Genomic DNA, 230,686 nt, shown 5'->3' with positions numbered 1-230,686 from the left:
GTCAACACAATTTCCCAGTCGCCAACCCCAACTACTGCGGGGCAAGGTGTAAAAGGTTTTGATGGCTTTATCAGTTATGCCGAGAAGATGTCCCCACTTGGAAATGCTTCGGCGGCGGACTGCGCAAATTATACCGTAAGTCTTTTTTCAGATTTGACAAAGAAAGTCACTATGCAGAACCTATATCATGATGGTGGATTTTCCAATACAGGCGTAAGTCAAGAAGTAATTGATGAGTTTTCTGAATAACTAAAATATTTAATTGCGAAAGCCATCCAAAAAAGGATGGCTTTTGTGTTTTAAAATGAATCTATACTTTTCTATAATCGTACCAGTTTACAATAGACCGGAAGAAATCAGGGAGCTATTGGAAAGTCTCGTTCAACAGGATTTTAAAAAGAGTTATGAAGTGGTAATTGTAGAAGACGGTTCCTTGGAATCTTCTGGGGATATCGTAAAAAAATTTGAAAAGGATTTACAGATATCATACTATTTTAAAGAGAACTCCGGGCCTGGTGATTCCAGAAATTTTGGGATGCAGAAAGCAAAAGGAAATTATTTTATAATCCTGGATTCTGATTGCATCTTACCAAAGCAATATTTGGTTGAAGTGGATAAAGAGCTAAAACGTGACTTTGTTCACTGTTTTGGTGGTCCGGATGCAGCTGATGATTCTTTTACTACCGTACAAAAAGCCATTAACTATGTGATGACTTCTTTTTTTACTACTGGGGGAATTAGGGGCAGCAGTAATTCAATAGGTAAATTTCAACCGAGAAGTTTCAATATGGGAATTTCCAAAGAGGCTTTTGCCAAAGCAGGGGGATTTGGGAGAATTCATCCTGGGGAAGATCCAGATTTGACATTTAGAATTTGGAAGGCAGGGTATACTTCCAGATTGTTTCCCAAAGCATTTGTATACCATAAAAGACGTATTGACTGGAATAAATTTTACATACAAGTGAATAAATTTGGGATGGTAAGACCGATATTGAATAAATGGCATAAGGGAACGGCTAGGCTTACGTATTGGTTTCCGACATTATTTATGGTTGGACTGATTACATCTGCATTATTGGCGGTTACAGGTTTTATTTTTCCTTTATTGGTTTTCGCTGCGTATTTTTTGACCTTATTTATAGACTCCCTTATTAAAAACAAGAGCTTTATCGTAGCCTATCTTTCAATTTTTGCGGCATTGACGCAATTCATAGGATATGGAACAGGTTTTTTAAAATCCACGATCTTGCTTAACTTTAGTAACAAAGAACCTGAAAAGCTTTTTCCCAAGCTGTTTTTTAAAAGAAAGTAAAGGTGTTTAAACAACTATTAAGTGGGTTGAATGAGAGGAAAGTGAAAGTTTTTTCACTGTTTTTGATATGTTCCTTTCTAGCATGGTTTATAAGCAATCTATCCGATTCCTATGAGTCCAGGACCAATTTTGCACTAAACTATAAAAACCTGCCGGATACGTTACTGTTGGGAAATAAATCGGTCAATTCCATTGAAGCAAAATTGCGTACAAGTGGTTTTCGGTTCTTGTACTACAATTTTATAAATAAACGTGTTGATGTGGATTTATCTCAGGTCATTGCCAAGAATGGAAATTACTTGATTACGGAAGACGCTCTATCAGAACAGATAGAATTACAGCTTCCCCAGAGTATTTCATTGATTAACCTTGATCGCTCACAGCTTTTCGTTGACCTTTATCAAGTTACTGCAAAAGAACTCCAGATAAAGCCTAGGTTAGATCTGCAATTCCAGCAAAATTTTATAATGGAGGGAGAACCGATAATTACTCCAGAAACAGTTTTGGTTAAGGGGCCAAAAAATGAGATAGATACCCTTACTACGATTTATACTTCAAAAATTGAAATGACAGATGTCTCTTCAGATTTTTCAGAGAATATTCTATTGGTTTTCCCAAAGAACCTGTCGAATAGTGTTTTTTCGATAAACAGGGTCAATGTAAAGGGAAAAGTGGTAAAATTTTCAGAAAAAGCTTTTGATGTGCCGATACGGGTTTTAAATTTCCCAAAGGGGTATAATGTCAATATATTTCCAAATTCCATATCCGTTCTTTGTAAAGCTACCCTAGAAAAACTAAAGAAAATAACATTACAGGATTTTGAAGTCATTGCCGATTATAAACAGTTGAATGAGACTGATGGCAATATCCTCTTCTTGGAAATTGTAAAAAAACCTGAAAATGTTTATGATGTCCGTATGCTTGAAAATAAAATCAACTTCGTACTCGAACAAAAATGATGATAGTAGGGCTAACAGGCGGTATCGGTAGTGGCAAGAGTGTTGTAGCCACCATTTTCCAGGACCTGGGGATACCAGTATACAATTCCGATTCCGAAGCAAAATTATTGATGACCAATTCGACCCGTGTAAAGAACGAAATTCTTTTACTTCTAGGAAAAAAAGCATATATCAACGGAGAACTAAACAAAACATTTATTGCAAAGAAAGTTTTTAAGAGCCCAGAAATACTTGAAAAGTTAAACAAAATCGTTCATCCTGCCGTTCGTGAACATTTTTTGGAATGGGTGGAACAACAAACATCTCCCTATGTGATCCAGGAAACAGCATTGATTTTTGAAAATGATGCTCAAGACAAATATGATTATATCATTTTGATAAAAGCTCCTAAAAATCTACGTGTTGAAAGAGTTATAAAGCGCGACGGCATTGCAAAGCAAGAGGTTTTGGATCGTATTGAGAATCAAATGGATGACAAAGAAAAGACTTCTCTTGCTGATTTTTGTATTGAAAATATCGATTTACATACTACTAAAGACAAAGTTTTAGAACTACACCAAAAATTGATTGTACTAACAAATTGAACATAAATTTTAACATTTTTGTTAAGGTTAGGTTAAACGGTCAATAGTCTAAATGTTAAATTTCTAATTTTACCTCAATGAACAAGAAGCTATTCGTTCTTCTCGTCATTCTTATGAGCTTATCTCTCACCGGGATTATTTTTGTTCAGGTGTACTGGATAAGGACTTCGGTCAATGACAAAGAAGAACAATTTTCAAGGACGGTTACGGACATACTGGATAAGGTTGCGAGCCGAGTGGAGAAGAGAGAGATGAAGGATTATTCAGACCGTTTGGCTTCATTGGTAGATAGTATAGGGCAACCTAAGACCACTCAGTTCAGAAATTTTTTATTTGTTGACAGAGATTTGAATTCAGATGAGATTCTTTTTTATTCCCATGGAATTCTAGAAGAAGATTACAATATAACCTCTACGTTCTTTGATAATATAAAAGGTGAAGAAGATACAACCACAATTAAAAACTTCACCAGCAAGCGTACCAAAGCAGTTTTTAAGGAAGAATACGGTCTAGATGGAAAAAGTTATAGCTTAACACCTATTCAGAAAGCTGAAAAAATCGGTGGACTTTCTAGGATTGACAAAGCTGCGTGGGAAGATGTTTTTATGGAATATGCCAAAAGCAGACCAATTCATAAAAGAGTCTCCAAGCAAGAATTAGAACTTTTACTAAGTCAAGAACTGAAAAATAGGAATATTGATATTGATTATGAGTACGGAGTGTATAGCCAAGGCTATCCAACCAAAGTAAAATCAAAAAAGTTCAAGTTCTCTGAATCTAAAATGTATAAGGCACCGATATTCAAGGATAGCGAAGGAAGAACAAATTTTTCATTGCTGCTCACATTCCCAACGATGAAAAAGTTTCTTTTCCAATCAATTATGGGTATGGCACTTTTATCCTTGGTTTTCACTCTTGTCATTATGATTGCTTATTCCAGTGCAATCTATCAATTGATTAAACAAAAGCAGATATCTGAGATAAAGACTGATTTTATTAATAATATGACCCACGAGTTCAAGACGCCGATTGCTACAATCAATCTTGCCGTTGAGGCCATAAGAAACCCAAAATCAATAGAGGACAAAGAAAAAGTATTGCGATATCTAGGCATGATCAAGGACGAAAACAAACGTATGCATGCGCAGGTAGAAAATGTTCTTAGGATATCTAAATTGGAAAAGAACCAATTGGATATTAGAAAGGATAGGGTAGATGTTCATGATATAATAACAGATGCCATTGCCCACGTAGATTTGATAGTTGAAGACAGGGGAGGATACGTTAATACCCATTTGAATGCCGAAAGATCTGAAATATTGGCAAATGATATGCACTTTACAAATGTTATTGTAAACGTTTTGGATAATGCAGTAAAATATTCTCCTGAATTTCCAAAAATTGATGTGTATACAGAAATTGTAAAGAATAATATTATCATAAAGATAAAAGACCAGGGAGCTGGGATGAGCAAAGCGGTACTTAAAAGAGTTTTTGAAAAATTCTACCGGGAACATACCGGAGATATACATAATGTAAAAGGTCATGGATTAGGACTGGCCTATGTAAAACGAATTATTGACGATCATCAAGGAGAAGTTTATGCAGAAAGTGAAAAAGGAAAAGGAAGTACTTTCTTTATAAAACTACCTTTAATTTAGAAAAATATGGAAACTGAGAAAAAAAAGATACTTTTAGTTGAGGATGACCCTAATTTTGGAATTGTTCTAAAAGACTACTTATCTATGAACGATTTTGACGTTGTTCTGGCAAAAAATGGAATGGAAGGTTTTGAAAAATTCAAAAAAGACAACTATGATGTTTGTATTTTGGATGTGATGATGCCTTACAAAGATGGGTTCACACTAGCTAGAGAGATTAGGGAGAAAAATGAAAATGTTCCAATTATTTTTTTGACTGCCAAAACAATGAAAGAAGATGTCTTAAAAGGCTATAAAGCTGGCGCGGACGACTATCTCAATAAACCTTTTGATTCTGAAGTACTGTTGATGAAGCTTAAAGCAATACTTCAAAGAAAAGCATCCAGTACCTTGGCAGATAGCAAACAATTTGAATTTGAGATAGGTAATTTCCACTTGAATTCCAAGCTGCGTTTTCTAAAATATATGGATGAGGAACCTGTAAAACTTTCACCTAAGGAAAATGAGTTGTTACGACTTCTTGCCTTGCACGAAAATGACTTAATGCCACGGGAATTGGCCTTGACAAAGATATGGAGGGACGATAATTACTTCACATCACGGAGTATGGACGTCTACATCGCTAAATTAAGAAAGTATTTAAAGCGGGACGATGTGGTAGAGATTCTGAATATTCATGGCGAAGGATTCAGGTTGGTCGTAAAGGCAGAAAATCCTTAGGATTTCCAATAACAGTATTAATTTGAATCAAGAGGCTGTTTAAAAATCTTTGGTCATTCAATATCAGTATGACTTATAGCTATTTTTTAAACAGCTTCTCTTTTACACCAAAATGTATAGTACCGATACCGTGATTATCCCTACAAAAGCCAAAATTGTTGTCATTATGGTCCAAGATCGAAAAGTTTGCTTTTCGGTAATACCCAAATATTGACCTACCAACCAAAAGCCACTATCATTTACATGGGAAAAAATACTGGATCCCGATGCTATGGCAATGACCATACAGGCAAGCTCCACGGGACTCAAATTGGAATTTACCAATAACGGTGAAACCAAGCCCGCTGCGGTAATCATTGCCACCGTGGAAGACCCTTGTATTATTCTCACTATAGCTGCGCTAACAAACGCAAACGCTAAGACGGGGAAACCTGCGTCTCCCAATGCCTTTGCCAATAATTCGCCCGCTCCCGTATTGGTCAATACTTGCTTAAAAACACCTCCGGCACCGGTGAGCAAAATAACGGTACCTGCAGGTGCCAATGATTTGGCAGAGATATCAAAAAGTTGTTGTTTCGTAAACCCTCTTCTTATTCCAAAAAAGTACCAAGCCAAAAGATTTGCGATAATCAAAGCCGTAAACGGATGCCCAATCAAGGCAATGGTTTCAAGGATTGTCTTGTTCGTTATGCCCATTGCGCCAGTTGCAACAACGGTATTCAATAAAATCAAAACGATGGGAAAAGCAATGATGAGAAGGGTCAACCCAATAGGTGGAAGCGTAAGCAGTTCTTTGTTTTCCATTTTTTTTGGAGCTTTCACAAATATTTTCTTTGATATAAAACGTCCAAACAACAAGCCTGCAATTAGAGCGGTTGGTATTCCTGCCAAAAATCCTACTAGAATTACCCATCCCAAATCTGCACCTATAATATCCGCAACGGCAATTGGACCCGGTGTGGGTGGTATAAAGGCATGGGTTATGGCCAGACCGGCCAAAAGAGGTATGGCGTAAAGCAGTAACGATTTTCCAGTTTTACGCTGCAACGCATAAATCATTGGAACCAAAATAATAAAAGCAACATCAAAAAAAACGGGTATGGCAATTAAAAACCCTGAAATAACCATAGCGGAAGGTGCTTTTTTCAATCCAAATTTGGAAATCATAAAATCTGCGATCGTTTTTGCTCCGCCTGAAGCTTCTAAAATTCCCCCAAACATAGCACCAAGACCTACAACGGTTGCCACAAAACCCAAGGTGTTGCCCATACCGTCCTGAATGGTCTTAATAATTTCCTTTGCATCAAGACCGGCAATCAGACCGACTGTTATACTCCCAATGAGTAAAGCTATGAAAGCGTTTACTTTCAGTCTTAAAATGAGAAAAAGGAGTATGGCGATTCCTGCAATAACGGCTAAAAGTAAGTTCGTTGCTATCATTAAGAAGGTTGGAATCGTTTATTTTTCGAACAAAATCAAATATAAAATAATTTATAGATACATTTTTCAGTGGTTGCTCGCCTTTTTTGAATTATTGGCCAAAAAAAAGAGCACTCAAACGAAGTGCTCTTTTAAAATTTTATAAAAATGATTACCAAATCTGTACCCGTTCTTCTGGTGGTAAATACATTTTGTCACCCTCTTTTATATCGAAAGTATCATAGAATTCTTGAATATTCAATAGAGGCTGAATAGCTCTTACGTGACCTGGAGAATGTGGGTCAGTCTTAATCTGTGTCTGTAGTGCTTCATCCCTTATTTTAGTTCTCCAAACAGTAGCCCAAGACATAAAGAAACGTTCTTCCGGGGTAAAACCATCTATATTTTCCGGCCTTCCGTTTTCTGCCAAGTGTTTTTGCAAACCGTCATAAGCTCCCAGAACACCGCCTAGATCACCAATATTTTCACCTAAGGTGAATTTTCCATTAACATACACTTCCGGTAAAACCTGTACACTGTCATATTGTGCTGCAAGTGCATTGCCCCTTTCCGTAAAAGCTTCTAAATCTTCATCGGTCCACCAATTTTTTAAATTACCGTCCGAATCAAAACGTGAGCCACTATCGTCAAAGGCATGTGAAATTTCATGACCTATTACGGCACCGATACCACCGTAGTTAACAGCTTCGTCTGCAGTGTAATTGTAGAATGGTGGCTGTAAAATTGCTGCAGGAAATACTATTTCGTTGTTCAAGGGATTAAAATATGCATTCACTGTTTGCGGAGACATTCCCCATTTAGATTTATCGACCGGTTCTCCAATATCCGCAAAATTATCATCTCGCTGCCATTTGTCTACTGCCACCATGTTGTCAAAATAGCTATTATCCGCAGAAACTGCCATATCGGAGTAATCTTCCCAATCATTTGGATACGCAATTTTTACAGTGAACTTATCAAGCTTTTCTATTGCTTTGATTTTGGTGGTATCGCCCATCCAATCCAGTTTTTTGATACGTTCTTTATATGCATCAATAATATTGGCTATCATTTTCTCCGCTTTGGCTTTGGCTTCTGGCGGAAACTTAGCATCTACATACAATTGACCCAATGCTTCACCAACATTTCTGTTTACAGCCGCTAAGGCACGTTCATCTGCTGGGCGCTGTTTTTCTGCACCTCTTAGAAATTTGCTGTAGAACTCCCAGTTTGCTGTTTCAATATCGGTTGTTAATCTTCCTGCAGCGTTGTTGAAGGTATCCCAACGAATAAGTGTTTTAATATCCTCTATCGATGTATTTTTCAAAAATTCATCTAAATATTTGCCATATTCAAGCTGGGTAACAATCAGGGTATCGAATTTTTTAGTAGCCCCCAATTCTTCCAACATTTTGTTCAAGTCTATACTGCTCAACATTGCATCGGCTTCAGCGATAGTTTTTGGATTGTTCAGGTTTCGAGCATCCCTACGCTCAACTTTATTCAATCTCGGTTCTGCAAGCTTTGTTTCCAATTCCAATATTTTCTCGGCCGCAACCGATGCATCTTCCTCACTATCGCCCAACATTTGAAGCATGCGCGTAATGTGTTTTTTGTATTCCTCACGGATTTCTATAGATTTTTCATCTTCATCCAGATAATAATCACGATCAGGAAGTCCAAGTCCCGAGGGTCCCATATAAACGGCATTCATTGCACTATTGTTCAAATCAGCTTGTACACCTATACTTAAAAATGGAGATGACACCGAAAGGTTAGTGGCCAAAACTGTTCGAAGATCGGATAGGTTCTCAATACCTTCAATAGCATCAAGAGCAGGTTGCAATGGCGAAATACCTGCTTTGTCCCTTGCTACGGTATCCAATTTTGTATCATAGATGGCAAGTGCTTTTGCCTGATCGGTGTCAGCATCATACTTTCCATTTTTTTTAGCATCTGCTATAATTTCCAGTACATCTGCGTCGGTCGATTTTCTTAGCACGGAAAAACCGCCCCATCTAGTACGATCTTCAGGAATTTCTGTGTTTTTCATCCAATTACCATTTACGTAATTGTAAAAGTCATCCTTTGGATTGACTATGGTATCCATATTTTCCAACACGATACCTGGTATTTTTTCAACCTCGGCGGTTGGTTCCTTTTTTTCCTTACAACTGGAAAAGGCAATAATGGACAAAGCCACAAAAAATACTTTTTTCATTTTAGATAGTTTTTAAGTTTCAATTAGTCGGAAGTTAGTCGTCAAATGTAATAATTTGTTACGCATACTGTTAGAAAAAAAATATACGTTTTAAGAATTGGTTCGATGGAAGATTTATCCAGATTGTTTATCACTTATAGACAGTTTTTTTAAAATAGCTTTAAGTATCTTATCAGGATTCTCGGCAACGGAAACTGTAATTGCATCTTTGGGAGGTTCAAGAGAATCAAATTGGGACTGTAAAAGTTTTACGGGCATAAAATGTCCCTTTCTATTTTCCAATCTCGATTTTACCAACTCAAAAGATCCTTCAAGATGGACAAAAATCAAATCAGTTCCCATATCTTGAGCCAACGTGTCCCTATATTTTTGCTTTAATGCGGAACAGGCTATGACCGCACCCATAAATTTTTGTTTTTTTGCCAAAGTATTCAATTCAACTAGCCATCCATGGCGATCTTCATCATTCAGGGCTTTACCTGTACTCATTTTTTGGATGTTTTCCTTTGGATGAAAATCATCACCGTCATAAAAATTGATTTTGAGTTTTTTGGCGAGCATTTTTCCAACAGTAGATTTTCCTGTGCCGCTTATTCCCATTACAACAAATACTTTGGACGTATTAAGCATTTGGCAATGTATTAAGTTGTTCGTTTATTTTTGAGATGATGCTTTTTGGTTTTTCATCATGATTCACCCAAAGGATATTTTTATTTTTTTTCAACCAAGTCAATTGTCTTTTTGCAAAGCGTCTGGTATTTTTTTTAATTTCCGATACGGCAAAATCCAATGTTGTTTTACCATCCAGATACTCAAAAAGTTCTTTATAGCCAACAGTTTGTAATGCATTACGGTTTTTGTGTCCATATAAACTTTCAACTTCTTTTAAAAGCCCTGCTTCCATCATTAAATCTACACGACGGTTGATTCGTTCGTAAATTGTTGTTCTATCCGCATTGATTCCAACATAAACTGAATTGAAATTCCTCTGTTCCTTTTTTTGATTCAAAAATGAAGAATAAGGCTTATTAGCGGTCATACAGACTTCCAGTGCGCGTATTACGCGATGTGGATTATCAATATCTACTTGTTTGTAATACTCGGGGTCACGTTTAAGCAACTCCTTTTGTAAACTTGGCATTCCTTCCGTTTTCAGTTTATGGGTTAGTAATTCTCTTAGTTTAGGATTTACTTCTGGAAACTCATCCAGACCATTTATTACGGCATCAACATAAAGACCACTGCCTCCTGCCATCACGACAATATCTTTTTCTTTAAAAAGTCTGCAAAGCAATTCAACGGCATTTCTTTCAAAATCCCCAACGGAATAGGATTCAATAATACTTTTTTGTTGAATAAAATGATGGGGAACGGATTGTAGTTCTTTGGCGGAAGGTACAGCGGTACCGATGTTCATTTCTTTAAAAAACTGACGGGAATCCGCCGAAATAATTTCAGTATCAAAATGCGACGCAATGGCAATGGCCAATTTCGTTTTGCCGATTGCGGTAGGACCAACCACCGCTATCAATGTTTTGGCATTCATAGCAGCTCTCCACAATTATAACAATGTTTTGCATCATCACGATGCTTTTCAGCCGTACAGCTAGGACAAGCTTGAGTGTTGGTGTGTACTACATTTGTACCTGCCTTTTCTTTTCCATGTTTTGAAAACTCGACCGTAACTATTCCCGTTGGTACCGCAATGATTCCATACCCCAAAATCATAATGACCGTGGCAAGGAACTGCCCAAAATTGGTCTCAGGTGCAATATCACCGTACCCAACGGTAGTAAGCGTAACGATTGTCCAATAGATACTTCTGGGAATGCTGGTGAACCCAGCTTCGTCACTTTCTATCAAATACATAATGGTGCCCATAATTACGGAAAGTATAAGCACTACATAAATAAAGACCGCAATTTTGGTTCTACTGGCTTTTAATGCCGATTTTAACTGGGAGGCCTCGCCCATAAATTTTACAAGCTTCAGTATTCTAAAAATCCGAAGGAGTCTAAAGGCCCTAACGGCTATCAAAACCTGCGAACCTGCTAAAATATAGGAAAGGTATAACGGAATGGTGGATATAAAATCAATAACCCCATAGAAACTGAAAATATACTTCCATGGTTTTTTAATACTAATGATACGCGCTATGTACTCCAAAGTAAAAAAACCTGTAATTATCCATTCCATCACCAAAAGGGGCCTATGGTAATTTTCATCGATTTCATCCACACTTTCGAGCATTACCAGAATCACGCTCAGTATAATAAGGACAAAAAGTAGAAGGTCAAAAATCTTGCCCATAGGGGTATCCGCTTCGTAGATAACCTCATGAAGCGTGTTCTGCCAGCCAGAATGTATTTTATATTCTTTCAAAGGGTGGGCGTTAACTCCAAAACTTTAAGCCTATTATTTTTTCTTAAATACGATTCAATTATAAAAATTGTGTTTTCATCACTGGACATCGGAGTAATTATCGATTCCAAGATATGAATATTATTTATTTGATGGTTAAGCTCTACATAACCATAGCCTTTTAAATTGCCATCTTTGATGAGTATAAAACTTTGCTCCCCAATTTCCCTGCCCTTATCCAGTAGTGCCATATTTTTATTGGTCAAGCTATATTTTTTAAGAACAGAGGTAATTCTTTCATTGTATTCTTTTGTATGTTCGGCAACCACATACTCTTTAAATTCACCATTTACTAAGGGCTCTTCCAAAACATCCAATCCCAATGATTTTGGGTGTATCTTGAATTCTTCACTAATTTTTTTGAGAAATTTTTTAGTTGATGGTACACCATTAAACCCGATTTTTAGGTTCTTTTTAAATTTTGCTTTTTCAACATCCAAAATAATTTGATCTGTTCCGTTCTTTGAAAAATTAAGCACGTGGGAGAAAAGCTTTTTGTTTGTGATGGTGTTATGCTTAGGGTTGTTTTTCCGTATTTCTTGATATTCCTTTAGAACTGCTACCAATTCGCTTCCAGTTTTTTCAAAAGTTACTTTTTTGGTTTCTTTTTGAAGCTTTCTAGCAAGTTGTCCAACGTTTGTGAAATGCTGGTTTACTCTTTTTTTAATGTTTTTTGTTTTCCCCAAAAAAATAATCTCCCCATCCTTATCGTGCATATAATAGACACCTGTTTCCGAAGGGAGATCAAAAATTATATCGAGTTGGGTAGGGGAAAGCTCCCCGTGTGCTTCTTCTCTGATTACCTCTTTTATGATGGTTTTTTCAGAATCCTTGTTCAGCAATAATTTGAAGAGCTTTAATGTAGCAATAGCATCTCCGTTGGCCCTATGTCGGTCACTCATCGGTATCCCCAAGGAGCGAACGAGCTTCCCCAAGCTGTGCGATTCTGCATCTGGAAGCAATTTTTTTGAAAGATCGACGGTGCAGAGCGTTTTTCTCTGAAAATCGTATCCCAACCTTCTAAACTCGGTTCGCAATATTCTATAATCAAACTGTGCGTTATGTGCCACGAGAACGGCTCCGTCGGTTATTTCAATAATGCGTTTTGCAACTTCATGGAATTTAGGTGCCGAGCGCAACATTTTGTTGTTGATACCTGTGAGTTTTACAACGAAGGGTTGAATTTCCCTTTCAGGATTTATAAGGCCTATAAATTTATCCACAACTTTATGTCCGTCAAATCTATGGATGGCGATTTCCATAATACCCTCCTCGTTGTATTTTCCTCCCGTGCTTTCAATATCGAGTATGGCGTACATGAAAATTCCTGAAAAATTGATTAAGAATAATTACGTGCCCCAAAGATACTACTTCCTATGCGCACCATATTACTGCCTTCTTCAATGGCAATGGTATAGTCCCCGCTCATACCCATGGACAATGTGGTTATGTTGGGCAATTTTTCTTTTAGTTCATCAAAAATTGATTTTAAATGGCTAAATTCCTTTCTCACCTGTTCTTTATTTTCGGTAAAGGTCGCCATTCCCATAAGTCCAACAATTCTAATGTTTTCCATCAAATTAAAATCTTCTGAATCGATAATGGCTTTTAATTCGGATTCATCCAAACCAAATTTGGAATCTTCTTCTGCAATATGTACTTGTAGCAAACAAGAAATGACCCTGTCACTTTTTTTTGCTTGCTTATTGATTTCTTTGAGCAAACGAAAACTATCGACACCGTGGACCAAAGAAACATATTCCGCCATATATTTCACCTTGTTCCTTTGTACGTGCCCGATCATGTGCCATTCAATATCCTTTGGAAGTTCTTCCCATTTTTGGGTCATTTCCTGAACTTTATTTTCGCCAAAAACACGTTGCCCAGCTTGGTAGGCTTCCAACAGTTCTTTGTTAGGCTTTGTTTTGGAAACGGCAACAAGGGCAACATGCCCGGGAAGGGTTTCTTTAATGGACTGAAGGTTTTTTTTAATCGACATGTAATTGTTTTTCAAAATATTAAAGCTCGTAAATTGCCATACCGCTTCGTAATTTAGGCTCAATGTAGGTACTTTTGGGCGGCATCACCAGACCTGCATCGGCAATTGCCTTTATTTCATTTATATTAATGGGAACCAAACTAAAACCGACTTCAAATTCGCCATTATCGATACTGTCTTTCATTTTGATGATGTTGTGTTTTCCATACCCGTATGAAATTCGTTTATCGTTGCGTAGATCATGAATCCCCAAAATAGGTTCCAAAATAGTTTTGTAGAGTATCTGGGTGTCCAGTTCGCTCAATGCATCTGTGAACTTATAAACTGTTTTTCTAAGATAAAGTGAGTAAAACTCTCCATCCAGATACATACTAAAATGATGTTTCTGGGTAGGCCTGTACAACCCGTCTTTCTTTTTTTCAATTCTAAAATAAGTATCCAACTTAATCAAAAACTCATTTGTGGTAAGACCGTTCAAGTCCCTGACCATCCTATTGAATTCATAAATCCTGATTTCGGATTCGGGAATCAGGTACGTCATAAAGAAATTATAGGATTCATCGCCCGTATGTAATTTGTTTTTGTCCTTCATCTTTTCGGCCAGAAGATTGGAAGATGCACTTCTGTGGTGACCATCGGCAATGTAAAGTGCGTCTAAGTCATGAAAAGCCGTTTTAAGTTTTTCAATGATATCCTTGGAAGCTATTTTCCAGAGTTTGTGATTTACTTTATCCCTAGTGGTAAAATTATACTCGGGTTCTTTTTCAGCCTCATTTTTCAAAATATTCTTGATGGATTCATCATCTGCATAAGTCATCAGCACGGGTTCCGCATTAAAACCTACCGTATCCAAGTAGTTCGCAAAAAGTTGTTCCCTTCGCTGTATGGTGTCCTCATGTTTTTTGATAACGTCTTTCTGATAATCCAAAATACTACAAGCACAGAAAAAGCCCAATGTCTTAAAATCTCGCTTGATTATTTGGTAGAGGTAAAAACATCCTTCTTCATCCTTTGTAAAGATATTGTCCTCCAAGAATTCCAAATAGCGATTGTGCACCAATTTAAATCGTTCTTCACCTGTAATGTTCTTCTCAAATTTAAATCCTGGGTTAATAATGTGCAGAAAGGAAAACGGATTATACTTGAGAACGGCCTTCAGCTCATTTTTGGAATATTCTTCATAGGACCTAGAGGCCACAAAAGAAACTTTATCTTTTGCTGGCCGAATGGCCTTAAAGGGTTCAATCCGGGCCATCTGTGTCTATTTAAATTGAGCGGATAGCTTTTCCGCTTTTCTGGATTCCGAGTAATCATAGAATCCCTCACTGGATTTGACACCAAGTTTGCCCGCCATCACCATATTAACCAAAAGAGGGCATGGTGCATATTTGGGGTTTTTAAATCCATCGTGCATGACATTTAATATGGAGAGGCAAACATCCAATCCTATAAAATCTGCCAATTGTAAAGGACCCATGGGATGTGCCATTCCCAATTTCATTACAGTATCAATTTCTTGCACGCCGGCAACTCCGTTATACAGTGTTTCGATAGCTTCATTGATCATGGGCATTAAAATTCGATTTGCTACAAATCCAGGATAATCGTTTACTTCGGTAGGGGTTTTTCCCAAATCTGTCGATAATTGCATGATTTTTTTCGTTACATCGTCAGAAGTACTGTAACCGCGTATGATTTCAACCAACTTCATAATCGGTACAGGATTCATAAAATGCATGCCGATAACTTTATCAGGTCTATTTGTAACTGCTGCAATTTGGGTTATGGAAATAGAGGAGGTGTTGGTGGCCAAAATGGTTGACCCATCACAAACCTCATCTAAATCCTTAAATATCTGAAGTTTGATGTTCAGGTTTTCTGTAGCTGCTTCGACCACCAAATCAGTGTTTGCGACGCCTTCTTTTAAATTGGTAAAGGTGGAGATATTACTGAGGGTATGCTTCTTATCCTGTTCCGTAATAGATGCTTTGGCCAACATACGGTCCAAATTTTTAGTAATTGTTGCCAAGCCTTTATTTAAAGAGGCTTGGGCTATGTCAATAAGATGGACTTGAAATCCTTTTTGTGCAAAAACATGGGCAATTCCATTACCCATAGTACCTGCACCTATAACTGCTATTTTTTTCATTTTTCTGTTTTGGGTTTATGTTGCTCTTGGTTGCTCCTTTGACAAGCTCAGGATAACTGTTGAGACAATAATGAAAATTATTTATTAAAGGAATCGATAATTTGTAACGCCACCCGTAACGCATTTGTGCCTTGTTTTAAAGTTACTACGGGTTCTGTATTGTCATTGATCGCATCTGCAAAGGTTTCCAATTCATCAAGAATGGCATTGTTGGCTTCAATATCCGGATTCTCAAAATAAATCTGTTTTTTCTCTCCTTCAGCATTCTGCAATACCATATCAAAATCACCTGGTTTATCTGGCGCATCCTTCATTTTGACAACTTCAACTTTCTTCTCCAAAAAATCTACCGAAATGTAGGCATCTCTTTGAAAGAAACGTGATTTGCGCATATTTTTTAATGAAATCCTACTAGCGGTAAGGTTGGCAACACAGCCATTTTCAAACTCGATTCTTGCATTGGCAATGTCAGGAGAATTACTGATTACAGAGACTCCGCTTGCGTTGATTTGCTTTACCTCTGAATTTACTACGCTCAAGATTGCATCAATGTCATGAATCATCAAATCCAACACCACTGGCACATCCGTACCTCTTGGATTGAATTCCGCGAGTCTGTGGGTTTCAATGAACATAGGGTTCTTAATTTGGTCCTTTACAGCTAAAAAAGCTGGATTAAATCGTTCAACGTGTCCAACCTGTCCTTTGATTTTATGTTTTTCAGCAAGCTCTAATAGTTCTTCGGCCTCTTCGAGCGTATTGGTAATGGGTTTTTCAATAAAAACATGCCTCCCTTTTTCTATGGTTTTTTTGGCACAATCAAAATGGGAAAGGGTAGGGGTCACTATATCTATTACCTCAGCTTCATCAATCAATGTGTTGATATTTTCAAAATATGTGTACCCAAATTCATCAGCTACTTTTTTTGCATTGATTTCATCGGGATCGTGAAAACCAACAAGTTCATATTTATCGGATTCATTTAATAGCCTGAGGTGAATTTTACCTAAATGTCCTGCACCAAGGACACCAACTTTGAGCATACCTTTGTTTTTGTCAAAAATAAGGATATGACACCACTCTTTCATAAAAATAAGGGGCAAGTGGTTATAAAAATGATCGAGATCTTTCTAAATTCGTGTACCAGACCAAAAACATGAAGGATACATTAAAGCACAAAGGTATGCGCAAGAAGTTGGCAGGGATTTTAGCTGTCAAGGGGATACAGGATTCCAAGGTTTTGGATGCTATTGAGACCATACCGCGGCATTTGTTCCTGGACAGTGGTTTTGAAGACCATGCGTATCAGGACAAGGCATTTCCGATTGGGGCCGATCAGACTATTTCACAACCTTATACCGTTGCTTTTCAAACAGAGTTATTAAAAATAAAACCAAATGATTCAATTTTGGAAATAGGTACCGGGAGTGGATATCAGACTGCTGTATTGCTACATTTAAGGGCGAAGGTATATACCATAGAAAGACAGCAGGAATTATTCAAGAAAACGAAATTGTTCTTTGGCAAGATGAATTACCGTCCCCGTAAAGTTGTTTTTGGGGATGGATACAAAGGGTTGCCCAAGGAAGCACCTTTTGATGGGATTATAGTTACCGCAGGGGCTCCATCGGTGCCCAAGGCCTTGTTATCTCAACTGAAAGTTGGTGGACGTCTGGTCATTCCGGTTGGTGTGGAAGAACAAACAATGACCTTATATACTAGAAAATCTGAAAAAGAATTTGAAAAACAGGAATTGGGAACCTTTAGGTTTGTGCCTTTATTGGAAAATAAGAATTAATGCTACGAATTAAAGCTCTTTTTTATTCTAGATAGGTTTTTTTTGCTGTCCCTATCTTTTATAGTTTCACGCTTATCGTAAAGTTTTTTACCCTTGGCCAAACCAATGTTTACCTTTGCCAAGCCCTTGTCATTAATAAAAAGTTTGATGGGGATGATCGTAAGTCCTGAAGTGGCAACTTCTTTGCGCAGTTTTTTCAACTCTCTTTTATTCAGGAGCAACTTTCGCTCTGCTTTGGGTTTATGATTGTAATGACCTCCGTGACTATATTCATCTACCTGCATATTGATTACAAAGAGCTCTCCTTTATCATTGAACTCGCAAAAGCTTTGGGAAAGAGAAGCCTTGCCCAAGCGAATGGACTTTATTTCGGTGCCCCCTAATACGATTCCAGCTAAATACGTATCCAAGATTTCATAGTCAAATCTGGCCCGTTTGTTTTTTATGTTGATGTTTTTTTGCATTGGGGACAAAAATAGGAACTCTAATCAAAAGAAAATTGTAATGTTATGCCAGATTTTACGATTAACTATAAAATCCAACCTAATGAGAAGAATTTTTATAGGAACTCTAATACTTATATCAGTAGCTTGCAAACAAAAATCAGAACCTGTCTTAACTGCGCAACAAATTATAGATAAATCCATTAAAATTAGCGGAGGTGAGAATTATGCTGCCCACAATATTTCTTTTTTGTTCAGGGATAGAAAGTATGTTTCTGAAACTAAGGATGGTCAAAAGATATTAAAAAGGATCACTTACCTGGATTCGGCAACAATCACAGATGTAAAAACCAATTCAGATTTTAGAAGATATGTCAATGATACGCTGATCAATCTTTCTGATTCGATTGCAAACCGGTATGCAAGTTCTGTTAATTCTGTACATTATTTTGTGCGCTTGCCATTTGGTCTAAATGACGGGGCCGTACACAAGGAACTTATAGGGGAAGAAACCATTGAAGAAAAAAAATATTATAAGATAAAGGTGACTTTTGATGAAAACAATGGCGGAGAAGATTTTGAAGATGTATATATGTACTGGTTCAATAAAGAGACATTAAAACCAGATTATTTGGCATATAATTTTCATGTAAACGGTGGGGGACAACGCTTTAGAGAGGCTTATAATGAGCGCTATATAAATGGAATACGTTTTGTGGATTATAACAATTACAAATCGGAGACCAAGGAAAATCCAATTTCAAATACGGGCAAGCAGTTTGAAAAAAATGATTTGGAACTTGTTTCCAAAATTGAAATTACAGCTATTGAAGTTATTAAAAACTAGTCCATTTTTAATCTGATATCAGTTGCTTCGCCATCGATGATTCTCACAATGAAAAGATTACTGTTGTCATTGTCATCTATCTGTTGATATTTCTCCATTCCTAAAACTTTGTTCACAAGATTGGGGGTTGTATTACTGTGTCCTACGACCAAAACACTTAAGCCTTTGTTTTTCATTTTAAACGAATCCATATCAATCGTTTTGGCATCATAATATGTGATATCGATATCTTTTTTGACCGAAGTAGGTGCAGCGGTCATTGAAGTACGTTCATAATTTGTGGAATAAATAGCATTTAGCTCAATGGGGTCGAATACCTCCGCCCAACGAATTGCACGGTTCAAGCCATCTTGATTTAGTTCAGGGTCTTTATTTTCAGGGTCTGTTCTATCCTTTTCAGCGTGCCTTATAAAATAAAATGTTGAGACTACAGGTTCTTTATCACCTTCTTTATCGGTATTACAACTAATGCATCCAAAAAGTAGACCTGTAAGAATAACCAAAAGTTTGATCGACTTTATTGTTTTCATTTCAAATGTTATTTTTTTGATTGCCCGTGTTGTGTTTAAATGTAATATATAATTTCCACTTTTAATATAATAGTCGTATTAAGCCTTTTAATTTAATCGCTATCAATCAAATATTTTGTAGGAAAAATCGCTGCAAGCATATCATTTATCAATTAGAATACTGCATTGGTAAATTGATACAGAGGAAAACAGCATTTACAATTTAAGTTTACTAAAATTTTTAAACTTTAAATTAAATATTATGAAAACTATTAAATTATTAAATATTGCAATGATTTGTATGGCAATGATCTTTATTTCTTGTTCAGGAGAGGATGGTGAAGATGGACTACAAGGTAATCAAGGTCAACCGGGAATACAGGGTGAAAAAGGTGACAAAGGTGATACAGGTCTTCAAGGTAGTCCTGGCGAAGATGGAAACGCAAATGTCGTCAATATAACTTTCGATGCAAGTGCACATACTGGAAATACTTTTCAAATGGATTCCGAGTTGATTACAGAAGCTAGTATTATAAAAGATGCATATTTATTTTATATAAAATCTGTCGGCAACTTTTATAGTGTGCCAGGGATAGGTCCTTTAGCTGCATATAGTACTAGAAGCTATATAGGTACAGGATCCGCATTTATAAACTTTAGGTCTGTAGATGGTACAGCTAATTATTCAGTTAGTGAAGGTGAAGTCGAAGAGGTAAGAATGGTTATTATTGAGGGCAATGATGTAACTCCATCTGGAAAATCCGGAAATATATTAGATCAGTTTAAAAAAGACGGAGTTGATTTAAATGATTATCATGCAGTTATGGCATATTTGAACAAATAATGCTAGAATATAAAATCCGCTTATTAAAAAGTAAAGCCAGTCTTAAAAAAAACTGGCTTTACTTTTTAATTTCTTTCTGAACTAAATGTTCCAAATAGGCGATTGTGTTCACCAAATATTTTCTATCCCTTGTCATTGTGGACATGGCGATGGCACCTTGGATCATGGTAAACAATTGTTTTGCAAATTGTAGCGGTGGCACGGGCAAATGAATTTCACCCTCATTGAGTCCATTTTCTAAAACCAACGCAATTTTACCTTCTATTTCTTTGATGGTTTCTTTTACAGCAGCAGCGAGAAGGGTATTGTTATTTTGGGCATCCACACCTACATTCAAAATCGGACATCCTCCAAGTGAGAGGGTAAAGACATCATACTGTCTGTAAAAATGTATAAGGGAGAACAATTTATTTAAAGCGCTTCCATCAACATTCAATTTTTCATCAATAACATTTAACAGGTGATTTCTGTTGTATTCAAATGCAGATAGTGCTAATGCTTCCTTGTTTTCAAAATTTCCGTAAATAGCACCTTTCGTTAGCCCAGTAGCTTCTGTAAGATCACTCATGCTGGTCCCAACGTAACCAAATTTATTAAAAATAGGAGCTACGGTCTCTATAATATAAGCGGTGGTTCTTTCAGCTTTTTTGGACATAATGATTACGGGCGGGTTTAGCTGATAGCTAAGATATAAAAAACAGATACTGTATGGTATTTTTAAAATAAAAAAAGCCCTCATTTTTAAAATGAGGGCTAAAAAGATTTTTAATTATAAATTAATTGACCAATTCGCTTTGATTTCTGAAAACAAGTTGGTTATCGAACGAATCCAAAAGCACAATGCTTTCAGCTGATATTCTACCGGACAATAGCTCTTTTGAAAGATTGTTCAGTACTTCTTTTTGAATCAATCGTTTTACAGGCCGTGCACCAAACTGTGGCTCGTAGCCTTTCTCCGCTAAGTAATTAATAGCCTCATCGGTTGCATCTAAAGTAATATGCTGCTTGGAAATTATCTTTTTTAGTTGCTCCAATTGTAATCCAACTATATCTTTAATATTGGATTTATCCAATGGTGTAAACATGATAATATCATCTATTCTGTTCAAAAATTCAGGACGGATGGTTTTTCGCAATAGTCCCATTACTTCAACACGTGCCGCGCTGGTAGCGCTGTCTACGTCCACTGCATTTTCAAACTTCTCTTGAATTATCTGACTGCCCATGTTACTGGTCATGATAATGATGGAATTCTTGAAATCTGCAACACGTCCTTTATTGTCGGTCAGTCTTCCTTCATCCAAGACCTGGAGCAGAATATTGAACGTATCGGGATGTGCTTTCTCAATTTCATCCAATAGTACTACAGAATAGGGTTTCCTTCTTACCGCCTCGGTCAATTGTCCGCCTTCATCATAGCCTACGTACCCTGGAGGAGCACCGACCAATCTGCTCACCGAGTGCCGCTCTTGATATTCGCTCATATCTATACGGGTAATAGCGTTTTCATCATCAAACAGATAAGCAGCAAGCGTTTTGGCCAATTCTGTTTTTCCGACACCTGTATTGCCTAAAAATAAGAAAGAACCTATGGGCTTTTTTGCATCTTGTAGACCCGCTCTACTTCTTCTAATTGCGTCTGAAACCGCTACAATTGCTTCTTCTTGCCCAACAACACGTTTATGCAATACATCTTCCAACTGCAATAATTTTTCACGTTCGCTCTGTAGCATTTTGGTGACAGGAATCCCTGTCCATTTTGCTACAACTTCTGCGATATCCTCATTTGTTACCTCCTCCTTGATCAAGGTTCCCGAACTTTGCTGATTCGCCAGTTCATCCTGTAATTTTTCCAGTTTTTCTTGTGATTCCTTGATTTTACCGTACCGTAGCTCGGCAACTTTTCCGTAATCTCCATTTCTTTCGGCCCGTTCTGCCTCAAGTTTAAAATCTTCTATATCCTGTTTTGTTTTCTGGATATTATCGACGACAGTTTTTTCACTTTCCCATTTGGCAAAAATCTCGTTACGCTCTTCTTTTAGATTTGCAAGCTCTAGATTGAGACTTTGAAGCTTAACTTTATCGTTCTCTCGTTTAATGGCCTCGGTCTCTATTTCCAACTGCATTATTTTTCTATCTAAAACATCCAGCTGTTCAGGTTTGGAATTGATTTCCATCCGTAATTTAGACGCAGCTTCATCCATTAGGTCAATAGCCTTATCAGGCAAAAAACGGTTTGTAATGTAGCGCTGTGAAAGTTCTACAGCCGAAATTACGGCCTCATCCTTAATACGGACTTTATGGTGTGCCTCGTATTTTTCCTTAATTCCCCTTAGAATGGAAATAGCACTTTCGGTATCTGGCTCATCGATTACAACCTTTTGAAACCTACGTTCCAAGGCCTTGTCCTTTTCAAAATACTTTTGATATTCATCCAGTGTAGTTGCACCAATGGCTCTTAGCTCACCGCGAGCCAATGCCGGCTTAAGAATGTTGGCTGCATCCATGGCTCCTTGGCCTCCGCCAGCTCCAACAAGGGTATGTATTTCATCAATAAATAGGACTATATCTCCATCTGATGAAGTCACTTCCTTTATAACGGATTTTAAACGCTCCTCAAACTCCCCCTTATACTTGGCACCTGCAATAAGTGCCCCCATATCTAATGAGTATATGTTTTTATCTTTCAGGTTTTCGGGAATATCACCTTGCACTATTCTATGCGCCAATCCTTCTGCAATGGCTGTTTTACCCACACCGGGTTCTCCAACCAGCATGGGGTTGTTCTTTGTTCTTCTTGATAAAATCTGCAATACCCTACGTATTTCTTCATCCCTACCAATTACGGGATCAAGCTTGCCACTATCCGCGAGCTGATTTAAATTTTTAGCATATTTATCTAGGGAATTGTAAGTGTCCTCGGCACTCTGTGAGGTCACTTTTCCTCCTTTTCGCAATTCTTGTATTGCTGCTGATAAATCCTTTTCAGTAACTCCCTGATCTTTTAAGATCTGGGATATTTTGCTTTTTGATTTGAATATAGCTAGCAATAAATGTTCGATAGAGACAAATTCATCCCCCTGTTTTTTTGCAAGAATACTGGCCTCGTTCAATGATTTTCCAGCATTGTTCGAAAACATAATATTCCCACCCGAAACTTTAGGGAAGCTCTCCAATTCTTTTTCAAGAATTTGGATGATAAGTGAAATATTTACATTTAGTTTTTTTAGTATAAACGGCAACACATTTTCATCCACTTCCGTGATCGCTTTGAAAAGATGCTCGTTTTCTATTTGTTGGTGTCCAAGCTCTTGAGCAAGCTGTTGAGCTTGCTGTATGGCTTCCTGCGACTTTATAGTAAAATTATTTAAGTTCATTTTTATATTTTTATCTGAATATTTCAATAACCTTACCATTGCGCAGACACAGTCAAAATGTCGGTTAAAGTCTTTAAAATTAGGACATTTCGTCAGTTTGTAAACTTTTTGTACTTCCCCGACAGAACTATTAAATTTGTACTATGGGATTATTTGAAGGTGTATTTGGAAAAAAATCAGAATCAGGGAAAGTTGAAAATAAAATTCCTTGGATATCTTTAGTTACAATGGAACAATTGGATGAAATTAAAGAAAAATCCAAATCGCGTTCCCAGCTCATTTTTAAGCATTCCACAACTTGTGGAATTAGTAGAATGGTTTTGAATATGTTTACCGGTTCCTATAATCTTGGTGAAGAAAACGACATTTATTTCTTGGATCTTCATGCTCACAGGGATGTTTCCAATGCAGTTGCATCCAAATTTAAAGTTCTGCATCAATCCCCTCAGCTTTTAATCATAAAAAACGGAGAAGTATCTTTTCATACCTCCCATGGTGCAATTGCCGATATTGACTTAACCGAATATGTATAAAAAAACCCGACTGTTTAATTTCGGGTTTATTGTTTTAATTGAATTTGTTTCGCCTAAGAATACTTTTTAACCGGGTTTTCAAGTCTTCTCCTGCATCATAAACCATTTGTTCATTGCTTGGAAACGGAACTGCACTAATCTCCAAAAGGGGGGCCAGGTCACTATCCAAGGCTCTTCTATCTCCTTTGTAATTTGCATATATATGTTCAAAGACAAATTCACTGGATAGAGGGTAGGCATTTATTTCTTGACCGCTCTTTAAATCTGTAAAGCTCACTTTAGCGCCAATTTGTGCCGTTTTAAATTGGGTAAATTGATAAAAACTACATTGAACGGTACGTAATTTATCTACTTTTATTCGATTGCCCAGACTGTCTTTTACAGCATTCCCGTTTTGGTCAAGTAAATATTCATACCCATCCCTTATTTGTTTTTCTTTGATAATCTGTTTTTCGCTCACTTGCTCGGGTGAGATATTAATTTCCCTAAAATTCAAGTTCATTGCGTAATCATAATCTATATCGGAGAGTGGGTTGGCATGATATTCTGTCCAGAAATCTTCAATTCCAAAAGTGTTGAAATCCAAAAGTTCTTCTTCGAGTCTTTCTGGAATAATTTGGTCTGTGGCGTTTCCAATATCGACCCTTACATATTCAAGACCTTTTTCATATGCTTGGTTCATTTTGATATTAGTGTCTTTGAACCCAGGATTAATTTCTTGCAGATATTTTAAATCTTCATAAGCGTTCCTAAAATCCTGCTTCTGTTTGGCTGAAACAAGGAGTTGTGAGGCATTAGAGTATAAATATTCCGAAAGCTTATTCTTTGTATTCAGTATTTCCGCATCGTAATTGGAAAAATTAAAGTTGGCAGTTCTACCTTCCTCATAAATGGATAGAGGCAATAACGGTCTTATCCGCTGTTGTATTTGTTTTAACTCTTGATATTTTTTAAAGATAATCTCTAGCTTCGCAGGGTTTCCTTCTTTCTTTAAAAAAGCAATTTGTTGTTTCTCTCGCTTTGTATTTTTTAAAAAGGCATCTTCCAATAAAACAACAAAGGGTTGATGTCCTTTTTTTGACTTGTTGTCCGCTAGATTTTTTATCGCTTTGTTGATAGCTGCTGTATAATTACCTGTGTTTAAAGCCTCTTGGGTTTTTTTTACACCACTACAGGCGATAAAAATAAATAGTATTACTATATGTACTGCTCTTTTCATGATTTTGGTTTATTGGTTTTTTAGGTGGTTTTCAATAGCCGTGCCAAAAAACCATATCTTAATAACGAAAAAGGATAAATGGTAGTATATTTTGATTTATAATCATGAATTTTGAAGTTTTTCACCTTTGTTGATTAACGTTTGATAAAATCTATTTTTAAAATGAAATTTAGGTACTAGGATTAGCTATTCTATTTGTAATTTTAGCGCTTCTAAATTTTAATGCAAATGCAACGGGACCAAGAAATTTTTGATCTTATAGAAAACGAAAGAGATAGGCAAATAGAAGGTATTGAGCTAATAGCCTCTGAAAATTTTACCAGTCCCCAAGTGATGGAGGCTGCTGGTTCGGTACTTACCAACAAATATGCAGAGGGTTACCCGGGAAAAAGATATTATGGAGGTTGTGAAATTGTTGATCAAGTAGAACAGTTGGCTATAGATAGGGCCAAGGAGCTTTTTGGTGCTGTTTATGCCAATGTACAGCCTCATTCTGGTTCACAGGCAAATGCAGCGGTTTACCACGCCTGTTTAAACCCTGGAGATACAATCTTGGGATTTGATTTATCCCATGGAGGTCATTTAACGCATGGTTCTCCGGTAAATTTCTCTGGAAGACTGTATCGTCCCGTTTTTTACGGAGTTGATGAAGAAACGGGTATCCTGAATTATGATAAGATCCAAGAAATTGCGACAAAGGAAAAACCAAAGCTTATAATTGCGGGAGCATCAGCTTATTCTAGGGATATGGACTTTGAAAGATTCCGTGTAATAGCAGATAGCGTCAATGCTATTTTGCTGGCAGATATTTCGCATCCATCCGGGTTGATTGCCAAAGGCATTTTAAACGACCCTATTCCACACTGTCATATTGTGACCACTACAACCCATAAAACTTTGCGGGGACCCAGGGGAGGTTTGATTTTGATGGGCGAGAATTTTGATAATCCATTTGGTATTAAATTGAAAAACGGAAATCTACGAAAAATGTCGGCTTTATTGGATTTGGCTGTTTTTCCTGGAAACCAGGGAGGTCCTCTGGAGCATATCATTGCTGCAAAGGCAATTGCATTTGGTGAAGCCCTTTCCGATGATTTTTTACATTACATGCTACAGGTCAAAAAAAATGCCGACGCCATGGCGAAAGCCTTTATGAAAAGAGATTATAAGGTCATATCCGGTGGAACAGATAACCACATGATGCTGATAGACCTTAGGAACAAAAATATTACGGGTAAGGATGCCGAAAAGGCATTGGAACTGGCGGCGATTACAGCGAATAAAAATATGGTTCCTTTTGATGATCAGTCCCCGTTCATAACCTCTGGTATCAGGTTTGGCACTCCTGCCATAACCACAAGGGGCTTAAAGGAATCGGATATGGAAACCATAGTAGGTTTTATAGACCAAGTGATTTTAAATCCAAATGACCAAGCTATTATTTCTCAAATAAAACTAAAGGTGAATGAACTAATGAAATCAAGACCTCTATTTAAAGGATAAAATTTCATCATTAAAATACTTCCGAGATTCTATTCTGTTATGGCATTCCAATAACTACGACATGTTATCACTTAATAGAAGAGAATCTAGACTTTTTATTTTGGCTTTTGGTTTATGAGCAGAGCGGTAACGATTTTATAGTTCAATGACTATGGCTCAAGCCAGTTCATTTTTTGAACAGTAATTCTAATCCATTAAGAAAAAGTCCTCTTCGCACATTTTTTTTGTATGCAGATTATAGACCATGGCATCATGCACTGAATCGTTTTCAAAATAGAGTCCCCAATAATCAAAATAGTTTCTCTCTTGTCTAAGCAGATTTAAAGAATCGTATTCAAATACTGGAACAAATATCTCATAAGGCATGTCTGTTAGACCTTTGGTAAAATACACAAAGTGTTTACTTATGGCAGATAGGATTCTTTGCAATTTTTCAGGTATACTGTAATCGTGTATTCTGGTTGTTACAATAGAGGTGTCTTTAAAATGCACGGAAAGTTCTGCTATATCAATGGTATCATTGTTTAGAGTGCTCAGTTTTTGAAAAGCAGCATCAAAAGATGATGTGGATCTTGAGTCACTGTCTTTTTGGGCAAGTCCCCCCCAATTTCCAATATTGAAGTTATATAGGCTTTCGGTCAAACCAAAATTACAGTAGATATTCAGGATTAAATCAGTTTTCTCACTATCAATATGATAGTTGCATTGAAATTTTACTTCAGCAAAAAAATCTTTTTCCAAGACTTTTATAAAATCATCCAATCCATCAACGGCGACATAGGTCTTTTTATCCTCTGGCGAAGAATTTGGGGTTATCTTTCTCTGGAATGGCATAGTCAGTGTTTTTCAGCTTTGATCTTTATCAAAGTTAAAACGAATCTTTTTTTTTAGATTGAAGGAAAACCTTAAAAATTCTGGGAGTTTTCTGCTATTTGTACGAATTTCAAAGTAAAACTTGAAGAAAATAACCCAATTTTATGAAAATACTATAGTAATTGAATTTGAAAACTTAAATGAAACCTCGATTTTTTGCAGCTAGAATCAATGCTAAGTCATTTTCATTTTCGGTACCAAACAATGATTTTAAATGGCGTTTTCTGTTCTCAATGGAAGATGGGGAAAGCCTGATATGATTCTCCAAATCCTTATTTTTGGTACCAATGGACAGATGATATAAAATCTTCTTGTCTTTTTCGTCCAAGCTGATATCGTTGGTCATTTTCTTTCTTATGGCAGAAAGGGCTTTAGATGAATAATAAGGAGGATTTAAAGTGATGGTTTTTACGGCATCTTCCAAAGTTTTGGGGTCTATATCCGTTTTTACCAAGTAACCATCCGGGTCAACGGATTTTAAAATACTGTTGATTCTGTAGTTGTCACTGAAAGAGGACATAAACGCAATCTTAGTCTCTGGTACCAGCCTACGTGCCAAAACGCCAAGGTCTTCTCCTGTATGCGGCTGATCTTCATTGGGTGGGAATAGCTGTACGTCCAAAAAGAGGATATCATATTTAAATGAATTGACGGATTCTTCAATGAGCTTTCTGCCCATATCATACGTATTGGCCGTATCAACAATAATACTATACCCATCAAATACAATGCGCTCCAAGATAAATTTATATCCAAGCATTGTCATTTCATGATCATCAATAGCTAAAATTCGAAGTGTTTTCATAATAATTTCATTAAAATTTAGGTTTGCCAGACCTTCATCATTTTGCTATGCTCCGAAATGTTTGTTGAATCATCAACATTTATATAAGTATTTGGGAAAGTTACCGTTATGGTCGTACCTTTTCCTTTTTTGCTCTCGATATCTAATTTTCCTTTTACTTTTTTGACTCTTGAAACTACATTTTTTAAACCTATTCCATGTTTGCCCCGGTTAATATCGAATCCCGTTCCATCATCAGATATGGTCAGTTTCAGCAAATCTTCCTCCAATTTAAAATCGATTGTAATGTTTTTACACTTTGCATGTTTAATGGAATTTTGTAGGGATTCTTGAACTATCCTGTAAGCATTGATTTTTATATCACCTTTTAAATCGTCCCAATCTACATTATCATCATATGTAAAAGAACATAAAATCCCAGTCGATGCGTTTATTGTATTGATCAATTCTTCAAGAGATACAATAAAGTTATAAAATTTTTGATAAGAAGCATCACTTAGTTCATGTGAAATGGTGCGTATCTCTTCTTCCAGTTCTCGAAGTTTTTCAATGAGTTCTGCCCTTTGCGCTATGGAAGCTTCGTCCTCTTTGTCGTTTAAACCGCTCAATATTAATCGAATTCCCAACATCTGGCCTAAAATACCATCATGCAGTTCCTCGGATATTCGTTTTTGCTCCAGTTGCTTGCCCTCTTCGAATTTTCCTTGTTGCGAAAGCATGAGATTATAGATTTCCTGATTGCTTTCCTGTTGCTTTTGCTGAAACTTGAGCTTGTTGTTGTTAATGCGCTGTATGATTATGGTAAAAATAGCAACTCCTAAAATCAAGAGACCAAAGACCACCCCGATCCAAATTTCTTTTTCGCGGGAGAGTACTTCGTTTCGCTGGATGACTTCGTCCGTTTCCAATCTTACCCGAGCAAATTTGTCCCTGATTGCGCGCTCCTCTTCCTTTACTTTTTCGTTTAGGTCATAATATTCGTTGGAATAAGCTACTGCATTTTCACTGTCCAGCTTTGTCAAAACCCGTAAAATTTTTAAATGCCTATCATTGTTCAAGGTGTTTTTGGCTAGCATCCTGGACTCTTTTGCATATTGTTGGGCGCTTGTGGTATCTCCTTTGGCGGCTAAAAGTTCTGCGTAATATTGTTTTGCCCTGGCTTGGTCTGAAGAAAATCCGATGCTGTCATTAATTATAAAGGCTTCTGAAAGTAGTTCTCCTACCTTATCAAGATTTTTATCGTTCTTAAGAATTACATTAGCTTGACTAACAAGTACTTTTGAATATAACTTTGGATTTAATGTCCTTAAATTTTGATCATTGATTAGTCCATCGTAAGCTTTTTTAGCTTTTATAAACTCTCCATTTCTTGAATATATATTTGCAATGTTATTTTTATTTTGTAGTGAGTTTTTTTTAGCAAATAAACCTTCAAGTTTTTTCAGATTGTCTGATGCTTTTTCATAATATTCAAGGGATTTACTATAATTATTCATACCACTTGCGACAATGCCCAACATATTATAACAGTTATAGATTCTTCTAGAATCTTCTAATTCTAAAAAAATTTTTAGTGCAGACGTAATACTTGTTTCAGCCCCTAAGTAATCTTTAAAGGAATCTTGTATTTGGCCCATACTATATAACATTCTTCCTTTTCTAGAGCTGGATGTAGAGTCTGTAGGTAGTATATCAAAACTTTTGTAAGCAGATCTATAATGAAAATAAGCACTGTCCAGTATTCCGTAGGATTTATAAAAAGAGGCCAAATCCCAATGTGAATTTCCAAGTGTGGCATACATCTTTTTATCATTGGACAATTCCAGTAGATTTTGATTGATTTCCCTAAATTTGAGCGAATCTCGAAGCATTTTATATGTCAACGATACATCGGAAAGAAATTTTAAACGTAATGTGTCATTGGGAATGTCATTAATTTTTTTTTCGACATTTTCTAGGATATTCTTCTTTCTTTGAATTGATATCTCAACACTATCGCGTACTGTTTGAATTGATTTTTCGATACTTAAAGTTTTTGAATCGACCTCAACTTTGTCAGATGAAGTCGAATCAATGCAACTGGATAGGAGCAGTAATAAGATAGTTTGGATTATCCTCTTCAGTTTCATATAAAATCTGGAATTTTATCTCCGCTATTATACAAGGTACTAAAAAAGCCCTAAACTCAATAAGTTTAGGGCTTTGTCAGTGTTATATTATTAAATAAATGTTGTACGCCTATTTCAGAAGTTTAATTTCCTCTATCGTCATCATTTGAATCATCGCCATCTACTGGTTGTGGACTTCCATCAGCGCTAACATCCAATGTCTCAAACAAACTTTCAGTCTCTTGCACATCATTTTCGGCTTCACATGAGAACATTCCAATTGTCATTAGTGCGATTGCGAAAATACTTAGTGTCTTCTTCATAATTTTTAGTTTTTAAGGTTTAGAAATTTTGATTATACAGCTAAGATATTTTGGCAGGGCGTGTTTGAACCTAAAACCGTTATTGTTTTAGTATTCGTAGCAGTTCTATTAGAATTTTAAGTAAATCTGTAAGAATTTCCCTAGTTAGGGCTCTGTATGGCAGTTTTGGAGAGCATTTGCTTTAAATAATCTATCTTACTCTTATAGGTTTTTGAGAACGGAATCTCTTCTTTTATTTCATTGCGCAACGTACAAATAGATTTGCCGTAATTGATTCGCGATACATACCTGCTATTCAAAATATAGCTCTGGTGAATCCGTATAAAGGATTTGGGAAGTCGCTCTTCAAAAGACTTTAACGTTTTAAATGCACTTACAGTACTTCCGTCCCTCATAAAAAAATCGGTTGTGTTGTTATCCGACTTAAGATACAGGATTTCATTAGTGTCCAAATAGCGATAATCATTATAAGACTTTAAACAAATGGTAGAGGGCATATTTTGTTTCGGATACTTCTTTTTGAGCCGCAGAATGGTCTTGCGAATATCAAATTCGTTATGTGGTAAAATCCAATAGTCAAAAAATCCGCTCTTTATGGCATTGTAAGCATATTTTTTAGAAGTAGAAAAGCCAATAATTATTGGAAGGGACTTTAGATATTGATTTAATTCCGTCACCATGTGAAAGTATGACATACCTTCATCATCATTAAGGTTTATAAGAACAACATCCGGTGTAAACTTTAAAACAGTATTCAGTCCTTCTTGGGAATTTTGCCCTGTTCCCATACAAACGAAGTCTCCATATTCTTGTAAATAGAGTTGGAGCTGTAGCTTGGACGAAGCGTTAGAATCGATTATGGTGTAGGTATATTCCATATGTAAAATACTGATTGCAAGTTACTAACGCTAAAAAAAAACTCATTGCTGTTTTCCCTTAAAAAAACTATGGGTTTTCCACAAAATCAACACTTTTTTTGATTTTATGTGCTTTTTTCTTCTTTACTTCTCAGTTTTCACTTACATATTGGTAAGCACCAATATCTGGATTTTGAGTTCTTTCAGTTCCTAAAATATCCATGGGGACCTGCGTGGAAAAATTGATGTCCGCTTTATTGATTGCAGAAGAATTTCTCCCAATCTGAAACTGATTCTCGGTGGGGTTTAAAAAATCCGGTTCTTCGTTTAGTATAATATTTTCGTATAGGTCAATATTTTCAAAATCAAATAGTGGATTATTTTCATTGCCGTCATTAGAGTCTTGGTATTGCAGTATGCAATTCTTGAACTTGAAGTTAAATTCTGCCTGGGTATCTTGCACCAACTCCAATTCTATAGGCAAATTACCAGCAATGATACAATTTGCAAAATCAGCATTTTCTAGATTTTCCGTGCCTGTTTCACCTGTTGGGAATTCTATACCATTGTCTAGACGAAGTGTGGCACCGCTCCTTGGTCCATTTCTCCAATAATTTGCCATCGTACAATGAATAAAGCTATATTTCCCGCCGAGTTCTCCGTAGAAGGAATAATCCTTTGCATTCCCCACAACAACGTTTTCAGCCATAAGATTGGCAGTTGTGGCCCAAATGTTAATATTGGAGCTATTATAGATTTGAGAATTTTTAAGTGTTAGGGTAGGGGCTTCAAGAATTTCATCTCCTTCTATTCGAAGTCCTACTGTCGCATTTTTAATGGTGAGATAGTTTATTTCATTATTTATACTGCCCGCCCTCAACCAAACTGTACCCCATTGTCCTGGTTGTTGTGCGTAGGACGATTCTAAACGGTCCCCTTCGAATATAATTTCATTTTCAAGCAATTCTTGATCTTCACTTAAAAGTCCATTTATGAGCAAAGATGCTTCATTTTCCACCAAAAGTCCGGAATCATTGTGAAAATGGACGCGCGCCCCAGCCTCTATGGTAAGAGTATTGTTTTCCGGTATGGCTGCATATCCATAAATTACATAGGGCTTTTCATTGGTAAAAAGCAATTCATCTGAATCAAGAAAAAAACCATCTACCCGAATTTCATCTCCGTTTTCGTCAGAGCCTAAAACAAGTGTTTCATTTGTGCCATCTGAAAATTTTCTAGGGTACAGAAAAACGGCGTCCTTGACCAAGGTCACCAACTGTACTTTTTGTGTATTGGAACCACTCCCAAAAACTATTGCATCTGTGTACAAAAACTCGTTCTCGGATGTTTGTCCTAGATTAAAAGTAGTTTCAATAAAGACAAAGAGACTGTCCTTGGCAAGTAGCGGAACATCTACAAATTCCTTTCCTGCCAGGCCATCAACATTTAAACGGTAACCACTTTCCTGTCCATTTTCCAATCCAATTGAAGGAATATAAAGATCATTGTTGCTCCTGTTGTAAACTTTTAAAGTATAGGTGCTGCTCCCAATGGTTGTAAAAATTGTATCAAGAAAAACGGTGTCCTTGGAAAATTCCAGATTCCCTGTGCTAGCGTTATATTCAAAGTCCTTACGGCATGAGCCCAATGAAGCTAAAAGGACAACTCCAAAAAAAGTTGGAATCAAGTATATATACCAGCGGCTCACTGTTTTGTAAATAGGGTTATAATGGATTCGGGAACACGTTTTGGGCGTAGGGTTTCTACATCTAAAAGACACCATTCTGTAAGGGCATTGACCAAAATTTGTCCGGACTTATTGCTCTTTATCTCCACCGCGCGTACAGAAATAGGTCCTTTTGTATCTTTTATATAGGTGTTGACCTTTATTTCATCATCCAGTACTGCGGATTTGTAATATTCTATAGTATGTTTTTTTACCACCCAGACCATAGTGTCCCTAATGGTTTCATCGGTAAGGTGGAACCAATGTTGTTTTGATATTTCTTGAATCCATTCCACATATCTTATATTGTTTACGTGCTTAAGTTCATCAAGGTCCTGCCGAGTAACTTTAAAAATTTTACTATACTCCAGCATTAGTCCTTTTTACGGATTTTGACCTCAAAAAGCTTGTCCCAATTCTTGCCCGTAACAAAAAAAGTTCCTCTTTCTTTATGATAGGCGACGCCATTGAGCACGGAATTGCCTTCGTCCCAGTTAGACCCTCTGCCAACTTTACTCTTTAATCCACCAAAATTTATTACGCCTTCAATGGCACCAGAAGTAGCATCTATAATCATCATGCTTTCTTTTTGGTAGACGTTGGCATATAATTTTCCGTCTACGTATTCAAGTTCGTTAGCCATATTAAAAATGGATTTGTTCGTCACGGTCTCAATATATCCCTTTTCTTGAAGCGTTGATGGTTCCAGAAACCATATTTTTTCGGTACCATCGCTTTTATAGATTTTTTCTCCATCATTACAGAGGCCCCAGCCTTCCCTACTTTCACCGTAGCTAAAATTTTTGATTTTTTCCAAATTCGAAGGATTATAAATGTACCCGATTCCACTTTGCCATGTGAGTTGGTAGAGTTTATCATTGAGTAGGGTAATACCTTCTCCAAACACGGTTTTATCCAAATTCACCTTTTGAATAACCTCCCCGGTCTCAAAATTTACCTTTCTTATTGTTGATGCACCTTTCTTTCCAGTACCTTCATAAAGAATATCGCCTTCAAACTCTAAACCTTGGGTGTATGCGCCAGGGTCGTGGGGATATGTGTTTATAATTTCATAAGTGTAGATTTCCGGTGGGGCAGCTGCCAACAGTTTTATCTTTTTTTGTATTTCAATGGATTGCTCTTCAAAGTCGATTTTGGCAGTAAGCACCTTATTGCCAAGTGTTTTTACATCAAATTTGATTTTTCCGTTATTGACCGGCATTAGTTGCCCATCCAATGTGTATTCTACATTTTCAATTGTGAAGTTCTTTTTATTTTTTATTGCAACACCAACATCTTGGCCTTGTTGAAACTTATTTTTATTGTCCTCCAGTTGAATCTCAAAAAATTTGCTGGGGTCATTTTCTCCTCCGCACCCCATGAATAAAACAAATAAGCCAAAAATTGAAAAAAGCTTGATCATGGTTTTTGTAATAGATATCATTTTTAAAATCTTACTTCCATCGAAATTAAGAATGTAATATGATTGCAGCAAATTTAAAAGGGTCGTATATTTGTATTTGGCAAGTCCTACACGACCAGCTCCTACAGAATCCCCCAGGGCGGGAACGCAGCAAGGGTATGTGGTCGTAGCGGTGCGATGTAGGTAGCTTGCCTTTTTTTGTGCCTTAAATTCCCATGATTGCTTACCTTTCAGCAGTAATTGTAAACATTAAGAATGGATAAACAGGTTGTCTTGATTACGGGTGGATCTTCGGGCATTGGTAAATCCATCGGAACATATTTGGCAGAGAAGGGCTATACAGTCTATGGAACTGCAAGAAATCCACAGAATTATTCAGATTTTAATGCTTTTATACTCATACAGTTGGATGTAAAGTCTGCTGAAAGCATTCAAAAAGCAGTTTCGGAAGTAATTTCAAAAGAAGGGAAAATCAGTATCCTTATCAACAACGCAGGGGTTGGTATTACAGGTCCTGTTGAGGAAACCCCACACGAAGAAATCTTGAACGTTTTTGATATTAATTTTCACGGCCCCGTGAACATGATGAAAGCTGTGTTGCCGCATATGCGAGAGCAGGGCAGGGGCACGATTATAAATGTAACTTCGATAGCAGGATATATGGGATTGCCGTACCGTGGCTTCTATTCGGCGACAAAGGGAGCTTTGGGCCTGATTACGGAAGCACTACGTATGGAAACAAAGGATTTTGGAATTACAATTACAAATGTTGCCCCAGGGGATTTTGCAACAAATATTGCTGCGGGGAGATACCATTCACCAATTTCCGGGCAATCCCATTATCAAGAAAAATACTCAAAAACCCTAAAGTCCATAAATGAGGACGTGGATAGTGCCGACGATCCAGTAAAGGTCGCACGGAAAGTATATAAAATAATAAACCAAGAAAGTCCAAAAATCCATAATCCAGTGGGTTCTTTTTTACAAAAATTTTCGCTTGGCCTGAAGAAGATTTTACCTGATAAAGTCTACGAAAAGCTATTGCTGAACCATTATAAATTGTAGTTTTATAACTACTTATCTTAATAACGAAAATCTAAAATATAGCGGATGAAATTTTTTATTGACACGGCAAATCTGGACCAAATATCAGAGGCGCAACAACTAGGGGTTTTGGACGGTGTTACCACCAACCCATCATTAATGGCAAAAGAAGGAATAACCGGTAAAGACAATATTCTTAAACATTACATGGATATCTGTGAAATTGTGGATGGCGATGTTTCTGCAGAAGTTGTGGCCACGGATTTTGACGGAATGGTAAAAGAGGGTGAAGAATTAGCAGCGCTGCATTCCCAAATAGTTGTAAAAGTTCCTATGATAAAGGATGGGGTCAAAGCATTAAAATACTTTTACGATAAAGGAATTAAAACCAATTGTACATTGGTTTTCTCACCTGGTCAAGCATTGTTGGCCGCAAAAGCGGGCGCAACATACGTATCCCCATTTTTAGGGCGCTTGGACGATATATCTACAGATGGTCTTAACCTTATTGCAGAAATACGCTTGATCTATGACAATTATGGATTTGAAACGCAAATTTTAGCGGCTTCGATACGTCATACCATGCACGTAATAGACTGTGCTAAGATAGGTGCCGATGTTATGACAGGACCTCTATCTTCAATTGATGGACTTTTGAAGCATCCTTTGACAGACATAGGACTTGAAAAATTCTTGGCAGACTACAAAAAAGGGAACAGTTGATTTGAACAATCAATTGAAATTTAAAAGCTCTGGACTTAAAACTTCAGAGCTTTTTTATTAAAAAGAAGTATAAAGATTGGCAAAAGCGTCAACAATCAAGGTATCCTCTGTAATAACACATTTATTAAGGCCGTCGATGATCATGGTTGTCTGTATTTCTTTAAAATCGTAACCATGGAATTGATTTTCTTTGTTGAGTTTGTGTTCTTCTATGATGCTGACCCATTGTGGGAAACTTGTCTTTAAGTTGATTCCGACGAAATTATACTCGGGAAATTTCTTTTCTAGATTCGATACGTGTTTTATAACATTTTTAAAATGTCTCTTTTGTGAGGCTGTCCAGAAATAAAAAACTGTTTTTTTGTTTTTGCTGATTTCATTTAAAGAAACCTTTTCATTGGCTGTATTGGTGAGAATCAGATTGGGCAATTTACTCTTAGGTTGGAGGTTTTTGATTCCTTTGTAAACATCGGCAATCTCTTCTTTATGGGTCTCATTCGTCGAAAGCGCTTCAAACTTGTTAAGGAATATTTGGCTCTCTTCATCAGAGCTATGCTCTTTAAGTAGATAATCCATTGCTATGTTTCTAAAAAGAATATCCCTGAGCTCAGGTTCTTTAACCAGGCTGTCCACCAATTTAAGTTTGTGTTTGTTAAAATGCAGATGACTGCTAACTGCTTTTTTTGACGCACCACAATCTTTCATGCAGGTCACATAGGACAAATTGCCAAAGTGGTACTTCATAAAATCAAAGTAAGGTCTAAAATAGGCAAGATCTTTACTATTAAGGTCTATTAGATTTCTGTGGGCATAAAAAAGATCGTCCAAGTCATGGATCGTTTCTTCGCCGGTTTTCTTTTTATGATAGAAAGGGTATTTTTCTTTATGAATGAAACTATTGTAATCGATGGCGGCCTTTCCCATGACCAATACTTTTTCTGATAGTTCATTATCGCCCACAAGCTCTTCGAACGATTCAATTTTTTGAAGACGCAAAGAATCAATTTTTCTATTGAAATCTTCGGGATTGAGATTATAGTAATTATATATTAAAGGCTCTTCCTTCTCATAGGCCAAATACATCTCCAAAAGAAAATTATTGATTTCACTACCTTTCCCAGAAAACACTAGGGACTCATCAAATTCCATAGTATTGAGCCGAACAACAAGGCTATCACCTTCTTGGAGATACAAATATTGAAGTTCTGGGCTATGGTCAAAATGATAAAGGCCATCTTGAATACTATTCAAATCAAAAGAAAAGCGATTTTCGTCATCAAGTTTTACAGAATCTATATAACTGTCGTTCCTGTACAGCACAATGTATTCGCTGGTAGGATTTACGATCTCTCCGCCAAAATATATAGATGAATGTTCTCTTGATTTTTTAGAACACGATAAAATTGATAAAAAGAAGAGGCAAAGTAAAAATCTTATCATAAAAAAGTACTGCCTTAGTTTGGTCACAAAATTAAGAATACCAGAAAGCCATCTTTGTTAATAGCTAGTTAAAAGTTGTAAATCCCTGTTATTGTGTAGTTTAATAGAGGGTTCTTAAATTAGTTTTAAGAGATGGTTTTAGCTATTTTTGCAAAAAAAATACAGCTGTATGTTATCAGTCTCTAACTTATCGGTTCAGTTTGGCAAAAGAATCTTGTTCGATGAAGTAAATGTAACGTTCACTCACGGAAACTGTTACGGTATTATCGGTGCCAATGGCGCTGGAAAATCAACATTTCTTAGAATTCTATCAGGACAAATAGACCCAACCTCAGGAAATGTTCACTTGGAGCCAGGGAAAAGGATGTCCATTTTAGAGCAAAATCATAATGCCTACGACGATATACCTGTTTTGGAAACCGTTGTAATGGGCAATAAGCCCTTGTTTGGAATAAAGAAAGAAATAGATGCACTTTATGCCGATTACACGGATGAGAATGCTGAAAAAATAGGGGAGTTGCAAGTGCAGTTTGAGGAAATGAACGGATGGAACGCAGATAGTGATGCCGCCGCACTATTATCAAACCTAGGAATTTCAGAAGAGTTGCACTACACTAAAATGGCGGACATAGATTCCAAACTAAAGGTGAGAGTACTTTTGGCCCAGTCCCTATTTGGCAACCCGGATGTTTTGATCATGGACGAACCTACCAACGATTTGGATTACGATACTATCAATTGGTTAGAGAATTTCTTGGCCAATTACGATAATACCGTTATTGTTGTTTCTCACGATAGGCACTTTCTGGATGCGGTATGTACCCATATCGCGGATATAGATTTTGGCAAGATCAATCTGTTTTCCGGGAATTACACATTTTGGTACGAAAGTAGCCAGTTGGCAGCACGCCAGCGTGCACAACAAAATAAAAAGTCTGAGGAAAAAGCGAAAGAACTGCAAGAATTTATACTACGGTTCAGTGCCAATGTTGCAAAAAGTAAACAAGCAACATCACGAAAAAAAATGTTGGATAAACTTAAAATTGAAGATATAAAACCTTCAAGCAGAAGGTATCCTGCTATAATATTTGATCGTGAACGTGAGGCAGGTGACCAAATCCTGAATATTGATAAACTTTCCGCTATTTCAGATGATGGGGAACTGTTGTTTCAAGATATTAATATCAATCTTTCAAAAGGTGATAAAGTAGCGATTATATCCAAAGACTCAAGGGCGACTACGGCTTTTTATGACATTATAAATGGAAAGGTGGATCCGCACAGTGGCACATACCAATGGGGCGTAACAACGACTCATTCATATCTACCTGTAGATAATACATCTTATTTTGAAGATAATATAAATTTGGTCGATTGGCTCCGTCAATGGACAAAGACTGAAGAGGAACGAGAAGAAGTATATGTGCGAGGATTTTTGGGAAAAATGTTGTTTAGTGGTGAAGAAGCCCTAAAAAAGTGTACCGTGCTCTCGGGTGGAGAAAAAGTACGTTGTATGCTAAGTAGAATGATGCTTCTACGCGCCAATGTACTGCTGCTGGATGAACCTACAAACCATTTGGACCTAGAAAGCATTACGGCGTTCAATAATTCCTTGAAAAATTTCAAAGGTACAATACTGCTGACCACGCACGACCATGAGTTTGTAAATACGGTAGCCAATAGAATCATAGAGCTTACTCCAAAAGGTACTATTGACCGCTATCTTTCTTTTGATGACTACATGTCTGATAAATCAATCAAGGCGCAACGCGAAAAAATGTATGCTATGGCTACCGTTTAATCATTAAGCATTAAAATATTTACTGTTCCAAATAGCTGGATTAAAATTTTTGCCCAGTGCAAATCCGTAAAAAATAACTACGGAAGCAATACACTTGAACATAAAAAAGTAGATGATCCAGAATTCTGCAGTGGAATTTTCTTTTGAAAATAAGCCCTCTGGAATTATCAATGTAGCAAAATAGCTTATCAGAAATACAAATAAGGACAAATTAACAATGCTCTTAAATGGCCAGACCAACAATTTACGAAACGGATGCAAGTCATTGCCCCATTTATGGATCAGATAAAAATACCCATTGCCAATTGGTGCAAAAAGCAAAGGATCATCTTTATCCTCTAACTTAAAAAGTTTGGAAGGGGCCATTATTTTGAATCCTTTAATTTCTAAATCATGGACGGATTCCAATTCCTTGATTTTGGTAATGGCACTTTGCGGAATTTTACCCTTAAAATATCTGCTATCCAAAAAACGGAGTCTATAATTTATGCAGATATCCTTTATCTGGTCTAAATGGTAGATTCTGTCGGTCTCTAAAAGATTAAAATCAAAATCATTATTGTGGATTTTTTTTTTGGTCTTGAGGTTTTCTTTAATGGTAGAGTCTTTAGCGTTATCCTTTTCCAAAATTCGCTGTACCTCTTTTAAAACCTGTAACTCTTTGTTTGATTTTTTCTTGATGAGGTGGAGTTCCCTCTCAATGTCAGTGTTTTTAAATATCATAGTCTTTTTCTTAGCAATACTGTCAAAGTTAACAAATAGTACTTCGGATTACTATAACTATAAAATTCCAAAATGTTAACATTAAGTTAAAATACATTTCTTTCTTATAAAAAGATGAGTGTTCTTTGAAATTGATGTATCTTATCGACGTTTTTGGTATTTAATCGTAAATTACCTTTAAAAATTATAGAAATTCAAATTTAGCCCCAAATCATAGTATACTAATGAGACCTCCATTGAAGTATTTCTTATTTTTTCTTTTACTCTCTTTTTCATTTACAATCAACGCCCAAAGCAATGATTTATCAAAAGATAAATCCATTACCCAAAATACAAGTGAATCCGATCATCATAAAATTTTGATTGCTGCCGTTAAAGCTACAGAAATGGCCGAGATATTGGATTGTTCAGGTCCTTTTACAGTTTTTGCACCATCTGACGCTGCCTTTGAAAAATTTTCAAATACCAAGATTCAAGAATTAATGGATTCAGAAGATAAGTCTGAACTAAAATCTTTACTGATGTATCATATTGTTGCAGGTAACCTTACTGCATCCCATATCTTAAAAGCAATGTGCAGAGGTAGTGGTAAAGCGAGTTTTACTACAATTCAAGGAAAAAAATTAATAGCTCATATGGAAGGTTATGATATTGTTTTGACCGACCCCATTGGTAATACTGCGAGGATAACTGCTGCTGATGTTAATCAAAAAAATGGAATCATACATGAGATTGACAGTGTTATTCTACCAACTCGAATGTAATATCAGCGAAGTTCTGCTCCCAAATTTTCTTTATACTTGACCAATAGTTTGTTCATAATTTTATCTATCTGCTTATCGGTCAATGTTTTGTTCTCATCCATTAATGTAAAACTTACCGCATAGGATTTCTTCCCGTCAGGTAGTTTTTCACCTTTGTAAACATCAAACAAGTTTACATTTTTCAATAACTTCTTTTCTGTTTCCCACGCAAGATCATATACTTGTTGATATGATATATTTTCGTCTATTTGTAAAGCAAAATCACGGGAAACCCCTGGGAATTTGGGAATTTCTTTAAATGTTACATTTTTGGTTTCAATACTGTCCATAATAATATCCCAATCTAAATCAGCATAAAAAACATCTTGTTTTATATCGAATTGACTCAACATAGGTTTGCTGACAACTCCAAAAGTTCCAATATGTTTGCCATTATATTTACAAGCCAATCCCTCAGAATAAACTATATTGTTATTCGGCTCTACGTTAATGTCATGTAGGCCTAAACGTTTCATTATGGATTCTACAATTCCTTTTAAGTAGAAAAAATTGCTTTTCTCAGAAGATGACAACCAGTTACTCTTCACACGGTTTCCCGTAACAAAAATGGATAGGTGTTGTCTTTCATTATTTTTCGCTATTTCCTTGTGATAGGTCTTGCCGAACTCAAAAAGTTTTAAGTCGATTTTTTGTCTATTATTATTGTAGCTCACTGTTTGCAGACCTGAAAACAGCATGGACGTTCGGAGTGCCGATAAGTCAGCACTCAAAGGGTTAAGCATTTCAACCGTTTCCTTCTCATTATTTAAAATATTTTGGGTGTCGGCGGCTACAAGACTATTGGTCATAATCTCATAAAAACCTTGTGCTGCCAATACATTTCCAATGAGATTCTGAATCCTGTGGTTTTCAAATTTTGTGGTCTTTGCAATGGATGCCGTAAGTTTCTCTTTATAATCTATGTTATTATACCCATATACCCTTAAGATTTCTTCGATAACATCCACTTCGCGCTCAACATCCACACGATAAAAAGGGATGGTTAGCCCAAGCCCGGATTCTGTTACATTATTAACCTTAATTTCCAATGATGAAAGTATGGACTTGATAGAATCTCTGGGAATTTCTTGTCCTATTAAAGAATTGATTTTATCAAAAGTCAAGAAAACTTGTCGTTCACTAGGCTTTTTCGGATATAGGTCCACCACTTCAGAACTGATATCCCCACCCGCAATTTCTTTTATTAATAATGCGGCTCTTTTTAGCGCATATTCCGTTATATTGATGTCGATGCCCCTTTCAAATCTAAAAGATGCATCTGTATTTAAGCTATGTCTTTTTGCAGTCTTTCTAATGGAAACAGCATCAAAATACGCACTTTCCAAAAAGATGGAAGAAGTATGTTCCGTTACACCTGAGTGAATTCCGCCGAACACCCCTGCAATGCACATCGGCTTTTCACTATCACAGATCATGAGGTCATCTTCGTGGAGTTCTCGTTCTACATTGTCCAAGGTTTTAAACTTAGTTCCGGAAGGCAAGGTCTTGACCTCAATTTTGCCACCTTTTATCTTAGCAGCATCAAATGCATGTAAAGGCTGTCCCAAGTCATGTAGCACATAATTGGTGATATCGACAACATTATTGATTGGCGTAAGGCCAATGGCCTTCAATCTGTTCTTTAACCAGTGCGGGGATTCTTGTACTATAATATTACTTATGGTAACCCCACAATATCTTGGAGCCAGATTACTGTCCTCGACCTCAACATCTATTTTTAACGACCTATTGTCTATCGTAAAATTACTTGTTGATGGTGTCACTAATTGTTTTTGGATTTCTTGTTGTTCCAGACCTGCTTTTAGGTCTCTGGCAACACCAAAATGGCTCATGGCATCAGAACGGTTTGGTGTTAGGCCTATTTCGAACACCTCGTCGTTCTCAATTTCAAAAACTTCCGAGCAGGGTGTTCCGGGCTCTAAAATTTCACTTAGGACCATAATTCCATCGTGACCTTCGCCCAATCCTATTTCGTCTTCTGCGCAAATCATCCCCTGACTTTCTTCGCCCCTAATTTTTCCCTTCTTTATTTTCCAGGGTTCCCCGTTTTTAGTATATAATGTTGTCCCGATTGTTGCCACGGGAACTTTTTGGCCTACAGCCACATTTGGTGCTCCGCAAACAATTTGCAATGGGGACTCCGTTCCAATGTCTACTGTAGTCAATTTAAGCTTGTCTGCATTTGGATGCTTGTCACATGTAAGTACGTGTCCTATAACAATTCCCCGTAACGCTCCCTTAACAGATTCAAAGTTGGAGATGCCCTCGACCTCTAACCCCAAATTGGTAAGCAACTCTCCAGTTTTTTCTGCATTCCAGTCAATCTGCAAAAACTGCTTCAACCAGTTATAAGAAATCTTCATACCCCATATTTAAAGTCGACAAATATAAAACAATAGGGGAACAGATTCAATGTAAAATAATGCTTGCTGTAGTGTTATTATAAGTTTTGGGTCGTATTTTAGTTTTTTCGGAAGAATCTTTTAAAATATGAAAAGAATTTGGGTGTTTGTCATTTCTTTTACCTTGCTGTTGGCATCATGTGAAGAAGAGAAAAAAGATATTGCCACAGGTGACTGGTTGGCTAAGTTGGAAGTTTCCCCTACCGAAACATTACCTTTTAGTTTTTCAATTTCAAAAGGGGAGAACGAATCGTATATTATTGAAATGTACAATGCAGAAGAAGTTATACTTGTTGAGGAGATAGAAGTTTGGAACGATTCTATACATATTAAAATGCCGGTTTTTGAAGGGTATTTGTTGGGGACCTTCACGGAAAAAGAAATAAGCGGAAACTTTATAAAGGAAAGTTTGGATAGGATTGTACCGTTCAAAGCCAAATTTGGTAAAAAGGACAGGTTTAAAGTTTCATCATCAGCCATTACAAACATTTCCGGAATTTGGGAAGTTGATTTTGATGTTGAAACGGAAAATGAATACCCAGCAAAAGGAATTTTTAGGCAAGATGGCAATGATGTAGAAGGAACATTCAGAACAAAAACGGGAGATTACAGGTATTTGGAAGGTATTGTTACAGGAGATACCCTTAAACTCTCAACTTTTGATGGGGCACATGCTTTTTTGTTCATTGCTAAGATTTCGGATAGCACTTTACAAGGAAATTTCTATTCTGGGAACCATGCGGTTGAAAAATTTGTCGGTAAACGCAATGAAGCATTCGAATTGCCAGATGCCGATAGTCTTACTTTCTTGAAAGAAGGTTATGATAGATTTTACTTTTCCTTCCCCGACGAAACTGGTAAGACGGTCGCCCTTTCTGATTCAAGATTTGATAATAAAGTAGTTTTGGTTCAGATTATGGGAACTTGGTGTCCCAATTGTCTTGATGAAACAAAATTTTATATAGATTTTTTGGATAAAAACCCAGATTTGAACGTTGAATTTGTTGCATTGGCCTTTGAATATGCCAAAACTGAAGAAAAGTCTTGGGAGGGTATCAAAAGACTCAAAAATAAATTGGGAGTGGACTATCCTATTTTATTGGCACAATATGGAAGTTCAGATAAGCAGAAAGCAAATGAGAAATTACCAATGCTCAACCACGTGCTATCTTATCCAACTACCATTTATATTGGCAAACAGGGAAACGTAGAGAAAATACATACCGGATTTAACGGGCCTGCCACTGGGGAGAAACACGAAGCCTTTAAAAAAGAATTCAAAGAAACCATCAGAAAACTTAATGTTCAAAAAACTAAATAATAGTTGATTTCCCCAACCCTATGTTCTCGTCGTTCATATTGATGTCATCTTCACTATCGACAATATTGTGGGCTATAAAATCTCCAACTTGGCCTGTACCATATTGGCTCTTGGCATTTAAATCTGGAGTTACAACACTCTTTTCCAGGGATTTATCGACTGCTTCGCGGACTGCCATGGCTTCTTCAAAAAGGCCAAAATGTTCTAACAGCATGGCTGCAGAAAGAATAGAAGCTATTGGGTTGGCAATGTCTTTTCCCTTTGCTTGTGGGTAAGAACCGTGAATTGGCTCGAACAGTGCATTTTCATCCCCTACGGACGCAGAAGCCAATAATCCAATAGAACCACCAATGACACTGCCTTCATCGGAAATTATATCACCAAACATATTTTCGGTAAGGATAACATCAAATTGACGTGGATTTAGTATAATCTGCATAGCGGCATTATCAACAAAGAGAAAATCCAATACTACCTCTGGGTAACTTTCCCCAATTTTGGTCACTACTTTCCTCCACAACCTTGAAGATTCCAAAACGTTGGCCTTATCGACCAGTGTGAGCTTGTTCCGTCTATTTTTTGCAGCTTTAAAAGCCAAATGTGCTATTCGCGAAATTTCTTTTTCTGAATATTCACATAAATCAGAAGCAACGGTACCTTCGGCATTTATCTTTTTCTCGCCAAAATAGATTCCTCCGGTCAATTCCCGGTAGATGATAAAATCCGTTTTTGAGATAATATCTTTTTTTAATGGAGAATTGTGGATTAGTGATGGAAAAATCTTTACGGGCCTTATATTGGCAAAAAGTTCAAGCTCTTTTCGCAATCTTAACAATCCTTGCTCTGGTCTTATCTTAGCTTCTGGATCATTATCGTACTTTGGGTCTCCGATTGCACCAAATAAGACAGCATCCGCTTCTTTGCAAAGCTCAAGGGTTGTATTGGGAAGTGGATTTCTTTTTTTTTCTATGGCAATAGCGCCAACGAGAGCTTCTTTGTAAGTAAAGTTATGGTTAAAGGTTTCTTCGACCGCCTGCAAGCACTTTACTGCCTGCTCAAGTACTTCTGGTCCAATACCATCTCCCGGTAACAACGCTATCTTTAGATTCATGTAGTGGTAATTTGATTTGAAAGGATTGTCTAGGCCAAACTCTTGATGGAAACATCACTGGTTTCCATAATTTGATGAATATCATCATCCAAAATTTCTTTTTTGCGATCCGCGAATTCCAGAAAATTTTCATAGACAGCATCCAATTGTAACTTGGTAAGCTCGTAACCTATTCTTTTTGCTCGGTATGCCAATGCTGCACGGCCACTCCTTGCTGTTAAGACGATGGAAGATTCAGTAACGCCAACATCTGCCGGGTCTATTATCTCATAAGTTTCCCGCTGTTTGATCACCCCGTCTTGATGAATACCAGAGCTATGGGCAAACGCATTAGATCCAACAATTGCTTTATTGGGCTGTACGGGCATTCCCATTTTTTGGGAAACCATTCGGCTTGTATCAAATAAGAGTGTACTATTGATATTTGTGTCCAAATTGAGGTAGGGGTGTTGTTTTAAAATCATCACGACTTCTTCAAGAGAAGTGTTTCCCGCACGTTCTCCAATACCATTTATTGTGCACTCTATTTGTCTTGCGCCATGAACAACACCTGCAATTGAATTGGCCGTTGCCAAACCTAGGTCATTGTGACAGTGGCAGGAAAGAATAGCTTTATTTATACCTTTTACATTTTCTTTGAGATATTTCATTTTTGCTCCGTACTCTTCTGGCAAACAATACCCTGTGGTATCCGGAATATTGAGTACTGTTGCACCGGCTTTGATGACTGCCTCACAGATTTGAGCTAAAAATTCATTATCGGTACGCCCGGCATCCTCCGCATAGAACTCTACATCCTCAACAAATGATTTTGCATAGGAAACCGCATCAACGGCACGTTCTATAATTTTTTCCCGTGTAGTATTGAACTTATGCTTGATATGGGAGTCCGATGTGCCTATACCCGTATGTATTCTTGGTATTTTAGCAAATTTTATGGCTTCGGCAGCAACTTCAATGTCCTTCTTAACAGCACGGGTCAACCCACATACCGTAGCATTTTTCACCAATTTGGCAATTTCTTGTACAGATTTAAAATCACCGGGACTGGATATTGGAAAACCTGCTTCGATAACATCAACGCCCAGTTCATCCAAACGTTCGGCGATGATCAATTTTTGTTTTGTATCCAATTTACAGCCAGGAACTTGTTCTCCGTCCCTTAGTGTAGTATCAAAAATTTGTACCTTATCTTTATCCATTATTTTTGTCAGTTTTAGCTAAGCTACACGAAGATAGAGCAGCAGTTGGCAAGAACTATAAAATGATAAAATCCATTACAACGTTAAATTGTATTTTAGAGAATTTAAAATACTGAAAAACAATACGTTAAATTATATTTTTTACGATGACAAATACCCATAAAGACGCTCTTTTCGTTCTGATAAAATCACTTTCAAAGTCAGAAAAACGTCAGTTTAAGCTGTACGTAGGTCGTTTAGGGGTAAATGCTGATGCTAAGTTTCTGGCGCTCTTTAATTTGCTGGATAGATTGCGAACATATGATGAGCGTCAAATCTTGGAAAATAACATTGTCAAAAAAGCACAGCTTTCCAACTTAAAAGCGCATCTATATAAACAGATTTTGGTGAGTTTACGATTGAATCCCGTCAATCAAAATATAAGGGTTCAAATACGTGAGCAATTGGATTTTGCAACTATCCTATATCAAAAAGGCTTGTACAAGCAAAGTTTAAAGATTTTGGACAAAGCAAAAAACTTTGCTATAGAGAATGAGGAAAAAAATGTTGCCTACGAAATTGTGGAACTCGAAAAAATAATTGAGACCCAATATATTACAAGAAGTATTCCCGATAGGGCAGATGAACTTGCGGTACAGGCAAAAGAGCTTTCGGCACATAATGTAATAACGAGCAAGCTTTCCAACCTTTCCCTGCAATTGTACGGAATGATGCTAAAAGTGGGTTATGTACGTAATGATGAAGAGTTATTGGAGGTTCAAAACTATTTTGATGCACACTTGCCTGCATACAATATTGATAATCTCGGTTTTAGAGAAAAATTATGGTTGTACAAGGCCCATTTATGGTATAGTTTTCTCACTCAAGACTTTTTGTCCTCTTATAAATATGCCAGCAAATGGGTAGATCTTTTCTATGATAATGAAGAAATGATTCCTTTAAACCCGGTCTTTTTCCTAAAAGGGAATCATTATCTTTTAGAATCATTGTTCTTTGTTAAATACAGTTCACAATTTAGGGAAACTTTAAAAAGAATGGAGGAGCAGGTTAATAGTCCAAAGTTTCCTCAAAACGAGAATATTGTTTCGTTGGCATTTCTTTATATCAATTCCAATAAACTGAACCAGCATTTTTTGGAAGGTACCTTTGGCAAGGGATTGTATCTTGTCAATATCATTGAATATGGCATTAAAAAGCACAAGGATAGAATTGATGAACACCACATTATGTTGCTATACTATAAGATTGCCTGCCTCTACTTTGGGAATGGCGACAACAAAAATTGTATTGCCTATCTGAAGAAAATCATTTTGAACAAGAACCTAAAAATGCGTGAGGATCTAATGTGTTTTGCGCGGGTTTTGAGTTTGGTTGCACATTATGAAGCTGGAATGGATTACCATTTGGAGGTTCAGCTTAAAAGTACGTACAAGTTCTTACTGAAAATGAACGACCTGCACGCCGTTCAAAAAGAGATGATCAAATTTTTACGGAGCCTTGGCGATATCTATCCAAGCGAATTGAGAAACGAGTTTCAAAAGCTTTACAATGAATTAAAGAAGTATGAAAACCATCCTTATGAGAAAAGAGCTTTTCTTTATTTGGATATTTTGTCATGGTTGGAAAGCCACTTACAGAATAAACCGGTAGGTCAAATCATTCGTGAAAAGGCATTGGCGATTACGCGCTAGAAGCGAGATATAAATGTTCTAAATAATCTTATTTTTGTTGAATTCAATGGCCGATAAAGCATTCATAACATCCGAGATTTTAAAGTGGGCAAGAGAGTCCGCTAATATCTCTGTTAAAGATGCTGCCAAAAAAGTTTCTGTATCGCCTGAAAGATATTTGACTTGGGAGAGCGGAAATGATTTTCCGACAATTCGACAAGCTAAAATCTTGGCAAAAAGTTTCAGAAGACCATTTTCTCTTTTCTTTTTACCAGAAATACCAAAAGATTTTCAACTGCTACAAGATTATCGAAGAGATGATGCGCAAAAATTAGATACAGCATCATTATTTATTATTCGTGATGTTCAAGAAAAACAGAATTGGATAAGTGAATTATACGAAGAAATTGGCGAAGACAAACTTCCTTTTGTTGGGAAATATTCTATCAATGATAATCCAGAAATTGTTGCAAGAGATATATTGGACACCTTAAAAATTAGTCCAGATAATTATCAGAAAACACCGATAAACGAATGGATTGACAAAGCAGAAACTGCGGGAATATTTATATCTCGTGCTAGCTACTTGCATTCACATTTAATTCTAGATAGAGACTTAATTCAAGGTTTTGCGATTGCTGACAAATTCGCCCCTTTTATATTTGTGAATTCAAAAAATTGGAATGCACCACAACTATTTACATTAGTACACGAATTAGCACATATTTGGATAGCTAAATCAGGTATCTCAAATGAAATAGATATTGATTTTACTGATAAACCTAAATCAAAATTTCATCCTGTAGAATTGTTTTGTAATCAAGTTGCAGCCAATGCACTAATGCCAAGGGAATTGATTACCCAATTGGGCACAGATACATTTGATTCGAATGATTTGATTTTTAAACAAGCTAAAGAACTCGGTATAAGTTCTTTTGCATTATTGGTTCGTGCTTTAAACTTAAACTTAATTTCCCAATCTCAATATAAAATTCTAAAGCTAGATGCTCAAAATGAATTTGAGAAGTTTTTGGAAAGAGAAAAGATAAAAAAGGAAAAACAAAGAGAAAGAAAAGGCGGACCAGACGCTTACCTTCTTCGCCTAAATAAAAACAGCAAACTATTTACGAGAATTGTAATGGATTCTTTTAATAACGGTTCGTTGTCACCATCAATTGCAAGTAATCTTCTTAACACGCAGATTAATAAATTCCAAAAATTTGAAAAACTGCTTGCCTAATGTTCGAAGATGAAAAAGTAATTTACTGTATTGATGCCAATATTCTTATTCAAGCTTGGCAAAAATATTACTCACCTGAAATTTGTCCTTCCTATTGGGAGGTTTTAAACGAATTGGGTAAAAAAGGTGTAGTTTTTATTCCCGAATTAGTTTATGAAGAAATAGAGAAAGGCGAGGACGATTTATTTGAATGGTTAAAAAAAAGTGATATTCCGATTAGAAAAATTGACGGAGAAGTAACAAACTGTTTAAAAGATATATATGCATCTAATCCAAGTCATAAATATTTAGTTTCAAATAACGGAATTCACTCAAAAGCTGACCCTTGGGTAATCGCTCACGCAATTAAAGAAAATGCAATTGTAGTGACTAAGGAGACGAAAGACTATTTTAAGAAACAAACCAAAATTAAAATTCCTCACGTCTGCGATAATATGAATGTTAAATGGATTGACGATTTTGAATTCATAAGGGATTTGAATATAAAATTTATCTGCGAGTCGAAGTAAAATATTGGAATATAATATTTAAAGGGTATATCAAGCATGGCAATCGTTCCAAATAGGGTCATTGGGCGGACCTGCTAAAATCTGAATATTTTCTTTCTTTACAGGATGTTCAAATTCCAAACTTCTTGCATGTAGGTGAATCCCTCCGTTCTTATTGCTCCTGTCCGCGCCATATTTTAGGTCACCTTTAATAAAGCACCCAATAGCTGCAAGTTGAGCTCGAATCTGATGGTGTCTTCCAGTTTTTAAGTCAATTTCCAAAAGGGAATAATTATCCAGCTTTTTAAGGGTTTTATATTCCAAAATAGCCTTTTTGCTATTTGGGACTTCTTTTTTATGGGCGTAGGATTTGTTCTGCTTTGGATTACGAACCAACCAATGCGTTAAAATCCCTTTTTCAGAATCTGGAGATTTTTTTACTATGGCCCAATAGGTTTTTTTGGTTTTTCCTTCCGCAAACAGTTTGTTCAATCGTGGCAATGCCTTGGAAGTTTTAGCAAATAATACAATTCCGGATGTTGGTCTGTCCAATCTATGGACTACCCCCAGATATACATTCCCGGGTTTATCATATTTTACTTTTAAATATTCTTTTATGATTTCACTCAAAGGAGCATCACCGGTTTTATCTCCCTGTACAATGTCACCAACTTTTTTGTTGATTACAATAAGATGATTGTCTTCGTAGAGAATCTGTAAATTTAAAGCAGAAGATTTAAGATTTTCAGACATTTACTTTTTCACTTTTAGTAGTGTTTGACTGATAATTTTTGCAGCGACCTTGCTTCCTTTTATTGATGGATGAAAACCATCCTTTGCATAATAAGAATAGTCTCCAGTCCCATCAAAATATCCTTTCCATTCCTCTCCAACTGAAGATAGTAACGCTCCATTTTTTAGTGCAGCTTCCCTATGATTTGTTATGACATCATCAAAAGTATGGTAATATGTCCTAGAAGGCCACACCATAAAATATACCAACTGGGAATTTTTTGATTCGCAGAGTTGCTTCAATTTCTTCCCGTAAGATAATAGCATGTTTCTACCTTCTTCTTGTGATGAAGGTCCTTGCTGAATAATTACAAAATCATAATGATTTTTAGCAATCAACTTTTGCACTTTACCATCATTCCAATGGTCTTCAATTGCATAATTTGGATAAGCAATCATTTCAGTCTTTAGATTGATTCCTTTTGAACGAATTTCTTTCTTCACTAACTTTGGTAAATTGTTAGAGTATGTAAGACTGTTTCCAATAAAAAGAACCTTTAGACCTTTTGAAATTTTCGGCGGCAAGTTTATCGGAAAATCTTGAGGATATATTACCTGAAACGTAAATACTACCAAAAGAAAAAACCAAGATTTTTTCATTATTATATAAATCTTTAATATTGCTCCTCTTCATTGGGAAAATCCTTGCTTTTAACATCATATACATATCGCGAGATGGCATTGCCCATTTCTTCATAAAGATTCATGTACCTGCGCAAAAAACGGGGATTGAATTCATGGGTCATTCCCAATAGGTCATGAACAACAAGAACCTGTCCGTCCACACTATTTCCAGCTCCTATGCCTATAATTGGAATGGAAACACTTTCCGCAACTTCTTTGGCCAGCTTTGCCGGTATTTTTTCAAGTACAATTCCAAAACAGCCCAGTTTTTCCAACATTTTGGCATCCTCCTTCAATTTTTGTGCTTCTTGATTTTCTTTTGCCCTTACTGTATAGGTACCAAACTTATAAATGGATTGGGGAGTAAGTCCTAAATGCCCCATAACGGGGATGCCAGCTCCTATGATCCGTTTAACGGATTCTTTTATCTCTCCTCCGCCTTCAACCTTTACAGCATGTGCACCACTCTCCTTCATAATACGGATTGCCGAGCGCAACGCTTCTTTGGAATCACTTTGATAACTGCCAAAAGGAATATCTACAACGACCAATGCACGTTTTGCAGCTCTTACCACAGAACTTGCATGGTAAATCATCTGATCTAAAGTGATCGGTAGCGTAGTTTCATGACCAGCGATAACGTTACTGGCTGAATCTCCAACCAAAATAACATCCACATTGGCAGAATCCACTATGATGGCCATCGAGTAATCGTATGCGGTCAACATTGAAATTTTCTCACCGTTCTGCTTCATTTCCACCAACGATTTTACGGTAATTCTTTTATACTCTTTTTTGGCAATTGACATTTGGTTTGATTTTTTCTTGCCTAAATGTAAGTAGATTTGTTTAATTTGGGTAGCAATCAAAACATAACAATATGGGGCGCGCAATCTTTTTTTTGACGATATCAATCACTTTCATCAACGCAAACGCTCAAGGCCCCAATTCTATGGAAACCGATAGCCAGGCTGTGCGGAACGTTATTGAAACCTTTTTTGAAGGATTCCATAAACAGGATTCCTTACTAATGAAAAGTACCGTTGTCGATAAAATTGTACTCCAGACAACAGCAAAGAGCCCAGAAGGGAAAACGTTGTTCAAAACCAGTGAATTTGAAAAATTCATGACATCCATCATCACTATTCCAGACAGTATAAAGTACGAGGAAAAACTTACATCGTTTTCAATTCAGGTCGATAGAAACATGGCCAATGCTTGGGTAGGTTATGAATTTTGGCTGAACGACAAGTTCAGCCATTGTGGAATCAATTCATTCCAACTGATAAATTTTGAAGGTGATTGGAAAATTGTCTATTTAATCGATACTAAGGGCAAAGATGGCTGTAAAGAGCGATAATTTTTACGCTACTGATTTTCAGTAGTATAACTTCAAATGTGGATAATTTCTAAATTCATTAAATTATTTTATGGAATAATTCCAATTAAATGGATTTAATCCATAAATTTGAACATGGAAATCATCAAGCACGGCAAAATTGAAAAGGTCGATCACAGGCATGCTCCCGAAGTATCCAAACAAACAGGCTTTCCAAGTCCTGCGACCCATTACTTGGAACCAACAATAAACTTGCACCAAGAACTTGTTTTAAACAGTGATGCAACATTTTTTATAAGAGTGAAGGGAAGACAGTTTTTGAACCTTCACGTTGATCATAATGATGTGCTAATCGTGGATCGTTCTCTACCTGTAAAAAGGAATACTTTAATATTGGCCATTATTGATGGGGAATTTGAATTAATACGCTTGCAGGACGAACCGAGAGATAGTTCAATTTCCATATGGGGAACGGTCACTTATATAATCCATAGAACCTAATGGTAGCGCTAGTTGACTGCAACAGTTTTTATGCATCATGTGAAGCGGTTTTTCGTCCAGACCTAAAAGGTAAACCCATTGTAGTATTGAGCAATAATGATGGATGCGTGATTGCAGCCAACAAGGAAGCAAAAGCTATGACACATATACCCATGTACGAACCTATCTTTAAAATAAAGAACCAGTTATTGACCAATGGGGTCAATTTTTTTTCTTCCAACTACACGTTGTATGGAGAAATGTCCCAGCGTGTAATAAACATTTTGAAGACCTTTTCCCCAAAGGTCGAAGTATACAGTATTGATGAGTCGTTTTTGGATTTGAGTACTGTTCCAAGAGATGAGCTTGAAGCCCATGGGCATAAAATCAAGGACACAATTCTCCAGTATACAGGCCTGCCCGTGGGCGTGGGAATAGCACGGACCAAAGTATTGGCCAAAGTTGCCAACCGTATGGCTAAAAAATTACCTGATTTACAACATGTCTGTGTGGTGGATTCCGAGCAAAGTGAAGAAGAATTGCTCAAGTGGTGTACAATCGATGATGTATGGGGCATAGGAAAACAGCATGCCAAGCGACTAAAATCCATAAATGTCCATGATGCGCATGATTTTACCCGGTTGCCGCTAGCATGGGTACGTAAGGAGATGACCGTTGTAGGCGAGCGTCTTTGGCGTGAACTGAATGGGGAAAAAGCTATTGAAATGGTAATGGAGCCCAAGAAGAAAAAAGGAATCGGTACTGCAAAGTCTTTTGGAAAAAAGCTGACCGACCTTGGGCTTATAGAGGAGGCCTGTGCATTTTATATAACAGAGGTGGCCGAAGTATTGAGAGCCCAAGGAACCTGTGCCAGCCAACTCACCATTTTTCTTACGACCAATTATCACAGTGACTATGATAAACAATATGCCAATCGTATTACGCTAAAACTGGAAGTTCCCACCAATAGCACATTTATTCTAATAAAAGAGGCCAATAAGGCATTAAGAAAGATTTTTAAGCTAGGATATCGCTATAAAAAAGTTGGTGTAGACGTTACGGGAATCGTACCTGAGAACGAGGTGCAGGGCAATCTATTTCGACCAAATCTTAACAGCCTTTCTGTATTGTCCAAAACCGTGGACAAACTCAACGCAAAGTTTGGAAAGGCCAAAGTGCGTTCAAGTACGTTGGGCAAACGCATGAAACAGTGGGAATTGATAAAAGAAGAACGAAGCCCGCGATATACTACGCAATGGAACGAACTTTTAACTGTAGGGAAATGCAAACCAAAGGCATAATTTTCTTGCATAGATTTTGTAAAATAGAAAATCCCAACAAAAATTTCGGTAACCGAGAAACCAATAGTTATTCCTGAATTTCCTTTATAATCAAATCCGAACCTGAATATGTGTCGTCTTTAAGCTCATGCCAGTGGCGTATTCTTGGAATTTTGAGTCCATCTATATTGATTGTTCCATCAAAATAGATTCTATCACCTTTTTCAGGATCATCCGGGAAAACAATATCCACGCCCTTTAGGGTCATATCATTTTTTGAAACATAAATGTTCCAAAATTTTGAAATAATAGCTTCTTTTAGCTCAATTTCGATGCTGTAACAATTCTCATTGTTGAATAAAATATCAGAAGTGCTTACGACCTCTTTCATAGCTTCCTCAAGAGACATTGGTAGCCCATAGAGTAGTTTGTAAAAGTTTTTGTAACCAATACTTCTTGAAGCATCCAGTCTATATTTTTGAATCAACGTTGTATCCGTTTCTACTTTTCCATCCAGCAAAACAGAACTATTTCCATTACTTTCAATAATATGTTTTGAAATATGCTCATCCCTATTTCTAGAGAGCTCAAAAGTGTTGTTCTCGTTGTCCAGTTTTAGAATGGAATAGCGGGAAGGATTGGAAACTCTAGGTTCTTGTATGTGTAAGTTCAGCGTAGCTGTTTGCCAAGTGTCTAGAGAATCATGGACCGCAATGGTCTTTTCTAAAATTGATTGATCATCAACTTTGGTTTTTTCGCTACATCCAATGAGAAAAAAAAGCAGTAATCCAGTTATTGATAATTTCATGTTGGTTTGTATTTGAATATATTTTGCTTCCAATTATTTTTGGTATTCCATCACTTTTCTTTCTTGAATCGAAGCGTTCTCCCGTTCGTGTCGGTTAAGATAACGACATTATCAAGTATAGTAAAATTCTGATTGTTTTTTAAAATACCAAAAAACGTTTTAGACCAACTTTTATCACAATTTCTTTTGGTCACAAAGGGTTCTTTAATCGTTTTGTAACCGTTACCCTGAAACAAAACGCTCATACTAAATCCGTTACATCCCGTAAAACCGGTTATCATGTTCTTATCAAAATTGAATTTTATGACTGGTTTTCGCTTTACCTTATTATTTGTGACGAATGCAGAATCATTGACATGGGTGAGTTCCCATGAATGATTTTCCAATGGATGATAAATCTTTTGTTTAAATTCCATGGTTCTACCATCATTGCCCACAATTTTTAAGTTGGTATTTTCAAAAGTATAATTTTGAATATTTTCAATTCTATCATAAAAATCATCTTCCCATTTGCTGTCACCGCAAAAAAGCTGATTGGTAAAAACGGATTCCTTCAACGTAATCGTATTTTCACCAAAAACTGCATCACCGCCAAAACCATTGCATCCGGAAAAGCCCCCAATAAAACCTTTTTCCGTATCGATCGTTAATCTAGGTTGTGTTTGACCTTTACCATATATTGGACCTATATCAAACAAAGTGTCGTTAACTTTTAATAATTCCCAATGCCCGCTCAAGGTGGGTTTTTCAATCGTTGTTTTTATCGAGTTTGAAGTTGATATCGATTCGTTCTTTATGGTTTTTTTGCAAGCACCGATCAGAAATAAAATAGAGAGTATTGCTGTATTTTTCATTTTTTCTTCAAACATATGCTAATAGTAAATTGCAAAAAACGTAAAATGAGTGAACCGTACTTTTAGTTGAGGGTATTGCGTTAAATGTATAGTTTCAAAATAATTTGTGGCATTAAATTTAAATCTTTCAATGTAAATCATAGTAAAATGATGGGATGCACACTTTTAAAATTTCTTTTCAACAATATTTTTCGGATTTAGTGACGGATTGATCACAATTTCAAAATTAATCACTCCAAGAACCAATTCTTCTTCTGTAATTACCTCAACTCTCCAAGTGCCTTTCTTCACGTTGTTTTTAAACGTATAACCACGATATCCTCCGTCCCTTCCTCCAACAATATCATATCCAATATCCTCAACAATTTTCCAATCGTTTGTATTTGGGTCATACCATTTCCATCTGTGCAATATCGATTTTTCAATGTCTGTAGGGGCAAAAATCGAAGAGAACACATAGACACTTTCTTCGGGTTTATAAATAAATTTTAATCGATGTCTTCTCCAAAATATATGAGAACCATCCGCTTCGTAGGAAACGATATAATTGTTATTTTCAAGCTTTATGTCATGAGCTACAATACCATTTTCAAGAGCCAGTGGAACAGGCGGTATCAACCTGAACAGATAAAAAAGATTGATTGTAATATAGATAGAAAATACAATTCCAATCAATTTGCCCAAGCCTACTTCTGCCCGCGTACTAGGGCTTTTGAGATAGATAAAAACTATTAAAATTAAAGTGCTGACCAAACTGACAGCTCCTGATATTAAAAAAATATTTGTATTCATTTCTTTTATGAACACAGGTACCATAAAAGCAAAAAAGGTAAAATTGATAAAGAAATATACCCCAAATTGCAAATACTTATTGGATATACGTTTCTTCAAAAATTCATTGGCAAAAAGCAACAGAACAAGAATTACAAAGAATGATACGGTTTTTGAGAGGGAAACACTCCTAGAGAAATAAATGACGTATGCACTTGAAAGTCCTCCGAAGAAAAACTGAATCGCCAAAGGCAAATATTCATCATACCGTCCAATAATCGAATTTTTCCATTTTCCATCATCCACGAGATTGTAGATATATAGCATAATGGTCAGTGCGGTCATGTGCAAGCAGAGGACTATAAGATCGTACAATCTGTCAATACGCCCCAGGGTCAATGAATCGAAAATAAAACCACCAATGAAGAAAAGTACGGGAGCATATTTTTCATGCTTTCTTATCAACCTTCTAAGTTTACTGTTCCGATATCTTACAAGAGTTCTTTTCATATATTTCAGTGGCAACTAAAATCGTGAAGTGTTTTTGTAAAAATTAACTGAATTACACATTTTATTTTACCAACGTGATTTTCCCATTCGCTGTTTTCTGGAATATTGCTTCATTTTTATCAATCAAAATTCCTATTGGAGTAAAGTCTCCAATGCTTCGAGAAACTTCAGAAATTTTGATGGATTTCCCATTTTCAATAAATATCAATAAATTGAATGCGTCGCTATACTCGATTCCATTTTCTTTGATGTTACTTAAATCCAATCCCAGTCCTTTTTCAATGTGACCAACTGCCAAGTAAGGTCCAAGAATCAATAATTGATTCCAATTAAAACCATCAAATTGGGAAAAGTCGACTTTTTTATCCTTAGCCACAAAAGCTGTTTCTATTTTTGTTGATAGCTTTTTATCCGATTCTAGCGTGTTTGAAAATTTACAAGAAGCAAAAACCAAAAGAAATAACCCGATGCCGATTTTTTTTGTCAATTTCTTAATTGCTTAGAGTTTCTTGAGATTTGAATATGTACAGAATTTTCAAAATCGTGCGACGTTTTCACCATATTTTGTTTTAGAAGTGATAATTATAAATTTAGCAATCACTTAAAAATACACCCACAGCCAGTCCCCCCTCAGAGGTTTCCTTATATTTTGAGCTCATATCCTTTGCAGTTTCCCACATGGTATTTACCACTTTGTCAAAAGGCACTTTTACATCTTTGGGGTCGGTCTCTAAAGCAAGTTCGGCAGCATTTATGGCTTTTATGGCTCCCATGGAATTACGCTCGATACAGGGAACTTGCACCAACCCTCCGATGGGGTCGCAGGTTAAGCCCAAATGGTGTTCCATTGCAATTTCTGCGGCCACCAAAACCTGTTCGGGTGTACCGCCCAATAGCTCGGTCAAGGCTCCAGCGGCCATGGATGACGAAACTCCAATTTCTGCTTGGCATCCTCCCATGGCCGCAGATATGGTTGCCCCTTTCTTAAAAATACTGCCTATTTCTCCCGCAACGAGCAAGAATTTTTTAATATGTTCAAGGTCGGCATCATGGTTTTCAATCACCATATAGTACATTAAAACGGCTGGAATAACACCTGCGCTCCCGTTTGTTGGAGCTGTGACCACACGTCCCAATGAGGCATTTACCTCATTTACACTAAGGGCAAAACAGCTTACCCATTTTAAAATCTGCCTAAATTTAACCTCGGTTTTTCGTATGGCATGTAGCCATTCCACAGGATTGGAGTAGGGGACATCACCTTTTAGTTTTTCATGCATTTCAAAAGCACGTCTACGTACACTTAGTCCGCCCGGCAGTGTCCCCTGGGTGTGGCACCCTAAATACATACACTCCAGCATCGTATTCCAAATACGGTTTAATTCCGTATCGATTTCATGGCTCGACCGTAATGAAAGTTCATTTTCCAAAACAACCTCAGAGATTGAATTGTTTTTCTCTTTACAAAAGCTGAGTAAATCAACTCCTGTTCTGACCGGACATGGAAAAGTTTTGAATACTTCTTTATTTTCTTTGGAATTAATGCGTTCTTCTTTTACCACAAAACCACCACCAATGGAATAGTATGTTTCCATGGAAAAAGTTCCATCATTTAAAAAAGCTTCGAATTGTAGTGCGTTGGCATGGAATTGTAAAAATTCTTTTTTGAAGATGATATCCTCCGTGAAGCTGAAAGGGATTGTTCGTATGCCTCCCAGATTGATTTGGTTTTCAGCTTTTACTTTTTCTACGGTTCTTCCTATATTTTCTGTAGCTACTGTTTCTGGATTACTGCCCAATAATCCCATCACAACGGCAATGTCGGTAGCATGGCCCTTGCCTGTCAATGCCAAAGAACCATATAAATGGACTTTTATACGTAATGTTGAATCAAAAATTCCTTGTTGCTTAAGTTCATTTATCCAGCGTTCAGCTGCTCGCCAAGGACCCAGAGTATGGGAACTGGATGGTCCCACACCAATTTTGAGCATATCAAAAACACTGATACATTCCATTGATTAGATTTCCTTCAAATATAATACGAGGAAAAATATAAAACACGAAATAAAAGTTTAGAATTTGTAAAATACAAAGTGTATAGTTGGTAATGGATGTATTTAAAGTTTCAGAGTTTCTGGGATGTAAAGTCCAGAGTTATGAATTATGAGTTCAGAGTTTTTATTTCCTGTCTCCTGTCTCTTGTTTCCGACCTCTAACCTCTTACTTCTTATGTCTATATAAACCTGCCACCTTGTCATATTATTTTGCATGGCATAATCATTGACATTTACTGGACGAGATAAAAATAAATTTTCAACAGAAATAACATTATACAATGAGCAAGATAATAGGTATAGACTTGGGTACGACCAACTCCTGTGTTTCCGTTATGGAAGGTAACGAACCTGTCGTAATTCCAAATGCTGAGGGCAAAAGGACTACTCCTTCTGTCATTGCATTTGTAGAGGGCGGTGAAATAAAGGTTGGTGACCCGGCAAAGAGACAAGCGGTAACAAATCCGCACAAAACGATTTACTCCATCAAGAGATTTATGGGGAACAAGTTTTCAGAATCTTCAAAAGAAGCGAATAGGGTTCCTTATAAAGTAGTAAAAGGTGATAACGATACGCCACGTGTAGATATTGATGGGCGTTTGTATACTCCCCAAGAACTATCTGCCATGATTCTTCAGAAAATGAAGAAGACAGCAGAAGATTACTTGGGACAAGATGTAACAAGGGCGGTAGTTACCGTACCTGCATACTTTAACGATTCGCAAAGACAAGCTACAAAAGAGGCTGGTGAAATTGCTGGTTTAACAGTAGAACGTATAATTAACGAGCCTACAGCCGCATCTTTAGCCTACGGTTTGGACAAAAAAGATAAGGATCAAAAAATAGTTGTATTCGATTTTGGTGGTGGTACACATGATGTATCCATATTGGAATTAGGGGACGGTGTTTTTGAAGTATTGGCAACTGATGGTGATACACATTTAGGTGGTGATGATGTTGACCAAAAAATCATCGATTGGTTGGCAGAGGAGTTCAAGAAGGACGAGAATATGGACCTTCGTGAAGATGCCATGGCATTACAACGTTTACGTGAAGCTGCCGAAAAAGCAAAGATTGAATTGTCTTCTTCTGCGCAGACCGAAATCAATTTGCCTTATGTAACGGCAACATCTTCTGGACCCAAGCACTTGGTAAGAACTTTGACGCGTGCAAAATTTGAACAATTGATAGAGGACTTGGTCAAAAGGACAATAGCTCCATGTGAGACGGCTTTAAAATCAGCAGGATTGTCCAAAAGTGATATTGACGAAATCATCCTTGTTGGTGGTTCCACGCGAATTCCAGCAGTTCAAGAAGCTGTGGAAAAATTCTTTGGCAAGAAACCTTCAAAGGGGGTGAATCCTGATGAGGTAGTTGCTGTAGGAGCTGCAATACAGGGGGGTGTTTTGACGGGAGACGTAAAAGATGTCCTGTTATTGGACGTTACTCCACTTTCTTTAGGAATTGAAACCATGGGAAGTGTTTTTACCAAGTTGATTGAATCGAACACGACAATCCCAACAAAAAAATCACAGGTATTCTCTACCGCTGCGGATAATCAACCATCGGTTGAAATCCATGTATTGCAAGGAGAAAGACCAATGGCCGCAGACAATAAAACCATTGGCAGGTTTCATTTAGATGGTATTCCACCAGCACCAAGGGGTACGCCACAAATTGAGGTCACCTTTGATATTGATGCCAATGGTATCATTAAAGTTTCTGCTACGGACAAGGCAACGAACAAATCACAGGATATTCGAATCGAAGCCTCTTCTGGGTTGACAGAAGAAGAAATCCAAAAGATGAAGGCCGAAGCTGAGGCAAATGCCGAAGCTGATAAAAAAGTAAAAGAAACCGCAGACAAATTGAATGAGGCTGATGGGATGATTTTCCAAACTGAAAAGCAGCTAAAAGAATTTGGCGATAAACTTTCCGATGATAAGAAAAAGCCAATCGAAGATGCTTTGGAGGAATTGAAGAAAGCTTACGAAACCAAAGACTTAGCGCTAATTGAACCTGCTTTGGAAAAAATCAACGAAGCATGGAAAGTTGCTTCAGAAGAAATGTACAAAGCACAGGCAGAAAGCGCACAAGCTGGAGGTGAGTCTGCAGGAGGAAATTCTTCTGCCAATGGTTCTGCGAGTGACAGTGCTGCAGAAGGCGATAACGTTGAAGACGTAGATTTCGAAGAAGTCAAATAATTCCACTTTGGAATAGATAAAAAAACCCGCCCATTGGCGGGTTTTTTATTAGCCATATATCATGCTGCATTCAATTGGCGTACTTCCAACTCTTGAAGCTTCTTTAATGCCTCGCCTTTTGAGTTTACATTAAGTTTTACGTAAATATTCTGAATATGGAAATTTACTGCGCTTGGCGTTACAAAGAGCCTATCTGCAATCATTTTATAGGTATATCCTTGGGTGAGCAACCCAATAATCTGATTTTCCTTTTTCGAGAATCGCTCAAGAGTCTTAATTTGGAATGAATGGATGATTTTTTTAACTACATCGTGTTCCAGGGCTACCCCGTGTTGTCGCAGTTCATCCAATGCATTAAAGAATCGGGTTTTGGTTAAAGGTTTGGTCAAAAAACCGTCCGCCCCCTTCTTAAAGGCTTCTTTTATAATTTTGAAATCACTGGTCTGGCTCGTCATCAAAACTTTTGGAGCTTTGTTCAGTTTATTGAAATATGGAATACCATCAATGCCCGAGATTCCGTTCAAATCAACTTCAGAAACAATAATGTCCGTATCATTCCTTGCAGAATGGGATAAAAATTTATTTACCGAAGTATGTATTTCTATCAATTCATAACGCGACTCATCGCTAAAATAGAATCGATAAAGGGGGTGTAATTTTTCATCATTGTCAATGATGGTAATTTTTAATGTGTTAGTCTCCATGTGTGTTAGATTTTGGTCATCTGATTTTGTCATAGTTTGCCTTCATTTTGCCTAGATATAGAGCAAAACGCATCATGTCTTTCATGTCCGAACGGGATTACAAGGAGAAAAGCTTTTGCGTTTTAAAATATTGATTTTAAACACGAAGTAAGCTTCACCATTGCCCTAATTGGGACATGTTGATAAAAATCCTGTGAAGGATTAAATCAAAAAAAAGTTTAGAAAAGGTTTTAAAATGCTAGAAAAGAACCCGCTTATGGAGTGGGGGACTTAATGTTGCACTAAAATTTGTAGTTTCTTTCATAGGTATAAGATTTGGGATCTTGTATTATTTCAAAAACTAAATTAAGCTTTTTTTTCTTTCTTAAAAATTTTTTGTAGTCCTTTTCGTTCAAATACACTTTTTTAATTTTTGTGTGGATAGATAGAATATGTAGAATCCGCATGAGTTATAAGGACTTCAAAACTGATTTCAAATCTTTATATAAAAAAATAGGATGCCCCCTTTTGGAGCATCCTATTCTTAGTAAAATCAGTCCGAGTGAAATAATACGACCCGCTTCTATGATAAAGTGCAGTTTCCCCCTGTATAATTTATCATATGTCAACGATATTTAGTGTCTCGTCAATAGACAAAATCAGATTAACCTTCAGGCGTGGACCGATTTATTTTATTATATTTTATTCATCAAAGGAAGTACTGGTAATCTCGTTTGAAGTCTCTGCCTCCAAAGCTGTTTCCAGGTTTTCATCGTTATAAGCGACCATGGTATTATCCATGGATTTCTTTCTGTAGGCAATAGTTACTTTTTCAATGGTGTGGTTTGCACCCCTATTGGACACCACATAACTTTCTCCTTTTTTAGTATCAAGTTGAATGGCATAATCATCTCTACTGCTATTGATATGACTTCCTAGGTTTACAGAAGAGGTTAGACTATTCTGGGTAACCTGCGTAGCATATAGGTCAAGACCTCCAAAGCCATCACGTCCTTCAGAAGCAAAGAACAAAAGTGTTCCGTTATATATATTGGGATATAGTTCATCATCTTTAGTGTTTACTTTAGGACCAAGATTTTTGGATACACCTAAACTACCATTCGCATTTATATCAGCAACATAGATATCATATTTTCCATAGCTTCCTTTCATGTTTGAAGCAAAGAAAAGACGTTTGCCATCTTCTGAAACGGTGGGATGTTTGGCAGAAGCATACTTTGGGCAGACTTTTAATTTGGTGACATTGCTCCATTTGCCATTTATTTTTTCGGCGCGATAGACCTCATGTATCTGTTCTTTTTTGGAAAATACTCCATATAATGGTTTCTGCTCGCTAGATTGGCTAAAATATGCTGTTTTACCATCTTTGGTTACAGAGATAGAAGGAATATACCCTTCAAGTGTGGATAAAGAACCACTATAATTTTTGATTACTTCTTTACTATTTTCAAATTCAATCGGTTTTTGGGCAGCAATTTGAGCTGTCTGAAAAAATCCGATAATTAATGTTAAACTGTAGGTTAATGTGCGTATCATGGTTTTGGGATTTGGGGGTTAATACAGGACAAAATTGCAGAAATAATTTCGAGGATTACTTATTAATTTTTCATAGGTTTTTGATTTTAACGAGTAATAAGTGCATTTCATCGAATATATTTTTCAATTTTTTTATCAAAATTGTTAAATATGTCGATTAACGGCAATAAGTGTATTTAAACGGATATTTATTACAATGCTTGAAAGATGGTCAAAATACTTAGTGATCTTTGTATTTTCGATTTTCAATTTAAAGGAGAAGAGGTTTCTTGCCTTAAATTCCATATATTAATACCCTTAGCTATGGGTCTTGGAGGAATCTGCGACCATTGTATTTATTTCTTTAAGTTCATCAATTGTTAAGTGTCGCCATTTACCGACAGGAATATCCAAATGAACATTCATAATACGCACTCGCTTTAATTTCTTTACGCTATAATCTAAATATTCGCACATTCTACGTATCTGTCTGTTCAGTCCTTGGGTCAATATAATTTTAAATTGATGTTTTCCCAATTGCTCTACTTCACATTTTCTGGTCACGGTGCCTAGAATTGGAACGCCATTTCGCATTTTCTTTAAAAATTCAGGCGTAATCGGTTTGTTGACCGTAACCACGTATTCCTTTTCGTGATGATTTCTTGCCCTGAGGATTTTGTTGACGATATCTCCATCGTTGGTCATAAAAATAAGTCCCTCGCTGGGTTTATCAAGTCGTCCTATGGGAAAAATCCGTTTTGGATAATTGATAAAATCGATAATATTGTCTTTTTCGACCCTGGTATCGGTAGTACAGACAATCCCGATAGGTTTATTGAACGCTAGATAAACAGGCTTTTCCTTGGTTTCTGAGATTAGTTCACCGTCCACACGAACCTCATCAGTTGGCTTTATTTTTGTGCCCATTTCGGGTACTTTACCATTAATGGTGACCCTTCCTTGGTCTATCAGCTTATCGGCTGCCCGTCGAGAGCAGTAGCCAACTTCACTTAAATATTTATTGATTCGGGTTTCTTTCATCTTTGGTTCGGTCCAGAGAATCACATTTCATTTTTGAACATTGTAATCGTATAGTCCAACAAGTTGGTTCCTCCATATTTTCCATGGCCTGGCACCACAAATTTAATATCCGTAAGTGTACTTTTTACTTTTTTAACCGTTTTTGGCCACTCTTTTAAATTACTTTCTTTAATGTAACCCTTTCCAGCTCCCTTCGCTTTTATCAAACAACCACCAAAAAGCACATTTTCCGTGGGAACATAGCCTACAATATTATCCTTTGTATGCCCTTCCCCAAAAAACAAACTTTGTACACGTTCATTTCCAACCTTGGTCGAAAGTTTGCCTTTAAAACTATTTTGGGGAACGACTTGGTCTGCCTCTTTTGCGAATTCACAGGTTAACTGGCTGGCATAAGATGTTATTCCCGCTTCATGAAACACTTTTAATCCTCCCAAGCAGTCTTCATGTGAATGTGTTACGATAACAGCTGCTACTTTTGAGTTGAGATATTCCTTTATCCAGTCAATCAGTTCTTTGGAAGCGGCATTGGTCACTGGCGTATCAAAAACAGCGGTCTCTCCATTATTTTGAAAAACCAGACCGTTACAACCGACTTTGCCATAATCTTCTGTTTCTAAATACGATACGTGGACAAATGTATTTTCGGTAAGCTGAATTATCTTCAAATCCTTGGATTTATAGACTTCTTCAGCGGATTGGGCATTATTGCCCTTATATACAAGAAAGATTAAAATAAAGAATAGTTTGTGTTTCAAGACCCGATATTATTTTTGATTTGTGTCCAAGAATTTAATTATGGTTGTAATATAATCAGTTTAGCAATACTAATTTGGTCAAAAACTTATGATTTAAACCATAGGTCAAGAAATATATAAAAACCCGTTGTACTTTATTATAATAAAGTACAACGGGTTTTAAGCAAACTACTGCTATGAAGAGGCATAAAAGTTTTAGGAACAAAACTCTTTTATCCTCATTCTTGATTCAAAACGTCTTGAGCACCTAAGCTAAATTTGATCTGGAATATTGTGAAGCCACCTTTACTAAAGCTTGATCATCCGCAATCCCGGTTCATCGAATTGGGAAATGTACAGTATTTTTCGTTTTTCATCCGCAGCTATTCCGTTGGGCTGGGAGAAAGTTGCCTCGTTCAAAAGACCATCGGTAGTGGAATTTTCCCCTGTTCCAGCGAAAATCTCGGAAGTTCCATCAAAAGAAACCTTATAAATAACATTTTCGTTGATACCCGTGGCATAAATATAATCATCCAAAATAGTCATATAGCCTATGGCGAAACCAAAAGTGGTATCGGGTATATTAGCAATTAGAGAAACCTCTCCTTGGGGGGTCACCTTCAATATATTTGCATTGTAAAAATTGGAAGTAATTATATTCCCCTCCTTATCCACATCGATTCCAACGCATCCAAAAAGCCTATTATCGGTGGCTAATAAAGAGATGACACCATCTGGTGAGACCTTGTGTATCGTACTGGCATTAAAGTTGGCCACATAAATTGTATCGTAATCATCAATGGCAAGACCAGAAGGCCAGCCTGCTATTTCTCCTACTTGCGATGAAGTGCCATCTGGGGCAATCTTGACCAACACCCCAGATATACCATCGTCATTGTTCTCATTGTTAAAATAGAAATTCCCTTTACTGTCTTGAACCCCGCCCATAGGCGCTTCAAAACCACTCGCTTTAACGGAGATAGAACCATTTCGCTTAATTTTGAATACTTTGGTTCCACTATATTTCTGTTTAACGCTGTCGAACTTACCAAAATTGGAAGCAAAAACGGTTCCTTTGCCGTTTACATGAAGTCCGTCATTTGCAGGAAAATCCGATCCAAAAAGTGTGATTACTTTTTTGGGCTTAGGGCCTCCACCGTCAAAATCGTCAATACAGGAAGTGAGTGTAAAAAGTGCCAGACAGGCCAATGCAAGTCCAGATTTTAATAATAGTTTACCAGTTTTCATATTTAAAGTTTTAATTGTTATGGGATAAAACTAGTGGTGTGGAGTATGGGTATCGACCCTTTGGGCACAATGAGACCTTTTTAGGCTACTTTATGTTTTTTGATGTATTCGCTTGGAGTAGTGCCCATCTCATTTTTGAAGGCCTTATTAAATGTAGATTTTGAATTGAAACCTACGTCCATGGCCAATGCCAAAAGTGTATGGCTCAGATGTTCCCCATTATTCACTTTAAGAAGAAATTCCTTAATTCTGAAACGATTGATATAATCATAAAAGGAGATTTGATAGGTTTGGTTCAGCAACCAAGAAAGATTGTTGCGTGAGGTGTTCATCTTTTCTGCCAAGCTTTTCAGCGTAAAGTCGGGTTGGAGAAATACTTTTTCTTCCGAAATGAAGTAATGCAGGCGTTTTTGAAGTTTCTGGATTTCATCGGGCTTTAAACGCTGTTTTTCAGATTTTTCCTTCGAAGGAACGGGAACCCTGAAAATTTCGGGCTGCCGAAGGCTAAAATATCCTACAACGTAAATGAAAATAGGAATGGAAATCCACATGGTCACATAATTGATGTAGGTAAAATATTTTCCCAGAATGTTTGCGCTTAAAAAGCTGACCGACCATAAAAGTATAAAAGTTAACAGGGCGAACATGAAGAATTTGAGAAACTGAGCTATATTTTGATGGTATGAAAGTTCTTTTTTTTCTTCTTCCCGATAGTTTTTGATAAGCAAAAATGTCTTGATCCAATAAAAAATGAGCGAAAGCAACCCAGTGGCTTCAACCAGAAAAAACATAAAGTTTAGACCTCCTGTAAAGTAACGTTTATTAAAATCCGATAACGGAATGCTCAATGTCCAGAAATAATAACAAACATGAAGTAGGGCGGGAGCATAATGTAACCAATGCAATTTAAACGGGGGTGTACTCCTGAAAACCAATCGTTTTACGTATAAATAGAGTAACGGTGGGAAGAGAAAAATTGTAGTATCTATCAAAATGCCAAAACGCCATATCCAATCTTCTGGAATCCGATATGCAGAGATTCTACAAAAAAGCATTAAGGCCGCTATCAATAATAGCAAGGAAAGTACTCTGTTCGCACCAACATTTCTATTCTGGATCAATCGTAGGGAAATAGACAGAAAGAGACCTTGGCTGACTCCCAAAAACAAAATGATGTCCACAAAACCAAAAGATGCCATGTAGGTGTTTAATTATCTTCAAAAATAGTTTTTAAATGTATTGTTGTAGTGTGTTTGGGTACAATAGCACTTAATTTTCGCTGGACGCTATGTTTTTGCTTTGGTTGGTTTTAATGGGCAATAGTGAAGAGTCAATTACATAAGAACGAGTAGTGAATAATTGGAATTTCCTGAATTATCTGTATTGGATTAGCTTTCCAAGCTTGACAAGTATCCCTCTGCTTTATTGAAAAGACGTTCTTTCTTATCGGCAGACATTCTATCCAAAGTGCCAACGAGCATACCCAATCTTGGGTTTTGGGTGAAAAAATCCCTATGTGTATCCATAAATAGCCAAAACATACCGTCCCATACTTCTTGCCATTCGCCTTTTTTGTGGTTGCTCATCTTCATTAGGTAATTACTGCCGCTTATATAGGGTTTGGTCGCCATTAGCCCACCATCTGAAAACTGGCTCATTCCATAGATGTTAGGCACCATGACCCAATCATACGCGTCAATATATAGTTCCATGAACCATCTGTACACTTCGTTTGGGTCGAATTCGCAGAGCAACATAAAGTTTCCAAGCACCATCAATCGCTCTATATGATGGGAATAACCAGACTTTAATAACTTTTTTATGGTTTGGTCCACGGGGTATATCCCAGTTGTGCCATCATAAAATGATGCTGGAATTTTTCTGGTGAATCCCCAGAAATTACATGTTCGCTCATCGGTGCCACGAGCTTCGTACATGCCCCTGATAAATTCGCGCCACCCAATAATCTGTCGTACAAAACCTTCTGTGGAGTTTATGGGAACATTATTTTTTTCTGCATAGTCCAGACTTGCATCGACTATCTGGGAGGGCGTTAATAGCCCAACATTCAACATTGGTGTCAGAACGCTGTGATTGAGAATGGACTCCTCAGCTACTATGGCATCCTCGTAAGTACCAAATTCCATAAAGCGATGCTCAAAAAACTGATTGAGCCACGCTTTGGACGTTTCAAAATTTGTTGGGTATAGGGCGTGTTCCGTAAGTTCTCCCAAATGGTCGGAAAAGTGTTTTTTCACATAATTTTTGGCTTCCCTATAGAATTCATCAACATCCGGAAATTGTACTGGTGGCGGTATTTTTTTTGCAGGATATTTTTTTCGATTCTCCTTGTCAAACGTCCACTTTCCCCCTTGGGGTTTTTCACCAGGGTCTAAAAGGATGTAACGTTTTTTTCGCTCATCTATATAAAACTTGGTCTGGTGGTACTTCTTCTTATCTTTTCTAAAAAAAGAAACAAGGTCATCTTTTGAATTTAGAAATAGTGGAGACTCAAACTTTTTTGTGCTGATGTTACATGCTGCACAAGCCTGCAGAATCCTTTTTTCCAGCCAATTGTCTGTTGGGTCTATGTAATTGATATGTTCTACACCTTCTTCGGACAATTTTGGAATCAATTTTCGAATATCCGATATTTCATCAATGGATTCCACATAGATGACCTCGTATTTTTTCGATTTTAAGAAAGCCTCATAAGATTTCATAGAAGCCCTGTGAAACGCTATTTTCTGTTTGTGAAACGGGTATTGTTTAAAAAACAGGTATTCTTCCACCAAGTAAATAGGTGCCGAAATGTCAAATAGGGGAGATGCTTCAAACAATTGATGGGGAAAAATAAGATGTACGCTTTTCATTTTCTACTTATGTCTTCTGCAGCGCTCGCTACAGTATTTAACCGCTTCCCAGTTCTTTTCCCATTTCTTTCGCCACGAAAAAGGACGTTCGCAAACAGGGCAGACTTTTTCTGGAAGATGTTGTTTTTTATGCATTAAAATTCGGGAGTTTCATTAACCCTGGCGTAGGGGTACTTCCCGATTTTTTTTAGGGAATAATAGCTGTTCAGCCCAGATATTCCGACACTATTGGAAGCTTCCAAGTCAATATCGTCCGCTATCATCGCATCATCTGGATAAATAAGATGTTCAATTTCACCAATGACCATAATGGTCCCGTTCAACGGAATATTGATGGCATCCTTAAAATGCATTCCCATCTTGAATGTACTTTCCTTCACGAACGGCGCTTTAAAATCGGCTATAAACTCTTCGGTGAAGCCGCAGCGTTCAAACTCGGATATATTCCCATCGAACTTAGCGGAAGTATAGTGGGCATTCTCCGCAAATTTTGGATGAATGTGGTTGATGGTATAGGAACCATTTTCCTTAATATTCTCATAGGTATGCCTAGGTACTTCGCCAGTGGGCCTTACAATAAAACCCAATAATGCAGGATTGCTGCCCAAATGTATAATGGAACTAAATACGGCGAGATTCGTTAGTCCTTCATTATTTATAGTACCTAAAAGATTGGCAGGCTTTATACCCGTAACCGAATTAATGATTTTTAAGCGGGTTACTTTATCCAATTGTTTAATGTCTTCGCTGGTATAGTGCATCTATGATTTTAATATTTAAGTTGTTTTTTACATTTTTTCCAGAATCCAAAAAAGGAAGGGAAATATCCTTCTACCTTAAACATCCAATCTCTGGGTTCTTCGGTGCCTTTGTAATGTGCATTCAATGGATGTTCCTTAAAATGGATGTCTTTCAGATTATGTGATGCGACCAGTTCTTTAAATTCACCTACATAAATCTGTATGTTCTTAATATTTTTTGAAGTCGCCAATACAAAATCAATTGATTTTTTAGACACGGGATAGTTTTTAAAATGAGAAGGTTCCAACAACAGAACCCTATTTGCAGAAGTATCCTTTTTCCACTCGGAATCAAGATTGTAAAAATTATAAATGTAGGCAGGAAGATTTTCATCGATTGAAAGGGGTTCCATTTCAGGTAGCTCGGTTTTCAGATTTAGGGATTCCGTTTCTTTTAACCTACCCGGAATTTCCATGCTAGTATTGAAAGTTTCATAGGAAACATCCAAAAACGTATTCTTTTGATTAGTTCGGCAATATGTATTGATATTCTCCTGATTGGCATAATACTTTTTGTTGCTATTGGCACCCGCTACCCATTGCCAGCTCAAGGCGTTGCTGGCCCAATCTCCATCCAATAAATGATAATAGAGCCATTGCGCGGGAGCTTTCCAGTGACTTTGGGCCACATTGCAAGCAATGGAAGCAACATACATCCGCAAATGATTGTGCATATAGCCTGTTTCATAAAGCTGTTGAATGGAATTATCTATCGCTATTATTCCAGTAGTCGCTTCTACTATGGATTTAGGTATTGACCAATTTGCTATCGGTGTTTGTTGGTGTTTTAAATCGGTATTGATTTCATTCCCTTTGGCTATCCAAACCTGTTGCCAATAATCGCGCCAAGCCAGTTCTTGGATAAACTTTTCCACTTTGTATGTATGATGTCCACGTTCCAATATTTTGGACATCACAAATTTTGTTGAGATGACGCCTCTTGAAATATAGGGCGATAAATAACTTACCGCTCCATCTATATAATTTCTAGAGGAGCCATAAGCAACAGGATCCACCAAATCGACACGGTTAAGAATCTCATCAAAGGAAACGGGAAAAGGTAGCATTATCGTTTACTGATTTTATTTCCTGAAATTGCTTTTTGTCGGGAGCATTTAAAACGGTTGATTTCGGGATTGCGTTTCTTTAGATGTTTTTGGCTTACCCCACTGTTCACGCGTCTCCGCCAACGTTTAAAACTACTTTCCTTAAGGTTGCTCCGCATCAATTTAATGACTTCTTTCTCCAGTAAACCGAATTGAAATAGTATAGCTTCAAAAGGGGTACGGTCTTCCCATGCCATTTCTATGATTCGGTCCAATTCCCTTTCGCTAAAATTTCTAGTTTTCGTCATCGTTAGAGGTTACTTTTTGCCATATCTGGTCTGCATTTAGGTAGAAACTGCCCAGCGCATCAAAATTACATTGCTCGGGAGCGATTAGGGATAAAAAGGATTCGCCATTCTCCCGTTGGTAAAGATGATAGATTTCACCAACTATAGGTTCAAAACTAAATTTAGCTTCAAAAATGAGTTTATTGTATTCAAATTCCTGGAGCATTTTCTCATACTCCGTCTTTAGCTCCAAGAATTTGGTCTGAACCTTATGGTTCAACTTGTTTATGCTTCTATTTTTCCAGGCAATGCTATCGGTCGCTTTGATACTCGGTGCACCTATATTTGTGGCGTAAGGCTTTAAAGCGGCGTCGTATTTTTCATTTTCAGTATTGAAAACTACATTGTCGGGCTTTTTATCTGCTGACATCCTAATCTTTTCGCTTTAGTTTAAAAGGTCTATCTTTTTCATGACTTCTTCTGCTTCATAGGTCTTTTGGTCGCTCAACTTTCTATTGGATGTTGAAAGTGCATGTGCCTCTCGCATGAGTTTTGCGTATTCCTCCTGTAGTTTTTCTTTTTCCGTTTTCTTTTTGAACAATCCGAACATTTCTTTTGGGATTTTGAAAATTAGTACCGTTATATTGCTTTTACGAAGCTACAAATAAAGATACAAAATGTTTAACAATTTTAGATTTAAGTTAAACATTCTAATATTTATCATTAAATTGCAGTAAAAAATAGAAGATGAAATTTTCCGCAATGAACTGGTTGGCATTGACGACCTTGATTTTGGTTACCGTTACGATATTTGCATCCATGAACATGGCCTTTAACTGGGTATTTTATTTAACGGTATTTGGTCAAACAATGTTGGTAATAACTGTCTATAAAGTGTTGACCGATGACTATACTACGGATAAGACCTTTAAGGATTTTTATGAGGATAAACCGATTTCTAGAAACGAATAACACATAAATCAATACTATATAATGTTTCCTGTTATTGTATACTTGATTTTTTGCGAACTAGCTTCAAGTAAGCCAGCGACAGCAGCAACATTGTTAAAAAGCCAATAAGCCCCAAGAGCCCGGCTTCTGGACCATAGGCCCCACCAGTTAACCAATCGGGACCAAGATTTTCTATGTTATAAAGGGGTCGGACCGCTTTATTGCCGCTCATTGTAAACCCAATTTGGGTTTGGACAAAGTTCCAAGTAGTATGTAATCCAATGGACATTCCTAAATTTTTGGTCATTATAAAAGGAATACACCAGACCATACCATTTATTGAGAGTAGCACAATTGAAAAAATAGATACATTACTAGTATTAAAATGCGCAAGTCCAAAAAGAACGGAGGATAGGACAAGTGCTGTTAAAACCGCTTTTTTTGCTGATACTTTTTTTGATTTAATAGCATCATTAGTACTTGTAAACAGGTATCCCCTAAAAAATGTCTCTTCCAAAATAGCGACCAGAAACATTTTTAGAGCAAATGAAAGTAATGATATAGAACTTGGAGCCGTTAACATGTTGGATGCTGATAAAATACCAGTATTTATTCCAATAAGAAAAATAAATATAACGGAAAAACTACCTATTAAAACTCCAATAGCGCAATAGGTCAAAGTTTCTCTTTTGAATACCAAACCATAATCTGAAAAGTTTCTCTTATCAAGGTATTTTGAGTTAAGATATAAGCATATGATCAATATTACTACTGCACCAAAGAATTGTAAAATAGTGTTATTGATTAAGGTGAGCGGTGCAATGGCAAGTGACAGCAAACAGATAAATATCACAACTCGCCAGATAAATCTCAATTTTTTAAAATCATTATAAAATAGATTTGAAATTTTCACCTTCTTTTTTATATAGGTTTATAGCGGATTACCATTTTACAAATGTAAAATACATCCTTTAGCTTTAAAGGAATATAAATTGATGAAATATTTATCGTTTTTCTGATATTGAACATTGATTATGAGCTGCAAAAAAGGAATTACTTTTAGGTGTTCTAAAGGAAAGTTTAGTATATCTATGGAAATGTAGTTTTCAGAAACTAAGAGTAAATTTTCAGCTTGTTTCAATAGTGGAGAAAGAGCGATTGCATATCCCATAATCACACGCACCTGACAATAAAGCTCGATATCGCTCAGGCGATATCCGGGCTTTCTCTTCTTATCCGCTTACAAAAGCTTTGGCTTTTGACATTTCTAAAAACAAAAGCCCAATTTTCGTTAGAAAATTGGGCTTTGCGCTAAGCGGAGAAAGAGGGATTCGAACCCCCGGAGGTGTGACCCTCAACAGTTTTCAAGACTGCCGCATTCGACCACTCTGCCATTTCTCCAGTGTCTTTTGCGTTTGCCTTTTTACAGGTTTGCCCGCTGAAGGGAATTTGAGATTTCCCGTAGGCGGGTGCAAATATAATAACCTTTTGGTTTTCAGAAAAAGCTTTTCGTATTTATATAAATAAAAAAAAAATCCAGTGCTATTATTACAGAGCACTGGATTTACTTTTATAACCAAAGGTTTATTAGTTTATATCAAATTCTAAGCCTAAGGATAGAATGTCCCAAGATCCACCATCCAAGGATACGCCCCTATATGCAAAGACAATATCCAATGCTTCACTTACTGAATAGGCAGCTCTTGGCGAATAATAGAATCCACCATCATTACCATCGTTAACTCCAATCGCATAACCTAAATCGGCACCTAGAGAAAAAGTCTCGCTTAGATTGAACCTTGCTGCACCGCCAATTGGAATGAACTGAACATCGTCTACCTCTACATTTCCAATCTCTTCACCGTCAACCACAATATCAGTTTCTTCTCCAAAAGAATGGGAATAACCAACAGTCGGACCTACTTGAAAATCATCGCTTACCTCAAAGAGGTAGCCTAAATCTACTGCAATTGCAAATGTGGCTAAATCACCAGCATCTCCAATTGGGAGACCAGCTCCAATTCCTGCTTTAAAATCTCCTTGGGCATGGACAAGCGCAAACCCTAAAAGCATTGCAAAAGAAAATAATACGTTTTTTTTCATGATAAAATTGTTTTAAAGTCAATTAAAATTATTAAATAATCAGTTTATAACGTAAAATCCTATCAATTATTTGACATAATTTAATTTTGAAAGAATTTTAATATGAAGATTAAGATTGGAATTTCTGCTGTAGTGAAACAGTTTTTTAAATATTAGCGGTTATTTTTGCGGCCATGGACCAATGGTATCATTATGCGCTTTTGATTGTAGTTGGTTTTGCAGTTGGTTTTATTAATACCGTAGCGGGAGGGGGATCATTGCTTTCGTTGCCTACCTTAATTTTTTTAGGACTTCCACCAAGTGTTGCCAATGGCACCAATAGGGTTGCTATAGTAATCCAGACAGCAATGGCTACAGCAGGATTTAAAAGTAAAGGGATTTCAACATACCCTTTTAATATATATTTGGGTATATCTGCATTTTTAGGTGCGATTATCGGTGCGGAAATAGCGATTGATATAAAAGGTGAAACGTTTAATAGAATTTTGGCTATTGTGATGATGGCAGTAGTTTTGATTATCATCTTTAAGCCTAAAATGAAATTAATGGAAATGCAGGAGCGTCTTACTGGCAAACACCTATGGCTCAGTATAATCATTTTTTTCTTTTTTGGTATTTATGGTGGATTCATCAATGCTGGATTGGGCTTTCTAATGATTCTTTTTATGCATTTTGTCAATAAGATGAACCTTGTAAGGGCAAACGCCACAAAGGTTGTAGTGGTATTTATTTATATGTTGGCCGCTTTGGCCGTATTCGCTTATAATGATAAGGTAAATTGGAAACTTGGGTTTATTTTAGCAATCGGGAATGGAACAGGAGCTTGGATAGCAAGCCGATTCTCGGTAAAAAAAGGGGATGGGTTTATAAAAACCTTTTTAATTGTTATGGTAGTTATTATGGCAATCAAGCTATGGTTCTTCACATAAGTTAAAAGTCATTCAATAGTATAAATTGTAATCAGAAAAAATAGAATAGAAATGCCGGGATTTGAACTTTTTGGAGATAGTGAAAGGAAACAGGTACAAGATGTGCTTGATTCCGGAGTTTTGATGCGTTACGGTTTTGATGGAATGCGCAACGGACACTGGAAAGCCAAGGAATTGGAAACTGCCCTTTCACATAGAATGCAGACAACATACGCACATTTGTGCAGTAGTGGCACTGCTGCCCTAACCGTAGCTTTGGCCAGTGCAGGAGTAGGGGCAGGGGATGAGGTCATTATGCCCACGTTTACTTTTGCGGCAAGTTTTGAATCAATTTTAGCTATTGGGGCCGTACCTATTTTGGTAGATGTAGACGATACGCTTACCTTAAATCCAGAGGCTGTTGAAAATGCAATTACAGAAAATACTAAAGTTGTTATGCCCGTGCATATGTGTGGCTCCATGGCAGATTTAGGAGCATTGAAATCAATATGTAAAAAATACAATTTATTGTTACTGGAAGATGCCTGTCAGGCGATAGGGGGTAGTTATCACGGTAAACCATTGGGCAGTATTGGAGATTTGGGCTGTTTTTCCTTTGATTACGTAAAAACTATAACATGTGGTGAAGGAGGGGCTCTAATTACCAATAATGAAACTTTCTACGAGAATGCACACAAGTATTCCGATCACGGACATGACCATTTGGGAAGTGATAGGGGAGCGGAAGAACACCCATTTTTAGGATATAATTTTAGAATTTCTGAACTTAATGCTGCTGTTGGCCTGGCACAAGTATCAAGATTGGATGAATTTTTGGCATTGCAGAAACGAAATTATACGATACTTAGAGAAGCACTTTCAAAGTTGCCCGAAGTCATTTTTAGAAAGGTGCCCGATGGTGGAGTGGAAAATTATTCATTTCTCAATTTTTTTCTTCCCACGGAAGAGATTACGCGAAAAGTGCACAAAGTTTTAGGTAAAAATGGTGTGGATGCTTGTTTTTATTGGTATGATAACAATTGGCATTATTACAGGAAATGGGAGCATTTGTTGGAACAAAAATCTCTTGGAAAATTACCTAGTGAAGTAAAGAAAGGTTTTAATCGTAACAGTGTCACAGACTTCTCCAAATCTGACCATTGGATAGGACGAACGATTTCTTGTTTGGTGAAGTTAAGTTGGACCGAAGAAGAAGTTCGGAAAAGAGCAATAAAATTGACGGAAACTATTAAAAAGAATCTTTAATAATTCACGTACTCCACAATTTCCAAACCGTAGCCTACCATACCCACACGACGGGTTTTTCCTGAATTTGTAAGCAATCGGATTTTAGAGATGTCCAAATCATGAAGAATTTGTGCGCCAATACCAAAATCCTTGGCATCCATTTCAATTTTTGGTGCTTTGATAATACCATCTTCAGATTGTAGCCCCTTAAGTTCTGCCAAACGCCCAAGAAGGTTCATATGTTGATTTTCCTGATTTATAAAAATCATGGCACTACGTTCTTCTGCATTGAGTGCATCGAACATTTTTTGTAAGGTTTCGTCTGGATTGTTTGTCAAAGTGCCCAGCATATCATTATTGACCAAAGTAGAGTTTATACGGGTCAATATGGGGTCACCTGCTTTCCATGTACCTCTTACTAACGCAATATGAACTTGATTGTTAGTAGTTTGCTTATATGCTCGTAATCTAAAATCCCCAAAACGGGTCTTAATATCAAAAGCCTCTTTGCGTTCAATAAGGCTATCATGTTCCATGCGATAAGCAATCAAATCCTCAATGGAAACAATTTTTAGATTAAATTTTTCAGCAACTTTCAAGAGTTCCGGCAATCGTGCCATACTACCATCTTCGTTCATGATTTCAACGATAACACCCGCAGGTTTCAATCCCGCAAGTCTTGCAAAATCAATGGCAGCTTCCGTATGCCCTGTTCTTCTCAATACACCACCCTCTTTGGCAATCAATGGAAATATATGTCCAGGTCTTGCCAGTTCATGAGGTTTGGTCTCCATTTCTGTAAGTGCCATAACCGTTTTTGCGCGATCAGCAGCAGAAATTCCGGTCGTTACCCCATTTCCACGTAAATCTACAGATACTGTGAAAGCAGTTTCCAAAGGATCAGAATTGTGTACTACCATTTTATGCAATCCCAACTCTTCACACCTCCCTTCAGTTAATGGAGTACATATAAGGCCACGCCCATGTTTGGCCATAAAATTGATGGTCTCTGGTGTTATCAGCTCTGCCGCAGCCAGAAAATCTCCTTCGTTCTCACGGTTTTCATCATCCACAACAATTATAACCTTGCCCTGTCTAATATCTTCAATGGCATCTTCAATAGCGTTCAGTTGAATTTTCTGTTTGGTAACCATTATTCTTGTTTCTTTTTAAAGAGATTTTTTATGCCGTCTATAATATGTCCAAAACCTATTAGACCTTTGTCTGCTGTTGCCCTTTTGGTTAGAATAATTCCCAATGGAAGCATAATTAATGTGGATAGCCAAGCACCAAAGGCTGGATGTATATTTCCCTCTTTTGCATAATTGCTAGCAAACACCCCTATAAAATAATAGGTCAAAAATAAAAGAATAGCTACAACCATGGGTAATCCCAAACCTCCCTTTCTAATAATGGCCCCTAATGGCGCGCCTACAAAGAAGAGGATGATGCAAGAAAAGGCTAGTGCATATTTTTTGTGCAAAGAAAGAATATGGCTGTTGTAAAATTTAAATCTCTTTTGTAGTTCTTCTTTTTTGGCTATAACCGAAGTTAGTATTGCCGATACCGATGTTTTTGCGTTGTTTATGACTTGCAAACGTTGCCACACTTGAAGGCTATCCAAAAACCCGTCCACAGTTTTAATACTGTCTCTTACAACATTTTTGTTTGTTACGGTATCTTTTACTTCTCTTTGTATTCGTTGCAGTAGTTTAGTGCTGTCTTGCCTACGTAGATTTGGAAATGCACCCATACGGGTAACAATATTCTTTGAAAATGCTTCAACTTTTTCCAGATTGTTTTGTCTAAGGGAATCAATATCCTTGATAAGCCTTCCCACATTTTTCATTTTATCCGTAGTGATATTGCCGTCCTCTTCAAAATCTTGATTATTGAGTTCAGAAATATCAATATTGATGGTGTACGTCTCAAATTTGGATTTTGCAAATGGATGCTTTCTCTTTTCCTTATTGTTTTTCGATTTTAATTCTTCATAATAGTTACCATCTTTCAATACCAATTGTATGATGTCTGAAGCCTCACTGCTTATAAGCTCCCCGGACTTCGCTTTGATTACCGTATTATTGACACTCTGTTTGGTTTTTTTGTGTATAATGACATTGTCCAAGAAACGATCTTGTTCCCCATATTTTTTATCGACCTTTATGTTCATTCCTTCTCCAGTACCTTCAAAATCGCTGAAAACACCTTCTGTAATTGCTGCAGCAGGTTTTACTTTTGCAATATTTCTCCTGAGGTTGAAAATTTTCTGTTCAGATTTAGGTATTACATTATTTGCAAAGAAAAAAGTGACAACACCCAAGAAGACCACATAGATAATCAAACTTCGCATACCTCGCTGCAGGGATATGCCAGAGGCTTTCATTGCAGCAAATTCATAATTCTCGGCAAAAGTCCCGAATGTTAAAATTGAGGATAAGAGTACAGTGAGTGGCAATACCTTGTCAACCAAGGTCGGTATAAAGTAAAAGAGGAATTTACCAATAATTACAATGCCAAGACCTTTGCCGGCCAAATCATCAATAAAAAGCCATATTCCCTGAAATATGAATATGACGATTAGAATGAAGAAGGAGCTAAAAAAATTATATAGAAATCTAGAAAGTATATATTGGTCTAAGATTTTCAACGTAGCACCTTAATTTCTTATAATGTAATACCCTTTGTCCTCGTACTTTTTCGTATCAAATTTAAATAGCGTATTTGAAAGCGCTTGATTGGTTTTGAAAGAATTAACAGTAATTGAGGTTTTGGTACCGTTATCTCCTGTTTGAATAAGTTTATGAATATGTTTTGTTTGTGTATCGATTCCCAAGAGAATTGATTTGATTTCTGTATTGGAATCAATTGGGGTGAGTTTTATGTATTGAATTTTTCTACCCTCAATATTTTGTAACGTATCCCACTCGTAGTTGTGTCCTGTCCTATAAAAAGTCAACATTTTTGAAGGTGTGACCGCATTGGCCTCTTGTGAAACATCTTCAATGGTCACTTCCTCATTATCAGGAACCACTGTGTAGACCTTCTTTCCGTCACTAATCTGTTTCGCACCTAAGTAATCCAGAACGTATTTGTCTCCGCTCAAGGTTACATTGCCCTTGGTATCTTGTTTGATATTGGCCTCTGTATTCTCTAAGGTCGACTTGAAATCGATATAAATGTTTTCATAACCAATAACCTTGTTATAAACTTCATCCAATAGTGTTTTTGCTTTGGACGAATTTTGGCCATTTAAAGAAATGCCAAGAAATATTAAAGCGATAAAAAGAAGTTGTTTTTTAAGCATGATTTTATTTTGTTTCATTTTGTAAAAGTTGTTCTAGAGCTAAAATATCCGGCACCAATACTTGTCTCGCCTTGCTGCCTTCAAAAGGGCCAACAATTCCTGCTGCCTCCAATTGATCTATGATTCTACCGGCTCTATTATATCCTAGTTTCAATTTTCTTTGGATAAGGGAAGCGGAACCTTGTTGCGCGGTTACAATGACTTCCGCAGCATCTCGGAACATGGCATCCCTGTCCGCTATGTCATAATCAATCCCCGTGCCAGATTCTTCTCCCACATACTCAGGGAGCAGGTGGGCATCTGGGTAAGCACGTTGCGACCCAATATACTCCGTTATTTTACCTACTTCGGGTGTATCCACAAATGCACATTGCAAACGTGTAACATCGTTGCCTTGTGTATATAACATATCCCCACGACCTATTAGTTGATCTGCACCTTGAGCATCTAAAATAGTCCTTGAATCAATCTTTGAGGTTACCCTAAATGCGATACGTGCAGGGAAATTTGCTTTGATGATACCAGTAATTACATTGACGGACGGCCTTTGCGTAGCGATTATCAAATGAATACCAATTGCCCTTGCCAATTGTGCCAATCTGGCAATGGGGGTTTCCACTTCCTTGCCTGCCGTCATAATTAAATCTGCAAACTCATCAATAACCAAAACAATATAGGGCAGGAATTTATGTCCATCGTTTGGATTTAGTTTTCTTGCCTTGAACTTAACATTGTACTCTTTGATGTTACGAACCATTGCTGTTTTCAACAATTCATATCTGTTGTCCATTTCAATACAGAGCGAGTTCAGTGTGTTTATCACCTTAGTATTATCTGTAATGATGGCTTCATCTGAATCTGGAAGCTTTGCCAAAAAGTGGCGCTCAATTTTATTGTAGAGCGTTAGTTCTACTTTCTTTGGATCTACCAGAATAAATTTGACCTCGGCAGGATGCTTTTTATAAAGTAAAGATGTAATTACCGCATTGAGACCAACGGATTTACCTTGTCCTGTTGCTCCCGCCATCAACATATGGGGCATTTTGGCCAAATCCACTACAAACGTTTCATTACTTATGGTTTTTCCAAAAGCTATGGGAAGCTCCATCTCTGCTTTTTGAAACTTATTGGAAGCAATTACAGATCGCATGGACACAATAGTGGCATTTTTGTTGGGCACTTCAATACCTATGGTTCCTTTGCCAGGGATGGGAGCTATGATTCGAATTCCCAAAGCCGCTAAAGAAAGTGCAATATCATCCTCTAGATTTTTAATTTTTGATATTCGTACACCCGCTTCCGGTACAATCTCATATAGCGTTACCGTAGGTCCTATAGTAGCTTTAATTTGCGCAATACCTATTTTGTAATTTTTGAGAGTGCTTACAATTTTATTTTTGTTCTCTTCAAGCTCTTCTTGATTTATAGTAATACCACCAGTGGCGCCATGCTGGTCTAAAAGGTCCAATGGAGGGAATTTATAATTGCCAAGTTCCAATTTTGGGTCAAATTCTCCAAAATCCTTTACGAGCTTTTCAGCTTTGATATCTTTTTCCTCTTTCTCTTCAGTTACCGTTTCAACTTTTAAATCGATATCCAATTCTTCTTCTTGGGGCAGATTTACATCAAGTCCAGCTTCTTGTTGTAGAGGTGGGATATCTTTTTTGTGGGTATACGTATCAACTTTTATGGGCGTATCCGTTTCCATGCTAAATTCAATACTGCTTTCGTCTCCAGAGACGACCATCTTCTTTTTTGACCTTTCTTTCTTAAAGTCAGAAGCAATACTTTCCTTTTGGGAGCGAAAAAAATTGCCAATTCCTTCAGGCGTAAAATTGAAAAGGCGTACCAAAATGACCATTAGCACAAATAGCAATGTTAAGAAAACACCTATTTTCCCCATGTAATCTTGAAGGAAATCATTCATTTCATAGCCTATAAGGCCACCTAAAAGAGGCTGATCAATAGCAAAAAAGCCCAAGGCTACTGAAACCCATATTGTCCCGGTCAAACCCCATATCCATTTCCCAATAAGACCTTTGTTGTTCAACCCAAGAAAAAAGTATAATCCGGTAACGGCCAACAATAGGGGAAAGGCAAATGATGCCAGGCCAAAACCTTTGTACATGAAAAAATGGCTTACACTGGCACCAAACTTATTGAGTAGGTTACTGGCCTCGGCATTTCTGTTTTTAAATTCTGAGAGCATACTCTGGTCTTCTTGCCAAGTAAAAAAATAGGAAATAAAAGAGAAGAATAGCGCTATACTAAGTACAATCAGTAAACTACCAAGTATAATTTTGTTTTGCTTGGATAGTTTTAGCGAAAGTCTTTTCTTATTGGTCGTAGGCTTGGATTTTGTCCTTTTTTTTGCCATTAATCAGTTAATAACGGGGCTAATTTACAAATTTACGTTGCTTACTACGGAAACAGCTCTTCCTCAAATCAATTTTGGCACATAAATAATGAGCCCTACGATAGTTGCGATGATGGATACTATCATAACGGCCCCGGCGGAAATATCTTTTATCAAGCCTATTTTTAAGTCATATTTTGGTTGAATATAGTCAGCTATTTTCTCTACTGCGGTATTCATGCCTTCAATGCCCATGACCATTCCAATTGCCAATAACTGCATGATCCATTCCATTCTAGAAATCTCAAAATAGAAACCTATGCCTGTAATAAATAGTGCTATTACAAATTGGATTTTAATACTTGCTTCGGTCCGTAACAGCAGAAACATACCTTTAAGTGCGAATCCAACACTCCGTATCCTATTTTTTAAGAAAGATTCTTTAGGCATCCATGAGCGCTTCCAAAGCGGCTTTGTAATTAGGTTCGTCCGCAGTTTCAGCTACTTGTTCCGTATGGATTATTTTTCCGTTCCCATCCAATACTATGATACATCTGGAATGCAGGGTGACAAAGGCACTGTCAGCGAACGAAAGACCGTAATCCCTACCAAAGTTGCCTGTTTTGTAATCTGAGAGCATATCTACATTTTCGATTCCTTCGGCACCACAAAAACGGGCTTGTGCGAAAGGTAGATCTTTGGATATACACAAAACCTTCGTGTTTTCCAATTCTGTCGCCTCTTCATTAAACTGCCGCACTGATTTTGCGCATGTACCCGTATCTACGCTGGGAAAAATATTCATGATTATTTTGTGACCTATATAATCTGAAAGTGAGACTGGCGAAAGGTCTGATTTGGTCAGTGTGAAATTTGGTGCCATTTCATTTTTAGAGGGTAGTTCGCCAACAGTGGTTGCTGGTTCCCCACCTAAAGTTATTGATGCCATGTTTTAAAATTTATTTTGGTGTGAAGTTAAAAATATTAATATTGAAGATAGGGATAGTTTTAAAATTTTTGCATAGATTTTTCTTGTGTAGAAGTGGGAGTTGCAAGTTGTTTTAATTTAATTTTTAATGCCGCGAAAAGCAGCGTCATAAATGGACTTAACCAGTTGAAAATTGCATATAGGAAATACTCACCAACACTTACGCCCAAAACACCACTATGATAAGCGCCGCAAGTATTCCAAGGTACCAAAACCGAAGTCACGGTTCCCGAATCTTCCAATGTTCTACTCAGGTTTTCCGGTGCCAATCCTTTTTCTCGATATGCTTTTGAAAACATTTTGCCTGGAACCACCAAGGCTAGATATTGGTCGGATGCCGTAATATTTAAAGCCAGACAGCTGCCTACAGTACTTGCAAAAAGACCAAATGTGGTTTTGGCCATGCTCAACAATGATTTTGTAATTCGTTCCAAAGCTCCTATACCGTCCATGATACCGCCAAAGACCATAGCACAAACAATGAGCCAGATGGTGCCCAGCATTCCCGCCATGCCACCTGACGAGAACAAATCGTTCAATGCGGGGTCTTCTGTAGCGATAGCTGTATCCACGGTTATGGCGTTTAAAATACCCTTATAACTGGATTCAAAATTTAAACTTGTACCGCCACCAAGCTCGGTAACGATTTCTGGTTGAAAAATTAAAGCGAACAGACCGCCCAACAAGGTCCCGATTAATAGCGCAAGCAAGGGTGGCGCTTTTTTTACTATCAAAAATATAACCGCCAGCGGAACAATAAAAAGCCAACCATTGATATTAAAGCTGGCACCTATATTTTGTAGAATGGCATCCGTATCGGTAACACCAGAGGTATCTATGGTAAAACCTAGAATAATAAAGACTACAAGCGTTATGGATATGGTAGGAATAGTAGTCCAGGTCATATACCGAATGTGTGAAAACAGGTCGCCCCCGGCCATTGCAGGGGCCAAGTTGGTAGTATCGCTCAATGGAGACATTTTATCCCCAAAGTATGCCCCGGAAAGTACTGCGCCCGCAGTCATGCCCAAGGATATGCCCAAAGCTTCCCCAATACCAATCAATGCTATGCCTACTGTAGCTGCGGTTGTCCAACTGCTCCCGGTAGCAATGGAAATAATGGCACAGATGATTACACAAGCTGCCAAGAAAATTGTAGGATTCAGGATTTGTAAACCGTAATAGATCATGGCGGGAATAATGCCACTTACCAACCAGGTACCGGACAGCGCACCGACCATTAAAAGGATGAGCAATGCCCCAGTAGTGGATTTGACATTCTCCGCCACTTCGGCTATCATACGTTTATAGGATACCTTATTAAAAAAACCAACGATTGCGGCAACGGCTCCGCCCAATAGAAGAATGAACTGATTGGAACCACTTAATGCATCGTCCCCAAAAACATAAACATTATAGGCCAACATTCCAACAAGCGCAAAAACGGGAATTAAAGCCTCCCAAATATTCAGTTCTTTATTTTCAATGATTTGCTCGTCTTCTCTAAATTTGGCTTTTTTCTTTTCTGCTGACATCAATTGGAGTTTGTTTGGTAAGAGGTAATATTACGATTTTGAACCTTGTTCTGCAAACCGATACTTCTGGGAATGTTATACTATGTGCATTCCGTCTCGATTAAAGTTGAAAACTATGAGTTTTGACGGGATTACTTTTACTTTTCTTGGAACGAGAAGTTTTTAGTTGTAGTCGGCAGATTGATTATACATTTAATACCAACTGCCAACGATCAACTGCTTACAATTTTAAAAATGTCAAATTGAGATTATGGTACTTTTGTCAATATTGGTCGCACGGTCTTGCCAAGGATTCCTAATTGTTCCATACAGGAGCGCATGGACAGGTAGGTTTCATGAATATTGTTGTCCAGACCTATGGAAAATCGAATTAGTCCTTGGGACAGTCCGAGCTTTTCCTGTTCCTCTAATGGTATTTCAGAAGATGTGGAGGTTCCTGGAGCACTGAACAACGTTTTGTAAAAACCTAAGCTTACCGCCAAATACCCCAGTTTCTCTTTTTGCATCAATTCCATAAGTGTATTGGCCTTGTCCAATGAACCTACGTCCAAAGTCATTAAACCTCCAAAACCATATTCTGAATTCATCTGTGTTTTCATGGTTTCGTGACCTTGATGACTTTTTAGGCCCGGGTATACGACTTTAAGACCATCTCTTTCAAAGGCATTTGCCAAATACTGTGCATTTTCACTGTGCTTTTTTATACGAACATGCAAGGTTCGCATATTTTTAAGGATAGAGGCTGCTCTAAGGCTGTCCAAGGTGCTTCCCAACAGCATCCCGGCACCATTGTTTACATCTTTTAAGCTAAGGCAAAACTCTGAAGAAGCGCAAACGGCTCCCGCCACACAATCACTACTTCCATTAATGAATTTGGTAAGACTGTGAACAACAACATCGGCGCCAAGTTTAGCGGCATTGATATTCAAAGGCGAAAACGTATTATCAACTACTAAAGGAATTCCATATTTCTTGGCCAGATTTGAAAGCGCTCTAATATTGGCAACTTCAAGCAAAGGGTTGCTGACCGCTTCGCAGTAAATCATTTTCGTTTCCGTTGTAATCGCTTGTTCTACAATTTCAAGATCGGTGATATCAATAAAAGAAGTGGAAATATTGAATTTCTTCAAAAAGTTTTTCAAGAATGCAAAGGTGCCCCCATAAATTGTTCGGCTACAAACGATATGCTCGTTTGCGTTACAAAGTTGCATAATTACGGCGCTGATGGCTCCCATGCCGCTCGCATACACATTAGCAGCTTCGGTTCCCTCCAATTGGGCCATAGCCTCGCCTAAATATAAATTTGATGGGGAGGAATGCCGGCTATATAAATAACAACCTTCGGTATTTCCTTCAAAAGTATCGAACATGGTTTTTGCCGATAGGAATGTATAGGTCGATGAGTCTGATATAGATGGGTTTACCCCACCAAATTCTCCAAAATACTGCAAATCCTGAATATGTTCCGATGCCTTGTAGTCCATTGGTTCTAAATTTTAGTAAAAGTATAGAAGACTAGAATCAAAGTCAATTATATATTTATTATATTGATTTTAATTCTATTATAAAGAATATTTTAGATTTTAATTCTATTTTTATCACAATAAAGAGGGTTGAATAGAAAATATACCGATATGGATTTGGATGAAAAGGATAAAAAACTGATAAAACTCCTTCAGGATAACTGTAAAAAGACCACAAAGGAATATGCGGATAGTCTAGAACTATCAAAAACAGCAGTTTATGAACGTATACGTCGGCTTGAACGGCAAGGGATTATTACCAAGTATGTAGCATTGATCGATAAAGAAGCAGTACAACGGGATTTTACGGTATTGTGCCATGTAAGACTGGTACAGCACACAAAGGAAAACGTACTCAGGTTTGAACGGGAAATCTTGAAATTGGATGAAGTTTCGGAATGCTTTCATATTAGCGGTGACTATGACTACATATTGAAGATAAACGTGAAAAATATGAAAGAGTATCGCGAATTTATGGTAGCTAAGTTAACAGCCATTAGCAATATAGGAAGTACACAAAGTTCCTTTTCCATAAAGGAAGTAAAGAACAGTCCTTCAGTTTTTGTTGGCTTCGGCGATGATTAAGATTCGTCTTCTTTTTAAGCCCTAAAACTTCTTTGCGTTTTAGTTGACAGTTGACGGTTGACGGTTTGTATTACTGCTTACTGCAACCGCCGACTTGTGTTTTCAATAGGTAGAGTTTCATTCACCGCTTGATTAAACTTAATATATTTATCGTATTTAGCAAAGTTTAACGTAAATCGCTGTTAAAAAGGAATTTGTATTGGAATGATATGTCTAATTTTTGGCTAATCAAGAAAACAATCAAAAAACATCCTTTTACAAATGAATCCGCGCACACGTATTTTTCTCACGATGTTGGCTACCCTTATCGGAGGATCGTCATTGGTACTCTACACAACGATTACCGAAAGTATTATATTCGATAATCTTAGTTTTTGTACTTCTTCAACTGCCGATTTGACCCTTGGTAGCGCTACACTCTTTACATCTGCCATAATAGCGGGTTTCATCGCCACTTTGATCGTAGTAAAGGATAATTTCGTTCCACATATTTTCATATCCTTGTTTCTGGTTGGTAAGTTGTGCTTTGCGGCAATTTGTGGTCAATGGCACGGGCCTCTGTGGTTCGAGACCGGATTGCATCTTTCGCTTATTGGTGGCTTATGGTTAGGTCGCTACGGAGCTGTCAAGTTTCCATTGGCTCCCTTTTGAAATAGGATACTTTAAAGAAAAACATTCGTATTTTTGTGTTCGTTTTTATCATAAATCAGTTTACAAATAGAACCTATGAATCAATATGATGTGGCCGTAATTGGCTCTGGGCCTGGAGGCTATGTAGCAGCGATTCGCTGTGCACAATTGGGAATGAAAACCGCCATAATAGAAAAGTACAGTACCCTTGGTGGAACATGTCTTAATGTTGGCTGTATTCCTTCTAAAGCACTTTTGGATTCTTCCCATCATTACGAGGATGCTGTAAAACATTTTGAAGAACACGGAATCGATATTCCCGGCGAAGTCAAAGTGAATCTGGAGCAAATGATTGCAAGAAAACAAGGTGTAGTTGACCAAACGACCAAGGGCATTCAATTTTTGATGGACAAGAATAAAATAGATGTATATGAAGGTTTGGGCAGTTTCAAGGATTCCACACATATAAATATTGACAAGACCGGTGGCGAAAAGGAAACCATTGAAGCTAAACATATCATTATAGCCACGGGTTCCAAGCCATCTACCTTACCTTTTATCGAAATAGATAAAGAGCGAATCATAACATCTACCGAAGCTTTAAAACTAAAAGAAATCCCAAAACACATGATTATCATTGGTGGTGGGGTCATTGGTCTGGAACTTGGTCAGGTATACAAACGTCTCGGTGCTGAAGTCAGTGTTGTGGAATACATGGATCGTATTATTCCTGGTATGGATGGAGCGCTTTCCAAGGAGTTGATGAAGGCCATGAAAAAACAGAAGGTAAAGTTCAATCTTTCCCACAAGGTGAAGTCGGTCGAGCGAAAAGGTGATGAGATTATCATAAAAGCAGACAACAAAAAAGGAGAAGAAGTCACGTTCACGGGAGACTATTGTTTGGTTTCCGTTGGGCGAAGCCCTTTTACCGATGGATTGAACGCAGAAGCCGCTGGAGTAAAATTGGATGATAGGGGCAGAGTAGCGGTTAACGAGCATTTACAGACGAACATTTCCAATATATATGCCATTGGGGATGTGGTACGTGGTGCCATGTTGGCACACAAGGCCGAAGAGGAAGGCACTATGGTAGCTGAATTGATTGCAGGGCAAAAACCACATATAGATTACAATTTGATTCCAGGAGTAGTATACACTTGGCCCGAGGTTGCAGCAGTAGGGAAAACAGAAGAAGAATTAAAAGATGCGGGTATCGAATACAAAGTAGGACAGTTCCCAATGCGTGCTTTAGGACGTGCAAGAGCCAGTATGGATATTGATGGGTTCGTAAAAATTTTGGCAGATAAAACTACTGATGAAGTATTGGGAGTCCACATGATAGGAGCTCGTTGTGCCGACCTAATAACCGAAGGAGTAACCGCGATGGAATTTAGGGCATCTGCAGAAGATATGGCCCGCATGAGCCACGCACACCCAACGTATGCCGAAGCGGTAAAAGAGGCTGCATTGGCCGCTACGGAAGACAGGGCGATACATATCTAAAACAAGTGCCCTTGGTAGAAAGGCTGTCTACCGATGAGTAGATTGACGAGAAATTAAGATTCTAAGCATCAAATTCCAAACAAAATTTTTTGGGAGGATTTGTGCCAATTCGTGTAATTCGTGTCGATCAACCCGAACAGAATATATGAGGTAAGCTTCCTAATTAACGTGAGTTCGATATAAAATAACAACGAAATAGCCATTATATATGTTGGCCGTCACCTCGAGCGCAGTCGAGAAGTCCCCATGATTTAATCTTTCAAGCTGGTCTCGACCTTGGTTTATCTTGAGCGCAGTCGAAAGGCCCGACCTGACATACTTTTATAAAGGATTGAAAACAAGTATGATAATATGATTCTTATGTCGAACCCACGTTAATTAAATTTGACGGGACTGGAATCGGGTTTAGGATTTGGCAATACCAAAAACCTTGCTCAAAAAGAGTTTTACCCTAACGGAAATTTCTCTAAGCATTGGTTTACTTACTTTGTAAAGGCCAATGCTTTGTTTTTTTGCATAATCTTTGCCAGTAGCAATATTCGCCTTAATTTCAGCTTCATGCTTATGGTATCTCAAAGCCAAATAGGTGCATGTGAACATAAATGCCAAAGCCCCTGGAATAACAATCGAAGGGATTAAAGTATGGTTAAAAAACCGATACAGTCCCAATCCCGTAAAGCTTCCGTACAAAATGATAAAATGAATCACGTAAATGGAAAGCGTACTGGAACCTATCTTCAAAACCGTTGTATGGGTCATGAATCTACGGAGCAACATAAAGACCGCAAAGACAATAAAAACATCGCCCAATCGAATGAACAGGTAATTGTTGAAAAAGATATCCGCGAACAACTGAATACGTGTCAATCTATGTATATACAGGAAAACATCGGAAGAAGTAAAAATCAGCAAGGAACCTAAGACCAATGCCGTGCCAATGGCAACTTCATACAAATACTTGTAGTTTTTAAACTTATAAAATAGGGTAGAAACAAATCCGCCAAGCGTGGCGTAACCAAGCCAAGGGATTATTGTGAATACGGAACCATTTGACTTAGTAAAATAATTTCCAATGGCAGCTGGTAAAAAAGAAAATGACCACTCATCATATATTGGTTCAAACAGGAACAAAACTAGGGTAGTTCCTAAAAGTATACTTGGAAAAACGTATTTTTTCCTTTTAATGGAAAAGAGGTAGGTTCCTATCAGTGCCAAAATGGAAAGTCCTATACAATGCAACACATCGACCAAATAAAAAGAATCGTAAATTTCCCCTATCAATATTCCAAAAAGGTTCATTCGCAACAAGTATCCGATCAGCAATAATTGTAACCCACGTCGGATACCCTTTTTTATTCTCGGGTTTTCAAAACCCTTTTTAGGAGCCTTAATCAACAGATAAGTAAAAATAAAACCAGAGACGGTAAAGAAAACAGGAGCGGTAATGCCCCTAAAATAAAGCCAAACGCTAAAAAGTATATTATCCCTATCCCTAAAAACAGGGTCTAGAAGCCCATCGATAAAATGCCCTTGGAGCATCATCAAAATGGCCCATGCGCGCATGGCGTCTATAAAAAATAATCTGTTGGTTTTGGTTTTCATTTAAAACAATTACCCTATATACTTGCTAAACAGGTAGTTTGGATGTTTTGCGCTGCAAAATTAGTCAAAATACTCGCACGTATTGGTCATTTGAGGTATTTTAGCGAAACATATAATATATTTTCCATATGGCTACAATTTTGGCTTTCGCAGGCAGTAATTCTTCAACTTCTATTAATCACAAACTGGTAAAATACACTACCTCTTTGATTAAAACGCATAAAATTCAGCTTTATGACATGACCAGATACCCGTTCCCCATGTATAGCGAAGATGATGAAAAGCGAAAAGGCTTTTCAAATTCCTTGGTCGAATTCAAGAACGATATCCAACGTGCCGATGCTCTTGTGATTTCTGTAAATGAATATAATGGAAATCCATCTGGTTACTTTAAAAATGTTATAGATTGGTTATCCAGATTGGAGCGTAAATTTTTACAGGATAAAACTATTTTTTTGATGTCCACTTCGGGTGGGAAAGGTGGTGCTGCCAATTCACTGAAAGTTGTTAAAAATATGTTGCCCATATTTGGTGCCGATATTGTTGCAACATTTTCCCTACCATCGTTCAAAGAAAATTTTACCGAGGATGGGATTGTGGATAAGCATTTAAAAGACGGTCACCAAAAGGCCTTGGATACATTTCTTCAAAACTTAAAGTAAAAACCAATTGCGAAAGCATCGCTCATTTTCAATTGCCCAGTCTTTAGAAATAAAGGATGCTCTGCTCGAATGGTCAAAGAAGTATTCACAGATCGTCTGGTTGGACAGTAACGGACATACGGATAGCTACGGCTCATTTGATTCAATTTTGGCGGTTTCCCAAGTACCAAATGATCAAGTAATAAAAACGGTCGATGAAGCACGCAAACGTATCGGTAAAACCAAAGATTGGCTATTTGGCTACTTATCCTACGATTTAAAAAATGATATAGAAAATTTGTCATCAAATAATTTTGATGGCTTGGACTTTCCTAAGATTTATTTCTTTCAACCGTCAAAAATTATACATATTAAAGATGGAGAAATCGGTTTTTCGTATTTGGAGGCCTATGGAGAAGAAATTGAACAAGACTATATCAAAATAAAATCAATAACGGACAGTGAAAGGTCGAAAATTGAGTTGAATCAACCTGTACATATTAAAATGCGTATTCATAAAGATGCGTATTTTGATAAATTGAATAGATTATTGGGACATATTCATCGTGGCGATATCTATGAAGCAAATTTTTGTCAAGAGTTTTATTCGGAAAATACGGAGATTGACCCCTTAGGGACTTATAGAAAACTCAATGCTATTTCGAAGCCTCCTTTTGCAGCTTTTTTAAGACACAATGACAAATATGCATTATGTGCTTCACCCGAGCGTTATTTGAGAAAAATACACCAAACGCTTATTTCCCAACCTATAAAAGGAACAGCTCCCAGAGGAAAAAATCAGGTAGAAGATGAATTGTTCAAAAATCAACTTGAGCATGACGAAAAAGAACGAGCGGAGAACATTATGATTACCGATTTGGTTCGGAACGACCTATCCAAAAGTGCTTTAAAAGGAAGTGTGGAAGTTAAGGAGCTCTGTAAGGTATATACTTTTGAACAGGTCCACCAGATGGTTTCTACGGTTGTTTCAAAAATTCCAAAAGGCAAAAACCCTTTCGAACTGATTCAAGAGACTTTCCCCATGGGTAGTATGACAGGCGCCCCCAAAGTTTCCGCCATGAAAATCATTGAAGCGTTGGAAGAGACAAAACGAGGACTATATAGTGGAGCGGTCGGTTATTTTGAACCTAACGGAGATTTTGATTTTAATGTAGTTATCCGAAGTATTCTTTATAATGAAAAAGCAAAATATGTTTCCTTTTCCGTAGGAAGTGCCATCACGGCCAAATCCGACCCTGAAAAAGAATATCAAGAATGTTTGCTCAAGGCAAAAGCAATGCGGAGCGTATTGGAGGGGGGTTGATTTTGTCTGATTTTGTAGATTATTATAATTAGGTACACAGGTTCATGTTTTAAGATTTTTTGATTGGTTGACCGATGACCGATGACCGATGACAGATGACAGATGACAGATGACTGATGAACGATGAGAGATGACTGATGACCGATGACCGATGTCTAATTTTTGACAAGCGACAACCCTTATGCTGAGCGTAGCCGAAGCAAACAATGAACAACACCATATATCTTTCGCCTAACACCCTTTACCCTTTACCCTTCACCTTTTACCCTTTTACCCAAAACCCAATACCTTTAACCGGTCTCTATAAATTCAAGGTTTAGTGGTAATTTTGTACAATGCTTAAACAATTCACTGAACACATCAATACAAATTTTTCCTTTTTAAGGGAGAAACGGCTGTTGTTGGCCTGTAGTGGTGGGATTGATAGCGTTGCATTGGCGTATTTGGCGGTCGGCGATGAATTGGATGTTACTCTGGTCCATTGCAATTTTAATCTTAGGGAAAAAGAAAGCGATGAAGATGAGGTCTTTGTACAAAATCTTTCAGACCAACTTAAAACTCCTTTTTTGGTAAAATCCTTTGATACAGGACAATACGCTAAAAACCATAAAGTTTCGGTTCAAATGGCAGCTCGGGAGTTGCGCTATAAATGGTTTAATGAAGTAATGGAAACCGAAGGATTTGATTACGTCCTTACTGCACACCATGCCGATGATAGTTTGGAAACCTTCATAATAAACCTTTCGAGAGGTACGGGAATTGATGGCCTACTAGGTATTCCCGCAAAGAACGGAAGGGTAGTCAGACCGTTATTGGATTTTTCTAGGAACGATATTTTAAATTATGCTAAAAACGAAAATATCAAATGGCGAGAGGATAGTAGCAATAAAGAAAGTAAATATCTACGTAATAAAATCCGATTGGAAATTGTACCAAAATTAAAAGAACTTCACCCAACATTTTCCGAGAATTTTCAAAAGACGCAAAATCATCTTGATCAAACCAATGCAATATTGAAAAATCATATTGGCGAGATGAAAAAAGCATTGTTTTATAAGGACGATGATCACTATAAAATTGATATAATCGAATTACTGAAACTACAACCCATCGATGCCTACTTGTATCAGCTTTTTCACGAATTTGGATTTACCGAATGGGATAATGTGAGCGCATTGCTATCAGGAACCAGTGGAAAAGAGGTGCGTTCAAAGACACATAGTTTGCTAAAGGACAGAACGCATTTGATACTTAGTGAACGAAAAGATGCTGCAAATAGTTTTTTTTTTATTTCTGATAAAGATTCAAGGTTGGAAGTTCCGGTCCAATTGATATTTGAAGCGGTCGATACTTTGGGAAAAGCATCAAAAAATGTAGTTTTTTTGGATAAGGAAAAGTTAAACTATCCGTTAGTATTAAGGAATTGGGAAAAAGGCGACTACTTTTATCCATTTGGAATGAAAGGGACGAAAAAGGTTTCCAAGTTCTTTAAAGATGAAAAAATGGATATGTATTCCAAATCCAAACAATGGTTATTGTGTTCGGGCGATACGATTATCTGGGTTGTTGGAAAGCGAATGGATGAACGTTTTAAAGTAGATGCATCGACCAGGAGCATCTTAAAAATTACACTGCTAACATGAGGCATCTAGTATCATTTTTGTTTTTTTTCATTTTCACGATATCCATGACCCCTCAGTCAGAGAGTAATCCAGCTGTCTGGTCGCACGAGGTCAAAAAAATATCCGATACCGAATACGAGTTACTGTTCAAGGGGAAAATATTGGAGGGTTGGCATGTGTATTCCCAATACACCGCCGAAGGAGGTTCCCTACCAAGCGAATTCACTTTTGAAGGAGCAGGGGAGGATTATGAACTGATTGGAAAAACTACGGAGAGTGAGACGATAACCGAGTACAGTGATGTTTTTGAAGTGGACGAAACCTTTTTTAAGAAAGATGCTGTCTTTACGCAGCGCATAAAATTGTTGAAGCCCGATTTAAATCAGATTTCGGTCAATCTGTTTTATCAAATATGTAAAGAGGTCTGTATTCCAAAAGACGAATTGTTTCAAATTTCCTTGGATGGTACTACTTTTCAAGCTTCAGAACAGAAACTGGATGACCGTAGTGCCGCGCTGGGGTCTTCTTTAAAACTAGATTTGAAAAACAAAGAATTGCTCAACCAAGATGGGCTGGAAAATGTACAGAACAAATCAAATCTGTGGATGATTTTTGGCCTAGGCTTTTTGGGCGGACTTATTGCGTTGCTCACACCATGTGTTTTTCCCATGATTCCGTTAACGGTTTCTTTTTTCACCAAGCAGACCAAGCAGAAATCAAAGGGCATTGCAAACGCCTTACTATATGGGTTCTTTATAGTACTAATTTATTTTTTGCTTAGTCTTCCTTTTCACTTGTTTGATTCGGTGGATTCACAGATTTTGAATACCATAGCCACAAATATTTGGCTCAACGTTCTCTTCTTTGTCATTTTTGTCTTTTTTGCTTTTTCGTTCTTTGGTTATTACGAGCTGACCTTACCGAGTTCATGGGCCAACAAAATGGATGCGGCATCGTCCAAAGTAGGAGGAGGGCTGGGTATATTTTTTATGGCGTTGACATTGGCCATTGTTTCTTTTTCGTGCACCGGGCCCATTTTGGGTGGACTCTTGGGAAGCACCACCTTGGCCGAAGGCAGTGTGGCCGTAAACCTTTCTGCAGGTATGGTAGGTTTTGGCCTCGCATTGGCCTTGCCGTTTGCGCTTTTCGCACTTTTTCCTGCGTGGTTGAATTCTTTGCCAAAATCCGGCGGATGGATGACAACGGTAAAAGTGGTCTTGGGCTTTTTGGAACTGGCACTGGCCTTTAAGTTTCTTTCAAATGCAGACTTGGTCGGAAACTGGGGAGTTTTTAAAAGGGAGATTTTCTTGGGGGTTTGGATAGTATTGTTCATTTTAATGACACTTTACCTCTTTGGCATATTCAGGTTTCCGCACGATGGACCAAAGCAAAAGCTCTCACCGGCAAGAAAGTTCGTAGGTTTTCTGAGTCTTATCTTTTCAGTATATCTCATATTAGGGCTATTAAATGTGACAAACCTAAAATTGCTCAGTGGTTTTCCCCCACCGGATTTCTATAGCATAAAAGAAACCGAAAGCGATTGTCCCTTGGAACTGGATTGCTACAAGGATTTTGAGGAAGGCTTGGCCTACGCCCAAAAAGTCAATAAACCAATACTGCTCGATTTTACGGGTTGGGCCTGTGTAAATTGTAGGAAAATGGAAGAAAATGTTTGGAGCGATTCCAGTATTTATCCCATATTGAAAGAGGAATACGTTTTAATTTCCTTATATGTTGACGATAGAAAAGAGCTTCCGGATAAAGAAAAATTCGATTTTGAATATGATTCGGGAAGAATAAAGGAAATTGAAACCATAGGACAAAAGTGGGGCACTTTCCAAACTATAAATTTTAACGCAGCTTCCCAACCATATTATGTATTACTATCCCCAAATCTTGAAATCTTAAATGATGCTGTACAATATGTTGATGCTGAGGAGTATGAAAGATGGCTTAAATCCGGTCTGGAAAAATATCATCTTTCCATGAATAAATAAGAGCCATTTCATCGTACTTTTTTCGCCTTTTTTCTAAAATAGGTTACCTTCGATTCACTAAAAATCAATCAAATTTCCAGTGAAGAAGTTAAAAAAAGTACTGCTGGTCATTGCCGGCATCCTACTGATCTTGCTTATAGGTGTTTATATTTTTATAAATTCCCTAAAGCCCGATTATGACGGAGAAAAAAAACTGTCCGACCTTACTGGCGAAGTAAACGTTTATTTTGATATGTATGGAATTCCGCATATTTATGCGGACAAGCAAGAAGATGCTTTTCGTGCCTTAGGGTATGTGCACGCCCAGGACCGACTCTGGCAGATGGAATTATTGAGACGTGTTGCCAAAGGAAAACTTTCGGAAGTTTTTGGTAAGGATTTGTTGGAAACCGACAAATTTTTTCTTTCCCTGGGAATAGATGACCACACCAAGCATACAGTTTCCCAACTCGATATGCAAAGTGAAATGGTCGTGCTTTCGAAAGCATATCTGGACGGAATAAATGAGTTTATAGAAAAAGGACCAACACCTGTGGAGTTTTATTTAACGGGATTGGACAAGGAACCTTTTGTACTGGAGGATATTTATGATGCAGTCGGCTACATGGCTTTTAGCTTTGCAATGGCACATAAAACCGATCCTTTATTGACCAACATCAAAAACCAACTTGGCGAAGCATACTTGAAGGATTTGGCCATAATGTCGGATACTTCTACCGTTTGGATCAAAAATTACAATAATACTGTTTCGGATTCACTGGAAACCAATATTACGGCAAGTGTTATCAATGTAATGGAAAAATTACCTGTACCCCAGTTTGAAGGGAGCAATAGTTGGGTCTTGTCACCTGAAAAGACGAAATCGGGAAAGGTTATTTTTGCCAACGACCCACATATTGGTTTTGCGCAGCCCTCGGTATGGTACGAAGCGCATGTTAGCACACCCGATTACGAGAAATATGGGTATCACATCGCTGGTGTCCCTTTTCCATTATTGGGACATGATAGAAATCTAGCCTATGGGCTCACGATGTTTCAGAACGATGACCTGAATTTTTACTATGAGCAAAAAAACCCTTCGGACAGTACGAAGTACAGAACAGAACTCGGCTGGAAGGACTACGAATATGTTACGAAGGAAATCAAGGTGAAAGATGCCGAAACGATATCCTTTATGTACAAGAAAACAAGGCATGGACCTGTTATGAACGGCGTTGCCAAGCAAGTATCTGGGGAAATTCCCATTGCCATGTCCTGGGTGTATACCAAAGAGAAAAACGAAGTAATGGATGCACTCTACGGGATGACCCACGCAAAAGATATTGATGGATTTAAAGCTGCACTTCCAAAAATCCACGCACCTGGACTTAATGTAATGTATGGCGATGCTGATGGCAACGTAGCATGGTGGGCTTCCGCAAAACTATATACCATGCCAGATAGTGTTTCTACCAAGTTCATACTGGATGGTGCATCTGGAAGACAGGAACCCTTGGGTTATCTGGATTTTTCAAAAAATCCAAGTGCTATAAACCCACCTTGGAACTATGTCTATTCCGCAAACAATCAACCGGATTCTATTGCTGGAATGCTATATCCTGGATATTATCTTCCCGAAAACAGGGCGAGAAGAATAGTAGCGCTCTTGGACGGAAAAAATGACTGGGATAAGGAATCGGCTTCCAAAATGATTTTGGATGTTACTTCACCCGTAAACCCTCAATTGGTAACTGAATTGATCAAGTTATTGGACGTTTCAAGTCTTTCCGATGAACAATTGGTACAGGTTGATGCACTCAAGAATTGGGATGGTGCATATACTTTAGAAAATACAAATGGTTTGCTTTACCATCGCTGTGAATATTATGTTTTAAAAAATACGTTTGAAGATGAACTTGGCTCCGAACAGTTTAAGCAGTTTCTATCTACGCATTTGATGAAACGTCAAATTGCATGGGGAACAAAGATGAAGGAAGGATCTTGGTGGGATAACATAACTACAAAAAATGAGGTAGAGACCAGAAACGATATTGTATTAAAATCCTTTGCAGATGCTTGGAATTCAATAGTCAACGATTTTGGGTCGGATCCTAACCAATGGACTTGGGACAAAGTGCATACATTGGAGCATGGTCATCCCATTGGTCGGGTGGAGTCACTACGAAGTTTTTTCAATGTAGGGCCATTTCCTTTGCATGGGAGTCGAGAGGTTATCAATAACATGGCGTTCCCGTATGATAGTACTGGTTTTTACAAAGTAAGTGCAGGCCCATCTACACGACGTATTATCGATTTCTCCGATGTCGAGAATAGTATCAGTATATTGCCCACAGGACAATCCGGTAATCCGTTCAGTAAACATTATAAAGACCAAGCGAAACTCTATATCAAAGGTGAATTCCGCAAAATGATGATGAACAGGGAAGAAATTCAAAATAAAGCTGAATCAAAACTTGTGTTTAAACCAAAAAGTGATTTTTGATGCTGAACGCTGAACGTTTGTCGGATTAGTTTTTAACCAATAGCCGTTTGGTTTATTTGTAGTAAATATTTTACTTTTGAATTTTGGTCATAGCACCGAATATCATCTTCCATTATAGTTTCTAACCCCAACATTTTGGACTTTAAAAAATTATCAGATGCTCATAAAAGTATATGGCAGTGCTGTGTTTGGGGTAGAAGCTACAACCATAGTCGTCGAAGTAAATATCGATAGGGGTATAGGCTACCATTTGGTTGGGCTGCCTGATAATGCCATAAAAGAAAGCAATTACCGAATTGCCGCGGCCCTCCAAAACAATGGTTACAAAATTCCAGGTAAAAAAATTACCATCAACATGGCACCCGCAGATTTACGAAAAGAAGGATCTGCCTATGACCTTACATTGGCGTTGGGCATTTTGGCAGCTTCTGATCAAATCAAATCGGAAAAGATTGCCCAGTATCTGATTATGGGAGAGCTTTCTTTGGATGGTAGCTTGCAACCTATTACTGGAGCATTACCTATAGCCATTAAGGCCCAAGAAGAAGGGTTTAAAGGATTCATTCTCCCAAAGGAAAATGCGAAAGAAGCGGCCATCGTAGGAAATTTGGAAGTCTACGGAGTGGAAAACATCAAAGAGGTCATTGCTTATTTTGATGAGGGAAAACCTTTGGCAAGAACGAAAGTCGATACCCGAAAAGAATTTCAGGAAAGCCTGAACTTTCCCGAGTTTGACTTTTCCGATGTAAAAGGCCAGGAAAGTATAAAGCGGTGCATGGAAATTGCGGCGGCTGGCGGACACAACATTATACTTATAGGTCCACCAGGGGCAGGGAAGACCATGTTGGCGAAACGTTTACCTTCCATTTTACCGCCCATGACCTTGCACGAGGCATTGGAAACCACAAAAATCCATAGTGTGGTCGGTAAAGTGAAGAATATGGGGCTGATGAGCCAACGCCCGTTTCGTAATCCACATCATACCATTAGCAGCGCCGCTTTGGTAGGTGGCGGAAGTTACCCGCAACCGGGCGAGATATCCCTATCACATAACGGGGTGTTGTTCTTGGACGAATTGCCCGAGTTTGAGCGGAGGGTACTCGAGGTAATGCGCCAACCCATGGAAGACAGGGAAGTCACTATAGCAAGGGCAAGGTTTACGGTGACCTATCCCAGCAGTTTTATGCTGGTCGCCAGTATGAACCCAAGTCCAGGTGGATACTTTAACGACCCGGATGCTCCTGTTACCTCTTCCCCAATAGAAATGCAGCGGTATTTGGGTAAAATCTCAGGTCCGTTGTTGGATAGAATAGACATCCATATTGAAGTGACCCCTGTTCCCTTTGAAAAGCTCTCCGAAGAAAAGAAAGCGGAACCAAGCGTTGAAATTCGTAAACGTGTGACCGCCGCCCGCGAGCTACAGACCAAACGTTTTAAAGTTTTGGAACATGTACATTATAACGCCCAAATGAACACCAAACAGATACGGGAGTTCTGTATTTTGGACGATGCCTCCAAAGCATTGTTGAAAAATGCCATGGACCGTTTAAATCTTTCAGCAAGGGCTTATGATAGAATTCTAAAAGTCGCCAGAACCATCGCTGATTTAGAAGGTACAACCGACATTTCAGGAAATCATATCTCCGAAGCTATACAATACCGTAGTCTGGATAGGGAGGGGTGGTTGGGGTAGTCTTTAACAACTATTTTTGTCACTTTATAATAGTCCATATTTACATAGAATACTAATAATATGTTAATTATAAGTAAAATATTACAATTTATTGGTAAATTTATCTTACAAAAATTAATGCTTTTATAACTATCAAATTTCTTAATAAATAGAAAGTATAATTAGACATTTATATTTTGAGATTAGATTTCTTTATAGCCACCCTACTATTTTAATAAAATTCCAAATATCATAAGATGGCAGGACCCAATATTTTCATTCCAACTTCGGCATCGGACTTTACGTCTCCAGATCCAGCGAATGCTAATAAAATCTGGGAAATACAATCACCAATAAATTTAACTGGCGCTTCGGTAACTCTACCTACTAGTGTATACCTAAAAGATATGGGTGGGGGTTTAACTAATGGCACCATAACTTTAGAAGGTAATAGCTCGGTGGATTCATCTATTTTAAATTATGAATTGAATTGGGGTGCTGCTACCGAAGGAAAATTAACTTCACCTTTATATTTTTTTATAAAGGATAAATGGGGGATTGATGAGAATATTTTATCTCCTGCGTGGAATCATGTTATAGGTAGAGATATAGCAAATACAAATAAAGAAAGATTTAAGAAGTCGATAGAAGATGGTCATAGATTGGGAGGCAATGAAATGGTAGTCGATGATTTGGACGTATATTTTTATACAGCAGATCCGTTGAAACCTATAGAGCAAAATAACATTGTTCTTAGCGAGAGATCTATTGAAATACCGTCGGGCTTCACGCTGAGGAATAACACAAGCAATGTACATTATAGATTATACCCTGATTTTTCTTACGGAAAACATTTGTTTTCTATAAATCAGACTAAGGGTTCGTCTATAATTGGAGGAAATTTCTATGGTACTAGATTAACGCATAGATATAAAATTTTCAAGCATATAACTAATTTACCAGACCCCGGTACTACACAGATAGAAATTGCCTATGAACTAGCAGAAAACCCTACTCTTACTACTGTTACAATTACAGATGCTACAGATGAAGCACAGATTGCGCAGGATATAGTTAATCATTTCAATAATAATGTTGTTGGTTATACGGCCCAGCTAGAACCGACTTTCAACTATGTGTCAAATACTATTTTTTCAATTGACAATGGTCAAACTGGTGTACAGTTTGATTGGAACGAGAGTAATGGAGATACCTCAGGGATTGATTTTTTTGGAGGTTTAAGTGACCATTCAGGAGAATTTGGCATTTACGCTGTTGGTGCTGAAGGTTTTGTAATTAATGGTCGGGGAGGTATTGTTAGGGACATGCATGGCGACGGCATAATCGTAACCGCATCAGGTTTTGTTTTAGGTGTAGGAGGTACACAAGCTAGAAATGGTGAAATTAAGAATGTTACTGTAGATAATTGTCGGAGAATAAATGTATCTATCCTCTCAGGAGAAAATATAGATATACACAATATTACTAATTTAAATGCTGGGCAACATGATGGTATTAATTTAGGTACTTCGCCAGCTACTGCATTTAACTTTGAAGCTTTTAGACAAAGAGATCAAACCACAGGGGTAATCTCAAATGGTAATTTTAGTAGGAATTGTACAATTAGAAACTGTACTATAATAGATGCTAGACTTGGAGGTATAGAAGCGTTTAATACATTAGGACTGAGTGCTCATGGAAATACATCTAATAGCACATTTGTAGCTCCGCTATCAGAAAATGTAAGGTTTTATAATAATATTTTTGATGCTAGATTAGGGAATGATGCATCTCAAATTGCATTTAGGCAAGATGTACGTTCAGATACATTTAGCACTACTGTTAGATTAAATGATAACGCTAACTTTTCTAATAATATTATTTATGGTGATGGTACCGAAAACTTTATTGGAGCTAGAATAGAAGGTTGGGGATTAACACTAGAAGGTAATAAGTTTTATAATCTTGGTATAGCAATAAAAGCAACTGGTGCTTTAATGAATGCCAAATTGAATTTCAATCATATCGAAACATATACTGAATATAATATTGGTATTGGTATTGAAATGCTTTCCATTAATGTAGAAAATCTAGAAATAAAAGGTAATACAATTAAAGTACCAGAGCAGGCTATTCAATTAAATAACCTTAACTCAAGTATCCAAACAGGATTTCATAGAGATAGATTAGATTTAGAATTATCTGATAATTTTATTGAGTCTACTGGTGGTACATTCCCTTATTTCAGACTTGTAAGTAGTATTGTTTTATTCAATAATGTATTTTATAATAGAGTAGTTTTTAATAACTCTAGTTCAGATTTGATTATTAACCATAATGATTTTAAAGAAGGTTTACAAATTGGTGGAACTGGAGGGGGAATGGTCAATCTCCAAATGTTCGAAAATGATATTCGTAGTTCTGATACTAATGCAGCTTTTGATTTTGAAAGTAGAACTTTATCAGAGAATAATTTTATAGGAAGTAATAGGTTTTATCAACCATTAGGAACTAGCGCAATGTTGTTTGATGGCTCGGGAAGTCATGAGAATTACAAATTATTTGATAATAGGCTAGTTGTTAAAGGACCTAGTGTTAATTTGATTGATGGGACTTTAATCAATAGTTTTATATTTAATAATATAGATATTGAAACAGGAACGAACGCTCAAACGATTTCAGGAACGGGTAACAATATCGTCGATTATGGTGGAGGTTCGGGAACCACAAACTTATCAAATACTACTAGCCCAACAGGTGTAGCGATAGAAAGTAGTTCAGGGACTAATACAACAATTCCCATTGCTGATGAAACAAATGCAGGTCTTCTTTCACCATTGGATAAAACAAAACTAAACGATATAACTATCTCTAATCCTATAGATTTTGATGCAAACCAAGTTACTCTGTCCACACTTTCTCTTTTTACAACTTTGCAAACTGGTACTGGAACAGCAATACCTGTATTATATGCAGGATATATTGGAAACGCTTTATCAGCCAATAGTTCAACATCATATACTATTTCTCAAAGTGATATTGGGGGCTGGGCAAAAATTAGAATTAATTCAGTAAGTCAACCTATCGTAACTGGGGCCACACTAATTGATGGGGCTGCATTCAATCCTTCAATAGATATGTACTTAGTTATAAGAAGCAACGGGAATAGAAGTGAATATTATTTTATGCCTTACTAATGGGATATTATGAATTATTAGAATCTAGAAGAAAGGCAATATTTGATGCTATAAAAGAACCGGAGTACCAAGCTATTTTGGACGAAGCCATCTTGCAAGGCTACACTTTGCCAATTGCTACAGACCAAGCTAAACAAAATAAAATCGTTACAAATCTTAAACAGAATGGAGAATGGTTCAATAAAGATATAATTGGATATTTTAAAGGTTCTGGAGATATAGGTTTTAAGAGTATAAATTGGGTAAATCCAACAGGTGTTAAATTTATTGAGAATGGAACAGGAGGGTTAGTTTGGACAACTACTGGTGTGAAAGGAGATGGAATAAATAGTTTAGTATTGGGCTACAACCCAACTGACGATGGGGGTAACTATGCTTTGAATAACTCAGGAATAATGCTTGAAATTGTAACCTCTTTTATTTCAAATGAGGAATGTTTAAGAGCTAATTTTGGGATTACGGGTAGGTGTGTACAATTGAGAACACAAGCTACATTTCAATATATTAATTCTAATGGGTCAGGCTCTAGAGAAATTATAAATCTCAATCAAATAGGTTTTATCGGTATAACACTTTTGACGGGAACTTTCAGAGGAACACTAAATGGAGTTAATATTGAAGCAGCAACAGTTGGAAAAAATCCAGATCAAATTCCCGATACTGATTTTGAAGTTTTTAGAGTTGGGGGTGTTCGAGGAGATATGGAAATAGGTATGATATTAATAGGTTCTTCCTTTAACCATTCTAATCTTTATGATTCAATAAGCTAAACCATCACCCTACCCAAAGCCTGCACAAAAGCCTCCATTTCTTGCATGGTGCCCGTACTAATTCGTGCCCACTCGTACATAGGGGGGAAGGGCCTTCCTATAAGTACACCCTCCTTTTTCATGGCAGCGTTGACTTCGGTAATATCACGACCTGTCTTGAAGAATACAAAGTTGGTATGCGAGGGGATATACTCCAAGCCCATTTTGGTGAGACTATTATATAAATAATCTTTGGCCTGCTTATTTTTTAGAACACTGAACTTATAGAAATCATCATCTTTTAAAGCCGTTTTTGCAGCTTCTATAGCCAATACATTGGTGTTGGCCATGATACTTTTCCGCAAACGGGAAGCGATATCCGGTCTGGCAACGAGATAACCTATTCGGAGTCCTGCCATTCCGTAAACTTTTGAAAAAGTTTTGGAAACAATGATGTTCCGTTCTTTCTTGACCAACTCGACCATAGACGGATAGTCAGGTTCCGTTATGAAATCGTAGTACGCTTCATCACTAAAAATCATGGACTTATTGTCAAAAGAAGTACAAAAATCCATTAATTTGGATTTATCCAACAAAGTACCCGTAGGATTATTGGGGTTGCAGATAAAAATAAGCCCTGTCCTATTGGTCACCCTTTTGGCCATGGCATCCAAATCATGTCCCATACCACTATCCACGGGCACACGATGAACATGTGCCCCAAAATTTTCAGCATAGCGCATTAACGCCTGAAAAGTGGGGTCTGCGGCAATAATCTCTTTTCCACCTAGACTATAAGCAAGCCCTGTAGCTTTTAGCCCTTCCGTTGAGCCGCCCGTTACGACGATATGATTTTTGGTAACACCTTCCTTTTCTGCAATCATCTCGACCAATTCTGAAAAAACTATGGAGGGATATCTACAGGCAATATCAAACGATTGGGTAATAGCTGCCCTAACTTTTTCTGAAGGGCCGAAAGGGTTTTCATTGGAATTGAGTTTGACAATACCATCAAGTTTGAATGGTCTGGCCTCAAGGTTGCCCGCAATGGCATCAATTCCTCCCAAAAAAGCAAAACCGCTGGATAATCCCACGGTTTTTAGCCAATGTCTTCTATCTATATTTTTCATGGTTGATGATTTACTTTCAAAAGTTACGAAAAAGTAAACAATCACAAGGCAGGCCTATAAAGTATTCACGAGGAAAAGACCTAAATTATAAAAACAGACCTCATAGCATTAAAAATCCCGGTTGTCGGTTACATAAATAATTATCGAGTCGCTGTTAAAAAAAAAGTGTTCTACATAGTCTATCCTGCAAAAAGGGAAAATCACATAAAGTTCCTCATTGATTTATAAAGGGCAGTACTTTTGAATCTCGGATTAGACGACCTTAATATTCGCCTTTAACCCAGAAATAATACCCAGAATATTTTGCACAGTTTCTTCTATATAGTACTTTACGGCCAAGTGGGGTATCTTAATGGTGGTAAAGCCATCCTTGAAGGAATGCATTGCCTCTTCCAGGTCTTTGATTGCCTGTTCGTGGGTAATCATTTTATAATCTCTGTCAATATTTATATTGAGCTTGACCCTGGAAATTGCGACATCAACTGATTTCTTTCCATCCCACCATTCAAGCATTGGATTTGCACCTGCTTCTTTTAGGGCATAGAACAATTGAATGGCTTCTAAAGGTGTGTTATTATTGAGAATTATTTTCTTGATAAGTCGGGTATGTCTTTCGCAAAGCTCTACGCCCAAGGAATCCATTGATTCTTTGTGCTGTACGTACCCGATGTTTTTATCACAATCTTTGCATGTCATTTGTTTAGGTTAAGTTTTACTTTCTTTTACAAGATTTGGGACTATTATAACTTTTCCATTTTCGAATTCGTATAAAATTTCGATGTATAACATACCACTTTTAGACGAAATACACTTTTTTGGATGAAATGCATGGTTCAGGATAAAACCTCTTAACTTCGGATACCAAGAATTATCACCAAGTATGTTTAAGAAAATAGGCCCGGGTGTTTTGGTAGCAGCTGCCTTTGTAGGACCAGGCACAATTACGATCTGCACAATTGCAGGAGTACGTTTTGGGTATACACTCATCTGGGCGGTACTTTTGTCCATATTGGCCACTATGGTACTGCAAGAAATGGCGGGTAGGATTGGGGTCGTTGCCCAAAACGGTCTTGTAGCTGTAATAAAGCGTGAGTTGAAGGTCAAGTGGTTCCGGAATTTTATTATAGGTATAGTATTGAGTGCAATTCTTGTCGGCAACGCTGCTTATGAAGGGGGTAATATTGGAGGGGCTACCTTGGGCCTAGAGGGTATTTTTGGACAAGAATTATCCTTTTTATATCCTTTTTTGATAGGGGGTTCGGCCTTTTTTCTTTTATGGTTCAGTAGTTATAAGACCTTGGAGAAAGTCTTTGTCGGTTTGGTGGCCATAATGGGAATTTGTTTTTTGATAAGTGCAGCTATGACCAAACCATCAGTTATATCGATTGCAAAGGGAATGTTTCTTCCTTCACTACCTGAAAATAGTCTATTGACCGTGATTGCACTTGTAGGCACTACAGTTGTGCCCTATAACCTTTTTTTACATGCATCCTTGGCAAAGGAAAAATGGAAATCCAAAAGCGAATTAAAAAAGGTAAGATGGGATACGATCATTTCCATTGCCGTTGGTGGAATAGTTTCCATTGCAATAGTAATCACTGCTTCTGCGGCTCCCATAATAGAGGTAACCAATGTAATGGATATGGCCAAAGGCCTTGAGCCCCTATTTGGAAAAACAGCAATTTATTTTATGGGAATAGGACTACTGGCAGCTGGAATAACCTCTGCTATTACTGCACCCTTGGCAGCCGCATTTGTTGCCGGTAGCTGTTTTGGCTGGAATGGGGGAATGGAAAACAAAAAATTTAAATGGGTTTGGTCCACGGTATTACTGTTGGGGATTATTTCTTTATCGTTTAATATAAAACCCATCCAGATAATCCAGTTTGCCCAGATTGCCAATGGAATCTTACTGCCAATAATGGCTATATTACTTCTGTGGATCGTAAATAAAAAAACAGTCATGGGAAATCATAAAAATACCATTGTTCAAAATGTATTGGGATTTACGATTGTAGGTTTTTCGATTTTCTTGGGAGCAAAGAGTATTTTAAAAGTTATAGAATCGTTATAGATGAAAAGTTGGACCATAGACATCAACTGTGATGTTGGTGAAGGAATTGGGAACGAAGAAGCACTTTTCCCTTTCATAAGTTCGTGCAATATTGCTTGTGGCGGACACGCTGGCGATATAAAAAGTATGACAGAAATCGTTAGGTTGTCAAAACTCCATAAAATAAGAGTAGGTGCACATCCTTCATATCCTGATAAGCCAAATTTTGGACGTAAAATAATGAAGATTTCAGCGTCGGAACTAAAACAAAGTATAGTTGACCAACTTAATACTTTCAGCCGAGTGATCCGGAATGAAGATGTACCATTGCACCATATCAAGGCCCATGGGGCATTATACAATCAAACCGCAAAAGACGAATCTCTTGCAGAAATTTATCTTGAAGCGGTATCAGAATACAATAACGGTGTTTTCTTATATGTTCCTTTTGGATCTAAAATAGCGAATATTGCCATTAAAAAGGGGTTAAAAATTAAGTACGAAGCATTTGGTGACAGAAACTATAATGATGATTTAAGCTTAGTTTCAAGAAAATCCAAAAATGCGCTAATAGAAAAACCCGAAAAGGTTCTTGAACATATCTTGCCAATTATAAAAGAACATAGATTATTTACAATTCATGGTAAAATTGTTCAGATAATGGCTGATACTATTTGCGTACACAGCGATACTCAGACCGCATTGGAAATATTGATGTATCTTTCAAAGGAATTACCTTTTAAAAAGGTGCAATTACAAAAGTGAAAAGTTACCCTATCAGCATCAAACCATTTGGTCAAAGCGCGGTCTTAGTGGAATGGCCCATTAAGGTAGAAGATGACATTTTACAAGATATTCTTAATTTTATTGATGCTTTTCAGCGCCTAAACATGGAAGACTGGGAAATTTCGGCAGCATATAATTCGCTGACCATAGTCAATAACCAAGGACAGATTGATTTTATCAAAATCAAAAAACTGATAGCGGACTGTTATTTGGAGCAAAAAGCAAAAAAAATCAAAAGGAAAGAGTACTTGTGGCGTATTCCTGTCTGCTATGATAAAGCATTCGGTATAGACCTTGATGATGCTTCCAGAAGACTGGGCCTATCAGTTGAAGAAATTATTCAGATGCATACATCATTTGAATATAGGGTATATGGTATTGGCTTTTTACCAGGATTTATGTATTTGGGAGGTTTGCCAAAAGCTCTGGAAATACCAAGAAGAAAAGAGCCCAGGCTTCGTGTGGCCAAAGGATCGGTAGGGCTCGCGGCCAAACAGACGGGGATTTATCCACAGAATTCACCAGGTGGCTGGAATATTATCGGCAGATGTCCCATTCCAATTTTCAATCCTAATTTGGAAAAACCATGCTTTGTCAATGTTGGCGATAAGATTATGTTTCATAAAATATCCAAAGCTGAATACGATTTACATAAAATTGAAGGCGAAGTTGGGATATACAAACCAGAAAATGTTCAATTGAATGCTTAAAGTTCTAAAAGCAGGCTTTTTTACAAGTATACAAGACCTGGGGCGATTTGGGTACCGTAATATCGGTGTTCCCGTGTCCGGATTTATGGACAATGCAGCGGTTAGAAAGGCAAACATGCTTTTAAATAATGATTTGGATGCGGCGGTTTTGGAGATTACCATGACCGGTCCCGAATTGGAATTCGAATCCCCTACCTACATCTGCTTGTCAGGTGCAGATCTATCTTCAACCTTAAATGGTAAAACCTTGGAAAACTATCGAGTAATCAAGGTCTCTGAAGGGGATATACTTTCTTGCGGAAAATTAAAAAACGGTTTTAGAAGTTACCTTGCAATTAAAGATGGTTTTCAAACAGAGAAGGTTTTGGGCAGTCGTTCCCAGTATTTTCCAGTAACACAAAAAGCTTCAGTTCAAGATTGGGATGAAATTCCTTATAAAGAGACTCCTGATTTTAAACCAACTATTTCAGAGATAAAGACTGAAGGTAATTTTGATTTAAGAAGCCTTGAAGTTTATAAAGGACCTGAGTTCTCTATCCTGTCTGTAAATCAATTGGCAAGCTTGTTCAAAAAAACCTTCACAATTTCCAAAGAGAACAATAGAATGGCATATCAGATTAAAGAGTTGATAGGAAAACACAAACATTCCATGTTGACTTCTGGAACCTTGCCTGGCACAGTTCAGCTTACCCCTGCAGGTAGAATCATAATTTTGATGAAAGATGGGCAAACTACTGGCGGATATCCAAGAATTTTACAAATATCGAATACATCCATCTCCATACTCGCGCAAAAAAGATATAGGGACACGATTTCCTTTAAATTGATTTAGTTCAAATCTTCTTGTAAACAGTTTCAAATGGGACTCTAAATCGTGGTCCGTACACTCCTTTTTCTTCCTTGACCCCACAACCTATCACCATATTGATTTCAGCCCCACTTGGCAAACCAAGAATGCGTTTCACCATCAAAGTATCACTTCCTTCCATAGGACATGTATCATAACCAAAAGCGGCCATACTTATCATAAAATTCTGTGCGGCCAAACCAGCACTCTTGTGAGCAACAATGCGCATATCAGATTTTCGAACCTGTCGGTAGGTTGGTTTGAAAAGCCCAACTAACTGAAAAATTACATATTTGAGCCATCCCAATATCCCCAAAAAATCAAAATATACGGTCGGAATAAGTTTTTTGTAATAGTTCAGTGCAAACTTTTCCCTGCCTGAGTATTCCTCTTTGGGTTTATCGCCATAGACGGATTTCAAAAAATCAAGATTGGCTTTTGCCCTGATACGCCATAAATCCTTTCTCGCCACCACAACGACCATTTGCTTGGCAGTTTTTGCAGCATTTTGTCCTAAACAAGCCCTGGTCATTTGTTCTAGAGTATTTTTATCTATTATATGATAAAACTCCCATAATTGTAGATTGCTGCTAGTAGGTGCTAAAACCGCGTTTTCAATACAATGTTTTACCTTCTCGGAATCCAATTCAACATCACTTTTGAATATGCGTACAGAACGACGGTAATTTATGGCTTGGGTAACTGATTTTTCCATGTGGCTAAAGATACCCAAACAAGGTTTTTATACCACTTTTTTTTAAAAATGATTACAAAAGCACAAATAAATGGTGTTGTGATTATTGTTTCAACCCTGGAACGATTAATTTCACCAGCGATTAAAAAGACTGTATTTCTTTTGATACAGGCCTTTTTTATAGTTAATAAAATGATTGAATATAGGATTTCAAATTGAATTAATTCAATGAAAAACAATTAGTTAACTATTTTTTATTTTAGATGGATTTACAACCCTGAATACTGTTAAAATTATTGGGTTTTTGAAACATCTATCTTTGAATATAGGAGTAAATTCAACGAAAATCCAGATTTGAAAGAAATACTTTAATGGAATTGAACAAATACAGTAAAAATGTCACCCAAGACCCCACACAACCAGCAGCACAGGCTATGTTGTATGCTATTGGATTAACGGAAGAAGACCTTAAAAAACCGTTTGTCGGAATTGGGAGTACAGGATATGAAGGCAATCCCTGTAACATGCATTTAAATGAACTCTCCACTTACGTTAAAGAAGGAACACAAAAAGGAAATCTAGTAGGGTTGATTTTTAATACTATAGGGGTCAGCGACGGTATTTCAATGGGAACTTACGGTATGCGCTATTCACTTCCTTCACGGGATATCATTGCGGATTCCATGGAAACCGTAGTACAGGCGATGAATTATGATGGCCTGGCCACTGTTGTTGGATGTGATAAGAACATGCCGGGAGCACTTATGGCAATGATTCGATTAAATAGACCTTCAATTTTGGTTTATGGCGGAACCATCGCTTCAGGATGTTTAAAAGATAAAAAACTGGATGTGGTATCGGCTTTTGAGGCTTGGGGCCAAAAAGTTGCCGGTTCCATTGATGAAGCGGAATATAAAAGTGTTATCCAGAACGCGTGTCCCGGAGCGGGAGCATGTGGAGGAATGTATACGGCAAATACAATGGCCTCTGCTATTGAAGCACTAGGAATGGCATTGCCCTATAATTCATCGAACCCAGCTACGGGCGATAGAAAAAAACAGGATTGTATCGATTCGGGAAAAGCACTAAAACATTTATTGGAAAAAGATATCAAACCGAGTGATATCATTTCAAAAAAATCTTTGGAAAATGCGGTACGGTTGATAACGATTTTAGGAGGTTCCACTAATGCAGTACTTCACTTTTTGGCAATTGCCAAAGCGGCCGAAATTGATTTTGGATTGGAGGATTTTCAACAGATCAGCGATACCACACCATTTTTAGCTGATTTAAAACCCAGCGGAAAATATCTAATGGAGGATTTGCATCAGGTTGGGGGTGTACCCGCTGTAATGAAATTTATGCTAAAGCATAATATGCTACACGGAGATTGCCTTACCGTAACAGGCAAGACCATAGCCGAGAATCTAGCAGATGTACCGGACTTGACCGAAGGACAAGAAGTCATGAAGAATCTAGATAATCCTATTAAAGAAACAGGGCATCTTAGAATACTCTATGGGAATTTGGCCAAGGAAGGCGCTGTAGCAAAAATCACAGGCAAAGAAGGACTTCACTTTTCAGGACCCGCAAAGGTATTTGAAGGTGAGTTTGAGGCCAATGACGGTATTCGCGATGGATTGGTCAATAAAGGAGATGTGGTTGTCATTCGTTACGAAGGACCAAAAGGAGGACCTGGAATGCCAGAAATGCTAAAACCGACCGCAGCTATTATGGGCGTAGGTCTAGGAAAGAATGTTGCTTTGATAACAGATGGGAGATTTTCCGGTGGCACCCATGGCTTTGTCGTGGGTCACATAGCTCCAGAAGCACAGGATGGTGGTACAATAGCACTAGTTGAAAATGGCGATATCATAACTATTGATGCGGAAAAAAATAGTATTTCGGTAAACATATCAGATGAAGAATTGGCCATTAGAAAAGAAAATTGGATTCAACCTCCTTTAAAAGTGAAAAAGGGAAGTTTGTACAAGTATGCAAGAACCGTTTCATCGGCTTCATTGGGTTGTGTGACAGATGAAATATAGGAACTAATATTAATCTAAAATACCGACCAACTTTCTTTTTGATTGAAGGGGTCGGGGGAGAGGCTTATGGAAACAGTAAAAGCACTAAAGAAAAAACATAAAAATAATTCCACTATAAAAATAAGTGGGGCCGAAGCTATAATCCATTGTTTATTGGAAGAAGGGGTAGACTTGATCTACGGATATCCAGGAGGAGCAATTATGCCTGTTTACGATGAACTTTATAAATTCCAAGATAAACTAACGCATATATTGGCAAGACACGAGCAAGGTGCTACACATGCTGCACAGGGCTATGCGAGGGTCAGTGGAAAAGTAGGGGTGGCCATGGCCACTTCTGGGCCAGGAGCTACCAATTTGGTAACTGGATTGGCAGACGCCCAGATTGATTCGACTCCAATTGTATGCATAACAGGTCAAGTTGCTAGGCACCTGCTTGGATCTGATGCCTTTCAAGAAACCGATATTGTAGGAATTTCAACTCCTGTTACAAAATGGAACTATCAAATTACCAGAGCCAGTGAGATACCCAAAATAATGGCAAAAGCATTTTATATTGCCAAGTCTGGAAGGCCAGGTCCGGTTTTGATAGACATTACAAAGAACGCGCAGTTTGATGAGTTGGATTTTGTCTATGAAAAATGTACTGGAGTGCGAAGCTATAAACCTTATCCCAAACCAGATTTAAAATCGATAGAAGCAGCTGCAAAACTTATCAATGATGCTAAAAAACCCTACATTGTCTGGGGTCAAGGTATTATTTTGGGAGAGGCAGAAGCCGAATTGAAAAAACTGATCGAGAAAGCTGGTATTCCTGCAGCATGGACCATTATGGGTGAATCTGCAATACCTACAGATCATCCGTTAAATGTGGGTATGGTAGGCATGCATGGAAATTATGGACCAAACGTGCTGACAAACGAATGCGATGTGCTGGTAGCTATAGGTATGCGTTTTGACGATAGGGTCACGGGCAGTTTGGATACCTATGCCAAGCAAGCAAAAGTTGTTCATTTTGAAATTGACCCTGCGGAAATTAATAAAAATGTAAAAGCTCACGTGGCTGTATTGGGCAATGCCAAGCAAACTTTGAATTTGTTACTGCCCATGATCAAAGAAAACGACCATGCAACATGGAAAGCGGAGTTCGATAAAAAATATCAAATTGAATATGATACCGTCATTAAGAACGATATAACACCTTCTAAGGAAGGACTTACCATGGGCGAGGTAATCGAACAAATCAATATCGCATCAGAAAATAAAGCGGTCATCGTAACCGATGTGGGGCAGCACCAGATGGTTGCTTGCAGATATGCCAAGTTCAAACAATCCAAGAGCAACATTACTTCTGGTGGATTGGGAACAATGGGTTTTGCATTGCCAGCAGCAATAGGGGCAAAAATGGGGGCTATGGACCGTGAAGTCGTGGCCATAATCGGAGATGGGGGCTATCAAATGACAATTCAGGAACTTGGTGTCATTTTTCAACATAATGTGCCCGTAAAAATCGTTGTTCTAAACAATGACCACTTGGGTATGGTACGCCAGTGGCAAGAACTTTTTTTTGAGAGCAGATATGCTTCAACAGTAATGGTAAATCCTGACTTTGTAAAAATTGCGGAGGGCTATCATATTAAATCAAATAGGGTATCAGAACGGGCAGCACTTAAAGATGCAGTTGAAGAAATGATAGCTTCCAAAGACCCCTACTTTTTAGAAGTAAAGGTCGAAAAAGAAGATAATGTATTCCCTATGATTCCTTCGGGGGCATCTGTATCTGATATCAGACTAAAATAATTGACAATAATTACGATTACAAAACATGGAAAAGCAATGGTATACCATATCGGTTTATTCAGAAAATAATGTTGGTCTTCTCAATAGAATATCAGGAATATTCTTAAAGCGTCACATTAATATAGAAGGTTTAAATGTTTCAAAATCAGAAATCGAAGGTGTTTCAAAATTTACGATTGTAGTTTTTACTACAGAAGAATGGACGAGAAAGATTGTTGGGCAAATTGAAAAACAGGTCGAAGTCATCAAAGCCTATTACCATATAGATGATGAAACCATTTATCAAGAATCCGCATTGTTCAAAATAAAATCGGATTTACTTTTTGATGAAAGACAAATCCAAAATATTATAAAAGAGAGCAATTCTCAAATTGTGACTGTTGCTAGGGACTTTTTCGTTATTTCCAAAACAGGCAGAAGAAACGAAATAGATGAAATGCACGATGCTCTTGAACCTTACGGTATTATGCAATTTGTTAGATCTGGCAGGATAGCGGTAAGTAAAGCTGAAATGCCCATTACCAATCTTTTACAAGAATTTCAAAATCAATAATAAACTAAACCAAAAAAATAAAATGACAAATTACTTTAACACACTTTCGCTTCGGGATAAATTAACACAGTTGGGGAAATGTAGATTTATGGAAAATGGTGAATTTGCAGATGGCGTAAGCGTTTTAAAAGGAAAGAAAATCGTAATTGTAGGCTGCGGGGCCCAAGGCCTTAACCAAGGCTTGAACATGCGGGATTCAGGATTGGATATTTCATACGCACTACGGGATGCTGCTATAAAAGAAAAAAGGCAATCCTATAAAAATGCCAAAGAGAACAATTTTACCGTAGGTACTTATGAAGAATTGATTCCGAGTGCAGATTTGGTCATAAATCTTACCCCGGACAAACAACATACAAGCGTTGTAAGTACCGTTATGCCGCTTATGAAAAAAGGCGCAACGCTTTCATATTCACACGGTTTCAATATTGTAGAAGAAGGAATGCAGATAAGGGAAGATTTGACCGTAATCATGGTAGCCCCTAAAAGCCCAGGTTCGGAGGTACGTGAAGAGTATAAAAGAGGATTTGGCGTGCCAACCTTGATAGCCGTGCATCCAGAGAACGACCCGCAAGGTAAAGGTCTTGCTCAGGCCAAGGCTTATGCTGCAGGTACTGGTGGGCACAAAGCGGGAGTACTGGAGTCTTCTTTTGTTGCGGAGGTCAAATCGGACTTGATGGGAGAACAGACCATTCTCTGTGGATTATTGCAAACAGGTTCTATCCTATCCTTCAATAAAATGTTGGAAAAAGGGATTGATGCGGGTTATGCTTCAAGATTGGTCCAATACGGATGGGAAACCATTACCGAAGGACTAAAACTGGGTGGGATCACCAACATGATGGACAGATTATCCAATCCAGCTAAAATAAGAGCATTTGATTTGGCCGAAGAATTAAAAGAAATCATGCGTCCGTTGTTCCAAAAGCATATGGATGATATTATGAGCGGTCATTTTTCCAAAACCATGATGGAAGATTGGGCGAACGATGACAAAAATTTATTGAAATGGAGAGCAGAAACAGGAGAAACCGCTTTTGAAAAAACTCCCGCGGGAGACGATACTATTTCAGAACAGGAATACTATAACAATGGCGTATTGATGGTTGCCTTTGTGAAATCTGGAGTTGAATTGGCCTTTGAAACCATGACGGAATCTGGAATTATTGATGAATCCGCGTATTATGAGTCTTTGCACGAAACCCCATTAATCGCAAACACCATCGCCAGAAAAAAGCTTTTTGAAATGAACCGAGTCATTTCGGACACGGCTGAATATGGCTGCTACCTGTTCGACCATGCTTGTAAACCGCTTCTAGACAATTTTATGAAGAATATCGATACCGATGTCATTGGAAAGCATTACGGCGAAGGAGAAGATAACGGCGTAGACAATGGTAAGCTCATCGCGGTCAATAAAGCATTAAGGGGGCACCCAGTGGAAATAGTCGGAACCAGATTACGGGAATCAATGACCGCAATGAAACCGATTTAGTACACCCATATCCTTTCAAAAGAGAGGTGCACACAATGTAAAAATCGAACGATTTAATGAAGAATGTCATAAGCACTTATTTTCCTAAAGTAGAAGATATCCAAAAAGCTGCTGAAACAATTAGAAAGGTAGCTACGGAAACTCCCCTGATGGAAAGTATTCGGTATTCTTCAGAATTTGATGCTTCAATCTTTTTAAAAAGGGAAGACCTGCACAGGGTACGGAGTTATAAAATTCGTGGAGCGTTCAATAAGATAAGCTCGCTTACCGAAGAGCAATTGAAAAAGGGAGTAGTTTGCGCCAGTGCGGGAAACCATGCCCAAGGAGTGGCATTTGCCTGCAATCATCTTGGAGTAAAGGGTACAATCTATATGCCTACAGTCACGCCCAAACAGAAAATTGAACAAACTAAGATGTTCGGTAAAGAATGGATTGAAATAATTCTGACGGGTGATACCTTTGACGATGCCAATAAAATGGCGAGGGATAATTGTAGTGCTGAGGGCAAAACGTTTGTACATCCCTTTGATGACCCAAAAACAATTGAAGGGCAGGCCACTGTAGGGCTAGAACTCATAAATCAGTCGGACAAACCCATAGATTATGTTTTTGTAGCGGTTGGAGGTGGAGGTCTGGCTTCAGGGTTATGTGGAATTTTTAAAGCCCTGTCCCCGCAGACAAAAATTATTGGTGTTGAACCAGCTGGTGCGCCATCTATGAAAAAGTCCATTGAGAAGGGCGCTATCGTTAAACTGCGCACAATAGATAAGTTTGTAGATGGTGCTGCGGTACAAAAAGTTGGGGAATATACCTTTTCAATTTGTAAAGATCATCTTTATAAAATGATAACTATTCCAGAAGGCAAAGTTTGCCAAACCATTTTGGATTTGTACAATAGGGATGCCATTGTGGTGGAACCTGCAGCAGCATTGACCGTTGCGGCATTAGATGATTTTAGGGATGAAATAAGTGGAAAAAATATAGTTTGCATAATTGGAGGCAGTAACAATGACATTACGCGTACGGCGGAAATCAAGGAAAGGGCGTTGCTATATAGTAACCTAAAACACTATTTTATAATTCGTTTTCCGCAAAGACCTGGTGCACTCAAAGAGTTTGTGGCCGATATTTTGGGTCCGGACGATGATATCACACATTTCGAATACTCAAAAAAATCAAGTAGGGAGAACGCGCCCGCAGTTGTCGGTATTGAATTGAAATCTTCGGCGGATTTAAAACCATTGATCGAGCGAATGAAAACGAATAATTTTTTTGGGGATTATTTGAACGATAAGCCTGATCTTTTCCAGTATTTGGTCTAGCTTTTTTTAATAAATTATTCAGACTTTAATTAAAACGCATATAACAATGCAGAATACGAAAGAAATACCTGAGAATTTCCAAATTACGGAACAAATCCATCAGAGGCATTATCTGGTCAATGGGGATCTCAAAGAGTGGAAGGGAAATGTTACCGAAGTCATTTCAACAATTTCTTCTACAAAAGATTATAGACATACCGTTTTGGGCAGTATTCCTGATATGGGTGAAAAAGAAGCCTCAGAAGCATTGAATGCCGCAGTTACAGCTTTTGGAAAAGGTCAAGGTGTCTGGCCAACCATGAAGGTAAAAGACCGTATTGAATGTATAGCTTCCTTTGTGAAGAAAATGGAGCGAAAAAGGGAAGAAGTCGTAAAGCTTTTAATGTGGGAAATTGGTAAATCATTGCCTGATTCCTATAAAGAATTCGATCGTACGGTGGAATATATCTACGATACTCTGGAAGATTACAAACAACTGGACCGAGATTCCGCAAAGTTCCAAAAGAATGATGGAGTTTATGCGCATATCCGTAGGGGTCCTTTGGGAATTGTTCTTTGTCTGGGGCCTTACAATTATCCCTTGAACGAAACCTTTGCGCTTTTAATTCCAGCTATCATAATGGGCAACACAACTATTTTTAAGCCAGCAAAGCATGGAGTGTTATTGATTACCCACTTACTGGAAGCCTTCCAAAGTAGTTTTCCAAAAGGTGTGGTAAACATAATTTTTGGCAGGGGAAGGGTAGTTGCGGCTCCAATTATGAAAACAGGAAAAGTTGATGTTTTGGCACTCATAGGTAACAGTAAATCCGCAAACGCTTTACAGGACCAACATCCAAAAAGCAACAGATTACGCTTGGTATTGGGTCTGGAGGCAAAAAACCCTGCCATTATACTGCCCGATGCGGACTTGGAACTTACCGTAGATGAATGTATTGCTGGCACACTCTCCTTTAATGGACAACGCTGCACTGCTTTAAAAGTAGTATATGTCCACGAAGATGTGAAGCAGGAATTTTTAAAACGGTTTTCTGAAAAGGTAGATGCTTTAAAATTTGGCAATCCTTGGGACGATGGCGTAAAACTGACGCCTTTGCCAGAACCAGGAAAACCGGCCTATATCAAAGAACTATTGGATGATGCTAAAGCAAAGGGAGCAAAAATAAAGAATAAAAAAGGAGGGAAACAGTCCGAGAACTATATCTGGCCCGCCGTTCTGTACCCTGTTACAAAGGATATGCGCGTGTATAAGGAAGAGCAGTTTGGCCCAATAATTCCTGTTGTCCCGTTCAAAAAGATAGAAGAACCTTTGGATGATATGGCGGAATCCAATTACGGTCAGCAGGTAAGCTTGTTCGGAAAAGACGTATATACGCTTTCACCGCTGATAGACACATTGGCCAATCTGGTATGTAGGGTGAATTTGAACAGTTCTTGTCAACGAGGTCCAGATGTTTATCCTTTTACAGGGAGGAAAGATTCTGCACAATCTACCTTAAGTGTTCATGACGCATTGCGTTCTTTCTCCATAAGGACTTTCGTGGCATTTAAGGACAATGAGTTGAACAATGAAACTATTGAACAATTACTGGAAGCTAAAGTGAGCAATTTTTTAAGTACGGATTATATTTTGTAGAAATCCATATCAGTGAGGCTAAAAAAGTTGCAAAACGTTTTTTTGGAATTACCACAAAAAGCCGGCAATAAGGGTTTTATACAAATGAATCAAAAATCATCAATCAGTAAATTTACAGTTTACAACCAAAACGCTCCTAGAATTATCATTCAGGGACGTTTTTATTGTAATGCAATAAAATAGTCCACTAACAAGTTACTATTGTAGGTATTTCTCATAAAATATTAAAAACGCTACAAATCATACTAAACTTGTGAATAGGATTAAAATTTTTGGATTTAGCGTGTCTGCACTGGTTATGTTTTTCATTATAAGTGCTGGAGGTAGGGTTGACAAAACAATCGACACTGGTAACACGCAAAATAATAGTGAACCAAAAAAAAGTAATTTCACTGGGAGAGAAATACAGATATATCTTTTGCGACAGCAAAAATTAAAGACTGCTCTGCAAGAATATTTCAAAGAAGCTATTGTTTCGGGAGAAATAGTAGGGGCTGGTGTTAGTATAGTGCACGGTGATTCCATTCTGTTTTCTGATGGCTTTGGAAAACGGAATATCAATGGTAAAGCTAATGTAGACGGGAAAACAATTTTCAGACTGGGTTCTTTGTCCAAGGGGTTTGCAGGTATATTGGCGGCAAGCCTACAATTTGAAGGTGAGTTAGGTTTCAATGACAAGGTTTTGGATTATATCCCTGAATTTAAATTTGGGGACAGCCTTAATACCCAAAAGGTAACACTTTCCCATATTTTATCCCATACCTCAGGGACGCCCTACCATAGCTTTACCAATTTAGTTGAAGCCGGAGTATCCGTAGCAAATATTGCCAAACGCTTCAATGAAGTAACACCAATTGCCGAACCCGGTACAATGTACAGTTACCAAAATGCTATGTTCGCACTGAGTCAAGAAATAATCTATAAAGTTACCGGTAACGATGTCCAGACCCTGTTGCAAAAAAGATTTTTTAGTCCTTTGGGTATGTCAACCGTTTCTATGGACCACAATACCTTGCTCAATAGTAATAATGTAGCTTTGCCCCATACCAGAAAAAAAACCGGTTGGAAAAGTTTACCCCTAAAAAATAGATACTATAATGCTATTGTTGCGGGCGGGATCAATGCCAGCGCCTTGGATATGGCCAAATGGATGCGCTTTTTATTAGGGCATAATCCAGATGTGCTAGAGCCAGCATCAATCCAAACGGTTTTTAAACCCTTCATAAAGTTAGGGAACAATAACAAATATTACCAACGCTGGCCAAACCATATAGAATCGCATTATGGCTTTGGTTGGCGCATACATACCTTCAAAAAGGATGATTCTCCGCAGATAAAGACTGTTTGGCATCACGGGGGGAGCGTAAACGATTACAGAAATGAAATTGCACTATATCCCGAAAATGATTTGGGCATTTGTGTATTGCTCAATGGCAATTCAAAATTAGCTCGAACGGTGATACCGGACTTATATAAGATTGTTGAAACGGTGTATACTGAAACATGCATTACTAGCGAATAACCCAATCTAGCGTAATTACAAATTCTCAACCAACCAATCGCCAACTTCACTTGTTTTGTAAGCCTTTCTGCCATTGGCCAAATCTTCGGTAACGATACCTTCTGCCAACGATTTGTTGACTACTGCTTTAATTGCCTCTGCTTCTTTATTTAAGTTAAATGCGGTTTCAAACATCATGGCCGCTGAGAGGACAGTAGCCAAGGGATTTGCAATATCTTTTCCGGCAGCCTGTGGGTAAGAACCATGGATGGGTTCAAACAACGAAGTCTGTTCTCCTAACGAAGCTGACGGCATCAATCCCATAGACCCAGAAATTACCGAAGCTTCGTCCGTAAGAATATCACCAAAGAGGTTTTCCGTAATCAGGACATCGTAGGAGTTGGGCCATTGGACAAGGCGCATGGCCACAGCATCTACAAATTCGTACGAAACTTCCACTTCTGGATACTCTTTTTCCATGGCTTGTACTGTTTCTCGCCACAGTCGTGAGGTTTCCAGTACGTTGGCTTTATCCACACAACATAGTTTTTTGGAGCGTTGCATGGCCATTTCAAATCCTTTTTTTGCCAAGCGTTTCACCTCGTTACGAGTGTAGGTGCAAGTATCGAAAGCAGTTTCTCCATTATCTTCGCGACCTCTTTTTCCAAAATATATGCCGCCGGTCAATTCACGTAAAAAGACCAAATCGGTACCTTCAATACGTTCTTTTTTAAGAGGAGAATTATCGATTAACGATGGAAATGTAAATGTAGGGCGTACATTGGCGAACAATCCCAATTCCTGTCGCATTTTGAGCAAGCCTTGCTCAGGTCGTACTTTTGCAGAAGGATCATTATCAAAGCGAGGATGTCCAATGGCACCAAATAGAACGGCATCCGCTGCCATACATGCTTGGTGGGTTTCATCTGGGTATGGTTCTCCAACGGCATCAATGGCCGCGGCACCCGTTAATGCTGAAACCCAATTGATTTCATGATTGAATTTTGCGGCAACCGCATCCGATACTTTTACGGCTTGGTCGATAACTTCAGGTCCAATTCCGTCTCCTGCCAATAAGGCTATGTTTAGTTTCATTATTTTTCTTGTTCATTATTTGCTTTGGCTGCGTTCAGCATATGTGTTGTTTGCTTCGACTTTGCTCAGCACGAGCTTTGTTGGTTATCATTTTTTATAACCCTAACTCATACTTTTTTCGGCTTTTTGTTTATAGATACATGCTAATCTAGTCGTATAGGAATAAGCAGTTTTTAAAAACTAAAACCTATTATTTTTTGTCACTTATCTAAATTCTCATATCTATTTTCTAAATCAAATTCAGCATTTTTTCCGTGGCCTTTATTGCAGACACCGTTTGATCTGAATCCAACCCACGGGTTGTAAAGTTATCCTTTTTTGTCTGCCACGTTATTATAGTTTCGCAAAGTGCGTCAGATGTACTCCCTGGCGGTATCCTAACGGCATAATCTACCAATTTGGGTAAAGCTATCCCCTCTTTTTGATATACTTTTTGAAGTGCATTGATGAAAGCATCAAACTGTCCATCACCTTGTGCGTTTTCTTCATATAAATTTCCATCTATTTCGATAGCAAGGGTAGTGGAGGGCTTAAGTCCCTTGGAATGGGTAAGCACATATGATTTTACAAACACCCGCTGTTGATGTAATTCACTGTTTAAAACATCGGAAATTATATAGGGCAGATCATCTTTGGTTACACGCTCTTTTTTGTCACCAAGCGCTATGATTCGTTCCGTTACTTTTTTCAGTTCTTCGTCGTTCAAGGTCAAACCGAGTTCTTGAAGATTCTTCTGGATATTTGCTTTTCCAGATGTTTTCCCCAAAGCATATTTGCGCTTTCTGCCAAAACGTTCAGGAAGTAAATCATTAAAGTAAAGATTATTTTTACTGTCTCCATCTGCATGTATTCCAGCAGTTTGCGTAAAAACATTATCCCCAACGATGGGTTTGTTGTCCGGAATGCCGAAACCTGTAAATGCTGAAACAAGTTTACTCACTTTGTAAAGAGACGATTCTTTTACTCCAATGGATACTTCTGGAACAAAATCATTGATAACGGCAACTACACTTGCAAGAGGAGCATTACCTGCACGTTCCCCCATACCATTTACTGTTAAATGCAATCCATGACACCCTGCCTTTAGTGCCTCCATTACGTTGGCAACGCTCAAATCATAATCATTATGGCCATGAAAATCAAAATGAATGTTAGGATATCTAGATATAATTTGATGAAGAAAATCAGCAGTTTCTTTATAGGTGAGAATACCCAAAGTATCGGGTAACAAAATACGTTTTATAGGCTGCTTTGTAAGAAAATCCAAAAATTGAAACACATATTCAGGAGAATTTCTCATTCCGTTGCTCCAGTCCTCCAAATACACATTAGTTGCAATTCCTGAAGTCGATGCCTTGACGATTACTTCTTCAATATCCTTAAAATGTTGTTCAGGGGTCTTTTTTAGTTGATGTGTAAGATGATTTAGGGATCCCTTAGTCAATAAATTTTGAACTTTCGCACCTGCCTCTTTCATCCAATCGAGCGAAACGCCTTTATCCACGAATGTCAATACTTCAACCTTGGAAAGGTATCCTTCCGATTTTGCCCATTCCGTAATATGCTTTACCGCATTAAATTCTCCATCCGAAACCCGTGCAGATGCAACTTCTATGCGGTCTACCTGAAGTTCTTCCAATAAAAGTTTAGCTAGTGTCAGCTTTTCAGAAGCAGAAAAAGATATTCCAGAAGTCTGTTCACCATCCCTGAGTGTGGTGTCCATGATTTCAACAAAGCGTTTTTTCATTATTGGGAATGTTCTATATCAAAAGTATTGCTACAACGGAGTGTTTTCCGCAAAAACTTCAATATCTTTTTTGATATTCAACAGATAATCGATATCATCAAAACCATTGAGCATATTCTGTTTTTTGTAATCATTTATAACAAAATTTTCATTCTCCTTTGATTCTAGAATAGTGATTTTCTGTAACGGAAGGTCTATTTCCAATTCAGTATTGGGATTCTTCTCTATCGCCTTAAAAATTTTGTCCAGAAAGCCTGCACTGACTTGAACGGGAAGCACACCGATGTTTAAGCAGTTATTCCTGAAAATATCGGCAAAAAAACTGGATACCACACATCTAAAGCCATAATCGTACACGGCCCAAGCCGCATGTTCCCTGGAAGAGCCTGAACCAAAATTTTTACCACCGACCAGTATTTTGCCACTGTAAATTGGATTGTTCAGCACAAAATTCTCCTTGGGCGTATTATCTTGGTTGTATCGCCAGTCCCTAAAAAGATTGTCCCCGAATCCTTTTCGTTCGATTGCTTTTAAAAACCGTGCGGGTATAATTTGGTCAGTATCCACATTTTCAATGGGTAGGGGAACCGCCGTACTTTTTAGTATTTTAAATTTATCGTATGCCATTTTTTTAGATTCTAGAAATTAGATTTTAGAAGTTAGACCACTTCAATTTGCATCAACTCCCTTGGGTCGGTCACTTTACCTGTTACGGCCGCAGCAGCGGCTACAAGTGGGCTTGCCAGAAGTGTACGCGAGCCTGGACCCTGTCTTCCTTCAAAGTTCCTGTTGGAAGTACTCACTGCATATTTTCCAGCAGGTATTTTATCATCGTTCATGGCCAAGCAAGCTGAACAACCAGGCTCACGGAGCTCAAAACCTGCCTCTTCTAATATATCAAGAATGCCCTCGGTCTTAATGGATTCTTCAACACGATGGGAACCAGGCACAAGCCATGCGGTAACATTATCCGCCTTTTTTCTTCCTTTTATTATTGAAGCAAAAGCCCTGAAATCTTCAATTCTTCCATTTGTACAACTACCTAGGAATACAAAATCAATTGGTTTGCCAATCATTGCTTCTCCTTCGTTGAAGTTCATATAGGCCAATGATTTTTTATAGGTGGCGTTACCACCTTCGACTTTTTCGGCTTGCGGAATGCCATTCTGGATTCCCACCCCCATTCCCGGGTTGGTACCGTAGGTAATCATGGGCTCAATTTCACTCGCCTTAAAGTAGATTTCATTATCAAAAAGGGCATCTTCATCAGAATATAATGTTTCCCAGTATTTCATTGCTTTGTCCCATGCCTCACCTTTTGGTGTATATTCCCTTCCTTTTATATAATCAAAGGTTTTTTCATCTGGTGCTATCATGCCTCCACGTGCGCCCATTTCTATACTTAGGTTGCAGACTGTCATTCGGCCTTCCATGGACATATCTCTGAACACTTTACCGGAATATTCTACAAAATATCCTGTTGCTCCTGAAGTAGTCAATTTTGATATAATATAAAGCGCTACATCTTTTGGTGTTACACCGATATTTAAATCGCCATCAACGTTTATTCGCATACTTTTTGCTTTAGGCTGCATAATGCATTGTGTTGAGAGCACCATCTCAACTTCGCTGGTTCCAATACCAAAAGCGATTGCCCCGAACGCTCCGTGCGTAGAAGTATGTGAATCTCCACAAACTATGGTAGCTCCAGGAAGGGTAATACCATTTTCTGGTCCAATTACGTGTACTATTCCGTTTTTCTCATGTCCAAGACCCCAATACGGAATGTTATGTGCCTTGGAATTTTCTTCCAATGCTTTTAATTGATTTGCAGAAAGTTTATCCTTAACGGGTAAATGTTGATTTCTGGTCGGAGTATTATGGTCGGCCGTAGCAAAAGTGCGTTCAGGATATAATACTTTGATATTCCTGTTTTTCAATCCTAAAAATGCTACCGGGCTGGTGACCTCATGTACTAAATGTCTATCAATAAAAAGGACATCCGGACCTTTTTCAATGTGTTTTACTACATGTGAGTCCCAGACTTTATCAAATAGTGTTTTACTCATGATAATTTCAATAGTTTATAAGCTGGTAAATTTAAAGTACGGAAAGAAAAAGATATCCATTCTGTTTAGAAAATTACGATGTCCAATATCAATTTTAAAAGACTTTTGTACAAATTCTAATTTTTATTAGGGGTTCATACTAAGAAAATATTTGTTTTTTAAATTAAAAATCAGTCAAAAACCTGTCTGATTAAATGGTAAAAGTAACTCCCGATAAAAGTTTACTTCCAATACTGTAATACATTGAAAGTTTATATACTGAGTTAGAGCTAATTAAACGTAACTAATTGAAATTTAACAAGTTTCATATCAATTTAACATAGCTGTAACGTTAAGGAAACGTTGAGCTTTATACTTTAGTTGAACGACCTAACAGTTTATTCATCAACAAATCAAAAACAAACAAATGAAAAAAAATTACACGGCTTTTTTGGCCATTGTTCTTATCATGGTATTCTTTATTCCCAACAGTACTTCTGCACAGCTTGGTTTTTTGCCACGCGGTAGTCAAATGGCCAAAGTTTCTCAGCGAATAGGGAATACTGATGTAATGATTGTGTATTCAAGACCTAGCGTAAATGACAGAGAAATTTGGGGGAGTCTGGTCCCTTATGGCATGAACAATCTGGGTTTTGGAACTGCAACCGAATCTCCCTGGAGGGCGGGAGCAAATGAAAATACAATTTTCAAGACTACTCATGACCTTGTCATTGACGGTAAAACTTTGCCTGCGGGAAAATATGGTTTACATATAATAATTAATGAAGATGACTCGGCAACAATTATCTTTTCAAAGAATTATAACGCTTGGGGCAGCTATTTTTATGAACAAAAGGAAGATGCACTTCGGGTTGATGTAGCAAGCAAAGAAGTACCGCATGTAGAACAACTTACATATTTGTTCAATGAAGTGGATGCTACGTCGGCTGTCATTTCCCTGAATTGGGAGAAAAAGCAGATACCATTCAAGGTTTCAACAGATGTTACTAATAACGTATTGACTGAAATACGTCAACAATTACAAACTTCTCCAGGTTTTAATCGCCAAAGTTGGGAACAAGCGGCAAATTTTGCGCTTAACAATGATGGAGACCTCAATGAAGCCATGGGTTGGATAGATGCAGCTATTGCAGGACAATTTTTCAGCCAGAAAACTTTCAATAACCTCAATATAAAATCGCAGATTTTAGCAAAACAAGGAAAAAACGCTGAAGCAAGGGCAATAATGAAAGAAGCATTGCCTATGGGTACAGTCTTTCAGGTACATGGTTATGGGAGACAGTTGATTGGGCAGGGAGAACATGATGCAGCTTTGGAAGTCTTTAAATGGAACGAGAAAAATCATAAGGGTACTTGGCCCGTGCATTATGGATTGGCAAGAGCTTATTCTGCTATGGGCGATACTAAATCAACACTTAAACATTTAAAAATTGCACTTGAAAATGCTCCAGCCCAAGCGAATAAGGACCGTGTAGCGGCCAACATTGCAAAGGCTGAAAATGGGGAGGCAATCAACTAAATCTGTTGTTTGCTGGTTTAATTGGCAAGATGCCCAGCGGAAGCTGGGCATTTTTTAACTAATATAGTTCCAAATAGATGACTGCTTCATCATTTTAGTATAGGCGCGCAGTATCATTTGATTTTCTTCTTTTTTCAGATTTGGGTCATTCTTCAATAATTGAATGGCATGATAGCGGGCCGTTTTTAAAATTTGGTTGTCCTTTACGATATCCGCAATTTTTAAATTGAGCAAACCGCTTTGTTGTGTGCCCATTAAATCTCCTGGGCCACGTAGCTTTAAATCCACTTCGGCTATATCAAAGCCATCATTGGTACGGACCATGGTCTGTAATCGTGTTTTGGCATCTTCAGATAATTTATGGCTTGTCAATAAAATACAAAAGCTTTGTTCCGCTCCGCGTCCCACACGTCCGCGTAGCTGGTGTAGTTGCGACAAACCAAATCGTTCGGCACTTTCAATAATCATTACAGAAGCATTGGGAACATTTACTCCAACCTCTATTACAGTTGTTGCCACCATTAGTTGTGTCTCACCCTTTACAAATCTTGCCATCTCATAATCTTTGTCCTTAGGCTTCATTTTTCCATGAACGATAGATATTTGATATTCAGTAGGAGGGAAGTCCCTAGAGATGCTTTCATAACCGTCCATCAAATCCTTGTAATCCAATGCTTCGGATTCTTGAATTAAAGGATAAACAATATAAACCTGTCGCCCCTTTTTGATTTCATCCTTCATAAACCGAAAGACTTTCAATCTATTGCTATCAAAACGATGCACGGTTTTAATGGGTTTACGGCCTGGTGGCAGCTCATCAATGATTGAAATATCCAAATCGCCATATAGGCTCATGGCCAAGGTTCTTGGAATAGGCGTGGCGGTCATTACAAGAATATGCGGCGGAATTTTGTTTTTATGCCATAATTTAGAACGCTGGGCTACACCAAACCGATGTTGCTCATCTATGACCGCCAACCCCAGATTTTTAAATTGCACCTTATCTTCCAATACCGCATGGGTGCCCACTAAAATATGCAGTGTACCACTTTCCAGTTGTTCATGAATAATAGTTCGGATGGATTTTTTGGTCGAACCTGTCAATAAGGCTATGTTAACATCCATGGTGCCCAGTAATTCCTTTAAACCATTAAAATGCTGGTTGGCCAAAATTTCTGTTGGGGCCATTAGACAAGACTGAAATCCATTATCCAAGGCCAAGAGCATGCACATTAATGCCACAATAGTTTTACCGGAGCCTACATCACCTTGGAGCAAACGGTTCATTTGTGCATTGCTACCCATGTCGTTCCTGATTTCTTTGATGACCCTTTTTTGTGCCTTTGTCAATTCGAACGGAATGTGCTCAGCAAAAAAAGTGTTGAAATAATTACCAACAGTTTCAAATGGCAAACCTTTAATTTTTTGCTTTCTAATCAGTTTTTTGGAGATGAGTTGCAGTTGTACGTAAAAGAGTTCTTCAAACTTTAATCGAAATTGGGCTTTTGCCAATAGCTCTTGGTTTTTCGGGAAGTGTATGTTAATAAGCGCCTCACTCTTTGAAATCAATTTTAATTCATCGCGTATTTTCTTGGAAAGGGATTCTGGAAAATTTCCTTTTGATTCCAAAAACAATTGTTGCATCATTTTGCCAATGACACGATTGGTAACCCCTTTTGAGCTCAATTTTTCCGTAGACGGATAAATGGGCTGCATGGCAATTTTTAAGTTTTTTTCATGCTCGGACAGCAGTTCCATTTCTGGGTGTGGCATTGAAAATACACTTCCGTACCTTGTGGCTCGCCCAAAAACTACGTAGGGCTCGTTGATTTTTAGGTTTTCCCTGATCCACTTATGCCCCCTGAACCAAACCAGTTCCATTTGCCCCGTTTCATCGATAAAAGTAGCGACTAAGCGCTTTCCACGTTTTTGCTCAACAGTTTTTATATGGGTTATTTTACCCAATACCTGAACATCTGCACCACTGGACTGTAATTGGTTTATTTTATAATAACTGGTCTTGTCCAAATATCGGTTGGGGAATAGGTGCAGTAAATCCAAATAAGTATATATATTCAGTTCAGACCCAAGCGTATCGGCTCTATTTGGGCCTACACCTTTCAAATATGATATGGGTGTCTGTAAAAAATTGGCATTCATAAAACTAAAATATGTAATTTGGAAGGACTTTTGCTATTTACAAAACATGAAGCTCAGCCCCATTGTAGTTTTTTTCTTTTTTGTACAGTTTTCGAACTCCCAAATCCAAGATGGAGTGGATTTTACAAGAGCCGAAGTTTTTGTTGAACCCATCGCTGAACAAAAACAAATCAATGGTAGTGTTGTTTATGAATTCATGGTTTTAAAGAATATTGATTCAATTTATTTGGACGCTGTAAATATGGATTTTTCCACAGTTTTACTTGACTCAGAAAATGTTGACTATCTAAACGATAAAACCTCCATTATTATTAAACAGCGTTTTAAGAAAGGGTCGAAACATAAAATTTCCTTGAAGTATTCTGCCAAACCTAAACAAACCGTCTACTTTTTGGGATGGGAGGATAAAAATCCATACAACGACCAGATTTGGACCCAGGGACAAGGGAAATATACAAGCCATTGGTTGCCCAGTTTTGATGATATGAATGAAAAGGTAGAGTTTGACCTTAGTTTTATAGTACCAAAAAAATATACTGTTATTTCAAATGGAAAATTGATCAAAAAAGAAAATTTACCAAAAGCTGAAAATATTCTTTGGCAATTTAACATGTTGAGACCCATGAGCAGTTATTTGGTAGGTTTTGCCATTGGTGATTTCAATAAGAAATCCATCAGGTCCACTACAGGAATCCCCGTTGAACTTTATTTTGAACCCAAGGATAGCTCAAAAGTGGAACCAACATATCGACATACGCAATTTATTTTTGAATTTTTGGAGAAAGAGATCAATGTACCCTATCCGTGGCAAAACTATAAACAAGTACCTGTTCAGGATTTTCTATATGCTGGTATGGAAAACACTGGAGCCACTATTTTTTCAAACACATTTATGATAGATACCATAGCTTTTGTGGACAAGAATTATGTAAATGTGAATGCCCATGAATTGGTACATCAATGGTTTGGAAACTTGGTAACAGAACAGAGCGGGGAACATCATTGGTTGCACGAGGGGTTTGCAACATACTATGCATATCTAGCGGAAAAAGAGATTTTTGGCGAGGATTATTTCTATTGGAGATTATTGGATACGGCTGAAGCGCTCATTAAATTTTCAGGTGATGAAAATGGAGAGGCACTAACAAACGCCAGTGCGGGCAGTCTTACTTTTTACGAAAAAGGTGCTTGGGCATTGATCATGCTCAGGGAAAGGGTAGGGGACTCCAATTTTCGTGAAGGAATACGAAATTACTTGACCGAGTATGCGTATCAAAATGTTACAATTTCAGATTTTATGTGGGAAATGGAAAAAGCATCTGGAATGAAACTCTCTGATTTTGAGAACGTCTGGTTACAGGAATCAGAATTTCCGTTTGAAGTTGCAAAGAAATATCTACTGCAGAAGAGTTCTGCTATCTCTACTTATTTTGAAATCAAAAATCAAATCGGTAAAAATACGAATACAGCTCATAGTATACTTACGAAAAGATGGGATTCATTAGGGTCAGATTTTCTAAAGCGTCGTTTGGTTTTGGATTATGCTGAAGTCTTATCAACTGATTTTTTGAAACAGATACTCAATAATGAAAGCGTTAAAGTCCGCCAAGCCATAGCTTTCTCTTTAAAAACAGTACCTATTGAAATAAAAAAGGATTTTGAAAATTTATTGTTTGATGTAAGCTATAAAACCATAGAATCTGCCCTTTATAGATTGTGGACAGATTTCCCTGATAGACAGAATTATTATTTGGACAAAACACGAAATGTAGTTGGATTGCCCAATAAAAATGTTCGTCTACTTTGGTTGACCTTGGCATTGGTCAGTCCAACATATAAAATAGATTTGAAACCAAAATACTATAATGAACTCAATAACTATACAGGCTCTGAACATCATTTTGAAGTGAGATTATTGGCATTTCAATATTTGCAGAACATTGGAACTTTCAATGATGAGACGCTCAAGAATCTAGTTGATGCTTGCAGCCATCACGTTTGGCACTTTAAAAAATCTTCTAGAAACCTACTGAAAGACTTTTTAAAAGGAGACGGTAACATAGTGCGGCTTAAGGCAATTTATCCATCTTTGACACAAGAACAACAACTTTATCTGGATAAAACTTTGAGCAAATGAGGGCATTGGTCATTTCTGGTGGAGGAAGCAAAGGTGCTTTTGCAGGTGGTGTTGCACAATTTCTGATACAAGAAGCAAAACATGAGTATGATCTGTTCGTGGGGACTTCAACGGGGAGCTTGCTCATCTCACATTTGGCTCTGAACAAGCTGGACAAGATCAAGGAAATCTATTCTTCTGTAAATCAAAAGAGTATATTCAATAATTGTCCATTCGTTATTAAAAAAAAGCACGGGATAGATATTATCGCAATCAATCACTGGAATGTCGTTAAGAATTTTTTACGCGGAAAGAAGACGTTCGGTGAAAGTGAAAACCTTCGCCATCTTATTCGGGATTCTATAACCATTGATGAATTTAATGAATTAAAAGAAAGCAACAAAGATGTAATAGTGACTGTATCCAATTTATCATTGAATCAAGTAGAATATAAATCCATTAATGATTGTACGTACGAAGAGTTTTGTGACTGGATTTGGATTTCATCCAATTATGCACCTTTTATGAGTTTGGTAAAGCGCAATGGTTGTGAGTATGCGGATGGAGGCCTGGGAAGTTTAGTACCTATTGAGGAGGCATTAAAAATGGGAGCGACCGAAGTTGATGTCGTCGTGCTTCATACAGAAGTAAATTATTTGAATCGCTTACCGGTCAGAAATCCATTTGAACTCATGACCACTATTTTTGGTTTTATGTTGGATAGAATTGAAAACCAGAATATTCGAATAGGAAAATTAGTGGCTAATCAAAAAGATGCAATAATCAACTTTTATTACACCCCTACAATTTTGACTACCAATTCATTGATTTTTGATAAAGAACGAATGACATTATGGTGGAAAAGAGGTTACCTGTACGCCAAAAACAAAAACGAGGAAACAAGCCCTATAGAGCCAGAAAAACAGGAATAGAAATCACCAAAGTTCGCCTACTTCTTTCTTTACAAAACTCAATGCCGTAGCGGAGGGAGATTGTTTTTCCATGGTTTGGTTCAAGATGTCCTCCCTTAGCTTATCAGGAGAATCCGTAGCGCTCATCCCTGCCGAGCGTATAATTTGTATGGTTGCATTCTTGGCAGCTTTTATAATATTCCAGCACTCCTCAGACATATAAATTTGTTGCGAAAGATTGTGCTCAAATTCAGTTTCCACTTGTTTTATGAGCAGATTTTCATAAGCACCTTTGTCTTTACCTTTGGGAGCAACGCGTACAACCAAACTGTTTATCGAAATTCTTTCCAAAAATAGCACCATTCTCTCGTATGCTTGAAGTCTAATGGGAAGTGTATCCTTTTGGGAATCCTTATGCAGCAAAAAACGCCTTCTACCTTCTTCGTTCCTTGTATGTAATCTAAAAAAATAAAAAGCAACGGCCCCCGTAACAACTGCAGGAAGCAAAAAAGCAAATAATTGAAAGATATCGTCTCCACTCATGGAATAGTCGGTTTTTTGGTTTTATAAAAAATAAAACGAACTAAAAACACAAAAAGTATAGCAGATAACCAGTGAAAGGCTAGTTTGTTTTAACACCCTGTTTTACATTGTCATAAAACCCTTTATAGTCTGGCTGTAATTTTATGTTGATACCTTCTTTAAAGTTCCCGTCCTTCACTGAAATTGATATGGCCTCACTTGAAATCCCAAAAGTTTTTACCAATGCTTTTGAAACTGCCGTTGTTTGATCGAACGTTGTTTCAAATTCCCCGGTAATATTTAAACCTTCTACGTTGACCTTTAATGTAGGGTTGGTCTTGATAATATTTGAAATTTTTTCGACCCAGGTTTTGCCTTCATCCGTAAGTTCAGAACCGCTATCAGAACCGAATAGCGTATTTAAGTTATTGGATATAACAATTTCTCCTTCTACAAAATCTGCCTTGGCCTCACTTCCCATAGTTTGTTTGACCTTGGAAAGTAACACGATGGCTACAGAATCATTGGAAGCTATCATCTCTGTCATACTGCTCAACTGTCTTTCCTTTCGGCCCAAAGCTGCTAAGGTAGTATTTACATTTTGACTGTTCTTTTTTGAAAGCTCTGAAAAACTGCTCAGATTTTGCAAGAGTGTCTGGTTTGCATCACGAAGTGCTATATTTTCATTTGCCAAGGTTTCCGCTTTTGCCTCACTTGAAGAGACTTTTCTTTTTGTGCTCGCAAGTTCTTGCTCAACAGTCCTCATCTCGGTCTTTAAGTTCTCTATTTGGGCTATTAATTCACTCTTCTTTTGAGTAAAGCCCATAGCCGTAAAAAATAATGCCATCAAAATGGTAAAGTGTTTTTTCATCGATTGGGTATTTATATGATATAAATTTAAAAATCAAAATTAGGATGTTTTTTCCAAAATCCGCTGTCCTCCCAGATAAGAACAATTATAAAGTCCTTTCATCCCATTAAAAGCAACTTTCTCTTTTTCGTAACCATAGACAGTTTTCAAATCACTGCTTAGATAATCATCATCAACATTGACCTGGATATCCTCCATGGTAAACTGACATGGATGTTCATAACCTGCGGCATGGGTGATTTCCAAAAACTCTTTTCTAAACGTTTTAAAGTATTGCGCCAACCTATCCGATTTCAATGGAACATCTATTCCTTTTTGCAACCATTTGCTTTGCGTTGCCACTCCCGCAGGGCACCGATTGGTATGACAAACCTGTGCTTGAATGCATCCGATGCTCATCATGGCTTCCCGTGCTACATTTATACAATCCACTCCCATGGCGAAAGCCATTGCTGCTTTGGCCGGAAAACCCAGTTTACCGCTTCCTATGAAAACAATACGTTCTGATAATCCGCTATCTTTAAAAATTTTATATACTGATGTAAATCCGTATACCCAGGGTAGGGAAACGTGGTCTGCAAAACTTGGTGGCGCTGCACCGGTTCCGCCTTCTCCGCCATCAATAGAAATAAAATCCGGGCCTTTTCCAGATTGTACCATTAATTCCGCCAATTGCTTCCATTGGTCCAATTTTCCTATCGCTGCTTTTATCCCTACGGGCAGCCCCGTCTCGTTAGCTATGGCTTCTATAAGATACAATAATTCCGGTATGGAACTGAAAGCTTTATGTGTGGCTGGGGATAGGACATCCTTACCAACTTCTACACCGCGTATATCTGCTATTTCAGAAGAGATTTTTGCTCCAGGCAGGACCCCGCCCTTACCTGGCTTTGCACCTTGCGATAGTTTTATCTCTATTGCTTTTATACATGGATTATCAGTTACCAATGCTTTCATTTTCTCCATGGAAAAGTTGCCATCTTCGGAACGGACACCAAAATATCCTGTTCCAAAATGAAACACTACATCACCACCTTTTTTATGATAAGGAGATAATCCGCCCTCGCCCGTGTTGTGATATGCATTGCTCTTTAAAACACCTTTGTTCATAGCTTCAACTGCAGCGGCAGATAAAGAACCAAAGCTCATTGCAGAAATATTGATAACAGAAGCAGGACGGTATGGCTTTCTCCGATTGTTATGAGCTCCGATTACCTTGGCAGAAGGTAAAAAATAGGGATTTTCTTTGTTGGGATGATTTTCAGGAACCTCGTACCCGATCATCGCATTTTTAACAAAGATATGTTGATGTTTATAAATGTCCTTTTCCGTTCCAAACCCTTCATAATTATTTTCTTTCTTTGCCGAAGCATAAATCCAACTGCGCTCTATACGATTAAAAGGTAATTCTTCCCTGTTATTGGCAACGAAATACTGGCGCATCTCCGGTCCAATACTTTCCAACCAGTACCTAAGATGCCCAACAATGGGGTAATTATGGTTTATGGTATGTGCTCTTTGAAAAAAAATGTCTCTTATGGCTACCAATACCAGAAATATAAGAATCCAAGCCCACCAAGGAATCCCAGCTAAATAGTTCAAAAAGTTTTCCATTTACATGTTAAGATAATCCAATGCCAACTGTGTCATTGTCCTCACCCCTAAAAGCAATCCGCTGTCATCAATTTTAAAATCAGGGGTATGATGTGGATAGGATTCTGTATTTCCCGGGGTCATACCGCCCAAAAAGAAATAGAAGCCTGGAACCTTTTCTTGAAAATAACTAAAATCTTCTGCTCCTGTAATTGCTTTGTGTATGGAAACATTATCCTTCCCTGCAACTTTTTCCAGGGTCGGAGCCATTTTAGCCGTCAAATCCAAATCATTATAGGTTATGGCTGTTGAAGTTTGAATATCGATAGTAGCATCTCCGCCGTAAACCTTTGCTATGGCAGGAACCATTTCTTCCATACGTTTATTGATAAACTTTTGCATTTCATAATCCAAAGTTCTTATGGTTCCTATCATCTCGGCACTTTCAGGAATGATATTGGAGCGAACACCGCTGGTAATTTTACCAACCGAGATAACTGCAGCTTCATTGATCAATTCGGTTTCCCTGCTGATAATGGTCTGTAGACCATCAATAATTTTTGCGCTGATCAATATAGGATCTACACCGCCCCAGGGTTGCGAACCATGGGTCTGTTTCCCTTTTACATTGATCACAAAACGTTGCGCGGAAGCCATGCTTCCTCCAGGTTTGTATTTTACGGTTCCTACAGGAGTTTGGGAGTTTATGTGAAGTCCAAATATTGCGTCAACATCAGGACTGGTCAATACACCTTCCTTTACCATTAGCAATGCACCACCTTCTTCACCGGGTGGCGGTCCTTCTTCTGCAGGTTGAAAGATAAATTTTACGGTACCCTTGATTTTATCCTTGTGTTTGGACAAAATTTCAGCAACTCCCATTAAAATGGCGACGTGGGTGTCATGTCCGCAGGCATGCATGACCCCTACACTTTTACCTAAAAACTCTGATTTCACTGTTGATTTGTATGGCAAATCGTTTCGTTCAGTAACGGGCAATGCATCAATATCCGCTCTAAGTGCCACGACCTTTCCATCTTGATCCCCCTTGAGCAGCCCAACAACACCTGTTTTTGCAACACCTGTCTGGACTTCTATTCCCAAAGATTTTAAATGTTTTGCGATTTTCTCAGCAGTTTTAAATTCACGATTGCTGAGTTCGGGGTTTTGATGTATGTCCCGTCTCCATTCAATGACCTTATCTTCAATTGCGGTATACTCTTTCTCCAGATCGGTACTTTGTCCCCAAATGGAGATTCCCATTAGTAAAAATACGAGGGTAAAAATTCTTTGCATGTGTAGTTGATTTTAAAATTTTATAAGTTGATATCCTTCATTTTGTAACTGGATAAGTACGGTCATCGCTGAAAGGGCTACTTTTACATTTGGAATGAGTTCTTCTTTTGGAAAATCACGTGATTTTGAAGACTGCCCACAAAAAACCACTTCGACTCCTGTATCCATTAAACTTTTGACCATTTCATAATTTGGATTGACCACACCATACCTTTTTTTGTAAGCATCATTCTGAATAATATCTTTTGAGGCTTTATTGTGAACTACCAAGGTTACTTTAAGTTGTTCAGGGGGTACACCCGCCTGTGCGTGCATATTTAGAAAACGGGCTGCTGTCTCAATGGTTCTGTTAATCTCCGTATGTGATTCGGGGCTGTTCATTACATCAAAAACCACTTTATAATCCATGTTGGTATTGGTTTTGAAGTCGGGATTTTCAATGGGCCATACTTTACCAAAATCTTCGATTATAGGTCCTGCCTGTTTTTCCTGTGAATTCCCGATGTAACAGAACGACAATATTATAAATAGAGGAAAAATATTGTACTTCATGGTAATTTATAGATTAGTTTCTAAATATATTCAAATTCATTTTAAAAATCGTCTTCGTGTTTATAAGTATTCAAAGGATGATTTTAGCATGAAATCATTATTGGCTAATTTCACGGTTACTTTTAAAAATTTACTAAGGCTTGAATACTTTTTTGGATGAATTGAACGATGCACAGCGCGCTCCTGTATTGCACAAAGATGGCCCCTTAATGGTCATTGCGGGAGCGGGATCGGGGAAAACCCGTGTATTGACCTATAGGATAGCACATTTGATGGAGCAGGGGGTGGATTCATTCAATATTCTTGCGTTGACCTTTACCAATAAGGCTGCCAAAGAGATGAAAAAGCGTATCGCCACTATTGTTGGGAATTCAGAAGCTAAAAATCTATGGATGGGCACTTTCCATTCGGTCTTTGCCAAGTTATTGCGCTTTGATGGAGATAAACTTGGGTACCCCAGTAACTTTACCATTTACGATACGCAGGATTCACAACGCCTTATTGCATCCATTATCAAAGAAATGGGTCTGGATAAGGATATTTATAAGTACAAGCAAATACAGAACAGAATATCCTCTTATAAAAATAGCTTGATTACCGTGAAGGCCTATTTCCAGAATCCAGAACTTGTGGAAGCGGATGCCATGGCAAAAAGACCAAGACTTGGGGAAATTTATCAAAACTATGTTGATCGTTGTTTTAAGGCAGGGGCTATGGATTTTGATGATTTATTGTTGCGCACCAATGAATTGTTGACACGCTTTCCAGAAGTGCTGATGAAATACCAAGACAGGTTTCGATATATCCTTGTAGATGAGTACCAAGATACCAACCACTCACAATATTTGATTGTCAAAGCACTTTCGGACCGCTACCAAAATATTTGTGTGGTAGGTGATGATGCCCAAAGTATTTATTCCTTTAGGGGAGCCAACATTAGCAACATCCTTAATTTTCAAAGGGATTATGATGATGTGGCGGTATATCGATTGGAACAAAACTATCGTTCCACAAAGAATATCGTTAATGCGGCGAATTCTATCATTGCAAAGAACAAAAACCAATTGGAAAAAGTGGTCTGGACTTCCAATGGTGAAGGACAACTTATAAAAATCCATCGTAGTGTCACTGATGCGGAAGAAGGAAGGTATGTGGCCGCTTCTATCTTTGAGAGCAGGATGCAACAACAAATGCAGAATGGTGAGTTTGCCGTTCTGTATAGAACAAATTCACAGTCGAGAGCTATTGAGGATGCGTTGCGAAAGCGTGATATTCCATATAGAATCTACGGTGGCCTGTCCTTTTATCAGCGTAAGGAAATCAAGGATGTACTTGCATATTTGAGGATAATTATCAATCCAAAGGATGAGGAAGCACTGAAGCGAATCATTAATTTCCCTGCAAGAGGTATAGGACAAACAACGATTGATAAACTTGTGGTTGCTGCAAATCATTATGGGCGTTCCATTTTTGAAGTTTTAGAGCATTTGGACAAACTCAATTTAAACATCAATAGTGGAACTAAAAGAAAGCTTGAAGATTTTGTGACAATGGTCAAAAGCTTCCAGATTATGAACGAGGGAGCCGATGCGTTTACATTGGCGGAACATGTTGCGAAGAAAACAGGGCTTTTGTTGGAGTTCAAAAAGGATGGCACTCCAGAGGGCATTGCCAAAATGGAAAACATTGAAGAACTTTTGAACGGAATAAAGGATTTTGTTGAGGGACAGAAAGAATTGGCAGATGCCACGGGCGCATTGTCAGAATTCTTGGAAGATGTTGCCCTTGCTACGGATATGGACAAGGATGTAGGTGATGATGACCGAGTTGCCCTCATGACAATTCACTTGGCAAAAGGATTGGAATTTCCACATGTATATATTGTGGGAATGGAAGAGGACTTGTTTCCTTCTGCAATGAGCATGAATACGAGAAGCGAATTGGAAGAGGAACGCCGCTTGTTCTATGTGGCATTGACTAGGGCAGAAAAGCAGGCGGTTCTTACGTATACGCAAAACCGATATCGTTGGGGAAAACTAATTGATGCAGAACCCAGTAGATTTCTGGAAGAGATTGATGAGGAGTTTGTTGAAAATCTTACGCCCATAAATGATGGCTATCGTTACAAATCCATGATTGACACCAATATTTTTGGTGAAGTGGACAAGAGCAAACTACGCCAGATCAAGCCCAGAAATGGAATACCTCCGACTGTGCATAAACCCAACGAGAATCAATTGCGAAAGCTTAGAAAATTAAAGCCGGAGCTATCAGCCCCAGCAAATAATACCAATATCGTTGATTCTAATCTAGCTGAAGGTTCTATGGTGAACCATACACGTTTTGGTAAAGGAAAGGTGCTAAAAATAGAAGGTGCAGGGAACGATAAAAAGGCCGAAATCCAATTTGAGAGGGGTGATGTCAAAAAATTATTGCTCAGATTTGCCAAACTTGAGGTATTATAAGGTTAGTGAAATATCATCAACCAGAAAATACGGGTTGCCAAACACAATGCCTTATTTTAAGTTTTAGATTTGGGGTCTATTATGATTTTCCTTAGAACAACGAAGAGACAATCCTTTAAATTGTATAATTGGATTAGGGTCTACATAATTAAAAGCATAAATTTTATAGTGTTTAGACCCTGATATATGGTGACCCTTACAATTCTTGTTTTGATAGCTGTTCTGGGGTTTGTTTTTCAATAATTCCGTATACACCAGTTCGTTTTCCTTGATTTTTGTCGCTGCAATATTTTTGGTCAACATAGTTTTGTTGTCCAAATCATAAATATACAACGGCCAACTATCAGTGAGCCCTGACCCTTTAAAAAATAAAAAGCTACTTTTTTTTCCTATGAGCGATATTGTTGGATTATCCAGGATTATACGAACAGTGTCCGCTTCATACAAACTGACCGAGATATCGGTGTAATCGTTGTCCACGAATTGTTCCAACGTCACTTTAAATTGATTTTTAAATAGGAACGTTTTGATACCATTTATAATATCTTCCGTAAGAGGAAGTTCTGACCCGTTTATAAAACCAAAAGTGTTGGAACGCTCAAAACTTTGTATATCAAATGAATCGCCAATATTATTGGTTACAGCTTTGTATTTATACATGACACCATCAAATTCCAAAGGATGATACACTACTTTTTCTCCCCAAATTTCAGGTTGTAGTATCAGTGAACCATCCTTTTCTATACTGAAGTCCATTTGTGACTCGAAATCCAAATTTTCGAGCTTGTAGTATGATTTAATGGAACTTTTATTACCTGGAAATATATATTCCTTTTGAAAATTATCACCTTCACTTGAAAAGGCATCAACACGATAAAAGTACTTTTCATTTGATAATTTTCCCCAACCATGAAAAATATAAATGTTTTTATTCTTTTCATTTTTTAAGTGATATACTTGATTGTAAAGAACTGAATCTTCTTTAAGATAAGTATATACAACTTTTCCATTTTTTACATGGAAAACTAAATTTTTGATATGTTCTTTTAAATGCCCTTTTCTTGTGTTCCAAGAGAGAACCCCAACGTTCTTATTCTCTGATAATGCAAGAATATAATCATGCCCTTTCAAGTAATAGTGTCTTTCTATTTCCTCTATAATGGACGGGGTATTGATTTTTTTAATCGTATTTTTAATATCATTGTTTATTGATGTGGTCAAATCTTCAAAATTAGAATCATCGGGATCCATATTTTTCAAATTTTGAAAATGTTGATCTAAAAGATAAATAATATCCATGCCGTTTTCGGGAACAGAAGTTAAACTGGCAATTTCATCTATTTTGTTTCGATTGGTACAGCCAATACATAGCAATAGAAGAAAGATTAATGGGGTATTTGTAATTTTGTTAAGTCGCATAATTGATGTTCAATAACTTATGGTTATCATAAAAATGACACTTTTAAAGAAAATTTATAAGGATAAATGGACTGATGCCTTGTTACATTTGACGAATGGGCACATTGGGACAACCATTGAATGATTTATAATCCAGTTTATATTGAATAGAATTTAAATTCTTGTTGAAATAGAAGATCCGGCCATGGCAGAACTAATAAAGCTTTTTGAAGAAAACCCCAATCCAAGACAAGTGGAGAAAATTGGAAATGTACTTAGAAAAGGGGGGCTTGTTATTTATCCAACAGATACCGTTTATGGTTTGGGGTGTGACATTACAAACTCTAGGGCACTGGAAAAGATTGCCAGAATCAAGGGCGTGAAGCTGGCAAAAGCGAATTGGTCTTTTGTTTGTGCAGATTTGAGTAATCTATCAGATTATGTGAAACAGATAGACACATCAACTTTTAAAATACTAAAGAGAGCTCTGCCCGGTCCGTATACTTTTATATTGCCGGGCAATAACAACCTTCCAAAAGACTTTAAAAAAAAGAGAACTGTTGGCATACGGGTACCGGACAATGCAATTATAAAAGCTTTAGTCAATGAACTGGGAAACCCTATTGTCTCGACTTCTATTCGTGATGATGATGATATTTTGGAATATACGACCGACCCAGAGCTTATTTTTGAAAAATGGGAAAATCTCGTGGACATCGTTATTGATGGAGGATATGGAGGTAACATTGCCTCTTCTGTTATAGATTTATCTGGAGGATATCCTGAAATAATCAGGGAAGGGAAAGGGAGTTTGGATATTTTTTAATCTGAATGAATATTTAAAGGTACTACCACTGTTTTTCTGAGTAATATTTTCTTTGGGGAGGTGATAACTCCTTTTTAAGAAGCACATAGGGTGAGACAAAAAAAGAGCGGCCACTGACCGCTCTTTTTTTAATTGATTATATTTCTTCTAGTTTCCAGAACCGCCGATAGCAGGGTCTTTCATACCTTCTTCGATCATACTGTAAAATTGATCAATTTTAGGAAGTACAACTATTCTGGTTCTTCTGTTCTTAGCTCTATCAGTTGCATTATCATTGGCAACCAATGGCATGTAGTAGCTTCTTCCGGCAGCGGTCATACGCTTGGGATCAACATTGAATTCGTTTTGTAGGATACGAACTATTGAAGTAGCACGTTTTGCACTCAAGTCCCAGTTATCAACTAAGACACCTCTTGAAAAAGGTACATTATCCGTGTGTCCTTCTACCAAGAATTCAAAATCAGGCTTGTTATTTACAACTTTCGCAACTTTGCCCAATACTTCTTTAGCCGCAGAAGTTACATTGTAGCTACCACTGCTGAACAATAGTTTATCGGATATCGACACGAAAACTACACCTTTTTCAACGCTTATCTCTATATCATCGTCATCCAAATTGCCCAAAACTCCTTTTAAACTTTGTACTAATGATAGATTTACGGAATCTCTTCTCGTAACCGCATCTTGTAATTTTCTAATGGTCAAATCTTTCTCCTGAAGACTTTCCAGAGACTTTTCAAGATTTTCAGCACCTTTCGTAGTCAGGGTAGTTAAATTGCCCATATTGTTGATCAATTCTTGATTATTGGCCTTCAAGAAAGCATTTTGATCATCAAGAGTTTTCAATTTTGAGGATGCAGTTGCTTTTTCCTCCAAGCAATCATTGAGCTTTACTGTTGCAGAGTTCAACAAATCTTGGGTTTCTTTATGCTTCGCCTCAAGGTCGGCATATTTTTTCTGTGATACGCATGATGACAATAAAATGGCCATTGCAAATGTTCCTAAAAAGACTTTTTTCATAATTCTGATTGTATGTATTAGGGATTATTAGATATTAATGTCAAAATTTCAGACGAAATTATATAAAAACAAAATGTTAAAAATCAAGACATCGTTAATCTTTTACTAAAATGTTAAAATTCTTTATTTGATGTACGAAATGGGACCAGACTATGGATGTCGTGGAATAGTACTTTAATATAAAATTAGCTTTTTCCCGTTTAGTATAAAACCTATTGAAATTTCGATAGAAACTTATATGTGCCTTTAAAACGGCTAGGCAATGATCTAGTTTAAATTGAAAAATAAAACGTAGGGCAGCTACCCCATCCAAAACCAATCTCGCCATTATTATAGGAAATGCTCTTTTTCTGGGGAGGTTTTTTGTTATGGAATACAACGAATTCCTAAAATTCAGGAAGGTCTTTTTTGGGTTCATATTTTTTAAAGTCGATCCCCCTAAGTGATAAACATGGCTTAGACCTACGTAATAAACTTTTAGGCCTGTATTTTTTGCTCTCCAACAGAGGTCTATCTCTTCTTGGTGGGCAAAATAATCCTCGTCAAATCCATTAAGGGAATCAAAAGCTTCTTTTTTAATGAACATACAGGCACCTGTGGCCCAAAATACCTCCCTTATATCGTCATACTGTCCTTCATCTTTTTCCAATGCTTGAAATATTCTCCCACGGCAGAATGGGTAACCGAGCATATCCAAAAAGCCACCGGCCGCTCCGGCGTACTCAAAATATTCTTTTCTGTTCAGGTCCAATATCTTTGGCTGGATAATAGCTGCATCCGGAATTTCGTTGAATGTGTTTAAGATAGGGTTCAACCAATTGGGGGTGACCTCAACATCAGAATTCAAAAGACAGAAGATATCAGCTTTAATATCTTTTAACCCATCATTGTAGCCTTTTGCGAATCCACCGTTAAAGCTGTTTTGGACCAGGTTTACAGTAGGATAGTTTTCTTTTAAAAAAGCAATGGAACCATCGGTACTGGCATTGTCAACCACATAAATATCCGCCCCTTTTGAATGGGTGGTAACAGAAGGTAGAAACCTTTTGAGCAAAGCTTCTCCATTCCAATTTAGTATGACTACCGCAACTTTCAAAACGGCAGCAAATTAACGGCTAAAATCAGGAATTTCCTTTAAAAAGTTATATTTTTCATTATTAAAGTCCATTTCACAATAATAATGATACAAACCATTGGTAACCATAAGGTAATTTGCTCTTGTAGTATAATTGTATTGGGCTATTTGATTAAAAGTACTTTGACTTATGTTTATATTGGGAGCTTTGCATTCAACTAAAATCTGGATGTTTCCATTGGGTTCATAGACCACTACATCATAGCGTTTTTTTAAATTATTCACCATTAATAGCTTTTCAACGTTAACAAGGCTTTTTGGATACTTTTTTGTGGTTATCAAAAAATGGATAACATGCTGGCGCACCCATTCCTCTGGTTGCAACAGTACAAACTTTTTACGAATCACATCAAAAATATGGTAGCTATTTTCGCTACTTTTGATTCGCAACTTGTAGTTGGGAAAGTTTAAAGCTTGCATTGGACAAATTTGATGATTTTTTTTGAATGGATAAGGTAAAGGATATTGTATCGGCTATTAATAATGGTATTCCTAAGCCTATTTATTTTTTAATGGGCGATGAACCATATTATATAGATAAAATTTCAAAATATATCTCTGATAACGTACTGACCGAAGATGAGAAAGGATTTAACCAAATGGTACTTTACGGTCGTGATACAAGTGTGGACGATATTGTAGCCAATGCGAAACGTTTTCCCATGATGGCCCAACATCAAGTGGTAATTGTAAAGGAGGCCCAACACCTTTCACGTAGTATTGAAAATTTGGTCAGTTATGTTGAAAATCCTCAAACTACTACCGTCTTGGTAGTCTGTTATAAATACAAGAAGCTGGACAAAAGAAAAAAGCTTTATAAATCGATTCAAAAGAACGGGGAACTTTTTGAAAGCAAGAAGCTTTACGAAAATCAAGTTTCTGAATGGATCAGAAGAACGCTTAGTGGGAAGAAGTATAAAATTTCCCCAAAAGCGTGCATGTTACTTGTAGAGTTTTTGGGGACCGATTTGAGTAAAATCAGTAACGAATTTGATAAGCTCACCATAGTTGTACCTTCCAATATTGAGATAACCCCCACCTTAATAGAAAAGCATATAGGTATCAGTAAGGATTTCAACAATTTTGAGCTTAAAAAAGCCATTGGCGAGAAAGACGTTGGCAAAGCAACACAAATTATCAACTATTTTTCACAAAATCCAAAGGACAATCCGTTCGTAGTTACAGTAACGCTCTTAAACACCTTTTTTACGCAACTATTACAATATCATGGACTTAAAGACCACTCGCCAGGCAATGTTTCAAAAGTATTGGGAGTAAATCCGTATTTTGTAAATGAATTTACGGTTGCAGCAAAAAATTATCCAATGAAAAAAGTCAGTAGCATAATTTCTGGACTACGTAGACTCGATTTAAAGGGAAAGGGAGTAGGAGCCGGTAAAATTGACCAAGCTGATTTATTAAAGGAACTACTCGTGCAAATTATTTAGTTATTTCCTGTCTATACTATATTTACCAGGCCCCAAAAGAAAAATTACAATAAAGACGATTGCATATAACAATGCCAATTCTTTCTTTTCAAACGGATCGGCTCCGTGGACGACCAAAGCAGCGACCAACATTGTAATGGCAGAGGGAATTGAAGCCCAGCGTGTTTTGAAACCTACAATAATAAGTATTGGACAAATAAATTCACCAATAACCGTTAAAAATAGGGAAGGGGTCTTTCCTATGCCCAAGGGGTCTGGAAATTCAGTGTTTCCAGAAATAAGTTTTTGAAATTTTGGAAGACCGTGGGTCAACATAAAAGCTGAGGGTGCAATTCTTAATAGCGCAAGACCTAAATGAATCAAAAGGTTGTTTTTCATTGATTGGGGAAATTTAGTTTTTGTGAAAATATAAATTATGTCTTAATTAAAATCTAATTATTTCTTAAAACAGCTGTTTTGCTGAAATATTGTTTTCAAAGAAACCAAATAAGATTTTAGTAGCTACAGGGAAAGTTTAACTCACGATAATCCGAGCAATCAATATTTTTATTTTTTTTTAAAATAAGTCTCAAAATTAAAAAACTTTAGCGAAGCTTGGGATAGGCCTTTGGATTTGTTTCATGCATAATTGCATAGACTTTCTCAAAAATATCCTCGGCATTTGGCTTTGAAAAATAATCTCCATCTGATGCATATGCAGGCCGATGGGCTTTTGCTGTCAATGTTTTAGGGGCACTATCCAAAAACTTGTAGCCACCCTGTTTTTCCAAAATTTCCTGTAATAAATATGCAGAGCAACCTCCGGGCACATCTTCATCAATGACCAATAGCCTATTGGTTTTTTTCAGGCTTTTTATAACATCATGTTCCAAATCAAAAGGTAAAAGTGATTGAGCATCGATAATCTCGGCATCAATGCCTACCTCCATCAACTCTTTTGCTACGTTTTCCACAATCCTTAATGTAGAACCATAGGACAACAATGTAATATCACTCCCTTGCTTTAAGGTTTCCACTTTTCCAACGGGAATACAGAACTCTCCTAAATTTGTTGGTTTTTTTTCTTTTAAACGATATCCATTGAGGCTTTCTATAACAAGGGCTGGTTCGTCACTTTTCATTAAGGTATTGTAAAACCCAGCGGCTTGTGTCATATTCCTCGGGACCAGTATATACATTCCTCTCAACAGATGAATCAATCCGCCCATTTGTGAACCTGAATGCCAAATACCTTCCAATCTATGACCTCGGGTTCTGACTATCAATGGTGCTTTCTGTTTTCCTACAGTACGGTACATTAGAGTTGCCAAATCGTCGCTTAATGTTTGTAAACCGTACATAATATAATCAAGGTATTGAATTTCAGCAATGGGTCTAAGCCCTCTTAGTGCAAGTCCAATACCCTGTCCAATAATAGTGGTTTCACGTATTCCTGTATCTGCAATCCTGTAGGGGCCATATTTTTTTTGCAGACCTTCCAGTCCTTGGTTAACATCACCAATATTTCCGGTATCTTCGCCAAAAATCAATGCTTGCGGATATTTAGCAAACAATGCATCAAAATTATCTCTTAATATTATTCTTCCATCTACTAAGTCAGTATCATCACTATATGTTGGAAGGTTTGGCTTGACATTTAATACATTTTCATCAAGTTCATTGTACAAATGGGAGCTATATTTTGGTTGGGCTGTATCTAAAAAATCCTGAATCCACTGCTGCAATTCTAATTTTCCTTGGGTGTTTTCTCCCAAAAGATATCGAAGCGCTTTTCTTGAAGTTGAAGCCAAATCCTTTTTTAGCGGCTCCTCAATAGCTATTAGATCATTTTTTATCTTTGATATAAAAGTTCTATTCGGGCTTCTATCGGCAGCTTTTTCCAATAGTTGGACCAATTCTTTCTTAGCATTTAAGTGGGGTCTTAAAAATTCGCTCCATGCCTCTTTTTTACTGGCTCTAACTTTTTGCTTGATTTCCCTCTCTAAACTTTTAAGGTCTTCCTCAGCACAAATTTTATTCTCCAGAATCCATTCCCTAAAACGTTTGTTACAGTCGTTTTCCCGTTCCCATTGGAGGCGGTCTTCAGACTTATATCGTTCATGTGAGCCAGAGGTGGAGTGACCTTGGGGCTGCGTCAGTTCCGTTACATGAATTAAGACGGGAACATGATTTTCCCTTGCAATTTCCGAAGCATTCTCAAACGCATGTATCAATGCAGTATAATCCCAACCCTTGACTTTTAGAATTTCATAGCCATCATTATCTTCATCTCTTTGCAGACCTTTTAGCACTTCAGAAATATCACTTTTAGTGGTATGGTATTCCGCAGGGACCGAAATTCCATAAGCATCATCCCAAACGCAGACTACCATGGGTACCTGAAGAACTCCAGCAGCATTTATAGTCTCAAAAAAGTGTCCTTCGCTCGTACTTGCATTCCCTATAGTTCCCCAAGCGACCTCTTTTCCATTGTTGGAAAAATTTGTTTGGTCTATTTCACCGACGTTACGATAAATTTTTGAAGCTTGTGCCAAACCCAGCAACCTAGGCATTTGACCTGCGGTACATGAAATATCCGCACTACTGTTTTTTTGTTTGGTTAAATCTTTCCAAGAACCATCTTCGTTTAAACTATGTGTCGTAAAATGCCCGCCCATTTGCCTTCCTGCACTCATAGGTTCTTTTTCCATATCGGTCGTTGCGTAGAGACCATGAAAAAATTCTTTTGGACTAAGATGTCCGAGCGCCATCATAAAGGTTTGGTCACGATAATAACCGCTCCTGAAATCGCCATCCTCAAAAGCTCTTGCCATGGCAAGTTGTGGTAGTTCTTTGCCATCTCCAAAAATCCCAAACTTTGCTTTTCCGGATAATACTTCCCGTCTTCCCAATAAGCTACATTGCCTACTAATTACAGCAATTTCATAGTCTTTCAGAATTTGTGATTGAAAATCATCAAAAGAAATATCGCTGCTTGTACTGGGATTAGGTTTCATATATAACTTTGGATTAGTTGCAAAATTACTAAAACCCACTCAAATCAACAATTACAGAGCATGTTAAAAAATCATTATTTTGTTAAAAAAATAACTGTTTGAGTGATAATTCGTTAATAAAATAAAGTCGAAATGTCCTTTTTTTGGGAATACATCAATACTAAAACCATTTTCTGGTAAATAGCCCAGTAAGGGTTCTGGGGCTTATGGTCACTATAAAACGGATTCGTTCGCCATAATTTTGATCGGCAATTTCCCAACCTCTGTTTGAGTATACCGGAAAGTAAAGCTCAAAAAAATCGGTCACCAGATTTAAACGAATACCTGAACCATAGACAAAACGTGGATTTTCTCCCTTATTCCTGGTAAATCCTATATCCCCATACGCTTCTATCCATCTCCAAATACTGGTACTGGCATTGGCTGTTGTTATCCAATCATTTACAAAAGGATTTTCCAATTGGGATTTAAAGCCGCCCTCTGCTATTATGATTTGCTGGCTATAAATTCCCGAATCTTCGGACCTGCCCAGATATGCTAAGTCGAAAAGATAATCCGTTGGTCTATCCAAAGCGAAACTAAAAAAGTCGGAATCTGTATCGTTTATTAAAAATTTACCTGCATAAAAACGAAAATTAAACTGTCTATTGTCCTGGTATAATTTTCTGTATTCCACCTCAAATGCCAACTTGGTAAAATCGGTGGAATGCTGGGCATCTAAAAACCAGGATGCAAAATTCAGAATATCGTTGTCCACGTCGGTAAATCGAACATTGAAAACACTGTAGTCAGGTTCTGTATCTATTTGGTCCACAAGGCTTTCGTCAATATTTCTAAATACGCTTCTATAACGAAAAAGGAGTCTTTGCCTACGATTGGAGATTAAATCTTCAGGTCTCCAGCCAAAGCTTATTGCCGGTGTAAGCGTAGAAAAACGTGAATTGGTCTGAAAATGCGATGTAGATCCCGAGAAAGAATAGTTGGATACAAAAAGGCCACTTTTCCCATGATATTTTCTATAGCGTATACTGGCCTTTCCAACTACGGTCTTTTCTAAAAAAGAATATGTCGGAACTATATCATATTGAAAAGGCCTCTCCAAAAATGTTTTATTATAAATTCTAATTCCGGGTGTTATACCATCGTACACGTTGAAATTGGCAACGGGCACATAAAAAATTTGATTAAAATAAGGGTCTTCGGTGTCCTTAAAGAATTGAAATTTCAATTTTTTATTACTGGAAAAAAATCCGTTCAACGTCTTCCAATTATCACGTTGATTGAATTCAGGTATTTTTTGATCGTAATTTAGGACCAAACGGTCCTCCCCATTTCTTGGAATGGTAAAAGTCCTGGACGTATCTATATCTGAAAACCAATATTTGGAAATGACGGAATCCTTCTGCAAACCAAATAGCGAAATAGGGACGTTGGTACGCCTCTTATTTTTTATGGTAAACGTGATGGAATCATCGGTTTTTTTAACCTTCTTGATTTTAAAATCTATCTTTTTTCTTGTGGCAACATATTCATCAAAAAACCAATCTATATCCTTATCGGCAAAACGTTCCAGCTCTTCCCTAAAATCCTGTGCATTTACCTTTGAATCCAAACTATGCGTTCTGTAAAATCCATGAATGCTACTGTCAACTTTTCTCTCGCCTATATAATCCGATAAATAAGACATTCCCAAACCGGCCTTATAGCTATTTGCAATTTTTTCATTGAATTTTATCAAAGAATCATTGGGCGTGGTAAGAGCTTGATCAATATTTCTACGTGCAGGAAACATGCTTAATAGTGCATACTGTTCATTAAAGTCCATTTGGGCAAGGTGGAAACTTTTAAAGCCCCATATTTTAGAAAGTTTTCCTGCCAGTTTTTGTTCCGGATAGTTTTCCTCAACATATTTTATCATTAAATAATTGGCTATGGCATCATTTACCCACCGTTCGCCTCTGGGGTCCAAATACATGGTTTCGGCCAAAAAGCTGTTAATCGCCGTTTTTAAAAATTTAAGCTCAAATTGAAACTGTTCTTCATAGGGCCTAATGAATGAGGGCAATTGATTTATGCCATAAAGCGGCGTCTTACTGTAGTCAATTTCACTGACCAACAAATTATTGTGGGGATACCTGCCAAGATTTTTTTCTAGATAACGGGCTATTTTGTTGATGGATACTCCCTGTGATATTTCGTCGTATTTGTTGACATCGATATCCGTGGTAACGGTCAAATAACGTGTAACGTGCTTTGTAAATCTTTTTAATCTGCTCAATATGATTTCGCAGCCTTTTCTGTTTGTTCCCCTAAAAACTATATATTGCGCACCAAGAAACGTATTCTTGCTGCTCTCGTCAAAATTGGAAGCTAAGAATAATTTTTCGGGATAAGTGAACTCAATACTGGTGTCGGCAACGTCCGTATACATGTCGTCAAGACCCATATTATCATAAAGTTTCCAACCAAGGTCGTATACCGCAGGTGTCAGGTACCAATCTTTTAAATAATACTCGCCGTTCGTATCAAAACCATATAAAGTGAATTTTTTACTGGGAAGTTTAATGGTGTACGTAAAGAACAGTTGGGCAGACTCTCCGGGTTTCAGAACATTTTTTAATTTGACTTTTATGATGTCCCTGTTCCCCACACGTTCCCATTCCAATCCTGTATAATCACTGCCTACCACGCTCATTACTGTTGTGTTTCCACGTTCAAAGTCTTTTGATAGATGCAGGCTGCGTTTAAACTCTTCTGCAAAACGTTCTGCCAAAGCAGTGTTCCTATTGGCATAGGCATGGTTCCAATCATTAAAGTAAAGCGTAGAAAGCCCTTCTTCGGAATTGTTGACGTAAGTAAACTTTTGGCTTATTTGAATCTGCTTTGTAGAATCGTTCAACGCCGCAGTTATTTCGTTTCTATGTTGACCCAATAGCGAAAGGCTCAAAAAGAAAAAAAACAAGATCTGGGTTTGTTGAATAAAACGCTTTTTTGTCAAAATTTTTAAGTTAAAAATTTGGACTGAGGTTTCGTCCTTTATAGAATGCATCGATAATCTCAACCACTTCATCTTCTGTATCAACCAATTTAATCAAATCAAGGTCTTTTATACTTATGTTCCCAGCTTCCAGCATGGTATTTTTTATCCATTCGGAAAGGCCTCCCCAAAATTTGGTCCCTACCAATATAATCGGGAATTTTTGAATTTTATTGGTCTGAATGAGCGTTATTGCTTCAAAAAGTTCGTCCAGCGTGCCAAAGCCCCCTGGCATTACAACAAACCCCTGCGAATATTTGACGAACATCACCTTCCGTACAAAGAAATAATCAAAATCAAGACTTTTGTCACGATCAATAAAAGGGTTGTCATGCTGCTCAAAAGGAAGGTCGATATTGAGCCCTACGGATGTTCCTCCCGCCAAATTGGCTCCCTTGTTTCCCGCTTCCATTATCCCTGGGCCTCCACCAGTTATAACGCCGTAGCCAGCATCCGCAATGCTTTTGGCAATTTTAACGGCAAGTTCATAGTAATCTTGACCGGGTTTTGTTCTTGCCGATCCAAAGATGGAAACACAGGGTCCTATGGCACTCATCTTCTCAAAACCATTTACAAATTCCCCCATTATCTTGAAAATTGCCCAAGAATCATTGGTTTTTATTTCGTTCCAACCTTTATGGTGTTGTTCTTTTCGCATATTGTTGATATTCTATTTTAGACTGCCGATGCAACTTTTAGTTTAGCAGTATCCAATTCTTTCTTCAAAAACTTTGCCGTATAACTTTTTTCATCCTTGGCAACTACTTCAGGTGTTCCTTTTGCCACAACCATTCCGCCACCGCGGCCACCTTCATAACCAATGTCAATGATATAATCCATCATTTTGATTACATCCATGTTATGCTCAATGACCAAAATGGTATTGCCTTTGTCCGCCAATCTATTCAAAACTTCCATCAGCACTCTAATATCTTCAAAATGAAGTCCAGTGGTTGGCTCATCCAAGATATAAAATGTGTTGCCCGTATCACGTTTAGAGAGTTCAGTGGCCAGTTTTACTCGTTGTGCCTCACCACCGGAAAGGGTAGTGGACTGCTGTCCCAAAGAAATGTAGCCCAAGCCCACGTCCTTAATCGTTTTGAGTTTTCTGTGAATTTTGGGAATCATCTCAAAAAAGTCCACCGCTTCGTTAATGGTCATTTCTAACACATCCGCAATGGATTTCCCTTTGTACCTGATTTCCAAAGTTTCCCTATTGAAGCGTTTCCCGTTACATGTTTCACATTCTACGTAAACATCCGGCAGAAAATTCATTTCAATGACTTTAAGCCCACCGCCTTGGCAGGTTTCACAACGTCCCCCCGCCACATTAAAACTGAACCTTCCAGGTTTGTAGCCTCTGATGGTAGCTTCGGTGGTTTTTGCAAAAAGGGCGCGGATTTCACTAAAGGTACCGGTATACGTTGCTGGGTTGGAACGTGGAGTCCTTCCTATTGGAGATTGGTTGATATCAATGACTTTATCTACATGTTCCAGTCCCTTTATTTTTTTATAGGGCATGGGTTTTTTAACGCCATTAAAATAATGTGCGTTCATGATAGGGTAGAGGGTCTCATTGACCAGTGTTGATTTTCCACTGCCCGACACTCCTGTAACACCAATCAATTTACCCAGAGGAAACTCTACGGTAACATTTTTCAAATTGTTTCCCGTACACCCCGATAGAACGATTTTCTTCCCAGTTCCTTTTCTGCGGTTGCTGGGGACGGGTATCTCACGTTCGCCCGTTATATATTCAGCGGTCAGGGTATGGTGTAATTTAAGGTCTTCGGGTTTTCCTTCAGAGATAATTTCGCCTCCATGTTTACCTGCCTTGGGTCCTATATCGATTACATGGTCCGCATGTACTATCATGTCCTTATCATGTTCCACCACTATAACAGAATTTCCAATATCCCTGAGCGAGATCAAAGAATTTATCAAACGCTCGTTGTCGCGTTGGTGCAATCCTATACTTGGCTCGTCCAAAATATAGAGGACTCCCACCAACTGTGAACCAATCTGTGTTGCCAAGCGAATGCGTTGTGCTTCGCCTCCTGAAAGTGACTTGGAGCTACGGTTCAAGGATAGGTAATCCAGACCAACATCCAATAAAAATTGGATTCTGGTACTTATTTCCTTGATGATTTCTTCGGCGATTATTTTTTGGTTGCCTTCAAGATTGCTGTTCAATGCTTTAAAAAATGCAGCGAGTTCGGCAATATCCAAATGTGCAAGTTCCGCTATATTCTTTTCGCCGACCTTAAAATATAAAGATTCCTTGCGTAATCTGGCCCCGTTGCATTCCGGGCATTGGACCTTGTCCATGTATTCTTTTGCCCAACGTTTTATGGAAGTGGAATTGGCTTCCTCAAACTGGTTTTTGATAAAGTTGGAAATACCTTCGTAATCAATTTTATATTGGCGTTTGACTCCCAAGGTTTTTGAATCTACTTCAAAGCTATCTTTACCGCCGTTCAAAATGATATCCATGGCCTCCGAAGGTATTTTTTCCAACGGGTCCGTCAATTCAAACTTGTAGCGCTGTGCTATGGTTTCCAACTGTTTAAAGGCCCAAGACTTTTTATATTCCCCGAGCGGGGCGATTCCACCATTTTTTATGGAAAATTTTTTATTGGGAAAAATCTTTTTTTCGTTGACCTCGTGCACATGGCCCAGACCATTACAGTTTGGGCACATTCCTTTTGGGGAGTTAAAGGAAAAAGTGTTGGGTTCCGGGGTCGGGTATGAAATACCGGTGGATGGGCACATGAGGTCCCTACTAAAGTACCGAGGCACTTTTTCACCTTCTTCCAAGACCATCAAGACGTTATTGCCACTACACATGGCCGTATTTATGGTTTCGTTGAGACGCTTATGGAAATCCTCGTTTTCAACCACTTTTAAACGGTCGATTACAATTTCAATATCATGGGTCTTGTAACGGTCCACCTTCATTCCCTTGGTAATGTCCAGAATTTCCCCGTCAACACGGACCTTTACAAAACCTTGTTTCCCAATTTGCTCAAAAAGCTCACGATAATGTCCTTTTCTCGATTTGACCACTGGCGCCAGCACGTTGATTTTTTTATCGCGGTACGAATCGATAATCAGTGTTTTGATCTGTTCATCGGAATAGCTCACCATTTTTTCACCGGTATTGTAACTGTAGGCGTCTCCTGCACGAGCGAAAAGTAGCCTGAGAAAATCGTAGACTTCTGTTATGGTGCCCACGGTGGAACGTGGTGATTTTGATGTGGTCTTTTGTTCAATGGCGATAACGGGGGATAGGCCATCAATTTTATCGACATCCGGTCTTTCCAGTCCGCCCAAAAACTGTCTGGCATAGGCAGAAAAGGTTTCGATATAGCGGCGCTGCCCTTCTGCATAAATGGTATCAAAAGCCAAAGAGGATTTGCCACTACCGGATAAGCCGGTAATGACTACTAATTTCTCTCTTGGAATGGTAACATCGATATTTTTTAAGTTGTGGACCCTTGCTCCTCGAACTTCAATATTTTCTTCGTAATTGATCATAGCACAAGCTGCTAAAATAAGGTTTTGAATCTTAAAAAGGAAGTGACTTCCTGTTTCGTTTTTGTTAATTGATGCCTTATTTTTGGAACAATGAAAAACCGGTCAATCCATTTGGCTTTTATTAAATTTTAAACGTATGAAATTACTGGGCATAGGCTCTCGTATTGACCATCCTGAATATGGAAAAGGAGTGGTCACCAATGTATCTTCCCAACATTATTGGGTCACTTTTTTGGAGAATGGATTGGAAACCATTGCTATTGATGCCGATTTTGCGGTTATCCATAGGGTTGAAAATGAAGTGGATACGGTCAGTTTTTTTGATGTGGAACGTTCCCTGGTATCCATTCTACAAAAATGGGGCGATACCACCGAAAAGGTGGCCATTGCGGATAAATGGCGCAATGGAAAGCTGATTTTGGAACCTGGCGATGCATTGGCCAACAAAGAAATGCCGATTGACACCTTCTTTCACAAAATTGTAATGGTACGTGACCGCATTCGGGTGATGGAACAGAAAATAAACAGCAGCAAAAACCTGGACGACCAAGAAAAAGTGGACCTGCAACAATATATTACCCGTATTTATGGCAGTCTTACCACATTTAATGTGCTGTTTAAAAACAAGAGCGATCAATTTGTGGGGGAGCGGAATAGCTGATTGTGATGTTTTGGCTGGAATTTATGTGACCAAAATAGGGAGTGGTGTAGAGGGTTTTTTATCGTTAAAGATATGATTCCGTTTAATGAATTGTATCGACCGATAACGAAGGTCGCAGATTTTTCCTTCAAAATAAAGAAATTACATACTGAGATATTATGGAGTTTTTAACTGCATGGTTTTAATAAATTCAGCAATTTAATTATGCAATTAATTTATATTAGGCTTTATAGTGTCCTGTCCTTAAGAGATGCTACAAATTTTAGGAATGTATCAAGATCTTTTTTGTTTGTTGCTATTCCAACGGATACCCGTGTAGCTCCCCGCATTTTATTTAAATGGTTAATCATATCATAATAATCACCGGAATCACGACTTTTGAAATAATCTGATATCTCTTGTGTTGTTAGACAATTGTTTGTTTCGTCCAATCCCGGGTTGCAGAAGCACCCTGAACGAATAGAAATATTCCTTTGGTTGGCCAATTGCTCTATCTTCTCAAAACCTATTTTTGATTCATCTGGGTTTTTAAAGCAAAGTACCAGTGTTCCCCCAGTATTTTTTCTTGTGGGGTGGCCAAAAATCTCCAATTGGGGATTGCCGTTACTGTGTTGCATTTCTTTTAGGTTTGCGAACAAATAGTCCATTAAGGAATCGATTCTTTCATTGAGCCGTTGCATTCCTATGGATTCCATATACTCAAGACCTATTTTTAAAGCCGGAATGTCTAAGTAGTTCAATGTTCCGTTTTCATACCGTTCATGACCATCGGCTAAAAAATGATATGGTGCTTTGGCCGATGCTAAATTTACAGTCCCGCCTGCAAACCATTTTTTGTCCAATGTATTAAAAGAGGTTTTTTTTACCAAAAGACAACCCAGCCCCGTCGGATATCCAAAAATTTTATAAAAAGATATAGAAACAAAATCGGGACTGTATTTTTTTAAATCCAGAATCGAAGTTGGCACAAATGCGGCTGCATCCAATAAAACGTCCCAGCCCAATTCCTGGGCTTTGCTAATCCAACTAAGATCGTGCTTTATCCCAGATACATTTGATTGCGCAGGGAAAGCAAAAAGCTTGTTCTTTCTCTTGGAAGCTTTAAGGCACTGCATTAAATTTTCCCGAGAAATAGAGAGGTCAACATTGTTCATGGGAACATATTCATAATGACCCCCAGAATTGTTGCAATATTCCCGTATGCCATTTACGGAATTATGGTTGTCGGTCAATAATAAAAAATGCCCATTATCCTTAAAGGGATAGCATTCTCCGACTATTTTGAGCGCTCCTGAGGCATTGAGCGTAAAAACACAATAATAATCCCCGGCATTGAAAAAGGAAATAATCTTTTCCCTGGCTTCCTCAACAAGCCGGGTGGATAATTGGGAGGTGGGATTTGTAGAATGTGGATTTCCAAATGTATTGTTGCTTAGTAGCTCAATGTGCTTATCCAATTGTAAACTTGAATATAAATTTCCGCCGGTATAGTCAAGATATACATGGCCGTCCTTATCCAATCTTTCATAATTAAGGTTTCTCAACGAATTAAAATATGCGTTATGGACAAGTTCCTTTTGTTTAGCGACCTGCGTATTTTTTTTGCTAAATAGTGAACGTATCATATATCCTATACTATTGCTAAGCGCTTCTGTAAAAAGCGCAATTGTTGAAATTGATAATAAAGCCAATAGGGGTTATTGTGATACTTGTTTCTTGTGGGTATGGGTTAGCTGACGCGCCAAGAACATTCGTAAAAGAATCACTTATGTTTTCAAACTTAATATTATTTTGGAAAGTTTTTGTGATGAGGATTTTTTGTGATAAATAAAATGGCTTAAGAGTTAAAAAGTGTTACGTCCATATTGGACAATGATGGATGCAATAGGACTTTTAGTATATCCGCTATCGCAACAATAGTCAAACTAATATGTCGAAATGTTTTTTAGTACCTTGAGCGCAATCGAAAGGTCGACAAAACATCTCGACGTGCTCAACGTGACAGCTACATTCAATACTAGTACGATAAAGTGGAACATTTAAGATTTTTATAATACCCCAGCGGCATTTGAAAAAACCCTTTTAAAATCGTAATGGTGAATGACCACATTCGTCTTATGGAACAGAAAATAAACAGCAGCAAAAACCTGAATGACAAAGAAAAGGTGGATTTATAGCGATGTATTTTCCGTAGCTTTTTATTTTAGAACTATAATTGTGGCTTGCGACTAGTTATTCTTACTTTTTTTTTTGAATAAATCTTATTAAGTTTTCGGGTAAATTCATCAAGTTCTTTTGTAATCGATTTAATATAACCAGAATACTCTTTGATTTTTTTTTGTGATAAATTTTCTTCTGACTCAAGTAAATCGGTAATGCCCATCATTGTTGATACGGGTCTACGCAAGACATGGGAAATATCAAAAGATATTTGTTCCAATGCAGATTCGTACTCAAAATGATGGGTAACATCTGTAAAGTAACCGTACATTATTGTTTCCCCGCTTCCCTGTTTAACAGGATTGCCTTTTATCGCGTGCCAATGATAGCCGTGATCATCTTTCACACGATATTCATGATAGAGTGGTTCTTCATTTTTCACAGCGGTCGCCAGGGCATTTTGTAACCCCTGAATATCATCTTCATGCATCAAGGTAAATCCAATAGAGGCATCATTGGCCCAGTCTTTTAAATCAATTTTTGGGTGCAATTTCCTAATACCTTCACTAAGAAAGGAAAACTTCATTGCACCAGTTGGAAGAATCATCATTTCAAATATCCCAATGGGGAGCTTTTCTGTTAGTTTAATTAGTTTCTCAGTGTTATAATTAATAGTAGTTGTCAAGTTTTTTATCAGTTTTAGCGACTCTATTTTGTCCATTGTTTTCTTGGCCAGAATTTGAAGTGCTCGCTCTTGGTCTTCAGAAAATTCCCTAGGTTTTCTGTCGATAATGCATAAAGTCCCTAATACGTTATCATTTTTAGTTACTAAAGGTGCTCCAGCATAGAATCGGATGTTGGGATCGTTTAAAACGAGTTTATTGTCAACAAACCGTTTATCTTCCAATGCATTGTTAACCACGAGTACCTCATTAGGCTTATGTAAGGTATGTTGGCAAAATGAGTCTTCAATCTTAGTCTCGTTTACCTCAAGTCCTTTGTTAGACTTAAACCACTGTCGTTTATCATCTAAAATTGTAATTAAGGATATTGGGGTACCGCAAATTATCGAAGCGAGTTCGGTAATCTCGTCCAACTCTTTTTCTGCTGGGGTGTCAAAGAGTTCATATGAATTAACGTCTTCTAATCTACTGGGTTTGGTCATTATAAGTTTTTATTATGCGTATTACATCGTCATTGCAAATAGGTTTTACAATATAATCGACTACACTTTGATATGATTTGGCTTTATTTATATCATTTGGGTCGTTGGAAGAACTTGCGACAAAAACAGAAATCTTATTTTTGTATAATACTTTTGATAGTTGATCTAAAAATTCCCACCCGTTCATTAAGGGCATATTCAGGTCAAGCAAGATTATTTTTGGTAAATGGCCACCATTCCCAATAATCTTATTTAACCCATTTAGTGCGCTGTCTCCGTTTTCATAAATCAATAGGTCGTTAAAAAACCCGGATTTTTGCAGTACTCTTTTGGTAATTTCGACAAAAATAATGTCATCATCAACGATACACACGGTTTTAATTTCAGTCATTTTCCGTAAAAACTTCGGTCATTTAGGATGTGCCACAGCGTTATAGCTAACGACTTTCTAATGGCTTTTAGCAATTTATAACGAAGTTCGTTGAATTTTCTTTCAAATCCAAAGGGTTTTTATAAAGGATATATTGGATTTTAACAGAAAGGTTGCTGTAAGCATAGCAAGATAATATGACTATATACCATTTATTTAAGTCGAATAAATCTGCTCTTATCAAATCGTTCATTTTGCAGATTATAATGGAATTTGAGAACATCGTCTATGAAAAAGCGATGGCGTGGTCCAAATTCGTGTCATGGAACAGAAAATAAACAGCAGCAAAAATCTGGATGACTAAGAAAAGGTAGACCTTTAACACTATATTACCCGTATTTATGGCAGTCTCACCACATTTAATGTGTTGTTTAAAAAGAAGAGCGACCAGTTTGTGGGGGAGCGGAGTAGCTGATTTTGATATTTTGGCTGGAATTTATGTGGCCAAAATAGGGAGTGGTGTAGAGGGTTTTGTTATCGGTTCGTGTATGGCTTCGTTGCGGAAAACGTCCAACGGACTTTTCTGCCGTAGCCCCTAATGTAGCGAATCAGGCTGTAATTTCCGTATGGAAATTCCGACCGCAATGAGCTATACACAGTGTTAGCTGTAGTTTTTTTTATTCGCATTTTTTATAAACTTTCCTATAACTTTATTCCTGTCCGATCCTTTTTTGGATAAGATGTCGCTTATGATTTTCCTAACTATTTTTCTTTCGTATATCGGCTTGAATTCAAAGTGTGTATCGTAGACAATTAAATAGATTTCGAATATAATTTTAACAATAACGTTTATTAAGTCCTCCGTTGCTTTTAAAGTTAGTTCGGAATTCTTGATTATGTCCTTATAATTATTGTCCGTATGAGCATATAGTTTAAATCTCAAGTTGCTAACTTGATTGATGGATTCCGTCTGTTTTTTTAGTTCCGTTTCCCATTTATTAATTTTCAATCCATCAACTTTTAAAGAACTATAAATTCCATCTTTTTTTAGTTTTCTCAACAGATGATGTAAGTTGTATTTGTCAGTTTCCTTTTTGTCATTAGTTAACTTGTGAAGCTCTAAAATTGTTAAACGCCAAAGCGCGTATCTAGAAAAAGAAAAGAATCCTGATTTTGTAATATATTCCAGATGTTTTTTATCCAGTTCATTGTCGTTTTTGGGATAGTTTAAATAGTAGCAGAACTCAAAAGACTGAAGGGAAGTAACGATACTTTTAGTAATCTTATCTAGGTCTTTTTTAAGTTGTTCCTTTTTGGTCATGCAAATTACAGCTAACGTTAAAGATATAATTCCGTTTTAATGAATTATATCGACCGATAACGAAGATCAAAGTATTTTCTTATTAATACAAAAGAACCTATAAAGGATTATAAACACTTTTAGTTTTAATATACAGTTTTTGTTCACATCTTGGTTCTAGGTGCAACATCAACACGTGAAACATATTGTTGTGAACTGGGAGCCCAATCAAAATAGAGTCCAAGGTTTTTGGATTTCATGGCTTCGGCCTGGTCCTTTGTTATTGTAAGTCCTTGTTCAAATACCTTTTTAGGCTTTCCATCAACAGATTCAACAAATACCTGAACTAGATAGTCCCCTGCCAAAAAGTTATAATGGGTGCCGTCCTTTGGCATTAAAAAATCATGGTTGCACGCAATCCCATTTTTACTTACAAACAATCCACTGCCTTTAGCATGGTTTTGGCTATCATAGGTCCAAATATTAAAATTTTGAACGGATTCCCCGCGTTGCAAGCGAACATACATGTATTGCACATAGTTCCCTTTGTCCGAGGTACTATAAAGTAATGTTTTTATAAATACTTTCTTCAGGTTCGTTTCAACTTCGGGTCCGAAATATAACATTGTAGGTCGGGTCATTTTCAGCTTACCATTTTTTAACCGTGTCATCCAGAACGTTAATCCGGAAATGGTAAGAACCGCCAGTGATATAATTAAACTGATATAGTCCATTGCACAATTATCTTCTACGTGGATATTATATTTGGTAATGATTGGGGTTATACAAACTGATTACGAGCAACACGGAATTTTCTTTCAAAACTGGTAAAAGGCGTCGTTGAAACCTAGCAAATCCCCATATTCAATGCGGAATTACTAGGCCAACGGATGAACACTAAATTTTAAGCGGTTTCTTTCTTTTCCGATAAATATTTCCAGTAGCGTTTGGGCACATGCTGTGTATGCAATTTTCTATTGATTCGGGATTTAATGTGGGTACTTTTAAAATAATCGTTCCATAAGGTTTGGTAATCATATTCCTCGTTAAGGAATGCATCACTTTTATGGATTTTATTAAAATGTATCTCGTTCAAGTTGAGCGATACCATTTCAACACGTTCCAAATTATAGTAAATACCGTACTTACGTTTCACATCATAAATCAACCATTGCTGGTCGGCATAGCGACTCCTAAAATGTTTGGATATTAAAGGAAGCACATCAAAGTCAGGCTCAATATTGGCAAAATAGATATCATCTTTGGTCAGCTGAAAACGAACGAATGCTTCCATACGGTGTTTTTCACGGCCTACGGAACGTGCCAATTTACTGATACGAAGTACGGTTCCATCCGAATAATCCATTTGTTTTCCATTTTTGGAGGACATCAATTTTCTAATGTATGTATATAGAATAAGTTCTACGCCATCGGCTTCGCTGAGAAAAGCAAAATATATTTGGGATATGGAATTATTGCTCTTGTTGCGTATGCCGTTCCAAACACGCTTTGCCTTTTCAACATTAGTAAAAATTGTTTCAGTTTCAGAAAAGAGCCCGCCTTGTTCTTGTGAGTTCCGTTGTATGTCAACAACCTCCAGTTTTTCTTCAAAAGCTATAAAGACAGCCGTAAGAAATCCATTGAAGCTTCCATCGTATATAAGGGTTTTAGATAAGTTCATAATCAAAAATTTAAGGGTGAATTGAGGTGAGCTGTTCTTTTGATGAAGCAAGGTATTTTTTAACCTTACTTTTGAATATAACATAGTCGTAACCAAAAGTTAGAACCTTATGGCGCGTCCGTTCCAGAAAATCAGGGCGTTTTGGTACATTTATTTTTTTTATGCTATTCATAACAAAAGAATTATACTCTCTTTAATTAAATAGGGCCAACTGTTGGCTATACTGATTTCTAAACTTTCCAACGGACTGTTTTAAAATCATTCCTTTTATTCTATCCGCATCCAAATCCCTGCGCTCCCAATTTCTGGAATCGCATATCATAAAATATTTGGCACGGTTAAGGGCCACTCCAATATTCTTGAGGTGGTCCCAGTTCAATTTTCGAAATCTTCTTGCATTGATTATTTTATGGACCGATTTAATACCCAGTCCAGGAACTCTGGCCAACATTTGTTTATCAGCGGTATTGATATCCACTGGAAAATGGTGCAAGTTCCGCAATGCCCATGAAAGTTTTGGGTCTATGTCCACATCCAAATTGGGATGGTCATTGTTCAGAATTTCATTCACGGTAAAACCATAAAATCGTAAAAGCCAATCTGTTTGGTACAACCGATTTTCGCGTAACATGGGAACCTGTGAACCAATGGAAGGTAAACGGCTATCTTCCGCCACTGGTACATACCCTGAATAATAGACCCTTTTCATATTATATTTCTTATAATAATAGGTTGCCGAATACATGATATCCTTATCGGTTTCGCCCGTTGCGCCCACAATCATTTGGGTACTTTGTCCCGCAGGGGCATATTTAGGAGTACTTTTTATAATCTTACGTTCATTCTTGAAACGAATCAATTCATTTTTAACCTTCAACATGGGTTTCGTAAAATCTTCATGCTTTTTATCAGGAGCCAAAAGTTTTAAACCTGAAATGGTCGGGATTTCTATATTAACGGAGAGCCTATCTGCATACAGACCAGCTTCGTACATTAATTCATCACTTGCACCAGGTATTGATTTTAGATGGATATACCCGTTGAATCTCTCTTCTTCGCGCAACTTCTTTGCCACTGCAATGAGCCGTTCCATGGTATAGTCGGCATTTTTAAATATCCCCGAGCTCAAAAACAACCCTTCAATATAATTTCTTCTATAAAAATTGATGGTCAAATCCACAACTTCCTGAATTTTAAAAGCTGCACGTTTAACATCATTACTCTTTCGGGTCACGCAATAGGCGCAATCAAAAATGCAATGATTGGTCAACAATATTTTTAAAAGCGAGATACATCTTCCATCTTCCGTGTAACTGTGGCAAATACCCATACCGGAACTATCGCCTAAACCATTGTTGGTATTTGAGCGCTTACTGCCACTACTGGAACAGGAAACATCATATTTGGCAGCGTCTGCCAAAATGTTCAATTTCTCTTGTATACGTTGAAAGTTCATAGTCAAACTTGTAATTAATCCAAAATTATGGAAATATTCCTTAAAATGGAAATAATCCAAATTAATTTTTGGAAATATTCCAAAATATGTATATTTGATAGCCTCAACGGTCTTCTTAAGCGTAGTTTGGAAGAATTTTGAAATGTATAATGGGTCTTGACTGCGCTCGACCCCACAGTCCTAGAATTATGGAGAAGGAGATAACCTTAAAAAGATTTATAGAGATACGTCGAGAACATGGACATACCCAAGCGGAATTTGCAAAGTTATTGGGTGTTTCCAATACCACGGCGGACATTGAAAGAGGACGTACAAAACTTTCAGGTAAAATTGTTTCTGAGTTGTTACGGCAATTTAATATAAATCCGTTATGGCTGTTTGGCGAAAGTGAGGACAAATTTTTGGAAACATCCCGAACCAGCGTTATTCCGAAGGTAGTCACCGTAGATAGTTCCGACAATGACAATATGGTCTTGGTCAATGCCAAAGCAGCTGCAGGATACCCACAAAACATAGCTGATACGAGTTGGTACCACCAATTGCCCGCATTCGACTTGCCCATTCCAGAATTCAGAAATGCCACGTACAGAGGTTTTCAAGTAGAGGGGGATAGTATGTTGCCCAATTTAAAGCCCAATGATTGGGTCCTGGCAAAGGCTGTAGAACACATTGACTATGTCAGTTCCAATAAAATGTATGTTGTAGTGCTTCAAGATGCGGTGTTGGTCAAGAAAATCGAAAAAAGGCCAAATTCCAATAATATTACTTTGGTATCCTTAAATGAGACCTATCCACCGTATGAAATAAAACCATTTCAAATACAGGAAATATGGGAGGTCAGCAGTAAACTTACCTTCAATGTCGATGCAACTACAGAAACAGGACTTCTAAGACAATTGCACCAATCCATGGAGGAATTAAAAAGGCAAGTGGGAAACACAAAAAACTAGTTCTTCCATTTCTTCCAAATTCTTGACTATATTAGAGGGTTAACCAACCTTTTTAAGTAGTGAGGCACCTTTTTGTTATCTTATTCTTTTTCAATGCATTTTCACCCGTATTTTCCCAAGTTGAAAGCGACACTTTAAAAGTTGGATATACTCCAGCTGCACCATTTATCGTCACTTCAAATGAATCAATGCACGGCATCAACGTTTGGCTTTGGAAACAGGTTGCGAAAGAACTTGATTTAAAATATAAGATGGTTCCAATGGAGTTTTCTGCCATGTTGGATTCTTTAAAAGCAGGAAGAATAGATATAAGTATCAATCCCTTGACCATTACGGGGGAACGCAGCAAGCATATGGAATTTACACATTCCTTTTACGCTTCGCATTCTACCATTGTTGTTCCCAAGAGCACATCTTTTCAAAGGTTGATGAACTTTCTAGAATCTTTTTTGCACATTAATTTTTTGCGCGGTTTTCTTTTGTTGATATTCATTCTTTTGTTTTTTGGTATTCTTATCTGGCTTTTTGAAAGACGAAGAAATACAAGGGATTTTCGTTCAAACGCCAAAGGAATCTGGGATGGTTTTTGGTGGTCCGCAGTTACCATGACCACCGTGGGATACGGGGATAAGGCACCAAAAACAAGAATGGGAAAAATTGCAGCACTGGGATTGATGCTCAGCGGACTTTTATTTGTTTCTGGGCTTACGGCAAGTATCGCATCCAGTTTGACCGTGGACCAGCTTTCCGATAATACCAATAGTTTCAGTGCCTTTAAAGATCAAAATATCGGGACTATCAAGAACTCCAGTGCCAATGACTTTCTAAAAGTCCATTTTTTTAAAAACATCAAACCATATTCCAGTGTCCTACCAGGTCTCACCGATCTAAAAAATAGAAAAATAAATGCTTTTATCTACGATGAACCTATTTTACAATATAGAATCGCAAAAGATTCTTTATTGACCGACCTGGAATTGTTGCCCATTAAGTTTGATGTTCAGTTTTATGCTTTTGGAATTGCAAAAGACAAGGTCCACTTGGAGCAAAGAATATCCCAAGCTATTCTAGAAATTATTGAAACACAGAAATGGGAAATTTTGCTTTCTGAATATGGGCTGAACGAAATCTAGAACAAGTCAATTATAAGCTTTAATCCTACCCATATCCAGTGTTAAAGGTCCAAGTTGATGGGATTTTGGCAAAAAAGCTCCACTTTGCATTACCTGCCAATCGTCCCAAGTAGCTTCAAGCCCGCCCAAAGGAATTATTTTGACCCACATTTTGAAACTTATGGGAAAATAATTTTCGTTCAATTTCCAAAGATAACTGTCACCAGGCGTTGTACCACCTTTTGAATAAGATACCAACAACCCTTGAGAACCGTTATCCAAATCCACAATGTTTCTATGGGTGCCGTCGTCGAACACTTTATATGGTGCGACCAACCAGAAGGAATCATTATTGAACATTTTCAATGCTTTGGCGATAACCTTATTTTCTTTTTCTTTTGATAGACTATCACCTATTTTTTTTGCTTTGCTCTTCTCCGAATCCACTAAATTCAACAGCACGGAATAGTCGTCCCAATTAATCTCAACCATTCCATTTAGTTTGTCCCATTTATATGTATTGGCCCCGTTTCGGTAAGACCACTCCAAAAAGCGGGTATCGCTATATTTTTCATGGTTTAACGCTTGTAACATTTTGTTTGCAAGTACATCCGCTTCTGAAGGGGAATGTCCTTTTGGAAGCGGTTCGTGTTTGACCCAGGCAAAGATTAATAATCCCAAGATTAGGATTCCCAATATTTTCAAGAGCTTTTTCATGGGAAATACTGCTCTTTTATATGTTGTGCTAAAATTTCTGCTGCTTTTGGGTTCAATCTAAACCAAAGCTCAGGTTCAAAAATTTCCAGTTCCGCCAGTGCCCAGTTCCCTTGATTGTTCTTAAAAATATCAACTCGGGCATAAAGGGGCATTTCAGGAGCTGCTTTTACCACTTTTTCTGCAAAACCGATTTCCTCTTGGGAGGGATCATGCGTATGGATAGTACCTCCAAAATCGTCCTGCACCCTAAAATCACCGTCTTTGGCAATTTTTAATACGGCATGTGTGAAACGGCCATTAAAAACCATCATTGATATTTCACCATGAGTTACAATATTTTGTTGAAATTCCTGAAGCATCATTGCTTCGGATGCTATCATCTCCTGAAAAATTGATTCATGCCCACTGATCTGGTCAGCATCAATTTTATAAGTGTGTCGAGCAGCTCCCGAAACGCAAGGTTTCAATACAAAGCTTTTGGCATTGGAGTTAAATTTTGTTTTAAATTCACTACAGGTAGCTGTCAATGTTGTTATTGTATCCTTTTCAATAAAAAGTGTTTTTGGAATCTTAACACCGTTTGATTCTAGATCCTGCATATAATGCTTATCGATATTCCAGTCGATAAGTTTTTTTGAATTGATAAAGTTGGTTTGGTCCGATACACGTTTCAACCATTTGGAAAATTCTTCAAAACGATCAAAATAGTCCCAAGTGGCCCTAAACAGAGCACAATTTGTTGTTTTCCAATCAAACCCTTGATCGTCCCATGATTTGCGTGTAACGTTTAGGCCATTTTTTTCAAGAGCATCGGCGATAAGTTTATCTTCTAAAAGTACATTTTCGACATAAACGCTATTGGGATCGGTCGACAAATATCTTGGATCGGTCAGAATTACAATATCGTACGCCATTCCTATATCATTTTAAAACCCTACCGCGGTATCATCACCTCTTTTATCTGCACCACCTTCCAATCTTCCATCGGACAATACTCGAATTGCATCTACTTTTCCAATTATTGGGGTCCGCTCTTCATTGATGATATAGCCTTTGGACTTTAGTTCATCTTTCAAAGTTGTTGAAAAACCTTCGGGCTCAAAAATTACAACATCGGGTAACCATTGGTGGTGAAACCGAGGGGCATTTACGGCGTCTTGCATACTCAGATTGAATTCATAGACATTCAGGATAGTTTGGGTCACTGCGGTTATTATAGTTGAACCGCCAGGGGTACCAACGACCATATAGAGTTTTCCATCTTTTTCTACTATGGTTGGCGTCATACTGCTGAGCATTCTTTTTTCTGCCGCTATGCTGTTGGCATCGGCCCCAATAAGGCCGAACATATTGGGCACTCCAGGTTTGGAACTGAAGTCGTCCATTTCATTGTTCATAAAAAAGCCCAGTTCTTCAACATATAATTTAGAACCGTAGCCTCCGTTAAGGGTTATGGTAGCAGAAATTGCATTTCCATTACTGTCAACAATCGAATAATGGGTAGTTTCCATACTTTCTACAATCTCTACATTTCCACGTTCCACATCTGAAGATAAGGTGGCCTTGTCGAATGAAAAGTTCTGCATTCGATCTTTTAAATAACTATCGCTAAGAATAACGTCCAAGGGAATATCCACAAAATCCGGGTCGCCCAAATAATAATTTCTGTCGGCATACGCTCGGCGGGAGGCTTCTGTAAAAAGTTGGATGGTCTTGGCAGAATTATGACCATAATCAGAAACCTCATAAGGTTCCATCATTTTAAGAATTTGATTTATGGTAACACCTCCGCTGCTAGGTGGGCTCATGGAGATAATGCGAAGGTCCTTATAATTAAAGATAATCGGTTGTCTCCATTTAGCTTCGTATTTTGCCAAATCTTCCTCGGTGATGTATCCCCCTTTTTCTTGCATGAAAGCTGCCAACTTTTCAGCAACCTCACCTTTGTAGAATCCGTCTTTTCCTTTCTCAAGAATTTTTTGAAGGGTTTTTGCCAAAGCAGGATATTTAATGGTATCCCCTTGCTTGAACAGGGCAGCAAATTTTGTGCTGTCACCGTTTACCTCAATAAAATTTTCTCTATAGCTCTCCAGTCGTTTCGCCTGCTTTTCTGTAACCAATACACCACGTTGGGCAAGTTTTATTGCAGGAGAAAGAAGGTCGGCAAGTGGTAACGAACCAAACTTTTTATACACTTCCATTACCCCTGCAACGGTTCCCGGCACACCGGATGCAGTGGCACCCTTTGTGCTCAAATCCGGAACAACGTTGCCAAGAGAGTCCAAATACATATCCTTGTGCGCTGATAGCGGTGCCTTTTCACGGTAATCTATTCCCCCTACGTCACCATTGTTTTTGCGGTAGACCATAAAACCACCACCACCTAAATTCCCGGCAAATGGATAAGCTACAGCTAGTGCCATTTCAATTGCGACCATTGCGTCAAAAGCATTACCTCCTTTTTCTAAAATAGCTGATCCTATTTGTGAGGCTTCTACGCGAGCGGAGACCACCATCGCATTTTCAGTGACCAGACCTGTAGGGAGGGCAGGTTGCTCTTTGCAGTTTAATAGTAAGAGAAATGGGAGCAGGAGTATTAATTTTCGCATAGGAAATTATATTTTTCGTGGGAAAAGATAATCAATTCTTCAAAAAATTGGGTAAACTCGTTTTCGAAAGCTTCGTAGTGTTCTTCAAGATCCAAAATGGCATGGTTCATTCTTGATTTATTTTTGGTCCTCCTGTTCATGCCATTCAAAACTTTTGAAATACCATCCAAATTGGCATAGCTCAACAACCAGTTCCCTGAAATCATATAGGGCATAATGCGCTGGGTCGGTAAGGGCAATACAGCATAGTTTTTCTGTAATAAATCATAAAAATTCTCTACGAAACTCGACAACGCAACTTTTGAATAGGCCGACCAGTTTTTGGCCAAAAAATGATCATAGAATATGTCTACGATTACCCTGCTGTAATGACTATAGTTTTTGTGGAGACGTTTGCTACTTTGTTTTGCAATAGGGTGTGAGTCTGTAAACGTATCTATCTCCCGATGTAATAAAATGCCCTTTTGAATTCTTTCAGGAAAGTGTTTGTACTTATTTCCTTTGATATGATCGGCAAAAAAATTGCCCAAAGTGATTTCATCATCACCAAAGGAAAGGTATATGTGTGCTAGAAAATTCATTCAATAATTTTCTTTTCTTCCGAAAAGTACGAATTCAAAACTCGGAATACTGCTTAGCAAGTTATATTTGCAAAAACTTTTTCAACGTTTATGACCTTAATTAAATCAATCTCTGGAATACGTGGAACCATAGGTGGTGCTACAAATGAAAATCTTACTCCAATTGATGCGGTGAAATTTGCTGCTGCGTATGGAACATGGCTAAAGGATTATTCGGGAAAGGACAAATTGACCGTAGTTATTGGTCGTGATGCCCGATTATCCGGAGAAATGATTCAGAATTTGGTAGTTTCGACTTTGGTCGGACTTGGTATCGATATAATCGATTTGGGATTGTCCACTACGCCCACCGTTGAGATTGCCGTTCCCTTGGAAAATGCTGATGGCGGAATTATATTGACAGCCAGTCATAACCCCAAACAATGGAATGCGCTAAAATTATTGAATGAAAAAGGAGAGTTTTTAGATGCAGAACAAGGAGCTATCATTTTAAAACTCGCAGAAAAAGAGGATTTTGATTTTGCAGAAGTTGATGATTTGGGAGAAGTTATAAAAAATGATTCTTACATTGATGTCCATATCGATGAAGTGTTAAACCTTCCTTTGATTGACAAGGAAGTTATCAAAAAAGCAGGTTTTAAAGTTGTTGTTGACGGTGTAAATTCCACTGGCGGGATTGCCATTCCAAAACTTTTGGAAGAATTGGGCGTAGAGGTGGTCAAGCTTTACTGTGATCCAACGGGACATTTTCCACATAATCCAGAACCACTAAAAGAGCATCTGGGCGATATCTGCAAATTGGTCGTAAAAGAAAATGCAGATTTTGGTATAGTGGTAGACCCGGATGTAGACCGATTGGCTTTTATAAGCGACGATGGAGAAATGTTTGGTGAGGAGTATACTTTGGTTGCTTGTGCCGACTATGTTTTGGGAAAGACAAAGGGGAATACCGTTTCCAATTTATCCTCTTCCAGGGCATTACGGGATATCACTGAAAAACATGGAGGAACCTACAAAGCAGCAGCTGTAGGCGAGGTGAATGTGGTCACTAAAATGAAAGCCACAAATGCCATAATAGGAGGGGAGGGCAATGGAGGAATCATTTATCCCGAAAGTCACTATGGTAGAGATTCTTTGGTAGGTACTGCTTTGTTTTTAATGCTCATGGCAGAAAAAGGAGGAACGGTCGCTGAACTTAGAGCGAGCTACCCAAGCTATTTTATGAGTAAAAAGAAAATACAATTGACCCCCGATTTGGATGTTGATGCGTTATTGACCGCAATGCACGATAAGTATAAAAATGAAGAAGTATCTATTATTGATGGTGTAAAAATAGATTTTGCCGAAAATTGGGTGCATCTCCGAAAATCCAATACAGAGCCCATAATTCGGGTTTATACAGAAGCAAAATCACAGGAAAAGGCGGACGCCCTTGCGGATAAAATTATTGAAGAAATTAAGGAAATAGCAGGTCTTGACTAATTTAACCTACTTCAATTGATAAATTATCTGTTGATCATTAAATTCGTCATCAGTAATTTTGATTCTTTTATCAGAATCCAATGTTAGTTTCCAAGAACCCTCTTCTTTCTTTATAGTTACATTAAATTCACCATAACCTTTCACAGTTAATTCGTTCCCATCTTTTTGTTTTGAACTGAAACGATAATAACCTGTTTGATAAGCAATATCTCCGCCTTCATTGACAGCCGTAGATACAATGGCGAAAGCTATGCTTAAACCTCCGCCTTGTTGTTTTATGTTTTCTATAAAACCACCAAAATTTTCCAGGTAATCTTTGCCAGTTTCAATTGTATTTTGGTCTAATGTAATTCTTATGATATCATCAGAGTGGATGGATTTTATTTTTTCTGAATCCAGATAAGCATACGATTCCATAAACGGAATCCAAATATCTGTTTTAATCGATTCAAGAAGTTCTTCTGATATGTTTTTTGGGTTATTTTGACCGCTCAAAAATCCCGTGATGAGAAGGAAGCAGAGTATGAATGAATATTTCATTTTTAGTTTTTTGAATTAAAAATAGGTTTCATTTCAAATGTCATTGATAGTAAAGATACTAACCGTCAATTGATTTAGGGGTTACGTCAATTGGTTTAATAAGCATGTACAAGTTTACTGGATATTTAATCATAATTCTAAAATTTATTATGATATGAAATTATGTAAGGGTATTGTGCTTGGTATTACGTTTTTGACAGTGTTTTTTATTTCATGTTCCGCGGAAGATGGCGAACAAGGTGTCCAAGGGCAGCAAGGCATTCAGGGAGAGCAAGGTGCCCCAGGAGAACAAGGAGAACAGGGAGAGCAAGGTGTGCAAGGGGAACAGGGGGAACAAGGTGTGCAAGGAGAGCAAGGTGTGCAAGGAGAACAAGGTGTGCAAGGAGAACAGGGTGTGCAAGGAGAACAAGGGGAGCAAGGTGAACAAGGAGAAGATGGAGATGGAGGTGGAACCTCTGCAGGAAAATTGAGTATTGATATTAGTGAACTTGCCGGTCCTTCAATAATTGAAGAAGCTGTTCCTGAACTTACGCAGGAAATTTTACAAAATAATTTAATACTCTTTTATTTTGAAATTCAATTTGCTCCAGATGAATCTGCTTTTATCCCTATTCCCGGTAGATACGATTTGTATCAATTTGACATAGAAATCAACCCTGGCAAAATTTTTATTAAAACATCGGATTTTAGCGGATTTCAACCTATTGATTTTCCACAGGGGCTATTTAATTTCCTGCATGTGTATATAATTCCAGTAAATCCTTTTGAAGGCAAAGGGAATGTAGTGGAAGATTTAAAATCCGCAGGAATAAATATTAATGACTACCATGCTGTAATGCAATATTATGGTATAAAATAATATACGAATTGTCGATTCTACAGGGTCTTTGTCTTTATTACTATACTACCAAACAGTAAAGTATTCTAAAGATAAAGACCTTTATAATGAAAGCTGTATTTAGCTTGTGCTGGTTGTTGTTTTGGACTGGAATTCTTTCGGCGCATTTCCTCTATGTTTCCAACGCTTGTGTGTCCAGAAATAATATTCCGGGGCTTCCCGTATTGATTTTTCCGTTTCTCGGATAAACGCTTCAGAGATTTTATAATTTTCTACGCTTTTTGGATTTTCGGTCAATACTTTAAAAGTACCTTGATAATGACCACGGGACATTTTCTTCACTTTCAAATATACAGGTACAATATCATGTGTTTTGCAAAGTTCCTCCCCGCCCACATGAATGGGAACCAGAATATCCATAAAAGTTGCCCAATGCTTCGCTTTGATGACCATGGGAGATTGATCACTAATTATCCCCACAGTTATCAATTCATGTCTTTTCTTTGCATCTTCTATTATTTTGCGGCTTCCATTGGTTCTTATAAGCGTAGTGCCGTATTTACTGCGAATATCCCGTACTAATTTGTCAAAATATTTATTCTGGATGGTTTGGTAAATTGCATATGCTTTTGATTGTACGTAAGAATTTAATGAGAACACCCACTCCCAACTTGCGTAATGGGGCATCATTATCATTATGTTTTTTCCATTTCGTTCCAGCTCCTTGAACACTTCGATATTGTCGAAAACATATCTTTTTTTCATCTGTTTGTCGCTAATCCCCAATGTTTTTATCATTTCCAAGAAAATGTCGCAAAGATGTTTGAAGAATTCCTTCTCTATGTGCAATCGTTCATCATCCGATTTTTCGGGAAACACCAATGCCAAATTATTACGGACCACTTTTTTACGATAGCCAATCACATGGTACAACAGTTGATATACCATGTCGGATATTACATAAAGTACTTTGAAAGGTAGTCTGGAAATTAACCACAAGAGTGGATAAACAAGGATAAAAACAACTAATTGCATACGTAATTCTTGTGCGCAAATATAGCTATATTTGAATCCAAATTTAATAGCTTATGTACAATTTGCACGCTGCTACTATCGCCATAATTGCAGCGAATATACTTGTGTCGCTTAGGGGCTTTAGCGATCCTGTTTTTTTTGATCGCTATAAGTTCAGCATAGGTGGGGTAAAAGCTGGACAAAGGGAGCGAACGGTAACTTCGGGCTTTCTACATGTCGATATATCGCACCTTTTCTTCAACATGTTCACGCTATATTTTTTTGCCAATGTAGTGATCAACTGGTTTGGTGCGGGTAAATTTTTGATTATTTATTTTGTCAGCTTGATAGGAGGGAGTCTCTTGGCGCTTTTTTTCCACAAAGACGAACCATTTTATAGTGCCGTAGGTGCGAGTGGAGCGGTAACGGGAGTTTTATATGCTGCAATTTTATTGAACCCCAATATGCAACTTGGTATTATGTTCATTCCAATACCGCTTCCTGCATATGTATTGGGTATTGGTTACTTGCTATATTCAATTTATGGGATGAAGAGCAGGCTGGGGAATATTGGGCATACTGCCCACTTTGGAGGTGCAATAGGTGGTTATGCCGTTACACTTCTTTTTAAACCGGAACTTTTTGTGACCGATACTTTTATAGTTGTGCTTTTGGCAGTTCCTATATTGATTTTATTCATTTTGGAAAAGATGGGAAAGATTTAACCTAAATAATATATATCAAAAAAACCAAAAAATTATTTTGGAGTGATTTTCCTTAAAGGGTAAAAGCTAGTTGAGCAATTCAGCAACTTTTTCCTCTAAGGCAGGACCCCTTAAATCCTTTCCTACAATAACACCATTTTCATCTATTAGAAAGGCTGCGGGTATTGCATTAATGTTATAGAGTTGCGCAACAGGGTCTTGAAATCTTTTTAGATTGGAAATATGGTTCCATGCCAATCCATCATCTTCAATGGCCTTGGTCCAATCCTCGGCACGTGCATCCAACGAAACGCCGATTACATTCAATCCCTTGTCATGATACTTATTGTAAACAGAGACAATATTGGGATTTTCAGCCCTACAGGGTCTGCACCATGCTGCCCAAAAGTCAATTAGTGTCAATTTGCCTTTTACGTCACTCAATGCCAATAGATTCCCATCAGGGGTGGGTGCTGAGAAATCCGGTGCAACACCGCCAATATCGGTAGTCTTTTGTTTTTCCAATTGTTCTTTTAACTGTTCGCCCGGTAAGGATTCTTTCATTTCTGGAGTAAGCCCATCGTACATAGTTTTGACTTCTTCATTTGAAATACTCTTGTTCATCATCAAATTGCCAATGATCAGCACGGATATTAAAGCATTGGGATTTTCTTTGGCAAAATCGACATTAAATGTCTTAACCTCATCTTGAAACTCTATATATTCTTCTCTAAGAGCGGTAACCGTTGCACTATCTTGTTGCTGGGCAGCGTTACGCATATCATTTTGCATGGACCTGGCACGTTCTGAGAGCGTTCTGGATTCTTCCAAAAAATTCATGAACAACTCATTTTGGGGAGTTCCCTTGAGCTTGGCATAGTTCATACTATCTTTCTGAAACTTTACGTCGATATTACCGTTTTCCAAAACAAATGGTATGTTGCCCCTGTTTGATTCAACAAAAATATAGTGAAGCATAGGCTTTTCCTGAGAGCCATTAAAGCTAAACGTTCCGTTTTCCACCATTGTCGTATCAACATCCACGAGCTGGTTCAATGAGTCCGTCGTTTTTAAGTATATTTTGGTGCCGTTCTCTAAATCTCCTGTCACGGTAGCATTTACTGTAAAACCTTCCGGTGTGGAATTACACGATGCCAAAAACAATATTCCTGTAATGATTGTCAGTACTCTCTTCATTTGTTATTTTTTGAGCCGCAAAGATATTCATTAGTTATTGCATATAAAAACCTTGATTTCAATTACGGTTTAGCTTTAGTATATTTTAAAATTGATAGCGAATGCCCAGGGCAATATCAAAATCAAATCCATCATCAAATCCATCATAGCCCAATAGTCCAATTTCCGGTCTAAAATCCAGTGAAAGCAATAATGGAATATCAAAATTATACTCTACACCCAGATTACCCGCTGCAAAAACAAAAAGCCCATCATCATCGTCATCATTATCAGGTACAGGTTCAAATTCTACGCTTCCCAATCCACCTCCAAGACCATAATACCAATTAAAGCTGCCATCCAATTGATGCACCCATTGGTATAACCCAGATAATTTGAAAGCATCAAAACGCCTACTGTCCCGCCATCCTAGATTGAATTCTGCCCGATTGTAACGCCCAATGGATTTCTGATAGGAGATTTCTGCACCAAAACCATCACTGTCGCCCAAACGTAGGCCCAGTGTGTGCTCAGAAATTTCCTGAGCGCTAGTCGTCATCGCAATAAGTAAAAAAATGAACGTAAATAATGTGGTAATCTTCATAAGTTTCTCTATTAGTTAAAAATTTAAAGATAGCTTTGTAAAGCTTTCTAACAATACAACTGAATTAGATAACCAAAAATTGTTCTAGATTGGATAAATTACTTTTTAGCCCCCTCTCACAAAATCTACAGGGAGAATTATTGGTAGATGATTTAACTAAAGCATTATACGCAACTGATGCTTCCGTATACAGAAAACTGCCAAAAGCTATAGCTTATCCTAAAAATATAGCGGATTTAAAGATTCTGGTAGCCTTTGCCAATGAGCATAAAATCAGCTTAATTCCTCGTACGGCCGGAACTTCCTTGGCAGGGCAATGTGTTGGGGAAGGTATCATCGTGGACGTTTCCAAACACTTTACAGAAATTATCCATTTGGATAAAGAAAAAAAGCAAATTAAGGTTCAACCAGGGGTAGTGCGTGATGAACTCAACCAATACTTAAAACCTTACGGTCTTTTTTTTGGCCCCAATACATCGACCTCAAATCGGTGTATGATAGGGGGCATGGTCGGCAATAATTCCTCAGGTACTACATCTATTCAATATGGGGTAACCAGGGATAAGGTAGTATCGATGAACTGTATTTTATCCGATGGAAGTGAAGTCTGTTTTTCAGATTTGGACAAGAAAGCATTCGAAGCTAAAACCAATGAAAAATCACTTGAGGGCGAAATCTACTCGTTGCTTCATGCTGAACTATCAAACCCAAAAAACAAAACAAACATTGATGCGGAATTTCCAAAAGCAAGCATTCACCGAAGAAATACGGGTTATGCTGTAGATGAATTATTGAACAACAATGTTTTTGGAACCAACGGAGAAGATTTTAACCTATGCAAGTTGCTTTCTGGCAGTGAGGGAACTTTGGCATTTACTACAGAAATCACATTGCAATTGGATGACCTGCCACCTTCATTATCCGCTATGGTCGCTACGCACTACAGAACATTGGAGGACTGTCTGAGCGATGTGGCACCAGTGATGCAGCACAATTTGCATACCTGTGAAATGATGGATAAAGTAATCCTGGACTGCACAAAGAACAACAGGGCACAATTGGCCAATCGCTTTTTTGTAAGCGGTGACCCTGCAGGAATTTTAATGTTGGAAGTAAAGGCAAATTCTGAGGAAGACCTAAAAAAACAATTGGAAGGATTGTTACATACTATTGAAAAGTCGGGATTGAGCTATGCAAATCCTGTTTTGATCGGAAATCAAATCAATAAAGCAATTGAACTTCGCAAAGCGGGACTGGGATTGCTGGGCAACATGGTAGGTGATAGAAAAGCGGTGGCATGTATTGAAGATACGGCTGTTGCACTTGAAGATTTAAAGGAATTTATTGGTGAATTTACACAAATCATGAAAGACTATGGTCAAGATGCGGTTTATTATGCCCACGCCGGGGCAGGAGAGCTGCACTTGCGTCCTATTCTCAATTTAAAAAAGTCTGAAGATGTTGCACTGTTCCGCTCCATCACAACCGATGTTGCAAAACTTACCAAAAAGTATAAGGGTAGTTTCAGCGGTGAGCATGGTGATGGCATTGTTAGGGCAGAATTCATTCCATTGATGATCGGAAAGCCCAATTATGAATTGTTAAAACGGATAAAGTCCGTTTTTGACCCCCACAATATTTTTAACCCGGGGAAAATCGTGGATGCCTTTCCGATGGATAAATCCCTGCGATACGAAATCGATAGGAAAGAACCAGCCATCAAAACTTTGATGGATTTTTCGGATAGTGAGGGAATTTTAAAAGCTGCCGAAAAGTGTAACGGGAGCGGAGACTGCCGGAAAAGTCATAATATGACAGGAGGAATGTGCCCAAGCTATCATGCCACAAAAAACGAGAAAGATACTACTAGGGGCAGGGCAAATGCATTACGGGAGTTTTTGACAAATTCAGATAAACCGAATCAATTTGATCAAAAGGAGCTTAAGGAGGTATTTGATTTATGTCTCAGCTGCAAGGCATGTGCCAGCGAATGTCCCAGTAATGTAGATGTCGCTACTCTAAAGGCAGAATTTCTTTACCAATATCAAGAGGTGAACGGCTATCCAATGCGCAGCAAACTGTTTGCTTATAATACAAAATTCAATAAAATGGGCAGTAAATTCCCATCGTTTACCAATACTGTCTATAAGTCAAGAATATTTGGAGGTCTGCTGAAGAAAACATCCGGGGTAGCGACAGAACGGAACCTTCCTGAAGTTTATCATTTCAATTTTAAAAAATATCTGAAGAAAAAAAAACAAGAAAACACCCAGATTTTAAAAAGAGTAGCCCTTTATATTGATGAGTTCACTAAATATCTGGATATTGAAGTAGGTAAAGATGCCATTGAACTGTTGTGCAAACTTGGCTATGATGTACAACTATTTTATGTAGAAAGTGGAAGGACTTATTTATCCAAAGGATTTTTAAGGGAAGCCAAGTCCTTGGTAAAGAGAAATATGGTTAAGCTAAAAAAAGTTCTGGACCAGAACATTCCAATAGTTGGTTTGGAACCTTCTGCGGTTTTGTCCTTTAGGGACGAGTACAAAAGGTTGCATAACGACAAGGAACTCTTGGATAATTTGGCATCCCGTACTTTTTTAATTGAAGAGTTTTTGGCCTTGGAAATTAAAAAGGGTGTTGTTGATGCAACCAGTTTCACCGATGAAACAAGAGAGGTGAAAATCCATAACCATTGTCACCAAAAAGCACTATCAGACCAGAAAGTCACTTTTGATGTTCTCAATTTGCCAAAAAACTATAAAGTCACTATAATACCTTCTGGCTGCTGCGGCATGGCAGGTTCTTTTGGCTATGAAAAGGAACATTATGACATCAGTATGCAAGTAGGAGAGCTTAAACTATTTCCAGCTGTAAGAAAAAGTTCCGCAGAAACTATAATAGCGGCTAACGGAACAAGTTGTAGGCATCAAATAAAGGATGGAACGAAAAGGGATGCGCAACATCCAGTATCAATCTTGCGCCATGCTTTGATCATCTAAGAAATTTAGATCATTTTCTTTTTTTAAAATCGGACTTTTCAGTATTTCTTCAGTCTCAGCTCCTTTATCGGTTATGGATGCTATTAGTTCGTTCATATCCATTTCCTTAAGATCTTCGTCCACAAAGAAAGGGGACAATTTATCGTGATTGTAATAATACACCCTCCAACGTTTAAAAGAGTATTCCAAAGCGGTCAGGTTTTCTACCCAATCCCCGGAATTTAAGTAAAGGCAACTACCGCTATTATTTTCATAATACTCTTTTTTTGGCTGATGTATGTGTCCGCAGATCACATAATCATAATCGTTTTCTATAGCTAGATCACCCGCTGTTTTCTCAAAATTATTGACATATTTTATAGCGCCCTTTACACCATTTTTTATCCGTTTGGACAAAGAATAGCGCTCTCTTCCCATTTTAGCCAAACACCAGTTCACAAAACTATTGATGAGAATAAGTATGTTATAACCATACCCACCTAATTTTGCCAACCATTTTGCATTTTGTATGGATACATCAAACACATCACCATGAAAAATCCATGCTTTTTTACCGTCCAGTTCAAGGATAAGCTTGTTGGCAATCTTTATATTCCCCATTGAAGTTTCACTGAACTTACGGAGCATTTCATCATGATTACCAGTAATATAGAAAACTTCGGTGCCCTTTGAGGCCATGCCAATGATATTCTTGAGCACCTTTAAATGTGAAGGGGGAAAATATCGCTTGTTAAATTGCCAGATATCGATAATATCACCGTTTAAGATAAGCTTTTTGGGTTGAATGCTATTTAAGTAAGTGATAAGTTCATCAGCATGGCAGCCGTATGTCCCTAAATGGACATCTGAAATTACGGCCACTTCAATCTTTCTTTTTTTCAATCTTTCTGATTTAATTGCAAAGTAAGCGTGTAGGAATAAACTTAGAATTAAATTTAAATCAATAATTCATGAGTTAATCGTTAAAAAATCAACAAGAACAATAAAAGAATGTTAGGTAAACATTAACTGGCAAGTGTGTTTTTGAAAACGGTTTAGAACGTCTACCTTTGCCGCTTATCGAATTTTCAATGATATGGCAGGTAACACTTTTGGACAGCTCTTTAAACTTACCTCATTCGGAGAATCCCATGGAAAAGCCATAGGCGGTGTCATAGACGGCTGTCCTGCAGGAATTTTATTGGATTTGGAGAAAATACAATCTGAACTGGAAAGAAGAAAACCTGGTCAATCTAAGATTGTTACCCAACGTAAGGAACCGGATGTTGTAGAAATATATTCAGGTATTTTTGAAGGGAAGACCACGGGAACACCAATAGGCTTTGCAATATATAATACCAATCAAAAATCCAAGGATTATTCCCATATAAAGGATTCATACCGCCCTTCACATGCAGACTATGTATACGACAAAAAGTATGGATTTAGAGACTATAGGGGTGGTGGAAGAAGCTCCGCGCGTGAAACTGCAAGTAGAGTAGTGGCGGGAGCTATTGCCAAGCAATTTTTAAAAGATGTAAAAATCAATGCATTTGTATCCCAAGTTGGCAAAATAAAGCTTGAAAAGAATTATACACAACTCGATTTTTCCAATATAGAGTCGAATGCAGTTCGTTGTCCAGATATTGAAATGGCAGGACAGATGGAAGATTATATCAAATCCATTAAAAAAGAAGGTGATACCGTAGGTGGTGTAATCACTTGTGTGATCCAAAATGTACCTATTGGTTTGGGAGAGCCTGTTTTTGATAAACTACATGCAGAATTGGGCAAAGCCATGTTATCCATAAATGCCGTAAAAGGGTTTGAGTATGGTAGCGGTTTTGAGGGGGTTTTGATGAAAGGCAGTGCACACAATGACCAGTTCAATGAAGACGGTACTACAAAAACCAATCGTAGTGGAGGAGTTCAGGGCGGAATCACCAACGGTATGGACATTTACTTTAATGTAGCTTTTAAACCTGTTGCCACCGTACTCCAATCCTATGAAACTATCAACAAAGAAGGTGAAAAAGTAACCACCCAAGGTAAAGGTAGGCATGATCCATGCGTTGTTCCACGGGCGGTGCCCATAGTTGAAGCAATGGCGGCCATCGTATTGGCGGATTACATGCTTTTGGCACGCAGTAATAAAATATAATCCTTAGTTAGCGGATTTTCCATTCAAAATAGTATCTTACTTTCCTAAAATTTATATATGCGTAAACTAGAACTGCATTGGCAGATTCTTATTGGTATGGTGCTAGGCATACTGTTCGGATTTGTAATGACCCAGATCAGTTGGGGAAAAGATTTTGTTTCGGACTGGATACAGCCCATAGGAACCATTTTCGTAAAACTTTTAAAACTTATCGCAATTCCTTTGATTATCGCTTCTTTGATTAAGGGAATTTCTGACTTAAAAGATATTTCCAAATTTAGGAATATTGGTTTGCGCACAATTCTAATCTATATTGGAACCACGGTCGTCGCAATTACAATAGGGCTTGTTTTGGTAAATATCATTCAACCGGGTGATGGCATATCAGAGGATACCATAACCAAGTTGACCGATACTTATGCTAATGACAAAGGGGTTACGGATAAGTTAGCGGAGGCATCAAAGCAAAAGGATAGTGGACCTTTACAGTTTTTGGAGGATATGGTCCCAGAGAATGCCCTTGCTGCATTGAGCGACAATACTCTTATGCTTCAGGTCATCTTTTTTACTATCTTCTTAGGTATTTCAATGTTGCTTATTGGAGAAAAAAGAGCCAAGCCCCTAAAAGATTTTTTCGATGCATTGAACGATGTGGTACTAAAAATGGTGGATTTGATAATGTTAACCGCACCTTATGCCGTCTTTGCACTATTGGCGGGTGTTGTGGTCTCTTCAAGCGACCCAGATCTTTTACTGGCCCTGCTCAAATATGCAGGTGTTGTTGTATTCGGTCTTTTGCTAATGGTTGTTTTTTATTTGATAGTGGTCTCGGTCTTTACCAAAAAGAATCCGTTCTGGTTTTTAAAGCAGATCAGTCCTGCACAATTGTTGGCTTTCTCAACTAGCTCTAGCGCTGCGACCTTACCTGTAACGATGGAACGGGTAGAGGAACATATAGGTGTTGACAAAGAAGTGTCAAGTTTTGTATTGCCGGTAGGCGCAACCATAAATATGGATGGAACAAGTTTGTACCAAGGTGTGGCAGCTGTTTTTATATCACAGGCATTGGGTTTTGATCTTACCTTTGGAGACCAATTAACAATAGTTTTAACAGCTTTATTGGCATCAATCGGTTCTGCTGCCGTTCCTGGAGCGGGAATGGTGATGCTGGTCATAGTGTTGGAATCCATAGGGTTTCCTGCGGATAAACTCGCCATTGGTTTGGCATTGATTTTTGCAGTGGATAGGCCTTTGGATATGTGCAGAACCGTTGTTAACGTTACAGGTGATGCAACTGTTTCCATGATGGTAGCCAAATCAGTTGGTAAATTGGGAAACCCTAAAATACAAGAGTGGGACGACCATTTAGATGAAGTAAGGTAATTGTACCTTTTTGATTGAGAAGAGAATAGTAACCAAAACTGCTAGTTGAAGATGAATATTTGTTTTTTAATGTATCCTTGGGATGAAATAAATCCAGAGAAAGACACAAGCTTGGCACTTATCCATGAGTGTGTAAAACGCAAGCATGGGGTTGCCATCTGCACTCCTGCCAATCTGACCATTCGAAATAGTGTAACCAGTGCCTTTTGTACAGTTATCAATAAAATGGACAAAGTTTCCAGCAGTCTAAAAACTTTCTATAAACAAGCCTCATTACGTGAGGAAATGCTTCCCTTAGCTGGTTTCGATGTTATTTTTATGAGGGCCAATCCACCGTTGGATCCATTGATGCTAAATTTTCTGGATTCTGTAAAGGATGATGTTTTTATCGTGAATTCCCTTCAAGGTCTAAGAGAAGCGAATAATAAGCTCTATACTGCTGCATTTGGTGATAGCCATAGTAACATTATTCCAGCAACACACGTTTCAAAAAACAAGAACTATTTGGTAAAACAAATCAACGAATCCAAATCAGAAAAGATGATTCTGAAACCGTTGAACGGTTTTGGAGGTTCAGGGGTGATTCTCATAGAGAAATCGGCCATGAGCAATATAAAATCACTTTTGGATTTTTATGTTACAAATTCTGATGGCACTTCAAATTACGTTATACTCCAAGAATATATTGAGGGTGCGGACCAAGGTGATGTTCGTATTCTTTTACTGAACGGGGAACCTATAGGCGCCATGAGAAGGATTCCCGGCTCGGATGATCATCGCTCCAACGTTAGTGCAGGTGGATCGGTCGCAAAACATACCTTGTCCAAACAGGAAAAGGCTTTGTGCAAGCAAATCGGCCCCAAATTGGTCAATGATGGGCTTTACTTTGTGGGCATTGATGTCATTGGCGGAAAACTGGTCGAGGTCAATGTGATGTCACCTGGCGGAATTACCTATATGAACAAAGTTTATAAAACGAAGATTCAATCAAAAGTCATAGATTTTGTAGAGAGCAAGGTAATGGACAAATTGCAGGCGTTCGATAGAAGATCAAGACTACGTAGCGAGGTTGAAAATGCATAGATATTCCATAGAAGAAATCTTAAATGCTATAGAAGAAAGAAAATGCTTTGAGGCAGTTTCCGACGACTATTCATTCACTATAAAGGTCGAGAGTTATGTCCCCTTTGTTTGTGGGGCAGTTCATGACGGGCATCAATTCAGAAAACCGCTATGGGACAATTGCTTGCATACTGAGTATGAACGATGGTACGAGGAAGACCCTTGTACGAAAGAAATGATACAGAGCTTTCCCATTATAATTGCTGGATGTGACAGCCGTTTTGAATATGATCTTAATAGAGAACCGGAACGTGCTATTTACGACGATGCTTGGGGGAAACAGTTATGGGAAAAACCTTTGACAGAACACGAAAAAGTGACCAGCCTACAAAAACACGCTAATTTTTATAAGGTGGTACATGAACTTATTTCCAAGTTACAGACTGATTTTAAAAAAGTAATCGTTTTTGACATACACAGTTACAATTGGAAGCGTTGGGATAGGGAAGTACCCGTTTGGAATCTTGGAACTACCAACATTGATACAGAACGATATGGAGGTTTGACGGAAAAGTGGCGTGCAAAATTAGGTGGTATGGTGTTGCCGAACGGTATAAAATCTACTTCCAAAATAAACGATACTTTTCATGGCAATGGGTATTTTTTAAAATATATCACTGAAAATTTTAAGGATACCTTGGTCTTGGCCACAGAAATATCAAAAATATATTGTGATGAACATACAGGAATTATTTATCCAGAAGTGGTCAGATCTGTAGAAGAACAATTAAAGCTACTAATTCCTGAAATGGTAGAAGAATTTGAAAAAGCAAATGTATGATTGGTGCAAAGGAGATAAAAGGACTAGAAAAAGAATACGGCAACCTCTTTGAAATCGATGCCAATCTGGACCGTTTGGTAAGACGTATTGAACTACTGAGCTACATCAACCCATTAAATATAGAAAAAGAAAAACATCGTTTTTTTGCTTCAAAGTTCACGATCGAACCTCGTTTTAAATACCCAAAGCTAAAATTTAACCCCTATAAACTGCACCGTCTCTTCTTTTCACAGCGATTGGAACGTATTACAGATGACAAATTAAGGCAGTTGTACCAAGATATCATATACCATTATGCCAATATGATACAGTGCATCGAAACAATTGGTAAGGGCAAGGCTTTTTATTATAATTCGCTGAGGGTATATGGAACGCCAAGGGAACGGGATGTACAAAATGCCAGATTTATTTTACATTATGCAAATACACCAGATTCTTCAGATATGGAAAAAGTGTTTTCGCCCATGGAAGCCAAAGCATATTTTGAAGATTTCAGTGAACAGTACGGTTTTCCGTTGCACATAAAGTTTTCTACACATATTGCGGCAGATGCAATGGTGAGCAATAGTTCGCGGACGCTTATCATAAAAAAGAATGCCAAATTCAGTAAGAATCAATTGCTGACACTTGCAAATCACGAAATCGGGGTTCATTTGGTCACAACGTTCAATGGATTGGAACAGCCTTTAAAAATCTTTTCCAATGGTTTCCCCAAAAATGTAGAAACGCAGGAAGGTCTGGCGGTTTTTAGTGAATATATGGGGGGTGCCTTAACTTTAAAACGTTTAAAAGAATTGGCATACAGGGTTTTGGCAGCAGATAGTTTGATTAAAGGATATTCTTTTGCCGACACTTTTGATTTGATTCATGGACAATATAAACTGAACAAAGAAGAAGCTTTTGCCATTACGCTAAGAGTGCATAGGGGAGGGGGATTTACCAAAGACCGATTGTATTTAAGTGGTCTTAGAAAAATCTATAAAAAGTATCAGATGGAAGAAAGTCTTGCAACTTTGTTGTCCGGTAAAGTTTCTTTGGAAAGTGAAGAGACCATCCGATATCTTAAAACCCTAGGACTGGCACAACCAATTACACACAAAAGCCAGTCTTTCACACAAAAACTGAACACCAATACAACTTTGGACTTTATTTTGAATAATCTTAAATAAAACCCAACCCGTATGAAGTTCTTTCAAAATCTCCTAATTTTTCTTTTTTGCACAGTTGCTATTTTTTCGTCAAAAGCACAAACCGATACTATTCAACCGCAGAAATGGTATACCTACTTAGGTATGGAAAGGCTTATGAGCATTTCGGAACATGATGATAAGTTTATACTTGACCTAGTATCCAATGATACCCTGTTGACCAATTCGGAAGCAGCAGCAGACACAATTCATATTATTAAAAAATTGGATGAAAACCACTTTATTATCCAAAAATCATCAAGAAGCAATTATGGCTTACTAAAAAGGACCAAGTTCGCTGGCGACGAAATGATAAGCGTGGGTACCTATGCTGAAGGTGAAACCTTGGAAAGTGTAGAGAAAAAATACAATGAAGGCATGTTACCATCTTGGAAGTCGCTGGAAGAACGTTATTTCTACTCAAAATACAAAATAGAGAAACTAAAGAATGCACCAGGTCTTGACCAAATAACCCGCAAAGATTTGTTGACCTCCTTACAATGGCGTAAACCTTTGGGAGAAAAACTTAAGATGTATCTAGAAGACTCAAATGGAGAGAGGACATACAGGGTACATAGATTTGTTAAAGACTTCCGAAATCGAAAATTTATAGAACTCGGGTATAATCCTTATTTAGATATACCATATAATTTTGAGAAGCAGTTTGAAGGTGATGAAGAGGTACAAAGATTATTGACGGAAGAGATTTCGTTCGATTAAACAAGAGCGGTTTATCTTCAAATACGGTAAACCGCTCTTGTTTATGGTTATAAGTTTGCTGAAGTCAATACCTGATCTAAAACATATTGCATAGCGGTTTTCCAATCCTCTTGACCGCTACTGGCCAAACCTGATTGCGAAGTGCGCTCGTCGATAAATTTTGTTGCATATTTCTCGCTCGCCATTCCACCATAGACAATAAGTTCTATTTCATACCTTACGGTAGATTCCGTATTGGCGGGCGTATTTTGACTATCAAAAAAACCTGAGCTCTTTGTTTTTGGCTCGTCCGTGATTTCCTTCACTTCAATCATCACAAGATATTCAGATTTTAATACATTCTGTAATCTATCAACTGGAGTATCCTTTAATTGTTGAAAACCAACATTACCATCGACCAGCATTTTTATGGTGGCTGACATTTCCTGAACATTTATTGGTGATGATAAATTTTTACGGGAAAGATAATCGGTTGCAAACTTTGTTATCTTGCTTGAAGTCTCCTTGTTGTAAACATCATTCTTATAAAAACTTAAAGGTATTACAGACAGTTTGTTATCGTCATAATTAGGTCCAAGATAGATTTCTTCTTGTGGAAGTGGTTTGACTATTTCAGCATCATCAACATTTTTATCCGGCGTGGTTTGCATAGCTGTTCCAGCTGTACCACTACCAAAATTCTGCGTTCTTCCACTGGAAAAAACAATTTTTTCAAGCTGGTCGACACCTATTTCATTAATAAGTGTTTCTCCAGGATAACTGAAACTGATGCTAGATGCTGTCACCTTGGAAACCTTACCTTGAATAATTTCACCTGATTTAGTGAACAGTATGTCATTTACATTGCCCGTCTGGGCAAAAGTCACTATAGAAAGTGATAAAAAGAGTAGTAGAATTAATTTTCTCATTTCTTGAATTTTTTTTTGTTTTGAAAAGGGCTACAGCCACATAGTATCTTCAATGAAGAAGTGTTTTCGCTCTTTTGAATATTATCCGGGAATAATTTCAATACCTTGCAAAATCACTATAAATCAAAGGAATGTTCTTTAAATAACTCACAAAATCAATGCCAGTATTGAAAATAGTTAAGTTAAAAAATTGAATTTTGAGTGTTTTGCTTATTATTTAAGATAAATTTTGAGTTCCTCGCAAAATATCACGTTTCACGATTAAGTTTAGCCACGGTAAAACTTATAAATTATTTGATTTTATGGCCTTAAAAGTAGCTCGTTCAGGAAGAGAAAATTAAACTATCCTAAAAATTTTGCCCGTAGTTCAGGAGTAGGAATCATGCATGCATCTTTTTGGCCGAACCATCTGTATCGATTTCGAGCAACAAAATTATATACGGCATCCCTAAAGCTTTTGGGTATCCAAGTAAAGACATTGACAATTTTCCAAACACCCCCAAAACTTTTGGCAATATTTAGAGCAGCATCTGATTTTGTATAATAAGCTACCCCTGGTTCCACCAAAATGATGGAATCCACTTTAGAAATATCAATTGCACGTTCATCGATAAGTTTTTGCCCAACCTGACTTTGCAATGCTGCGTAGCGGAAAATATCTTTTTTGTCCCGTTTTATGACAAACTGGATTGAACTATTGCAAAGATTGCAAACACCGTCAAAGAGGATGATTTTTTTACCTTTTTCGTCCATGTTGTCATTGCCATGAAGGCATGAAGTTGATTTTTTTATATACTTCAAAGATACATATCGTTGCGTTGAAATTCCATTTTTTTAAAAAGCGTTTACAGTATCAGATAAAATGGAGCATTTTATGCCAATTCTAATTTAACAGGAATAGATAGCAATAAAAATGGTGCGAGTCGATTTTTTCAAATATGAGAATATTTTCAATCTGTCCAAACTTTTGCGTATGGAATATCACTTATACTTACGGTTTTCCAGTTTTTGGTGATATTCTCGTGTTGGGCACGAGAAACATGGTAAATCATAAATATGATAACAAAAAAGAAAACAACTCTTTTCATCTATTGGATTCGATTTAGTTCAACTTACACGTACAGGTGCTTATATAAAATAGTAGATTGGTGAACGCATACTTCCCAACTAAATTAATGGATTTAAAATGTATTTAATCTTAGTCCTTTGTTTCAGGGAATTTTATTTTAATATTCCTTGGTTGATTAAAATATCTGCAACCGCCTTTACTTTGCGATAAGCTTCTCCTGAACCAATATTTGAAAGCACAATTATTGCAATTCCTTCATCTGGAAATCGCAATAATTGAGAACTAATTCCCCAATCTCCTCCATCCCAAGCAACTATTTTTCGTCCTTTAAAATCTCCAATGTAAAGACCAAAAGCTTGATTATCTCTATTGTGGTTAAACTTAGGGGTTTTGTGCATCAGGTCATAAAACTCCTGTCCGCCAAAACGTTTACTTATCATATTGGCGCTCCATTTCAGCAAATCATCAATAGTGGTTACCACTCCACTTCCCCCATAATGAGGTGAATTTCTTGGATGCCGAATATATTTTCCATCTTCTTTGAGGGTTATGCCATAATCAGTATAACCATCCAAATATTCTTTTGTTCTGGGATTGTAGGGAGTGACTCTATTTTTGATTATTTGTGTTATGTCATCATTGATAAGGGTATTTTTCATTCCCAATGGCTCAAATAATTGCTTTTTTGCAAATTCACTAAAAGATTGGCCACTTATTTTTTCAACAATTTTTGTGAGCAACATAAAATTTACGTTGCAATAGTCCCATTTTTCTCCAGGCGTAAATTGTAGGGTCTCTTCATTGAGAGATGTAGAAATACATTCATCAATATCGAAGTAGTTAAATGTAACCCAAGACTTGCCACTTTTTCGTTTTAGGCGCGGGTAGTCCTTGATTCCACTCGTATTATAGATAAGATGTTTAATCCGTATGGTGTCCGCGTACTTTCCTAATTCTGGAATAAAGTCAGCAGCAACGGATTCCAATGATATCTTGTTTTCTAAAATCAGTAGCGCTATACAGGCCGCGGTGAATTGTTTTGAAACCGAGGCGATACTAAATGCTGAATTCGATTCTATGGGTATGTTGTAATCCAAATTAGCTGAACCATAGCCGTTTTTATAAAGTGTTTTTCCATTTTTTGATATTCCGATGGCATAGCCTGGGGAATTCAAAGTATCAAAGTCAGAAAACAATGTGTCAATTTGGATTTTTACGGAACCAGAAAGTTCGCTCTTTTGGCCAATCTGACCATAACTTGTTAACGTTATTAAGCTTAGAAGGAGTATGGTTGTATTTCTCATTTCGCACTGTTCATAGGCTTTGTTATGCTAGGTTATTTCTCGGGCTGTTTTTCCGCAATCAACTCTTTAAAGTAGTTTGACACTTTTGAAGTGCCTGACTTTCCATCATCATCAACATTTGATAAAATCACTACCGTATAATTGTCTTTCATAAAATCCATGAGTTCGCCTCGAACCCCATACCAACCTCCACTATGACCTTGAATGGTTTGGTTATACCTCAAATCAATATCAATTCCATATCCTAGATTAGTATTGTAACCTTTAACTTTAGGTACAAACATCAACGCTGTTGTTTCTTTACCCAGTAATTGATAATTTCTTAATGCTTTCGAAAATTTAAATAAATCCTCAACAGTTGAGTAATGAAATCCAGCGGGAGAGGTTTTGGCAAGATAATATTCATTTTTTCTAGGGGTTTTATCTTCTTGTAAAAATGTAGTATAACCGCTTGCTTTATTCTGTACAACTGCATCAATATCCAATTCCGAGGTATTTGTCATTTCTGCAATTTTAAAAATGTTCTCCCTTACGTAGTCATAGTAGTTGTGTCCGCTTGCTTTCTCGATAATAAGACCAAGAATTACAAAACCTGATGCACTATAGTCGTATTTAGTTCCGGGTTTTGATAATAAAGTGTCGTTTTTAAAACGTTCAGCAAAATCAGATACGTTTTTGTACTTGAGATTATTGGTTTTCCAAAAGTCTAAATTATTATTGTTTCCAGAAGTATGTGTCAGAAGTTGATGGATTGTTACAGAATCCCTAACCAGTTTGTTGGGGTAATCAGGTAAGTATGTGCCAATTGGTTTTTTTAGTTCAACTTTACCATTTTCGTAAAGTTGCAAGGTTGCTACTGCTGTAATCATTTTTGTAATCGATGCAATGTTGAATTTGGTATCCACTTTATTTTGAATTCCATATTCTATGTTCGCAAGTCCAAAAGCTCTTTTTTCGATTACTTTATCATTATGTGCAACCAAAATTGCTCCTGAAAAATCACTTGGTTTTAAATTGTCCAAAAAAGATTTTATTTCAGCGTCCTTGGTTTGTCCAAAAGCAAAAATGGTCAGCATTAAAAATGTCGTAATTGTGTAAATTTTTATTTTGATTATCATTAATGTTTTTAATGCGGTATAACGGTAAATTATAAGAATAGTATCGGATTTTAGACCCTTACATTTCCGTTTGTTACTGTTGTACGATTTATAAATTTTCATTTTGACTCAAGCGATTAAACCGCTATCCTCCTTACACATTGTTAGCAACTGGCTTTTCAATGTCTTCAAAAAAATCATTAAAATCAATCTGAAGTAATTTTTCAATATTTTCAGAACTTTCTTTTAGCGTATAAATTCCAAAAGCAAGTTGTTTTTGGTAATTAAAAACTGTTTTGTTTAAGACTTTAGAGAATTGGCTTTCTAATTTTTGAAAATTTGGTTTTTGCTTGTTTACGTCTATGTGCGTTCCATTATATGCGATTAAAAAAGCAAAGTTTTCTTTAGGATATTTTTGCCATATTTTCTCCCAATTAGGACTTTGTTCTTCTTGGAAATGTTTGTAAGGGTTTATGTTTAGACTATGATATACCATATTGCCTAAGCCCATTCCGCCATAACGCATAGCATTTATCTCGATTGGAATCAAATCTGTGGATAATTTAAATTCTGTATGAAGCGTTATTTTTTTTAATTGTAATTTTTTGTTGATTTCAACAAAAAAATCCATTGCCTTGTCATACACTTTTTCAAAAACATTTTTGTTCGTGTAATAGAGCATATGTAAATATTCAGAATACTTAGGAATGGGGTGGTAGTAGATGTTTACAATATGCGGATTACCTTTAGAATCAAAAAACATATCTACGGCATATTCTTCCCCCTCTATAAAGTCTTCGAGTATAAATTGCGATTGAGACAAAACATTTTCAGAAAGTATTGCTGAATTTTTTTTAATCTCTGTTTTTATTTCTTCAATAACCCTATCTATATCACTGTTCTCATCTATTGTTTTTACTGCTGTTCCAAAACATCCTTTTACGGGTTTTAAAATTTTCTTTGATGTCAATTTTAGTTTTATAATATCTTTAAGCTCTACGGTTTGGTATTTTAGTGAAGGAAACATGTCTGTTAATAAATCACGAAATAGATATTTATCTTTCATTGATTTTATGGCATTCACTTTTAAATCATCGTCAATCTTGCATAGAACATTCTCTAAAGTGGCTTCAGAGGTAATACATATTTTATTAGAGTTTATTATATTTTCAGGTAGCTTTAGAAAATCATCTTCCTGAATTACTATCATTCCTTTTGTGTCTGGTATTGTCTCCAATGCTCCAGATTCTGCATTTTTTGGAAACACTAAATAAAGTAAGTTGTCCATAATTTTAGATGTTAAATTCTGAGAAGTTTTGTGTTTTTACGTTTTTCCAATCTTCCGAAATTATACTGTAGTAAACATCATTTTTACTTTTACCTTCTGAATCAACGTAATTATTTCTAAAGATACCTTCTTGGGTTGCTCCTAATTTTTCAATGGCTCTTTGTGAACGAGTATTTTCTTGGTCAGCACTGAATTGGATTCTTCTAAAACCTATATTTTCAAATCCGAATTTCAACAATTCATATTTACAAGCTTTATTTAAGCCAGTTCCTTGAAAATCTTTTCCGTACCAAGTCCACCCAATTTCACATTTCTGACTAACAATATGGATGTTTCCATATCGTGTACTTCCTGCGACTTTTCCATTTTTTTTATCAATAATTAAAAATGGATAGCAAACACCGTTTTCCTTGTCTTTAAGTGTATTCTTTATATAATTTTCAAAATCAAATTCTGCTCGTATAAACATTCCCATATACTTCCAAATTTCGTTATTGAATATTATTGCTTTCAGTTCTTGGTTTCTGGTATTTTCAAAAGGAATTAGTAAAACTCTATTATTTTCAAGTTTTATATCTGATTTCAAAATTTCTATATTCATTATTTTTTGCTTGTTGCTAAGGGTCTCGTATAGCCGTCAATTACGAGTTTATATGTTTTACTTTTTGGCCTGGAATTGATGTTAACACTCCCGAGTGGATTCAGTCAGCGCTGAGCGGAGCAGAAGAGTAGGCGAGAACTAACCATTAATTATATACGGTGTTGCCAACAGTATTTTTATTTAATAATATATTGTCGTTTCAGATTTTGGAAATTTCAATTCCGTATTTCCAGGATAAAAACCATTCATTGTCGGCAAAGTTTCCAATTTCCTAATCATTTCTTCTTTCTCTATTTTTGAGTTTTCATTCTCACAATCTTCGGTTTCCTTTTCGTATTTTATTTTTCCATTTGAGAGATTGTAGTCAAAAGTGAAGAAATAATCACAAGGTGAGCCAAAATTCACAGCTGCTCCGATTAATTGAAATTCTCCGCTTTGAAATCTAAATCTATGCGTATAAATCCATTTTTGACGACTACCTCCAAAATGATTAATTACAATACAATTTCGTTCAATTGATATTCCCTCGAAAGGGTCTCCCATCATTCCTCCGTGTTGACTTGGTAATATTGCACCAACTGATTTTTTCCACAACTCCCATTTATCACTGTTTATTTTATAAATGAATATTTGTCTTTCTGTTCCTAAATCAGTTTCCTTTTCTGTATCGTAAACTATTACTTTTTCAGAAATTCCATCTTCGTCTATATCTCCTTCTGTTTCGGCAAGAATTTTAAACGATTTTGGTATTTGAATTATTTCAGATTTTTTATTTTCCTGACTTTTACAAGAAGCAAGCGAAAAAATAAATAGAACTAAAATGTATATAGATAATCGTTTTTTCATATTGTTGGCAACGGCTCCATATATGAAAAGTAGCGCTGAAAATAAGCTGTTTCTTTCCAAAAACGCCAAAACCTTAGTTTCAGTAATGACTTGCACTTTTTTTTATATACATTGTAAGTGTTGTTAGGCAACGTTTTTATTCTCGTAATGCTTGATTTCATTGAGTTCCGATTCCTTGGTTGCTTGTTCTTCTTCAATATCATAATCATCTTGTAGTCCGAGCCAGAACTTAGCGGAATTCCCAAAATATTTACTTAATCGTAAAGCTGTGTCGGCTGTTATTCGACGTTTACCTTTTACAATTTCTGAAATTCTCGTTTGTGGTATTTTCAAGTCTTTTGAAAGTCGGTAAGCCGTAATTTCCAAAGGCTCAAGAAACTCATAAAATAAGATTTCGCCAGGATGAACATTTGCTAACTTTTTCATTTTATTTTTCTTTAGTGATAATCAATAACTTCAACTTTGCTCGTATTTCCGTCGTTCCATTGAAATATTATTCGCCATTGTTTATTTATTCGGATGCTATAAAATCCACTTAAATTTCCAGTCAGTTTTTCCAGACGATTTGAAGGCGGAATTTTTAAATCAGCAATATCTTGTGAGTTATTCAGCATTCTTAATTTTCGACGTCCAACTTTTTGAACTTCAATCGGCATTTTTTTGACTCGAATACCATTCCAAATTTGTTCGGTCTGTTTCGAGCCAAAGGAAATAATCATAGTTTCGTTTTACGTTACTAACGACAAAAGTAAGTATAAAGTTTGTTTTTTGAAAATGTTACCTAATGGTTTCGGCTATGAGTAGTTGCGTAGTGCCTCCGACGAGCATAGCGAGAGGAAGGCAGAGCGACTTAACTTTGCAAATACACACCAAACTGAAAATCCGCAAGAATTTTCAGAAGCCTGTCCTGAGCGGAGCCGAAGGGTAGGCGAGAACGGCGCCATTACTTATAGCCATTGTTGCCTGTAGTTATTTATATTTTTTCATATAGTATTCAAAAGTTTCATAGACTTCTTCTAAAGCTGAAAAGTTCACAAATAAATGCCATTCTTTTCCATAATCACTTTCCAGTCCGTGTAATATCATATCTCGGTCTTCTTTAAAACGTCTCCGTAAAAAGTCCAATCGCTGTTTTAGATTAATGTTAAAATTTTTTAAAGGTTCAATGTTGTCACGTCTAAAATCCCAATCTCCAGTCAAAAATTTGTATTTCGTGTCGCTTATTTCATAATCTGGTTTCCAAGGAATTTTACGCAAATAACTGTCTAATGAATTAAATTCTTGATTTAAATCAATTTCAAGGTTTTGTTTGTCAATTAAATATTGTCCTAAAGTTCTAACTATTCCCTCAATAGATGTTAGTATTAGTAAATTACAAGCTCTATATGATTTAATTTCATACGTTTTACAAATTTCAAGAAGTGTTCCTTTGAAATTTTTTAGAAGTTCCAATTTTTTAAAATATGGAAGAATTGTGTTTTTAAATTGAGAATAAGAGTCTGGTAAATAACTTGATAAATCCTCAATTTTAAAATTATTTGTAGCAATATTTAATGCATCATAATATCTTAAGTTGTCAATCCAAAACAGGTCGTATTTAATACTTCCATAATATGAATTTGCAATTATAAATGACGTGTCTATATCAAGATTACTAATTGGAATTATCCCTTGATTTTTAAAATGGTCGACGATTTTTTCTTTATCCAATTGATGAGCCAAATAACCTACGTAATCCGAAAGTCGTTTTAAACTTCTTTTAATTCTTTGTTCTTTGTAAAAGGAAATTTTTTCTGACTCTTTGTGTGGCATTTCAACTAATTGGATTGAATGATTGAAACATACATTGATGAATTTTTTCAATGTTTCTTCTCTTTCTAAATATTGTTTTGGGTCATTCTCTGTAAAAATGTCCGAAGTCAATTTTTTATCTAATTCTCCAATTGTAATATCCATTTCGTATAATTACAGGCAACGGAAGCGCTATACGCAGTGCGGCCGTGGATTTTGTTCTGTTGGGTATCCAAGATAGCCATAAAGGGCAAAATACGGGTAAGGCCGTGCCAAATTGCTTATGGCCACATGTTCATGTCAGTTCAACCGTGCTTGCTGGGCTCTCTGGCCAGGCGCCGGACCTGAAGAGGGGGGAAAGCAATTTGGTACAGCGCTTCCGTTCAGGTCGATTTCCCGTGGGGCGGGGTTTTGCGAAGCAAAATATAGCAACGCGGGTCGGCACCGGCCGAATTGACCTGAACGGTTAAGGATATGAGTAGTTGCGTGGTTTATCGATTAACTTTGCAAGTACACACCAAACTGAAAATCCGCAAGGATTTTCAGAAGTAAGCGAGAACAAGCAATTACTTATAGCATCTATGTAAAAGCAGCGTGTCCTTTATCTTTAAAGTTCTCTAAAACAAAAAGATATGAAAACAGGACACACTGCAAGACCCAAGTTATTCATTGGTATCGACATACACAAGCGCAGTTGGAAGGTCCACTGTGCCACGGACCTGTCCTCCGGTAGGACCTTTTCCATGTCCCCGGACCCGGAAGGGCTAAGGGAATATGTGGAGCGGCACTATCCGGGTCATGAGGTTTCGACGGCCTACGAGGCGGGATGTTGCGGTTATCGGGCCCATCGTTCTTTCGAGGGTTATGGCTGGTGCTCACTGGTGGTGAACCCTGCCGATATATTCAGGAAGGGCAAGGAGCGCCATACCAAGACGGACCGTATAGATGCGCAGCTCATAGCCCGTGAACTGAAGGACGGCCGTTTGGAGGGCATCGTGGTCCCCGATCCGGAACGGGAACAGTTGCGCAGCCTGTTCCGCAGAAGGAACGACCTTGTCAAGGACATGCGCCAGATCAAGAGCTATATCAAGATGCAGCTGCTGTATTACGGCATCAAGGTTCCCGAGCGGTACGACAACGATAACTGGAGCCACGCTTTCAGGGACTGGTTGGACAATTTGGAATTCGCACACCCAACGGGGAAAGAGGTACTAGAAAGCCGCATGCGCAGTTTCCGTTTTATAGACCGGGAGTTCAGGGACGTATCGACCCAATTGCGCAAATGGACCAAGAAACATTACAAGGGGGACTATATGCTTTTGCGCAGCATTCCCGGTATCGGCCCCATCGTGGCCAGTGGCATATTGAGCGAACTGGGAGATCTGCGCAGGTTCAACAACATCAAGCAACTGGCGGGCTATGTTGGACTCTCACCTGGTATTTATCAAAGTGGCGACACCATAAGGCACACGGGAGTAAGTATGCGTGCCCACCGATTGATACGCAGTTATTTTATAGAGGCCTCATGGCAGGCCATACGCACGGACCCGGTGATGCAGGGATACTACCGGAAGCACCAGGGCAAGAACGTGAAATCCGTGATCGTCAAAGTGGCCCGTAAGCTTTTGAGCCGTACGTTGGCGGTCATAAAAACGGGAATCCCCTATGAAATAGGGGTTATAGCATAATAAAACCATAACAAAGCTCACAATGGAAGTAGAGAAGTTTGGATCACAGAACAATGTAGGTGACCTTGCCCATGGCAGGGATCACATCGGTTAGCAAGTGACCAAACTTATTATAGCTTATGATCGTACAGATGCTGGTGAACACAAAAAAAAGTGTATCACATATAGGATGCCGAGCAAGTTATATTAAAAGAAAAAAAGTGGTTTAAGGCAAAAAGAAAATATTACTTAACTTTAGAGAACTGGACTAGGGCTTTTCATAGGAGCCATTGTTGTACACCGTTTTTATTTATTTTTTAATATCTGTTCAACATATTTTCTGTGATTGTCAAATCCGTTCTTTTCGGGATTTTCCAAGTCAACCATTCCATCAATTCCAGAGTCATAAATCTGCCAATTATGCTTTTTCGATAATTCAATCAAGGCGTAGATTGCATTTTCTCCGTATAATGAAAGCATAAAGTTACTTGAATGCTCATTATCGGCAAAAAAGTCAATCGTGAAATCAGTTCCGCTTATTTCTCTGTGATTATCGTCTTTTTTTATTCGGTCAAATGAGCTTTCTAAAATTCCGCAAAAATCAGTCGGTTCGAGTTGGTTTTCGTCAAGTTCCGCAACTGATTCTATTTTCTGTCTTGAATTAAAAAGTACAATGTCCCAACTCATAGTTTAAAGTTTTTCCATTTCTCCAAACCCATAAGTTCGGTCAGATAAGTTTGAATAATAGACATAATTTCCATTTTCAAGAACGTCAATAATTTTGACATCTATTTTTTGTCCTATCAAATATTCATATTCAGGTTTAGAAACTTTTAAATAAGTCAAAACATAATTATAAGGTGATATCCATTCGATTTTATAGATGGATTTTGAGTCTTTTGTTTTCTCAATCTGTTTTCTTTTCCGTCTTTTAATTTTAACGTCTCTATATTCAGGGTTTATATATCTATATTTTCCTTTTCCAAAATCCGCAACACAATTTGAGTCCAGTTCTTTTATAGATTCATATTTTGAATTCACTATCGTAAATGGATAGTCAAAGCATTGATTGCTAAATTTACTTCCTGGTAAAAAGTCAATTCCTTTCCTGTATTCTATAATCTGTTGAATAACATCTTTGTTTTTGTAAGTAGTTCTTTCTGGAATTTCAGTCACAGAAACCGTTTCCCCATTCTCTCCGATGCAAATTTTTACATATAGATATTCAACAACTTCAACATCATCGACGAAAAAATACTGCTGAATTTGAGAAAAAGTCAGAGAGGATTGTAAAATAAAAGTCAGAAATATAATTTTTCGCATAAGTTTGGTCAAATGGTGTACAACGGAAGCGCTATACGCAGTGCGGCCGTGGATTTTGTTCTGTTGGGTATCTAAGATAGCCATAAAGGGCAAAATACGGGTAAGGCCGTGCCAAATTGCCTATAGCCAGGTGTTCATGTCAGTTCGACCCTGCGCGCTGTCTTGTCTGGCCGGGCGCCGGACCTGAAGAGGGGAAAAGCAATTTGGTACAGCGCTTCCGTTCAGGTCGATTTCCCGTGGGGCGGGGTTTTGCGAAGCAAAATATAGCAACGCGGGTCGGCACCGGCCGAATTGACCTGAACGGTTCGGCTAAGCGTAATGCGGAGGCAAGGAAACTTTTCGTTTCCGTCTGCGCACGAAGCTAAAGCTTTTGGTTTCGCTTTTTCTTTTTTTTGTCCAAAGCTAAATCCCAAAGATTTAGCGACCTTATAAATATACACAGACCTTTCGTTTTAGCCTAAAGTCCGCATTACGTTTAGGTTTTGTTGTAGTGCGTTTTTTACTATTTTATTTTGAAAGTGGGTACAAGGGAAGAGTAAATAGTAACATTCAATAATATTATTTTACTTCGTGTTTATTAGAAAATAAAGTTGGAGGTGAAATATTTAGGTTTATTTTTAGTTTTCAATATTTATAAAGTCTTTTAGTTTTATGATGAAGTTCAAAGGATACAGATATCTTATCATTTTATTACTTACTATTCTTGCTTGTGAAAGTGGGGAAGAAGAGGAGACCTTTACCCCTGATGATGATACCAATGTAAATACGAATGTAAAAATTGAGGATATTCTAGGAACATGGTTCATTTATTCAGGAGAATTTATGGACACTAGTGTTCAGATAGCGCCACGTTTCCCAGTATGTGGATATGAATACTTAGTCTTTTCCGAAAATAGCAGATATGAAGAAGTTTTATATAACAACGATGACTGTGTTCCTGTTAAAAAAACGGGCAATTGGAAAATTGAAAACGGAATAATATCAATCTCGTTTTCATCAGGAGAAGTGGAGGAGCTTTCAATTATCGATTTCAAATCCTCTGAATTAGTGATCAGGTTTCTATTTGATTTTGATGATGATGGAAATAAAGATGTTTTCAAAGCTAATTTAAAACGTTATGACCCCATTACTAATAACCACATAGCCACCTCTTTTGAAAGAGATTCCGATGAAACATCACTTTTGAAATTTAATTGGAAGCAAGAAACAGATGTTAATTCGTTTACTGGTTATGAGGTATATCGTTCCATAGACGGGTCTTGTACAAAAGAAAATGCGGTACTCCTCACAGAAATTGGGGATATTAACAACACTACTTTTATCGATTACGATCCACCAGCTACCACAAATACCTTATGCTATTTTTTGAGAGTATATTCTGATGATGTTTTGGTTGGCGAAAGTAGATTACTTACTGAAAACCCAAAAGATTTAATTATTCCAAATACACCTAATCTGAATAGTGTTAGTGTAGATGGTGAAACTATTCTTTTAGAATGGAGTGAATATGACATCCCATACTTTTCCCATTACGAAATAGTTTATGCAAGTACCGACGGAACAAATTTGCTTTTCCATGAAGAGGACAGTGTCAAAACGATTAATGCTATCGAAGAAACCAGTTTTCTTGATACCGACCCACCATATATTGAAAATCCGTTTTACGCAGTTTATGCTTATAATATTTTTGGTACGAATGTGGTATCCAATTACGAACAGGTAACTTTTAGACAAAAAGATTTATTCGGGCCAATTTATTTAAGCCATCTAGAAGTTGATGATGATGAACCCGCCGTATACTTACACGGAAGCAGTCAAATTCCGAGTTGGGCCAGTTATGATGCCTATGCGATACTGAGACTTAATTATGATCAAGGTGTGCTTGAATCAACTACAAGTGAAGAAGTCTATGTTGCGGGTGAATTTCCGTTTAGAAAACCATTTAATTTTTCCGAGGGAAAAGAGTTGGTAGTAAATGGGCGAAATAATTTACATTTTTTAAATCCGACATCGCTTTCAGAGATTTTCTCCTTTGGTTCCTTTTACCTATTTGAGGAATTTAATGTATCTAGTATTGTAGATTTCACATATACAAAAAATGGCTTTTTGGTTGTTATCGATACCGACTCCATATTCATTTTTCAAAGAAATGGGGAAGAATTAATGCTTCTTGACAAACAAATTCATTTCGAAACACATCACGGAGACAACCTATATAGAATAATCCATGTGAACGACGATGAAATAATAGTCGGGCATAAAAATGATCAGGAAAGCATCCTGTATGCCGTTGATGATAATGGTATTTTACAGAATAGGAGAGTGATTACGCTACCACTTAGTTCCGATTATATTGCCAAATATAAAAATACCTCTTTTTACAGTGACTCGGGTAACTTACTGATTAATTACGGTCAAAGAAAACTATATTCTACAATTTCTTTTCAGGTTGAAGCTCAATTACCTGAAGATTTGTTTGCACTAGGTTTATCCAATGATGCGAAATTTATTTTTGCATCTACCATTGACCCTGATTGGTTTGGAAGTGATGTGCAAACAGAATTTTTAAAACGTGAAGTATTACTTTACGATACAGAAACAAGTGAAATACAAACCATTAAAACGAAGGGCTACCCTATTAGAATATTTGAAAATAACGTTGGTGAGATATTTTCAATATCAATTCCGGAAAACCAAATAATTACTGGTTTTGATGTATTTGTTGAGAAAATAAATTTCTTATAAAACCTGACGTATGAATTTTTTTCTACTGAAAAGGTCATGGCGGTTTTTTAGTTGGAATTAACCATCCTATCCTTCAATGATTAATATTTTGAAGACCTTTTTTACATACTACAAAAATTTAAAAAGTAATAGATTTGACAAAATGCACTACAACGGAAGCGCTATACGCAGTGCGGCCTTGGATTTTGTTCTGTTGGGTATCTAAGATAGCCATAAAGGGCAAAATACGGGTAAGGCCGTGCCAAATTGCTTATGGCCAGGTGTTCATGTCAGTTCGACCCTGCGCGCTGTCTTATCTGGCCGGGCACCGGACCTGAAGAAGGGAAAAGCAATTTGGTACAGCGCTTCCGTTCAGGTCGATTTCCCGTGGGGCGGGGTTTTGCGAAGCAAAATATAGCAACGCGGGTCGGCACCGGCCGAATTGACCTGAACGGTTCGGCTATGAGTAGTTGCGTGGATTAGCACTAAACTTAGCAAGTACGCACCAAACTGAAAATCCGCAAGGATTTTCAGAAGAAGGCGAGAATAAGCAATTACTTATAGCTATTGTTGGCAGTAGTTTTTTCTTTTTTAAATTCAATAATATCGTTCATAAATTCCGCCAATTTGATTTCAAATTTTCTTTTTGTCATACTGATTGAAGCAATAGTGTGTTCATTATCATTCCAATTTTTCGGGAACTCGGTAGAGGCTTTTACTTCATGTATTCCTTGACCTTTTTTTCTTGGTTTTTCAAACATTGGGTCAACAATAAAACACAAGAAAAATGACAGTTTAGAGTCGTACTTGTATTCCATTTTCCAATGCTCATCATCCCACCATTCAAAATTAGAGTCCATCGTTTTTATCTCCCAATCTTCATTAAGAAGCTTCTGTTCAATTTGATATTTATATCCGCTTCTTTTCAATTCGTTTCTTCTTGTTTTATTATTTCTCTGAGGTCTCTTAAAAACATTAAAAATTTTAATCCTCTGTTACATTCAGGACAATATTTAGTCTTCTGAATCATAGGATTATCAACAGAAGAGACAAGTTTGAAGTTTTCATAACCAATTCGCTTATTTCCTAAAAATCTCCAATATTCAGATTTGTATGAGCCAAAGTCGACATCGCAAAAATTGCACAATTGTAGTTTAAATCCATTGTAAATCTCATAAACATTGTATTTGTGAATTCCATTTTTGAAGTGATTAATTTCTTCATCTAATCCACCACAATCATCACAAGGTGCAAATTCCTTTACTTCAAGGTTTGTATAGCATATTGGACATTGTTCTGTTTTCATTTGCTCAAATTACTGCCAACGGAAGCGCTATACGCAGTGCGGCCTTGGATTTTGTTCTGTTGGGTATCTAAGATAGCCATAAAGGGCAAAATACGGGTAAGGCCGTGCCAAATTGCTTATGACCAGGTGTTCATGTCAGTTCGACCCTGCGCGCTGTCTTATCTGGCCGGGCGCCGGACCAGGAGAGGGGAAAAAAGCAATTTGGTACAGCGCTTCCGTTCAGGTCGATTTCCCGTGGGGCGGGATTTTGCGAAGCAAAATATAGCAACGCGGGTCGGCACAGGCCGAATTGACCTGAACGTTGTTGTATATGGAAAGTTGCGTGTTTGCGTGCGAGGATTTTCCGAAGGAAAATCAGAAGCTAGCAAACAAAGCAACTCACATTGGTTTATGGTAAAACTAGCAATTTTTATATACAGTGTTGTGGTGCGTATTTTTTATTCATCTAATTCAATTTCATTCATTGGCGGTGGTGGTGGCGGAACAAAATAAATTTTTTCATTCAACCATAATTTAATATCAGTCTTATTTGTAATTCGGTTGTAGGTTTCGGTCAGTTGGTTTAGAGTATTGGGTAGGTTTTTAAATCCATTTTTGTTGTCGTAAGAAATGTAAATCAACAGTTTTTCTGGATTATCACTTAACTTTGGGTTTTTGCCATTATTTTCTAAATCCTTTTTTAAAACATTCTCCAAACTATCTAAAGGGAAGAAATTTTCATCATTTTTATTAATCGTATCGTTATGAATTTCAATGACATTTTTTTGTTTGATTAAAATACAAGCAAAATCTTCCCAACAAGGATTACGGAAATAAATGGTTTTTAATTTATTCTCTGTAGTCAAAGTTATTTTAGGCAAACTATCATTGCACGCAATTCTTTCAGTCCGTTCAAGTAAGTCATTCCATTTTTTGAATTGGTCAATATTTAATTCAACTCCGAGACTGTCATTTTCTCCTTGCCATTTTCCAAATACCTGTCGAGCTAACTGTTTTTCATTTTGGACAGAGTTTTGACACCCGATTATTGTCAAAATCAGCAAAATCAGAAACGATAATTTGATGTTAGCTCTCATTTTTTATATGCACCACAACGGTCTCGGCTATGAGTAGTTGCGTGGGTGAGTACTTAACTTTGCAAGTACACACCAAGTTGGAAATTCCTGCGGAATTTCCAAAGTAAGCGAGAACAAGCAATTATTTATAGCCATTGTTACCTGCAGTTATTTTCTTTTATGCAGTGTAAATTCTCCACTGTAACCAGCAAGACTCATAGCGTTCAAGTTAGTTACAATGGTAAAAGATTCCTCCATCTGTTTTTTGTTAATATCTGAGTAATTTATTTTGGTCGTTATTTCTGGAACTGAATAATCTAAATCTTCTTTATTTTCAATTGACATAAAGTAAAATACATAAACATTGAGTAGTTCAAGATAGTGAGAAGGCAATCTCAAATTAACAGGCTCATTTTTGATGTTTACAGGTAAAACGTAGGTTACGTAATGTTTTAGATTATTTTCAATAGTCAGTCCAAATTTTCTTGGTGGCATTTCTTCATTTTCGGTCGAAAAAGAAATAAGCACATTATTTTTCTCAATTTTTATTCGGTCGCTTTCTTTTACTTCTTTTTCTAACTCACTAATCTTAGAAATGAACAAATCAATATCATAGTAAAATTCAACACTTACATTAGTCGCAGTTCCAAATCCAATATTGTAGCATTTAAGAAAGAATTTCGCAATATTGATTTCATTCGTAAATTCGAGAATTACAGATGTCATTTTTTCTGTTGTCCATTTAATTGGAATTAGATAATCTCCTTTCCGTACTCCTTGAACATTGAAATATGTTTTATCTATAAAAAGATGTGGTCTCGCAGTATTTTCTCTCTGCTTTTTTAATTCCTCAAGTGTTAAATAATAAATGATTGCTGCAACTACAGTGGCTAAAGCACTTATTATTGCTATAATTATATTTATTGTACTTGGTTTCATCTAATTGCAGGTAACGGAAGCGCTATACGCAGTGCGGCCTTGGATTTTGTTCTGTTGGGTATCTAAGATAGCCATAAAGGGCAAAATACAGGTAAGGCCGTGCCAAATTGCTTATGGCCAGGTGTTCATGTCAGTTCGATCCTGCGCACTGGGTTATCTGGCCGGGCGCCGGACCTGAAGAGGGGAAAAAGCAATTTGGTACAGCGCTTCCGTTCAGGTCGATTTCCCGTGGGGCGGGTTTTTGCGAAGCAAAATATAGCAACGCGGGTCGGCACCGGCCGAATTGACCTGAACGGTCTCGTGTATGATTAGTGGCGTGTTTAAGCACCTAATTTAGCAAATAAAAACCAGATAGAAAATCCGCGAGGATTTTCGTAAGTAGGCTTGAACTAGCCATTAATTATACACGTTGTTGTGCTCAGTTTTTATTCTTCTAAATATCCAAATCCCGATAGCAATTCGAACTATTGGTTGTAGATAGGAATAAATCCATTCATAAAACCAATTTACGGGCTTGTTCAATGAAGAAATTCCAAGATAGTATCTTGTAAATGAACAAAGGCTCAATATTCCGATGAATAAAAGCGAAACACCAATCCATTTTCCAAGTCCATTTTCCTGAATGAGTGCAGTACCATATAGGAATGAACCAAGTCCAAAACCGTAAATAACAAGGAAATACTTGCTATCTGAAATTCCGTTTGCAGCATTAATCAATGACTTGAACATACTTTTGGTAATCTCACTTTCAGCATTTACATAGTTAGGTCTCCATATTTGATTTAAGGTGTCTATTAATAAAGATTGTTGAGACATTTCGGTATATGCCCAAACCAACAAGAATAAACTCCCAACAATCATTTGTGTGGGATATTTTTTGAAAAGAATACAAGCGATACCTAAACTTGCAATTATGTTTACCTGAGGGTGGATAAATAATATCCAAAGTTTGGTCAAATATAGTTTATTCTCAAAAAGTAAAGTTTGAGATTCAAAATCTGCAGCTACTGGATTTGGCAGGAATATTAACAAACTGGTTGTTATAGCTCCAAGAATAGAAAAAATTCCAGCAAGTTTTAGAAAGAATTTGTAATTGGCATTGTTCATTGTTTTAATCCAAATTGAGCACAACGGAAGCGCTATACGCAGTGCGGCCTTGGATTTTGTTCTGTTGGTTATCTAAGATAGCCATAAAGGGCAAAATACGGGTAAGGCCGTGCCAAATTGCTTATGGCCAGGTGTTCATGTCAGTTCGACCCTGCGCACTGGGTTATCTGGCCGGGCGCCGGACCAGGAGAGGGGAAAAAGCAATTTGGTACAGCGCTTCCGTTCAGGTCGATTTCCCGTGGGGCGGGATTTTGCGAAGCAAAATATAGCAACGCGGGTCGGCACCGGCCGAATTGACCTGAACGGTTGGTATATGGAAAGTAGGCGATTTCGAAGCTCTAAATTTTCGGTTAAGCATAAAGTTTAAAACGAGCTAAAAGCCTTGATTTTATTACTATTTCGCCTATTATTTATAGCATCTATGTAAAAGCAGCGTGTCCTTTATCTTTAAAGTTCTCTAAAACAAAAAGATATGAAAACAGGACACACTGCAAGACCCAAGTTATTCATTGGTATCGACATACACAAGCGCAGTTGGAAGGTCCACTGTGCCACGGACCTGTCCTCCGGTAGGACCTTTTCCATGTCCCCGGACCCGGAAGGGCTAAGGGAATATGTGGAGCGGCACTATCCGGGTCATGAGGTTTCGACGGCCTACGAGGCGGGATGTTGCGGTTATCGGGCCCATCGTTCTTTCGAGGGTTATGGCTGGTGCTCACTGGTGGTGAACCCTGCCGATATATTCAGGAAGGGCAAGGAGCGCCATACCAAGACGGACCGTATAGATGCGCAGCTCATAGCCCGTGAACTGAAGGACGGCCGTTTGGAGGGCATCGTGGTCCCCGATCCGGAACGGGAACAGTTGCGCAGCCTGTTCCGCAGAAGGAACGACCTTGTCAAGGACATGCGCCAGATCAAGAGCTATATCAAGATGCAGCTGCTGTATTACGGCATCAAGGTTCCCGAGCGGTACGACAACGATAACTGGAGCCACGCTTTCAGGGACTGGTTGGACAATTTGGAATTCGCACACCCAACGGGGAAAGAGGTACTAGAAAGCCGCATGCGCAGTTTCCGTTTTATAGACCGGGAGTTCAGGGACGTATCGACCCAATTGCGCAAATGGACCAAGAAACATTACAAGGGGGACTATATGCTTTTGCGCAGCATTCCCGGTATCGGCCCCATCGTGGCCAGTGGCATATTGAGCGAACTGGGAGATCTGCGCAGGTTCAACAACATCAAGCAACTGGCGGGCTATGTTGGACTCTCACCTGGTATTTATCAAAGTGGCGACACCATAAGGCACACGGGAGTAAGTATGCGTGCCCACCGATTGATACGCAGTTATTTTATAGAGGCCTCATGGCAGGCCATACGCACGGACCCGGTGATGCAGGGATACTACCGGAAGCACCAGGGCAAGAACGTGAAATCCGTGATCGTCAAAGTGGCCCGTAAGCTTTTGAGCCGTACGTTGGCGGTCATAAAAACGGGAATCCCCTATGAAATAGGGGTTATAGCATAATAAAACCATAACAAAGCTCACAATGGAAGTAGAGAAGTTTGGATCACAGAACAATGTAGGTGACCTTGCCCATGGCAGGGATCACATCGGTTAGCAAGTGACCAAACTTATTATAGCTTATGATCGTACAGATGCTGGTGAACACAAAAAAAAGTGTATCACATATAGGATGCCGAGCAAGTTATATTAAAAGAAAAAAAGTGGTTTAAGGCAAAAAGAAAATATTACTTAACTTTAGAGAACTGGACTAGGGCTTTTCATAGGATACATTGTTAGGCAAAGTTTTTATTCCACAATCTTACCATCAATCTGCATTTTGAAATCTCCATTTGCTATAAGTTGTTGTATTCCACTTGAACTTATTTTGTTAGAAACATTCAGTTTTGTGGCGATTAATTTATGGATTCCTTTCTCCCAAGGTTGTTCAGGAAGCTCACTTTTAATTTTTAAAATCAGCTCTTCGTCCAACAATTTTTGTGAAAAACCACCATTATTGTTGTCGTTTGAAAGTCCTTTTTCTTTAAACTCAAAACCATTCTTTTTACATCTTCTTCTTATAAGTCTTAAAAATGACTTTAGAACTTGAACTTCTCCAACTACTTCTAATTTGGTTGTCTCCAAATCTACTTTCTCTATTTTTTTTATAATACTGTTGGACTTACAATATTCATCTCCAGCCCAAAATTCATAGTCTTTTGATAAAAATTCGAATTCATAATTTTCTGGATGATGTAATTCTATAACTCTCATTTTTTTAGATAATGACTGTTTTTTAGTTGGTTTATTGAAGTCATTATTCAACCGATAATCTAATTGATTTTTTAGAAGAGAGGAAAAAGACCTTAAATCCGATATAGTTTCAAGAAGATACTCTTCGTTTATAAATACAGAAGTACTTGTTGTGTTATACTTTTTTCTATAAGCTTTGTCAGTTTTTCCTAGTTTATGGACAAGTAAATGACGTCTGTCGTGTATTTCTTCCATTCTTTTATTTCCTGGATGAAAACTACCTATTTCGATATTAAAATGTCTCTTATAGTACTTTACAATGTCGTTGTAGCCTCCACTACTTAATTTTCTACATTCTTTATTAATTATCATATTTAAAATAGAAGTAGTTGAATCAAGTGATAAAAGTTCTCCTTGAGAGAATTGATGTTTTATGTCTTGTCTTTTAAAAGGTTCTTTAGTTAGAATAAATACGTCTCGTATTAAGTCAACTAACAGAACTTCTAAAGCAGAAACAATTCTAACATATATAATTTCCAATATTATATTTCTCCGAGTTGTTCTTGCTCTTTTTTTTACGCTGAACGGATTAGGTTTTCCTACAGTTAGTCCAAAGTCAGTTTCTTTGGCAAATTTTAGCTTATTATTCCGAATAAAGTTTATTACATTTTCGGTTTCTTCATATGCGTATTTTGTAGCGAAATAGAATCTTTCAAGAACTAATAGTTCATTTAGAAAGTTGGTATATGACTTTAAATTTCGTTTCAAACGGATTGTTTTTCAAATTTTGCCTAACGGAAGCGCTATACGCAGTGCGGCCGTGGATTTTGTTCTGTTGGGTATCTAAGATAGCCATAAAGGGCAAAATACGGGTAAGGCCGTGCCAAATTGCTTATGGCCAGGTGTTCATGTCAGTTCGACCCTGCGCACTGGGTTATCTGGCCGGGCGCCGGACCTGGAGAGGGGGAAAAGCAATTTGGTACAGCGCTTCCGTTCAGGTCGATTTCCCGTGGGGCGGGATTTTGCGAAGCAAAATATAGCAACGCGGGTCGGCGCCGGCCGAATTGACCTGAACGGTTTGGCTATGCGCAGTATCCCGAAGGGTATTGCGTATAGGTTTTGTTGGCAGCTGGCATTTTTTATCGATTTCCTTTAGCTCGATTGTGCGACTTGCACAGCATTTCACAATTCTTAACGTCAGTTGCTCCACCTTTGCTCCATGCAGTCACATGGTCTGCATCCATGTCTTTAAATGCCCAAATTTTGGTTTTGTTAGCATCGTGCCCAATAGCGCAATACGAACAATTGGAGATTCCTTTTTTTTCAGCTTCCTTGGATTGCTTAGCGTATACCGACTTTTTGGTGGCCTCACTGAAAATACGCACGTTCAATAGTTTAGTGTCCGTTGAGCCTCCGAGAGTGTATTCAAAGATTCCCTTATTATCCGTGACAAATGAATCTTCTATCAACGCTTGTACCTGCTCTGATACTTTCTTGGGATCGTAGGGCTTTTTATGGTGTTGTTCATATAGGCGGCCCCATTCCAGCCCGCACATTTCCTTTTCTACATCTAAGAAGGTGGTGCTTACCCAATCGATAACGCTGTTGAAGTAGATCTTCAGTTCATTGATGTTGGAGTCCTTGCGGTGGAGGCTCATGTAGTTGTCTATATTGCCTTTACTAACCCAATCGAGCGCGCATTGCAGAAACTCCTGCCTGTTAGCGCTACCCTTTACATAGGCGGCCCATTTCTGAATGTTGGCATTTTGTGTATTGCTGAACTCCTCCTTTGCCAAGGTGACGAAAGGCCCCGAATAGATGGCGTTGAGTAATTCCTGCGCATTGAGAGGAACACCTGCAATATTGATGGTCTTGAACCATTCCTTTATCTCGCTCTCCTCGCCTTCGCACTCATAAATGGTTAATTTGGTGTTAAGTATTCGCTCTTGCTTGTCTTTAGAGATGCCGCTGAAATACTGCTCCATTCCGTTCTCGTCTTTTACGGCAAAGCGGTTGGTAACATACCGCCCGAAACTGGTAATGCGTTGTTGTCCGTCCAGTACTTCATACTTACCCTTGTCCACCTTTACAAAGTAGATGAGCCCCAAGGGGTATTCCTTCAATAGCGAGTCGATGACAGCCACATCCCTTTTGCCATCGGCATAGATGTAGTTACGCTGGTATTCGGGCTGTATGGTCAGTTGGCCTGCTAACCCGAAAAGTCCCTTGCCCTCCAGTTCGTTGTACACAAAGCCATCGCAGATAGCTGCTATGGTGATATCAGTTTTCAGAGTAGTTTTCATTTGATTGGGTTCTTGTGTTGAATCAAAATTCGAGCATAGACGATAGCCATTGGGCCATCAGCATTCTCGGCTGTGTAGTAAATAGCATTGGGAATATTTTCTAATCTTAAAGTAGACCGTGTATTTGCTTTACTTCCGTTGGATGTACTTCCATTGGGATTATGCTGAATTGGGTTGATATACCTTTTGGTTGGTCTACATTCAAACTCATCTCTTCCAGCTGTCAAACCAACTATCTCAAATTGATCGGGATTGTATTTGTCTAAAAAGCTAATTGGCACTCCCATTGCTCCATTGAAATCACTTGGTATAGCATCGGTAAATGGCACTTCTATTGCATTATAATTATCATATTGCTGAAATGAACCACTTTTACTTTTAAGCTTCTTATTGAAACGTTGATTATCCGCCATGGACATCAGTTGCATTGGTTGATGACGTCTTCCATGATCTATGGTAGTAAACCAACAGGAATTTCCTAAGCGCGTATAGTCTCCGACATATCCTAAGCGTGCAGCTTTCTGTTTGTCTTTTTCATCAACTTCAGTGCCTGGAGGTACTGCAAACACCATATCATTACCATTACCTGTTGCACCTAACCACATCTTGTTCTCCTTAATTAAAGGAAACACCTCTTTATAGGTAATTGCATTCATGTTACCAATAATGACAAACTGTTTATCAGCCTCAAGTATCCATGCTAAAAAATCACGGAACAGCGAAAAAGGTGGGTTAGTAATGATGATGTCGGCCTCATTGCGTAGCGCTTTTACCTCATCACTTTTAAAATCGCCATCACCTTCTAGGTAATTCCATTCTAGGTCGTCAACATCTATCTTTCCATCGCCAGATATGTCGCGGGCCAGGGTAAATATCTTGCCCTTTGTTCGGGTCTTGCTGCTATCGTACTGTGGGGCGCTTTCTTCGAACATGGTCACTTGGTAACCGCCCTTGTAAAGTTTGCTATCTACAGCATAGCTGGTGCTAATGAGTTTCTTAAGACCAAACCGCTCAAAGTTCTGTGCAAAGAACTTTGTGAAGTTACTCCACTCAGGATCATCGCACGGCAGTAAAATGGTCTTGCCTTTGAACACATCAGGGCTGTAATCGAGGTAGGCGTTTATCTCTTTCTCTATATCGTGGTACTGCGTGTAGAACTCATCGTTCTTAGCACGTTTGGCTGCTGTTAGATTACTATTCGCCATTTATTATATTATTTTTTCGATTTCTATTTCGTTAGCTTGCTGCCAACGTTTGTATATATAAACCTATCCAAAAAAGTACTTATATCCAAAAAGGAATATCAGTTATATAACACTTTTTAAGTACTTTTTAGATAACCTATTATAAAAGGGTTATCATACACCTTTTGTATGATTTGCTTATTTCTCTAGCTGTGATTGCATGTAAAAATCCTTTTCAAGACCCTTCTATGTTAGGCTTGGAATTCCATTGACAAGAAAAAGTTATTTTTTGGCTTCGACCAATTCCAATTGCTCTACGCTTACATTGGTGGTAAAGATACCGTAGTTGACAATGGCCTTGTTCTTTTCGAGCGCGTCAATACTGCCCACCGCTTTTCCATCGAACATACGCACGCGATCACCAATTTTAAACACGGGTCTAGGCTTGTCCTTCTTTGTTTGGATGGCTTTCTTTTGCGCGACCTTTTTTTCTTGCCTTACCGTAACGATTTTCTTTTCCAGTTCTTGGGCAATCTGTTTTTTTTGTACCTGTTTGGCCTTTGCTTGTTTTGCAGAGGTTTTTTTACGCTTGCTGTTTTCCGTTTCTACAATGCGCAACAACTCGGAAATTAAGGGCCGTTTCTTTTGGTCCAAAAAGTATTTTTCGGCAACGGTGTTCACCTTATCGCCCAAATGAATCATCCGTTGGTTATGGTCGTACAGTTCTTGGTAGTTTTCCAACTTGGTCTTTACCTTGGTGTTCAATTTTTCCAGTTTTGCTGCTTCTTCCCTTGCTTTTGTTTCTTCATCCTGTAATCTTGAACCCGTCTGCGCCATTTTGGAACGCTCTTTTTGCAACTTTGCAATGGTCTCATCAAAACGTACTTTCCCCTTTTCAATCTTTTTCTTTGACCTGTTAATGAGCGAGTAGGGGATACCGTTCTTCTGGGCCACCTCAAACGTAAATGAACTTCCCGCTTCGCCCAAAATCAATTGAAACGTTGGTTCCAAGGTTTTGGAATTAAAGAGCATGTTGGCATTGGTGGCATGTGGCAACTCATTGGCCAGCGCTTTTAGGTTGGCATAATGCGTAGTGATGACCCCGTAGGCCCCGCGCTCATAGAAAACTTCCAAAAATGTCTCTGCCAGTGCCCCGCCCAGTTCAGGGTCGCTACCGGTGCCAAACTCATCGATCAAAAACAGCGTCTTGTCATTACACTTTTTTAGAAACTGGTTCATATTTTTCAACCGGTAACTGTAGGTGCTCAAATGGTTTTCTATGGACTGATTATCGCCAATATCAGTCAAAATCTTATCGAACAGGCAAACAGTGCTTCTTTCATGAACGGGAATGAGCATTCCGCTCTGCAGCATTACCTGAAGCAGACCAATGGTTTTCAAGGTGATACTTTTTCCGCCAGCGTTTGGCCCTGAAATGACTATGATCCTATTTTCGCTATGTAGCTGGATGGTCTGCGGCCACGTTTTCTCATTTTTAAGTTTGTTGGAAAGATAGAGCAACGGGTGATAGGCGTCTCGGATGAATAATTTTCTTTCCGTATTGATTTCCGGTAGCAGCGCATTTATGTCCAACGCGTATTTTGCCTTTGCCGCCGTTATATCAATATGGACCAGATAATTTTGATAGACACTTAATAACGCATGGAAAGGTCTTATGTAATTGGTAAGTTGATTAAGGATGTGTTGGATTTCCTCTTTTTCCTCAAATTCCAGGTTATTGAGCTCCCGTGTATAGGCAAGAGTGGTCTCCGGTACAATGTAAACGATACTCCCTGTTTTGGAAGTGCCCATCACAGTACCTTTCACCTTTCTGCGATACATGGCCTTTACTGCCAGAACCCTTCTGTTTTCCACTACGGACTCTTTTATTTCATCTAAAAAGTCTGAAGATTGATATCGGGAAAGCGCGACACCAAAACTTTGGTTTATTTTACCGCGTACCTCATTGATCTGCATACGAATAAGGCGCAACCCCTCTGATGCACTATCCCTTATTTCACCAAACTTGTCGATAACATCATCAACGGAAGCTGATATTTCAGTATTGTTTTCCAACGCTTCAGTTCTCTTGTAAAGCAATGGATAGTACTCCTTGAATTTCTTAAAGAACTTTTGGTGCAGAACCACCGTTTTGCAAATAGTCCCGATTCTTCGAAATCCTGGAATTTCCAATGTGGTATTTTCAATCTTCAATAATTTCAGCTCTCCGTTTATACTATCAAAACCATGGTTTGGAATACGGTTATCATTGGAAAATGAAGCCAAATATTCTGAGGTCTGCCCTAGCACTTCCAATAGGTGCTCCCTATCTATAATCGGTTTACTATCAAGTGCTGTATTTTTACCCAACTCTGTATTGCAACGGGCTGAAACCTGTTCCAATACAGTGGGAAATTCTAAATCTTGAAGTGTTTTGTCGTTAATATGCTGCATTTTCTTCTTATAGCGGGGCAAAGATAACGGAAAGGTGATTTTACAAGGTCTATTTAGGTATAAACCCTTATTATTTCGCCATTTCTTTTTCCCATAACGCTTCTTACATAAGCATTGATAGCTTTTTCCATCGAAATTGGATTGTGGCCCTGAAAATAATCCTTGTATTTTTCGTAGGCATCCACGACCAATTCCAGAGAGACCACATTGAGTCGATGTCCATGTTCCAATTCCAACGCAGCAGCCTGGGCAAAACTGTGTATGCCGCCGTTGACCATTGCTGCACTCGCTGTTCTTACCACGGGATCATCTGCAAGCACACCTGTGGAAAGTGTAATGGAACCGCCAGGTTTGAGAAAGCCCTGTCCAATACGGACCAGGTTTACCTGTCCCATGAGCTTACTTCGAATACCTATATAATAATCTTCTTCGCTTAGTTCGTTAAAAGAAGCCCATTTAGCTTCGCCCGCTATACATATTATCGCATCAACCTTTCCTACCTCTCTGAACATTTTTTCGATAGCCTTACTATCTTCAATATTTACGGTTACATCACCAGAGTTTCTTGCCGCAACAATAACTTCGTTCTCTTTTATAAAATGGTCGGTTACTTTTTTTCCTATGGTTCCTTTTCCGCCGATAATCAATATTTTCATAACAATGCATTTTAGGTTATTTTCATCCAAGAAAGATACCATATTTAGAAAATAGATAAACACAATGAACGTTTCCATAGACCCTAGCTGGAAAAACCACCTACAACCAGAATTCCAAAAGCCGTATTTTAATCAATTGGCAGCATTTGTAAAGCAGGAGTATCAGCAATATACCTGTTATCCCAAAGGCTCGGATATATTCGCCGCCTTTGATCATTGTCCCTTTTCCGAAACCAAAGTCGTTATTATAGGACAAGACCCTTATCATGGACCAAATCAGGCAAATGGTTTGTGCTTTTCCGTAAAGGATGGTATTCCGCATCCGCCATCGCTTGTCAATATCTTCAAAGAAGTAAAGGTCGATGTGGAAAAACCATATCCAAAAAGCGGTAATTTGGAACGTTGGGCAGCGCAAGGTGTCCTTTTATTGAACGCTACGTTGACGGTGAGGGCACACCAAGCAGGAAGTCATCAAAACAAAGGTTGGGAACAGTTTACAGATGCTGTTATTAAAATAATTTCTACACGGCAGCAAGGTATTGTTTTTTTATTGTGGGGCGGGTTTGCCAAGAAGAAATCGGCGTTGATAGACAAGACAAAGCACCATATCCTTACTTCCGGCCACCCTTCACCACTGAGTGCAAATAGGGGTTTTTGGTTTGGAAATCAGCATTTTAGTAAAACAAATGCACTACTGGCACGCATGGATAAACCATTAATAGACTGGTAATTTATTATTATTTTTTTTCTTTAAAGTATTGAAAGAATTTCGTACGTTTATCGTATAACAACATGAAAATTACTTTAGTTTGCGCAAGCTGAAATCAGTTCTACTTGTTGACGACGACGAGACCACCAATTTCTTGAATAGATTTTTTGTAAAACAGTTAGATAAAAATTTACAGGTAAATACATCTCGTAATGGTCAAGAAGCCATCGAATTTTTAGAAACTTGTTCCTACAAGGAAAACTTTCCCTGTATATTAATTTTGGATGTAAGTATGCCCGTCATGAATGGATGGGAATTCTTGGAGAATTACGAAAAAAAGTTTAATGACGATTTCAAGAAAAATATAACTATCATAGTGCTGGCAGCAGTGGATGATCATGACGCAGCTAGGCTTGTGATTAAAAATCCCATTATTACCGATATGGTTCAGAAACCGCTTTCAGATGTGAAGCTTAAAGCATTGGTAAAAAAGCATTTTTCTTAAAAATCGTGATTCAGAAACTCAGTGGGATTTTGGATTTCATCAATTAAATTTAAATTAAAAAGCCTTTCTTGAACTTCGGTCACTGTAGCGCTACTGATTTGGGATTGTCCCCACGTTGTTCTTGAAAGCCAGTCTTTGATGTCTTCCAACTTTTGCCCGTATCTATTGGCCAATGTTCGGTCTATACTGGGTATTTGTTTGAACTCAACAGTATACATATTTATTACCTCTAAAATATGTCTCAACAATCCGGCATTGGAATTTAGGAAGGAATCGCTTGCAGCGACAACAAAGCATGGCCAAGGGGTTGGGCAATCCCCAAGTCTTTTAAATATGCCTTTGTCTACCAGCGGCTTGGTTGTATAATGCTCCCACATAAAATAGGCATCGGAACCCCCTACCAAACTTTTAACTGCACCTTTGAGATTATCAATGATTTCAAATTGAAGCGTACCAGTATCCCAACCTTGATTTTGAGCATGGATATATGCCATAAGATGGCTACCACTACCAATACGGCTGATGGCTATTTTATCGTTTTCCAATTCTGCTATGTGTTCCCGTGGACTATTGGCGCTGACATGAATTCCCCAAAGTAGGGGCGAGGAAATATATTCTTGCACTATTTTTGAGGGATTTCCGTGGGAAATGCTTCTAATCAAGCCTTCAGTTAGAATAATGGCCAGGTCTGTTTCTTCGTTTTTTAAGAGTTGGCACATTTTTCCCGTTCCTTCGGGAATATCTGTCCAATCCAATTGAATTCCCCTGTCCTTAAAAGCACCTTCTTCAATGGCGAGGTGCCAAGGCAGATTAAAATGTTCAGGTACGCCAACGATTTTAACTTTTTTCACTCAATTTTTTCTTTAAATAGTCATAGATGGCGTACTGTGATCTAACAAGAGGTTCCCCATCTTTAGTGTCCACCCTTTTATTGCTGTCATCATCATCCAGAATTCTTGCTTTTACATTATCGTTGAGTTGGATCTGTAAAATATCTTTAAGCTCCTTAAAAATGTCCGAATCCAAAATGGGAACAAGAACCTCTATCCGCTTATCGAGGTTTCGTGTCATCCAATCTGCCGATCCAATATACATCTTTTCATCACCTCCATTTTCAAAAAGATAAATTCGCCCATGTTCCAAAAAACGGTCCACAATACTGGTCACATATATGGGCTTATTATTATCGGCCTCACCTTCCAAAGATTTTGAAGCAAGACAGCAAAACCCCCTTACCAATAAACGTACTTCTACACCCGCTTCGCTCGCTCTATAAAGTTCCCCGATCATTTTGGAATCTTCCAGGCTGTTCATCTTTAGCGTAATTTTGGCTTTTTTGCCAGCACTCGCATTGTTGATTTCCTTGGCTATCATATCTAAAAAAGTACTTCTAGTGGTAAAAGGAGAAACCAATAGATGCTTTAATTTTGGAATGATCAGTTCTTTTTCAAGAACCTGAAAGACTTGGTCTAGGTCATTGGTGATTTTTTTATGTGCGGTGAATAGGCCATGGTCACAATAAATTCTTGAAGTTTTTGCATTGAAATTTCCTGTTCCTATGTAAGCATAGTTTTTTACTCTCCCAGATTCCACCCTTTTGACTAAGGCTATTTTTGAATGCACTTTAATGTTTGGAACACTAAAAAATACTTTAGCTCCCTTCTCTTCAAAAATGCGGCCCCATTTTATATTGTTCTCCTCGTCAAACCGAGCTTTTGCCTCAACAAAAAGAACAACTTCTTTTCCGTTATCAAGGGCTTTTAACAGGGCATCGGTTAATACAGAAGTTTTGGCAATTCTGTATAAGGACATTTTTATACAGCTTACATGCTCATCCACTGCTGCTGAACCGATGAGATCCTCAACTACATCAAATTTTTGATAAGGAAAATGAACCAATTGGTCTTTTTTTGAGATAGTCTCAAAAATATCATCTGAATTGGACAGTTGTGGGTGATTCAAGGGAGGCTTGGGAGCGTAAGAGAGTCTGTTATCCTTAAAAGGATTGGGAAACTGAAAAAAATCAGAGAGATTGTGGTATTCTCCTCCCAAAACCATATCAACATCTCCTAAACCCAGTTCCGTTTGTAGGGCAGATACCAATGATTTGGGCATATTCATATCGTACAGCAGTCTTGTCGGTTGGCCGGATTTTCTTTTTCCAAGGGATTCATAGATGATTTCTACCAACTCCGTATTTTCGTAATCATCTTCTAAATAAAGTTCGGCATCCCTGGACAATTTTATTGAATAAGCGCCCAAAACCTTTTTGTTCGGAAATAAATACTTTAGGTTTAATTTTACTACGTCATCCAAATAACAATATTGATGACCATTGCCGGGAATCTCAATAAAACGTTGATGTTTATTGGAGGGAACGGATACAAATTCAAAATCGGATTCTGAAAATTGAACAATTAAATATAGTTGTCCATCTTTAAGGTTTTCAGGCTGTTTAGAACTTAAAATATGGCAATCACGAATAATCTTTTCATTAAAAAAGTTGTTTAGATATTGTTGTTGTTCCGCGTTTATCTCATTTATCCTTTTTAAATGGATACCATGATTCTCGAGAGCGTCCAAAGTATCACGAATGATGTTTCCAAACTGTTCTTGCTGTTCAGCAACCGTTTTTAAAATAAATTTTAGTTTTTTATTTGGTTTTAATATTAGTTTTTTTCTCAATTTCTTATCCACACTTTTAAGTTGGCGTAGTTGGGAAATACGAACCTTAAAATACTCATCGAGATTTGATGAAAAAATAGCTAAAAACTTTAAGCGCTCAAGTAGGGGAGTGCTGGGGTCGGCAGCTTCCAACAATACCCTTTCATTAAAATAAAGCCAATTGACATCCCTGTTTTTTAAGGGCAAGTCTTCCATAATCTATAATTTGTTTAAAAATAGGTAAAGAAACCTTTTTGAACTTAAAGCTAATGTTAAGGCAAAACTAAGAAGTAAGCTTTTCCAATGTGTATTCTATTAGGTTATTGATTGTTTCATCTGCAATTTTAGAAAATTTCCCAGTTGTCCTGTTGGCAAGAATCGCATTCAATGAAACTGCACGGTGTCCAAGAAGTTTTGCAAGTCCATAAATACCGGCTGTTTCCATTTCCAAATTGGTTATTTTTTGATTGTCATAAGAAAATGAAAATAACTTGGTATTAAAATCCTCAATTTTTGGTCTTAACCTAAGATTCCTTCCTTGTGGTCCGTAAAATCCTGAATTTGTAACAGTTATGCCAAATCGTATACGATTTGATGTTAATTTAGCGCTCAAATCCTCATCTGAATCTATAGCATAGGCGACAATATTTTCTTTGTCCCAGCCTAAAAATTTGTTTAGCGCTCGTTCAAATCCTTTATTTCGGACGTGTCCACTATCATAGAAGTGGAGGAGGCCTTCCAAACCAATGGCGGTTTTGCTCAAAAGAAATGAGTCAATCGCAATATCTGGCTGTAGGGCACCGGATGTACCGATGCGTATAAAATCTAACCGTGTCTTCTGTTTTTTTTCCTTTCGTTCCGCAAAATCTATATTGAAGAGGGCATCAAGTTCATTGAGAACAATATCAACGTTATCTGTTCCAATGCCTGTGGAAACTACGGAGATCCTTTTTTTTCTATAATAGCCCGTATGGGTGAGAAATTCTCTCTTGCCTTTTTTTAGTTCAATGCTGTCAAAATATTTAGTGACCGCACTAACACGTTCGGGGTCACCTACAGTTATAATTGTAGGGGCTACATCTTCTGGTAATAGATTGAGATGGTAAATGCTTCCATCAGGATTCAGAATTAATTCTGAGTCGCCCAATGTCATATTAAAGTTTTAGGATACGGTCCGAAGCTGAATTGTATAAGAAGTTATACTTTAAAGAACCTCCTAAATACATTTGATTATCACGTATTTGAGAATAAAAACTTGTTTTCTCCAATAGAACTTCCTTGCCTTTTTTGGTTAACCTAACTGGATTGAAAGAAGTAAACAGCGGTTTTATTGATGTTATCATGCGATCATACTGCGTATCGCCAAAACCATAAAGCCCTTGATTGTTCAGTACGCTGCTCAATAATTCTTTTCTTGATGCTGGCTTCTCATTTTCTGCAATGCTTAAAACACGGTTTTCCAACTCGTTGAGGCCATTTTTAATTGTGGGATAACGTTTAAGGTGTGTTTTTAAGGCATCGGACAAATAATTGAACTGGAAATCATTGTGCACAACCAAATTTTCCAAACGAATAGGATTATCACTGCAATACAGTTGCCAAACATAATCCGCAAATTCTATATCGTCCTGGGATAATATGGTCTTGTTCTCGTAAAGGGTTATTAACTTTTCATCGCTCAATTCATTTAGACCATATAGCTTTCCACTATCATCTTCTTTTCCACTACAAATAAGTGAAATTTCTGCGTGTCTCCTATGGGTTTTTAGCCAACTGAGAACGGCTAACATATTTATTTGGCAGAAAAGGTCATATTCAAACCATAAAACAATCTGATCTTGCTGCTTATGATTACAGAGCGATCGGTACTCCTTCAATGTTTTCTCAACAAACCAAGATTTAGAAACTTTGTAATTTCTGTTCAAAAACTCAAATCTTGTTTTCCAAAAGGATTCGCTACCAACGGTAGAAAGAGTTTTGCCTTCGCATAGCATTTCTCTCCATGTGATAATATCTCCCTTAAGTTTTAGCGATTGAAGTCTTGAAGTGAAATTGTCCCCGTTGGTGATGTGCAACAGTGATTTCATTTTCAGTCTTATTTTGTTAGTTAGAAGTTTAAAAGTAAGATTTATACTAGGAACATAAAAACTTTTTCATAAAACATTGGTTGTCAGGTTGTAATTTTAACAACGTACGGGAATGTTTAAAGTGGGTTTTATGGCAATGGCGTTAGCCTCCCACTCTTTTTACGGTAAATCCATTTTCTTTTAAAAAAGCCATGATTTTGTCCCTGTAATCACCCTGAATAATAATTATATCATTTTTATAACTGCCACCTACGCTCAAAAGTGACTTTAAATCTTTTGTCAATTTTTTAAAATCTGCATCAGCACCGGTATACCCATCCAAAATAGTGACCGGTTTACCTTTCCGTTTTTCGTATTTACAAAGAATGGGCGAGTCTTGGAGCCAATAATTTGGTTGATTCACCTCCTCTATATTTTCTTTTGATGGTGTATGGTCTGGAAACAAATTCTTGAGCTGATCTTGTAAATCCATAAGTTATCCTTTTATCAACCCCAATTCAATGAGGCGCTCATTAAGATATTCTCCTGCCGTAATATCAGAAAATCCTTTTGGGTGTTTTTCATCAATACAATTGTCCAAACAATTTAAGGGCATTTCACTTATGGGATGCATAAAAAAAGGTATGGAATATCTAGAAGTGCCCCATAGTTCTTTTGGTGGATTCACAACTTGATGGATAGTGGATTTTAAGGTATTGTTGGTCAAGCGTGAAAGCATATCGCCAACATTTATCATAAGCTGGTCCGGTCTTGCTATAGCATCCACCCAATCACCATTGTGGTTTTTTACCTGAAGTCCTTTTCCATGTGCCCCCATAAGTAAGGTAATTAAATTGATGTCTCCGTGTGCCGCAGCCCTTACAGCATTTTTGGGTTCTTGTGTTATTGGTGGATAGTGGATCGGTCTTAAAATGGAATTTCCATTTTTTATCCATTTATCAAAATAGAATTCATCAAGATTTAGATGCAGTGCAAGTGCCCTTAGCACATACTTTGCTGTTTTCTCGAGCATTTTAAAAGTTTCTTTTCCCACTATATTGAAATTGAGCAGTTCATTGACGGATACGTTTTGGGGATATTCCGCTTCAAGCTTTGGGTCATCTTCAACATATTGGCCAAAATGCCAAAATTCCTTGAGGTCACCTTCTTTTTTGCCCTTGGCATGCTCTTTTCCAAAAGAAGTATACCCTCTCTGCCCACCAATACCGTCTATTTCATAAGTGTCTTTTATTTCTTGTGGTAGATTGAAGAATTTTTTTATCTCGCTATAAAGCTCTTCTACGAGCTTATCAGAAAGAAAATGTCCGCTTAGCGCTACAAAACCAATATCCTCAAAAGCAGTACCTATCTCGTTGATAAACTTTTCTTTTCTCTGTGAATCTCCAGAAACGAAATCCTTTAGGTCAACACTTGGAATGGCATTCATAATATCAAATTTAATTAAAGACCAAAAGTAATGAAATAAGCCAAACCTTTAAGGTTTTCAACTACTCTTGAAAAGCTTTTCATTACTTTTATCCTTTTGAATTTTGATTGCCATGAGATACCATATTGGAAGCTTGGACCAACAAAGATTGAAGGATTTATACATTGCCATGCTAAAGCCCAGAATGATAGAGGAAAAGATGCTCATTCTATTGCGACAGGGTAAAATTTCGAAATGGTTTAGTGGCATAGGGCAAGAGGCAATATCGGTAGGCGTTACCAAAGCGCTCAAAGATGAAGAATATATATTGCCCATGCATCGTAACCTTGGCGTTTTTACTTCTAGAAATATCCCTTTGAATAGACTTTTTGGCCAATGGCAAGGTAAGCAGAGCGGATTCACGCAAGGAAGGGACCGTAGTTTCCATTTTGGGACACAAGAGTATCGAATAATCGGTATGATTTCCCACTTGGGCCCCCAATTAGGGGTTGCAGATGGAATAGCATTGGCAGATATGTTGCGAAGAAAAAAACGGGTAACCGCTGTTTTTACTGGAGAGGGCGCAACCAGTGAAGGAGACTTTCATGAAGCACTTAATGTTGCCTCCGTGTGGAATCTACCCGTCCTGTTCTGTATTGAGAATAATGGTTACGGACTTTCTACACCGACCAAAGAACAATATAATTGCAAAAATTTAGTAGATAGAGCCAAAGGTTACGGAATGGAATCCCGAATCATCGATGGGAACAATATTCTGGAAGTTTATACCAAGGTCGATGAACTTTGCAAAGCAATACGAAAAAGACCTAGACCGGTGCTTTTGGAATTTCAAACGTTTAGGATGAGAGGTCATGAGGAGGCCAGTGGAACTAAATATGTTCCTGATAAATTGATGAAAAAGTGGGCAGACAAAGACCCTATTTCCAATTACGAAACATTTTTACTTGCGGAAAACATTATATCCAAAGAAGAAATTGAACAACTTAAAGATGCGATAACTACGGAAATTAATTCAAACTTACAGCTTGCATTTGACGAATCTGAGGTTGAAGTTGTTGAAACCAAAGAATTAAAAGAAGTATACAAAGATTTTGAATATCAACATATTGAATCAAAATCAGCGGTAAAAAATATTCGATTTGTCGATGCTGTTTCCCAAGGTTTGGAACAATCTATGGAGCGTTATAACGAGTTGATTATAATGGGACAGGATATTGCTGACTACGGAGGTGTTTTTAAAATAACAGAAGGGTTTACGGCCAAATTTGGAAAAAGTAGGGTGAGGAATACACCAATCTGTGAGTCTGCGATTGTTTCCACTGCTATGGGATTGTCCATCAATGGCATGAAAGCCGTAGTAGAGATGCAGTTTGCCGATTTTGTAAGTTCAGGATTCAATCCAATAGTCAATTACCTGGCTAAAGTACATTACCGTTGGGGAGAGCATGCGGATGTAGTCATTCGCATGCCTTGTGGCGGTGGCGTGGGAGCTGGTCCGTTTCATTCACAGACCAATGAGGCATGGTTTACCAAAACCCCAGGCTTAAAAGTGGTTTACCCTTCGTCACCATATGATGCCAAAGGCCTTTTGAATACGGCCATTAACGATCCAAATCCAGTATTGTTCTTTGAACATAAAGGTTTATATAGAAGTGTTTATGGTGACGTGCCTGAAGACTATTACACATTGCCTTTTGGAAAGGCAAATCTAATGCGGGAAGGAGACGAATTGACGATTGTTTCATATGGTGCAGCTTTGATATGGGTTACAGAAATTTTGGATAGGAACAATAATGTAAGTGCCGATGTCATAGATTTGCGCACACTTCAACCTCTGGATATCGAATCCGTTTACACATCAGTGAAGAAAACGGGAAAATTGATAATTATGCATGAAGATACTTTATTTGGAGGTATTGCGAACGATATAGCAGCAATGGTCACGGAAAATTGTTTTGAGTTTTTGGATGCCCCCATCAAAAGGGTGGGCAGTCTGGAAACACCTGTACCATTTGCAAAGAATCTTGAAGGTAATTATTTGCCAAAGGAGCGATTTGAGAAAGCCCTTATAGTATTACATAACTATTAATCTAAAATTTAAAATTAAATAAGCAAAAATCGAATTAACCATAATATTCGTATATAATTAAATTTAAAACTCCAATTTCTTATGATTAAACAGACATTCTTATTTGCGGCTTTAGCAGTATTTCTGTTATCGTCATGTTCGGTTTCCAAGACCGCAAGATCACAACGAAACTTATTTAGTGGGTCTTGGACCTTGAACAACATTTCCTATGAAAACAATACTGGAAATTTTAAATCGGTTATCTTCAATGATGCCGATGACATTTGTTTTGAAGGCAGTGATTGGTTCTTTAGGGATAATAACAGTACGGGACGATACACGATATCTTCAAGTACCTTATGTCAAGGTGGTGACCGTTTCTTTCGGTGGTCTGTAGTAGAGCCTTCCCAGAATTATAGCAGCCAGTTACAATTTAAATTTATTGATGAAAAAAGAAAGGATATTTCAGGAGGTGTGGGATATCGATTGAACATTGCTAGCATCAATGAACAGAATATGACGCTCAAATCCAATGTTTCTGTTGATGGCGAGCCCGTAACAATCGTATATGAATTCACAAAAAAATAATCAGATGAAAAAAATATTAGTAAAAAGTACAACCATTGTTTTGACTTTAAGTTTAATACTGAGCTGTAATGCGGTAAAAAATGCAAATAATACACAGAAAGGTGCTGGTATAGGAGCGGCTGGCGGTGCAGTGATCGGTGGTGTAATCGGCAATAATGTCGGAAAAGGCAATACAGCATTAGGTGCGATTATAGGCGCTGTAGTTGGTGGAGCTGCCGGTGGATATATCGGTAATAGAATGGACAGACAGGCTGAGAGAATTGAAGAAGAAATTCCAGGTGCAGAAGTAAATAGAGTTGGAGAGGGGATTAACGTTACTTTTAACGAAGATGCCGGGGTTTATTTTGACACCAACAAATCCGATGTTAGAGGAACGTCTGCTTCAACACTCGATAAGCTTGCAGGTATTTTCAAAGAATATCCAAACTCCAATATTTTAGTTGAGGGTCATACGGATAGTGCCGGTAGCGAAGAATACAATAACACGCTATCCAAACAAAGAGCACAATCAGTAACCAACTATTTGGTTGCCAAAGGAATTTCTAGCGGTAGATTTACTACTAAATGGTACGGGGAAAGTCAACCGCGCGAAAGCAACGAAACATCTGAAGGAAAAGCTAAAAATAGACGTGTTGAGTTGGCCATTGTTGCAAGTGAGGAACTTAAGGAAGAAGCTTACGAAAAAACAAAAGGCTAATAGCGAAGAGTAAATTCGATTTTTTTTAAATCCCGACCAGTCATGGTCGGGATTTTTGTTTTAAAGAATTATCTTCATACAGTGAATGATCCCGAAATATTAATAGTGGGGGGCGGGTTGGCAGGATTGACGGCAGCACTTGATTTAGCAACTAAAGGAAAACAAGTCTGTGTCGTGGAAAAAAACGAATATCCAAATCATAAGGTCTGTGGAGAATATGTTTCCAATGAGGTCAAACCTTATCTAGAAGACTTGGGCATGGAATTCTCCAATTTAAGCTTACCTGAAATAGATACGCTTCAATTGAGCACGCAAACTGGTAAATCCTCAGAGATACGCTTACCATTGGGTGGTTTTGGAATAAGTCGTTATATGTTTGATAACCATCTTTACAAATTGGCCATTAAAAAAGGGGTTACGTTTGTTTTTGATACTGTAACAAACATCCACTACTTTAATGATGGATTTTCAGTAACATTGTCTTCCAAAAAAAATATAAAAAGCCCTATAGTATTGGGCACGTTCGGTAAACGGTCTAACTTGGATATGACGCTAAAAAGAAAGTTTATCCAACAAAAATCTCCCTGGCTAGGTATAAAGTGCCATTACAAGAACACGGGACATCCATCAAACGTAGTGGGACTGCACAATTTCCCAGGTGGATATAGCGGACTATCACAAATAGAAAGACAAAGCATAAACTTTTGTTGCCTGGTCAGGTACGAAAGTTTTAAGAAGGAAAAGGATATTGATTCTTATTTTAAAAATGTGGTTTCCCAAAATCCGTTTTTGAAGGATTTTCTAATAAATGCAGTTCCTGAATTTGATAAGCCTTTGACAATCGCCCAAATCTCCTTTGAACCAAAAAAAAATATCGAGAACCATGTAATGATGTGTGGGGACACGGCAGGACTCATCCATCCGTTATGCGGAAATGGAATGGCGATGGCAATACATAGTGGAAAATTAGCAGTAGAACAGGTGGTAAACTTTTTAGAAAACCCTAACTTCACAAGAAAAGATATGGAAAAGGAATACCAATTAAGCTGGAAAAAGAATTTTAGGCAGAGATTATGGATGGGGAGACAGTTACAAACACTCATGATGCATACCAAGTGGTTTAATTTTGGTATGGCCACAGTTGCAAGTTCAAAACCATTGCTTGGCAGCATAATTCGTAAAACCCATGGAGCCCCAATTGTAAACTGATGGATTTTACCGTAAGAAATAGGCAACTGGAGTTGATGGATAATCAAAATATGGAGTTTGATGCGCTTAGCGATGCCTATGCCGACATCAATAGATGTAATAGTTTGTTGGGTGGAGAGTCGATAACGATTAACGCCGTTTGGGACTTGATCAAAAATGATCAAAATAAATCATATACGATTTTGGACATGGGTTGTGGTGATGGAACCATGCTCCGTAAACTCTCTACATTTCTCAAAGGTCGTAATGTTTCGCATACGATGCTGGGAATAGATTTAAGAGATGATGTTTTAAAAATAGCACGTGAAAATTCAACCGATTTTCCTGACATAAAGTTCAAAAAAGCAGATATTCTAAAAGCTGATACCAATCTATCATGTGACATTTTGATCAATACATTGACCATGCATCATTTTGAAGAAGAGCGCATTGAAACCTTTTTGGATAAATTTGTTTGTATTGCTAAAATGGGGGTGGTTATAAACGATTTACAGCGCAGTAAGATAGCCTACTATCTTTTTCAAATATTCAGTATTTTCTTTATTAAGACCAAAGTTGCAAAATATGATGGACTGGTCTCCATAAGCAAGGGCTTTAAAAAGGAAGAATTAGTGAAATTGTCAAAAAAAATACCAAGTGTTATACACAATATAGAATGGAAATGGGCTTTTAGGTATGTATGGGTTATGCATTGCAAAAAAGAATTGAATTGATGGGTCCTGTTCGTATTGTAGGTGTATCAAAGCAGACACCTAAGTATAGTAGAAAAACTACTGATATTATTCCGTTCATTGATATCTGGCTCTCTCAAAAAGAAGATCGCTTCAAGAGAAAAGTCATCAAAATTTTTGAAGGCGCAGGAGTGGACAAAAGATACGGTATAATGGATATTGAAGAAGTTTTTACCGCTACCTCTTTTGAAGAAAAAAATGACATTTACGTCCGTGAAGTAAAGATATTGGGTGAACAGTCCCTTAAAAAAGCATTGCAAAACTCCAATTGGGAAGCTGAATCCCTGGACTATATCATTACAGTTAGTTGCACGGGAATCATGATACCTTCATTGGATGCCTATCTAATAAATTCCTTGGGTCTGAGACAAGATGTTGTAAGACTTCCCGTAACCGAGATGGGATGCGCTGCAGGGGTTTCTGGATTGATTTATGCCACGAATTTTTTAAGGTCCAATCCAAATAAACGTGCCGCGATTATTGCCGTGGAGAGTCCAACTGCAACCTTTCAGTTGAACGATTTTTCAATGGCGAACATGGTAAGTGCCGCTATATTTGGTGATGGGGCGGCTTGTGTACTTTTATCCTCGGAACCTGAAGCAAAAGGACCAAAAATAATTGGTGAAGAAATGTACCATTTTAAACATGCAACACATTTAATGGGATTTGACCTAACGAATACAGGGTTGAAAATGATTTTAGACCCTGCAGTTCCACAGGTCATAGCAGAATACTTCCCCGATTTAGTCCATCCTTTCTTGAAAAAACAGGGTTCCAATATCGACAAGGTCAACTATTTAATTTTCCATCCTGGAGGAAAGAAAATTGTACAAACTGTAGAGGAATTATTTGGTAAACTGGGCAAGAATATTGACGATACCAGGGAAGTTCTAAGTGAATATGGCAATATGAGCAGTGTTACGGTGCTTTACGTATTGGAAAGATTCTTAAAAAAAGAAACCAAAGAAGGCGAACAGGGCATGGTATTAAGTTTTGGCCCCGGATTTTCCGCACAGCGTATTTTGCTGGAGTGGTAACATATTATAGCGCTATGAAAAAAACATCCAAATGGGTTTTGATATTGGGAGGCAGTAGTGGCCTGGGCTTGGCGACTGCCAGAAAACTATCAAAACACGGTTTTAATATTTTGATTGTTCATCGTGACAGAAGATCTGAATTAGATGCCATTACCGGGAATTTTCAAGAAATAATCTCAAGTGGAGCAATGCTACATAATTTTAATATTGATGCCACCAATCCTATAAAAAGAGATGAAGCGATCAAGAAAATAAAGAAGCTGCTGGGACCTGAAAAAATCAATGTATTTGTCCACAGCATCGCAAAAGGAAACTTAAAGCCGATGGTCGATGAAAATGAAAAAGTTCTAGTGAATCAAGATTTTCACTTGACCATTGATGCAATGGCTGTGAGCTTATACGATTGGGTCAAATCATTGATTGATGAAAGTCTTTTCGCAAAAGACAGTCGAATTATTGCGTTCACAAGCGAAGGAAATACAAAAGCCTGGAAGAACTATGGTGCTGTTTCGGCTGCTAAGGCAGCGTTAGAGGCGATAATGCGCAATATTGCACTGGAATTTGCTTATAAAGGGGTCAAGGCCAATTGTATCCAAGCTGGAGTTACTGATACAAAATCCTTAAATATGATACCAAATAGCGATAATTTAAAAAGTGAATCCTTAAAAAGAAACCCGAACAAAAGACTTACAAAGCCTGAGGACATAGCAAATGCAACCTACCTATTGACAATGGATGAGGCTAAGTGGATAACGGGAACAATTATTAAGGTGGATGGTGGAGAGAGCCTACAATAAACTATGGACAAAAATAAAATTAAACTATTGTTGCCATATAATCAACCGTTTTTATTTGTAGATGACTTAATAACGGTTAATGATAATGGGATAGAGGGTGTTTATACCTTCGATAAAAATTCATCATTTTATCAGGGACATTTTAAAGACTTCCCGGTTACGCCTGGAGTGGTTTTAACAGAATGCTGTGCCCAGATTGGACTTGTATGCCTTGGAATTTACCTCTTGGGGGATGCAATTTCAAAAAAAAATACTATCGATTTACAAATTGCCATGAGTAGTTCTGAGATGGAATTTTATCTTCCTGTACTTCCAGGAGAAACGGTAACAGTTAATTCAGAAAAGATATATTTTCGCTTCAATAAATTGAAATGCAAAGTGAAACTTTTCAATTCTGATAAAAAATTGGTCTGTAAAGGAACACTCGCGGGAAT

At 37.7% G+C, this 230,686-nt stretch carries 207 protein-coding genes, 1 tRNA gene and 1 other RNA gene (2 of these 209 running past the window's edge); 82 read left to right on the top strand and 127 right to left on the bottom strand.

Annotation, left to right across the window (positions count from 1 at the left end):
- From HME9304_RS16695 to HME9304_RS16670, 6 genes are all read left to right on the top strand, one after another.
- Positions 1–249, top strand: the final stretch of a protein-coding gene (locus HME9304_RS16695) for an enoyl-ACP reductase FabI (RefSeq protein WP_112379654.1). It extends 564 nt beyond the left edge of the window; the window shows 249 of its 813 coding nt (coding positions 565–813); its start codon lies off the left edge, out of view; it ends in the stop codon at positions 247–249.
- A gap of 55 nt (positions 250–304) precedes the next feature.
- Positions 305–1,312 carry a glycosyltransferase family 2 protein gene (locus HME9304_RS16690; RefSeq protein ID WP_112379653.1) on the top strand — a complete coding sequence of 336 codons (1,008 nt, stop codon included), beginning with the start codon at positions 305–307 and terminating at the stop codon, positions 1,310–1,312.
- A gap of 41 nt (positions 1,313–1,353) precedes the next feature.
- Positions 1,354–2,271 carry a YbbR-like domain-containing protein gene (locus tag HME9304_RS16685; protein ID WP_123877567.1) on the top strand — a complete coding sequence of 306 codons (918 nt, stop codon included), beginning with the start codon at positions 1,354–1,356 and terminating at the stop codon, positions 2,269–2,271.
- Positions 2,268–2,855: a dephospho-CoA kinase gene (gene coaE / locus HME9304_RS16680; RefSeq protein WP_112379651.1), complete on the top strand. Its 588-nt coding sequence runs from the start codon at positions 2,268–2,270 to the stop codon at positions 2,853–2,855. Before HME9304_RS16685 ends, coaE begins: the two co-directional genes overlap by 4 nt.
- Positions 2,856–2,932: 77 nt before the next feature.
- Positions 2,933–4,516, top strand: coding sequence for a sensor histidine kinase (locus HME9304_RS16675; RefSeq protein ID WP_112379650.1), 1,584 nt, complete (start codon positions 2,933–2,935; stop codon positions 4,514–4,516).
- Between the two features lie 6 nt (positions 4,517–4,522).
- Positions 4,523–5,236, top strand: coding sequence for a response regulator transcription factor (locus HME9304_RS16670; protein ID WP_112379649.1), 714 nt, complete (start codon positions 4,523–4,525; stop codon positions 5,234–5,236).
- A gap of 102 nt (positions 5,237–5,338) precedes the next feature.
- Here the strand turns inward: HME9304_RS16670 and HME9304_RS16665 are convergent, their stop codons facing one another.
- The 10 genes from HME9304_RS16665 to HME9304_RS16620 form a co-directional block, all read right to left on the bottom strand.
- A complete protein-coding gene (locus HME9304_RS16665; protein WP_112379648.1) occupies positions 5,339–6,676 on the bottom strand; it encodes a GntP family permease in 1,338 nt (445 codons plus the stop codon).
- A gap of 151 nt (positions 6,677–6,827) precedes the next feature.
- The gene (locus HME9304_RS16660) at positions 6,828–8,876 is read right to left on the bottom strand and encodes a M13 family metallopeptidase (protein WP_112379647.1); all 2,049 of its coding nucleotides are present in this window, start codon (positions 8,874–8,876) and stop codon (positions 6,828–6,830) included.
- 114 nt (positions 8,877–8,990) lie between these two features.
- Complete coding sequence (locus HME9304_RS16655) at positions 8,991–9,506, bottom strand: gluconokinase (RefSeq protein WP_239023335.1); 516 nt, start codon at positions 9,504–9,506, stop codon at positions 8,991–8,993.
- Complete coding sequence (miaA, locus tag HME9304_RS16650) at positions 9,499–10,422, bottom strand: tRNA (adenosine(37)-N6)-dimethylallyltransferase MiaA (RefSeq protein WP_112379646.1); 924 nt, start codon at positions 10,420–10,422, stop codon at positions 9,499–9,501. The genes HME9304_RS16655 and miaA overlap by 8 nt, the downstream gene beginning before the upstream one ends.
- Entirely contained in the window at positions 10,419–11,258 is an 840-nt protein-coding gene (locus tag HME9304_RS16645) for an ion transporter (RefSeq protein WP_112379645.1), read from the bottom strand. Before HME9304_RS16645 ends, miaA begins: the two co-directional genes overlap by 4 nt.
- On the bottom strand, positions 11,255–12,616 hold the full coding sequence (locus HME9304_RS16640; RefSeq protein WP_112379644.1) for an exonuclease domain-containing protein: 1,362 nt from the start codon (positions 12,614–12,616) through the stop codon (positions 11,255–11,257). Before HME9304_RS16640 ends, HME9304_RS16645 begins: the two co-directional genes overlap by 4 nt.
- A 20-nt stretch (positions 12,617–12,636) precedes the next feature.
- Entirely contained in the window at positions 12,637–13,296 is a 660-nt protein-coding gene (locus HME9304_RS16635) for a YggS family pyridoxal phosphate-dependent enzyme (protein WP_112379643.1), read from the bottom strand.
- A gap of 19 nt (positions 13,297–13,315) precedes the next feature.
- Positions 13,316–14,551 (bottom strand): DUF1015 domain-containing protein, encoded by a 1,236-nt coding sequence (locus HME9304_RS16630; RefSeq protein ID WP_112379642.1) that lies wholly within the window; start codon positions 14,549–14,551, stop codon positions 13,316–13,318.
- A gap of 6 nt (positions 14,552–14,557) precedes the next feature.
- Positions 14,558–15,445, bottom strand: a complete 888-nt coding sequence (locus HME9304_RS16625; protein WP_112379641.1) for a 3-hydroxyacyl-CoA dehydrogenase family protein — start codon at positions 15,443–15,445, stop codon at positions 14,558–14,560.
- Positions 15,446–15,522: 77 nt separating this feature from the next.
- Positions 15,523–16,488, bottom strand: a complete 966-nt coding sequence (locus HME9304_RS16620; protein ID WP_112379888.1) for a Gfo/Idh/MocA family protein — start codon at positions 16,486–16,488, stop codon at positions 15,523–15,525.
- A gap of 113 nt (positions 16,489–16,601) precedes the next feature.
- Between HME9304_RS16620 and HME9304_RS16615 the strand changes: the two genes are divergently transcribed.
- Positions 16,602–17,243, top strand: coding sequence for a protein-L-isoaspartate(D-aspartate) O-methyltransferase (locus tag HME9304_RS16615; protein WP_112379640.1), 642 nt, complete (start codon positions 16,602–16,604; stop codon positions 17,241–17,243).
- Positions 17,244–17,245: 2 nt separating this feature from the next.
- On the opposite strand, the gene smpB is transcribed toward HME9304_RS16615, so the two are convergent.
- Positions 17,246–17,707: an SsrA-binding protein SmpB gene (gene smpB / locus HME9304_RS16610; protein WP_112379639.1), complete on the bottom strand. Its 462-nt coding sequence runs from the start codon at positions 17,705–17,707 to the stop codon at positions 17,246–17,248.
- 82 nt (positions 17,708–17,789) lie between these two features.
- Here smpB and HME9304_RS16605 point away from each other — a divergent pair, with 82 nt between their 5' ends.
- Positions 17,790–18,533 (top strand): DUF6503 family protein, encoded by a 744-nt coding sequence (locus HME9304_RS16605; protein WP_112379887.1) that lies wholly within the window; start codon positions 17,790–17,792, stop codon positions 18,531–18,533.
- Here the strand turns inward: HME9304_RS16605 and HME9304_RS16600 are convergent.
- Positions 18,530–19,063, bottom strand: a complete 534-nt coding sequence (locus HME9304_RS16600) for a histidine phosphatase family protein (protein WP_164674865.1) — start codon at positions 19,061–19,063, stop codon at positions 18,530–18,532. The genes HME9304_RS16605 and HME9304_RS16600 overlap by 4 nt on opposite strands.
- Positions 19,064–19,304: 241 nt before the next feature.
- Here HME9304_RS16600 and HME9304_RS16595 point away from each other — a divergent pair, with 241 nt between their 5' ends.
- Positions 19,305–19,886 carry a collagen-like triple helix repeat-containing protein gene (locus HME9304_RS16595; protein ID WP_112379638.1) on the top strand — a complete coding sequence of 194 codons (582 nt, stop codon included), beginning with the start codon at positions 19,305–19,307 and terminating at the stop codon, positions 19,884–19,886.
- Between the two features lie 58 nt (positions 19,887–19,944).
- On the opposite strand, the gene HME9304_RS16590 is transcribed toward HME9304_RS16595, so the two are convergent.
- Together HME9304_RS16590 and clpB are read right to left on the bottom strand one after the other, a co-directional pair.
- Positions 19,945–20,541: a TetR/AcrR family transcriptional regulator gene (locus tag HME9304_RS16590; RefSeq protein ID WP_112379885.1), complete on the bottom strand. Its 597-nt coding sequence runs from the start codon at positions 20,539–20,541 to the stop codon at positions 19,945–19,947.
- Positions 20,542–20,662: 121 nt separating this feature from the next.
- The gene (clpB, locus tag HME9304_RS16585; protein WP_112379884.1) at positions 20,663–23,263 is read right to left on the bottom strand and encodes an ATP-dependent chaperone ClpB; all 2,601 of its coding nucleotides are present in this window, start codon (positions 23,261–23,263) and stop codon (positions 20,663–20,665) included.
- Between the two features lie 143 nt (positions 23,264–23,406).
- Between clpB and ytxJ the strand changes: the two genes are divergently transcribed.
- Positions 23,407–23,796, top strand: coding sequence for a bacillithiol system redox-active protein YtxJ (ytxJ, locus tag HME9304_RS16580; protein WP_112379637.1), 390 nt, complete (start codon positions 23,407–23,409; stop codon positions 23,794–23,796).
- Positions 23,797–23,830: 34 nt separating this feature from the next.
- On the opposite strand, the gene HME9304_RS16575 is transcribed toward ytxJ, so the two are convergent.
- Positions 23,831–25,015: a hypothetical protein gene (locus tag HME9304_RS16575; protein ID WP_112379636.1), complete on the bottom strand. Its 1,185-nt coding sequence runs from the start codon at positions 25,013–25,015 to the stop codon at positions 23,831–23,833.
- A gap of 228 nt (positions 25,016–25,243) precedes the next feature.
- Between HME9304_RS16575 and glyA the strand changes: the two genes are divergently transcribed.
- Entirely contained in the window at positions 25,244–26,518 is a 1,275-nt protein-coding gene (glyA, locus tag HME9304_RS16570) for a serine hydroxymethyltransferase (protein ID WP_112379883.1), read from the top strand.
- Between the two features lie 186 nt (positions 26,519–26,704).
- Here glyA and HME9304_RS16565 read toward each other — a convergent pair whose 3' ends face one another.
- The 8 genes from HME9304_RS16565 to HME9304_RS16535 form a co-directional block, all read right to left on the bottom strand.
- Positions 26,705–27,352: a hypothetical protein gene (locus tag HME9304_RS16565; protein WP_112379635.1), complete on the bottom strand. Its 648-nt coding sequence runs from the start codon at positions 27,350–27,352 to the stop codon at positions 26,705–26,707.
- A gap of 175 nt (positions 27,353–27,527) precedes the next feature.
- Positions 27,528–28,196 (bottom strand): response regulator, encoded by a 669-nt coding sequence (locus tag HME9304_RS16560; protein WP_112379634.1) that lies wholly within the window; start codon positions 28,194–28,196, stop codon positions 27,528–27,530.
- Positions 28,197–28,213: 17 nt separating this feature from the next.
- Positions 28,214–30,325 carry a tetratricopeptide repeat-containing sensor histidine kinase gene (locus HME9304_RS16555; RefSeq protein ID WP_112379633.1) on the bottom strand — a complete coding sequence of 704 codons (2,112 nt, stop codon included), beginning with the start codon at positions 30,323–30,325 and terminating at the stop codon, positions 28,214–28,216.
- 122 nt (positions 30,326–30,447) lie between these two features.
- On the bottom strand, positions 30,448–30,627 hold the full coding sequence (locus tag HME9304_RS16840) for a hypothetical protein (protein ID WP_123877564.1): 180 nt from the start codon (positions 30,625–30,627) through the stop codon (positions 30,448–30,450).
- Between the two features lie 140 nt (positions 30,628–30,767).
- Positions 30,768–31,505: a LytR/AlgR family response regulator transcription factor gene (locus tag HME9304_RS16550; RefSeq protein ID WP_112379632.1), complete on the bottom strand. Its 738-nt coding sequence runs from the start codon at positions 31,503–31,505 to the stop codon at positions 30,768–30,770.
- A gap of 130 nt (positions 31,506–31,635) precedes the next feature.
- Positions 31,636–33,192 carry a hypothetical protein gene (locus tag HME9304_RS16545; RefSeq protein WP_239023333.1) on the bottom strand — a complete coding sequence of 519 codons (1,557 nt, stop codon included), beginning with the start codon at positions 33,190–33,192 and terminating at the stop codon, positions 31,636–31,638.
- Positions 33,189–33,584: an acyl-CoA thioesterase gene (locus tag HME9304_RS16540; RefSeq protein WP_112379631.1), complete on the bottom strand. Its 396-nt coding sequence runs from the start codon at positions 33,582–33,584 to the stop codon at positions 33,189–33,191. The genes HME9304_RS16545 and HME9304_RS16540 overlap by 4 nt, the downstream gene beginning before the upstream one ends.
- Positions 33,584–34,654, bottom strand: a complete 1,071-nt coding sequence (locus HME9304_RS16535) for a glutaminyl-peptide cyclotransferase (RefSeq protein ID WP_239023331.1) — start codon at positions 34,652–34,654, stop codon at positions 33,584–33,586. Before HME9304_RS16535 ends, HME9304_RS16540 begins: the two co-directional genes overlap by 1 nt.
- A 77-nt stretch (positions 34,655–34,731) precedes the next feature.
- Between HME9304_RS16535 and ffs the strand changes: the two genes are divergently transcribed.
- The 3 genes from ffs (at position 34,732) to fsa (ending at position 36,400) form a co-directional block, all read left to right on the top strand.
- Positions 34,732–34,830, top strand: an RNA gene (ffs, locus tag HME9304_RS16530) — signal recognition particle sRNA small type.
- 58 nt (positions 34,831–34,888) lie between these two features.
- Positions 34,889–35,698 (top strand): SDR family oxidoreductase, encoded by an 810-nt coding sequence (locus HME9304_RS16525; protein WP_112379630.1) that lies wholly within the window; start codon positions 34,889–34,891, stop codon positions 35,696–35,698.
- Positions 35,699–35,743: 45 nt separating this feature from the next.
- A complete protein-coding gene (fsa, locus tag HME9304_RS16520; protein WP_112379629.1) occupies positions 35,744–36,400 on the top strand; it encodes a fructose-6-phosphate aldolase in 657 nt (218 codons plus the stop codon).
- Positions 36,401–36,457: 57 nt separating this feature from the next.
- On the opposite strand, the gene HME9304_RS16515 is transcribed toward fsa, so the two are convergent.
- A complete protein-coding gene (locus HME9304_RS16515) occupies positions 36,458–37,840 on the bottom strand; it encodes a TlpA family protein disulfide reductase (protein WP_112379628.1) in 1,383 nt (460 codons plus the stop codon).
- Between the two features lie 169 nt (positions 37,841–38,009).
- On the opposite strand from HME9304_RS16515, the gene HME9304_RS16510 reads away from it, so the two are divergent.
- A complete protein-coding gene (locus HME9304_RS16510; protein ID WP_112379627.1) occupies positions 38,010–39,641 on the top strand; it encodes an ABC-F family ATP-binding cassette domain-containing protein in 1,632 nt (543 codons plus the stop codon).
- A gap of 3 nt (positions 39,642–39,644) precedes the next feature.
- Here HME9304_RS16510 and HME9304_RS16505 read toward each other — a convergent pair whose 3' ends face one another.
- Positions 39,645–40,364, bottom strand: a complete 720-nt coding sequence (locus HME9304_RS16505) for a hypothetical protein (protein WP_112379626.1) — start codon at positions 40,362–40,364, stop codon at positions 39,645–39,647.
- 224 nt (positions 40,365–40,588) lie between these two features.
- Here HME9304_RS16505 and HME9304_RS16500 point away from each other — a divergent pair, with 224 nt between their 5' ends.
- Complete coding sequence (locus tag HME9304_RS16500) at positions 40,589–41,128, top strand: fasciclin domain-containing protein (protein WP_112379625.1); 540 nt, start codon at positions 40,589–40,591, stop codon at positions 41,126–41,128.
- A gap of 2 nt (positions 41,129–41,130) precedes the next feature.
- Here HME9304_RS16500 and pheT read toward each other — a convergent pair whose 3' ends face one another.
- Positions 41,131–43,551 carry a phenylalanine--tRNA ligase subunit beta gene (gene pheT, locus HME9304_RS16495; protein WP_112379624.1) on the bottom strand — a complete coding sequence of 807 codons (2,421 nt, stop codon included), beginning with the start codon at positions 43,549–43,551 and terminating at the stop codon, positions 41,131–41,133.
- A 127-nt stretch (positions 43,552–43,678) separates the two neighbouring features.
- On the opposite strand from pheT, the gene HME9304_RS16490 reads away from it, so the two are divergent.
- Complete coding sequence (locus tag HME9304_RS16490) at positions 43,679–44,911, top strand: peroxiredoxin family protein (protein WP_112379623.1); 1,233 nt, start codon at positions 43,679–43,681, stop codon at positions 44,909–44,911.
- Here HME9304_RS16490 and leuB (HME9304_RS16485) read toward each other — a convergent pair.
- On the bottom strand, positions 44,904–46,022 hold the full coding sequence (gene leuB, locus HME9304_RS16485) for a 3-isopropylmalate dehydrogenase (RefSeq protein ID WP_112379622.1): 1,119 nt from the start codon (positions 46,020–46,022) through the stop codon (positions 44,904–44,906). The genes HME9304_RS16490 and leuB (HME9304_RS16485) overlap by 8 nt on opposite strands.
- Positions 46,023–46,051: 29 nt before the next feature.
- Positions 46,052–47,224, bottom strand: coding sequence for a 2-isopropylmalate synthase (locus HME9304_RS16480; protein WP_112379621.1), 1,173 nt, complete (start codon positions 47,222–47,224; stop codon positions 46,052–46,054).
- A gap of 146 nt (positions 47,225–47,370) precedes the next feature.
- Here HME9304_RS16480 and HME9304_RS16475 point away from each other — a divergent pair, with 146 nt between their 5' ends.
- From HME9304_RS16475 to HME9304_RS16465, 3 genes are read left to right on the top strand one after another with little or no spacing between them, the layout of a single operon-like run.
- A complete protein-coding gene (locus tag HME9304_RS16475) occupies positions 47,371–48,915 on the top strand; it encodes a hypothetical protein (RefSeq protein WP_112379620.1) in 1,545 nt (514 codons plus the stop codon).
- Between the two features lie 46 nt (positions 48,916–48,961).
- Complete coding sequence (locus HME9304_RS16470) at positions 48,962–50,134, top strand: XRE family transcriptional regulator (protein WP_112379619.1); 1,173 nt, start codon at positions 48,962–48,964, stop codon at positions 50,132–50,134.
- Positions 50,134–50,643 (top strand): DUF4411 family protein, encoded by a 510-nt coding sequence (locus tag HME9304_RS16465; RefSeq protein ID WP_112379618.1) that lies wholly within the window; start codon positions 50,134–50,136, stop codon positions 50,641–50,643. Before HME9304_RS16470 ends, HME9304_RS16465 begins: the two co-directional genes overlap by 1 nt.
- Before the next feature lie 30 nt (positions 50,644–50,673).
- Here HME9304_RS16465 and HME9304_RS16460 read toward each other — a convergent pair whose 3' ends face one another.
- The 3 genes from HME9304_RS16460 to panB all read right to left on the bottom strand — a co-directional run bounded on the left by HME9304_RS16460 (position 50,674) and on the right by panB (position 52,847).
- Positions 50,674–51,375, bottom strand: a complete 702-nt coding sequence (locus tag HME9304_RS16460; RefSeq protein ID WP_112379617.1) for an RluA family pseudouridine synthase — start codon at positions 51,373–51,375, stop codon at positions 50,674–50,676.
- Complete coding sequence (locus HME9304_RS16455; protein WP_239023329.1) at positions 51,376–51,858, bottom strand: SGNH/GDSL hydrolase family protein; 483 nt, start codon at positions 51,856–51,858, stop codon at positions 51,376–51,378.
- Positions 51,859–52,028: 170 nt separating this feature from the next.
- Positions 52,029–52,847 carry a 3-methyl-2-oxobutanoate hydroxymethyltransferase gene (gene panB / locus HME9304_RS16450; RefSeq protein WP_112379615.1) on the bottom strand — a complete coding sequence of 273 codons (819 nt, stop codon included), beginning with the start codon at positions 52,845–52,847 and terminating at the stop codon, positions 52,029–52,031.
- Positions 52,848–52,918: 71 nt separating this feature from the next.
- On the opposite strand from panB, the gene HME9304_RS16445 reads away from it, so the two are divergent.
- The 3 genes from HME9304_RS16445 (at position 52,919) to HME9304_RS16435 (ending at position 55,158) form a co-directional block, all read left to right on the top strand.
- Positions 52,919–53,398, top strand: coding sequence for a nuclear transport factor 2 family protein (locus HME9304_RS16445; protein WP_112379613.1), 480 nt, complete (start codon positions 52,919–52,921; stop codon positions 53,396–53,398).
- Positions 53,399–53,512: 114 nt separating this feature from the next.
- Entirely contained in the window at positions 53,513–53,878 is a 366-nt protein-coding gene (locus HME9304_RS16440) for a S24 family peptidase (RefSeq protein WP_112379612.1), read from the top strand.
- Positions 53,878–55,158 (top strand): Y-family DNA polymerase, encoded by a 1,281-nt coding sequence (locus HME9304_RS16435; RefSeq protein WP_112379611.1) that lies wholly within the window; start codon positions 53,878–53,880, stop codon positions 55,156–55,158. Before HME9304_RS16440 ends, HME9304_RS16435 begins: the two co-directional genes overlap by 1 nt.
- 67 nt (positions 55,159–55,225) lie before the next feature.
- Here the strand turns inward: HME9304_RS16435 and HME9304_RS16430 are convergent, their stop codons facing one another.
- The 5 genes from HME9304_RS16430 to HME9304_RS16410 all read right to left on the bottom strand — a co-directional run bounded on the left by HME9304_RS16430 (position 55,226) and on the right by HME9304_RS16410 (position 60,095).
- The gene (locus HME9304_RS16430) at positions 55,226–55,945 is read right to left on the bottom strand and encodes a DUF6503 family protein (protein ID WP_112379610.1); all 720 of its coding nucleotides are present in this window, start codon (positions 55,943–55,945) and stop codon (positions 55,226–55,228) included.
- 50 nt (positions 55,946–55,995) lie between these two features.
- Complete coding sequence (locus HME9304_RS16425; protein WP_164674864.1) at positions 55,996–56,799, bottom strand: META domain-containing protein; 804 nt, start codon at positions 56,797–56,799, stop codon at positions 55,996–55,998.
- A 165-nt stretch (positions 56,800–56,964) separates the two neighbouring features.
- Positions 56,965–58,080, bottom strand: coding sequence for a DUF2914 domain-containing protein (locus HME9304_RS16420; protein ID WP_112379608.1), 1,116 nt, complete (start codon positions 58,078–58,080; stop codon positions 56,965–56,967).
- Between the two features lie 61 nt (positions 58,081–58,141).
- Positions 58,142–58,567 carry a hypothetical protein gene (locus HME9304_RS16415; RefSeq protein ID WP_112379607.1) on the bottom strand — a complete coding sequence of 142 codons (426 nt, stop codon included), beginning with the start codon at positions 58,565–58,567 and terminating at the stop codon, positions 58,142–58,144.
- Positions 58,568–58,670: 103 nt separating this feature from the next.
- Positions 58,671–60,095 carry an L-serine ammonia-lyase gene (locus HME9304_RS16410; RefSeq protein WP_112379606.1) on the bottom strand — a complete coding sequence of 475 codons (1,425 nt, stop codon included), beginning with the start codon at positions 60,093–60,095 and terminating at the stop codon, positions 58,671–58,673.
- A 320-nt stretch (positions 60,096–60,415) separates the two neighbouring features.
- Between HME9304_RS16410 and dnaK the strand changes: the two genes are divergently transcribed.
- Complete coding sequence (gene dnaK / locus HME9304_RS16405; protein ID WP_112379605.1) at positions 60,416–62,338, top strand: molecular chaperone DnaK; 1,923 nt, start codon at positions 60,416–60,418, stop codon at positions 62,336–62,338.
- A gap of 59 nt (positions 62,339–62,397) precedes the next feature.
- On the opposite strand, the gene HME9304_RS16400 is transcribed toward dnaK, so the two are convergent.
- The 13 genes from HME9304_RS16400 to HME9304_RS16340 form a co-directional block, all read right to left on the bottom strand.
- Positions 62,398–63,042 carry a response regulator transcription factor gene (locus tag HME9304_RS16400; RefSeq protein ID WP_112379880.1) on the bottom strand — a complete coding sequence of 215 codons (645 nt, stop codon included), beginning with the start codon at positions 63,040–63,042 and terminating at the stop codon, positions 62,398–62,400.
- A 681-nt stretch (positions 63,043–63,723) separates the two neighbouring features.
- Positions 63,724–64,578, bottom strand: a complete 855-nt coding sequence (locus tag HME9304_RS16395; RefSeq protein WP_112379604.1) for a TolB-like translocation protein — start codon at positions 64,576–64,578, stop codon at positions 63,724–63,726.
- Between the two features lie 297 nt (positions 64,579–64,875).
- A complete protein-coding gene (gene rluF, locus HME9304_RS16390; protein WP_112379879.1) occupies positions 64,876–65,598 on the bottom strand; it encodes a 23S rRNA pseudouridine(2604) synthase RluF in 723 nt (240 codons plus the stop codon).
- A gap of 20 nt (positions 65,599–65,618) precedes the next feature.
- On the bottom strand, positions 65,619–66,356 hold the full coding sequence (gene bla / locus HME9304_RS16385; protein ID WP_112379603.1) for a subclass B1 metallo-beta-lactamase: 738 nt from the start codon (positions 66,354–66,356) through the stop codon (positions 65,619–65,621).
- A gap of 288 nt (positions 66,357–66,644) precedes the next feature.
- Positions 66,645–67,583 (bottom strand): NHL repeat-containing protein, encoded by a 939-nt coding sequence (locus HME9304_RS16380; protein WP_112379602.1) that lies wholly within the window; start codon positions 67,581–67,583, stop codon positions 66,645–66,647.
- Positions 67,584–67,663: 80 nt separating this feature from the next.
- Positions 67,664–68,782 carry a helix-turn-helix domain-containing protein gene (locus HME9304_RS16375; protein WP_112379601.1) on the bottom strand — a complete coding sequence of 373 codons (1,119 nt, stop codon included), beginning with the start codon at positions 68,780–68,782 and terminating at the stop codon, positions 67,664–67,666.
- Positions 68,783–68,971: 189 nt separating this feature from the next.
- Positions 68,972–70,456, bottom strand: coding sequence for a cryptochrome/photolyase family protein (locus tag HME9304_RS16370; RefSeq protein WP_112379600.1), 1,485 nt, complete (start codon positions 70,454–70,456; stop codon positions 68,972–68,974).
- Positions 70,457–70,459: 3 nt separating this feature from the next.
- Positions 70,460–70,591 (bottom strand): DUF2256 domain-containing protein, encoded by a 132-nt coding sequence (locus HME9304_RS16365; protein WP_112379598.1) that lies wholly within the window; start codon positions 70,589–70,591, stop codon positions 70,460–70,462.
- The gene (locus HME9304_RS16360) at positions 70,591–71,217 is read right to left on the bottom strand and encodes a flavin reductase family protein (RefSeq protein ID WP_112379597.1); all 627 of its coding nucleotides are present in this window, start codon (positions 71,215–71,217) and stop codon (positions 70,591–70,593) included. Before HME9304_RS16360 ends, HME9304_RS16365 begins: the two co-directional genes overlap by 1 nt.
- An 8-nt stretch (positions 71,218–71,225) precedes the next feature.
- Positions 71,226–72,323: an FAD-binding domain-containing protein gene (locus HME9304_RS16355; RefSeq protein WP_112379596.1), complete on the bottom strand. Its 1,098-nt coding sequence runs from the start codon at positions 72,321–72,323 to the stop codon at positions 71,226–71,228.
- Positions 72,323–72,610: a TIGR03643 family protein gene (locus tag HME9304_RS16350; protein WP_112379595.1), complete on the bottom strand. Its 288-nt coding sequence runs from the start codon at positions 72,608–72,610 to the stop codon at positions 72,323–72,325. The genes HME9304_RS16355 and HME9304_RS16350 overlap by 1 nt, the downstream gene beginning before the upstream one ends.
- The gene (locus HME9304_RS16345; protein ID WP_112379594.1) at positions 72,597–73,019 is read right to left on the bottom strand and encodes a DUF2452 domain-containing protein; all 423 of its coding nucleotides are present in this window, start codon (positions 73,017–73,019) and stop codon (positions 72,597–72,599) included. Before HME9304_RS16345 ends, HME9304_RS16350 begins: the two co-directional genes overlap by 14 nt.
- Positions 73,020–73,034: 15 nt before the next feature.
- Positions 73,035–73,199, bottom strand: coding sequence for a Lacal_2735 family protein (locus HME9304_RS16340; RefSeq protein WP_112379592.1), 165 nt, complete (start codon positions 73,197–73,199; stop codon positions 73,035–73,037).
- A 137-nt stretch (positions 73,200–73,336) separates the two neighbouring features.
- Between HME9304_RS16340 and HME9304_RS16335 the strand changes: the two genes are divergently transcribed.
- The gene (locus HME9304_RS16335; RefSeq protein ID WP_112379591.1) at positions 73,337–73,561 is read left to right on the top strand and encodes a hypothetical protein; all 225 of its coding nucleotides are present in this window, start codon (positions 73,337–73,339) and stop codon (positions 73,559–73,561) included.
- Between the two features lie 31 nt (positions 73,562–73,592).
- On the opposite strand, the gene HME9304_RS16330 is transcribed toward HME9304_RS16335, so the two are convergent.
- From HME9304_RS16330 to HME9304_RS16315, 3 genes are all read right to left on the bottom strand, one after another.
- Positions 73,593–74,453: a CPBP family intramembrane glutamic endopeptidase gene (locus tag HME9304_RS16330; protein ID WP_123877561.1), complete on the bottom strand. Its 861-nt coding sequence runs from the start codon at positions 74,451–74,453 to the stop codon at positions 73,593–73,595.
- Between the two features lie 403 nt (positions 74,454–74,856).
- A tRNA-Ser gene (locus HME9304_RS16320) sits at positions 74,857–74,941 on the bottom strand.
- Between the two features lie 186 nt (positions 74,942–75,127).
- Positions 75,128–75,643: an outer membrane beta-barrel protein gene (locus HME9304_RS16315; protein ID WP_206170479.1), complete on the bottom strand. Its 516-nt coding sequence runs from the start codon at positions 75,641–75,643 to the stop codon at positions 75,128–75,130.
- A 173-nt stretch (positions 75,644–75,816) separates the two neighbouring features.
- Here HME9304_RS16315 and HME9304_RS16310 point away from each other — a divergent pair, with 173 nt between their 5' ends.
- Together HME9304_RS16310 and HME9304_RS16305 are read left to right on the top strand one after the other, a co-directional pair.
- On the top strand, positions 75,817–76,572 hold the full coding sequence (locus HME9304_RS16310) for a sulfite exporter TauE/SafE family protein (RefSeq protein ID WP_112379588.1): 756 nt from the start codon (positions 75,817–75,819) through the stop codon (positions 76,570–76,572).
- Positions 76,573–76,623: 51 nt separating this feature from the next.
- Positions 76,624–77,817: a DegT/DnrJ/EryC1/StrS family aminotransferase gene (locus HME9304_RS16305; protein ID WP_112379587.1), complete on the top strand. Its 1,194-nt coding sequence runs from the start codon at positions 76,624–76,626 to the stop codon at positions 77,815–77,817.
- Here the strand turns inward: HME9304_RS16305 and ribB are convergent.
- The 8 genes from ribB to HME9304_RS16265 all read right to left on the bottom strand — a co-directional run bounded on the left by ribB (position 77,814) and on the right by HME9304_RS16265 (position 87,469).
- Positions 77,814–78,953, bottom strand: coding sequence for a 3,4-dihydroxy-2-butanone-4-phosphate synthase (gene ribB / locus HME9304_RS16300; RefSeq protein ID WP_112379586.1), 1,140 nt, complete (start codon positions 78,951–78,953; stop codon positions 77,814–77,816). The two genes, HME9304_RS16305 and ribB, sit on opposite strands and share 4 nt — an antisense overlap.
- The gene (locus HME9304_RS16295; RefSeq protein ID WP_112379585.1) at positions 78,953–80,449 is read right to left on the bottom strand and encodes an LptF/LptG family permease; all 1,497 of its coding nucleotides are present in this window, start codon (positions 80,447–80,449) and stop codon (positions 78,953–78,955) included. The genes ribB and HME9304_RS16295 overlap by 1 nt, the downstream gene beginning before the upstream one ends.
- A gap of 9 nt (positions 80,450–80,458) precedes the next feature.
- A complete protein-coding gene (lolA1, locus tag HME9304_RS16290; protein ID WP_112379878.1) occupies positions 80,459–81,106 on the bottom strand; it encodes an outer membrane lipoprotein periplasmic chaperone LolA1 in 648 nt (215 codons plus the stop codon).
- Positions 81,107–81,110: 4 nt separating this feature from the next.
- Positions 81,111–83,483, bottom strand: a complete 2,373-nt coding sequence (locus HME9304_RS16285) for a DNA translocase FtsK (protein ID WP_112379584.1) — start codon at positions 83,481–83,483, stop codon at positions 81,111–81,113.
- Positions 83,484–83,546: 63 nt separating this feature from the next.
- Positions 83,547–83,912: a diacylglycerol kinase family protein gene (locus tag HME9304_RS16280; RefSeq protein WP_112379583.1), complete on the bottom strand. Its 366-nt coding sequence runs from the start codon at positions 83,910–83,912 to the stop codon at positions 83,547–83,549.
- The gene (gene tpx, locus HME9304_RS16275; protein ID WP_112379582.1) at positions 83,905–84,411 is read right to left on the bottom strand and encodes a thiol peroxidase; all 507 of its coding nucleotides are present in this window, start codon (positions 84,409–84,411) and stop codon (positions 83,905–83,907) included. The genes HME9304_RS16280 and tpx overlap by 8 nt, the downstream gene beginning before the upstream one ends.
- Positions 84,412–84,470: 59 nt before the next feature.
- The gene (gene nhaC / locus HME9304_RS16270; protein WP_112379581.1) at positions 84,471–85,985 is read right to left on the bottom strand and encodes a Na+/H+ antiporter NhaC; all 1,515 of its coding nucleotides are present in this window, start codon (positions 85,983–85,985) and stop codon (positions 84,471–84,473) included.
- Positions 85,986–86,233: 248 nt separating this feature from the next.
- Positions 86,234–87,469, bottom strand: coding sequence for an aminotransferase class I/II-fold pyridoxal phosphate-dependent enzyme (locus HME9304_RS16265; protein WP_112379580.1), 1,236 nt, complete (start codon positions 87,467–87,469; stop codon positions 86,234–86,236).
- A gap of 150 nt (positions 87,470–87,619) precedes the next feature.
- Between HME9304_RS16265 and HME9304_RS16260 the strand changes: the two genes are divergently transcribed.
- From HME9304_RS16260 to lpdA, 3 genes are all read left to right on the top strand, one after another.
- Complete coding sequence (locus HME9304_RS16260) at positions 87,620–88,093, top strand: Lrp/AsnC family transcriptional regulator (protein WP_112379877.1); 474 nt, start codon at positions 87,620–87,622, stop codon at positions 88,091–88,093.
- A 261-nt stretch (positions 88,094–88,354) separates the two neighbouring features.
- On the top strand, positions 88,355–88,744 hold the full coding sequence (locus HME9304_RS16255) for a hypothetical protein (RefSeq protein ID WP_123877558.1): 390 nt from the start codon (positions 88,355–88,357) through the stop codon (positions 88,742–88,744).
- Positions 88,745–88,819: 75 nt separating this feature from the next.
- A complete protein-coding gene (lpdA, locus tag HME9304_RS16250) occupies positions 88,820–90,226 on the top strand; it encodes a dihydrolipoyl dehydrogenase (protein ID WP_112379578.1) in 1,407 nt (468 codons plus the stop codon).
- Positions 90,227–90,631: 405 nt separating this feature from the next.
- Here the strand turns inward: lpdA and HME9304_RS16245 are convergent, their stop codons facing one another.
- Complete coding sequence (locus HME9304_RS16245) at positions 90,632–91,828, bottom strand: heparan-alpha-glucosaminide N-acetyltransferase domain-containing protein (protein ID WP_112379577.1); 1,197 nt, start codon at positions 91,826–91,828, stop codon at positions 90,632–90,634.
- A gap of 128 nt (positions 91,829–91,956) precedes the next feature.
- Here HME9304_RS16245 and HME9304_RS16240 point away from each other — a divergent pair, with 128 nt between their 5' ends.
- The 8 genes from HME9304_RS16240 (at position 91,957) to HME9304_RS16205 (ending at position 105,533) form a co-directional block, all read left to right on the top strand.
- The gene (locus HME9304_RS16240; protein ID WP_112379576.1) at positions 91,957–92,490 is read left to right on the top strand and encodes an NADPH-dependent FMN reductase; all 534 of its coding nucleotides are present in this window, start codon (positions 91,957–91,959) and stop codon (positions 92,488–92,490) included.
- Between the two features lie 7 nt (positions 92,491–92,497).
- Entirely contained in the window at positions 92,498–93,793 is a 1,296-nt protein-coding gene (locus tag HME9304_RS16235) for an anthranilate synthase component I family protein (protein ID WP_112379575.1), read from the top strand.
- A gap of 335 nt (positions 93,794–94,128) precedes the next feature.
- Complete coding sequence (gene tilS, locus HME9304_RS16230) at positions 94,129–95,436, top strand: tRNA lysidine(34) synthetase TilS (RefSeq protein ID WP_112379574.1); 1,308 nt, start codon at positions 94,129–94,131, stop codon at positions 95,434–95,436.
- Positions 95,433–97,412, top strand: coding sequence for a protein-disulfide reductase DsbD family protein (locus tag HME9304_RS16225; RefSeq protein WP_112379573.1), 1,980 nt, complete (start codon positions 95,433–95,435; stop codon positions 97,410–97,412). Before tilS ends, HME9304_RS16225 begins: the two co-directional genes overlap by 4 nt.
- A gap of 79 nt (positions 97,413–97,491) precedes the next feature.
- Positions 97,492–99,894: a penicillin acylase family protein gene (locus tag HME9304_RS16220; RefSeq protein WP_112379572.1), complete on the top strand. Its 2,403-nt coding sequence runs from the start codon at positions 97,492–97,494 to the stop codon at positions 99,892–99,894.
- Positions 99,895–100,051: 157 nt separating this feature from the next.
- Positions 100,052–101,587, top strand: a complete 1,536-nt coding sequence (locus tag HME9304_RS16215) for a YifB family Mg chelatase-like AAA ATPase (protein WP_112379571.1) — start codon at positions 100,052–100,054, stop codon at positions 101,585–101,587.
- Between the two features lie 236 nt (positions 101,588–101,823).
- On the top strand, positions 101,824–104,763 hold the full coding sequence (locus tag HME9304_RS16210; RefSeq protein WP_112379570.1) for a hypothetical protein: 2,940 nt from the start codon (positions 101,824–101,826) through the stop codon (positions 104,761–104,763).
- Positions 104,763–105,533, top strand: a complete 771-nt coding sequence (locus HME9304_RS16205; RefSeq protein WP_112379569.1) for a hypothetical protein — start codon at positions 104,763–104,765, stop codon at positions 105,531–105,533. The genes HME9304_RS16210 and HME9304_RS16205 overlap by 1 nt, the downstream gene beginning before the upstream one ends.
- On the opposite strand, the gene HME9304_RS16200 is transcribed toward HME9304_RS16205, so the two are convergent.
- Positions 105,530–106,642, bottom strand: coding sequence for a pyridoxal phosphate-dependent aminotransferase (locus tag HME9304_RS16200; RefSeq protein ID WP_112379568.1), 1,113 nt, complete (start codon positions 106,640–106,642; stop codon positions 105,530–105,532). The genes HME9304_RS16205 and HME9304_RS16200 overlap by 4 nt on opposite strands.
- Positions 106,643–106,894: 252 nt before the next feature.
- Positions 106,895–107,338: a hypothetical protein gene (locus HME9304_RS16195; RefSeq protein WP_112379567.1), complete on the bottom strand. Its 444-nt coding sequence runs from the start codon at positions 107,336–107,338 to the stop codon at positions 106,895–106,897.
- A gap of 184 nt (positions 107,339–107,522) precedes the next feature.
- On the opposite strand from HME9304_RS16195, the gene HME9304_RS16190 reads away from it, so the two are divergent.
- The 4 genes from HME9304_RS16190 to HME9304_RS16175 are packed head-to-tail and all read left to right on the top strand — an operon-like array spanning position 107,523 to position 111,023.
- Positions 107,523–108,716 carry an Nramp family divalent metal transporter gene (locus tag HME9304_RS16190; RefSeq protein WP_112379566.1) on the top strand — a complete coding sequence of 398 codons (1,194 nt, stop codon included), beginning with the start codon at positions 107,523–107,525 and terminating at the stop codon, positions 108,714–108,716.
- The gene (gene pxpA, locus HME9304_RS16185; RefSeq protein ID WP_112379565.1) at positions 108,717–109,460 is read left to right on the top strand and encodes a 5-oxoprolinase subunit PxpA; all 744 of its coding nucleotides are present in this window, start codon (positions 108,717–108,719) and stop codon (positions 109,458–109,460) included. It begins immediately after the preceding gene.
- Entirely contained in the window at positions 109,457–110,191 is a 735-nt protein-coding gene (gene pxpB, locus HME9304_RS16180; RefSeq protein ID WP_112379564.1) for a 5-oxoprolinase subunit PxpB, read from the top strand. The genes pxpA and pxpB overlap by 4 nt, the downstream gene beginning before the upstream one ends.
- Positions 110,184–111,023, top strand: coding sequence for a 5-oxoprolinase subunit C family protein (locus HME9304_RS16175; RefSeq protein WP_112379563.1), 840 nt, complete (start codon positions 110,184–110,186; stop codon positions 111,021–111,023). Before pxpB ends, HME9304_RS16175 begins: the two co-directional genes overlap by 8 nt.
- Before the next feature lies 1 nt (position 111,024).
- Here the strand turns inward: HME9304_RS16175 and HME9304_RS16170 are convergent, their stop codons facing one another.
- Positions 111,025–111,753 carry a nitroreductase family protein gene (locus HME9304_RS16170; RefSeq protein WP_112379562.1) on the bottom strand — a complete coding sequence of 243 codons (729 nt, stop codon included), beginning with the start codon at positions 111,751–111,753 and terminating at the stop codon, positions 111,025–111,027.
- A 350-nt stretch (positions 111,754–112,103) separates the two neighbouring features.
- Here HME9304_RS16170 and ilvD point away from each other — a divergent pair, with 350 nt between their 5' ends.
- From ilvD to HME9304_RS16130, 7 genes are all read left to right on the top strand, one after another.
- Positions 112,104–113,780, top strand: coding sequence for a dihydroxy-acid dehydratase (gene ilvD / locus HME9304_RS16160; protein WP_112379560.1), 1,677 nt, complete (start codon positions 112,104–112,106; stop codon positions 113,778–113,780).
- Positions 113,781–113,846: 66 nt separating this feature from the next.
- Complete coding sequence (gene ilvB, locus HME9304_RS16155) at positions 113,847–115,580, top strand: biosynthetic-type acetolactate synthase large subunit (RefSeq protein ID WP_112379559.1); 1,734 nt, start codon at positions 113,847–113,849, stop codon at positions 115,578–115,580.
- Between the two features lie 25 nt (positions 115,581–115,605).
- A complete protein-coding gene (gene ilvN / locus HME9304_RS16150) occupies positions 115,606–116,133 on the top strand; it encodes an acetolactate synthase small subunit (protein ID WP_112379558.1) in 528 nt (175 codons plus the stop codon).
- Between the two features lie 22 nt (positions 116,134–116,155).
- Positions 116,156–117,628, top strand: a complete 1,473-nt coding sequence (gene ilvC / locus HME9304_RS16145) for a ketol-acid reductoisomerase (protein ID WP_112379557.1) — start codon at positions 116,156–116,158, stop codon at positions 117,626–117,628.
- 56 nt (positions 117,629–117,684) lie between these two features.
- Entirely contained in the window at positions 117,685–118,950 is a 1,266-nt protein-coding gene (gene ilvA / locus HME9304_RS16140) for a threonine ammonia-lyase (RefSeq protein WP_112379556.1), read from the top strand.
- Between the two features lie 46 nt (positions 118,951–118,996).
- On the top strand, positions 118,997–120,586 hold the full coding sequence (locus tag HME9304_RS16135) for an NADP-dependent glyceraldehyde-3-phosphate dehydrogenase (RefSeq protein ID WP_112379555.1): 1,590 nt from the start codon (positions 118,997–118,999) through the stop codon (positions 120,584–120,586).
- A 253-nt stretch (positions 120,587–120,839) separates the two neighbouring features.
- A complete protein-coding gene (locus HME9304_RS16130) occupies positions 120,840–122,108 on the top strand; it encodes a serine hydrolase domain-containing protein (protein ID WP_164674863.1) in 1,269 nt (422 codons plus the stop codon).
- Positions 122,109–122,123: 15 nt separating this feature from the next.
- On the opposite strand, the gene leuB (HME9304_RS16125) is transcribed toward HME9304_RS16130, so the two are convergent.
- The 4 genes from leuB (HME9304_RS16125) to leuC form a co-directional block, all read right to left on the bottom strand.
- Positions 122,124–123,182 (bottom strand): 3-isopropylmalate dehydrogenase, encoded by a 1,059-nt coding sequence (leuB, locus tag HME9304_RS16125; RefSeq protein ID WP_112379553.1) that lies wholly within the window; start codon positions 123,180–123,182, stop codon positions 122,124–122,126.
- A 229-nt stretch (positions 123,183–123,411) separates the two neighbouring features.
- Positions 123,412–124,929, bottom strand: a complete 1,518-nt coding sequence (locus HME9304_RS16120; protein WP_112379552.1) for an alpha-isopropylmalate synthase regulatory domain-containing protein — start codon at positions 124,927–124,929, stop codon at positions 123,412–123,414.
- A 30-nt stretch (positions 124,930–124,959) separates the two neighbouring features.
- Positions 124,960–125,556, bottom strand: a complete 597-nt coding sequence (leuD, locus tag HME9304_RS16115) for a 3-isopropylmalate dehydratase small subunit (RefSeq protein ID WP_112379551.1) — start codon at positions 125,554–125,556, stop codon at positions 124,960–124,962.
- A 32-nt stretch (positions 125,557–125,588) separates the two neighbouring features.
- Positions 125,589–126,998 carry a 3-isopropylmalate dehydratase large subunit gene (gene leuC, locus HME9304_RS16110; RefSeq protein ID WP_112379550.1) on the bottom strand — a complete coding sequence of 470 codons (1,410 nt, stop codon included), beginning with the start codon at positions 126,996–126,998 and terminating at the stop codon, positions 125,589–125,591.
- Between the two features lie 406 nt (positions 126,999–127,404).
- On the opposite strand from leuC, the gene HME9304_RS16105 reads away from it, so the two are divergent.
- A complete protein-coding gene (locus HME9304_RS16105) occupies positions 127,405–128,517 on the top strand; it encodes a DUF2911 domain-containing protein (RefSeq protein WP_112379549.1) in 1,113 nt (370 codons plus the stop codon).
- Between the two features lie 54 nt (positions 128,518–128,571).
- On the opposite strand, the gene recG is transcribed toward HME9304_RS16105, so the two are convergent.
- On the bottom strand, positions 128,572–130,677 hold the full coding sequence (recG, locus tag HME9304_RS16100) for an ATP-dependent DNA helicase RecG (RefSeq protein ID WP_112379548.1): 2,106 nt from the start codon (positions 130,675–130,677) through the stop codon (positions 128,572–128,574).
- A gap of 46 nt (positions 130,678–130,723) precedes the next feature.
- Here recG and HME9304_RS16095 point away from each other — a divergent pair, with 46 nt between their 5' ends.
- Both HME9304_RS16095 and HME9304_RS16090 read left to right on the top strand, forming a co-directional pair.
- Positions 130,724–132,814, top strand: coding sequence for a M1 family metallopeptidase (locus HME9304_RS16095; protein WP_112379547.1), 2,091 nt, complete (start codon positions 130,724–130,726; stop codon positions 132,812–132,814).
- A complete protein-coding gene (locus tag HME9304_RS16090) occupies positions 132,811–133,725 on the top strand; it encodes a patatin-like phospholipase family protein (protein WP_112379546.1) in 915 nt (304 codons plus the stop codon). The genes HME9304_RS16095 and HME9304_RS16090 overlap by 4 nt, the downstream gene beginning before the upstream one ends.
- Before the next feature lie 3 nt (positions 133,726–133,728).
- On the opposite strand, the gene HME9304_RS16085 is transcribed toward HME9304_RS16090, so the two are convergent.
- The 5 genes from HME9304_RS16085 to HME9304_RS16065 form a co-directional block, all read right to left on the bottom strand.
- Entirely contained in the window at positions 133,729–134,247 is a 519-nt protein-coding gene (locus HME9304_RS16085) for a DUF7935 family protein (protein ID WP_112379545.1), read from the bottom strand.
- A 79-nt stretch (positions 134,248–134,326) separates the two neighbouring features.
- Positions 134,327–135,097, bottom strand: coding sequence for an OmpA family protein (locus tag HME9304_RS16080; protein WP_112379544.1), 771 nt, complete (start codon positions 135,095–135,097; stop codon positions 134,327–134,329).
- Positions 135,098–135,136: 39 nt separating this feature from the next.
- Positions 135,137–136,711, bottom strand: a complete 1,575-nt coding sequence (locus HME9304_RS16075) for an FMN-binding glutamate synthase family protein (protein ID WP_112379543.1) — start codon at positions 136,709–136,711, stop codon at positions 135,137–135,139.
- Positions 136,712–137,986: an amidohydrolase gene (locus tag HME9304_RS16070; RefSeq protein WP_112379542.1), complete on the bottom strand. Its 1,275-nt coding sequence runs from the start codon at positions 137,984–137,986 to the stop codon at positions 136,712–136,714.
- 12 nt (positions 137,987–137,998) lie between these two features.
- Positions 137,999–138,538 carry a DsrE family protein gene (locus HME9304_RS16065; protein ID WP_112379541.1) on the bottom strand — a complete coding sequence of 180 codons (540 nt, stop codon included), beginning with the start codon at positions 138,536–138,538 and terminating at the stop codon, positions 137,999–138,001.
- Positions 138,539–138,678: 140 nt separating this feature from the next.
- Between HME9304_RS16065 and HME9304_RS16060 the strand changes: the two genes are divergently transcribed.
- A complete protein-coding gene (locus HME9304_RS16060; RefSeq protein ID WP_112379540.1) occupies positions 138,679–141,003 on the top strand; it encodes an ATP-dependent helicase in 2,325 nt (774 codons plus the stop codon).
- 63 nt (positions 141,004–141,066) lie between these two features.
- Here HME9304_RS16060 and HME9304_RS16055 read toward each other — a convergent pair whose 3' ends face one another.
- Positions 141,067–142,422 (bottom strand): hypothetical protein, encoded by a 1,356-nt coding sequence (locus HME9304_RS16055; protein WP_112379539.1) that lies wholly within the window; start codon positions 142,420–142,422, stop codon positions 141,067–141,069.
- A gap of 184 nt (positions 142,423–142,606) precedes the next feature.
- Here HME9304_RS16055 and HME9304_RS16050 point away from each other — a divergent pair, with 184 nt between their 5' ends.
- On the top strand, positions 142,607–143,227 hold the full coding sequence (locus HME9304_RS16050; protein ID WP_112379538.1) for an L-threonylcarbamoyladenylate synthase: 621 nt from the start codon (positions 142,607–142,609) through the stop codon (positions 143,225–143,227).
- A 147-nt stretch (positions 143,228–143,374) separates the two neighbouring features.
- On the opposite strand, the gene HME9304_RS16045 is transcribed toward HME9304_RS16050, so the two are convergent.
- From HME9304_RS16045 to HME9304_RS16035, 3 genes are all read right to left on the bottom strand, one after another.
- Positions 143,375–144,247, bottom strand: a complete 873-nt coding sequence (locus tag HME9304_RS16045) for an OmpA/MotB family protein (protein WP_112379537.1) — start codon at positions 144,245–144,247, stop codon at positions 143,375–143,377.
- A gap of 94 nt (positions 144,248–144,341) precedes the next feature.
- Complete coding sequence (locus HME9304_RS16040) at positions 144,342–145,343, bottom strand: glycosyltransferase family 2 protein (protein WP_112379536.1); 1,002 nt, start codon at positions 145,341–145,343, stop codon at positions 144,342–144,344.
- A gap of 12 nt (positions 145,344–145,355) precedes the next feature.
- Positions 145,356–145,802 (bottom strand): type I restriction enzyme HsdR N-terminal domain-containing protein, encoded by a 447-nt coding sequence (locus tag HME9304_RS16035; protein ID WP_112379535.1) that lies wholly within the window; start codon positions 145,800–145,802, stop codon positions 145,356–145,358.
- A gap of 26 nt (positions 145,803–145,828) precedes the next feature.
- Between HME9304_RS16035 and holA the strand changes: the two genes are divergently transcribed.
- Entirely contained in the window at positions 145,829–146,830 is a 1,002-nt protein-coding gene (holA, locus tag HME9304_RS16030) for a DNA polymerase III subunit delta (RefSeq protein WP_112379534.1), read from the top strand.
- Here the strand turns inward: holA and HME9304_RS16025 are convergent, their stop codons facing one another.
- The 5 genes from HME9304_RS16025 to uvrA form a co-directional block, all read right to left on the bottom strand.
- Complete coding sequence (locus HME9304_RS16025; RefSeq protein WP_112379533.1) at positions 146,831–147,208, bottom strand: DoxX family protein; 378 nt, start codon at positions 147,206–147,208, stop codon at positions 146,831–146,833. It abuts the gene before it with no gap.
- Between the two features lie 206 nt (positions 147,209–147,414).
- Positions 147,415–149,826, bottom strand: coding sequence for an alpha-ketoacid dehydrogenase subunit alpha/beta (locus tag HME9304_RS16020; RefSeq protein ID WP_112379532.1), 2,412 nt, complete (start codon positions 149,824–149,826; stop codon positions 147,415–147,417).
- 160 nt (positions 149,827–149,986) lie between these two features.
- Positions 149,987–152,788 carry a gluzincin family metallopeptidase gene (locus tag HME9304_RS16015; protein ID WP_239023328.1) on the bottom strand — a complete coding sequence of 934 codons (2,802 nt, stop codon included), beginning with the start codon at positions 152,786–152,788 and terminating at the stop codon, positions 149,987–149,989.
- Between the two features lie 46 nt (positions 152,789–152,834).
- A complete protein-coding gene (locus tag HME9304_RS16010; protein ID WP_112379531.1) occupies positions 152,835–153,521 on the bottom strand; it encodes an LOG family protein in 687 nt (228 codons plus the stop codon).
- A gap of 17 nt (positions 153,522–153,538) precedes the next feature.
- The gene (uvrA, locus tag HME9304_RS16005) at positions 153,539–156,400 is read right to left on the bottom strand and encodes an excinuclease ABC subunit UvrA (RefSeq protein ID WP_112379530.1); all 2,862 of its coding nucleotides are present in this window, start codon (positions 156,398–156,400) and stop codon (positions 153,539–153,541) included.
- 136 nt (positions 156,401–156,536) lie between these two features.
- Between uvrA and HME9304_RS16000 the strand changes: the two genes are divergently transcribed.
- Positions 156,537–157,061 (top strand): hypothetical protein, encoded by a 525-nt coding sequence (locus tag HME9304_RS16000; protein WP_112379529.1) that lies wholly within the window; start codon positions 156,537–156,539, stop codon positions 157,059–157,061.
- Between the two features lie 227 nt (positions 157,062–157,288).
- Here the strand turns inward: HME9304_RS16000 and HME9304_RS15995 are convergent, their stop codons facing one another.
- The 3 genes from HME9304_RS15995 to HME9304_RS15985 form a co-directional block, all read right to left on the bottom strand.
- The gene (locus HME9304_RS15995; protein WP_112379528.1) at positions 157,289–158,686 is read right to left on the bottom strand and encodes an aminotransferase class V-fold PLP-dependent enzyme; all 1,398 of its coding nucleotides are present in this window, start codon (positions 158,684–158,686) and stop codon (positions 157,289–157,291) included.
- 584 nt (positions 158,687–159,270) lie between these two features.
- Entirely contained in the window at positions 159,271–160,386 is a 1,116-nt protein-coding gene (locus tag HME9304_RS15990) for a sensor histidine kinase (protein WP_112379527.1), read from the bottom strand.
- A complete protein-coding gene (locus HME9304_RS15985; protein WP_112379526.1) occupies positions 160,370–160,777 on the bottom strand; it encodes a response regulator in 408 nt (135 codons plus the stop codon). Before HME9304_RS15985 ends, HME9304_RS15990 begins: the two co-directional genes overlap by 17 nt.
- A 380-nt stretch (positions 160,778–161,157) precedes the next feature.
- Here HME9304_RS15985 and HME9304_RS17055 point away from each other — a divergent pair, with 380 nt between their 5' ends.
- A complete protein-coding gene (locus HME9304_RS17055) occupies positions 161,158–161,355 on the top strand; it encodes a hypothetical protein (protein WP_164674862.1) in 198 nt (65 codons plus the stop codon).
- Between the two features lie 62 nt (positions 161,356–161,417).
- Here HME9304_RS17055 and HME9304_RS15980 read toward each other — a convergent pair whose 3' ends face one another.
- The 4 genes from HME9304_RS15980 to HME9304_RS15965 form a co-directional block, all read right to left on the bottom strand.
- A complete protein-coding gene (locus tag HME9304_RS15980) occupies positions 161,418–162,077 on the bottom strand; it encodes an AbiU2 domain-containing protein (RefSeq protein WP_112379525.1) in 660 nt (219 codons plus the stop codon).
- A gap of 143 nt (positions 162,078–162,220) precedes the next feature.
- Positions 162,221–162,790, bottom strand: coding sequence for a hypothetical protein (locus tag HME9304_RS15975; RefSeq protein WP_112379524.1), 570 nt, complete (start codon positions 162,788–162,790; stop codon positions 162,221–162,223).
- Between the two features lie 170 nt (positions 162,791–162,960).
- On the bottom strand, positions 162,961–163,737 hold the full coding sequence (locus HME9304_RS15970; protein ID WP_112379875.1) for a TIGR03915 family putative DNA repair protein: 777 nt from the start codon (positions 163,735–163,737) through the stop codon (positions 162,961–162,963).
- 193 nt (positions 163,738–163,930) lie between these two features.
- The gene (locus tag HME9304_RS15965; protein ID WP_112379523.1) at positions 163,931–165,193 is read right to left on the bottom strand and encodes a putative DNA modification/repair radical SAM protein; all 1,263 of its coding nucleotides are present in this window, start codon (positions 165,191–165,193) and stop codon (positions 163,931–163,933) included.
- 188 nt (positions 165,194–165,381) lie between these two features.
- On the opposite strand from HME9304_RS15965, the gene HME9304_RS15960 reads away from it, so the two are divergent.
- Positions 165,382–166,143: an XRE family transcriptional regulator gene (locus HME9304_RS15960; RefSeq protein ID WP_112379522.1), complete on the top strand. Its 762-nt coding sequence runs from the start codon at positions 165,382–165,384 to the stop codon at positions 166,141–166,143.
- Positions 166,144–166,202: 59 nt separating this feature from the next.
- Positions 166,203–167,276: a transporter substrate-binding domain-containing protein gene (locus tag HME9304_RS15955; RefSeq protein WP_112379521.1), complete on the top strand. Its 1,074-nt coding sequence runs from the start codon at positions 166,203–166,205 to the stop codon at positions 167,274–167,276.
- Between the two features lie 6 nt (positions 167,277–167,282).
- Here HME9304_RS15955 and HME9304_RS15950 read toward each other — a convergent pair whose 3' ends face one another.
- From HME9304_RS15950 to HME9304_RS15935, 4 genes are read right to left on the bottom strand one after another with little or no spacing between them, the layout of a single operon-like run.
- A complete protein-coding gene (locus HME9304_RS15950; protein ID WP_112379520.1) occupies positions 167,283–167,972 on the bottom strand; it encodes a hypothetical protein in 690 nt (229 codons plus the stop codon).
- The gene (locus HME9304_RS15945; RefSeq protein WP_112379519.1) at positions 167,969–168,886 is read right to left on the bottom strand and encodes an ATP-grasp domain-containing protein; all 918 of its coding nucleotides are present in this window, start codon (positions 168,884–168,886) and stop codon (positions 167,969–167,971) included. Before HME9304_RS15945 ends, HME9304_RS15950 begins: the two co-directional genes overlap by 4 nt.
- 12 nt (positions 168,887–168,898) lie before the next feature.
- Positions 168,899–170,581, bottom strand: coding sequence for a gamma-glutamyltransferase (ggt, locus tag HME9304_RS15940; RefSeq protein ID WP_112379518.1), 1,683 nt, complete (start codon positions 170,579–170,581; stop codon positions 168,899–168,901).
- A complete protein-coding gene (locus HME9304_RS15935) occupies positions 170,569–171,162 on the bottom strand; it encodes an acyl carrier protein phosphodiesterase (RefSeq protein ID WP_112379517.1) in 594 nt (197 codons plus the stop codon). Before HME9304_RS15935 ends, ggt begins: the two co-directional genes overlap by 13 nt.
- A 90-nt stretch (positions 171,163–171,252) precedes the next feature.
- Here HME9304_RS15935 and glmM point away from each other — a divergent pair, with 90 nt between their 5' ends.
- Positions 171,253–172,644, top strand: coding sequence for a phosphoglucosamine mutase (gene glmM / locus HME9304_RS15930; RefSeq protein ID WP_112379516.1), 1,392 nt, complete (start codon positions 171,253–171,255; stop codon positions 172,642–172,644).
- A gap of 6 nt (positions 172,645–172,650) precedes the next feature.
- On the opposite strand, the gene HME9304_RS15925 is transcribed toward glmM, so the two are convergent.
- Positions 172,651–173,184 (bottom strand): YybH family protein, encoded by a 534-nt coding sequence (locus HME9304_RS15925; RefSeq protein ID WP_112379515.1) that lies wholly within the window; start codon positions 173,182–173,184, stop codon positions 172,651–172,653.
- A 154-nt stretch (positions 173,185–173,338) separates the two neighbouring features.
- Between HME9304_RS15925 and HME9304_RS15920 the strand changes: the two genes are divergently transcribed.
- Entirely contained in the window at positions 173,339–174,043 is a 705-nt protein-coding gene (locus HME9304_RS15920) for a hypothetical protein (protein ID WP_112379514.1), read from the top strand.
- Between the two features lie 99 nt (positions 174,044–174,142).
- Here the strand turns inward: HME9304_RS15920 and HME9304_RS15915 are convergent, their stop codons facing one another.
- On the bottom strand, positions 174,143–175,057 hold the full coding sequence (locus HME9304_RS15915; protein ID WP_112379513.1) for a lysophospholipid acyltransferase family protein: 915 nt from the start codon (positions 175,055–175,057) through the stop codon (positions 174,143–174,145).
- A 53-nt stretch (positions 175,058–175,110) separates the two neighbouring features.
- On the opposite strand from HME9304_RS15915, the gene HME9304_RS15910 reads away from it, so the two are divergent.
- Positions 175,111–175,761 (top strand): rhomboid family intramembrane serine protease, encoded by a 651-nt coding sequence (locus HME9304_RS15910; protein ID WP_112379512.1) that lies wholly within the window; start codon positions 175,111–175,113, stop codon positions 175,759–175,761.
- Positions 175,762–175,827: 66 nt separating this feature from the next.
- Here HME9304_RS15910 and HME9304_RS15905 read toward each other — a convergent pair whose 3' ends face one another.
- Together HME9304_RS15905 and HME9304_RS15900 are read right to left on the bottom strand one after the other, a co-directional pair.
- A complete protein-coding gene (locus HME9304_RS15905; RefSeq protein WP_112379511.1) occupies positions 175,828–176,937 on the bottom strand; it encodes a TlpA disulfide reductase family protein in 1,110 nt (369 codons plus the stop codon).
- An 85-nt stretch (positions 176,938–177,022) separates the two neighbouring features.
- On the bottom strand, positions 177,023–177,520 hold the full coding sequence (locus HME9304_RS15900; protein ID WP_112379510.1) for a hypothetical protein: 498 nt from the start codon (positions 177,518–177,520) through the stop codon (positions 177,023–177,025).
- An 89-nt stretch (positions 177,521–177,609) separates the two neighbouring features.
- Between HME9304_RS15900 and HME9304_RS15895 the strand changes: the two genes are divergently transcribed.
- A complete protein-coding gene (locus HME9304_RS15895; RefSeq protein ID WP_112379509.1) occupies positions 177,610–180,522 on the top strand; it encodes an FAD-binding and (Fe-S)-binding domain-containing protein in 2,913 nt (970 codons plus the stop codon).
- Here the strand turns inward: HME9304_RS15895 and HME9304_RS15890 are convergent.
- Positions 180,493–181,404, bottom strand: a complete 912-nt coding sequence (locus HME9304_RS15890; protein WP_112379508.1) for a UDP-2,3-diacylglucosamine diphosphatase — start codon at positions 181,402–181,404, stop codon at positions 180,493–180,495. The two genes, HME9304_RS15895 and HME9304_RS15890, sit on opposite strands and share 30 nt — an antisense overlap.
- A gap of 193 nt (positions 181,405–181,597) precedes the next feature.
- Here HME9304_RS15890 and aroC point away from each other — a divergent pair, with 193 nt between their 5' ends.
- The 6 genes from aroC to HME9304_RS15860 are packed head-to-tail and all read left to right on the top strand — an operon-like array spanning position 181,598 to position 187,855.
- A complete protein-coding gene (aroC, locus tag HME9304_RS15885; protein ID WP_112379507.1) occupies positions 181,598–182,662 on the top strand; it encodes a chorismate synthase in 1,065 nt (354 codons plus the stop codon).
- A 57-nt stretch (positions 182,663–182,719) separates the two neighbouring features.
- A complete protein-coding gene (locus HME9304_RS15880) occupies positions 182,720–184,045 on the top strand; it encodes a dicarboxylate/amino acid:cation symporter (RefSeq protein WP_112379506.1) in 1,326 nt (441 codons plus the stop codon).
- Between the two features lie 51 nt (positions 184,046–184,096).
- Positions 184,097–185,128, top strand: coding sequence for a glutathione synthase (gene gshB / locus HME9304_RS15875; RefSeq protein WP_112379874.1), 1,032 nt, complete (start codon positions 184,097–184,099; stop codon positions 185,126–185,128).
- Positions 185,121–185,948: an N-formylglutamate amidohydrolase gene (locus HME9304_RS15870; protein WP_112379505.1), complete on the top strand. Its 828-nt coding sequence runs from the start codon at positions 185,121–185,123 to the stop codon at positions 185,946–185,948. The genes gshB and HME9304_RS15870 overlap by 8 nt, the downstream gene beginning before the upstream one ends.
- Entirely contained in the window at positions 185,945–187,117 is a 1,173-nt protein-coding gene (locus HME9304_RS15865) for a flavohemoglobin expression-modulating QEGLA motif protein (RefSeq protein WP_112379504.1), read from the top strand. The genes HME9304_RS15870 and HME9304_RS15865 overlap by 4 nt, the downstream gene beginning before the upstream one ends.
- A gap of 12 nt (positions 187,118–187,129) precedes the next feature.
- Complete coding sequence (locus tag HME9304_RS15860; RefSeq protein ID WP_112379503.1) at positions 187,130–187,855, top strand: hypothetical protein; 726 nt, start codon at positions 187,130–187,132, stop codon at positions 187,853–187,855.
- Between the two features lie 47 nt (positions 187,856–187,902).
- Here HME9304_RS15860 and HME9304_RS15855 read toward each other — a convergent pair whose 3' ends face one another.
- The 10 genes from HME9304_RS15855 to HME9304_RS15810 form a co-directional block, all read right to left on the bottom strand.
- Positions 187,903–188,763: a hypothetical protein gene (locus HME9304_RS15855; protein WP_123877555.1), complete on the bottom strand. Its 861-nt coding sequence runs from the start codon at positions 188,761–188,763 to the stop codon at positions 187,903–187,905.
- Between the two features lie 342 nt (positions 188,764–189,105).
- On the bottom strand, positions 189,106–189,516 hold the full coding sequence (locus HME9304_RS15850; RefSeq protein WP_112379873.1) for a thiol-disulfide oxidoreductase DCC family protein: 411 nt from the start codon (positions 189,514–189,516) through the stop codon (positions 189,106–189,108).
- Between the two features lie 468 nt (positions 189,517–189,984).
- Positions 189,985–191,136, bottom strand: coding sequence for a serine hydrolase domain-containing protein (locus HME9304_RS15845; protein ID WP_112379501.1), 1,152 nt, complete (start codon positions 191,134–191,136; stop codon positions 189,985–189,987).
- Between the two features lie 32 nt (positions 191,137–191,168).
- Positions 191,169–192,356: a serine hydrolase domain-containing protein gene (locus HME9304_RS15840; protein ID WP_239023326.1), complete on the bottom strand. Its 1,188-nt coding sequence runs from the start codon at positions 192,354–192,356 to the stop codon at positions 191,169–191,171.
- A 31-nt stretch (positions 192,357–192,387) separates the two neighbouring features.
- Positions 192,388–193,521: an ATP-grasp domain-containing protein gene (locus tag HME9304_RS15835; RefSeq protein ID WP_112379499.1), complete on the bottom strand. Its 1,134-nt coding sequence runs from the start codon at positions 193,519–193,521 to the stop codon at positions 192,388–192,390.
- Between the two features lie 4 nt (positions 193,522–193,525).
- A complete protein-coding gene (locus HME9304_RS15830) occupies positions 193,526–194,122 on the bottom strand; it encodes a GNAT family N-acetyltransferase (protein WP_112379498.1) in 597 nt (198 codons plus the stop codon).
- A gap of 180 nt (positions 194,123–194,302) precedes the next feature.
- Positions 194,303–195,064: a hypothetical protein gene (locus HME9304_RS15825; protein WP_239023325.1), complete on the bottom strand. Its 762-nt coding sequence runs from the start codon at positions 195,062–195,064 to the stop codon at positions 194,303–194,305.
- Between the two features lie 27 nt (positions 195,065–195,091).
- A complete protein-coding gene (locus tag HME9304_RS15820; RefSeq protein WP_112379497.1) occupies positions 195,092–195,394 on the bottom strand; it encodes a HigA family addiction module antitoxin in 303 nt (100 codons plus the stop codon).
- An 11-nt stretch (positions 195,395–195,405) separates the two neighbouring features.
- Positions 195,406–195,687: a type II toxin-antitoxin system RelE/ParE family toxin gene (locus tag HME9304_RS15815; RefSeq protein WP_112379496.1), complete on the bottom strand. Its 282-nt coding sequence runs from the start codon at positions 195,685–195,687 to the stop codon at positions 195,406–195,408.
- A gap of 250 nt (positions 195,688–195,937) precedes the next feature.
- Positions 195,938–196,924, bottom strand: coding sequence for a hypothetical protein (locus HME9304_RS15810; protein WP_112379495.1), 987 nt, complete (start codon positions 196,922–196,924; stop codon positions 195,938–195,940).
- Positions 196,925–197,391: 467 nt separating this feature from the next.
- Between HME9304_RS15810 and HME9304_RS15800 the strand changes: the two genes are divergently transcribed.
- Positions 197,392–198,447: an IS110 family RNA-guided transposase gene (locus tag HME9304_RS15800; protein ID WP_112377951.1), complete on the top strand. Its 1,056-nt coding sequence runs from the start codon at positions 197,392–197,394 to the stop codon at positions 198,445–198,447.
- 285 nt (positions 198,448–198,732) lie between these two features.
- Here HME9304_RS15800 and HME9304_RS15795 read toward each other — a convergent pair whose 3' ends face one another.
- Entirely contained in the window at positions 198,733–199,113 is a 381-nt protein-coding gene (locus HME9304_RS15795; protein WP_112379493.1) for a hypothetical protein, read from the bottom strand.
- A 3-nt stretch (positions 199,114–199,116) separates the two neighbouring features.
- Positions 199,117–199,749 (bottom strand): hypothetical protein, encoded by a 633-nt coding sequence (locus tag HME9304_RS15790; RefSeq protein ID WP_112379871.1) that lies wholly within the window; start codon positions 199,747–199,749, stop codon positions 199,117–199,119.
- A gap of 651 nt (positions 199,750–200,400) precedes the next feature.
- Between HME9304_RS15790 and HME9304_RS15780 the strand changes: the two genes are divergently transcribed.
- Positions 200,401–202,494, top strand: coding sequence for a lipocalin family protein (locus HME9304_RS15780; protein WP_112379491.1), 2,094 nt, complete (start codon positions 200,401–200,403; stop codon positions 202,492–202,494).
- 533 nt (positions 202,495–203,027) lie between these two features.
- On the opposite strand, the gene HME9304_RS17050 is transcribed toward HME9304_RS15780, so the two are convergent.
- The 5 genes from HME9304_RS17050 to HME9304_RS15750 form a co-directional block, all read right to left on the bottom strand.
- A complete protein-coding gene (locus HME9304_RS17050; protein WP_206170478.1) occupies positions 203,028–203,402 on the bottom strand; it encodes a hypothetical protein in 375 nt (124 codons plus the stop codon).
- Positions 203,399–203,779, bottom strand: coding sequence for a hypothetical protein (locus HME9304_RS15770; protein WP_112379489.1), 381 nt, complete (start codon positions 203,777–203,779; stop codon positions 203,399–203,401). Before HME9304_RS15770 ends, HME9304_RS17050 begins: the two co-directional genes overlap by 4 nt.
- Positions 203,780–204,216: 437 nt before the next feature.
- Positions 204,217–204,855, bottom strand: coding sequence for a hypothetical protein (locus HME9304_RS15760; protein ID WP_112379487.1), 639 nt, complete (start codon positions 204,853–204,855; stop codon positions 204,217–204,219).
- Positions 204,856–205,002: 147 nt separating this feature from the next.
- Positions 205,003–205,773 (bottom strand): hypothetical protein, encoded by a 771-nt coding sequence (locus tag HME9304_RS15755; protein WP_112379486.1) that lies wholly within the window; start codon positions 205,771–205,773, stop codon positions 205,003–205,005.
- A 396-nt stretch (positions 205,774–206,169) separates the two neighbouring features.
- Positions 206,170–206,880 (bottom strand): hypothetical protein, encoded by a 711-nt coding sequence (locus HME9304_RS15750; protein WP_112379485.1) that lies wholly within the window; start codon positions 206,878–206,880, stop codon positions 206,170–206,172.
- A 472-nt stretch (positions 206,881–207,352) separates the two neighbouring features.
- Here HME9304_RS15750 and HME9304_RS15745 point away from each other — a divergent pair, with 472 nt between their 5' ends.
- Positions 207,353–208,408, top strand: coding sequence for an IS110 family RNA-guided transposase (locus HME9304_RS15745; protein ID WP_112377951.1), 1,056 nt, complete (start codon positions 207,353–207,355; stop codon positions 208,406–208,408).
- A gap of 285 nt (positions 208,409–208,693) precedes the next feature.
- Here HME9304_RS15745 and HME9304_RS15740 read toward each other — a convergent pair whose 3' ends face one another.
- The 5 genes from HME9304_RS15740 to HME9304_RS15720 all read right to left on the bottom strand — a co-directional run bounded on the left by HME9304_RS15740 (position 208,694) and on the right by HME9304_RS15720 (position 215,734).
- Positions 208,694–209,905: a hypothetical protein gene (locus HME9304_RS15740; RefSeq protein WP_112379484.1), complete on the bottom strand. Its 1,212-nt coding sequence runs from the start codon at positions 209,903–209,905 to the stop codon at positions 208,694–208,696.
- Between the two features lie 371 nt (positions 209,906–210,276).
- Positions 210,277–211,440, bottom strand: a complete 1,164-nt coding sequence (locus HME9304_RS15735) for a GmrSD restriction endonuclease domain-containing protein (RefSeq protein WP_112379483.1) — start codon at positions 211,438–211,440, stop codon at positions 210,277–210,279.
- Positions 211,437–212,645: an adenine-specific methyltransferase EcoRI family protein gene (locus HME9304_RS15730; protein ID WP_112379482.1), complete on the bottom strand. Its 1,209-nt coding sequence runs from the start codon at positions 212,643–212,645 to the stop codon at positions 211,437–211,439. The genes HME9304_RS15735 and HME9304_RS15730 overlap by 4 nt, the downstream gene beginning before the upstream one ends.
- 261 nt (positions 212,646–212,906) lie before the next feature.
- Positions 212,907–215,078 (bottom strand): endonuclease MutS2, encoded by a 2,172-nt coding sequence (locus HME9304_RS15725; protein WP_112379481.1) that lies wholly within the window; start codon positions 215,076–215,078, stop codon positions 212,907–212,909.
- A gap of 53 nt (positions 215,079–215,131) precedes the next feature.
- Positions 215,132–215,734 (bottom strand): short chain dehydrogenase, encoded by a 603-nt coding sequence (locus HME9304_RS15720; protein ID WP_112379870.1) that lies wholly within the window; start codon positions 215,732–215,734, stop codon positions 215,132–215,134.
- Between the two features lie 64 nt (positions 215,735–215,798).
- On the opposite strand from HME9304_RS15720, the gene HME9304_RS15715 reads away from it, so the two are divergent.
- Together HME9304_RS15715 and HME9304_RS15710 are read left to right on the top strand one after the other, a co-directional pair.
- Positions 215,799–216,464: a uracil-DNA glycosylase gene (locus HME9304_RS15715; protein ID WP_112379480.1), complete on the top strand. Its 666-nt coding sequence runs from the start codon at positions 215,799–215,801 to the stop codon at positions 216,462–216,464.
- A 79-nt stretch (positions 216,465–216,543) separates the two neighbouring features.
- The gene (locus tag HME9304_RS15710; RefSeq protein WP_112379479.1) at positions 216,544–216,948 is read left to right on the top strand and encodes a response regulator; all 405 of its coding nucleotides are present in this window, start codon (positions 216,544–216,546) and stop codon (positions 216,946–216,948) included.
- On the opposite strand, the gene HME9304_RS15705 is transcribed toward HME9304_RS15710, so the two are convergent.
- From HME9304_RS15705 to HME9304_RS15680, 6 genes are all read right to left on the bottom strand, one after another.
- Entirely contained in the window at positions 216,945–217,799 is an 855-nt protein-coding gene (locus tag HME9304_RS15705; RefSeq protein ID WP_112379478.1) for a substrate-binding domain-containing protein, read from the bottom strand. The two genes, HME9304_RS15710 and HME9304_RS15705, sit on opposite strands and share 4 nt — an antisense overlap.
- Complete coding sequence (gene ppk1 / locus HME9304_RS15700) at positions 217,786–219,828, bottom strand: polyphosphate kinase 1 (RefSeq protein ID WP_112379477.1); 2,043 nt, start codon at positions 219,826–219,828, stop codon at positions 217,786–217,788. Before ppk1 ends, HME9304_RS15705 begins: the two co-directional genes overlap by 14 nt.
- Before the next feature lie 67 nt (positions 219,829–219,895).
- Positions 219,896–220,765 (bottom strand): nucleoside phosphorylase, encoded by an 870-nt coding sequence (locus HME9304_RS15695; RefSeq protein ID WP_112379476.1) that lies wholly within the window; start codon positions 220,763–220,765, stop codon positions 219,896–219,898.
- A gap of 1 nt (position 220,766) precedes the next feature.
- The gene (locus HME9304_RS15690; protein ID WP_112379475.1) at positions 220,767–221,699 is read right to left on the bottom strand and encodes a DUF1835 domain-containing protein; all 933 of its coding nucleotides are present in this window, start codon (positions 221,697–221,699) and stop codon (positions 220,767–220,769) included.
- Positions 221,700–221,841: 142 nt separating this feature from the next.
- Positions 221,842–222,171, bottom strand: a complete 330-nt coding sequence (locus HME9304_RS15685; protein WP_112379474.1) for a translation initiation factor — start codon at positions 222,169–222,171, stop codon at positions 221,842–221,844.
- Between the two features lie 3 nt (positions 222,172–222,174).
- Positions 222,175–223,125 carry an isopenicillin N synthase family dioxygenase gene (locus HME9304_RS15680; RefSeq protein ID WP_112379473.1) on the bottom strand — a complete coding sequence of 317 codons (951 nt, stop codon included), beginning with the start codon at positions 223,123–223,125 and terminating at the stop codon, positions 222,175–222,177.
- 112 nt (positions 223,126–223,237) lie between these two features.
- Between HME9304_RS15680 and HME9304_RS15675 the strand changes: the two genes are divergently transcribed.
- The 8 genes from HME9304_RS15675 to HME9304_RS15640 all read left to right on the top strand — a co-directional run.
- Complete coding sequence (locus tag HME9304_RS15675) at positions 223,238–225,214, top strand: alpha-ketoacid dehydrogenase subunit alpha/beta (protein WP_112379472.1); 1,977 nt, start codon at positions 223,238–223,240, stop codon at positions 225,212–225,214.
- 81 nt (positions 225,215–225,295) lie between these two features.
- Positions 225,296–225,781 (top strand): lipocalin family protein, encoded by a 486-nt coding sequence (locus HME9304_RS15670; protein ID WP_112379471.1) that lies wholly within the window; start codon positions 225,296–225,298, stop codon positions 225,779–225,781.
- Between the two features lie 4 nt (positions 225,782–225,785).
- On the top strand, positions 225,786–226,478 hold the full coding sequence (locus HME9304_RS15665) for a YiaD family glycine zipper/OmpA-like lipoprotein (RefSeq protein ID WP_112379869.1): 693 nt from the start codon (positions 225,786–225,788) through the stop codon (positions 226,476–226,478).
- 81 nt (positions 226,479–226,559) lie between these two features.
- A complete protein-coding gene (locus tag HME9304_RS15660) occupies positions 226,560–227,687 on the top strand; it encodes an NAD(P)/FAD-dependent oxidoreductase (protein ID WP_112379868.1) in 1,128 nt (375 codons plus the stop codon).
- Entirely contained in the window at positions 227,687–228,400 is a 714-nt protein-coding gene (locus HME9304_RS15655; RefSeq protein WP_239023324.1) for a methyltransferase domain-containing protein, read from the top strand. The genes HME9304_RS15660 and HME9304_RS15655 overlap by 1 nt, the downstream gene beginning before the upstream one ends.
- Positions 228,400–229,455 carry a type III polyketide synthase gene (locus HME9304_RS15650; protein ID WP_112379867.1) on the top strand — a complete coding sequence of 352 codons (1,056 nt, stop codon included), beginning with the start codon at positions 228,400–228,402 and terminating at the stop codon, positions 229,453–229,455. The genes HME9304_RS15655 and HME9304_RS15650 overlap by 1 nt, the downstream gene beginning before the upstream one ends.
- Positions 229,456–229,469: 14 nt before the next feature.
- The gene (locus tag HME9304_RS15645; protein WP_112379469.1) at positions 229,470–230,252 is read left to right on the top strand and encodes an SDR family oxidoreductase; all 783 of its coding nucleotides are present in this window, start codon (positions 229,470–229,472) and stop codon (positions 230,250–230,252) included.
- A 3-nt stretch (positions 230,253–230,255) separates the two neighbouring features.
- A protein-coding gene (locus HME9304_RS15640) for a 3-hydroxyacyl-ACP dehydratase FabZ family protein (protein WP_112379468.1) crosses the window boundary here: on the top strand, positions 230,256–230,686 show its 5' portion. It continues 28 nt past the right edge of the window; the window shows 431 of its 459 coding nt (coding positions 1–431); its start codon is at positions 230,256–230,258; the stop codon falls past the right edge of the window.

It is taken from the genome of Flagellimonas maritima (assembly GCF_003269425.1).
Taxonomy (GTDB): domain Bacteria; phylum Bacteroidota; class Bacteroidia; order Flavobacteriales; family Flavobacteriaceae; genus Flagellimonas; species Flagellimonas maritima.
Note: the sequence above shows the minus strand (reverse complement) of the source record. Positions and strands in the feature narration are given on the sequence as shown.

Excerpts from the sequence above, each read along its gene's own strand:
- HME9304_RS16690 (WP_112379653.1), top strand. The coding sequence starts at position 305 with ATGAATCTATACTTTTCTATAATCGTACCAGTTTACAATAGACCGGAA.
- coaE (WP_112379651.1), top strand. The coding sequence starts at position 2,268 with ATGATGATAGTAGGGCTAACAGGCGGTATCGGTAGTGGCAAGAGTGTT.
- HME9304_RS16675 (WP_112379650.1), top strand. The coding sequence starts at position 2,933 with ATGAACAAGAAGCTATTCGTTCTTCTCGTCATTCTTATGAGCTTATCT.
- HME9304_RS16670 (WP_112379649.1), top strand. The coding sequence starts at position 4,523 with ATGGAAACTGAGAAAAAAAAGATACTTTTAGTTGAGGATGACCCTAAT.
- HME9304_RS16665 (WP_112379648.1), bottom strand. The coding sequence starts at position 6,676 with ATGATAGCAACGAACTTACTTTTAGCCGTTATTGCAGGAATCGCCATA.
- HME9304_RS16660 (WP_112379647.1), bottom strand. The coding sequence starts at position 8,876 with ATGAAAAAAGTATTTTTTGTGGCTTTGTCCATTATTGCCTTTTCCAGT.
- HME9304_RS16655 (WP_239023335.1), bottom strand. The coding sequence starts at position 9,506 with ATGCTTAATACGTCCAAAGTATTTGTTGTAATGGGAATAAGCGGCACA.
- miaA (WP_112379646.1), bottom strand. The coding sequence starts at position 10,422 with ATGAATGCCAAAACATTGATAGCGGTGGTTGGTCCTACCGCAATCGGC.
- HME9304_RS16640 (WP_112379644.1), bottom strand. The coding sequence starts at position 12,616 with ATGTACGCCATACTCGATATTGAAAGCACGGGAGGAAAATACAACGAG.
- HME9304_RS16635 (WP_112379643.1), bottom strand. The coding sequence starts at position 13,296 with ATGTCGATTAAAAAAAACCTTCAGTCCATTAAAGAAACCCTTCCCGGG.
- HME9304_RS16630 (WP_112379642.1), bottom strand. The coding sequence starts at position 14,551 with ATGGCCCGGATTGAACCCTTTAAGGCCATTCGGCCAGCAAAAGATAAA.
- HME9304_RS16625 (WP_112379641.1), bottom strand. The coding sequence starts at position 15,445 with ATGAAAAAAATAGCAGTTATAGGTGCAGGTACTATGGGTAATGGAATT.
- HME9304_RS16620 (WP_112379888.1), bottom strand. The coding sequence starts at position 16,488 with ATGCTCAAAGTTGGTGTCCTTGGTGCAGGACATTTAGGTAAAATTCAC.
- HME9304_RS16615 (WP_112379640.1), top strand. The coding sequence starts at position 16,602 with ATGAAGGATACATTAAAGCACAAAGGTATGCGCAAGAAGTTGGCAGGG.
- smpB (WP_112379639.1), bottom strand. The coding sequence starts at position 17,707 with ATGCAAAAAAACATCAACATAAAAAACAAACGGGCCAGATTTGACTAT.
- HME9304_RS16605 (WP_112379887.1), top strand. The coding sequence starts at position 17,790 with ATGAGAAGAATTTTTATAGGAACTCTAATACTTATATCAGTAGCTTGC.
- HME9304_RS16600 (WP_164674865.1), bottom strand. The coding sequence starts at position 19,063 with ATGAAAACAATAAAGTCGATCAAACTTTTGGTTATTCTTACAGGTCTA.
- HME9304_RS16595 (WP_112379638.1), top strand. The coding sequence starts at position 19,305 with ATGAAAACTATTAAATTATTAAATATTGCAATGATTTGTATGGCAATG.
- HME9304_RS16590 (WP_112379885.1), bottom strand. The coding sequence starts at position 20,541 with ATGTCCAAAAAAGCTGAAAGAACCACCGCTTATATTATAGAGACCGTA.
- clpB (WP_112379884.1), bottom strand. The coding sequence starts at position 23,263 with ATGAACTTAAATAATTTTACTATAAAGTCGCAGGAAGCCATACAGCAA.
- ytxJ (WP_112379637.1), top strand. The coding sequence starts at position 23,407 with ATGGGATTATTTGAAGGTGTATTTGGAAAAAAATCAGAATCAGGGAAA.
- HME9304_RS16575 (WP_112379636.1), bottom strand. The coding sequence starts at position 25,015 with ATGAAAAGAGCAGTACATATAGTAATACTATTTATTTTTATCGCCTGT.
- glyA (WP_112379883.1), top strand. The coding sequence starts at position 25,244 with ATGCAACGGGACCAAGAAATTTTTGATCTTATAGAAAACGAAAGAGAT.
- HME9304_RS16565 (WP_112379635.1), bottom strand. The coding sequence starts at position 27,352 with ATGCCATTCCAGAGAAAGATAACCCCAAATTCTTCGCCAGAGGATAAA.
- HME9304_RS16560 (WP_112379634.1), bottom strand. The coding sequence starts at position 28,196 with ATGAAAACACTTCGAATTTTAGCTATTGATGATCATGAAATGACAATG.
- HME9304_RS16555 (WP_112379633.1), bottom strand. The coding sequence starts at position 30,325 with ATGAAACTGAAGAGGATAATCCAAACTATCTTATTACTGCTCCTATCC.
- HME9304_RS16840 (WP_123877564.1), bottom strand. The coding sequence starts at position 30,627 with ATGAAGAAGACACTAAGTATTTTCGCAATCGCACTAATGACAATTGGA.
- HME9304_RS16550 (WP_112379632.1), bottom strand. The coding sequence starts at position 31,505 with ATGGAATATACCTACACCATAATCGATTCTAACGCTTCGTCCAAGCTA.
- HME9304_RS16540 (WP_112379631.1), bottom strand. The coding sequence starts at position 33,584 with ATGCTGGAGTATAGTAAAATTTTTAAAGTTACTCGGCAGGACCTTGAT.
- HME9304_RS16535 (WP_239023331.1), bottom strand. The coding sequence starts at position 34,654 with ATGATATCTATTACAAAAACCATGATCAAGCTTTTTTCAATTTTTGGC.
- HME9304_RS16525 (WP_112379630.1), top strand. The coding sequence starts at position 34,889 with ATGGATAAACAGGTTGTCTTGATTACGGGTGGATCTTCGGGCATTGGT.
- fsa (WP_112379629.1), top strand. The coding sequence starts at position 35,744 with ATGAAATTTTTTATTGACACGGCAAATCTGGACCAAATATCAGAGGCG.
- HME9304_RS16515 (WP_112379628.1), bottom strand. The coding sequence starts at position 37,840 with ATGATAAGATTTTTACTTTGCCTCTTCTTTTTATCAATTTTATCGTGT.
- HME9304_RS16510 (WP_112379627.1), top strand. The coding sequence starts at position 38,010 with ATGTTATCAGTCTCTAACTTATCGGTTCAGTTTGGCAAAAGAATCTTG.
- HME9304_RS16505 (WP_112379626.1), bottom strand. The coding sequence starts at position 40,364 with ATGATATTTAAAAACACTGACATTGAGAGGGAACTCCACCTCATCAAG.
- HME9304_RS16500 (WP_112379625.1), top strand. The coding sequence starts at position 40,589 with ATGAGACCTCCATTGAAGTATTTCTTATTTTTTCTTTTACTCTCTTTT.
- pheT (WP_112379624.1), bottom strand. The coding sequence starts at position 43,551 with ATGAAGATTTCTTATAACTGGTTGAAGCAGTTTTTGCAGATTGACTGG.
- HME9304_RS16490 (WP_112379623.1), top strand. The coding sequence starts at position 43,679 with ATGAAAAGAATTTGGGTGTTTGTCATTTCTTTTACCTTGCTGTTGGCA.
- leuB (WP_112379622.1), bottom strand. The coding sequence starts at position 46,022 with ATGAATCTAAAGATAGCGTTGTTACCGGGAGATGGTATTGGACCAGAA.
- HME9304_RS16480 (WP_112379621.1), bottom strand. The coding sequence starts at position 47,224 with ATGGATAAAGATAAGGTACAAATTTTTGATACTACACTAAGGGACGGA.
- HME9304_RS16475 (WP_112379620.1), top strand. The coding sequence starts at position 47,371 with ATGACAAATACCCATAAAGACGCTCTTTTCGTTCTGATAAAATCACTT.
- HME9304_RS16470 (WP_112379619.1), top strand. The coding sequence starts at position 48,962 with ATGGCCGATAAAGCATTCATAACATCCGAGATTTTAAAGTGGGCAAGA.
- HME9304_RS16465 (WP_112379618.1), top strand. The coding sequence starts at position 50,134 with ATGTTCGAAGATGAAAAAGTAATTTACTGTATTGATGCCAATATTCTT.
- HME9304_RS16460 (WP_112379617.1), bottom strand. The coding sequence starts at position 51,375 with ATGTCTGAAAATCTTAAATCTTCTGCTTTAAATTTACAGATTCTCTAC.
- panB (WP_112379615.1), bottom strand. The coding sequence starts at position 52,847 with ATGTCAATTGCCAAAAAAGAGTATAAAAGAATTACCGTAAAATCGTTG.
- HME9304_RS16445 (WP_112379613.1), top strand. The coding sequence starts at position 52,919 with ATGGGGCGCGCAATCTTTTTTTTGACGATATCAATCACTTTCATCAAC.
- HME9304_RS16440 (WP_112379612.1), top strand. The coding sequence starts at position 53,513 with ATGGAAATCATCAAGCACGGCAAAATTGAAAAGGTCGATCACAGGCAT.
- HME9304_RS16435 (WP_112379611.1), top strand. The coding sequence starts at position 53,878 with ATGGTAGCGCTAGTTGACTGCAACAGTTTTTATGCATCATGTGAAGCG.
- HME9304_RS16430 (WP_112379610.1), bottom strand. The coding sequence starts at position 55,945 with ATGAAATTATCAATAACTGGATTACTGCTTTTTTTTCTCATTGGATGT.
- HME9304_RS16425 (WP_164674864.1), bottom strand. The coding sequence starts at position 56,799 with ATGAAAAATACAGCAATACTCTCTATTTTATTTCTGATCGGTGCTTGC.
- HME9304_RS16420 (WP_112379608.1), bottom strand. The coding sequence starts at position 58,080 with ATGAAAAGAACTCTTGTAAGATATCGGAACAGTAAACTTAGAAGGTTG.
- HME9304_RS16410 (WP_112379606.1), bottom strand. The coding sequence starts at position 60,095 with ATGGAATGTATCAGTGTTTTTGATATGCTCAAAATTGGTGTGGGACCA.
- dnaK (WP_112379605.1), top strand. The coding sequence starts at position 60,416 with ATGAGCAAGATAATAGGTATAGACTTGGGTACGACCAACTCCTGTGTT.
- HME9304_RS16400 (WP_112379880.1), bottom strand. The coding sequence starts at position 63,042 with ATGGAGACTAACACATTAAAAATTACCATCATTGACAATGATGAAAAA.
- HME9304_RS16395 (WP_112379604.1), bottom strand. The coding sequence starts at position 64,578 with ATGATACGCACATTAACCTACAGTTTAACATTAATTATCGGATTTTTT.
- rluF (WP_112379879.1), bottom strand. The coding sequence starts at position 65,598 with ATGAAAGAAACCCGAATCAATAAATATTTAAGTGAAGTTGGCTACTGC.
- HME9304_RS16380 (WP_112379602.1), bottom strand. The coding sequence starts at position 67,583 with ATGAAAACTGGTAAACTATTATTAAAATCTGGACTTGCATTGGCCTGT.
- HME9304_RS16375 (WP_112379601.1), bottom strand. The coding sequence starts at position 68,782 with ATGGCATCTTTTGGTTTTGTGGACATCATTTTGTTTTTGGGAGTCAGC.
- HME9304_RS16370 (WP_112379600.1), bottom strand. The coding sequence starts at position 70,456 with ATGAAAAGCGTACATCTTATTTTTCCCCATCAATTGTTTGAAGCATCT.
- HME9304_RS16365 (WP_112379598.1), bottom strand. The coding sequence starts at position 70,591 with ATGCATAAAAAACAACATCTTCCAGAAAAAGTCTGCCCTGTTTGCGAA.
- HME9304_RS16360 (WP_112379597.1), bottom strand. The coding sequence starts at position 71,217 with ATGCACTATACCAGCGAAGACATTAAACAATTGGATAAAGTAACCCGC.
- HME9304_RS16355 (WP_112379596.1), bottom strand. The coding sequence starts at position 72,323 with ATGCTACCTTTTCCCGTTTCCTTTGATGAGATTCTTAACCGTGTCGAT.
- HME9304_RS16350 (WP_112379595.1), bottom strand. The coding sequence starts at position 72,610 with ATGACGAAAACTAGAAATTTTAGCGAAAGGGAATTGGACCGAATCATA.
- HME9304_RS16345 (WP_112379594.1), bottom strand. The coding sequence starts at position 73,019 with ATGTCAGCAGATAAAAAGCCCGACAATGTAGTTTTCAATACTGAAAAT.
- HME9304_RS16340 (WP_112379592.1), bottom strand. The coding sequence starts at position 73,199 with ATGTTCGGATTGTTCAAAAAGAAAACGGAAAAAGAAAAACTACAGGAG.
- HME9304_RS16335 (WP_112379591.1), top strand. The coding sequence starts at position 73,337 with ATGAAATTTTCCGCAATGAACTGGTTGGCATTGACGACCTTGATTTTG.
- HME9304_RS16315 (WP_206170479.1), bottom strand. The coding sequence starts at position 75,643 with ATGAAAAAAAACGTATTATTTTCTTTTGCAATGCTTTTAGGGTTTGCG.
- HME9304_RS16310 (WP_112379588.1), top strand. The coding sequence starts at position 75,817 with ATGGACCAATGGTATCATTATGCGCTTTTGATTGTAGTTGGTTTTGCA.
- HME9304_RS16305 (WP_112379587.1), top strand. The coding sequence starts at position 76,624 with ATGCCGGGATTTGAACTTTTTGGAGATAGTGAAAGGAAACAGGTACAA.
- ribB (WP_112379586.1), bottom strand. The coding sequence starts at position 78,953 with ATGGTTACCAAACAGAAAATTCAACTGAACGCTATTGAAGATGCCATT.
- lolA1 (WP_112379878.1), bottom strand. The coding sequence starts at position 81,106 with ATGCTTAAAAAACAACTTCTTTTTATCGCTTTAATATTTCTTGGCATT.
- HME9304_RS16285 (WP_112379584.1), bottom strand. The coding sequence starts at position 83,483 with ATGGCAAAAAAAAGGACAAAATCCAAGCCTACGACCAATAAGAAAAGA.
- HME9304_RS16280 (WP_112379583.1), bottom strand. The coding sequence starts at position 83,912 with ATGCCTAAAGAATCTTTCTTAAAAAATAGGATACGGAGTGTTGGATTC.
- tpx (WP_112379582.1), bottom strand. The coding sequence starts at position 84,411 with ATGGCATCAATAACTTTAGGTGGGGAACCAGCAACCACTGTTGGCGAA.
- nhaC (WP_112379581.1), bottom strand. The coding sequence starts at position 85,985 with ATGTCAGCAGAAAAGAAAAAAGCCAAATTTAGAGAAGACGAGCAAATC.
- HME9304_RS16265 (WP_112379580.1), bottom strand. The coding sequence starts at position 87,469 with ATGGACTACAAGGCATCGGAACATATTCAGGATTTGCAGTATTTTGGA.
- HME9304_RS16260 (WP_112379877.1), top strand. The coding sequence starts at position 87,620 with ATGGATTTGGATGAAAAGGATAAAAAACTGATAAAACTCCTTCAGGAT.
- HME9304_RS16255 (WP_123877558.1), top strand. The coding sequence starts at position 88,355 with ATGAATCCGCGCACACGTATTTTTCTCACGATGTTGGCTACCCTTATC.
- lpdA (WP_112379578.1), top strand. The coding sequence starts at position 88,820 with ATGAATCAATATGATGTGGCCGTAATTGGCTCTGGGCCTGGAGGCTAT.
- HME9304_RS16245 (WP_112379577.1), bottom strand. The coding sequence starts at position 91,828 with ATGAAAACCAAAACCAACAGATTATTTTTTATAGACGCCATGCGCGCA.
- HME9304_RS16240 (WP_112379576.1), top strand. The coding sequence starts at position 91,957 with ATGGCTACAATTTTGGCTTTCGCAGGCAGTAATTCTTCAACTTCTATT.
- tilS (WP_112379574.1), top strand. The coding sequence starts at position 94,129 with ATGCTTAAACAATTCACTGAACACATCAATACAAATTTTTCCTTTTTA.
- HME9304_RS16225 (WP_112379573.1), top strand. The coding sequence starts at position 95,433 with ATGAGGCATCTAGTATCATTTTTGTTTTTTTTCATTTTCACGATATCC.
- HME9304_RS16215 (WP_112379571.1), top strand. The coding sequence starts at position 100,052 with ATGCTCATAAAAGTATATGGCAGTGCTGTGTTTGGGGTAGAAGCTACA.
- HME9304_RS16210 (WP_112379570.1), top strand. The coding sequence starts at position 101,824 with ATGGCAGGACCCAATATTTTCATTCCAACTTCGGCATCGGACTTTACG.
- HME9304_RS16205 (WP_112379569.1), top strand. The coding sequence starts at position 104,763 with ATGGGATATTATGAATTATTAGAATCTAGAAGAAAGGCAATATTTGAT.
- HME9304_RS16200 (WP_112379568.1), bottom strand. The coding sequence starts at position 106,642 with ATGAAAAATATAGATAGAAGACATTGGCTAAAAACCGTGGGATTATCC.
- HME9304_RS16195 (WP_112379567.1), bottom strand. The coding sequence starts at position 107,338 with ATGACATGCAAAGATTGTGATAAAAACATCGGGTACGTACAGCACAAA.
- HME9304_RS16190 (WP_112379566.1), top strand. The coding sequence starts at position 107,523 with ATGTTTAAGAAAATAGGCCCGGGTGTTTTGGTAGCAGCTGCCTTTGTA.
- pxpA (WP_112379565.1), top strand. The coding sequence starts at position 108,717 with ATGAAAAGTTGGACCATAGACATCAACTGTGATGTTGGTGAAGGAATT.
- HME9304_RS16175 (WP_112379563.1), top strand. The coding sequence starts at position 110,184 with ATGCTTAAAGTTCTAAAAGCAGGCTTTTTTACAAGTATACAAGACCTG.
- HME9304_RS16170 (WP_112379562.1), bottom strand. The coding sequence starts at position 111,753 with ATGGAAAAATCAGTTACCCAAGCCATAAATTACCGTCGTTCTGTACGC.
- ilvD (WP_112379560.1), top strand. The coding sequence starts at position 112,104 with ATGGAATTGAACAAATACAGTAAAAATGTCACCCAAGACCCCACACAA.
- ilvB (WP_112379559.1), top strand. The coding sequence starts at position 113,847 with ATGGAAACAGTAAAAGCACTAAAGAAAAAACATAAAAATAATTCCACT.
- ilvN (WP_112379558.1), top strand. The coding sequence starts at position 115,606 with ATGGAAAAGCAATGGTATACCATATCGGTTTATTCAGAAAATAATGTT.
- ilvC (WP_112379557.1), top strand. The coding sequence starts at position 116,156 with ATGACAAATTACTTTAACACACTTTCGCTTCGGGATAAATTAACACAG.
- ilvA (WP_112379556.1), top strand. The coding sequence starts at position 117,685 with ATGAAGAATGTCATAAGCACTTATTTTCCTAAAGTAGAAGATATCCAA.
- HME9304_RS16135 (WP_112379555.1), top strand. The coding sequence starts at position 118,997 with ATGCAGAATACGAAAGAAATACCTGAGAATTTCCAAATTACGGAACAA.
- leuB (WP_112379553.1), bottom strand. The coding sequence starts at position 123,182 with ATGAAACTAAACATAGCCTTATTGGCAGGAGACGGAATTGGACCTGAA.
- HME9304_RS16120 (WP_112379552.1), bottom strand. The coding sequence starts at position 124,929 with ATGAAAAAACGCTTTGTTGAAATCATGGACACCACACTCAGGGATGGT.
- leuD (WP_112379551.1), bottom strand. The coding sequence starts at position 125,556 with ATGGCATACGATAAATTTAAAATACTAAAAAGTACGGCGGTTCCCCTA.
- leuC (WP_112379550.1), bottom strand. The coding sequence starts at position 126,998 with ATGAGTAAAACACTATTTGATAAAGTCTGGGACTCACATGTAGTAAAA.
- HME9304_RS16105 (WP_112379549.1), top strand. The coding sequence starts at position 127,405 with ATGAAAAAAAATTACACGGCTTTTTTGGCCATTGTTCTTATCATGGTA.
- recG (WP_112379548.1), bottom strand. The coding sequence starts at position 130,677 with ATGAATGCCAATTTTTTACAGACACCCATATCATATTTGAAAGGTGTA.
- HME9304_RS16095 (WP_112379547.1), top strand. The coding sequence starts at position 130,724 with ATGAAGCTCAGCCCCATTGTAGTTTTTTTCTTTTTTGTACAGTTTTCG.
- HME9304_RS16090 (WP_112379546.1), top strand. The coding sequence starts at position 132,811 with ATGAGGGCATTGGTCATTTCTGGTGGAGGAAGCAAAGGTGCTTTTGCA.
- HME9304_RS16085 (WP_112379545.1), bottom strand. The coding sequence starts at position 134,247 with ATGAGTGGAGACGATATCTTTCAATTATTTGCTTTTTTGCTTCCTGCA.
- HME9304_RS16080 (WP_112379544.1), bottom strand. The coding sequence starts at position 135,097 with ATGAAAAAACACTTTACCATTTTGATGGCATTATTTTTTACGGCTATG.
- HME9304_RS16075 (WP_112379543.1), bottom strand. The coding sequence starts at position 136,711 with ATGGAAAACTTTTTGAACTATTTAGCTGGGATTCCTTGGTGGGCTTGG.
- HME9304_RS16070 (WP_112379542.1), bottom strand. The coding sequence starts at position 137,986 with ATGCAAAGAATTTTTACCCTCGTATTTTTACTAATGGGAATCTCCATT.
- HME9304_RS16065 (WP_112379541.1), bottom strand. The coding sequence starts at position 138,538 with ATGAAGTACAATATTTTTCCTCTATTTATAATATTGTCGTTCTGTTAC.
- HME9304_RS16055 (WP_112379539.1), bottom strand. The coding sequence starts at position 142,422 with ATGCGACTTAACAAAATTACAAATACCCCATTAATCTTTCTTCTATTG.
- HME9304_RS16050 (WP_112379538.1), top strand. The coding sequence starts at position 142,607 with ATGGCAGAACTAATAAAGCTTTTTGAAGAAAACCCCAATCCAAGACAA.
- HME9304_RS16045 (WP_112379537.1), bottom strand. The coding sequence starts at position 144,247 with ATGAAAAAAGTCTTTTTAGGAACATTTGCAATGGCCATTTTATTGTCA.
- HME9304_RS16035 (WP_112379535.1), bottom strand. The coding sequence starts at position 145,802 with ATGCAAGCTTTAAACTTTCCCAACTACAAGTTGCGAATCAAAAGTAGC.
- holA (WP_112379534.1), top strand. The coding sequence starts at position 145,829 with ATGGATAAGGTAAAGGATATTGTATCGGCTATTAATAATGGTATTCCT.
- HME9304_RS16025 (WP_112379533.1), bottom strand. The coding sequence starts at position 147,208 with ATGAAAAACAACCTTTTGATTCATTTAGGTCTTGCGCTATTAAGAATT.
- HME9304_RS16020 (WP_112379532.1), bottom strand. The coding sequence starts at position 149,826 with ATGAAACCTAATCCCAGTACAAGCAGCGATATTTCTTTTGATGATTTT.
- HME9304_RS16010 (WP_112379531.1), bottom strand. The coding sequence starts at position 153,521 with ATGCGAAAAGAACAACACCATAAAGGTTGGAACGAAATAAAAACCAAT.
- uvrA (WP_112379530.1), bottom strand. The coding sequence starts at position 156,400 with ATGATCAATTACGAAGAAAATATTGAAGTTCGAGGAGCAAGGGTCCAC.
- HME9304_RS16000 (WP_112379529.1), top strand. The coding sequence starts at position 156,537 with ATGAAATTACTGGGCATAGGCTCTCGTATTGACCATCCTGAATATGGA.
- HME9304_RS15995 (WP_112379528.1), bottom strand. The coding sequence starts at position 158,686 with ATGATACGTTCACTATTTAGCAAAAAAAATACGCAGGTCGCTAAACAA.
- HME9304_RS15990 (WP_112379527.1), bottom strand. The coding sequence starts at position 160,386 with ATGACCAAACCCAGTAGATTAGAAGACGTTAATTCATATGAACTCTTT.
- HME9304_RS15985 (WP_112379526.1), bottom strand. The coding sequence starts at position 160,777 with ATGACTGAAATTAAAACCGTGTGTATCGTTGATGATGACATTATTTTT.
- HME9304_RS17055 (WP_164674862.1), top strand. The coding sequence starts at position 161,158 with ATGGCAGTCTCACCACATTTAATGTGTTGTTTAAAAAGAAGAGCGACC.
- HME9304_RS15980 (WP_112379525.1), bottom strand. The coding sequence starts at position 162,077 with ATGACCAAAAAGGAACAACTTAAAAAAGACCTAGATAAGATTACTAAA.
- HME9304_RS15975 (WP_112379524.1), bottom strand. The coding sequence starts at position 162,790 with ATGGACTATATCAGTTTAATTATATCACTGGCGGTTCTTACCATTTCC.
- HME9304_RS15970 (WP_112379875.1), bottom strand. The coding sequence starts at position 163,737 with ATGAACTTATCTAAAACCCTTATATACGATGGAAGCTTCAATGGATTT.
- HME9304_RS15965 (WP_112379523.1), bottom strand. The coding sequence starts at position 165,193 with ATGAACTTTCAACGTATACAAGAGAAATTGAACATTTTGGCAGACGCT.
- HME9304_RS15960 (WP_112379522.1), top strand. The coding sequence starts at position 165,382 with ATGGAGAAGGAGATAACCTTAAAAAGATTTATAGAGATACGTCGAGAA.
- HME9304_RS15950 (WP_112379520.1), bottom strand. The coding sequence starts at position 167,972 with ATGAAAAAGCTCTTGAAAATATTGGGAATCCTAATCTTGGGATTATTA.
- HME9304_RS15945 (WP_112379519.1), bottom strand. The coding sequence starts at position 168,886 with ATGGCGTACGATATTGTAATTCTGACCGATCCAAGATATTTGTCGACC.
- ggt (WP_112379518.1), bottom strand. The coding sequence starts at position 170,581 with ATGCGAAAATTAATACTCCTGCTCCCATTTCTCTTACTATTAAACTGC.
- HME9304_RS15935 (WP_112379517.1), bottom strand. The coding sequence starts at position 171,162 with ATGAATTTTCTAGCACACATATACCTTTCCTTTGGTGATGATGAAATC.
- glmM (WP_112379516.1), top strand. The coding sequence starts at position 171,253 with ATGACCTTAATTAAATCAATCTCTGGAATACGTGGAACCATAGGTGGT.
- HME9304_RS15925 (WP_112379515.1), bottom strand. The coding sequence starts at position 173,184 with ATGAAATATTCATTCATACTCTGCTTCCTTCTCATCACGGGATTTTTG.
- HME9304_RS15920 (WP_112379514.1), top strand. The coding sequence starts at position 173,339 with ATGAAATTATGTAAGGGTATTGTGCTTGGTATTACGTTTTTGACAGTG.
- HME9304_RS15915 (WP_112379513.1), bottom strand. The coding sequence starts at position 175,057 with ATGCAATTAGTTGTTTTTATCCTTGTTTATCCACTCTTGTGGTTAATT.
- HME9304_RS15910 (WP_112379512.1), top strand. The coding sequence starts at position 175,111 with ATGTACAATTTGCACGCTGCTACTATCGCCATAATTGCAGCGAATATA.
- HME9304_RS15905 (WP_112379511.1), bottom strand. The coding sequence starts at position 176,937 with ATGAAGAGAGTACTGACAATCATTACAGGAATATTGTTTTTGGCATCG.
- HME9304_RS15900 (WP_112379510.1), bottom strand. The coding sequence starts at position 177,520 with ATGAAGATTACCACATTATTTACGTTCATTTTTTTACTTATTGCGATG.
- aroC (WP_112379507.1), top strand. The coding sequence starts at position 181,598 with ATGGCAGGTAACACTTTTGGACAGCTCTTTAAACTTACCTCATTCGGA.
- HME9304_RS15880 (WP_112379506.1), top strand. The coding sequence starts at position 182,720 with ATGCGTAAACTAGAACTGCATTGGCAGATTCTTATTGGTATGGTGCTA.
- gshB (WP_112379874.1), top strand. The coding sequence starts at position 184,097 with ATGAATATTTGTTTTTTAATGTATCCTTGGGATGAAATAAATCCAGAG.
- HME9304_RS15870 (WP_112379505.1), top strand. The coding sequence starts at position 185,121 with ATGCATAGATATTCCATAGAAGAAATCTTAAATGCTATAGAAGAAAGA.
- HME9304_RS15865 (WP_112379504.1), top strand. The coding sequence starts at position 185,945 with ATGATTGGTGCAAAGGAGATAAAAGGACTAGAAAAAGAATACGGCAAC.
- HME9304_RS15860 (WP_112379503.1), top strand. The coding sequence starts at position 187,130 with ATGAAGTTCTTTCAAAATCTCCTAATTTTTCTTTTTTGCACAGTTGCT.
- HME9304_RS15855 (WP_123877555.1), bottom strand. The coding sequence starts at position 188,763 with ATGAGAAAATTAATTCTACTACTCTTTTTATCACTTTCTATAGTGACT.
- HME9304_RS15850 (WP_112379873.1), bottom strand. The coding sequence starts at position 189,516 with ATGGACGAAAAAGGTAAAAAAATCATCCTCTTTGACGGTGTTTGCAAT.
- HME9304_RS15845 (WP_112379501.1), bottom strand. The coding sequence starts at position 191,136 with ATGAGAAATACAACCATACTCCTTCTAAGCTTAATAACGTTAACAAGT.
- HME9304_RS15840 (WP_239023326.1), bottom strand. The coding sequence starts at position 192,356 with ATGAAAATTTATAAATCGTACAACAGTAACAAACGGAAATGTAAGGGT.
- HME9304_RS15835 (WP_112379499.1), bottom strand. The coding sequence starts at position 193,521 with ATGGACAACTTACTTTATTTAGTGTTTCCAAAAAATGCAGAATCTGGA.
- HME9304_RS15830 (WP_112379498.1), bottom strand. The coding sequence starts at position 194,122 with ATGAATATAGAAATTTTGAAATCAGATATAAAACTTGAAAATAATAGA.
- HME9304_RS15820 (WP_112379497.1), bottom strand. The coding sequence starts at position 195,394 with ATGAAAAAGTTAGCAAATGTTCATCCTGGCGAAATCTTATTTTATGAG.
- HME9304_RS15815 (WP_112379496.1), bottom strand. The coding sequence starts at position 195,687 with ATGATTATTTCCTTTGGCTCGAAACAGACCGAACAAATTTGGAATGGT.
- HME9304_RS15810 (WP_112379495.1), bottom strand. The coding sequence starts at position 196,924 with ATGGATATTACAATTGGAGAATTAGATAAAAAATTGACTTCGGACATT.
- HME9304_RS15800 (WP_112377951.1), top strand. The coding sequence starts at position 197,392 with ATGAAAACAGGACACACTGCAAGACCCAAGTTATTCATTGGTATCGAC.
- HME9304_RS15795 (WP_112379493.1), bottom strand. The coding sequence starts at position 199,113 with ATGAGTTGGGACATTGTACTTTTTAATTCAAGACAGAAAATAGAATCA.
- HME9304_RS15790 (WP_112379871.1), bottom strand. The coding sequence starts at position 199,749 with ATGCGAAAAATTATATTTCTGACTTTTATTTTACAATCCTCTCTGACT.
- HME9304_RS15780 (WP_112379491.1), top strand. The coding sequence starts at position 200,401 with ATGATGAAGTTCAAAGGATACAGATATCTTATCATTTTATTACTTACT.
- HME9304_RS15770 (WP_112379489.1), bottom strand. The coding sequence starts at position 203,779 with ATGAAAACAGAACAATGTCCAATATGCTATACAAACCTTGAAGTAAAG.
- HME9304_RS15760 (WP_112379487.1), bottom strand. The coding sequence starts at position 204,855 with ATGAGAGCTAACATCAAATTATCGTTTCTGATTTTGCTGATTTTGACA.
- HME9304_RS15755 (WP_112379486.1), bottom strand. The coding sequence starts at position 205,773 with ATGAAACCAAGTACAATAAATATAATTATAGCAATAATAAGTGCTTTA.
- HME9304_RS15750 (WP_112379485.1), bottom strand. The coding sequence starts at position 206,880 with ATGAACAATGCCAATTACAAATTCTTTCTAAAACTTGCTGGAATTTTT.
- HME9304_RS15745 (WP_112377951.1), top strand. The coding sequence starts at position 207,353 with ATGAAAACAGGACACACTGCAAGACCCAAGTTATTCATTGGTATCGAC.
- HME9304_RS15735 (WP_112379483.1), bottom strand. The coding sequence starts at position 211,440 with ATGAAAACTACTCTGAAAACTGATATCACCATAGCAGCTATCTGCGAT.
- HME9304_RS15730 (WP_112379482.1), bottom strand. The coding sequence starts at position 212,645 with ATGGCGAATAGTAATCTAACAGCAGCCAAACGTGCTAAGAACGATGAG.
- HME9304_RS15725 (WP_112379481.1), bottom strand. The coding sequence starts at position 215,078 with ATGCAGCATATTAACGACAAAACACTTCAAGATTTAGAATTTCCCACT.
- HME9304_RS15720 (WP_112379870.1), bottom strand. The coding sequence starts at position 215,734 with ATGAAAATATTGATTATCGGCGGAAAAGGAACCATAGGAAAAAAAGTA.
- HME9304_RS15715 (WP_112379480.1), top strand. The coding sequence starts at position 215,799 with ATGAACGTTTCCATAGACCCTAGCTGGAAAAACCACCTACAACCAGAA.
- ppk1 (WP_112379477.1), bottom strand. The coding sequence starts at position 219,828 with ATGGAAGACTTGCCCTTAAAAAACAGGGATGTCAATTGGCTTTATTTT.
- HME9304_RS15695 (WP_112379476.1), bottom strand. The coding sequence starts at position 220,765 with ATGACATTGGGCGACTCAGAATTAATTCTGAATCCTGATGGAAGCATT.
- HME9304_RS15690 (WP_112379475.1), bottom strand. The coding sequence starts at position 221,699 with ATGAAATCACTGTTGCACATCACCAACGGGGACAATTTCACTTCAAGA.
- HME9304_RS15685 (WP_112379474.1), bottom strand. The coding sequence starts at position 222,171 with ATGGATTTACAAGATCAGCTCAAGAATTTGTTTCCAGACCATACACCA.
- HME9304_RS15680 (WP_112379473.1), bottom strand. The coding sequence starts at position 223,125 with ATGAATGCCATTCCAAGTGTTGACCTAAAGGATTTCGTTTCTGGAGAT.
- HME9304_RS15675 (WP_112379472.1), top strand. The coding sequence starts at position 223,238 with ATGAGATACCATATTGGAAGCTTGGACCAACAAAGATTGAAGGATTTA.
- HME9304_RS15670 (WP_112379471.1), top strand. The coding sequence starts at position 225,296 with ATGATTAAACAGACATTCTTATTTGCGGCTTTAGCAGTATTTCTGTTA.
- HME9304_RS15665 (WP_112379869.1), top strand. The coding sequence starts at position 225,786 with ATGAAAAAAATATTAGTAAAAAGTACAACCATTGTTTTGACTTTAAGT.
- HME9304_RS15655 (WP_239023324.1), top strand. The coding sequence starts at position 227,687 with ATGGATTTTACCGTAAGAAATAGGCAACTGGAGTTGATGGATAATCAA.
- HME9304_RS15650 (WP_112379867.1), top strand. The coding sequence starts at position 228,400 with ATGGGTCCTGTTCGTATTGTAGGTGTATCAAAGCAGACACCTAAGTAT.
- HME9304_RS15645 (WP_112379469.1), top strand. The coding sequence starts at position 229,470 with ATGAAAAAAACATCCAAATGGGTTTTGATATTGGGAGGCAGTAGTGGC.